This window comes from Paenibacillus tritici (assembly GCF_018207515.1).
Taxonomy (GTDB): domain Bacteria; phylum Bacillota; class Bacilli; order Paenibacillales; family Paenibacillaceae; genus Paenibacillus_AQ; species Paenibacillus_AQ tritici.
Map to the genome: position 1 here is coordinate 576,393 of NZ_CP073365.1, position 230,686 is coordinate 807,078.

Genomic DNA, 230,686 nt, shown 5'->3' on the forward strand with positions numbered 1-230,686 from the left:
AATTTCTACATCTTTATCGTTCTTAAATTTCTTTGCCAGTTTCTTAGCCGTGAGTACGCCGCCGTAGCCGCCGCCCAAAATGACTATTTTCTTCAAGAGAAACTCACCTCATTCATCTGATTAGCTGCAAAAGGTAGCGAATAATTATTTCGCGCCTTCGAGCGCTTTTTGTGCAAGTGTGAAATATTCACCAACGTGGATAGATACGCCGGAGATAGCATCTGTTTTGCCTTCAGCATCCAGGGTAGGAGCTACGCCTTTATTCTCAAGGAAATACTTCTCGGCCAGTGCAATTTCTTCGTGCCATTCAGCAGCAGCACCGCCGGCTTTCATTCCGTATTTGCCGTCTACAGAATATTGTTTCTTATCATCGCCTGCAGCATTCACACCGCTGAAATTAACAGCGACAACATTACCGTTAGCCACAGTAAGAGCTACAGTGGACTTCCAGCCGGATTTCGCATCCATTTCGCCTTCTGCAGTATATCCGCCGTCTTTGTATTGACCAGCTTCAGCAGGACCGGCAGCAAGTGCAGCCTGTGCAGCGCCAACGAAATCACTAACGTGTACGGATACGCCGGAGATCGCATCTGTTTTGCCTTCAGCATCTACTGTAAGGGCTGCAGGATCTTGTTTTTCAATCAGGAAAGCTTCAGCTTTAGCTGCCTGTTCATGCCATTCGGACTTCGCACCGCCGATTTTAACCAAACCGTAGTTGCCGTCTTCGGACACTTTTTTCTTCAAATCGCCAGCTTTTTTAACATTGAAAGCATTCCAGTCAGCTTTGGTGATTTTGCCGCCTTCTACAGTCAACAATGTGAATGTCTGCCAGCCGGTTTCCGGGTCAGCATCCACTGTTCCGTAGTAAGTTCCGTCCTGGTATTTGCCTGTCTCAGCTGCAGGAGCAGCAGTTGCCTCAGCGGCAGGAGCAGAGGTTGCAGCAGCAGGTGCGGTAGTTGGAGCAGCATTGCCCGAGTTGTTGTTGCCGCAGCCTGCAAGCAAGGTGCCAAGTACCAGGGCGCTCGACAAGATTACAGAAGCTTTTTTCATTTTGATATGACCTCCAAGAAAATAGTTTAAAATATATATATTAAAATGTAAAACATTTTAATAGCTATGGAAGTGATAAAAATCACTTTATAAATGATGAATGTCACACTCAACTCGGTCTTAAGTCCCTTATTGTAGCAGGCATACGACATATATCGGCAGACAATAAGAAAAAATTTAATCATCACGTTTGTTGTTCGATGGCATTTTAGCACAAGCCGGGCAATACACATGTGAAAATAATCACTTAAATGATAAATAAATTTACCTCTGAATTATATCAAATTTGAAAAGAGTTGAATAGCTGTTTTAAAAGACTATTATGTGACAAAGTATGACTTTTTGTGCATCCGTTGCTCGGGATAGGGGTCTGGCTATCGGAAGGCCTGCTCCCGGTCACACGATTCAGGGAAAAGTCATGAGGGTAATAGTTCACTAAGAATTATAAGCATCTGCCAGACTATAATCAGACAACTAAGGAGATGATCTTGTAATGGATAACAATGTAATCAAAGGCAAGTGGCTGCAGTTCAAAGGTGAGGCCAAGAAGCAATGGGGCAAGCTGACGGACGACGATCTGGATGTTATTGACGGTGAAAAAGACAAGCTGGTAGGCAAACTGCAGGAACGTTACGGCCATTCCAAGGATGAAGCCGAAGCGGAATACCATAAATGGGAGCAGTCCCACCGCAGTTAAATAGAAGAGAAGCAAAAGGCGTGGCAGGGCCGGACACCCCGGACTCCTGCCCTACAGGAAGAGCGTAAATCCCAGTGATTTGCGCTCTTCTTCTGTCTGCCGGCATGTCGAAGACTATCCCATACATATACATAACATATACATATGCAATAGCTCCGTGGCTTCATGTTTTCATTCCTCTATATATGATACTATAAATGATATCGGTGTTATCTTATTTTCGCTGCAGGAGTGAAGCCATGGAATATGTCAAAATCTTTTTTGTGAATACCGCCTTACTGATCACACTGTCCTATCTGGCAAATTTAATATACAAATATACCGTAACCTATGCTTCTGAGCCTGTGAAAAAAGTGAGCTGGGTCCTGCTTGCGATCTTCGCCGGTTGGATCAGCACCTTTTTCGGCTACCGGCTGGATGAGCATGTGATTTTTGACCTGCGGTTTGTGCCGCTGATTATCTCGACACTGGCCTACCCGCAGCCGCTGGTTCTGATTATTATCGGTGTCTTGACCGGGCTGACCAGGCTGACCTTCGGAGTTACTGAAGCGGCGCTGGTAGGAGTGCTGAACTTATCAATCCTGGGCTTCATATGTGCCGGTCTGAGCCTCTGGGTACAGCGTTCGGCTGCCTCGATGATGTATAAGGGACTGATTACGATCCTGGTTGTAAATGTAGTGAATGTGCTGAACATCGCTGTATTTGGGGTCATTCCCGCACAGGAATACATAATGAAAATTATGCCGGTTACCTTTCCCGCAGGCCTGGTTCTAAGTGCCCTGTTTGCGCTGATCATCCGCGACTTCCATCTGGATCTGATGCGTACCGGACAGATTGTAAGAGCCAATGAGCTGTTATCTGAACAGACGGAGGAGCTGCATAAGAATAAAATCGTGCTGGAGGAGAGAGCCAAGCAGCTGATGCTCGCCTCCCAGTTCAAGTCCGAATTCCTGGCTAATATGTCTCATGAATTAAGAACGCCGCTGAACAGCATCATCAACCTGTCCCAATTAATTGAAGAAAGCGATGAATCACGGAGTGTGGAGGAGCTGTCCGAATACGGCGGGATTATTCACCGCTCGGGTGAAGACCTGCTGTCGCTGATCAACGATATTCTGGATCTGTCCAAGGTGGAGGCCGGGAAGCTGGATGTCATTATGGAGGACTTGAATGTCAGCGAGGTGCCGGATCTGCTCCTTCAGCACTTCAGCGTAGTAGCCAAACAGAAGCAGCTTACCTTCAGCGTCTCCATGGATGAAGAGGTCCCGGCGGTGATACACACAGATCCCCAGCGGGTACAGCAAATCCTCCGCAATCTGCTCTCGAATGCCTTCAAGTTCACAATGGCCGGCAGCGTCTCCATGAATATCTGCGTGGTGGAACGGCAGGAGGGGCCTGCTTCACGGAGGTGGATTGCCTTTGAGGTGCAGGATACCGGGATTGGTATTCCTCCGGAGAAGCATGATCTGATCTTTGAAGCCTTTGAACAGGCGGATACGAATGTCAGCCGCAAGTACGGCGGTACGGGGCTGGGCTTATCCATCAGCAACGATCTGGCCAGGCTGCTCGGGGGCTTCATCACCTTGCATAGCCGGGAAGGCCAGGGAAGTGTATTTGCCCTACATTTGCCGCTGGATTCAGGGGTTTCGGTATAAACCGGCGGCTCCAACTTTATTTGTGATTTCGGTGTATTGACAGGAATCTGGTGCGGAGTAGAATGAAGCAAAAGCCGCATCAAAGGAGAGTCACCACCCCATGAACATCATGAGAAGCAGGCCGCTGCGGAACCGTCCCAAGGATCTGCGCAAGGCCTCTGTACACCGCAAGAATCTGCAGATCGCAACCTTTGAGGGGATACCGTCCACTATATTCCAGGTGCTGCTGCAAGGCCAGTTTCTTACAGGCTTTCTGTTATACCTGGGTGCCAGCTCCAGTCAGATCGGGTTCGTTCTGGCGCTCACTACGCTGGTGAATGTCGCACAGATTGGTGTAGCGTTCCTGATCCAGAAGCTGCCGAGCCGCAAGTGGGCGATGGTTACTTTCATCGGCCTGCATAGACTGCTCTGGGGGTCTACGGGGCTGGTCCCGTTTGTTTTTCCGCAAGAGCACTGGGTTACCGCCTTCATCGTTATGTATACCATTGCCTTCATTGCCAACACCGCTGGCGGTGTGCTGTGGAACTCGGTCATCAGTGATCTGGTGCCTGCACGGGTCAGAGGCCGTTATTTCGGCATCCGCAATACGTTTCTGAACGCGCTGGGAAGCCTGGTGATGTACGGGGGCGGGATTATTCTGGACCGTTATCCGGGCGGACACGGGTTCCTTATTTTATATATTGTCGTATGGATTTTCTCCGTCTCTAATATCGTGGTGTTCTTCTTCTACCCTGATGTGCCGTTCGAGAAATCTGAAGAGAAAGACTTCCTGCCGATGCTCAGGAAGCCGCTTCAGGACAGGCTGTTCATGAAGTCTACGCTGTTCCTGTCCGCGTGGCTGCTGCTGCAGAATCTGACCGTGCCGCTGTATTCCTATGTCATGCTGCAGCTCCTGCATATCAATTACGAGAAGCTGTCTTTGCTGAATGTCTCGCAGACGGTGTTCATGATGGGCAGCTTCTATATATGGGGGAACCTGAATGCAAGGCACAGCAACAAGAAGCTGCTGCTCTGGACATTGCCGATTATCGCGGTCTCTTCCCTGATGTGGGGTCTGTTGTCCGTGCTGCCGATGCTGCCGGTATTGTTCGCGGCTCATATTGTTTTTGGCGTGGGTGTGGGCGGCTTCAACCAGCTCGCCTTCAACTTCATTATCGGGGATACGCCGAAGCGGGAACGGCCGATGTATATGGCTATGTATGCGGCGCTCACCGGTCTTGCGGCCTTCTTCGGTCCGCTGCTGGGGGGCCGTATCTACGAATGGATTAAGGATTGGCCCGGCTGGATGCAGATCTACGGTATGCAGCTTGTAGTAGGTATGCTTATGATTACCTTGGCCTTGCTGCTGGGACGCCGTATTCTGCGGGATGAATAGAATTGCGGGAGGAATATAAGGAGGCGATCCGGTGACAAGAATTGCGCTGGTACTGGGAGCTACAGGTCTGGTTGGCCGTGCGCTGACAGAGGATCTGCTAAGAGAGGGGAAATGGGATGAGGTTCGTGTACTGGGCCGCCGCCCGCTTGCGCTTACGCACCCTAAGCTGAGACAAATCCAGGTCGATTGGGACCGGCTGGAGCAATATAGCGAGCAATTCTCTGGCGTCTATGCAGTGTTCTGCTGTCTGGGGACGACTATTAAGCAGGCAGGCTCACAGAAGCAGTTCGAGCGGGTGGATCTGGAGTATCCGCTTGCCGCTGCGGCGCTGGCCAGAGCCCAGAATGTGAAGCAGTTCCTCGCGGTGTCCTCAATGGGCGCCAGCACCAAGTCGAGAAGCTTCTACAGCCGCACCAAGGGGCGGACCGAGGAAGGCCTGATTGCCGCCGGATTCCACGGTCTGCATCTGTTCCGGCCCTCCCTGCTGCTCGGTGACCGGGAGGAATTCCGGCTGGGTGAACGTGTGGCTGCTGTGCTGATGAAGGGGCTGGACTTCGCCATGGTCGGCCAAGCGGCCAAGTACCGGGCGATTCCGGCTGCCAGGGTCGCCCGGGCGATGATGAATATTGCTCTCGCCGATACAGGCGGCGTTCATATCTATACCAATGAAGTCATTCATGTGATCGGCAAGCATTAAGGTGACAACCAGGGTTTGCAATACACAGACCCCAGGACTTACAATTAGATATACCATTAGAATGTACATGCGGTCCACAGACCGCGTACAGCAGGCAGGAGGGGTCAGATATGAGTAAAAAGCAGGTAGCTACGAACAAAGCCCCAGGGGCAATCGGCCCCTACAGCCAGGCGATTATCGCCGGCAACTGGGTCTACACCTCAGGCCAGCTCGGAATGGACCCGGAGACAGCGGTGCTGCCCGGCAGTGTGCAGGAGCAGGCGCGCCAGTCACTCAGCAATGTGAAGGCTATTCTGGAAGAGGCTGGAGCAACGCTTGATCATGTGGTCAAGACCACTGTGTATCTGAAGGACATGAACGACTTCGCGGCGGTCAACGAGGTGTACAGCACCTTCTTTAAAGAGCCTTACCCGGCCCGCAGTGCCGTCGAGGTTGCCCGTCTGCCCAAGGATGCGCTCGTTGAGATCGAAGCGGTAGCACGCAAGAAATAAGATTCAGGCCGGATTCATCCGGCATAGCGAAATCCCCCGCACCTGAAGTTCGAGTGCGGGGGATTTTTTGTTCAAATATTCAAATATAAGAAATTATATGTTGCACACGATAACTTATCCTTCTATTTCTCGCTGAAACGAACGCCGTCCTTTAAGAGGACGGCGAAGCCGTTTCTGCTTGATAAATGCTCAAGATTAGTAACTGCTTCTGGTACGGCGCGGGGTGAGCAGCAGCCAGATGCTGTAGAGCAGGAGAAGTCCGGCGGCAATCAGCCCGGTGAAGAATATAGATTCTGTATCCTGGTGTTCGAGCGCAATGGCGATATACGCCCAGACGAAGACGAGCGGATAGATGCTGTCCCGGTACGGATAGCTGACCAGAACTGCCAGCACTGTGCCGACGCAGAGCATGATGACAGCCCATAGCGAGGCGCTGAGTCCGAAGCCGTCCCAGTTGTTCTTCACCAGCACGACGCTGACATTGACGATGGTGGCTACAGAGATCCAGCCGAGGTAAATGCTGAAGGGCAGCTTAACCAGCCATGTCTCGCCTGTAGTTGGATCTGCAATACTGCGGGTGCGGCGGTAGATGACAATCAGGGAGATCAGCAAAAGCAGCATGACTACCAGGGACAGCTCGATATACAGGTAATGCCAGAGCAGCAGCCAGCCCATATTGAAAATACAGCTCAGCATGAACCAGATGCCTATCCGCTGTACAGAGTCCCTGCCTCCGGTATCGCTGCGGAACTGATAAATAATGAACCCGGCCAGCAGCAGATAGATCAGGGACCAGATAGAAAAAGCATATCCGGCCGGGGTGAGATCGGTGTGATACCTGTCCGAAATCTCACCGGTGCTGTTCCCTCCGAGCGGCAGGGTCACTGAGAGGGTATTGACGGCAATCACACCGAGGAATAGCAGCAGATTTCCCCACTTATAAGGATTAGTTCTAGTCATAGGATCACTCCCCAACTTCATTATTGTAATGCGTTCTTAAGCATGGTCTATATTGAATATACCCGCATTGGCAGTAATTAAGACTATTTCGGCGAAAAAAATGACCAACAGGTCATAACATTTGCGGATAGTATTCCTGAGCACCGGGGTAATATGTAGTCATGAAGAGCCATTAGCGACAGCGAAGGGGGATAAGAAACATGGAGAGCAGTGAGGCGATACGCCCGGAGAAGATGGGGCCGCTGGTGATGAAGGAGACCTGGAATACGCCGGGCAGCGTCGTATCCTGGGAGCGTTCTGAGAATGTCTATATTGTCCGCGGGGAATGCGCCGGGTTGGTCTTTCTCTTTTTGAGCGACGATATGTTCCGGATGAAAGTCTTCCATGGCAGGGTGCCGGATCTGACCACCTCGGAGGCGGTGCTGAAGGAGTGTTGTATCCCGCATTTGTTCCCGGTGGAGGAGACTGCAGAACAGCTCATCTTCACTACCAGTGCCATCCGGCTGGTTATTGAGAAGACCTCGTTCCTGCTCCGTGTGGAGAACACCTCCGGCAAGGTGATTATGCAGCAGAATCTGGCGAGCTGGAATCCCCGCGGGGCAAGTCATGCGGAGTATGATATGCAGCCGGACTCGCATTTCTATGGACTGGGTGAGAAATCAAGCTTCCTGGATAAGCGCGGGGAGCGTTATACGAACTGGAATACCGATGTGTTCGCCCCGCATCTGCCGGAGATTGAAGCGCTCTATGAGTCGATTCCGCTGATTATTCACATGCATGGCGATCTCTCCTACGGGCTGTTTCTGGATAACACGGGCCGGAGCGATTTCGACATGCGTTCGCATGGCGTCGCTTTTACCATTGGCTGCTCGACAGGGAATTACGACATTTATTTCATTAACGGTCCGGAGATGAAGGATGTTGTCCGAAGATATACCACACTTACCGGCCGGATCGCGCTTCCGCCGAAATGGGCGATCGGTTACCACCAGTCGCGCTACAGTTACATGAATCAGCAGGAGGTGCTGCAGCTTGCCCGTACCTTCCGCGAGAAGAATATCCCGTGTGATGTCATTTATCTGGATATTCATTATATGGATGAGTACCGTGTGTTCACCTTCGACCCCGTCAACTTCCCTGATCCGCAGACCATGATCTCGGAGCTTCGGGAGCTGGGGGTGCGGATTGTACCCATTGTTGATCCCGGCGTCAAAAAAGACCCGAAATACGAGGTGTATAAGCAAGGTGTGCTGGAGAAGCATTTCTGCCGCCGCCTGGAGGGCGAGATTTTCTTCGGGGAGGTCTGGCCGGGCATTAGCGCCTTTCCCGACTTCAGCGACAGCCGCACGGCGGAGTGGTGGGGGGATCTGCATCAATACTACACCGATCTCGGGATTGAGGGCATCTGGAACGATATGAACGAGCCTGCGGTCTTCAATGAGACCAAGACGATGGACCTCGATGTGATGCATTTCAACAACGGGCGGCCGGTTACCCATGAGGAATACCATAACCTGTACGGGATGATGATGTCCAAAGCCACCTATGAGGGCCTGGCTGAGCATATGGGGGGCGAACGGCCTTTTGTGCTGACCAGGGCCGGGTATGCGGGTATCCAGCGGTATGCGGCTGTGTGGACCGGAGATAACCGCAGCTTCTGGGAGCATATGGCGATGGCTATGCCGATGGTGCTGAACATGGGGCTGTCGGGGCTGGCCTTCGCCGGGCCGGATATCGGCGGATTCGCTCACCATACCTCGGCGCAGCTCTTGGTGCGCTGGACGCAGATGGGTGTCTTTTTCCCTTATTGCCGTAATCATTCCTCCATCGGAACGCTGCGCCAGGAGCCGTGGTCCTTCGGGGAAGAGGTGGAAGGGATTCTGCGTGAATTCATTGGGCTCAGGTACCGCTGGATGCCGCATTTGTATAATCTGTTTCATGAAGCGGAAGTGAGCGGGCTGCCGGTCATCCGTCCGTTAGTGCTTGAATATCCGCGTGACCCGCATGTGACCAACCTGTGCGACCAGTTCCTGCTGGGCGACAATGTGCTGATCGCCCCCGTCTACCGCCCGGATACGGATCACCGCTCGGTCTACCTGCCGGAAGGCTGCTGGCTTGATTATTGGGACGGGGAGATCCATGAAGGCGGCCGTCATATTCTGGCGGCTGCGCCGCTGCACATTATGCCGATGTATGTGAAGGCCGGCAGCTTCGTAGCCGAAGGCCTGCTGAGACAGTATGCGCTGGAGGACACGGAGGAGATGGTCATCTTCCATCTCTACGGGGCGGAAGCGTCTACCGGGTTCTCCGCATCCTTCAAGCTGTATGAAGATGACGGCCATAGCTTCGGCTATCGTCAGGGCCAGTATACGGAGATTGCCGTGCAGGCCGAGGGCGGGGACGGAGTGCTGGAGCTGAAGTGGGCCTACGGGGTGCATCATTACAAGCCGCGGAGAGAGAAGCTGCGGTTCGCTCTCTGTTACCCGTTCTTCACCGTTGCTGCGGTGGAGGGTCTGACGGAGATCACCCTCGAGCAGCTGAATGAGGGAAGAACCGGCTGGGCCCGTAACGGCAAGAACGGCGCGATTATCGTGCAGGTGGAGGATGCGGCAGATGGCGGAGAGCTGCGGATTCAGGCGGATGCGCGGAGGAAGTAGGGCTGGGATAGCAGGCAGCAAAGAACCATCTTCGCCTTTCAGGGGAAGGGATGGTTCTTTGGGCTGTCTGGGAGAAGCTTGCTTGTGCTGGCGGAGAGGAGACCCGTCAGCGAATAGAAATAGCAGTTGGATTTTCTACACTTGCTGGTTCATGAAGGGCGCTATATGAAACAGCAGGTGGAAAAAGTACACTTAATTCTCTGCATATCTGCCGTAACAGGAAGAATGGGCTGGAGTAAGTGTCGTTTATCCATTTAATTTCCTCAAATAGCTGAAAGTGGACAATTTAAGATACGATTTTCCACTTGTTTCCCACTTAGTTGTTGGCGAATCGACCGGGCGATTAGAGTTGCGGCCGCCTGACGGCATATATCCACCTGGACGCGCCTGGATTGGGAGCGGGGCTGTGATTTGCTGCGTTTGCCTTAGATTTGCAGAAAAATCTGCTAAAATCACAGAAAAAGCGCAGAAAGGTTTTTAAATATAGGCTTTTTCGTATAAGATGAAGGGATGAAGAAAAAAGTTGCCGTAATGACGCTGATGGAACGGCTGTACAGGTAGTAGTGGTGCAGTCCGTACACCTTCATAATATATTTCTCGCGGAGAAGGATACAGTCTTCCGGACCGGAAGGGCTGGCTCTTTCTGTTTGCTCAAAAGAATGGAGATCATCAATGAATAAGCATCTGTATGCAATATGGTTAGGGGACGTTTTATTCTGCTTCTCGGGTGAAACCTCTGAGCCGAAGGTCGACGCATGGACACGCGTGATCAAACGGCTGGAGCTCCGCAGCGGCTGGCGTCCATTTGCGGGTGCTGCGCTGCGGCTGGCAGAGGTGAAATATCCTGTCGCCGCCGCTGTGGAAGGCAAGCCGGCGCGGCGCGCACTGCCAGGGCGCACGCTCGAAGGGCTGGCGCTGACCCCGAAGGATGCCTTCGAGCTGCTCCTGGCCTGGGATGAGCAGGTCAGCCGCGCCCAAGGCATAGAGCCTGGGGGTGAGCTGCGGTACTGGTCCGCAGCCGCCCGGTTTGCGCTCGAACTAATGGGCAAGGGCGGAATTGTGCCCGGTGCCCAGCCGCCGCGCAAGGTAGGTTCGCGGCGTCGCGGCGGCGAGCAGGCGGCCGCTGTATGCTGGTCGCCTGCTTTTCGGGAAGAGGCGGATAAGGAGTTCTTCCTGCAGATGGCGGCTTCCATGCCGGTGCTGGCCCTCGGTACTCATGTAGCTGAGGAAGGGGACTTGTCCTCGCGCGAGGAAGCGGGCGGATATGTGCTCTATTCCTTCCTGCAGGCGGTCATGACCTCCGAGATCAAGAATGTGGTTGCAGCCCATGAGAGTGCGCTGGCGCCGTATAAGGCCAATTACCGCCGCGGCTATTCTCCGCTGACTGAGCTGTGGTGGAACAGTCTGCTTACCGGCAGCCGGGATATCCCTGTTCAGGGGACTCCGGCTGAGGTAACTGAGCTGCTGACCGTTGTGAACGATACGGCGGGCCATGAGGTGCCGCATTTCGAGACTGAGGAAGCCCGCAGCGGGCAGCTTAGTCTGGGCCTGCGGCTGGAGCCGCCGGCGGAGGAGAGCGAGCAGTGGCAGCTGACGTTCTGGGCGGAGAGCCGGGAGGAGGGGGAATTCTGGCTTCCGGCGGAAGCGGTCTGGAGCAGCCGGGAGCGGGAATTCACCCTATGGGGCAAGCGCTACCGCAACATCCAGCAGCAGTTGCTTGCTGCGCTGGGACGGGCGGCGAAGAGTTCGCCGGACATTCAGCGTTCGCTGGCTGAACCTGCTCCACGCGGGGTAGAGCTGTCCCCGGAGCGGCTATATTTCTTCCTGAAAGAGAGTGTGCAGCAGCTGCGTGAACGGGGAATTACAGTGCAGATGCCTTCACGCTGGAGCCGTGAAGGGCGGCGGCGGATTGGAATGAGAATGAAGATGCAGCCCCCGGTGGGCGGAACCGATGGTCCGGTCCAGTCTGCGCTGGGCATGGAGGAGCTGATCTCCTTCCGTATTGAGGCCTCACTGGGGGACTCGGACATCACTGAGGATGAGCTGAATGCCCTGGTGGAAGCGGGCGTACCTTTTGTACGCTTCCGGGGGGAATGGATTGAAGTGGACCCGAAGGAAGTGCGTCAGGTCCTGAGATACATTAAGCGTGGCGAGAGCGGGGAGATGACAGCAGCCGACTGGATGCGCCTGGAGGCTGAGGATGGCGATGACAGGCTGTGGAAAGGCATGTCGGTTACCGGCATGGAGACCTCCGGCCTGCTGGCCTCCCTCATGCATGGCGATGTGCTGCGCGGGATGCCGATGCGTCCGGTACCGGAGGATCTGAACGGAACGCTGCGGCCTTATCAGGAGCGGGGCTATCAATGGCTGACGGCGCTCAGCAGCCTGGGCTTCGGGGTCTGTCTGGCCGATGATATGGGCCTTGGCAAAACCGTGCAGGTCATCACCTGCCTGCTGGACCGGGCGCTGAATGCACCGCCGGGAGAGAAGCAGGAGCCTGTGCTGATCCTCTGCCCGACCTCACTGCTGGGGAACTGGCAGCGGGAATTACAGCGGTTTGCGCCTTCGCTTAGTGTGCATATTCATCATGGGGGACGGCGGGTGCGCGGCGAGGGCTTCACCGAGCTTGCGCTCAGCCATGAGATTGTGCTGACCACCTACCATCTGGCTGGCCGGGACAGCGAGGATCTGGCCGGGGTACGCTGGTCAACCGTTGTGCTGGACGAAGCCCAATATATCAAGAATCACCGCACCAAGCAGGCGCAGAGTGTGATGAAGCTAACTGCGCCGCACCGGATCGCAATGACAGGGACTCCGGTGGAGAACCGGCTGGGCGAGCTGTGGTCGATTTTCCACTTCCTCAACCCGGGTTATCTGGGGACCTACCATTCCTTCCGGCAGCGTTACGTATCGGGAGAAGGCGGCGAACGGCTGCGTGAGCTGCACCGTCTGGTCTCCCCCTTCCTGCTGCGGCGGCTCAAGAGTGACCCGGATATCTCCAAGGATCTGCCGGAGAAGCTTGAGCTGAAGTCTTATTGTCCGCTTACGGAGACGCAGGCCGCGCTCTATCAGGGAGTGGTGGATGAGATGCTCGGTGTCATCGGCGAGCGTTCCGGTATGGCCCGGCGCGGACTGGTGCTCTCTTCCCTGACCAAGCTGAAGCAGATCTGCGATCATCCCCAGCTGTTCCGCAAGGATGAGGGACGGAGCCTGCGCAGTGAGCCTTCCGGCAAAATGGATGTCATGTTCGAGGTGCTGGACAGCATCTCCGAGCTGGGCGAATCTGCGCTGATCTTCACGCAGTATGTGGCGATGGGCGAGCTGCTCGTCAGCCGTCTGGCCCGAAGATACGGGCAGACGCCGCTATTCCTGCATGGCGGAATCCCGAAGCGCGAGCGTGACGAGATGGTGCATGCTTTTCAGGAGGGGGAAGGTCCTGCATTCTTCGTCCTGTCGCTCAAGGCGGGGGGCGTAGGCCTCAATCTGACAAGGGCCAATCATGTGCTCCATTATGACCGCTGGTGGAATCCGGCAGTTGAGAACCAGGCCACGGACCGTGCCTTCCGCATTGGGCAGCATAAGAATGTGCAAGTGCATAAGCTGATCTGCCAGGGGACGCTGGAGGAACGGATTGATGAGCTGATTGAACGCAAAAAAAGCCTGTCCGAGCAAGTGGTCGGCTCCGGCGAGAACTGGTTGACCGAGATGTCCAACCATGAGCTGAAAGAGCTGATTGAGCTGCAGGGCCAGGACTGGATGTAGATAGAATTAGATTGTAAGGAAGAAGGAGGGGGAGCATCTATGAAAGAACTGCTGGAATTGCGGCTGGAGGTGCTGCCCGGATTGATCAAGGCCACCGGGAGTCTGGAGAGCCCGGCATCAGCCGGTGCAGACAGAGTTGACGGCAAAGCCGGGGCAACAACAGAAAAGCAGGTGCACCGGGAGGTGCTCACTCTGCATCTGCAACAGTGGCTGCCCGCGCGGAAAAATGAAGTGCTGCTTCAGCTCTCCGCGCATCCGGGTGAACTGTATGATCTGCTGCAGGGCAGTCTGAATGGCGGGCTGGCAACGCTTGATGTGCTGCCTGCGGATAATGAGCTGGAGCAGGCGGCTGATGAACAGGGGACGGGCCTGCTGCCCGCAGGAGAGGTGCTGCTTCGGATCAGGCAGCAGCTGGTGAAGGAGCCGCTGCTTGCGTTTGCCCTGCGCGGACTGTCCAAGGAGGAGCTGCTCACCGGCGTGTTCGCCCTCTGGGCGGAGCAGGAGAATGAGCGGATTGAAGAAGAGGGAGCGCCTGCGCCTGTGTCGCTGGCCTCCGAGCTGGCCCGGCTGGAGCGTAAGGGTCCGGCCGTGTCCTCGGGAGAATGGCTGGCCGAGGCGGCTGCCGAAGGCTCGCTGCATCAGCCAGGGCCGCTGTTTCATGAGATCTCTTCCCGGCCGTTTCCGGCTATGCCTGAGGTGATAGAGCCGGAGGAGGACTGGAGCGCACTCCTGCCGCAGACCCCCAAGGCGCGTGAAGGGCTTGCTCTCTTGATGCGCCGGGTATCGGAGGCCGCTGCCGCACGTGCGGCGGGTCTGAATAAGCTGTAGGCTGGGAGTCGACAGTATGGGGGAATGAAAGGGATAAATCCCTCAGGTGCCGCCGAAAGTTGGCTGCGTGAGAGAATGAAAGGGAAAAATCCCTCTGATGTGGCCGAAAGTTGGCTGTATGAGAGAATGAAAGGGATAAATCCCTCTGATGTGGCCGAAAGTTGACTGCGTGGGAGAATCAAAGGGATAAATCCCCCTGATGCCGCCGAAAGTTGGCTGTGTGAGAGAATGAAAGGGATAAATCCCTCTGGTGCCGCCGAAAGTTGGCTGCGTGAGAGAATGAAAGGGATAAATCCCTCAGGTGCCGCCGAAAGTTGGCTGCGTGAGAGAATGAAAGGGATAAATCCCTCTGGTGCCGCTGAAAGTTGGCTGCGTGAGAGAATCAAAGGGAAAAATCCCTCTGATGCCGCCGAAAGTTGGCTGTATGAGAGAATGAAAGGGATAAATCCCTCTGATGCCGCCGAAAGTTGGCGGCGTGAGAGAATCAAAGGGAAAAATCCCTCTGATGCCGCTGATAGTTGGCTGCGTGAGAGAATGAAAGGGAAAAATCCCTCTGATACCGCCAAAAGCAGGCGGGAAGCGTGAATGAGGAGCAAAAGTAAACCTAAATTTTCCAAAAGCAGGCCAGAAGCGAGATTAACGAGGAGGTTGCCCACATGAGTGAAACACGGAGAAGCTACAATGAAGAATATAAAATACAGACCGTAAAGTATATCCAGGAGCAAACCAAGACGGTGGCGGAACTCGCCCTGGAGCTGGACATTCCTGCCAAAACCCTGTACCAGTGGTTGGAGAAGTACCGGTCGTTCCAAAGTGAGTCCACCCCGGACAAAGTCAGAGAGCTGCAACGCCAGCTGAAGGAACGCGACCAGCAGTTGGCAGACCTGGAGGAGGAATTGGCCATCCTAAAAAAGCCGCGCACATCTTCAGCAACCCAAAGAACTGAGATTTCAGTTTGTCGAAGATCATCGCTCCAAGTTCCCAGTGGAGAAGATGTGCATCGTCTTTCAGGTATCACGGAGCGGTTATTACAAATGGAGAACAGCAAAGCCCACCCCCCAGGCCATCCTCAAAGCGTTACTGCTTAAGCGGATCGCCTATCATTTTGATGCCTCCCAGGGTCGGTACGGTAGCCCCAAAATCACGATTCTCTTGGAGCGTGAGGGATACAAGATAAGCGAACGTACCATAGGAAAGTACATGAGAGAACTGGGCCTGCGCTCCTGTAACGCAAAAAGGGCACCTCAATCCACAAAAAAGGGGCAACATAACGGAAAAGAGGAGCATTAATGCTGCATAAATGCTCCTCTTTTCAACGAATGCTACCCTAAGGCCTAAATATAAGAATTCACTGTCCCTGTACACTCATTATCCCTGTAATTATCGTTAATACTTAAGGTTCATGAAGGGCGCTGCCTTCCGACAGCTCCAGAATCTCCCGCCGTAAGCGGAGCATCTTCTGATCCAGCTCATCGGCGGCGCGTGCAGCCTCCTTCAGCTCCTCGGCCACATGGGAAGGCAGCTGTTTGTCAAATTTATAATAGAGTATATGCTCCATGCTGGCCCAGAAATCCATCGCCAGCGTGCGCAGCTGCATTTCCGCCTTCACCCAGCGGGTACCGTCCAGCAGCACCAGCGGAATCGCAACGATGAGGTGCAGGCTCTGGTAGCCGTTCGGCTTGGGGTGGGCGATATAATCCTTAATCTCCAGCACACGGATATCCTCGCGGGCGCACAGGTGATCGACCAGCCGGTAGATATCCTTCACAAAAGCGCAGACAATCCGCATTCCCGCAATATCATGGATATGCTGCTCCATATTATCAAGGGTAAACTCATGGCCCTTGCGTTCCATTTTTTGCACAATGCTCTTCGGTTCCTTGATCCGCGACTTTACATGCTCGATGGGGCTGAAGCCGTCACGCACCTGCCATTCGGTCCGGATGATATCAATTTTATTCTCAAGCTCATTCAGAGCATGGCGGTAGAGCGCCGGCAAAGCCTTGAAATTCTCAATCTGCTTGGCGAAATCCTCGTTAATCTGCCACTTCTGCATATCCTTCACATGGACCTGCAACTTGTTCAATGTTACTTGTGTACTATCGTTTTCTTCCACTGAAACTCTCCCGGATTTAGTTATTTGTGACTGTAGACAATGAACGGATGACTACGGCAATCTCATACAGTACGCCTGCAGCTGATCTGATTCTATTTTAACCGATGTACAACCCCGGACGCAAAATAAAACCATAACCGGACGGAAGAGAAACATTCTGCGCTAAGCCGCGTATTAGCACAGTATAGGCATAATAGCGGCCGGGAGCGCGCAGAGGTGTTCAGTATTATTTGTTGGTGGGAGAGCCGGAGCCATATCCTTCGTCCTGATAACCCGTATTCTCCAGCTTATGCAGGACGTTCAATCCTTCAATCTGGCGGCGGGTCTCGTCGGTACCGTGATCGTGCAGATATTGGAACAGGCGGATGGTGGCGTCATCGAACTGCTCTGCGGCATCGTCATGATCGGCAGATTTGTAGGGGACAAAAGCACGCCGGAAGGCATAGTCATCCCCGCTGGCCAGACCTGTGAGAAGATCCTGAAGCACGGTAAGCTCGTCACCGGACAGCAGAACCTCATACTCATTGGAGTCGCTTCGTTCTTCCTGGATCAGACCGTGATTCACAGAGACGAAATATCGGTTAAGGTTATCGTCAGGCAAATGTATCCCTCCATTATTCGATAATGTACGACATGTCCCAATAGGATCGGACAGCCGCTTCTACTTGGTATTTACCACATGACGACAAATAATGAATCTATTCGGGACTTTTGGTATGATAGAGTCACGTTTCCAAGTGCTGCACGGAGCGATAAGTAAGAATGCAAGGGGTTATGCGGCTGCGAATCAGCCTATTCTCACTCTGGAGAAGGAGGAACTACAATGAATTTTCTGCAACGCATTAAAGACGGTGCCAGCCGGGTGAGTGAAAAAGCGCAAAGCTCGGTGGAAGTGAGCAAGCTGAATGGGCAGATTTCGGACATTGAGCATGAGATGCAAATTGAATTTTTGAAAATGGGGAAGCTTTTCTACGAGGGATATCGTTCAAGGGATATGTCGGTGGCCGAAGGCCAGATGATCGAGCTGGCCCGGGGCTGTAATAAGCTGCAGGAGAAAATTGAGGGTGTGCGCTCAAGAATCGCCGAACTGAGGAATGAACGCCTGTGCACCTGCGGCAAGATCGTAGCGCTGGATGCCAATTTCTGTCCGCACTGCGGGCGCAAGCTGGAAGAAATCTCGCTGCGTAAGGAACCGGTTGTGGCTGCGGCCGCTACGGCACCTGCTGCACCTACGGTGACAGTGCATACTGTACATGAGCATGAAGATGAGGAAGATCAATACTACGGCGAAGAAGAGCTGACAGAAGCGGAACGGGAGCTGGCTAGAAGACCCGAAGCGCGAGTCCAGTATGCTGAGGTGCTGCCGGAGATTGAAGATGAGGAAGAACCGGAGGACTATGACGGAGGGATCGCGGGCTCTGACCGGAGCCGCCGGGAGGCCGATGAACTGGAACGTGAACGGGAGCGGCAACTCGAGCTGGACCGCCGGATCCGGGACTGGAAGGCCAGCGAGCCTGCTGAGGAGACAGTGGCCGTCGAAACGGATACACGGGAGATCGTGAAATGCCAGATTTGCCGCGCCGATCTGCCCAAAGGCTCCATGTGGTGCCCGCGCTGCGGCTCGGAACAAATATAGACAGGGTTAGACAGACAGCTTAGGGGGACAACATAGATGGAACAGTTGCTGCTGCATCTGCGCAATTTGGGTTTCACAGAGATGGAATCCAAAATTATGGTTGAGCTGGCAACCAAAGGCCAGGCTTCGGGCTACGAAGTGGCAAAGCAGCTAGGAGTATCCAGATCGAACGTATACGCGGCGCTTCAGCGCCTGACCCAGCAAGGCTACGTGCGCTGCGGAGAAGGGGAGCCGGCACGCTATAGTGTGCTGGACCCGGAGGAGCTGGCCACGATGATATCCGGCCGGGTGCAGGCTTCGCTTGCGTATATGGAGAGTGAAATGCCGCGCGGAGGTCCGGTCAGCCCTTCGTTCTATAACGTGGAGGGTGACCGTAATGTAATGGAGGAGCTGATTCGCCAGTTGAATCTTGCCGCCCAGGAGATCGTGGTCGATGTGTGGCGCGAGGAAGCCTCGCTGCTGCGCAGTGAGCTTGCGCAGGCGGAGCTGCGGGGAGTTAAGCTCTTGTGGGCTTTTGACGGGGGCGACGCGGTTCCGGCACCGTATCCGGTATGGCCGCCCCTTCCGGGCAAGCCGCAGCGCAGCGTCGGACGGAAATTCTCCTTCGTCATTGACCGGAGCTGGTGCATGCTCGGTATGCGTTATGAGGATGGAACTGCCCAGGCGGTGGTGACCGAGCATCCGGTGCTGGTGGAGCTGCTGCTCAAATCTTTTACACAGGAAATGGTATTGTTCGAGCTGGAGGAAGACATGGGACCCGAGCTGCAGAGACGGTATGGGGAACGCTACAGCCGGATTTACAGCAAATACGTGTCACAGGACCAGGAGGAGACCGGGGAAGAGCCGGCGGAGTAGCCCTGAGGTACTGAGGTGACTGCGCAAGGGAGGTGACAAGCATGGAGTGTATCGTTCATTTTGAGGTGCAGCATACAGATGGCGTCAAGCCGCTGCGCGGACTGCTGTTTCTGGAAGAGGGAGCAGCCCCGGCAGAACAAGAGCTGGTGCAAATGTTCAAGGATATGAAGTTTAATGTGCGGCTGGATGACCGGGAGAAGTGGATCTTTAAGCCAGTGGCACCGGGAGAGACGTATTCCGAGATTCGCATTACCAGCTTTGACAACGGCAAGAAGAGCAGCAAGCCGGAGAGCGAGCTGAAGTCGATTGTCGGCAATTTACTGCCCCAGAAACCAACAGGGCTGTAAGCCTTAGAAGCCGGGTCCATGGAAGGGAAGAGGAGGAGCACGGATGGAGCTATTGAGACAAAAGGTAATAAACGAAGGTATTGTTCTCGCTCAAGGTGTGCTCAAGGTGGATTCTTTTCTGAATCACCAGATGGACCCGTTCCTGATGCGTGAGGTGGGACGCGAGTTTACCCGCCGTTTTGCCGGGGAGGGGGTCACCAAGGTGCTGACCATCGAATCCTCCGGGATTGCCCCCGGTATTATGACGGCGCTTGAGCTTGAAGTGCCGCTGATTTTTGCCCGTAAGCAGAAGTCGCTGACGCTGACGGAAGATATCTTTGTGGAGAAGGTCTACTCCTTCACGAAGCAGGAAACCAATGAGATTACCGTCTCCAAAAAGTTCATCGCTCCCGGCGAGCGCGTACTGATCGTCGATGATTTCCTGGCGAACGGCGAAGCCGCCTTCGGGCTGGCCCGGATCGTTGAGCAGGCGGGCGGCAGTGTGGCCGGCATTGGCATTGTGATCGAGAAATCCTTCCAGCCCGGCCACCGGCTGCTGAAGGAAGCAGGCTACCGGGTGGAATCACTGGTGCGGATTGCTTCACTGGATGACGGAGCCGTGGGCTTCGTCCAGGAATAGGGCGGACCAAGGCCAGGCTGCTACCGCCGGTTCAGCCCGCTTGATAAGTTATCGTGTGAAACAGATGAATTATCATATTTTGACACACAAACAGCGGGCCCCCGGATGATCTCCGGGGGCCCGCTGTTTGTTGAGTTGAAGGTCTTAGGCCACTCCGCCCGAAAGTGAAACCGGGTGTAATCACCTTCCAGTCAGAGGAGGAAAACCTTCTTTGTTGTGACCTTGCTGAAACAAAGATAGCCCCCTGAGGGAGAGGAAAAGACCCTCTAATCCCTAAGTAGCGCGAAGTTATACTAGCGCGCGCGTGCCTAGCCGCTCGCGTGGCAGGAACCGGCGGTACCCGCCTCGGCCGCTGCTGCCAGTGGAGAGAGTACACGAAGCGCGCCCGGCTCGCAGCGCACGCTCAGCGGCGCCGTGCCCAGCGCTTCGCCGTCGCCGATGGCGTGGCGCGGCTGCGCGAAGCGGACCGCTACGCTGCGTCCGCGCAGCATAGTGACGTAGGGCAGCTTCGTATGCCTGCCCTTCACCACCGTAGGGAACAGCCGCAGCAATTGAACGCGGCTGACCCCATGCACGACGCAGACGTCGAGCAGGCCGTCGCCCGGCTCCGCCTGCGGGCAGATCAGCAGCCCGCCGCCGTAGCTGGGCAGGTTGCAGACCGAGACCAGCCAGGCCTGGTCGAAGCTCTGCTCCTTCCCGTCGCAGGTCACGCTTACGCGGCAGGGCTTGAAGGTAATCAGCGTATGCAGAATGCCGATGATATAGGCCAGGCGGCCGGCGCCAATAGCGTTGCACAGCCGCTTGTAGCGGCTGCCGTTCACATTGACGGCCACCTGGGCGTCGAAGCCGCTGGCAACGGCTGTCAGGGTGAGCCTGCCTGCCGCCGAGAGCAGATCGGCTTCAAGGCAGCGCTCCTGCAGCGCGGTGTCTAGCGCTGCCTCTGGAGCCAGCGGGATGCTGAACCCGCGCGCAGTATCATTGCCCGAACCCGCCGGGATGACTCCCAGCGGGACACCCCTGCGCCGCAGTGCGCCCAGCACACTGTGGATCGTGCCGTCGCCGCCGATGACAATGGCGGCGCGCCAGTCCTCGCGGCGGGCCAGGGCCTGCAGCACCTGGCCCTCTGCGCTGTCAGCACTCCGGGTGAAGAGTGCTTCATAGGGAACGGTCCGCGCCTCAAGCAAGGCTTGGACCGTGTGCCAGGTCCGCAGCCCCGCTCCCCCGCCTGAGCGGGAATTTATGATGAACAAGTACATGGATGTTCCCCCAGCCTGTAGATTCCTGTATGTCCAAGTACCATTGTAAGGAGCGGACAGGCAAAAGGGAATCTTTTTGTGCTATAGCTGCCGCAGCTGGCTTTCGGCGATGGGCCCCACCCAGGGAAGCTTGAACCATCTGCCGCCCAGGGCGTGGTAGATCATCAGCAGCCAGACCGCGAAGCTGCAGAGGGAGATCAGGGCACCCACCAGATCCCGGAGAAGCGGAATGAAGCCGCTGAGTACATGGGCTACCATGAGCGCACCGAAGGCAATCAGGGATTGAAGCGAGTGGAACAGGACGAAGCGGCTGCGCTTCTCCAGAGCAAGGAAGGCAACCGCGCCGATGAACGGGAAGAAATAACACAAGGCCGCGGCAAGGTTCTCGGGCAGTCCGGTGGAAGATCTGAAAGGCGACACAGGGCTCACTCTCCTTGGTTGTAGAGAAAAGGCATGGAATATGGATGCTTCTTCCCTAAAAGCCTATGAGGGGTCCGGGCAAAGTATGAGCTGCCAAGAGATGCTGTCCCATAATTTTAATTGGCAAGGGACATACTAATTGACAGGTGCATAAACAGGATGGCAAGCATAGTATATAAAAATTTCCACTTGCATATTTTACATGGAAAGGTGGAAGTTGAACCATAATATGATACAATATAACGATAAGGCCCGAAAGGAGTGATTCAGCAAGTGGCTCTTCGGGTAACTATAGTGTCAAGGTGTCTATTGTGTGGGACATCCTTACTCTCAGCCCAAATCACGACGAACCTGCTTCACCGGCAAGGCGGATTTCCGGATATACGGAAGTGGCAGTCTGGACGGGTAATGCAAGCCGCGTATGTGTAATGGTTTCTTACTTGCATTTCAGGGTTACGGCGAACTTTTCATCATGCATTCTCTACAACGGAGCATTCATTTTCAATGTTTTGGGAGGGAACTGATCATGGCAAGTAAAGGTCATAACGAAGTCAAGGAAAGTCTACGGGAAATGACACGCATTTTCCGGCCCAAAGATCCCAAGAAATTTGTGAAGGAGTACGTCCGGAAGTATCGGATTACGGGAGGTTATGAGGAAGAACTGACCATGGTTGTGGAGCATGAGCTGGTTAGAATGAATTCTTCCGTTTCTTAGAGCGACAGGATTATTCTGTTTCGTGCTGTTTGATACTGACAACTAAACATTCAAGCTATAACATCCATGAGGATTCTCATAAACCGTGCCCGGGCAGCTTGCTGCCTCTGGAATCGGTTTTTTTTGTATACCTGATTAAGTGTACCGTAACGGGTATGCGGACACCGGATTAGTCAAATGAATTAATAGACACAATTACCTATGAATACGCTTCACAAGTAGTTTAACAGTTTTCCCGTAATTTTGAAAGCGCTTTTAAAATCAGTATTGACAAGCTTTCTACGTTTGCAAAATCATTATGTGAAATTGTTGTGAACGATTGACAAAACAGTGAGCCGAACTTATATTAATAGTGATTGTTATAATTGACAGGAAAATACTCTAATCTACGAAATCGGGAAAAGCGGGGTAGATCAATGATGAAAATAGGGCAGGCTGGAAAGCGGCTTCTTCCCATGACCGCAGCGTTTGGACTACTTCTTGCCGGGTGCGGACGGGAGGACTTGTCGGTACTCAGACCGCAGGGACCCGTGGCAGAAAGCTCTTATGCACTGATGAAGCTGTCGATCGCGATTATGATCGTGGTGCTTCTTGTCGTCTTCTCCATTGCCACTTATGTATGGATTCGCTTCCGCCGGAAGAAGGATCAGAATGAAATTCCCAAGCAGGTGGAAGGCAGCTTCAAGCTGGAGGTACTGTGGACGGTCATCCCGCTTATTCTCGTAGTGGTGCTGGCGATCCCCACAGTGAAGGTGGTGTTTGCTGCCGGCAATGATCATTCGGACGACAAGGATGCGATTAAGGTCAAAGTGACCGGCCACCAGTATTGGTGGGAATTTGAATATAAGGATTATGGAGTGACGACCGCACAGGATCTGATTATTCCGACAGGCAAGCATATCGCCTTCGAGCTGAGCACCACGGATGTGCTGCACTCCTTCTGGGTACCTTCACTCGCCGGGAAGATGGATACCAATCCGGACGGCACGGTCAACCGCTTCAGCTTCAGTGCGCCGAATGAAGGCGTTTACCGGGGGAAATGCGCGGAGCTGTGCGGACCTTCCCACGGATTCATGGAGTTCAAGGTGAAATCGGTCAGCGGGGAGGCCTTCGAGAAGTGGATCGCCTCTATGAAGGCGCCGGAGTCTGTGATGCCGGATGACCCGGCGCTTGCCGAGAAATTCAAGTCCCAATGTCTGAGCTGCCATGCGATTGGAAGTATGCCTGCTTCACCGGTGGCTCCCAGCCTGACCGGAATCGGCTCCCGTGAAGCAGTCGCCGGCATTCTGCTCAATGACGATACGCGCGAGGACGGAGCACCGATCCTGGAGAATCTGAAGACCTGGCTGCATGATCCGCAGAGCGTGAAGCCGGGCAACAAGATGCCGAACCCCAAGGACATGGGCTTAAGCGACGAAGAGATTGACGGAATTGCCGAATTCCTGGCCGGCTATACGCTGGAATGAAGCCTATAACCTGAAGCGGAAGCAGCATATTTGATAAAGGGGGTACGTTCTTTGGCTCATGCAGCGCAATCCTTGCATCCCTCCCAGCCCTTGAAGCCCGGCCACAGCGCCAAGCGGCATACCGGGCTTATGGACTGGATCACCACTGTCGACCATAAAAAAATAGCAATCCTGTATCTCTGGGCAGGCGGCCTCTTCTTCGGTATCGGCGGCCTGGAAGCTATCCTGATCCGTATTCAGCTGATCAAGCCGATGAATACCTTTCTGGATGCCCAGACCTTCAACGAGCTGATCACCATGCATGGCACAACCATGATCTTCCTTGGAGTGATGCCGGTCATCTTCGCGCTGATGAATGCGGTTATTCCGCTGCAGATCGGCGCGCGGGATGTAGCCTTTCCTTTTCTTAACTCCCTTGGCTTCTGGACCTTCCTGTTCGGCGGTCTCCTGCTTAACCTCAGCTGGGTGATGGGCGGTGCGCCTGATGCGGGCTGGACCGCATATACCCCGCTCTCCGGCAAGGGCTACAGCTCGACGCACGGGGTGGACTTTTATACCATTGGGCTGCAGATTGCCGGTCTCGGTACCCTGATTGGGGGCATTAACTTCCTGGCGACCATTATCACGATGCGCGCACCGGGGATGTCCTTCATGCGGATGCCGATGTTCGCCTGGGCTACGTTTATTACTTCAGCTATTATTCTATTCGCCTTCCCGGCAGTTACAGTAGGCCTTGTGCTGCTGACCTTCGACCGGATTCTGGATGCCAATTTCTTCAATGTTGCCGGAGGCGGGAATCCCGTGCTGTGGCAGCATATCTTCTGGATCTTCGGCCATCCCGAGGTGTACATTCTGATTCTTCCGGCCTTCGGGATCATCTCCGAGGTCATTCCGACCTTCTCGCGCAAGCGGCTGTTCGGGTATAGCTCCATGGTCTTCGCCACCATACTGATCGCCTTCCTGGGCTTCATGGTCTGGGCGCATCATATGTTCACCACCGGCCTCGGTCCGGTAGCGAACGCCCTGTTCTCCGTATCTACGATGCTGATAGCCGTTCCTACGGGGATCAAAATCTTCAACTGGCTGTTCACCATGTGGGGCGGGCAGGTACGCTTCACGACCCCTAACCTGTTCGCGGCCGGCTTCATTCCCACCTTCACCATGGGCGGAGTCACAGGGGTTATGCTGGCCTCCGCGCCTGCGGACTTCCAGTTCCATGATACTTACTTCGTAGTGGCGCATTTCCACTATGTTATTGTCGGCGGTCTGGTGCTCGGGCTGTTTGCCGGACTTCACTACTGGTGGCCGAAGATGTTCGGGCGGATGCTTAGCGAGGCCTTGGGCAAGTGGACCTTCTGGACCTTCATTATCGGCTTCCACTTAACGTTCTTCGTGCAGCATTTCCTGGGACTGATGGGGATGCAGCGGCGTGTATTCACCTACTTGCCGAACCAGCAATTCGATCTGCTTAATCTGGTCAGTACAGTCGGCGCGTTCCTGATGGGTGTCGGCATGATTATCTTCCTGGTGAATATTTTCCTGACCTCCAGACGGCCCGCAGACGCACCGAATGATCCGTGGGAGGACGGCCGGACCCTGGAATGGACCATTCCATCCCCGCCGCCGGAATATAACTTCAAGCAGACACCGCTGGTGCGGGGCCTGGATGCCTTCTGGAAAGAGAAGATGGCTGGGGCCAAGGCTATGACTCCGGCTGAACCGGTAGGTTCCATTCATATGCCTTCGGCTACGATACTGCCGTTCATGATGTCCGTTGGGATCTTCATCGCTGGCCTGGGCTTCATGTTCAGCCGCGATGAATTCAACAATAGCATCATGAGCTTTCTGTTCAATAATTATATTGTTACAGCGCTGGGACTCCTAATTACCTTCGGGTCAATGCTGATGCGGTCACTGTTCGACGATCACGGCTGGCATATTGAACCCGAAGAGCTGGAAGGAAGGTGAGCGGATATGACGACAGCACACGCTGAAGCGGAGGGCGGAACACTCCCGCATGAACCAGAGAAAGCGACTCTGGAAGGACGCAATAAGGTACTGGCCTTCTGGCTGTTCCTTGGAGGAGAAGCGGTGCTCTTCGGCACCCTGTTCGCTACCTTCCTGGCGCTGCGCAATCAGACGAATGAGGGGCCGTCGGCAGCAGAGCTGTTTCACCTGCCGCTGGTTGCGTTAGCGACCCTTCTGCTCTTGGTCAGCAGTCTGACGAGTGTGTTCGCCATCCAGGCGATGCACCGGGGCAATATTGCCCAGCTGCGGAACTGGCTGCTGGTCACGGTATTGCTCGGACTCGGGTTCCTGATCCTGGAGATTTATGAATTCAGCGTATACATCAGGCACGAGGAATTCGGGATGACCACGAGTGCGTTCAGCTCGGCGTTTTATACCTTAGTCGGGTTCCATGGTGCGCATGTCGCATTCGGCATTCTGTGGATCTCTGTGCTGATCGGCCAGCTGATGCACAAAGGCCTGACGGTAGTCACCGCACCGAAGATCTACGTGTCGGCGATGTACTGGCATTTCATTGATGTGGTATGGGTCTTTATCTTCACGGTCGTATACCTGCTCGGAAAGGTGGGCTGAAGCCATGACGACAAAGCAGCCTTCTTCAGATTCTGCGGTGAAGCACCGGCACCGGCCGGAAGGACCGCAGCGGCATATTGTTGTATTCGTGTTCTCGGTTGTCCTGACACTGATTGCTTTTGCGGCGGTGGCTGCCGGAGGTATCAATGCTACCTTTGCGATCATCCTGCTGCTGGTAATGGCTGTGCTGCAGGTGTTCCTGCAGATGGGCTTCTGGATGCATCTGAAGGACAAAGGGCATATGCTGCCGATTATTTTCATGCTGGGCGGATTTTTTATCGCAGGCACCTCCATCATAATGGCGCTCTATTGGGTATGGTGGGATTAATTCTGTCCGGGGAGGTCTCGCGATGATACCGGGATTGCAATATTTCAGCTTTACTGAACTATGGAGCCCGCTGTTTCTGGCCGTGATGCTCCTTCTGACTGCCGTATATTTTGTGCTGATCGGTCCGCTGGCCTCCCGTTTTGAGGGCAGCATTGCAGTCCCCTTCTGGCGGAGGGGGCTGTTCTTATGCGGAATGCTGGCCCTCTACCTGGCACAGGGCGGACCTGTCAGTCTGCTGGGGCACATCCTGTTCTCCTTCCATATGGTCAGCATGGCCTTGTCCTATCTGGTGGCGGTACCGCTGATTATGCTGGGCATTCCCGATTGGTGCTGGCGCGCCCTGCTGCAGGTGAATCCGCTGAAGGGGTTTGCTTTTCTCGCCAAGCCCGTCGTGGCCGCCCTGCTCTTCAATGGACTGTTCTCGCTCTATCATATCCCGGTGATCCATGATTATGTCATGCTGCACTTCACGGTCCATCGTCTCTATTATGGAGTCCTGTTCCTGACCTCGGCGTTAATGTGGTGGAATCTGATCAACCCGCTGCCCGAATACCGGGCGCTTAGCGGTCTGGGTCAGGTGGGCTTTATCTTTATGAATATGGTCCTGCTTACACCAGCCTGCGGGCTGATTATATTTGCGGGTTCTCCCCTGTATGCCACTTATAGTGATCCGGACACTTGGGCGAAGGCGATGGGCTACTGTGTGCCGCAGAGTCCGGCTGCTTTGCTGCAGGCTTTTGGCGGTCCCGGCTTCTTCGGATCTCTGTCCCCCAAGGTAGATCAGCAGGTCGGCGGCATCGTGATGAAGTTCATTCAGGAATTTATTTTTGCCTCGATGCTTGCTTATGTGTTCTATCATTGGTATAAAAAAGAGAACAGACAAGAGGACACCGAGTTGTCCGCGCCATCTTCTGCACTTGCGGAGGAGGTCTGACCTATTATGAGCTGGTAAGTACCGAGGGGGATATGCATGGATATTTTCACATTGTTTCCGACGATCAGCACATCATTCATTGTTATTAGCGCATTGCTGGTGGCCATCGGCTGGAGACAGATCATTCAAGGCAAACGCGAAGCACACAAGAAGACGATGATTGCGGCTGCGGTGGCAGCGATTCTCTTTTTCCTGGTGTATTCGTCAAGAACGATATTCGTAGGCAATACTTCCTGGGGCGGGCCGGAGGAACTGACGACGATCTACCATGTCTTCCTGATCTTCCACATTGTGCTTGCAACCGTAGCTGCCGTATTCGGCATCACTACGCTGACGCTAGGCTTCAAGGCCAAGTATGCCAAACACCGCAAGTGGGGAAGAGTGACCTCCGTCATCTGGTTCATCACCGCCATCACCGGAGTAGCCGTCTATGTGCTGCTGTACATGCTCTATCCGGGCGGACATACGAAGCCGGTCTGGGAGATCATCCTGGGCGCTTAGCTGAAGGAATGCTTGGGGATAAGGAATAAGCCTGTTCATCTGCTCCGCTACTGCGGGGGGCGGTGGATGGGCTTTTTTAATATAAATCAATCGTTTTTACGTTCTGCTCCGTCTTACTTGTGAAAACATATTTCGAGGCGGCTTCTTCCATAGACCGACACAACAAGGAAGAGGGGGTGGTGAATGGTGGAGAGAACAATGAACACAGCAAATACAGCAGATCTTGCGCGGATGGATGAAAAGGAATTCTTTCAACGGCTTGCGGTCGAGCACCGTAAACTGTATGCGATCGCGTACAGCTATCTGCGTTCCGAAGCGGATGCCCTGGAAGCGGTGCAAGAAGCCTCGTGCCGGGCCTGGATGAAGCGCAAACAGCTCAAAAACGAGCAGGCCTTCACACCGTGGCTGCTGCGGATTACTATCAACTGCTGCATGGATGAATTGCGGCGTAAAAAACGCGTCGTTCCGGCGGAGAAGCTGGAGGACAAGGAATCCCACGAGATGAGGAGCAGCGACCGTCTCGATCTGGAGCGGGCGATGAACCGGATGAAGCCGAAATACCGGCATGTCGTGATGCTTAAGTATTACCAGGATATGACGACACCTGAAATTGCCAAGGTACTGAATAAGCCCGAAGGCACGATCAAAACCTGGCTGCGTGAAGGACTTAAGCTGTTGCGGAACTATTTGTGAGCCTATGGGAGGTGCTGAAATGTTGGAAAAAGAAGAGCGTATCCTGAAACAGGATGCCCAGGAGGTCCATCTAAATGCAGAGTCGATTCAGGAAATGAAAATTTATCATGCAATGCGCAGCGGAATAAATAAGGGGAAAAAACGCAGCAAACGACGTTTCTATTCCTATGGGGCGGGGACCGTATTAGCCACGGCCGCAGCCGTTGTTCTGATAATCTTCTCCATCGGCCTGCCGACCGGAGGTACAGATGATTCCGGCCTCGGTGGTTCAGTGCAAGCGGCCAGCACCACAAGCTGGAATGATTTTGCCGCCTATCGCAAACAACCGTTAACGAACCGGGTGGTTGGCGACATCCTGGAACGAAATCTGGTAAAGCCGGTCCGTCAAAGCGCAACAAACAATGGATACCGTATGGATGTGGATGGCGCCGTCACAGATGGCCGTAAAGTGTACATCCTGTTCAATGTGCACAACGATACGGATGAAGAAGTTATTCCTGCGGATACGAAAATTCAATTCGGCGATTTCGAGGTGCCCTATCCGCATCGAGGCGCAGCCCTGGAAATGGCGTACGACACCGACTCCCGGATTCAGCCCGGCCAAAGCAAGGATTTTATTTATTCCACCAATTATCCGGCTTCCATCGCCTATTCCAAGGATGTGAAGTTCACTCTGATTCTCACTGGAACGTCCGACCAGGCGCTTACTTCCAGCAGCAACAAGTATCGGACCAGCATGGAGGTATCATTCCAGCTTGAACCGGACCCATTCAAAGACCGGGAGGAGCATACGCTGCCTGTAAACCGCACGCTTACCGTGGACGGGCAAAAGATCAAAGTGCGCCAAGTACAGTATACTCCGCTCAATACTTATGTTGATCTGGAGTATGACCCGGCGAATACCAAACAGATTTTCAGCCTGCTTAATCCTGTTCTGATCACAACAACCGGGAGCCAAACCGAGAAGTTGGTTTATCCGGGCAGGATGACGGCCGATAATTCCGAGGTGTACAAAGACCACTCGCAGGCAACGCTGGTGTTCAGGCATACCGAGCTTAACCAGCCGGACTCCGCCATACTGAAGATTGAAGGTATCTCGGCGCTGGAACCGGACCGCATGAAATTTGTGGTCGATCTGAACAAGCAGCAGGTTATTGAAGCGCCGACAGACGATTTTGAAATTGTCACTTCAAAGAAGGAACATCATGCAACAGAGGCAGAGATTCTGCTGCGGCGCAAAGTGAGTAAGCTATTTTATTATACCGATTCGCAAGGGGCGGTACAGGCGGAGTACATTGGCGCAGGACTGGCCGACAAATTTACCGATGCGAACGGGCAGGTGCATGAAAGAACGAATCGGGAAACTGCACTACACAATTTCGGCGGCACCACGACCTCAAGAAATGGGGAGGGATTCAATGAGATGAGTTTATTTTTTGGCAGTCAAGCTGCAGATTACCCGCAGCCGCTTACCCAATCCGTTGAACGCATTTGGAATCCGATTTTGGAGACGCACAGTATCGAGCTATTCTCCAAGAAATAGAAGCTTACTGCAGATATCGCAAAGGCGTGTATCCCTTGAAGCCTGTTCATCTGCTGCTCCGCTACTGCGGGCGGCGGTGGATGGGCTTTTTGGCGGGGATAGGTGGTACTCCTGCGCTGCTACAATGCTGCTTATGTACATTTTCACGCAGAGTGGGTGGGCAATGGGCGCTATCCCGTAGAGTGGATGGGTAATAGGCAAAGGTGGAGTGCAAAGGGCGGAGTGCAGGACAGGCTGGGAACGCAGTTGGAAAAAAGGTACTTAATTCTGCCGATCCAGACTATCTGGAAGAAGCAGTTGGAAAAAGTACACTTAATTATCCTGATTTCATTAAATTGTCTGAAATGGGGTGTAATAGGTGTTGTTTATCCAACTAATTTTCTGTGAGTGTGCCAGTGGCCCGAAATAGATGTACAAATTCCACTTGTTTGAAGGCAAGATCGGGAGTCCAAGCCCAACTTGAAGTGACTATCCAGCATCAAATAGATCATAATTGGGATAACGAACCTCTGGTTGTTCAAAATTATTTATTTAGGGGAGAGGCTCCGTTCCGGCGGGTGGGACTATAGTGGAAGGCCTTATAACAAATGGAGTAGCTTCAAATCTAAAGTAAAGGAGTTAATACATTGAACCATAAGGTTGTAATAAACCTGCCGATTGAACCGCATGAAGTGCCGACGTTAAGACAATGGGCAGGCTGGGCCGGCCGGCATGCGGATTACCCTGTTTTATTTGAGAGATGCAACTTTTGGGCGGGGGTCCGTGAGGTGAACGATGAACTCATAGCCTTCGGGTATGTATCAGGTATGGGACTGCAGCATGGCTATATGGAGGATATCATAGTGCATCCTCATTATCAGAATGAAGGATTAGGCCAGGCTCTAGTGGAAAAGCTGCTGGAAGAGGCGGAACGCTTCGGGCTAGAAATTGTGACCCTGACCTACGATTCCAGACACACCTCGCTGTATACCCGAAGTGGCTTCACACCTTGTTCCGGCGGAGTATGGAGGAAACAAGTTTAACCCCAGCTTTCAATTTTGCGGTCTGCTGCTAATAATGCCGAAGTCTGCCCTGCACGGGGCTTTTTTTGTGCGTATAGACGGGGCTGATCACGAATTTCAGTCTGTTTGGAGGTTGTGGGTTGACAGAGGAAAAGGCAGGTCATATACTGTGTATATAGATATATACAGTAAGCACAGAGAGATACACACTGCAACTTATGGATCTGCTGTCTGCTGCTTGAGACTAATAAAGCGAGGCGAGAGGTTATGACAACGTTGAAGCATGCTTGGGTTATCGTACGCAGTGAATTTCACGGCGACCGGCTGAAGCTGCTCTGGGCACTGCTGTTCTCCATGGTGTTCATGGGATATTTCTCGGCGATTACCGGAATGGTCATTGACGATACGCTCACCGGAAGTACAGTGCGGATGCTAAGCGATGTTCTAATGATTACTATGATTCTGATGCTCAGCATCAGCTTCTCCCGGCGGACGATGAAATATCTGTCTGAAGATTCTTACACCCGGATGCTGGCGTATATGCGTGCTTTGCCAGTGCCGGTTGAGGTTATCCTGTGCAAAAGAAAGCTGAACGCGCTGTTCGCCATTGCCTTGAACGGCACGCTGTACTTCAGCTTAATCTACTGGCTCAGCCCGGGGATACGCAGTGAGCTGCCGGTGCCAGCGTATCTTGCCTTCACCTTCACCTGGGTCGGCTTCAGTCTGCTGGTCTCCGGGCTGTACATTGTGATTGAGTTCTCCGTCAGCGGCAAAGCCTATTTCTGGTCCATGGCTATCATCATGATCCTGGCGATAGGCGCTACAGGGCTGGTCTATCTGGCTGGAGGTAATATGATGCTTGCAAGTGCGGCTGTCTCCAAGGAGTGGGGGCTAGGGTCTCCGTTGATGTGGGGCGCGCTGGTGCTTGGCCTAGTATCGCTTCAGTTGTTCTCCAAATGGACGATTCACCGGCTGAAGAGCCGTGATCTCGTATGAGACGGGGCATGGCGATCATCCGGGGACCGGGCCTGGAAGGCGGGTGTGAATGATGTGGATACCCATTCAAATCAATGAGAACAGCGCAGAGCCGTTATACCATCAGATCGAGACGCAGCTAAGATCGCTGATTATCTCGGGCACGATCACAGAAGGGACACTGCTTCCTTCGATCCGCGAATTGGCGGGTGATCTGAAGTGCAGCGTAATTACAGTCCGCCGTGTCTATCAGGATCTGGAGAATGAAGGTCTGCTGCGGACGAGACAGGGAACGGGCACCTTCGTATCCCATGTAGGGGACGGTACCATGGAGGGCTATAAGCAGGATGTGATCCGTAAGGCGCTGGAGAGTGCCGTCGATGCGGGCTTGTCCGTCCATTGCAGTGAGGAAGAACTGACAGTGATGTTTACAGAGATTGTGAAGCACAAATACGGCAAACGGGAATGAAGGGGGAGAAGCTCATGGTAGAGCAAGCTGTAGAGCTGCGGAATGTCTGCAAGAAGCGGCGGCATAAGACGATAGGGCCGCTTAATGTTAGCCTGCCGCAGGGATACATCACTGCACTGGTAGGCCAGAACGGCTCCGGCAAAAGCACTCTGCTGCACCTGCTGATGCAGCTCAGTTTCCCTGGAGAGGGTGAGGTCCGCTGGTTCGGGGAAACTTACGTGGACGGGTTGCCGCTGAAGCTCCGCCAGCAAATGGCTTATGTGCCGGAGGTATCCCAGAGTGAGGAGAACTTCTGGACAGCCGCTGAGGCTGCAGAATTCCGCCGTCACTGGTATCCTTCCTGGGACCAGGGATACTTCGAGGAGCTGATCGGGAAGTTTGAAGTGCCGCACAACGCCAGACTGGGCAAGATGTCCAAGGGCGAGCGCCGCAAGTTCGAGATTGCCGCTGCGCTGGCGGCGAAGCCCCGTCTGCTGCTGCTGGATGAGCCGTCTTCGGGCCTGGACCCTTTTGCCTGGAAGATCATGATTGAGACGCTGCAGAGATACATGGATGAACACGAGGCCACGATCATCATCTCGACCCATATTGTTGAAGAGGTCCGGCGGCTGGCAGATTATATCGTGCTGATGCACCAGGGACAACTGATGGGAATGACCGAGAAGGACAGTCTGTTTGGTTCATGGAGTGAGATATGGGTTCAAATTGAGGGAGAGCAGGAACTGCGGGAACTGGCAGCCGAACTGCCGCAGGCGCTGGAGCTGAAGCTGGAGACGCCGGGTGTGGCCTCATTGTTGACCCAGCAAATTTATCTGTATGAGAAACGCATCCAGGATTTGGGCGTAAAGGTACTGAAGAACCGCAGCCTGGAGCTGGATGAAATCCTAAGCTTATGGACCCGGGGACATCGTCCGGTTCTGATCGACCAGAAGAGAGGGGAATAAGGAATGGAAGCATTGCAGTTGGAACAGGTAGTGAAGCAGTACGGTGAGAAGACCGCAGTCAACGGAATCAGTCTGAAGGTGGAGCAAGGCGAAATTTATGGCCTGCTGGGTGCGAACGGCGCCGGCAAAACAACGACCATGCGCATGGTGCTCGGTCTGATCTACCCGGATGAAGGCAGCATCCTCTATAACGGCAAGCCGTATAGTGCGGAGCTTCAGCATCTGATGGGTTATCTTCCGGAGGAGCGGGGACTGTACCCGAAGGTTAAGGTAAGCGACCAGATTATTTATCTGGCCCGGCTGCGCGGCATGTCGGCAAGTGAGGCGGATAAGAGCCTGCGTTACTGGCTGGAGCGGTTCGATGTTCCTGAATATTACAATAAGAAGATTGAGGAGTTATCCAAGGGGAATCAGCAAAAAATGGGCTTCGTCGCAGCTGTCGTCCATAAGCCGAAGATTCTGATTCTGGATGAAGCCTTCAGCGGCCTCGATCCGGTGAATGTGGAGCTGCTGAAGGATACGGTCAGAGAGATGCGGGATTCGGGGACGAGTATTCTTTTCTCCACCCACCGGATGGAGCATGTAGAGGAGTTATGCCGCAATATTACGATTCTTGACCGCTCGAACACCGTAGTCCAGGGCGATATCCGTGAGATTAAGAAGGGGTACCCGCGCGAGCAGGTCGCACTGCGGACCACCGGGGAAGTGAACGGACTTGCGGAGATCGCCGGAGTTACCAGAGTGGAGCGTCAGGAACGGGGATATCTGCTGTCAATCAGTGAGATCGGAGCGGCGCAGCGCATTCTGCAGCTGGCTATGGCTCAAGGTGAGGTAGAGCATTTCGAGATTAAGGAACCGACACTAAACCAAATCTTTATCAGAGCGGTGGGTGAATCCAATGAATAAAATGGGCAGCATTATCAATTTCACATTCAAGAACAAGGTAAGAACGAAATCCTTTATGATTACCACCTTGATTCTGGTGCTCCTGCTGAGCATCGGGATGAATATTCCTTATCTGATCAAGGTGTTCAACGGAGAAAATGGCGCCAAGGAGGCTACACAGATCGGAATCGTTGCCGCGCAGGGCTTCCAGCCTGCGGAGCTGCTTATGGCCTATACACCACCGGCTCAAGCCGAGGACAAAGTCATATTTACGGCCTATCCTTCCGCAGAGGATGCTGCACTTAAGCAAGGGCTGGCGGATGAGAAGATTGAGGGGTATCTTACCTTTGCCGACAAGGGCAGTGTAGGGGTGCCTCCGGTTACGTATCACAGCAAAGACGGAGAGATCGACAGCGAATTAAGAACGAATCTTCAAGCCGCTTTGCAGCAGGTGAATACCGGACTGATTGTCGGTGACAAGCTGACGGAGAGCCAGGTAGCTGCTATATTTGCTCCGGTCTCGTTTGATACAGAACAGCTCAGTGCCACGGGAGGAGCGGGTGGTACAGATCAGGATGAAGTCAAGCCGGTGATCAATTATGTCGTGGTCTACGTCCTGCTGATGCTGTTCTTCATGTCCGTGATGATGACAGGCAACATGATTGCCGCTGAGATTACCTCGGAGAAAAGCTCGCGCATCATGGAGATTCTCATCACCAGCGCATCCCCATTGACACAGATGTTCGGCAAGGTGATCGGGATCTTCCTCGTCGGCCTGCTGCAGATCGCCATTATCTCGGCCAGTATTGCTCTCAACCTGATGCTGCCGCATAATTCCAGCATTCTGACCGACTTCAATCTGGATCTGGGACAACTGAATGCCGGAATTCTGGTGTATGGCTTCATCCTGTATATCCTGGGTTACTTCCTGTACGCTCTGATGTATGCGGCTGTCGGTTCGATTGTCAGCCGGACAGAGGACCTGGGACAGGCGGTGATGCCGGTCATGATGGTGGGCTTCGTCAGCTTCTACCTGCCGCTGTTCAGCATCTCGAACCCGGATACCCTACTGGTTAAGGTAGCCAGCTTCGTTCCCTTCACCTCACCACTCAGCCTGCTGCTGCGGATCGGTGTCGGGCATGTAGCCTTCTGGGAGATCATGGTCTCACTGTTAATCCTGCTGGTCACCACCTTCATCTTCGGCTGGCTTGCCGCCAAGATCTACCGCACCGGCGTCCTGATGTACGGCAAGCGCCCTAGTATTAAGGAAATTAGAAAGGCTATGAAGGCTTATAAGATTTAGGGTTGGACAGATTATTAACTTTGACAAGGAAGTGGAGAAAATGAATAAACAACAACAAAATTCAGTGATGCTGTTCCTGGCCTCTTTCTCAGCGATTGTTGCTGGTCAAGTCATTCAGTCTAACGGAAGCAGTGTGATGGATTTCTCGCAGGGAGTACTAACAGGCATTGGAATTGTGGGAATGATGATGACAATCGTAACTCTTGGCAGATTTAATAAACGTAGGGAACAGTAAGGACTTTTGGCAGCAAAAATCCGCTACGGCCTTCCGGGCAATACAACAGGGAGCAGTTACCTCAGGTAACTGCTCCCTGTTGTATATTCAGCCATCCCCTCCAGAATTCAAACCCCCTGTTTGATTAAACTCCAGATGCGTTCAAACCGTTCTTGGTAGTCTGGTGAATTCCAGGATTCTTTAAAAGAGGGGAGACTAAACACTGCAAACGCAGATAGAATGGCCTCTGCCCGCTCAAATTGAGGATCATGATATTCCATGAAACCATCAATGATTTGATAAGAATCCCAAAGCACATCACGTAATACCAAAGGATTACTGTCCACATATTGTGTATTCAAGGCGAACATTTGGGGATTCTCATTATAAGCACGCTTTTTGGCATTCACAAATGCCCATAGCCAATTGTGGAGCACTTCCTGCGGGGAGGCGGTATTAGTCATGTTTATACGGATTTGCTCTGAAATCATCCGGTTGAACCAGTTCTTAGCTACAGCCGCCCAGAGTTCTTGTTTGTTTTTGAAATGTTTATAGAGTGCAGCGTGGGTGATGTTCAATTCATCCGCTATTTGAGAGAGCGTCACCTCAGATTTTTCCGTACGCTCAATTAATGTCTCGGCAGTTTCAATAATAAGCTCCTGTGTGATTTTAGCCATTTGTTGTGGCAGGTGAGTGCTGCCAACCCTTCTTTCGTTAATTAGTGATATCCACTTATAGTTTAGCACACAAAAACACAGTAACAAATGTTGACTTTTGTAACTCCCGGTCTTATGCTTGGCATGCAAGTTACAAATCATCTTAAATGTTACTTGAGATCTTGCGGATAGGAGGGTATTAATTATGAAGGCGGCACAGATCACCAAATATTCCAAATCGTTTCAAGTTGAAGTGCGCGATATTCCAGTCCCGGAAATAAGTGATTACGAAGTTTTGGTTAAAGTAAAGGCGGCGGCGGTTAACCACTTGGAGCTGCTCATCGCTACCGGAAGCGTGAAGTTAATCCAGGACTATGAGTTCCCCTTGACCCTTGGTAACGAACTCACAGGTGTTGTTGAGAAGATGGGTAAGAAAGTCGCTGGCTTCAAAGTGGGTGATGCCATTTACTCCCGCCTGCCGCTGCGAAAGATTGGAGCGTTTGCCGAATATGCGGCGATTCATGTAGGGGCTGTTGCTCACTTGCCGGGTAATCTGGATTTTGTAACCGGTGCGGCTGCGCCTTTAACAGGATTGACAGCCTATCAAAGCCTGCATGAGGAGTTAGCTGCCCAAGCTGGCGAAAGTGTGTTCATTCCAGGAGGCTCTGGTTCATTTGGCCAAATGGCTGTTCCTATCGCTAAAAGCATGGGGCTGAAGGTCATCGTCAGCGGAAGTCCACAGGCGCGTGAACGTACAATGGCCGCGGGAGCTGATCAATACATTGATTACAAGGCGGAGAATTACTGGGAACGGCTTCATGATCTTGATTATGTGATTGATACCTTGGGACCGGGTGAATTTGACCGCGAACTCTCTATTATTAAACCAGGCGGCCATCTTCTTTCTCTACGGACCGGGCCAAACAAACGATTCGCCAAAACTATGGGCTTGGCAGGTTGGAAGCAAAAGCTGTTCAGTATTGCTGGGGCTAAGTATGATCACAAAGCCAAGAAGAAGAGGATTGAATATCATTTCGTATTTGTACGCAGTGATGGAGAACAATTACGGCAAATCACAAAGATTATTGAAGAGAACCAAATTATACCTGCGGTAGACGCCCGGGAGTTCCACATTGAAGATATTAATGAAGCTATAAATCTGGTTGCTACAGGTCACCCCCAAGGGAAAGTGGTAATCCGATTTTAAATATTTATATAATTATTTACCGATCGTTCTCAATATGTTATATTGAATTTATAGGACATCATTGCATGATGAGATTAGGTTATTATATCATTTCTTGTGCATTTTCTAGAACGATCATTCTTAAAAAGAGGAGCGGAACCCATGAACATTTCTGAACAAGTCGCATTTGTTACTGGAGCAAACCGGGGGCTTGGCCGCCAGCTTACGCTTGAACTTCTAGCTAGAGGGGCTAAGGTCTACGCGGGAGCAAGAAATCTGGAGACCGTGAATATTCCAGGGGTTACCCCTGTAAAGCTTGATGTAACCAACCCTCAAGAGGTAGCGGCAGCAGCCAGCCTGGCTAAGGATGTTACAATTCTGATCAACAATGCAGGATCATCTACAGGCGCTTCTTTGCTGGAAGGGGATGTGGAGCAAATCCAGCTGGAATTGAATACGCATTTCTTCGGTACGTTATCCATGGTTCGCGCTTTTGCACCAGTCATCGAGAACAACGGGGGAGGATCGGTTCTGAATATTCTTTCCGCCTTATCCTGGTTCAGTGGCGGAGCTGCCGGTGCCTACACAGCTGCGAAGGCTGCAGCATGGGCGCTGACGAACGATCTTCGTTTGAATCTGTATCCCCGTCATATTAGAGTAGCAGGCTTACATGTGGGTTATATGGAGACAGACATGACAGCCGGCCTGGATGCTCCCAAATCGAACCCTTCGGATATTGCGAAAATAGCTATTGACGGCATAGCAGCCGGCAGCTTTGAAATTCTTGCCGACGATACCAGCCGGATGATCCAAGCCGGACTTGCAGGCGGCGTTTCCGCCCTCTACCCGCATCTGTCCTAATCACGACTTCGCAGTAGCAGCGGCGCAGAAAGAGCGGGCTTCGTATTTTACCTGGAACACCTCTTGGAGGGATCCATGACGGAGAAGGCCTTGGCCGAAGGAAAAGCATACAAGAATCCCGATGATGACCAATCTGGCCAACCATCGGGATTTTTGTTCTGACGGATTATGTTTATAATGTTGCTACAAACGACTCTGCCGCTGCAGAAAGATAATAAGCTAACCCAGTTTGTTGACCTTCAAGCATCTTAAGATGAAAGTCATCACTTAGGAAAAATTGAGTCTGCGCTGCAAAATCCTTAGCCGATGTTTTATGGCCATGATTATTCATAAACTCAAGATGGTTTCGAATCAGATTTACTATTTTCTCATCACTATGCTTAATGCCTTCTCTTAATGATCTTGCCATTTCATTCATGAATGTCATGGCTTCAACTGCTTGCTCATTTATTTCCTGAACATCCTCAGGGACAACCTCGAATGAATCCATCCCATACGATTCCTTCAAATATTGATTTTGCCCGGTCAGCGCTGTATTCCACTGTTCCTCGGTTTCAAAACCTTTAAACATTTCCTTGTTATCCATAGTTTCACCCTCCTTAATACATCCAATGGATTTACGTAATGTTTGAACAATGGTATCCAACCTGTTTTTGCGGCTGAGAAGCAACTCCTCCTGCTGCGAAAGAATGGATAGCCGGTCTGAATGATGTTCCATCATTTCCTTGATTTGATCTAAGGAAAAATCCAATTCTCTGTAAAATAGAATCTCTTGCAAACGTTCCAGCTCTTTTGATCCATACAATCGGTATCCAGCTTCACTTAACTTGCCAGGCAAGAGAAGACCGATCTTGTGATAATGATGAAGCGTTTTGATTGTAACATTGGACAGTGCTGATACTTCTTTTACCGTGTACAATATTGCTCATTCCTCCCTTCATTAAGTAGCTTATTGTCTTCCCTAAGAGGAGAGTCAAGTCTATTTTTATCCATTCAACTGCTTCAAACCGTCCTCCACCTACGCACATGATTTATTGCAAACTTTAAAAGAAATATTAATTGATAAAAACACTAATTCTGTATAATATTGTTATCTATAAAATAAGTTTCAAAGGAGTTTATAAGATGGAAAAAAATAAATTGCATGTATTTATAAATTTACTTGCATGCACCTTACTTATTTCAGCCTGTAATAGCAAGGATTCAATACCATCTAAAAATAATACTAATATTTCAGGAAATTCTTTAAATAATATAAACACGGAAAAGTATAATTTCGCCATAAAAACCTCTGAGGGTATTGTTTGGTCACCATCACCTGAACCATTCTCCTTCTACTTAAGTTCTCCTAATGAAAAAACACTGCGTATAGATAGGGCCAAAAAGTTATTTACTTTACCTTTGCATGACGGGGAAGCTAATTTAGTAGTGGATGAAGTTTTTGGATTAGGAGATTACATTATTTATCATACTTCATCTGTATTTTCTGATGGAGCTCAGCCATTAAGACAACAGGTATGGGTGATGAGAATAGACAATCCTACCTCAAATAAAGAAATCCTAGAGTTTCATTCAACGGGAGGCAAAGCTTATAGTTATGCAGTTGATGAAAAAGAAAGACTATATGTATCTGTTTCTGTAATTCCAGGAAATGCAGATGGTAGTGATAGCTACGAAGTTTATGTTTATAATATTTCAACCGACAAAAAGGAAAAAGTCCAAAATTATTCGCTTAACAAACCATCAATCGACTCCATCCAGTTTACTTATAATGAGAAAAAATATTCTTATAAACTTCATGCTAAATAAAATCTATTTGGAGGCGATTGATAATGAAACGTTGGACAAAGATTGGAATTAGTGCAGCTCTTTTTACTACTATTTTCAGTGCGGGGGCTTATGCAGCAACTGCGGTGCCTAAAATTTTTGTCAATGGTAATCAAGTCAAATCAAGCCTACAGCCAAAAATAATTGATGGTTCGGTTTACATCCCGATTCGTGCAGTGTCGGAGGGACTTGGTGCCGATATTCAGTGGGATAACAAAGCTAAAAATGTATACGTAGATTCAGATCCAAACTTCAAAATGGAAACGAGTGCTACGGCCTATGTATTTGGGCGAAATTTAGCGTTTAAGTGGATTATGGCCTATGACGAGAGGTCGGTTGCGGAGGCTAATGCTTTAGTGGCCCCCAGCTTTAAAACGGATATCTACAAAGAATCTTTTCCCGGGGGAACTTATAATTTGGCAACCATTGTAGATATGAAAGTAGTTGCAAGATCAGAGATTGGACTTACTGTCAGAATCGTTCAACGAGTGACTGCAGAGGATGATTATAAGGTGAAGGTAGAAAAATGGGATTTTATCTTTGAAAACAACAAAATTAAATCGGTAAAAGTAGTGCCTAAATCCACTAAATATTTGGATCGGTATACGTTATTCCCTGGAACAAGCTTTGGTATTTAATTAGTGAATCATTATGGTTAAACTCCGTCAGATAGTGTACCTTAGTACTATTAGTAGTTAGGAGTGGTGACTTGTTGTGAAGAAAAGTAGACGAACCCCCGTGCTGGTCGCGGTCTCGATTCTGTTAATTATTATCAGCAGCCTGATCCCATCGGATAAATCCGCTTGGCTGGGGGCTTTACAGACCATTCTGCTGGGCGTTGGACTGCTCGGCTGCTGCATGGCCTTCTGGCGGTTCGCCAAGGGCGGTAAGGGCAAAAGCTGATTTGAGGGGCACTTCACACCATCCGCCCCCCGTCATCTCCCGCCTTATCCCGCCGAAGGGCGGTGGACAGCGGGCATTGTTGAATGCGCGGCCGCCATTTGTTTGCGTATCCCTCTAAGCTGGGCTTTCAGCTCGGGGACGTTATGCTGGAGGATCTGGCTGATGTCGGAAAGGGGAAGCTGGAGGCCGTACCATAAGGCACTGGCAATCTGATCCTCCCAGCTAAGCAGGGCAGAGGTGCAGTGGCTGCGCTCCTGGGCAAGGGTGGAGCATTGGCGGATACACTCCTTGTAAGCGGCCGGGGAGCCAGCCTTCCCTTGCGGGAGGCTTCCTTTCAGCCATAGCTCATAGAGCGACGCGAAGGTAGCGGCTGCGGCTTGATCCGCGCGGGCACCCTTCTCCAGCAGCAGGCAGCTGAGAGCATAGACGGGTCCGCTGTATTGCTCGACATAATGTTTGAATCCGGCAGTATTAGCTGCCTTGGGCGATAACAGGTCTGGCATGGTACACGTTCCTTCTCTCTTTACGCTTACGGGGTTAGCTGTCGGATTCGGACGGTGAGAGTCGCCCTGCCTGCCAGAGACTGCGCAATGGTAGTCTCCTTTCGGATTCACCCCAAGTAAGGCCTGCGGCCTAATGGTTCCCCCGTTTTCCGCTTGGCGGAAATTCAGCGTGCATGTATGATTTCACAATGTAACTTTCAACACGAATCATACACTTTTAGGATTGTCTTTGTAAAAATGGAAAAGAGTTCTTTTGCGCCGGATTTACAATAAATTGCTGCCTGGTTACGCAGTTTTGAATCTAAAACCATATATGTAGCCGATAATCACTGGTTATCTCACTCAATCGCCGTTTTTTATTTTTGTCGCAGGCAGCAGCGTGCCGTAAGCGCTTTACCCGTAGGCGGATACTCTTGTGCGCCACCAGTTAACAGACAAAAGGTGCCGCCCTGCTTAGAGGGAGGCACCTTTTTGGCCTAACGTAAAGACAATTACAGCACAGCAGCTTCCATAAGCTCCTGAAGCTCAGGGAGATTGAAGCCCTTAACCGCCCGGTCCCCGGATACGGTGACTGGAATGCCCATGAAGCCCAGCTGCTCGACTTCTTCCTGATAGACGGCACTGGTCATGACATCCCGGACCTCGAAGGGAATACCCTTACTCTCCAGCAGCTGCTTCACCTGATTGCATTCGCTGCAGCCGGTGGTGGAATAGACAATAATGTTCGCGCTCATTGTTCCACTGCTTCCTTTATGGCATTTTGGGTAATCTTCCAGTGTGAGGTGTTCCAGCGGACTTCGCTGTCCTCCAGCAGGAAAATTTGCGGAGATTCATGCTTAATGCCAAGCTCCTCGGCAATCTGGTTAGAGACGGGGCGGTCCTCAATCACATGGACAATGGCAGCAGGCGTATCTGAATTCTGTGTGTAGGCCCGGAATTCCTCATTGGCCTTGGCACTGATCGGGCAGGTTGTGCTGTGCTTGAAGAGCAGTTTTTTGCCAGGCTGCCCGATATATTGCTGTAGCTCATCCGTGGTACGGATCTGTTGAATAGACACCTTAGAATCACCTTCCTGGGGTAAGATTTAATGAAACCTGTTGCCAACAATTGTGTTGTTAACAACTATTATTCCTGATTGTAACATAGTTCAAAATTAAAGCAAAAGAAAGTTAAGCCGGCTTGCCCCTCCCTTGCGGGATGTTGTTAACGGCTTATTGCCGTGCTAATGTGAGAAGGATGAGGACTATGCTCGGTGCGTTATGAAGCAGATACGAGGGGGGAGCTCATGAAAAGGGTCGCTTGTGTGACCGGTGCGGACCGTGGACTCGGATTTCACCTTGTCCGCTCTCTTTTGGAGAGTAAGTACACGGTGTTCGCCGGACAGTATGTGCCTGACTCTCAGGAATTGAAGGCTTTGAAAGCGCAATACCCGGATCGCCTGCGGCTGGTTCCTCTCGATATCGGCAATGCAGGGAGCGTGAAGGAAGCCGCACGGAGTATTGCCGGAAGCACAGGGCATATAGATATGCTTATTAATAATGCGGGGATTATCCACCGGTCGGACGATGCTACAGTGCTCGTGGATATGGATGATGAAGCGATGGCGCATATTTATAACGTGAATACGCTGGGTGCGCTAAGGGTGAGCAATGCATTGATGGGGTTGCTCCTGCAAGGCAGGCAGCGGCTGGTGGTTAATATCTCCTCGGAAGCCGGCAGCATCGGGCGGAACAAGCGGATGAATATGTATGGCTACTCCATGTCGAAGGCCGCGCTTAATATGCAATCTTCGCTGATGCATAATCATCTGCGCAGGATGGGCGGACAGGTGATGGTCTTCCATCCCGGCTGGCTGCAGACCTACATGAATGGAGAGAAGGATATCGAAGCGCCTGTTACGCCTGAGGAATCCGCCGCCAAGATTATGACGATCGTCCATAACCATAAGCTGTATCTGGCCGAAGAACCGGTGTACATTGATCTGGACGGTAACCTGTGGCCCTGGTAATATAGCAGAATTGTTAATTTGACCATAGAAAGGTGCGCATACTATGTCTCCTTACAAAGCGCTCGCGTTCGGCAGCTATACCGAAGTGAAATATCATCCCTTCCAAGAGGTAGACCGCCAGATCGGGCAACTGCTCGAACCGGAGTTCCGGGTGGACGCAACGGAGGACTATGGACGGATGAACAAGGACGAGCTGGCTGATTGTAAGCTGGTGGTCTCTTATACAGAATTCTCCGAGGATAAATTGTGCGCTGCACAGAGCGGGGCGCTGCTCGCTTATGTGGCTGGCGGCGGGGGGCTGCTCGTAGTGCACAACGGAATTTCTCTACAGCGCAATCAGGAGCTTGGGGGGATGCTTGGTGCCCGGTTCACCCACCATCCGGCGTATACGGCACTTCATATGAGTGTTGCTGCCCCGGAGCATCCGGTTATGCAGGGAGTCAGCGATTTTGTCATAGAGGATGAGCCTTATTATTTCGAGCAGCATCCCTATTTCGAGACCACGGTGCTTCTGGAGTATCCTCATGACGGAGCTATGAGACAGGCTGCATGGTGTCATGAATTCGGAGCAGGCCGGGTCGTCTATCTGATGCCGGGGCATCACCTGCCCTCCTTCTCGTCAGAGCCGCTGCGCCGGATGATCCGCAGAGGCGGATTATGGGCAGCGGGGCTGCTGTAGCAGTGAGACCAGCTTAAGCTATGCTTCGGCTGGTTTTTTGCTGTTATTCCATATGTGTAAGCAATATTTATGGCAAAAATCTCTTGACCCTGACACTGGTGTCAGGGTTTATACTGAACGCAGACCATTTCTCATGAACCCGGGAGAATGCCATGAAAATAGGTGAGCTAGCCGCACTTACGGGCGTAAGCGTCCGTTCACTGCGATATTATGAACGTCAGGGACTAATCCAGCCGCTTCGGCAGGATAACGGTTACCGTGAATATTCGCCGCTTGCCGTGAATACGGTGGAGACCATCAAGCTGTATCTGAATCTGGGTCTGTCAACAGAGGAGATTGCCGGATTCCTGCATTGTGTCCTCAAGAACAAAGAGGCCTTCTGTGCGGAAGTGATGCCGCTGTACCGGAGCAAGCTGGAAGAGATTGAACGCCAGCTGACGGAGCTGAATCAGATCAAGCGGAATCTGCAGGACCGGATGGCTTCAATTCTCCAAGAGCAGCAGAACGAAGAAGAATAGCGGATAGTGAAGGAGGAGCTTAAGATGGCTATGATAATTGCTGATAATGCCGGAGCTGTGCGTGAACAGCTCCAGGCTGGCGGAACGGTACTGGTGGATTACGGTGCGTCCTGGTGTCCACCCTGCAGGACCCTGCTGCCGATTCTGGAAGAGCTGAACGCCGAGTATGGGGATGATGTGAGGATCATTAAGGTGGACTGCGATGAACTGCCGGAGCTCGCATCGGAAGCCGGGGTTATGAGTATGCCGACAGTGATCGTATACAGCGGCGGACAGCCCGTCGAGAAGCTGGTCGGCCTGCGGCCGAAATCCGTGTATCAGGGTGTGCTCAACAAAGTGGCTGGAGCAGTGCGCAGCACTCATTAAGCAACCTAGGATGACCCGGGGCAGCTGCCGGGACAGTTCTTCGCATGAGGACGGCAGCGGCCCGTTCTAACCTAACACAAGAGACAAAGGCAGGACCCGCAAGGATTTCAGCGGGGTCCTGCCTTTGAATTTTTCCGGGTATGAAGGGAAGATGATGCCGCTATCTGGGAATCTGTTTAACAGGGACAACCTCGTTCTGATACAGGGCTTCCATTATCTCTGCGCGGAGCGTATCGGTGAAGGCTGCCCATACTTTTGGGCCAACATCCAGTTGTTCGCGTCCAATGGACTGCAGGGTCTCAAGGCTGACACGCTTGTCATTAATGACTCCAAGCTGCTCTTGAATGTCCTTATAGAGGGCTTCATGGGCATGGAATTTCTGATTCAGCGCAAAAGCGGCCGCATTCGCAGTATAGCGCAGCTCTTTGGCTGCAATGCGCAGCTCATGAAGGGCCTCAAAGGCTTCCTTCCATTCCGTTTCAGGAGCCTTGAACAAGGTCTTGCAGGCTTTTTTCTTTTGTTCAAAGGCGACTTCAAGCTCGCGCATGACGACATTGGCATCTTTTTTGGCTGCGAGCGTCTCTAATTGGGTCTCCATGAATGTATTCCACTGCGCTTCGAGTGTCCGGCCGGACAGCTTGGGCAGCTTGTTCTTCAGCTTCTTGCGGGAAGTCTCCCTTGAATCCTTCTGGTGCCCGATTACCGCCTTCAGCAGCTTGGCCGTCTTGTGTTCGCCCGCTTCTGTGACCGACTTCCGCCGGGCCTTGAACGACGCGATCAGTACATCGGCATCCCGGACCTTCCCAAGCTTCTTCTGTGCCTGCTTAAGGCTGCTGTACAATTCTGCGGTAACGGTGTGGCCCGGATCAAGAATGGATAAGAGGGTCAGCAGTTTACGGCTATTGACTCTGGCCTGATGGATATCTTCGTCTTTGAATCCGTTCAGCGCATCCTTGCTGTAGTCCTGAAAGTTAATATACAGCTTGTTCATGGCCTGTTCCCATTGTCTGGACTTGCTCACTTGCCTGTCCTTTGCCTGTTGTTCGGTGGTCATGCGGCATCACTCCTAGGGGTTGTGTATAGCATGAACTTAAGCGAGAATCTTATGGCTGGTATATTCTTCTTATCTATATAAGGATAACGGGTCCGGGCAGCTATTTCAAATCTGGAATTTAGACGTTGCTGCGGATGCCGCAGGGGGGAGAGATCGGTTACAATATGACTAATTAGTGAGACTTAGGGGGAATGGGAATGCGAAGTGAACCTTATAATGTGCTGGAGAACGGGGCGGCGGGAAGGCTGCCGGAGAAGCTGGTTGTCTTCACGCATGCGGGCGGTGAAGCAGAGGGAACAGCATCCGTGCAGGATATGCTGGTCCCGTTTGCCTTCGAAGAGGTGCTGTGCCGTGATGTCGGAGCCGGGAAGGTTCCGCCGGTGCTGCATCTGTGGAGTCATCCCGGCGGTGTAGCACTCGGGCTGCGGGACAGTAAGCTGCCCCGTGCGGCTGAGGCGATGCAGGCGCTTGAGCAGCAGGGCATCCGCACGGCGGTCCGCCATTCGGGAGGGGCTGCCGTGCCCCTGGATACGGGGGTAATCAACGTATCCCTGCTGCTCCCGAAGCCAGCCGGGAAGCTTGATTTCCACGATGACTTCCGGCTGCTGGCTTCGGTGATTACCGAAGCGGTAGCCGTGAGCCACCCGCAGGCAGCGGCGCTGATCCGGGCCGAAGAAGTCACCGGGTCGTATTGCCCCGGTGACTTCGACCTGGCGATCGGCGGCCGCAAGTTCTGCGGCATCGCCCAGCGCAGACAGAGCAGTGCGTACTTCGTCCACGCGTTCGTGATTGTGTCCGGCTCGGGGCTTGCGCGCGGAGAGCGCATCCGCCGCTTCTATATGGATGCAGCGGATGGCGATGAATCCCTGGATTATCCCCGCGTGCGGCCGGAGACCATCGCCGCGCTCGCTGAGCTGGGCGGCCCGGCTTCGGCGGCCGAATTCACCGCAGGAATCCGGCAGGTGCTTGCAAGCCGGGGGACCCTGCTGCTGCCCGAGGAGCAATTGCAGCAGGAGACAGGCTATAGCCTGCGGTACAGTGATCCGCAGGTGCTTGAGGCCGCGCGTATCCTCCGGGAGAGGTACGCCCGCTGAAGCGGCGCACCGGCTGAAGGTAAGACATCCACGCTACCGCAACTACACATAGAACTCCGGTCTCCGGTCCGTGAAGACCGGGATTTGCTCCCGCACCTCCCGGACCCTGGCGAGGTAAATCTCGCCGCTAAGGATCTCTTCATGGCCGGAGGCCTCACACACAATATCACCCCAAGGATCAATGATCAGGGAATGTCCGCCGAAGGTATTGGCCGGATCATCCCCCACCCGGTTGCAGGCCACAACGAAGCACTGATTCTCGATCGCCCGGCTGATCAGCAGGGCCCGCCAGTGGGACAAGCGGGGAAGCGGCCACTCTGCGCTGATGAACAGGATCTCAGCGCCTTCTGCCATATGGGCCCGGACCCACTCCGGGAACCGAATGTCGTAGCAGATCAGCCCGGCGCAGGAGATACCGTCCAGCTTGAACAGTCCTTTGGCGGAGCCGGGCTGGAGGTAGAGATGCTCCTCCATCAGCTTGAACAGATGCAGCTTGCTGTACTCCCCGGCGGGCGCACCGCTGCGGTCATATACATACATAGTGTTGGTAATGCCATTCGCCTGCCTGGCGGCGATGGAGCCTGCAACAATGTTCACCCCATATTCCCGGGCCAGACCTGACATTAAGGCAGCAGTGGCCTGTCCTCCGGGATCAGCGATATCATCAAGCCGGGTCAGATCATATCCCGTGGTCCATAATTCGGGAAGGATAATGCAGTCCGGCCGGCCTGCGGCAGCCTCACGAATTTTGCGCTCAGCGGCAGCATAATTCACCTCTGGTTTGCCAAAAGCTATATCGAGCTGAATCAGAGCTATTTTCATACGGAATCCTCCTTGAATTAATTAGTTGACGGGTCAATGATTTCGGTGTAAAGTATATTTTAGAAGAAAGGTTTTGCACAATTCATTTGCGTTAGGGGGTTAATTTTGAGAGAGATTCTGCCGGATGAACATAAGATTTTTGAACTGCTGCAGGCTCTGCACAAAGGAATCAGCCCCAAATTCGAGCGCTGCGCCGGCGTTACTCCCACCCGGTTCAGGCTACTGCAAGAGCTGTATACCGCTTCAGAGATCAGTCAGATTTCACTGCAAAAGCTGCTGGATATCGACGCTGCAGCCGTTACCCGTCACCTGAGAGGGCTTGAAGAGAACGGAATGATTACCCGCCGGAATAATCCTGCCGATAACAGAGTGACTCTCGTCACCCTGACCGCTCATGGCCGGGAGCATATAGATGCTTACCGGGAGAACAAGACCCAGTTCATTGGTGATCTGCTGGCCGGATTCAATGAACAGGAGCGAACCGAACTCGCAGAGATGCTTACCCGGCTGCAACATAATATCAATGTACTGTAGCCGGCACCTATAATCAAACCATTTTAAAGGAGCTAATTATTCATGAACACTACCAAAAACAATGATTTCATCAGCATTATTACAGGACGCCGCTCGATCCGCAAATACGATTCATCCGTCAAAATCAGCAAAGAGGAAATGACAGAGATTCTTACTGAAGCTACGCTGGCGCCTTCCTCCGTGAATATGCAGCCTTGGCGGTTCCTGATCATTGAGAGCCCGGAAGCCAAAGCCAAGCTGGCCCCTATTGCCAAGTTCAACCAGACTCAGGTCGAAACCTCCGCCGCTATGATTGCCGTATTCGGTGATATGAATAACTTCGATTACGCTGAACAAATCTACGGAACGGCTGTAGAACGCGGACTTATGCCTGCCGAGGTCAAAGAAAGACAGCTGGCCGCCCTGGGCGCCCACTTCGCCAAGCTGCCCGCAGATGTGAACAGAGAGACCGTGATGATTGACGCCGGTCTGGTCTCCATGCAGTTGATGTTGTCCGCCCGCGCACACGGGTATGACACCAATCCGATCGGCGGATTTGAAAAGGATCAGATCGCTGAAATGTTCGGTATGGACAAAGAACGCTACATTCCGGTTATGCTGATTTCGATCGGAAAAGCACTTGAGGAGGGCTACGCCTCTGTCCGTCTGCCTATCGACACGATTGCCCAGTGGAAATAACGCTATACCCATGAAATTTTAGGAGGAATATCCGAATGATTATTATCCATGCCCTGCTTCATGTGAATCCTGCACGGGAGGAAGAGTTCCTTGAAGCGGCGAAGCCAATGATTACTGCAACGCACGAAGAAGAGGGTAACCTGTCCTACGAGCTGTACAAACATGCAGCAGACGGAAGTCTCTATATTATGGTTGAGACCTGGCGCGATCAGGCAGCAGTCGCCGCTCATAACACAAGCCCTCACTTTACCGCTTTTGCTGCCAGAGCGGGAGAGTTCCTGAGCGCACCGCTGGATGTTAAGGCGTATCATGCAGAGGAACTGAGCAAATAATTGCCCCATGAATCATATGTTCTGTATCAGGGATGCCCGGCAGTGTTACGCTGCTGTGGCATCTTTTTTGTTGTATAGGAAATTATAACACTGTCTGTTATGAATGATCATGAGGCTGAATGAGTAAATAAGGAGCCTAGAATGTATACGGAAAACCGAACACAATTGGACTGGAAGCGCCGCGTAAGCCGAATGTAACCGAAAAACCGAACACAATTGGATTGTGAGCGCCGCGTAGGCCGAATGTAATCGGAAAACCGAACACAATTGGACTGGATGTGCCACGTAGGCCGGATGCCCCGGAATGGGCAGATGGGTAAGGGGTGGGTACGAGTGTCTGGAACGCAGAGGTTCTTACATTATTTGTTGACGGGCAGCGGCCGGAAGCCCAAATGTTCACCGCAGTGACGACGAAGCTTCAAGTTCAAATCTTAAGTTTGTCTTATCTATGTGCTTCCTGTCCAGATCTGCCCTGCGTTTATAAACCGTGCAGGCGGGGTATCTTACCTTACCCTCACTTGTCCTGCCATTGCAGGCGGTAACCACAGGGGGATTCATGAAGGAGATGAAGGGCAGCATGGACCACTTACATAGCAGCAGAAACAGCCATTCCTCACAAATACCTGCCGGGGAACGGGAGGAGCATGTGCAGCAGGATCTGTTAGATTACGTGAATTACCATATATCCGGCGGGTCTCTGACACCGCTCACAGCAGGGTCGGAGGAGGCGGATTCCAGATTCGCAGCCGTTCTGAAGAGCAGGGATATTCGCGCTTATCGTCAGGAATGCGGGGGTGTATTAACCGAGGTGCAGCAGTTAGAGCAGATCCCCGGTGTGAGTCCTGAGATGCTATCACAGCTCGCAGGCGCTACATCCGAGCTGGATTCCGGGAAGCTCCGGGTCCTGGCGCCGCAGACCACCCGGCATAACCGGGTGGACCCTTATGTGAACGGACCGCAGTGTCTGGATATGCTGCTCGGTGAGATCCGCAAGGCAGAACGGTATATTCATCTATCCGTGATGCTGTTCTTCAATGACCAGTCGGGGAACCGGATCGCTTCTGAGCTGCTGCAAGCCCTTGAGCGCGGTGTTGAGGTAAGAATGATGGTGAATTACACCGTCACCGCCCTGGGATACGGCAATAATCTGGAGGTGGGGCAATTCTCCAGGATTGCCGGGCGTCTGGAGCGGGCGGGAGCTAAGCTGCTGGATACCTTCCACTCCTACTATGCTGCGGAGGAATGGGCGGTGAAGCGTAAGGTGCTGAAGTCGCAGGGTGTCCCCGAGAGCATTCTTTTTCTGCAGGACAAGGTGCAGGAGGATGTGGAGGTTACCGGACTGAATGTCATTGATCACCGCAAATTCATGGTTATAGACGGAACAACCGCTATTATCGGGAGTCTGAATATCGGGGACCAATATACGTATGCAACTCCCATACAAGAGGCCCCGGACCAGCAGGTAGACGGACGCCCGCTGGGTATTCCCGCGAAGGAGGAGGAGTGGCATGACGGCTGCTTCCGGATTCAGGGCGCTGCCGCTCAGCCGCTGAATGCTGTTTTTCAGTCCAGATGGCTGCTGCTGGGGGGTGATCACTTTGATATCGGGGCTCCGTTCTACCGCCCGGCGGTGAACTATGCATTCGGTGAGGAGGAATGTACGCTCTTCGTGAGCTTCCCCGGCAACCCGGTGAATCTGATTCAGCAATATCTTCTGGATCTGATCACCTATGCTGCGGACGAGACCCTTATTCTGAATCCGTATCTGATTGATCAGGCCTTCTGGGACCGGCTGGGTGAGGTGGGCCCGGAGCGTGCCTGCCATATCTCGATATGCAATCCGCTGGAGGTCAATGATCATCCGACGAACAAGGCGGCGGTACGCAGCAACATGTACGTTCCCTTCTCTAACGGGGTGTCTTTTTATGATTACAGCAGTACAGAGCGGTTCTCCCACTGGAAAATCACCTATGACCGCAGGTCGCAGGCTGTATTTCATGGCTCGTATAATATCAATGAACGGAGTGCCTGCCATGATTTTGAACTGGGAATGCTGGTCAAGGGCAGGAGCCTCGCAGAGAAGGTGAAGCGCATGATGGATTATGACCTTAGCGTCTCCCGCCGGATCAGTGATAAACACGAATTCTTCAAACACCCCTGGCTGCATCCCAGCACGTATCTGAACAAGGCGACACAGAATTACACCTGATATCCTCCTTGGCTCCAGGTCATGTATAATGGCGTTATGACGACGAACGAAGATGGAGCCAATGAAGATGAACATACACATTCTTGAAAAAGGTCTGCGGAAGGACGAGATCATATTTACGGCAGCGGAATTGGGGGAAGCCAGAGCCGTCTGGTGCGGCCCTCCCGTTCAACCGGGAGAGGTGCGGGAGGCTGAATTCGAGCTGCCCCAGCTCTTCATGCGCTGGGTGGATATAGTGCCTTCAGGAAGCACTGCCTGTGAGATGCGGATTGAGGGGAATACGGTCGTACTGACGGGTATCCTGGAGAATATAGAGGAAGACGGAACCGGTTATCTGCGGCTTGGCCGGGATCTGATTATGCTCGAATGTCTCGGCGAGCCGATGGCACTGGGCAGTTATGTCGAGATAAGGACCCGGGAAATCAGGCTGTATCCGGTGAATCTGTAAGGGCGGCGTAGCCACCTTCCGGTAAATGAGCTACACTAATATAGATTGGCAAGTTCAGCATAAGGAGCAGAAGTTCAATGAACAGCGATATTCAACAATTCAAGACGGAATTCTTCAAGGCGCTGGCTCATCCGATGCGGATTCGTATTCTGGAGCTACTAAGCGAGGGCGAGAAGAATGTGAACGAGATGCAGGCCATCCTGGGTTCCGAAGGCTCTGCGGTATCCCAGCAGCTTGCCGTACTCCGGGCCAAGAATGTGGTCACCAGTGTCAAGGAAGGCACTACCGTCATTTATGCGCTCCGTGATCCTCTGATCAAGGATCTTCTGGCTGTGGCGAGACAGATCTTCGACAATCATCTGGTGAGCACCATCTCTTTGCTTGAAGGCATCCGCAGCGAATAACCCCGGCTTCCGGGGGGCGGATTACCCCGTTGACAAGAGCGGCGGGCAGGAGTAATGTGAGTTATATATTCAAATAATCAGATATTCAGAGAAAAGAAGGTTAGAAAATGACAGGCTGGGGCCGTTTCAAAGGCTACAATATTGCTTCGCTGCGCAAGGATATCATTTCAGGGACAATCGTCGGCGTGATTGCCATCCCCTTGGGGATGGCATTTGCTATTGCTTCCGGTGTGAAGCCGGAATACGGAATTTATACAACCATTGTAGCCGGTATTCTGATTTCCCTTTTCGGCGGTTCAAGATTTCAGATCGGCGGGCCTACGGGTGCGTTTATTCCTATTTTATTCGGCATTGCCATGCAGTACGGCTATGAGAATCTGCTGATTGCCGGAATGATGGCCGGGGTGATTCTTGTCGTGATGGGCGCTCTGCGGCTGGGAGTTCTGATCCGGTTCATCCCGAAGCCGGTGACGATCGGCTTCACGGCCGGGATCGCCGTTATTATTTTTAGCGGGCAGATTGCGAACTTTCTCGGCCTGAGGGATATGGAGCGGCATGAGAGCTTTGTGGACAATATGAAGGAGATCGGTGCGCATCTCTCGACAATCAACCTGTACAGTATTCTGACTGCGGCGGTCTGTCTGGCTGTAGTGGTGCTGGGCATGAGGTTTGCTCCCAAGGTGCCGGGTTCCCTGATCGGACTTCTGTGCGCCACGCTCATCGCTGCCCTGTTCTTCAGCGGCAAGGTGACCACTATCGGCTCTGCTTACGGGGATATCCCGAATACACTCCCGAGCTTTCACTTTCCGCTGATTACCTGGGAGAAGATCAAGCTGCTGATCCGCCCCGCGTTTATCATTGCCATGCTGGGGGCCATTGAGTCGCTGCTCTCCGCAGTAGTGGCGGACGGCATGTCGGGCGACCGCCATGACAGCAACCGCGAGCTGATCGGCCAGGGTGTTGCTAACATTGCCGCCCCGCTGTTCGGCGGGATACCGGCTACCGGTGCGATTGCCAGAACAGCCACCAACATCCGCAGCGGCGCAGCATCTCCGCTCTCCGGTGTCATTCACGGCGTAGTGGTGTTCCTGATTCTGCTGCTGTTTGCCCCGTATGCTTCCAGCATTCCGCTGGCAGCGATGGCGCCGATTCTGATGGTCGTAGCCTGGAATATGAGTGAACGCAAGGAATTCCTCCACCTGCTTAAGCTGAAGACCGGGGATTCACTGGTGCTGGCGACCACCTTCCTGCTGACCGTATTTGCCGATCTGACACTGGCCGTAGAGGTGGGGCTGGTCCTTGCCGTTGTCCTCTTCGTGAAGCGGATGGGAGAAGTGCATCGAATCTCCAAGGTGCTGCCGGACCCGTCTTCCGTCAAGGTGGAGGCCCATATGGTAACAGAAAGCCATGATTGTCCGCAGATCGGAATCTATAATGTGGAGGGGCCGCTGTTCTTCGGAGCCGCGTACCGCTTCGACGATACCATGCCGGAGCTTGGCCCGGATCAGCCTAAGCTCATCCTGCTGCGTATGGGTAAGGTGCCGCTGATGGATACCACGGGCGAAGCCAATCTGGCGGCGCTGGTGAAGCAGCTGCAGGCGGATGGCGGGAGATTGATGATCTCGGGCATCCAGAGCCAGCCGCTGGAGCTGCTGAAGAAGACAGGGCTGTACGACCGGATCGGTGCGGCACAGTTCTATGATCATACCGGCGGAGCGATCAATGAAGCGCTGGGAAGTGTGGATTACAACCGGTGCCGGGGCTGCGAACATGCGGCCTTCAGAGAATGCAGCGCCTTCTCGGGGCTGGAGGAATCGTCACCGCGCAGCGCAGCCTTCAAGGGGCGTACCCCGGCGGTGACCGGGAAGCTGAGCGGCGGGATATAACCGGCGTAATCCGATGATGCAGGTGAATGACCATCTAAGACAAAGAGCTGTCCCAAAAGCCATGAAATGGCTGCTTGGGACAGCTCTTTGTTTCGGTTTAAGATCAGCAATAATTGTAGTATGTACACTTAAAAACATCGAAAAGGCATACGAGCATCGTCTACCTGTAGTCTGTACAACTAAATCAGGCCGAAGGAGTGAGAACCAGAAGAAAATGGAATTATAGATGTACGAAATACATCTAAATGAATAATTGGCTGGGAATCAGACATTTTAGTTGTACGAAGTACAATTAAGCCTGCCGCAACCCCCATCATCGGGTCATTAGAAACCCACCGCAGCAAGCCATGGCCCGATGTGGTTTTCACTAGTTTTAATCTGACCATATTCCTGAGCGGAGAGCTCCGGCCGACACAACATTGGACTATACCGCCCCATATTTGTACAATTGATATAGCTGAACTATATCAAGGCAAGGAGATTATCCCTTCATGAAGGAACTGAATTATACTAAGGTCTTCATCCTTTTGGCTGGAATGTCGGCGGCAACAATCGCAGTGTATCAGGTAGTATCCATTCGGACGGATACGTATTATGCTTTTCTGCTCTGGAATCTGTTTTTGGCCTGGGTGCCGTTCTTCTTCTCGATGCTGGCGCATGAGCTGGATAAGCGGAAGATTGGCGGTCTGCTGATTCTGCCGCTGGGTATAGCCTGGCTGCTGTTTTTTCCGAATGCGCCTTATATTATGACCGACCTGGTGCATCTGACGGTACGCAAAAGCAAATATATCGTCGACGGAGCAATCCAGAGCCGGTACTGGTATGATCTGACCACCCTGCTCTTATTCACCTGGAGCGGCTGGCTGACCGGATTCTTCTCGCTGTATCAGTTCCAGCATGTCATTTACCGCAAAAGCAATATGCTGCTCTCCTGGGTCTTCGTTCTGTTCGCCTGTGTGATGGGCGGCTATGGGGTACTGCTCGGCAGAGTCTACCGGCTGAACAGCTGGGATGTGCTGACAGACCGCCATCAGCTGTACCGGCTGGTCATGGACAGCCTCAACAGGCAGTCGGTGTTCTTCAGCCTGTTCGTCGCTTTTGTACTGCTGGTGATCTATGCTACTATGTATTGCTTGCTGAACGGGCTGGCGGGCGGGGACCGCCGGGGTTATTCGAAGGGCGGCAGAAGATGATCTTCCGCCCCGGCGCCGAAGTCATCCGTAAGCTCTGATTCCAGCTCCAGCTCGGGACCCGGGACATACTGATAACGCTCCAGGTCAACCATGCCCCGTTCATCAAAGACCACTCCTTCTCCCGCTAAGTACAGCTGCTGGAGGGAGGCGGACTCGTCTTCGGTCAGCGAGATCATTCCTTTGGCATTGATGACCCTGTGCCACGGCAGTCTGTACTTTCTGCTCATGGAGTGCAGAATGCGCACAACCTGCCGGGCGGCTCTGGGGCTTCCCGCAGCACGGGCAACTCCGCCGTAGGTCATGACCGAGCCCTCAGGGATCGACTGAATAATGAGGATAACTTTGCGGGTGAATGGTGTCATCGTACGGTCTCCTTTGTCTGTAACAGAACTATCCGCTGCTTAATGTACTAACCATACCATAAAGCTGCTGCGGCAAGGAGCCGCCGCTAGCCCTGATCATATGAAGTTTGGCCTCAGCCAGCCCCTTTCTTGCAGAGCGGGGCTATTTGCTGTTTCTTCTTGCGGGCGAATAGGAGTGAGAGAGACGGGGGATAATCAGAGCAATAGACATGCGACAGGAGGGACGTCTGTGAAGAATAAAGAGACTGTACGGAACAATGAATCTGCTGGTAACCTGTCAGCGAATCAACCGCTGAGCCTATCACTGGATGAGACGGTAGCACAGTTCAAGCGGATTTTTAATAATGACGGCACGCTGAGAGTCCGGATTATTGAGAATAACCAAGGCGTCCCTGTCCGTAGCGGCTTGATTTATGTGGATGGAATGGTGGATCGGAATCTTATTCAGAATGGAATTGTTAAGCCGGTAATGGCCTATGAATGCACTGAAGAAGAGAACGTGGACCCGGCAGGTCTGATGGAGACCCTGCGGATGGAAGTCATTAGTATCGCTGATATTATGGCTTCTGTGGAGCTGGACGAACTGGTCGGAGCTGTCGTTAGCGGGAAGACGGTGTTCTTGCTCGATGGCTATGCCGGAGCGTTGATCATTGGCGCCCAGGGATGGGAAATACGGGCCATAGAAGAGCCTACAACGGAAAAAGCGGTCCGGGGCCCCAGAGAAGGCTTCACCGAATCGTTGCTGGTGAACCTGACCCTGATCCGCCGCAAGGTGCGGAATTCCGACTTGAAGTTTGTATTCACGGAGATTGGAACACGCAGCAAGACACAGACCTGTATCTGTTATATGGAGAGTCTGGCCTCGCCCGACATTCTTAAGGAGCTGTATGACCGGCTTGCGCGTGTGGAGATTGACCACATCCTCGATACGGGGTATCTGGCTGAACTCATCCGCGACGAACCCTATTCGCCGTTCGAGATGATAGGAAGTACAGAGCGGCCGGATTCCCTGGTCAGCAAAATGATGGAGGGCAGAATCGGGCTGCTGATTGAGGGCACTCCGTTTGTTTTGACACTGCCGTATGTGTTTGTGGAGAATTTCCAGGCCAGTGAGGACTATTATATCAATTATTATTTCGCTTCTTTTAACCGGCTGCTGCGGGTCCTTGGCGCGTTCATGTCGATCAGCATTCCAGCCGGGTATGTCGCACTCGTTACGTATTCCCAGGAGATGGTCCCCACCTTACTGCTGCTGAGTATAGCTACCGCCCGGCAATCCGTTCCGTTTCCAACAATAGTCGAGGCGCTGATCATGCTGACCATCTTCGAGGTGCTGCGGGAGGCAGGGGCGCGGATACCGACCTCCATTGGCCAGGCCGTCAGCATCGTCGGGGCGCTGGTGCTGGGCCAGGCTGCCGTGGACGCCCGGATTGTCAGCGCGCCGATGGTTATCGTGGTCGGGCTGACAGGAATCACCACACTGCTGAATCCCAGATTAACCGGACCTCTGATTATCGTAAGACTGGCGCTGCTGTTTATCACCTTTTTCCTGGGTATCTACGGGTATTTCTTCGGCCTGCTGGGTCTGGTCATTCACCTGATGAGCCTGCGCTCCTTCGGTGTCTCTTACATGCTCGGGGTAGGTTCGATCCGGCCGCAGGATATTAAGGATACCGCCATCCGCGCACCCTGGTGGGATATGTATCTGCGTCCGGCCATCATCGGAGCGCGCAATATGAGACGGAAGCCGTCCAAGAAGACGGCCAAACGGTCATGAGGCTTCTGCGCAGGGGGATGGCTTCTCTGCTCTCCCTGCTGCTGCTGCTGAACCTCACCGGCTGCTGGAATTACACCGAGGTGGATGATATGGCTATTGTAGCCGGAGTAGCCATAGACAAGAATGAGGCGGACGGCAAGCTGCTGCTTACGGTAGAGCTGGTCGATACCAACGGGGGAATGGACAAAACACAGGCAGGCTTCAAGATGATCAGCCTCAGCGGAGATACGATGTTTGAGATCGTGCGCAATATTATCTCCATAACCGGCAAGAAGCTGTTCTGGAGCCATGCCAAGTCTATTATTTTGAGCCGCGAGGTGGCCAGGGAAGGTCTGATTAAAGCGATTGACTGGTACAGCAGAGATACGGAGACCAGGTCGGATGTATTCATATTCGTGTCCGGGGAGAAGACCGCACGCGAGGTGCTGAACCTGAACAGTACCACGGAAACGATCATGTCGTTTGAATTGGCCCAAATGATGCGGGATGAGAAGTTCATCAGCACGGCGCCGGCGGTGGAAATATGGGATTTTATCGACAAGCTGGAAACGAAGGGAAATAATGCAACTGCACCGATGATAAGTATTCACGAGGAGAACAACAAGCAGAACGAGCGGGTTACGGGTACCGCCATATTCAAGAAGGACCGCATGGTAGGCAGTCTGAATGGCGATGAGAGCAAAAGTATGCTGTTTGTCAAAAATAAAATAAAAGGAGGTGTCCTGGATATGGACGATAAACAGGGGAACCCGGCATACTCTCTGGAGATTATCTCCAATCAGACCAAGGTGAAGCCAAGAATCGTGGACGGCAGACTCCAGATGCAGATTCATACCGTCACCAAGACGGGGCTTGATGAAGTAATGACCCCTCAGGGATTCGGCGAGGGCGAAAGTATTCAGGATATTGAACAAAGAGCGGGGGAACGGCTGCAGACTGATATTCTGGCAGTCATTCACAAGCTGCAGCGGGAATATGATGCCGATGTTTTTGGCTTTGGCGAGATGGTATTCGAGGAGCAGCCCAAGGTGTGGGCTAAGGTTAAGGATCACTGGCTGGATACGTTCGCCGATCTGGATGTGACTGTCAGCTCCAAGGTGATTATACAGAGCAGCGCAAAGACATCGCGGGCCATCAGACCGGGGGATTGATCATGGTCATTTACGTTATTATCATCTACGTTTTCGTGGCGGTACTTGATCCCTATGGTCTGCTGAAAAAAAGAATGAAGCGGGATTTCCTGGTCTGCTCCGCCTTATATCTGATCTCCTTCTCCCTGGCCTTCGCGCTGGCGATGCATTGGGAGATTCCCAGTCCGACCCCGCTGATTGTCGATTGGGTGAAACGGTTATACTAGAGCGCACTCCTGAAGGAGGATAGTCAGCATGAGCAAAGAGATTATACCGGCGGGGCAATCCATCAGCATAGTAGTATTATTTATCAGCGGCAGCTCCCTGTTCATGGGGACATCGAGCCAGTCCGGCAACGGGAGCTGGATTGCCCAGCTTTTGGCGATATTACTGGCCGTCCCGCTCGTACTGATCTATGCGAGACTTCATGTGCTGTTCCCGGGGAAGGATCTGTACGATATGCTGATCTCTGTATTCGGTTCAGTCTTCGGGCGGATGCTCTCCTGTCTGTATATCTGGTATGCTTTACATCTGGGCGCGCTGGTGCTGCGCAATTTCGGGGAGTTCAGCAAGACGGTGGCGTTAACCTCCACCCCGATGCTGGCCCCTATGCTTGTAATTGGCTTGCTCTGCATCTGGGTGGTCAATGCCGGGATAGAGGTGATTGGGAGAAGCGCAAAGTTCCTGCTGCTGTTCTCCTTCATTGTGATCGTCTTCATTCAACTGCTCTCTGTGCCCAAGTTCGAATATCATCATATGAAGCCGATGCTGGAGACCGGCTGGGGGCTTGTATTTGCTGATACAGCAGGCTCCTTTACCTTTCCCTTCGCCGAGATTGTGATCTTCCTGGGTGCCTTCGGGGCAATGCCTGCCAAAGGCTCGGCCAGAAGGGTGCTGATTGGCGGTACGCTGATTGCCGGGTTGATCATTATCATGATTACGCTGCGCAACCTGCTGGTGCTCGGTCCGGACATTCTTTCCAGCCTGTATTTCCCTTCGTATGTGGCGGTGAGCCGGATTAATATCGGTGATTTCTTGACCCGGATTGAAGGCTCGGCCGCCATCGTATTTGTCACGGCGCTATTCATTAAAGCCAGCTTGTGCCTGTACGTGACCTCCAATGGAGTGAGCAAAGTATTCAAGCTTAAAAGCTACAGGTCCGTGGTCCTCCAGATGGGGCTCATCATGGTGTACCTATCCGATTTCATCTACGCCGATATTATGGAAATGCAGTCTTTCGCCTATCATATCTATAAGGTGTATGCACTCCCGTTCCAGGTGTTCATTCCCGTGCTTCTGTGGCTTACCGCAGAGCTGCTCACCCGCAGAAAGGGTGGCAGGCAGGGGAGCCTCCAGGGGCAAAAGCAGCAGCCGGAGTGAATGTACCTCTTACAAGTATTTATAAGTACTGCTGCCGCCGCCCTGCATTGCGGGGTTGTTTGGTTTCGTCCTATGCCCAAGTTAGCTATAATGAGAGACAGAGAGAATCTCATAGAATAGGTTATGAAAGGCGTGAAGACAGATGAGTGTATCCAGCATTGTAATGTCCTCACACTGGGGCAGGGAGGTCAGACATAAGCTTGTCTCGCAAGGCTCCAAGGTATTGGCGGTGGTATTTCCGGGACAGAATTATTCCGCCGAGCGGCCGCTGCTGGAGTATGCGGGCAAGCTGGCCAGGGAATACGGCTGTGACCTGCTGCTGCTGGAATATGGCTACCAGACTGCAAGGGTGCCCTTCAAGCGCGAGGAGATTGATATTGTTGCCGAAGAATGTAAGGTGGCACTTGCTTCACTACCCGAATATGAGCAGCTGCTGTTCATCAGCAAGAGTATGGGGACCATCGTTGCCGGTAAAGTGGCAGCAGAACCGGGGATGGGGGAGAAGGTCTCCCATCTGTTCCTCACACCGGTGGCTGAGAGCATCCCGTTCATCAGGCAGAGCCGGGGCAGTGTAATTTATGGCGGGAGTGACCCGATGTTCACCGGGCAGCATTCCGCCGAGCTGAGCGGGCTGAATCAGGTGCGGGTCTACCGGATTGACGACGCCAACCACTCTCTGGAAGTAGAAAGTGTCAATGAATCGCTGGCGGTACTGCTGGTTATTATTAATTTCTATCACGAGTTTTTCCGTGATTCACTGTAGGACAGGTACGAGGTCTATAAATAAGAAGGGGAGATGGACAATATGATTACAGAAGCGGCAATGCTACAGGTGAAGGCTGGACAGACCCGGCAGTTCGAACAGAGCTTCAGGGAGGCCTCCCCGCTGATTGCTTCGATAGACGGCTATTTGGGCCATGAGCTGCAGCATTGTCTGGAGGATGACCACAAATATCTGCTGATTGTCAGATGGCGCAGCCTCGAGGATCATACGGTGGGGTTCAGGGAATCTGCCCAGTATCTGGAATGGAAGGCACTGCTGCATCATTATTACAGTCCATTTCCGGTAGTTGAGCATTACTCGCAGATCAGTCTGAGTTAGGCGGGAAGGAGGGCTTGTATGCAGGGGAAAGTGATTGGTGAAGGCAGAACGGCGGAAGTTCTGGAGTACGCAGAGGGAACCATTCTTAAGCTGTACCGGGATGAGGTTCCAGAATCGCATGTGGACTTGGAATACCGTATCAGCAGACTGGTACATGCACAGGGAGTGAATACCCCGCAGCCCCATGAACGGGTGATGGAGGGGGAGCGGCACGGCATCGTCTATCAGCAGATTCCGGGCCCTTCGCTGCTTAAGCTGATGGACGGGAAGCCGTGGCTGATTCTGAGCTGCCTCAGGCAGATGGCGGCTCTTCACTACAGCCTGCATCAGCTTGAAGGCGTGGGAGAAGCAGGAGAACAGAAGCAGCGGCTGGAGCATAATATTATTGCTGCACCTATGCTTGAGACCGGAGAGAAATCGCAGATTCTGTCCCATCTTGCGCGGCTGCCGGACGGGAAGAAGCTGTGTCATGGGGATTTCCATCCGGACAATATTCTGATGGATGACAAGCTGTGGGTGATTGACTGGATGACTGCGGTCACCGGCAACCCTGCGGCGGATGTGGCACGGTCTGTCATCATGTTCCGTATCGGGGCCATGCCTGAGCGGGCTTCTCTGTTCACTAAAGCGTTCATAGGGTTCGCCAGACAACGGATGACGGCGCAGTATATCCGCAAGTACCTGAAGTGCTCGGGCTTGACCCGTGCAGATATCGAGCCGTGGATTCTTCCCGTGGCGGCCGCGCGGCTGGTGGAGGGGCTGTCCATACCCGAGAAGGAGCTGCTGGTCCGGGAGATCCGCAAACGTCTGAGAGCTTTGCCCCGCGAACAATAGTATTTCATAGAGAAGGCAGGTGTGCAGAGGATGAGTACATATATTGCATTGCTGCGCGGCATTAATGTCGGCGGCAACAAGATTATTAAGATGCAGGAATTGAAGGCGATGTTCACCTCTCTCCAATATGAGAACGTGCGGACCTATATTCAGAGCGGTAACGTTGTATTTGAGAGTGAAGCCACTTCTGCCCCGCAGCTTGCCTTGACGATCAGCCAAAATATTCAGCAGACCTTCGGCTTCGAGGTAGCAGTGATCATCCGTTCCCTGGAGGAACTGGAGGCAGTGATTACGGGCAATCCGTTCCCGCTGACGGAGCCGGAGGCCTTCAAGCGTCTGTATGTTTCGTTCCTGGCAGCGGAGCCTGCACCTGAAGCGCTGGAGAAGCTCCGTGTTTATGAGGATGGACCCGATAAGGTGCGGGTAATCGGCAAGGAATTGTACAGCTGCTATGAGGTGAGTGTAAGCGAATCGCCGCTGTTCAAGGTGCAGTTCGACAAGCTGCTGGGCACCACCCTTACCGCGCGCAACTGGAACACGCTGAACAAAGTAGTGGCCTTGGCCCGCAAGCCGTGAAGGAAGCAGCCTCCTTCTTCTAACTTCTAATCCCTGCCACCGCCCCCGTCCGGGCAGCATGCCGCTTCAGCGGTATACTGCCCGGACGGGGTATTTGGCATGTCCGGCACGGCCTGTATGATTCAGCAAACATTCAGCGGGTTTTCATTATGAGTTAAGGTACGGATGCCATAATACACCTAACTAATGAAGGAATCGGAGTGAATCAATCCATGAAATTACTGAAAAGGCCGGGTACCGATGTTGTACTGCTGATGATTCTGCTGCTGGCAGCCGTTCTATACGGCTATGGGATCTGGAATGAACAATATGCCAATACCTACTATACAACCGCAGTGGGGAGTATGCTGCAGAGCTTCCATAACTTTTTCTTCGTATCTCTGGATTCGGCAGGGTCCGTAACGGTGGATAAGCCGCCGGTAACCTTCTGGCTGCAGACCTTAAGCGCGCTAATCTTCGGCCTGCATGGCTGGAGCGTCATTCTGCCGCAGGTACTGGGCGGTGTAGGCTCGGTGTTACTAGTCTATCTGCTGGTGAAGCCTGCATTCGGCAAGGCAGCGGCACGGCTCGCGGCGCTGGTTATGGCGGCTACTCCGGTAGCAGCGGCGGTAAGCCGCACGAACAATATTGACGCGCTGCTGGTATTCACTCTGCTGCTGGCTACATGGTTTCTCTTCAGGGGGACCAGAAGCCACCGGCTGGGCAGCTTACTGGCTGCATTCGGGCTGATCGGTGTAGCCTTCAATGAGAAGATGCTGCAGGCCTATATGGTCCTTCCGGCCTTCTACCTCTTCTATCTCCTGGCAGCCAAGGTGAACTGGAAAAAGAAGACCGGGACGCTTGCCGCCTGCACTGCTGTGCTGCTGGCAGTATCTCTCTCCTGGGCAGTAATTGTGGACTCCATCCCTGCGGATAAGCGGCCCTTTATTGGCAGCAGCGGCACCAATTCTGTACTTCATCTGGCATTTGGCTATAACGGTGTATCCCGTCTGACCGGTGACCGCAGTATGGGCGGGAGTGGTGGCTTCGGCGGCGGCATGCCCCCGATGAACGGCGACATGCCGGAATTCAGCGGTGGATTCCCGGCAATGGATGGAACGGACAGGGCAGGTGAGACAGGCGGACAGGAGCAGAACCGGGATGCCGCAGCCGGAGATGATCAGGTCCGGGGCAACGGCGGAGCTGCACCGGGCCTGGGTGACGGAGAGCGGGGAATGGTTCCGGGCGGCCAGAATGGCAGGATGCAGGATCAAGAGGCCGGAGACGGCTTCGGCGGAGGAGGTCGAGAATTCGGCGGCGGCCAGCCCGGACGGGGTGGCGGCATGTTCAACACAGGCACCGCCGGTCCGCTGCGGCTGTTCCAGACGGAGCTGTCCGGCCAGGCCAGCTGGCTGCTGCCGTTCGTGCTCTTCGGCAGCATCGGGATCTTCGCCAGCCTGCGCCGGAAGAACTTCACCCGGCAGCATATGGAAGCCTTGTTCTGGCTGGCCTGGCTGGTACCGGTCATGGGGTTCTTCAGCATCGCCGGCTTCTTCCACCAGTATTATCTGATTATGATGGCTCCGCCGGTGGCGGCGCTGGCGGGTGCAGGCTGGTCGCAGCTCTGGAGCTATTACAAGGCACCTGCAACCTGGGTGTCCTGGCTGCTGCCCGCAGCAGTGCTTGCTACTACAGTGCTTGAAGTGTACATCATCCATCCTTATAACGATACCATCGGCCGCAGCTGGTCCTTGGGCATTCTGGCCGCCGGTATTGCAGGTTCTGTCCTGCTGGTGATTCTGCGGTTGCTGAAGGCTGTACGGAACAAGTCTTCCTGGTTACATGCAGCAGCCGTAACCGGATTTCTGGTGCTGCTGATTGGCCCGCTCTACTGGTCATTCACACCGATCACCTACGGTAATAACAGCATGACACCCGCAGCAGGCCCGGACAGCGGCAGCTCCTTCGGTTCCTTCGGAATGGGCGGAAGAAATGGCGCGGCCGGAATGAACGAGAATCTTCTGACCTATCTCAAGGAGCATAACACCGGCGAGAAATATCTGTTCGCAGCTATGGATTATGGAACGGCGGGTCCTTATATCATTGATGAAGGCGAGCAAGTCGTTATCCTTAACGGCTTCAATGCGTCGGATACGCCGTATACCACAGATACCCTGAAGACGCTTGTGGCCAGCGGCCAAGTGAAATACTTCCTGGTCACCAGCGGCGGGATGGGCGGCGGACGCGGAGGCAACTCGGAAATCACCGCATGGATCACCGCAAATGGCACAGAGGTTCCGGCCGCAGACTGGCAGGGGACACAAACGGGCAGCAATGGCGGAACCTTATACGAAGTGACCCTTGACTAATCTTCGAATTTCTCAAAAGCTTCACACGTAAAAAAGCAGCGATTCTCGTTATCGGAGAATCGCTGCTTGCTTCAATTGTCCAAATACACTTTCCGGCTTCGTTATTCGGCGTACCGCTAAGGCATAGCCCTCTTCACTCGGCAACCGTTCCCGTGCTTGGCTCTGGTATCGCAGCCGTTCCAGGCTAATGACCATGATTTTAGAAAGATTTGAAGAAACTTTTCACGCTTAAACAGCGGAGAGGACGGACTGATTGTGGAAAAGCGGCAGCGGTCGCCTTGGTCTCCGGATTTTCACCGCTAAGGGGAATGAAAAAAATCTGGAGACCACAGCGATTGGAACAACGGGCCGTTCACGGAGCGTCCCCCCAAGTGCCACGTTGATTTTACTCCAAAATAAAGAGGCTGTCCCAAGCGGCCATTTCATGGCTTTTGAGACAGCTCTTTATGCTGCTTATTCGGCTGGAATTCCTTTAACAGAACCTTAAGCCTTCAGCAAGTCGTGATCGACATACCGCGCTCCGTTCAGCTCGCTGATAATATTGACCGCAACCCTCGCGCCGTCACCGGCAGTGATAATTGCGTGGACACTCAATCCGGCAACGGTTCCGGCTGCCCAGATTCCGTCAATGTTGGTTCTGCCTTCCGGCGAAGCAGCGATTACCGTCTTGATTCTTGGCTCCGTGCCATCCTTGGTCGTTACTCCGGCTGCGGCAGCCAGATCCGTCAGGACACCTGTAGCCAGCACGACATGCTTGGCTTCATAGGAAGCGCCGCTCTCCGTCCCGATGACGAAGCCATCGCCGCTTGCTACAAGTGATGTTGCCTGTCCGGCAACCAGCTCCGCCCCGAATTTCACGGCCTGCTTATGTCCGGTCTCGACGAGGTCCGGTCCGCCGATCTCGCTGATTCCATAATAGTTCTCATACCAGCCTCGGCGGGTCATGCCCTTGTCGTTGTCGATCAGCAGAGTTTTTTTGCCGGCCTTGGCAGCGAACAGGGCAGCGCTTGCACCGGCAGGACCGGCACCGATAATGGCGATTTCGTACATAATAATTACCTCCTAAATGGTAGTCGGGCTAAGTCTTAATTATATCGTTAACTGCGGCTCATTAGCTAATACGGCAGACGGGGGAGCGAGACCTTGAAGCAGGCCCCCTCATCCGGGGGACTGGATACAGTAATTTCCCCCTGATGCGCTTCGGCAATCGCTTGGGTAATAGATAATCCGAGTCCTGAACCGCCGTATTTGCGTGTGCGGGATGAATCGCTGCGGTAGAACCGGTCGAAGACATGGGGGAGATGCTCCGCAGAGATGCCGGAGCCGTTATCCTTCACCGTCAATTCTGCTGCTTCACCATGGACATGAAGTGAAATGTGGATACTCCCGTGCTCTGCATCCGTATGTTGCACCGCATTGTGGAATAGATTAAGAAGGATCTGCTTAATCTGGTCAGGATCAACAAGGCAGCGTATGCCGCCGGAAAGGTCGAAGAGGACGTTACGCTCTCCGGCCAATACCAGCAGCTGTGGCCGCATCTCTTCAATTAGCTCATCCAGCAGTACATGCTTGACCCTGAGCTGCGGAGCACCGTCCATCCGGGCCAGCAGCAGCAGGTCCTCTACCAGCTTGTTGATCCGCCTGGCTTCTCCGTGCATACTGTTCAGCGCGCTGTACAATTGTTCCCGGTTATCGGCAGCTCCGCGGAGCAGCACTTCCAGGAAGCCGTAGATGGAGGTCAGCGGCGTCCTCAGTTCATGAGAGGCATCGGCTGCGAACCGGCGCATCTGCTCTTTCGCCTCACGCTCATTCTGGAAGGAAATCTCCAGCCGCTCCAGCATTCCGTTGAAGGACTGGGAGAGCTGGTCGATCTCAAGCTGGCCCTGCTCGACAGGGAACCGCACATTAAGGTTGCCGGCATCTATGATCTGGGCGGACTTCCTCATATTGGACAGGGGAATCAGTGTCTTGCGCAGCGCCGGCAGATACAGGAGCAAGCCGGCCAGCAGAGCCGCTACTGACAATGCGCCGTAGATAAGCAGCTGCCGCAGAATGACATCCTTAAGCGGCCCGGTCTCGACACTCATCTGGAGAAGCATTCTGGCTGCTCCAGGCCTGCCCAGCTTCATGAAGACAGCCAGATGCTCGCGGCCATCCCCGGCGGTAATCAGCCGGTAGTCACCTGTAGACTTGTCCGGGGTGAGCTTCAGCAGGCGGATATATTCCGCGCTGCTCATTCTTGGTGCCGGTGAAGCCGACAGGGTCTCTTCCTGCAAGTCCCTGAAGCTGCCGTCCGGGCTGTAGATTGCTATCGTGGTATGGGCGTCCAGCAATAGGGGGCGGCGGTCGCCCGGGTGTCTGTTGCCTGTTCCGTTTACTGTACCTGGCAGATTGAAGAAGTCATAGGGAACCGAGCGGATCTGGGTTTCCATGGCCTCTGCCCGGTTGCTGTATATGAAATTCCGCATGAGCACATATTGGAGTACGCCGATCAATATAAGCAACCCGGAGAGAATAAGCAGCGAGGTGGCGAGCAGCTGTTTGCGCAGGGAGCGCGGTGCCGGGAAGTTGCCCAGGAGCCTCCGGGTCCGGGCAATCATACCAGATCCACCCGGTACCCCGCGCCGCGCAGGGTGCGGATAATCCGGTGCTCCTTGTCACCGAGCTTCTCCCGGAGGGAGCGGATATAGACCTCCACAATATTCTCCTCTCCGCCAAAATCATATCCCCAGACCCTGTCGAGGATCATCGGTTTGCTTAGCACCAGACCATGATTGATCACCAGGTATTGCAGCAGCTCATATTCCGTCGGAGACAGCTCCAGCACCTCGTCCTTATGGCGGATTTCCTTGCGGCGGCCGTCAATCCGGAAGGGGCCGCAGCGTACCTCGCCAAGCAGTCCCGGGAACTGGTTGCGCAGCCGCGCCTGAATGCGGGCCAGCAGCTCGTCGAAGCTGAACGGCTTGACCATATAGTCATCCGCGCCGGTAGACAGGCCTTTGACCCGGTCATCCACTTCATCCTTGGCGGTCAGCATAATCACAGCCACCTCCGCCTCCTCTGAACGGAGACAGCGGACGACCTCGAAGCCGTCCATGCCGGGCATCATGACGTCGAGAATGACCACATGCGGCTTGAACGCTGCGGCCGCAGCGATGGCACCCGCCCCATCCGGGGCAGTCTGTACTTCAAATCCTTCATGGGTCAGGCCCAGTTCCAGGAACTGAAGGATATGCGGCTCATCATCCACCAACAGCAGACGGACACCTTGTGCTGCTCTCATTTGGAAATTCCTCCATATTCAGTATTCTGTGATTGTAGTATGTCCATAGTATGACAATGCCGGTTGAACGTTTGCTGAAAATAGGACTTTGGAGCCAAGGATTGGATTCAGAAATGTCGTTCAGGGTTAATCATAATGGTTAATCTAATTATACGGAAATAGGAAGCTGTGAAATAAGAAATATAGCTGGAATTTAAAAGTTATCAGGCAGGCAATAAAGGGTTTTGACGGTGGAGATCGAACACTTTACAATAAGGATACCAACCGGGTTTTGCGTGCTCCAATGGAAATCCGGCAGCTTGTCCCGTTAGTCTCTCTCCTCCCCGTTTCAATCCCGTATTCATTCCTGTCATGGGCATTTCTTATGGTCTGCTTCTTGTTACTGCACAACACTAATTACTGCACAGCATTAATCATTCATCCTATTTATTACATGCTTCATCACCCATAAGTCAAGGAGGCTCTTCCATGAAGAAAAAAGAGATGGTAGCCATGCTATTGGCGGGAGGCCAAGGGAAAAGATTAAAAAGTTTGACTAAGTCGATTGCCAAACCGGCTGTTTATTTCGGAGGAACCTACCGCATCATCGACTTCCCTTTAAGTAATTGCTCGAATTCGGGGATTGACACAGTGGGTGTACTGACACAGTATGAACCGCTGGTGCTGCATTCGTATATCGGAGTTGGCAGTGACTGGGATCTGAACCGCAAGGATGGCGGCGTATTTGTATTGCCTCCGCATGAACGGGAGAATGGAAGCAGCTGGTACCGGGGAACGGCGGATGCGATTTACCGTAATCTCAAGTTTGTGGATCAGTTCGATCCGGAGCATGTGTTAATTCTGTCGGGAGACCATATTTACAAGATGGATTATCATGCCATGCTGCAATATCACAAATCCAAGAACGCCGACTGCACCATCTCGGTCATTGACGTTCCCCTGGAGGAAGCGAGCCGGTTCGGCATACTGAATACGGAAGATGATCTCAAAATTTACGAGTTCGATGAGAAACCAGCCCATCCTAAGAGCACACTTGCTTCTATGGGGGTATATATTTTCAAATGGGATGTGCTCCGCAAGCATCTGCTTGAGGACGGGGAGAACGCCGGCTCGTCCCATGATTTCGGCAAGGACATTATTCCAATGATGCTGGATGAGGGACAGTCCCTCTATGCTTATCCTTTTGAAGGCTACTGGAGAGATGTGGGTACGGTAGACAGCCTGTGGGAAGCGAATATGGATCTCCTAAGCGACACGCCTCCACTGAATCTGAATGATACCGGCTGGAGAATCTTCACCCGCAATCCGAATCAGCCCGCACAATATGTTGCCCCGGGAGCGAAGGTCTCCAGCTGCATCATTAATGAAGGCTGCATCGTGCACGGCGAGGTGAAGCATTCGGTACTCTTCTACGGAGTGGAAGTGGGCGAAGGCAGTGTAATCACCGATTCTGTTATTATGCCCAAGGTGAAGATCGGCAAGAACGTGAGAATTCACAAAGCGATCATCAGTGAAAACACGGTCATTGAGGATAATATGGAAATCGGCATCGACCGGGAGAATGAGGACGAAATTCTGCTGATCGACAAACGAAGTAAGAAGCTCAAAGCTGTAGCAGCCAAAACCATATAACCACAAGAGGGCGGGGGATTCCGATGAAAGAGCTTATGGGCGTAATTAATCTTGATCATGAACTGGATAATCTAAATGAATTGACCTATTTCCGCTGCGGGGCAGCGGTCCCCTTCGCCAGCCGTTACCGGCTGATTGATTTCGTCTTGTCCAACATGATGCGCGCGGAGCTGGAGAGCGTAGGGCTGTTCGTCCGCCGCAAATACCGTTCGCTGATGGATCACCTCGGCGACGGCAAATCGTGGGATATGAACCGGAAGCATGGCGGGCTGTTCATTCTGCCGCCGGACTGGAATGACCCTACAGACACCTCCCTGGGAGACCTGCAGCATTATCATAACAATCTGGATTTCTTCAAGCGGGCTGCGGCCAAATATATTGTCTTCTCCGGCAGCCAGCATATTAATACGGTGGATCTGCAGGATCTGTATCAGTACCACCTGGAGCAGGGCGCAGATGTAACTATGGTCTATAAGCAGATCGACGAGCTTCAGCCGGAGCATGATCCGTGCCTGCGCGTGGAACTGAATGATGATAACGAGGTAACCAATATCCACCATGAGAAGCATCATCCCAATGTGTATCTGGATATTTTTATCATGGAGAAGAAGCTGTTCCTGGAGCAGGTGGAGCATTGCATCGCCCATGGCGAGAGTTATTTCTTCCGCGATGCCATTCAGAAGAACCGCCACAAGTTCAAAATCTCCGCCTATGAATATACGGGTTATCATTCTGTAATCAACTCGCTGGAGAGCTACTACAAGAATAGCCTGGAGCTGCTGAAGCAGGAGAATTATTTCGGCCTGTTCAAGGAGAGTCCGGTGCAGACCAAGATTAAATATGAAGCTCCTACCCGTTATCTGGACAGCGCGTCGGTCAGCAATTCGCTGGTTGCCAACGGCTGTGTGATCGCCGGAACGGTGGAGAATAGTGTAATCTTCCGCGGTGTGCAGGTCCGTAAGGGTGCCAAGATTATCAACTCTGTCATTATGCAGAAATGCGTCATTGAAGAGAATGCCGTCATTGAGAATGTCATCATGGACAAAGATGTGCATCTTAGTAAAGACCGGATACTCGTGGGTGACAGCAGGCGTCCATTTGTCATAGCCAAGAGCAGCAAGATATAATATCTGGATCAGGGGAAATGTTCCGCTTCGGGGCATTTCTTCTGATCCAGTGTTGTAATAGGCCCTATTTTCTACAAATACAAGTATCTGTTAGGAGGAACCTGCCGTTGTTCAACGATAAAGAGACTTTCAAGCAAGTGTTCCGTGAGAAACTCATCGGGAAATTAGGCAAGCCGCTTGAGGAAGCTTCCAATGCTGATATTTATAATATTCTCGGCAACATGATCCGTGAGAGTGCGGGGAAGGACTGGGCAGCCACCAATCAGAAGTTCAAGATCGACAAGGATAAGCAGGTGTATTATTTCTCCATGGAGTTCCTGATCGGCAGGCTGCTCGGAAATAACCTGCTGAATATGGGTGTGCTGGAAGTAGTTCGGGAGGGCCTCTCGGAGCTGGGCTTCTGTCTGCAGGACATCGAAGAGGTAGAAGCGGATGCCGGACTTGGCAACGGGGGGCTGGGCCGCCTGGCCGCCTGCTTCCTGGACTCGCTTGCTTCTCTGCAATATGCAGGTCACGGCTGCGGCATCCGTTATAAATACGGCTTGTTCGAGCAGAAGATTGTAGACGGCTATCAGGTCGAGCTGCCGGATTACTGGCTGCAGAATGATAATGTGTGGGAAGTGCGCCGCGAAGACAAGCAGGTAGAGGTGCGGTTCTGGGGACAGGTGGATACCCGCTGGGAGAACGATGAGCTTGTGTTTGAACACAAGGACTATGAAGCCGTACGGGCGGTCCCTTATGATATTCCGGTCATTGGTGCGGACCGCAGACATGTGAATACGCTGCGGAACTGGAGTGCGGAGTCGATCACCCAGCCTTCGAGAGTCTTCGGTTCTCTGGGCGGAACGGATTATCACAAGTTCCTGGAATACAAGCGGTCCGTGGAATCCATCTCGGAATTCCTGTATCCCGATGATTCCCAGTACGAAGGCAAGCTGCTTCGGCTGAAGCAGCAATATTTCCTGTGCAGTGCCGGTCTGCAGAGTATTATACGGACCTTCGCCAAGACGGGCGTGCCGATTGAGAGCCTGGCGGACAAGGTGGCCCTGCATATCAATGATACTCACCCTACCCTCGTCATCCCAGAGCTGATGCGCATTCTGATGGATGTCTATCAGCTGGGCTGGGATCAGGCCTGGAGCATGACCACCCGGATGGTATCGTATACCAACCATACCATTCTGAGCGAGGCACTGGAGAAGTGGCCTATCGGCATGGTCAGAGAGCTGCTTCCGCGCATCTTCCTGATTATTGAGGAGATCAATGCCCGCTTCTGCGGCGAGCTGATGAGCAAATATCCCGGCGATCAGGACCGGATCAATCAGATGGCGATCATCCATGATGATCAGGTGCGGATGGCGCATCTGGCGATTGTCGCCAGCCATAGTGTGAACGGCGTAGCGGCGCTGCATACGGAAATCCTGCAGAAGCGTGAAATGCGCCTGTTCAATGAGATGTATCCGCACCGCTTCAATAACAAGACCAACGGCATCACGCACCGCCGCTGGCTGCAGCATGCCAATCCTGAGCTGGCCGGACTGATCAGCGAATCCATTGGCACCCGCTGGATGCATCAGCCCCAGGAGATGATCGGGCTGATCAAGTACAGCGAGGATGCCTCCTTCCAGGAGCAGGTAGCCGCCATCAAACGCCGCAACAAGCTGCATCTGGCGGAGTATATCACCAGTAAGCACGGCATCCAGGTAGACCCGGATTCGATCTTCGACGTTCAGGTGAAGCGCCTGCATGCCTACAAGCGCCAGCTGCTGAACGTGCTTCATATTATGCATCTGTATAATCAGATCAAAGATAATCCTTCGATTAATATCGTCCCGCGTACCTTCATCTTCGGTGCCAAGGCAGCGCCGAGCTATCATCTGGCCAAACGGGTCATTAAGCTGATTAACACAGTGGCCGATGTGGTGAACAAAGACCCTGATATTAACGGGAAGATCCGCATCTTCTTCCTGGAGAATTATTCGGTATCTCTGGCGGAGAAGATTATTCCGGCAGCCGATGTAAGTGAGCAGATCTCTACAGCGAGCAAGGAAGCCTCCGGTACCGGGAATATGAAGTTTATGATGAACGGTGCGCTGACCATCGGAACCATGGACGGGGCTAACGTGGAGATGCACGAAATGGTGGGGGATAATAATATGTTCCTGTTCGGACTCCGGGCAGAGCAGGTGCTCGATTACTACCAATACGGAGGCTACCACGCCCGCGATATTTATAATGGCGATGGCCGTGTTAAGGAAGTCCTGGATCAGTTAATCACACCCGGGCCGTTCTGCGCTCATGCCCAGGAGTTCGATACGCTCTTCCAGTCACTGATTGACAACAATGATGAATTCTTCGTGCTGAAGGATTTCGCCAGCTATGTGGAGACCCATGTCAAGATTGATCTGGCTTACCGGAATCAGAAGGAATGGCTCAAGAAGTCCGTGATCAATATCGGCCATTCCGGCAAATTCTCCAGCGATAATACGATTAGCCGTTACGCCTCCGAGATCTGGCATATCAATCCGGTGCGGCTGTAACGCAGGCACAGACAGAGACTGCAGCTTCACAGCTGCAGCTCCGGCCTGAGTAATTACACGTGAAGAAGCCGCTCCAGCCCGCAGGAATGATTCCTGCGGCGGGGCGGCTTTTCTTCAGCTTCAGCGCTTCCTTCTGATTATGGAGCTGGAATTACAGCACCTCAGAGACCATGGCTGCGAACCGTTCAAGGAACCGGCGCTCCTCGTCGTCGAAGCGGTGCTTAAGCGGACTGTCGATATCCAGTACGCCATAGAGGGTGTCTCCTTTGACCAGCGGAACGACGATTTCGCTATTCGAGGCCGCATCACAGGCAATATGTCCGGGGAAGGCATGGACATCGCCTACGACAAGCGTGCGCCGCTCTGAGGCTGCGGTTCCGCATACGCCGCGGCCGAGCGGAATGCGGATACAGGCCGGAAGTCCCTGGAAGGGGCCAAGCACTAGCTCTTTGCCGTCATACAAGTAGAAACCGGTCCAATTGGTGTCCGGTAGAGATAGCTTTAAGAGCGCCGAAGCGTTGGCCAAGTTGGCAATGGCGTTCGGCTCGCCTTCCATAAGTGCCCCGAGCTGGCTTAGAACGGCCTCGAACCGTTCGCTGCGAGTGCCGTCATAAGGCATAGCTTGAAACATGAAGCATCACCTTCCTGTACCTTGAGTCAGTATGAATCCCATAACTGTTAACTATCAAGATAGTACAGGGAAGCGTTATACGTCAAGCATTTAACGAAAGATTAACAGCTTTTACCGCATAGTGGAATAACAGGAAGAGGTGTGAATTCCTGCAGCGCTGATGTTTCCGGGAACGCAGGGCAGGGTAATGTTTTTATAAATACAGCAGGCTAGTAGCTCATCAGTCTTTAAACTGTGGATATAACCTTTTGAGTTTGACTCGTGCATCTTCCGTAGTGAATTGCCAATCCACTCCTTTTTGAACAGCGTTTCGAGTCGATTCCCATTCGGTTAGTTCGCTGGAGAGCTCTTCCATAGAGGGAATCCGTCTGTCTAAACATTGGCTTGTCATGACGCTCAGCTCAATTTCAGCAATGTTTAGCCAGCTGCCATGTTTAGGCGTGTAGTGGATCTCGAGCCGTTTGGCTAGACGCAGCGCCGTCTCGGGTTCAAAAGCTTCATATAACGAGGCAATGGAATGTGTGTTTAAATTGTCCATCACCAAACGAAGGGTCGGTGCGCTCGGGTAATGAACGTCCAAAAGTTCCCGAACTTGCTCCGCCCATTCGATTTTGGTACGTCGTGGACGAACGCTGACATGCCGCCAGCCTGCAAGTGGTTCTGTGAAAATAAAGATACTACAGGTTCCATGGCGTACGTATTCGGAATCTTCTCGCAATGGCTTGGCTGGTTTCATCGGAATGGGGTTGCGCCTATCATCCAGCAGTTGGAAGGGTTTCTCATCCATGCAAATGACAGGACATTCTCTATTGTAGGGCAAATGGTAGACCTCTAGCACATCTTCCATGGCTGCCACAAACGCCGCATTCTGCTTTGGCGGGATACACCAACATTTACGAAGATGGGGTTTGAGTTCGTTTTTTTAAAATCCGATCGACCGTGTCGTACGAAATGCTGTCAATGTACCCCAGTTCTACGGTCTTATCTGCCAACAGCCGAAGGGTCCACCGACTTCTTCCCACCGGTGGTGTACTGCAACTGAGCGCGATGATTCTCGCCTCCAATTCGCCAGTCACTTTTGGAGGATTGGGCGGAGTCAGTCTCTTTTTTCGTTCAAGCGCCGCCTGCATTCCGTTCACTGCAAAGGACTTGCGCACCAGATATACGGTGTTCGTATGGATGTGTAGCTGCTTGGCAATTTCTACATCTGTAAGTTTTCCGTCCAGTCGATTCTCATCTGCCCACAACAGAATTTGGGCTCGCCGAAGAGATCGTGCGGCCACCTTTCCTTTTGAGCAAATCTCCACTAATTCATTCTGCTGATTTGCGGTTAAGCAAACGGTATATTCACGGTTTCTCATAGTCGACACCTCTTTTTATCTCGACTATATCACATTCACCATATTTTAACTATTTTAAATCTGATGCTCTACTAGTAGCCAGAAGGAGTGGAACATGCGCGCCGACGTACAGAACTTGTTTATTGGAATCCATATGCTTTATTGTGCACATGAGAAGGATCTGACACTGACGGAAATGTTGCCGGAGCTGGAGAATCTGGGATACCGGGTGGCGGAGCGCGAAGTGAAACAGGAGCTGGAACGGCTGACTCAGGAGAATTTCCTCACGGCCCATGGCGACGCCTATAGTGTTACGGGAACGGGCATTGAAGAATTCAAGGCGATTCAGGCCAAGCTTGGAGTGCTGTGTACTGAAGTGCTTAAGCCGGTTAAGGCAGCGGGTGCTTCGGGCTAAGTCTGTACCTGGTATCGGGTGAAAACTTGTATTTCGCATAAAGCGGAGCGTCTGACCCTGTGGCAATAAGCCATACGGTGCAGACGCTATTTTTGCGGAGTTCGTGTATACTTATAAAGGTGAAAGGGGTCGGAAACATGTATGTATGCGGCGGTGTGATCCCGGAATTAAGCGGACGAAACGTACGGCTGCGGGCAATGGCTGCCGCAGATGCGCCGGCCCTGCTGGGGATCTGGAGTCATTCTGAGGTGGCTCCCTGGCTGGATGGGCCGCCTCTGTCTTCAGTTGAGGATGCGGAAGCGCTGATTGCTCTGCTGACAGAGTGGGCCGCGGAGGAAGAAAGCCTGCGCTGGAGCATCCTCGGACCGGATGGCGATGTCATCGGGAGCTGCGGGTATAACCACTGGCAGCTGGAGGGCGCCTACCGGGGGGAGATCGGATTCGAGCTGTCACCGGCGGCCATGCGGCGGGGATATATGCGGGAAGCGCTGGAGCTGATGCTGGAATTCGGCTTCCGGAGCATGGGGCTGAACCGGATTGAAGCCATCTGCATCCCGGATAATCTCCGGGCGCAGAGACTGCTCACAGGGCTTGGCTTCCGGCAGGAGGGACTGCTGCGGCAGTACCGGCATACGGCTTCCGGCTACCAGGATGTACAGATGTATTCCCTGCTGCAGGGAGAGGCTGGCGCAGGACGGAGAACATAGAGAGAGGGTATGGGTTCATTGAAGTCACCGGGGGAAATGGAACGGAAGTTAATATTGACGGGCGTATTACTGGCTACTTTTCTGGCAGCGATTGAAGGGACAGTGACCGGGCCTGCGGGGCCGGCTATTGTAGGGGATTTCCAGGGGATGCAGTGGTTAAGCTGGATCTTCACAGCCTATCTGCTGGCGATGGCGGTTACCACGCCTATTTTTGGCAAGCTTAGTGATTTGATCGGGCGTAAGCCCGTGTTCATTGGCGGGGCAGTGGTCTTTTTGGCTGGCTCGCTGTTATGCGGTGTGTCGCAGAGTATGGAGCAGCTGATTATTTTCCGGGGGATACAGGGGATCGGTGCCGGGGCGCTGATTCCGATGACCTTTACCATTATTGGGGACATCTACAGCATCAAGGAACGGGCGAAGACCCAGGGGCTGCTTAGCTCGGTATGGGGGATTTCTTCCCTGGTCGGGCCGCTGCTTGGCGGTTATGTAGTCGATTATTTAAGCTGGCGCTGGGTGTTCGTATTCAATTTGCCGTTTGGCCTGCTGTCGATTATATTCATCTCGCGGTATCTGAAGGAAGAGAAGGTCCGCCGCAAGACGAAGATTGATGTTGCCGGAGTGCTGCTGTTCGCTGCGGGGATGGGTGCGCTGCTCTTCGGTCTTACGACTGGAGGACAGAGTCTCGCCTGGACGTCTCCGCTGCTGCTGGCGATTCTCCTGGCTGCGGTCCTGCTGCTGGTGGTGTTCCTGTTCGTGGAGCGCCGGGCTCCTGAGCCGATGCTGCCGCTGGAGTTGTTCTCTATCCGTAATATTGCAGTCTCTACGGGAGCGAATCTGCTGGTCAGCACCTTGATTATCGGCCTGTCTACCTATGTTCCACTGTGGGTGCAGGGCGTATTCGGCAAAAGCGCGGCCCTCTCCGGCCTGCTCCTGGCACCGATGTCGGTCGGCTGGATGCTGGGCTCCATCGCTGGCGGACGGATGATTCTGCGGGCGGGCTCCCGCCGGACGGGAATGCTGGGGCTGTCACTGATCGTTGTCGCAGCAGTGGGGCTTACGCTGATGAATGCAGATTCCTCCCAGCTGCTGCTGCTGATCCTGATGCTGTTCTGCGGGGTGGGCTTCGGCTATGCTTCAACCGTCTTCACGATTATCGCCCAGTCCTCCGTGCAGCACGAGCAGCGCGGGGCCTCCACGGCACTGAATACCTTCACCCGCTCACTCGGGCAGACGGTGGGGGTGGCTATCTTCGGTTCCTGGCTGAACTTCAATATTGACCGGAGGCTGGCCGAAGAGCCTGGAGCTGCTGCCTCCGGGGCGGATATTAACCAGCTGCTTAACCCGCATAGCGGGAGCGCCTTGTCCGGGGAAGCCTGGAGTAGTCTGCAAGGTGCGCTTGAAGGCGGCCTGCATTCCCTCTTCATTGTCATGGCGGCGTTTGCTGTGATATCTCTGGTCATCTCGGCGGGTCTGGATAAAGGGGTGCCCTCGATTCAAGAGGTACGCACACCCTCCAAGCTATAGCCCTTAACATTCTGTTGTATGCCAAAAACGGCTGCGCGATCCCGGGGGATGCGCAGCCGTTTCTACTTGATGTCTATCGGGCAGTATAGTGAATAGATTCACAACCGCCCATGCCTTAATTAGCTTATTTGCGTGGAAGCGGGGAGAGCTTCTCGGCCTGTAGGCCCATCTTCTTCAGGAGAACAATCATCTGTTCCTTCTCTTCATCGCTCAGTCCGCTGAAGGCAAGGTGCAGACGTTCCGAATATTTCGGATACATCTGATTCATCAGACGTTCGCCCTCTGTAGTCAGCTCGGCAAAAATAACACGGCGGTCACTCGGGCAAGGCTTACGCTGCAGGTAGCCGCGTTCTTCCAGCTTGTCGATGACATAAGTGACGTTGCCGCTCTGCAGCAGCAGCTTGGCACCGATCTGCTGGATCGGCTGTGGTCCCTTGTAATAGAGAACCTCCATTACGGCGAAGGCCGTAGGGTTGAAGCCCTCAATCTTGCTTCCGGTGACGGCATGCTCGTTAATGCTCTTGAAAGACTTGGCAAAAACCCGGTACAAATGCAGTGTCAACTGAGTATCGCGTTCATAGGATTGTATCATGCTTCTCCACCTCTATTGTTAATCGTACGGGCTTAACCGCACGGTTTGGAATACTTTCCTTCCATATCTAGCTTTACAATACGTCAAACAAAGAATGAAGAACATGTCATTTGTCACAATAAGCACACTTTTAATTATAAAAAATTGAACAATCTTTTGAAGGTGCGGGTGAAGGTGAATTTTTTTGCAGCAAAGGCCGGTGTGGTGTTATGATCGCATTACTATGAAGGTTATTTAGGAGATGGAGATTGATATGGAACAGACAGAGGGCTCAGAGGGACTGGGGACCGGGAAGCGGAAAGAGGATCTGATCAGCAAGTATTACGAAGAGGATGAGGACGACGAGGGTATCGTGCTTGATGTGGTGATTGAGGAAGCGGGCTATGAGGCAGGCGATATCCGGATATCGGGAATTTCCTTCCAGGTGCGGAAGGGCGAGCTGCTTGGACTGATCGGACCGAACGGAGCCGGCAAAAGCACAACAATCAAGACGCTGCTCGGTCTCCTGAAGCATGCCAAGGCCCGGGTGAAGCTTGGCGGCGAGAACCAGTCCTATGCCTACGTGCCGGAGCAGCCGGTATTCTACGAGGACCTTACGCTGTGGGAGCATCTGGATCTGGCTGCCGCTGCCTATGGCCTCAGCTATGAAACCTTCGAGTCCACAGCGGAGAAGCTGCTGGTACAGTTCGGTATGACTAATGTGCGTAATGATCTGCCGGCGGGCTTCTCCAAAGGGATGAAGCAGAAGATGATGCTGATGTTAGGCTTCCTGGTGCAGCCGGATGTATATATCGTGGATGAGCCGTTCATCGGGCTTGATCCCAGAGCGACCAAGGACTTCCTGCGTTTGCTTGAAGCGGAACGGGAACGCGGAGCCGGTGTGCTGATGTCCACGCATGTTCTGGATACAGCAGAGCGGATCTGCGATAACTTTGTACTGATCTCCGGAGGCCGGATTGCTGCCGAAGGCACACTGGAGGCTATACGCGTGGAGGCAGGGCTGCCGGAGGGGTCGTTGTTTGATTGCTTCGACGAATTAACATGAGCCGGAATTCATTTGCGTTCCCTACGGCAGGCAGCCTCTTCCGGCGCAGGCTGGCCTCCCATTTCCGCGAGCAGACCAATATTATCCGTACGGCGGTAGACTGGACCGTGCTGCTGTATATCATCATCCCGGGGGGCTTGCTTGGCGGACGCTTCTACTATGGCTTCTGGAAGGGGGAGCTTCCCGCCTGGTTCAGCCATATACCGTATATTCTTGTGCCTTCACTGCTGGCTGTTCTGCTGGCTACCGGAGGGATTGTGCTGCTGCTGCAGGAGGGGGATCTGCTGTTCCTGCGGCAGCGGCAGAGCTGGATACGCACGATCATCAGGCGGGGCATGCTCTATAGCCTGACCGTAACGGCGCTGAAGGTAGTGGTAATCTTCGGTGTTCTGCTTCCGTTCCTGATTCGCGGCTATGGTCTAAGCGCGGCAGGGGTCTACGGTCTGCTGGCGCTGACCATAACCTGCGGCTCTGCCGTTAAGCTGCTGGGCCATCTCGTCAAGGTGCAGCGGCAGGGCTTCCGGCGGCGGCTGTGGCTGATACCGGCAGTAGCCCTGCCGTGCGGGATCTACCTGCGCCTGGCCCTCTTCTGGAAGGACAGCCCGGCGCTGCTGTTCATTGCTGCCGCCGTATACGCGGCAGTGACAGTCTGGGCATTCAGCGTCCGTCTGCGTCTGCGCGGCACCTTCATTAATGATGTGCGCGAAGACTACCGGCAGCGGATGAAGATTGCAGCGATTCTGCTGCGCAGGGTGCTGGACAAGCCGCGGCCAACGCGGTATAAGCCGTGGATCTTCCGCAAATCGCAGCCGCTGCTGGCCTCGAAGGAACCGGAGGGCCGCTTCGCGGCGGCAGCGATTAAGGCAATGCTGCGTAATCCGGCGCACTTCAAGCTCTATCTGTCGTTCACCGGGGTGGCGCTAGTGGCCATCTTTATTGTACCGGTCGTGCTGAAGTGGCTGTTATACGTTGTACTGACGAGCCTGATGGCCTATTGGCTGTCTTCCTTCTGGCTGCTTTTCTCCGGCGATGAGTATATCGGCATTCTGCCATTCACCAAAGCGCAGAAGGCGGATGCGGGCACCAAGGTGATGCCGATTCTGTTAATGCCTTTTGCGGTCCTGTGTTCTGCGCTTGTCTGCATTCCGGCTTATGGCTGGTGGGGAGTGCTGATCTTCATCCCCGTAGGTGCTGCGGCAGGAGTCTGGATCGGCCGCATCTTCAGTGCGTTTAAATTTGCAAGATAACGGAAACAAGGGGCTGTCCCATAAGCCATGAAGTGGCTACTTGGGACAGCCCTCTATTTTGGAGTAAGGTCGACGGGGGCGCTTGGGTGGACGCTGCGTGAACGGACCGATGTTCCAATCGCTGTGGTCTCCAGATTTTTTGGATTCACCTTTGAGGTGAAAATCCGGAGACCAAGGCGACCGCTGCCGCTTTTCCACATTCGTTCCGTCCTCTCCGCTGTGTGAGCGGGATACGAAACCCCTTTTTCAAACACAAAAGAAATCGCCTTTTTGGTTAAATGGAGGTACTACCCAACCATTTCAAAAGGAGCGATTTCTTTGTGCATTATATAGTTCATAGAGTGGCCCATCCCGGGGGCGGCTGCGACTGCATCCACCCCCAAATGCTCACCAAAGTTCTCATTTACGCGTACATTCAGAGTATCTATACTTCTCGGCTAATCGCTATAGCTTACCCGCCCTGCTGCCCAGCAGCATGCTTACCTGCTGTATAGCCGGTGGAGAAGGCCGCCGTAATATTATAGCCGCCGGTGTAGCCGTGAATATCCAGAATTTCACCGCAGAAATACAGCCCAGAGGTCAGCTTGGATTCCATCGTCTTAGGATCAACCTCTTTGAGTGTTACTCCCCCGCCAGTCACGAAGGCCTCTGCCAGGGAACGTGTCCCATGGACCTGAACCGGCATCCGCTTCAGCAGGGCAGCCAGCGCCCCAAGGCCTGCCTTGGGCAGGTGATGGCCGGTAATCTCCCCGTCCAGCCCGCTTTTCGCCAGCAGCATCGGAATCATGCGCTCGGGCAGCAGCCCCTTAAGCGAGTTGCGGATAGCCTTCTTCGGCTCCTGGTCCAGCTTGTTCTGCAGCAGGGCCTCGGCCTCCTGCGGATGCAGATCCGGGAACAGGTCGATGGACATTTCCACCGTATCGCTTCCCGACTTCTGCTGTACCTGGCGCAGGAACTGGCTGCAGCGCAGCGCGATGGGACCGGATAAGCCGAAATGGGTGAAGATCATATCTCCCCGGTGGGAGATGACCTTCTTGCCCTTGGGGTTCCAGACGGTAAGGCTTACATCACGGAGCGATAAGCCCTGCAGCTCCCCGGACTTGATCCATTCCTCCCGCGAGAGGATGGGAACCTCTGTCGGGAACAGCTCCGTGATCGTATGTCCGGCAGCGGCAGCCCAAGGGTAGCCGTCGCCGGTAGAGCCGGTCTGCGGTACGGACTTGCCCCCGGTGGCGATGATTACAGCCTTCGCACTGAAGGCCTGGCCGGACTCCAGGCGGACACCCCGGACGGCCCCTTCCTCATACAGCACCTCCCGCACCGGGCTGTCTGTCAGGATCTGGACGCCAAGACTCCGCACTTTGCCAACCAGGGCAGAGACTACGCTGGCGGCTTTGTCCGTTACAGGGAACATCCGCCCGTTATCCTCTTCCTTCAGGGCGATCCCGAGACCCTCGAAGAACTCGATAATATCCCGGTTGTTGAAGTGGTCAAATGAGCTGTATAAAAAACGGCCGTTGCCCGGAATATGGGCGATCAGCTCCTGGGTCTCCTTAATGTTGGTGACATTGCAGCGTCCGCCGCCCGATATCCCCAGCTTGCGGCCAAGCTTGGCTCCCTTGTCTACCAGAAGTACGGAAGCGCCGTGTTCGGCTGCGGCGACGCTGGCCATCAGGCCGGAAGATCCGCCTCCGATGACGATTACATCATAGCTATTCATCTATCTGCTCCTTTGCTTATTGCGGCACTCTGTTAACGGAATCATACCACTTCCGGACAGAATGTAGCCAGGCCCGGATCAAGTATAAAGTGATTATCGTTGTCAGGACTGCGCGGTTATGCTTTAATCTAAGTGGGAAAAGGCATCTTGTCCAATTTGAGGAGTGATTGCAATTATTTATGCGGTTAAGGATATTTTATTGCAAATATCGGCTGCTTGCATCTTCCTGCTTCTTTTTCAATGGAGGCTGGACCGGGGCCATCCTACACGCAGGAACAATAAGTTTCCGGACGACCAGACCTTTCTGATGATCTGCTGTGCGCTGGGCATTACCTTATGCATGGCATTATCCACTACCATGTTCGGAGTGGTCTATCTCAATCTGGCCATTCTTCCTGCATATATTGGAATCTTATATGGTAATCTGCGTTCCAGTGTGTACCTGGCGCTGTACTTCTTCTTCTGTACCGCACTGTTCTCGGTGCCCTCAGGCTTGGATCATCTCCTGCTGAATTCGGGAGTGCTGCTGTATCCGCTGTTGTTCGGCATGGCGGGGCCGTTCAAGCAATCTGCACTATCCGTCAAAATTGGTATCCTATGGGGCGCCTTGTTTCCCAGTATACTATTCATTGTCATTGTACCGAATATGCATGGCCGGAGCATCTTGAATACACCCCCCGCAGATGCCATTATGTTCGGGTTATATTTAATAACGGCCTTAATTCTCGGCGCTCTGTTTATTCTCTATATTGACAGGGCGTGGGACAGGCTGCAGGTGAAGATCCGAATGCAGGGAATCTCCGACAAATTCCAGTGGGAATCCGAGAAGCTGCAGCAGATTACGAACGTGGTTCCGCTGAATATTATAGAGTTTGATGATAAGGGATATGTGACAGCGCTGAATGAATATATGCTGAATCTGATTCAGCGGCACTTCCCCCAGTTGACCCGGGAGATCCTCTTGTCTCAGCCGGCCCTTCCTATTTTTCGTGAGTGTATGGACCAGGCGACCTTAGACCAATTAGAGGGAATTCTAGGGAACAGGCAGCGTTCCAATGCCAAGATCAGGGTTAATTCGATGACCTATCATATTTTCACTGCACCGCTTGAGCATGAATCGGGGGTGCCGGGCGGAGTAATCATGATTATTCAGGATTTGACGGAAGAGGAGAAAATGCGCAGTGAGCTTGATAACGTCGAGCGTCTGTCGCTGGTCGGACAAATGGCTGCCGGAATTACGCATGAGATCCGTAACCCGATGGCGGTGGTACGCGGATTCCTGCAGCTGATGCGGGAGAAGAGCCCGGAGGATCTGCATTCCTATTATCATATAGTCCTGGAGGAGCTGGACCGGGCCAACAGCATTATCAATGACTTTCTGTCGCTGGCCCAGACCCGCGTGTCGGAGAAGGAGCCGGCCCTGCTGCAAGGCATTATGGAAGAGCTTACACCGCTAATCTGGGCGGATGCCAATCTGCGCGGCCAGAGCGTTGAGCTGAAGCTTAGCCCCTCCATGCCGCCGCTGCAGCTGAACGTCAGAGAGATCAAGCAGCTGATTCTGAATCTTGCCCGCAACGGAATGGAAGCGATGGATGCCAAGGGAGTGCTGACACTTGCGGCCTGCGAACATGAAGATACCGTGCTGCTGATTGTCACAGATACCGGAAGCGGTATCCCCGAGAGCCAGCTCAGCCAGCTGTTCACCCCGTTCTTCACCACCAAAAGCCAGGGGACAGGTCTTGGCCTGCCGCTCTGCCTAAGTATTGCCGAACGGCATAACGGATCGATCCGGGTTGAATCGGAAGAGGGGGCCGGGACGTCGATCATCGTCACTTTTCCGGTTGAATCGAGAGCAGGGGCCGTTCGGAAGCCTGTTTACATGTAGAGGATTCCGGCGGGGCGGGGTATAATTTAGGGTGGTGTATTACCTTGCTGGAACAGGCCGCTTCTCTTGCTTTCGCAGAGTATGTATGTATAATAAAGTTAGCAAGTAGTGCAGTAACGCGGCAGTGTTATCCGGGTTCTGACGATTATCCAATCCAAGTGGTGAAGGAGAGTGCAGAGAAATGTCCATGTCTTTTAATCAATATATGAGAGATTCTATTCAACCTATGCGCGACGATCTGACAAGCATCGGATTCCAGGAGCTGTTGACTCCGGAGGAAGTTGAAGCGGCTCTTCCGGCCGCCAAGGGAACTTCACTTGTGGTCGTTAACTCCGTATGCGGCTGTGCCGCCGGACAGTGCCGTCCAGGGGTGGCCCAGGCGCTGCAGAATGAGATTCTGCCCGATCACCTGTTCACCGTATTTGCCGGCCAGGAGAAGGAAGCTACCGCCAAAGCGCGTGAATTTTTCGCTCCATATCCGCCATCTTCCCCTTCCATCGCACTGATGAAGGACGGCGAGCTGGTTCATTTCATCGAACGTCACGGCGTAGAAGACCGTTCGGCCGCTGAGATTGCTGCGGAGCTGAAGGAAGTCTTCAATCGTGTGTGCCAGTAATAACATGCTCAACCAGTAACAGCATCTTCAATAAGTAATGATCCCGCATCAGCCATCCTTCAGCCGGAGGCTTGCTCATGCGGGATTTTTTCTAATATAAGAAACGGGGTGTGGCCTGTGAGTCTACAAAAAGAGATTATTGCAGCATTGGGCGTGAAGCCGGTAATTGATACCGGTGCGGAGATACGCAAGCGCGTGGATTTCCTGAAAGCATATGCGCTGCAGGCGGGTGCCAGAGGTCTGCTGATTGCGATTAGCGGAGGCATAGACAGCGCAGTGGCTGCGGGTCTGTGCAAGCAGGCAACGGACGAGCTGACTGCTGAGGAAGGCAAGGAGTATATTACACTCGGTGTATTCCAGCCTTACGGCGAGCAGGAGGATATCGAGCACAGTTATGCGGTAGCCAAGGCGTTCGGGCTGACCCATACGGTGGAGACGAATATCGAGGAAGCGGTGAACGAGATCGCCCTTGAGGTCGAGCATAGCCTGAAGGCTCTGGACCAGCACAAGCATATTACCCATCAGAACAAAGGGAATGTGAAAGCGAGAACGCGGATGGTTATGCAGTATGCGCTCGCCTTTGAGAACAATCTGCTGGTCGTCGGTACAGATCATGCCTCTGAAGCCATCACGGGATTCTATACCAAGTGGGGCGATGGGGCGGTCGATATTACCCCGCTGTCTTCCCTGAACAAACGTCAGGTGCGGCAGCTGGCTGCGGCGCTTGGTGTGCCGGCGGACATCGTGACCAAAGCGCCAACGGCCGGCCTCTGGCCGGGCCAGACGGATGAGACGGAGCTTGGAATCACCTATGAGGAGAACAGCGATTATCTTGAGGGGAAGACGGTCCGCCCTGAAGCGGCTGCGAAGCTGGAGAGCTATTATCGCAGAACGGCGCATAAGCGGGGGAGTATTCCAGGGATCTAAGAGGGTTATGCCCAGCCGCCGGGGAGCTGCTTCTTATGCAGACGCTCCGGCGGTTTTTTGAGAATATAATGTATATGGCTCAAAATACAAGGCTACGCTACTCCGCCAGCACCCGGGTGATGAACTGGGCACTGGCGGCAATCGCCTGTTCCAATTGCGGAGTCGTTCCGGCAAAAGGATGGACGGTGCCGAAGGTGTGATTGCCGCCCGGGATTTGTATCCATTCGATGTCCGGCCGCAGCCGGGTTAATTGCTCGGAGCCGCGCCGCAGATGCTCGCCGTCCGCACTGCCTTGAATCAGGACTGCAGGGAAGCTGGCTTGTTTCATCCGTTCGATAATATTGTAACGTTCCGCCTGCTGCTCCAGATCTTCAATAATGATGGCATTCAGCGGCATTTGCTGGCCGGTCCGTCCATTGAGCACGTGGGTCTGGCCCTTGTCTCTCATCTCACGCTTCTGTTCCTCGGTGAACAGATCCAGATTGGTGGTCCCGTTCCAGGAGATGACACCGGTGATCTCTGCAGGATGATCCAATGCATAGAGCAGAGAGACCCCGCCGCCGCGGCTATGGCCTAACAGGAAGACAGGCAGGCTTCCGAACCTGTGATGCTGGCTCAGATAAGAGAGCAGGATCTCCATATCCTTGATCTCACGCTGGTAGGTGTTGCGGGCGAACTTATCAAGCTCGGTGAAATTCTGCAGATCCTCGCCGATTCCGGCGTGGGAGAAGTTGAAGCTGATCACTTCATGCTCATGGCTGAGCGCTTCTGCTGCATAGGGGAACATTCCCCAATCCTTGAAGCCTTTGTAGCCGTGAGCGATGATCACAAGACTCTTGGCTTCGCCTTGAGCGGGGAAATGCGAGCAGCGAAGGACCGCATCCTCTCCTGCGGGTAATTCAAAATTACGGGGCATAAAGTATTCTTCCTTTCTTTATGGGGAGTTACCCATAATAGACTTTAGCTTGTTTTTCTTTTAAGATAGCAGAAAGCTGGCGCTAAGACTATTATTAATATTTGGTCAAGAGCAGACAGGCTTCACTGTTACAGGAGATCTGTTGCTGATATAGGAAGATCATATCATTAGACGCAGGGTATGGATAGAAGGTAATACAAGAGGATCAATGAATGCAGAGCCAGGGAAGGTGTGGGAGCTTGATTTATGGAATCGGCCATGATGTGCTGGAAATTGAAAGGATTACCGAGATTGCTGAAGGCAGCTTAGGCAGCCGGTTCACGCGGAGAATTCTGACCGGGCAGGAGCTGGTACTGGCCGCAGGCAAGGGCGCTAAGACAGCGGAATTCATAGCCGGACGCTTCTCGGCCAAGGAAGCGGTCGTCAAGGCGCTCGGATGCGGAATCGGCCATCTCGTGGGCTTTCAGGATATTGAGATTCTGCCGGATGCCTTGGGTAAGCCCGTAGCCACACTGTCGGCAGAGGCCTGGTCCCGGTTGCGGCTGCCGGAGCAGGAATATACGATTCATCTCACGATTACCCACACCCGCGCACTGGCCTCGGCATTCGCGGTGGTGGAGAGAACAGTGTAGATAAGAAGTACTAAAGAAATAAACAAAAAGCAAAAGAAGCGGAGGGGAAATTTGGAACTGTAGGAGCGGTAGCGTCCGCCTGAAAGCTTTCCGTAGGAAAGCTAGCTTCGGAAGCATCAGCAGTCACCGGAGTTCTACCGCTTAATGCGGTTCAAATCAAGAAATCTGGTGATGGGCAGCGGCCGGAAGTCCAAATGTTCACCGCAGTGACGATGAAGATTCAAGTTCAAAACTTAGGTGCTTTTATATAGATTATTATAGGAACGGCAAGGAGATAACGATGACAACAGATGAGAAGCATGTAGAGACCCGGCAGGAAGCCAAGTTATTCTTCAGCCGGTTCCTGCTGGAATGGTATCACATCCAGAAGCGGGATTTGCCGTGGCGTCGCCACCGTAACCCGTATTACATCTGGATCTCGGAGATTATGCTGCAGCAGACCCGTGTAGATACGGTGATTCCTTATTTCAACCGGTTCATTGAGCGGTTCCCAACGGTGGAGGCACTCGCGGATGCACCGGAGGAAGAGGTGCTGAAATGCTGGGAGGGGCTTGGCTACTACTCGCGTGCCCGGAACCTTCAGCATGCGGCGAAGCAGGTGAAGGAGAACTACGGAGGTCAGGTGCCGGATGACCGCGATGCTGTATTTGGCCTCAAAGGCGTAGGCCCGTATACGGCGGGGGCGATCCTGAGCATCGCGTTCAACCGGCCGGAGCCAGCGGTGGATGGCAATGTGATGCGGGTATTATCCCGGTATTTCCTGATCGAGGATGACATTGCCAAGGGACCGACACGGGTGAAGATGGAGAAGCTTGCCGCCGAGCTGATTCCCGAGGGGGAGGCGGGCAGCTTCAATCAGGCGCTGATGGAGCTTGGCGCGCTGATCTGCACGCCAAAATCACCGCGCTGCCTTCCGTGCCCGGTGATGGAGCACTGCGCCGCGCGGCTGGCGGGCTGCGAGGCTTCGCTGCCCGTCAAGACCAAGGCGAAGCCGCCGCGCCCGGAGGAGCGGCTGGCTGCCCTGGTGGAGGGCCGCGGCGAGCACGCGGGCCGGGTGCTCATCCGGCAGCGACCGGCCAGCGGGCTTCTGGCCCGCATGTGGGAGCTGCCGCATTGGCCTGCGCCGCCTGCTGAGCCAGGCGGCGGGGGCGGTGCGCTGCTGCCGGAAGCGGCAGCGCTGGACCGGCTGCGCCGGTCCATGAGCCAGGCCGGGATTCACGCCCGGCCTGAAGAACACTGGATGGCTGCGGAGCATACATTCAGCCATATTGTGTGGACCCTGCAGGTGTACCGCTGCAGGGAAGAGGCGGTGCTGCCGCTCGCAGCAGAGAGCCGCGCGGTGTACCTGGCGGCTCCTGCCGGGCGCGGCGACAGCGCTCCGGCGGCGGATGCCGACGCTGCGCAAGCAGCGGCACAGCCGCAGGCAGCCGCCCTGCAGGCGGACGAGCAGCCGGCGCTGTTCGACAGCGGGGATGCCGCAGCCGATGCGGCAGACAGCGGAGCGCTGCGCTGGATCAACCGTGAGGACATGGCGAATTACGCCTTTCCGAACGTTTTTCTCAAGCTGCTGAACAGCTATTTTGAACAATAAGGAGACAGGGGGGTCCCTCCCCCGGTTACCAGATGCGGAAACCAAAAACAGGTTCACCCCATGCCCTTACGGCAGAGGTGAACCTGTTTGCTTAGATCATCCCTTACGGATGAACTGGCTTATTTCGCGCTTTCGTAACGTTTGCCGACTTCTTCCCAGTTCACTACGTTCCAGAACGCCTTGATGTAGTCAGGACGTTTGTTCTGGTAGTTCAGGTAGTAGGCATGCTCCCATACATCGAGACCGAGGATTGGAGTTGCGCCTTCACTGACCGGGTTATCCTGGTTAGGTGTGCTGGTAACGGCAAGCTTGCCGTCCTTCACCACTAGCCAAGCCCAGCCGCTGCCGAAGCGTGTAGTAGCTGCAGTAGCGAAGTCTTCCTTGAATTTGTCGAAGCCGCCCAGCTCGCTGTCAATAGCAGCAGCCAGTGCGCCGGTTGGTGCGCCGCCGCCGTTCGGTCCAATCACTTCCCAGAACAGGGTGTGGTTGGCATGTCCACCGCCGTTGTTGCGGACCGCTGTGCGGATCGCTTCAGGTACAGCGTTCAGGTCGGTCAGAAGCTCGTCGATGCTTTTGTTTTGCAGTTCGGGTGCCTTTTCCAGTGCGGCGTTCAGGTTCGTCACATAAGTGTTATGGTGCCTGTCGTGGTGAATCTCCATCGTCAGAGCGTCGATGTGTGGTTCAAGAGCGTTGTTCGGATACGGAAGTGCCGGTAATTGAAATGCCATGGAAAAATCCCTCCTGATTATATGTTGGTTTTGGTTATATATCCTTGAGATACTCCTATTAAAACGTATCTGGAACAATAATGCAACACTAAATAAACATTATTGTTTAAAAAGTATTTTCTCAAACCCAAACTCACGGAAAGTGTTAAGCCTGTGTTAAAATGATAGGGTCCCTAATTAGGGACGTTTATCCTATTGAATTCTCCTAATACATGTTAAATATGAAACTATATTGAATGAAAACGCTTCATATCAAGCGCTTTCAAAAGAAAAATGGTGAAAACACGAGAAAAGTGTGCTTTAATAGATTTAAAAGCAGGTATTCCTCGGTTTTTGATGCTTTTTCCACTTTATACTGTTATGGAAACTCCTTCTTTTTGTAAAATCATAAGCCATAGAAAAGGGAGACTTGAAAGTATGCACGTTCGTTCCTTTCAATTAAGCGACGTTACTCCAGTGACTGAATTGCTGCAGACCGCATTATCGGAAGAATGTTTCGAGAGCACGATCGAGCCTTTCTCCAGGCAGCTTTCATGGGATTCGGATCTCATTGTAGTTGCAGAGGAAGAAGGAGAAATCATCGGTGCGCTGATTGGTACGATTGAGAAGAATCACGGCTGTTATTTCCGCATTGCCGTCCATCCTGATTATCGCCGCAGAGGAGTCGGCAAGAGTCTTGTAACGGCTATGGAGAACAGATTTCAGGCGCGGAAGGTCAGCGGTATCTATGTTGCCGTGGATGAACACAATTCTTTTGCAATGCCGCTCTATGAAGCCATGGGTTATGATGAGAACCAGATCTTCAAATCCGTGCGCAAGCTGAGCATTGTCGGGTAACTTGTCCTTTGAGCCGGTACTGTAAGCGGAAACAAATGTCAGAGTAGAGAACTATTGCAGGGCGGATACCTCCGGTTATATGGTTAATCCTGCATAGTCTGTTTCATTATACTAAAGCATATCTTCCCTATGTCCATTGCAAATGGGCGGGAGATATGCTTTTCTATTGTTAAGGACCTGATAACCCAATCGAAGCAAGTAGGTGGACTATGAACCGGGAGCTTGAAGAAGAACTCATGCGAAGCCGCAGACAAAGATACAGATCGGTTACGCATAACAAGTCCAGACAATCCAAAAGAACGTGGATCAGGGATATCCGGGAGTGGATCATCACTGCGGGAATTGTATTCGCGGTCATGTCACTGCTTAATATTTATGTGTTCAATGTGTCTACGGTGATAGGCCAGTCCATGCAGCCTACCCTGTATCAGGGAGAGAAGCTGATTATCAACAAAATCGCCCTGAGCTTCGGGAACCCGGGCCGCGGGGAGATCGTTGTTCTGCATGATCCCAGTACCGGACCGGACCGCAAGGAATATCTGGTCAAGCGGGTGATTGGCATTCCCGGCGATATTGTCGAGGTGCGGGACCAACAGCTCTACGTCAACGGCAAGCGGGTGGAGGAGCCTTATATAGATACCTCTATTGAAGATCCCGATTTCAGCGGGCTGACCGTACAGGAGGGAACCTACTTCGTGATGGGGGATAACCGTCATGCCGGAGCCAGTAAGGACAGCCGTTATTTCGGCCCTGTTGCCAAGGACAGTATCGTGGGCAAGGTCTCCCTGATCTGGTGGCCTATCTCTAAGATGAAAGCCCTGTAGACTGAATCAGATTCCAACTATAAAGGAGAGGCGGACATGAATTTCAACATCCAGACATCCTACGCTCCGCCTCCTTCCAGGTGGGAGGAGCTTAAGGCTGAGATTAAGGCGGCTGCGCCGGCGCTCGGTATTGATGATATCGGGTTCACTACGGCGGAGCCGTTCCTATATTTGAAAAACATTCTTCAAGAGCACAGAGACAAAGGGTACGAATCCGGCTTCGAGGAGCCTGATCTGGATAAACGGACCGTTCCTGCCCTCCATTCGGGAGAGCAGCCCCTCTCCATCATTGCCATTGCGGTGGCCTATCCGTCCAAAATGGAGAACCCGCCCAAATCCGAACCGGGTGCGCGCAGAGGCATATTGGCCCGGGCCTCCTGGGGCCAGGATTATCATCATGTCCTCCGTGAAGCGCTGGCGAAGCTGGAGAGCTTCATCCGGGAGCGTGTCCCGGATGCCGTGCTTGAGAGTATGGTAGATACGGGAGCGCTTGTAGACCGGGCTGTAGCGGAGCGGGCAGGCATCGGCTTCAGCGCCAAGAACTGTGCCATTATCTCGCCCAAGTGGGGATCGTGGATCTATCTGGGGGAGATGGTGACGAATATCCCGCTTCCTCCGGATCAGCCTGTGCAGGAGGGCTGCGGAGACTGCACCAAATGCATCGACGCTTGTCCTACAGGCGCATTGGTCGGTCCGGGACAGCTCAACGCCCAGGCTTGTATCTCCTTCCTGACCCAGACCAAGGGCTTCCTGAGCGATCACTATATGACCAAGATCGGTAACCGGCTGTACGGCTGTGACACCTGCCAGATTGTCTGTCCGCATAACCGGGGCAAGAATTGGGACCACCGTCCGCAGCTCCTGCCTGATCCGGAGGTGGTCAAGCCGCTGCTGATGCCGATTCTGGATCTCAGCAACCGCGAATTCAAGGAGAAGTTCGGCAGCAGCTCGGCTGCATGGCGCGGCAAAAAGCCGATCCAGCGCAACGCAATCATCGCGCTCGGCAACTTCAAGGAGGCTTCTGCCGTGCCGAAGCTGACCGAAATTCTGCTCCGGGAGCCGCGGCCGGAGATGCGCGGGACGTCTGCCTGGGCGCTCAGCCGTATCGGCGGCAGCGAAGCGCTTGCGGCTGTGGAGCAGGCGCTCCAGAGTGAAGAGGATGCTACCGTGCGCGGGATGCTGGAGCAGGCCCGGGACAAGCTTCTGGAGCAGGAGGCGGCAGGCGGGAGATGACCCGGATCACGGGATTTGCCAATTGCTGTCCAGTTGTTGAAATGCTATGATAGATTCGCGTGCCTGAACAGGGTATTGCCAGACAATCGAGTACAAAGGTGGATTACAGATGAATATTGCATTGCCTATTATTACGCTTGTTGTAGGTCTGATCGGCGGATTCTTTATCGGCGTATATTATCTGCGCAGACAGATGACAACGATGCAGAATGATCCCGAAATGCTGCAGAAGGTTGCCAAGCAAATGGGGTATAACTTGAACGGGAAGCAAATGCAGCGTGCCCAGCAGATGATGAAGAACGGCAATCAGCCGGGGCGTGCTCCTGCAGCGGGCAGAGGACAGTCCCGCAAGAAGTAATAATTGTGATGGTATGAAATAGATAAGAGTCAACTGCGGGTGCGGAAGGGGGAGCTTCATGGGGGGCATCAAGGAGTACAAGAACGGGAAGGTTTCTGTAAACCGGGAGCAGATTGAGTATCATGTGGAGAAAATTCTGGAATTAATCGGTGAAGATACCAGCCGCGAAGGCCTGCTGGAAACACCGGCCAGAGTGACCCGGATGTATGAAGAGATATTTGGCGGGTATTCCATTGATCCGCGCGAAGCGCTGGGCGTAACCTTTGACGAGTCTCATGAAGAGCTGGTCATAGTGAAGGATATTGTCTATTACAGCCAATGCGAGCATCACATGGCTCCGTTCTTCGGCAAAGTGCATATCGGCTATGTCCCCAGCGGACGTATTGCCGGACTCAGCAAGCTGGCCCGGCTCGTAGAAGCGGTCAGCCGCCGGCTGCAGGTGCAGGAGCGTATCACGGCCCAGATTGCCGACATTATGACGGAGGTGCTGAATCCGCACGGTGTCATGGTCGTAGTTGAAGGGGAGCATCTGTGCATGTGTGCCCGTGGCGTGAAGAAACCGGGCAGCAAGACCGTCACGATGGCAACCCGGGGCAGCTTCCGGGAGGATGCCGCTGCCCGGGCCGAGTTCCTGGCCCTGATCAAAGAATAAGGCCAGGCAACCCTGCCTGACCCAGAACTGTAATGATCTAAGCCCGCTTGCCACTTCGACAGTGGCGGCGGGCTTTTTTTCGATGTCGGCTCAGGCTGAATCAAAAGGGCTGCCAGACCAGCTTGCGGGCGGCGCCATACCGCTCGGCAACATAAGGCCAGTTCACGACCTTCCACCAGTCCTGGATATAATCGGCGCGGTTGTTCTGATGCTTGAGGTAATAGGCATGCTCCCACACATCCAGCGCCAGCAGCGGAACCACATCCCACTGGGACAGGTTCTGATGTTTCTCAGCCGTCAGAATTTCCAGCCTGCGGCTGCGCGGGCTCCAGACCAGAATGGCCCATCCGCCGCCCTCTACTTTATTGGCAGCTTCAGTGAACTGTGCCTTGAAGGCATCATAGCTGCCGAAGCTGCGTTCTATGGCATCCAGCAGTGCTCCAGTAGGGCGGCCGCCGCCCTGCGGGGACATCACGTTCCAGAAGATGGTGTGCAGATAATGGCCGGCCCCGTTGAAGGCAAGCTCCCGCTCCCAATGCTTAACCAGATCGTAATCGCTCTTCATCCGCGCTTCCGCCAGCTTATTCTCCGCCTTATTCAAGCCGTCTACATAACTCTGATGATGCTTGTCGTGATGAATGATCATCGTCTTCTCATCAATATACGGTTCCAGCGCGTTATAAGCATAAGGCAGCGGAGGAAGAGTATGCCCGCCGATAGGAACGGGACCTGCTTCACGGGATTCCCATAACGGAACCGCAAAGCTGCCTGTCCCCTGAAGATTCTCCCCGCCAACAGCCGAGTCAGCTGAAGGAACGGGTTCATTCTGCCCGGGCGGATTCATCCGCCTCATCCCGGCCCCGTAGTCCGAAGGCGTCAGAGCCGCAAGCACGGCCAGGAAATATTCAGATTCCCGGATGAAGTGCAGCAGTGTCGTCCCTGCCAGGGGAAAGGCATTGACTGCGGCGCTGGCTTCCTTCATGGCTTTCAGGTGCCTGATGAATTCAGCAGACTGGTCGCAGGCCGTCTGCAGCAGCAGCCCGGTTTCGGCGGTTTGGCTTCCCTGGCCCCCGGCGTCCGGGGCTTGCGGAACGGCCAGCAGGTGCTGCGCCGCCTGCTCTGTAGCCAGGAATACAATAGCCCACTCCTGAAGCAGCTTCACGTAAGGCTCCTCCAGGCGCGGGATAATCTGGATTAATACCTCGGCATGTTCTTTCTCCTGTTTTTTCCAGAAGGCGATTTCCCCTAGAATCTGCACTGGCGGCGGTGCAACGAATACATATGGCATGATTTGCAGTCCTCCCGTCCTAAAGTTTCAACGCTCCATTATATGCCGGGGAGGGGCTGCTTATGAGACTGGCTGTGCTGAGAATTGCGGCCGCCTGCCGGGCTTACTGCTCAGCACAACAAATAAGCATGCAACAGGACGTATCGCAAGATACATCTGAGCATGCTTAGGGTTAACGATAAAGTGCTTATTTGCTCGCGGTGGGGTTTCCTTGGTTGTTCCCGCTGATACTGGCCAATTGCACATTCCCCAGAAAAGCAGATACCCGGCGCAGATACTCACGTGGATGCTCACGGAACAGCAGTTCATGGTGGCTGTCTTCAACAATCCATGAATCCGAGTACGGATTGCTCTGGTTAGCGGCCAGCTCTTCAGCAATCGGATAAGGCGCCTTATCATCCTTGGTGCCATGCATGAAGAGTACCGGGAACGGGTAATCCTCAGATTTGACCTTGGAATAAGGAATCTGGTTGAGTCCTGTGCCGTTCAGCACCGGGAAGAGCATCTCCATAATCTCCAGCGAAGGCTGGCGGGGAAGATTAATGTTCTGCTTGATATTATGGTACAGCGTGTCCGGCTCCAGCAGGAAGGTGCTGTCCAGAATCATCGCATCTACATCATCGGTTACGAGACCTGCCTGCAGTGCGGTTCCTGCGCCCATGGAGAAGCCCCAGACCACAATTTCGTCGGCTCCTTTGTCCTTGACGAATTCAATCGCTCCGAGCAGCTGCTGGGATTCCTTTTTGCCGCCGGTTGCGATGTCCCTGTCGGTCTTGGAGGCGAAGCCGTAGTCGAACATGACAACATTGAATCTCAGGCTGTGTGCATAATGGGCCAGATCATACATGGGAACCCAGCTCTCTTCGCGGTTCGCGCCGTAGCCGTGGCTGAAGATAATGGTTTTGGTTGCGCCTTTGGATGGAATATACCATCCCTGCATCATGCGGCTACCGTCTTTGGCCGGGAAAGTAATGTCCTCGTACGCTAGCCCCTTAGCCTGATAAGGATTGGAGTAGAGGGGGGCTACGGTAGGATTCGAGAGCACCCAGGCGATATAGGCATGCAGGGCGATGAAGCAGAACACGAAGAAGAAGAATACAGATAACAGCAGAGACACGACGATGTGCTTAATGCGTATCATCCGCAGTGAAATTAAACGTGATGAAGCGGGCTTACCCTCGTTAGGTATACGGGAGACCGGCGCACCGGGATGACTTGTTGCCAGATTCATAAGGTCCCCTCCTAAAAGTTTCTTCTTATTCAAAGCATAAATAGTTCATATATTTAATCGTAAATTTATGCCCTTACAAAGTCAATGGAATTAGGACTTTTGTAATGTAACTGTAAACTGCGGACGGCTTTTCCTGTGTGCTGAATATACTGGACTTTTTTTAGGCATTTGCACTAAGATAGGGTTATCATATTAAATATGTAACCGGGTTTCAATAGGTGAAACATGTGAAGGGGAGATCGGGGTGGAAGACCGGAAACTGACTGTACGCGCCGTAGAACGTGCGCTGGATATATTGTTGTGCTTCACTCAGGATAATGATTATGACCTGAGCCTGACTGAAATCTCCGCGAAGATCGGTCTGCATAAAAGCACGGTGCACCGCCTGCTGACTACGCTGGAGGAGAAGGGCTTCCTGCAGCGGGACGAAGGGACTGACAAATACAGGCTGGGCATCCGCATCTGGGAGCTGTCCACACATCTTCCGACGCTGAATGAACCGGCGGTGCTGCTGCTGCCGGCCATGGAACGGCTGCGAGACCGTCTGGGCGAGACCGTCAGCCTGTACCTGCGCGACAATCTGGAGCGCGTGCGCATCCAGGCTGTTCAGAGCCGGCAGGCCATCCGCCGTGTGGCGCAGATTGGCGCAAGGCTGCCGCTGTCTGTAGGCGCATCGAGCAAGGTGCTGGCCGCCTACGCGCCGCCGGAAGTGCAGGTCCGGCTGCTGGCCGACCCGGCATGGCCAGAGACCGTAGACCGCAGCCAATATCTTGAGCAATTGAAGGAGATTACGCGCTGCGGATATGCGACCAGCTTCGAGGAACGGGAACCAGGCGCGGCAGCGGTAGCCGTGCCTATTGCCGGCCGGGCAGGGGGAGTGGTGGCGGCTCTGTCGCTATCCGGACCGGTCAGCCGTCTGTCGCGGGAGACGCTGGAGGAATACGCCGTAATTCTGGCAGAGGCTGCAGCTGAAATGGGTCTGATGATGGGCTGAATAAGAGATTGTTCTGACCCTGGCAGGCTTAGACAAGCTTAGAGATAGCATGGGAAATAAAGGCTATTTCTACTTGCGCAGTTTCATTGAATATCTAGTCAAAATGAACTATCATTAAAAATGATTAATTAAAATTATTGTAGAAATATAAGGAATCCAGAGCATGAGGTGATGGGATGAAAGTCGTTATACCCGATTCACTGATGGGAGAAATTCAAGAGCTCCAGGATACGTTCGGCTCTGTTACGGGTCAGGCTATTGTGCTTACGGATCAGGCGGGAAATGTAGTTACCCGTCCGACGCTTTTCGGAATATTCTATCAGAAGATGTTTAATTCATTGCAGGGGATGGACAGGCCTTTTGAGCCTGCACTACTCAGAATAGGCCCCTTATCACACCCTGCCGTACTTGAAGAATGGGTTCCCGGACTGAAGTATGTGGTCAGTCCTCTGGTCCCTGACTATGGCCAGACGTATTATCTATGGTCCGGTCTATATATGGAGGAAGGTACCCGGGAGCTTGTGCTCCAGGCGTTCGAGGCCAAAATGCGGAATCATCCTTATTATGAGATGCTGCGGGCTGAAGTGACTGCTATGCCAGAGCTAAGCCGCGAAGGTATCGGTAAGATCAGGCGCAAGCTGAGTGCGCTTGGGAATATATTGTCTAAATTGCTGGCGGGCTGTGTGCTTAAGCCTCTGGAACAACGAAGAGATCTGGTTATTTCACAGCTATTATCCAATCTGGAGAAAGAGTTCCTGAAGATTGAGGTTGTGCTGCAGCAAATGGCAGGTGCGTTCTCTGATGCGGAGCTGTATGCTTTTGCCCAAGAGGAAGAGGCCGGGCAGTTCACGGTGAAATATTGCGCAGGCAAAGAAGCCAATCTCCTCATGGATGCCGGGTTCCAGCAGGGAGACGGATTCCTGGGGCAAGCGGTTCTCGGCAGGGAGCCCCGGCACTGGCAGGGTATTGCCAAAGATCCGAGATCGATATTCTTCTCCCAGCGCGGAATGACGCAGCCGGAGTGTTTGTCCTGTTATCCGGTGCAGATCCACAGCGGCAAGAAGGCGCTGCTGCTTGCTATTGCTTTTGGCGCGACCCGCCAGATCCAGGACTTTGCCCAGCATGAGCAGAATGTAGCCGCGCTTCTGGGTGTTTCCGGGCGGGGAGAGCGGCTGATGCAGCGCGAAGCCTTGCGCAATGAAGCCACACAGCGATTGAAGGAGGCTGCAAGGTTGCTGCCGCAGGCCGTTTCTACACAGGAGCTGGGTAACGGGGTATTGGATATGATTATGGGCATGCCCTTTTCCCCGTCCTCGGTACTCGTATTTTTCGAGGAGCTTACGGGGGGCACCCATTATGCCAAGGGATGGAGGCAGGAAGAGATAGCGCCTTATATCCGGGATCTTCAGACCCGGTATTCATCGCAGGCGTTCCTCTCTTCCGCGATCATCCATGATGAGACTGGAGGGCAGGCCTTGCTCGAATGCCCGCTCATTACCGACCAGGTCTTCAAAGGCATTCTATCGGTGGGCTTCAGGCGCCGCAGTGAAGCCGAGGAATGGCTCTCCTTCACTGACTGTCTCGCCAGCCTGGCAAGCACCTCCATCCGCCTGATCGAGAAGGACAGCAGGCACACGAAGCAGGCGGAGGTACTCCTGGACCATACCCTTCAATATCTGCATACCCGTAATCCAGAGCTGCACCGTCTATGTTCAGAGGCTGCTTCGATGGCGTATGAGCTTGCCCGCTATACAGGCCTGCCGGAGCGTGAGGCAGAGCAGATGAGAACTGCCGGCCTGCTGGCTCCGTTCAAGCTCGATGTCCTGCTTAGATACGGATTCTACCCTGAAGAGATTTCTCTGCTGAAGCAGGTGGATCAATTCGCTTCGTTTTATTTCACGATGAATAAGCCTTCCGTCTCTGTCTCTGCGCAGCTGCTGGCGCTGGTGCTCCATCATATAGGCCAAAGTGCGGATAAAGAGCTGCTGGCTGACACAGACCCGCAGTGGCTGGACCCTTCCCGTTTCAGTCTGGACGAGTATGTTGCAAGGGAGCTGCACAGTGAGCCGCGCACCTCGTTCCAGTCCTTTTTACGCAGCCGCTCGGCGGCCCAGCCGGAGAGAAGCGGCATTTCGGCAGCGAAGCTGCTGAACAGTACAGCGCTGAAGACGCCCAAGGAAGAATGGGGGATCTCGCCGCGTGAGGAAGAAGTGCTGGAGCTGATTATTCTGGGCAAGACGAACAGGGAGATTGCCAGCACGTTGTTTATCAGCGAGCATACTGTCAAGAATCACCTAAGCCGTATCTTTCATAAAATGGACGTAACTGACCGCTCGCAGATCATAGCGCTGGTCTACAAAAGAATGTTCGACTCCGAGCGTATCGAAACTTCCTGAGTGCCCCTCCGGGGCCACGAGCATTTATCCGCATACCAGGAGAAAAGCAATCCCCTTTCTATGTAAAGGGGATTTTTTTGGCCTGAATGTATATGTTTCATTCCATAACCTATTGGGCCGGATGTCTGCGAAAAACAAACATGTCATTAAAGGCACAACTCCAGCATGAAAATGAGCAGCGTGGCTAAAAACAGAACATCGCCTTTTCATTTATTTAATATATTTTAACGGAAAACCGAACACAATTGGAGCGGGTGGGTAGCGTAAGCCGAATTTAATTGGAAAACCGAACACAATTGGACCGGGTGGGTAGCGTAAGCCGAATGTAATTGGAAAACCGAACACAATTGGACTGGGTGGGTAGCGTAAGCCGAATGTAATTGGAAAACCGAACACAATTGGACTGGGTGGGTAGCGTAAGCCGAATGTAATTGGAAAACCGAACACAATTGGACTGGGTGGGTAGCGTAAGCCGAATGTAATTGGAAAACCGAACACAATTGGACTGGGTGGGTAGCGTAAGCCGAATGTAATCGGAAAACCGAACACAATTGGACTGGATGCGCCACGTAAGCCGAATATAATCGAAAAATCGAACACAATTGGACTGGGTACGCCGCGTAGGCCGAATGTAATCGGAAAACCGAATACAATGTGTTGGAGCAAAGGTGCGTCGGACAGATGAAGCCGAAAGAGAGCAATTAGGGGCTTTAATGCCCCTAATCGACCTTATGCCCCTGAGTGGGCGAATGGGTAGGGAGTTATTCTTACAAATAATCAAGAAGTGTTGTCAGCCCGTAAACTCTGTGTTATATTACCAATGATAATGATTATCAATATCATAATTATATAATACATAGGGGGATTATTTTGCGACATTCTAAACCAAGTCTTGTGTTGATCGTCTTCAGTCTGGTCATGGCTTTGCTGCTTGCTGCCTGTGGCCAATCCAATAATTCCGGTTCGGGTTCCGGTGCGGCAGCGAATGCACCTGCACCTGCTGCTGCAACACCAACTGCAACACCAGCCGCGACAGATGCTCCAGGTGAAGCGGAAATGGTTACTTTCCAGGATGGTGCAGGAGAAGTTCAAGTGCCGAAGAACCCGCAGAGAATTGTGGATACCACTTCGTTCTACACTGGTTACTTCCTGGCACTGGGTGTTAAGCCAGTAGGTGTAATGGAGGGAGCGAAGGACAGTCCGTATCTTACAGATCTGCTCGATGGTGCAGAGTCGCTCAGCACGGATGTAACTCCTGAGATTATCCTTACTCTAGAACCTGACCTGATTATCGTGTATACCGGGACAGAAGGGATCGACAAGCTGAAGGAAATCGCGCCGGTGGTGCAGATTCAATACGGCTCCAAGAATTATAAGGATCAAATGATTGAATTCGGTAAGCTGGTGAACAAGAACGATGAAGCCAAGGCCTGGGTGGAGCAGTGGGAGGCCAAAATCGCTGAGCTGAAGCCACAGGTGCAGGCTGCTGTCGGCAATAAAACCGTATCCATCTTGAATCCATATGCCAAGGGGCTGTATGTATTTGGACATAACTATGGACGGGGCGGCGAGATTCTATACGGGGAATTTGGTTTGAAGGCTCCCGCCGAAGCGCAGAAAGAAGCGATTGACAGTGGGATCGGCTATGCGTCTATCTCCCTGGAGAAGTTGCCGGACTTTGCCGGTGATATAATCTTCACCTGTCCGTGGTCGGGTGACACCACTGATCCTAAGATTGTATATGACAATCCGCTGTGGGCAGGCCTTCCGGCCGTCAAAGCCGGAAACGTCTTCCAGCTGAATCCTGCTGCGGACACCTATAATGATCCGATCTCCCTGGAGAAGCAGCTCGATTTCATCACAACAAGCCTGTTATCGGTTAAATAGTGGCTGCACGAACACCATAAGGGGGCTGTCACTCATAAGCCTGATAAGCCTGAAATGTTACACCATCGGCATCGGCGATTCTCCCTTTATTGGAAAATCGCCGATTTGTGTTCAGGTTATTAGCACGACTGCAATTCATTTGCTTATTTAGCCCGTGTCCGGTGGATTAAAGTGTATTAATGCCCCTCATTTGCTCATTTAGCCTGCGTCCGGTGAATTGAAGTGTATTAATGCACCTCATTTGCTCATTAAGGTAGCGTCAGGTGAATTGAAGTGTATTAATGCACCTCATTTGCTCATTTAGCCCGCGTCAGGTGAATTGAAGTGTATTAATGCACCTCATTTGCTCATTAAGCCTGCGTCTGGTGAATTGAGGTGTAATAATGCTCTTCATTTGCTCATTAAGCCTGCGTCCGGTGAATTGAGGTGCACTACTGCTCCTCCTTTGCTCATTAAAAAAAGGGCTATCCCAAACAGTCATTAAATGACTCTGGGATAGCCCTTGGTGAAACGGTGGGAGAGGCTTATTCTACCGGCAATGCGGTCTCTGAAGCTGTGGCATCTGCCAGCATCTGGCGGAGTACCGTCTGCAGAATGCCTCCGTTGCGGTAGTAGTCGATGTCCACAGTGCTGTCAAGACGGGCAATGACCGGGAAGTCGAACTGGGTGCCGTCTTCGCGGGTAGCGGTGACCGTCAGCTCCTGTCCGGGAAGGACATGGTTGTCGAGACCGGTAATGTCGAAGGTCTCGCGTCCGGTCAGGCCCATGCTGCTCCAGCCATGGCCTTCCTGGAACTGCAGCGGCAGCACGCCCATGCCGACGAGATTGCTGCGGTGAATCCGCTCGAAGCTCTCGGCGATGACTGCCTTAACGCCTAACAGGAGAGTACCCTTGGCGGCCCAGTCACGGGAGCTGCCTGTGCCGTATTCCTTACCGGCGATAACGATTAGGTTCTGTCCGGCGGACTGGTACAGCATGGAGGCGTCATAGATCGACATGACCTCATCACTCGGCAGGAAGGTGGTCACGCCGCCTTCAGTGCCGGGAGCTACTGCATTACGGATACGGATGTTGGCGAAGGTACCGCGCATCATCACCTCATGATTCCCGCGGCGTGAGCCGTAAGAGTTGAAGTCGGCGCGCTCCACGCCATGGTTCCGCAGATATTCTCCGGCAGGACCGGAGGTGGAGATATTCCCGGCCGGTGAGATATGGTCGGTAGTGACGGAATCGGCAAGCAGTGCAAGTACACGTGAATTGTTAATGTCCTTGATGTCACCGACACCGTCTGCCAGATGCTCGAAGAATGGCGGATTCTGAATGTATGTGGAGTTGTTGTCCCATTCATACAATTCGCCTTCCGGTACCGGAATGGAATTCCAGCGTTCATTGGCAGTGAATACATTCTCGTATTTGCGGCGGAACATTTCCGGGCTGAGCGAGAGCAGGGTAGCTTCACGGATCTCGGCTGTCGTCGGCCAGATATCAGCCAGGAAGACAGGCTCCCCCTGCGGGTCATAGCCCAGAGGTTCGGTCTTCAGGTCAATATTAACTGTACCGGCAAGGGCGTAAGCGACAACCAGCGGCGGTGAAGCCAGATAGTTGGCTTTGACCTGGGCGTGTACACGGCCCTCGAAGTTACGGTTCCCGGATATTACTGCGGCAACTGTCATATCATGTTCTGTAATGGCCTGGCTAACTTCATCCGGCAGCGGGCCGGAGTTGCCGATACAGGTGGCGCAGCCGTAGCCGGCCAAATAGAAGCCCAGCGCTTCCAGCGGCTTCAGCAGATCGGCCTTCTGCAGATATTCCGTAACGACCAGCGATCCGGGAGTCAGGCTGCTTTTGACATAACCGGGTTTGGTCAGTCCACGTTCTACAGCCTTCTTGGCAAGCAGTCCCGCCCCCAGCATAACGCTTGGGTTAGAAGTATTCGTACAGCTGGTGATCGCCGCAATGACAACCGCTCCTGTGGAGAGCTTGCTGGTGCTGCCGTTCTTGTGCTGAACCTCAACCTCTTCAGCGATCTTCTCATCGCTTAGGCCATAACCGCCCATGTCAACAGGTGTGCGGATAATGCCTTCGAAATTCTCTTTCATATGGGTAAGCTCTACCCGGTCCTGAGGACGTTTCGGTCCGGCCAGGCTGGGAACGACAGAAGCCAGATCCAGCTCAATGATATCGCTGAACTGAGGGTCCGGCGTATCTGCGGTGCGGAACATGCCCTGCGCCTTATAATAGTCACCCACCAGTTCAACCAGCTCATCCGGGCGTCCGGTGCTGCGCAGATAGGCGAGTGTCTCGTCATCTACAGGGAAGAAGCCGATGGTTGCCCCGTATTCAGGAGCCATGTTGGCTACAGTGGCACGGTCTGCCAGACTGATGTTAGCCAGGCCCGGGCCGTAGAATTCGACGAATTTGCCGACTACGCCTTTTTTGCGCAGCATCTGGGTAACGGTGAGGGCCAGGTCGGTAGCCGTAGCACCTTCCATCAGGCTGCCAGTCAGCTTGAAGCCGACGACATCCGGGGTTACGAAATAAAGCGGCTGTCCGAGCATGCCTGCCTCAGCCTCTATTCCGCCAACGCCCCAGCCTACTACTCCAAGACCGTTGATCATTGTTGTATGAGAGTCCGTGCCGACCAGAGAATCCGGATAAACTACCGTTTCCCCGTCGATAACTTTAGTGGTGGCTACAGAGGCCAGATACTCCAGGTTAACCTGATGCACAATCCCTGTTGCCGGCGGAACCGCACGGAAGTTATTGAAGGCGGTCTGTGCCCAGCGCAGGAAGCGGTAACGTTCCTCATTACGCTCGAATTCAACATTCATATTATATTCAAGTGCATCAGCCGTTCCGAACGCATCCACCATAACGGAATGGTCAATAACAAGATCTACCGGTACAAGCGGATTAATCTTCTTGGGGTCGCCGCCCGCTTTCTTGACGGTGTCACGCATTGCCGCGAGATCAACAACTACCGGCACGCCGGTGAAATCCTGCAGGACAATCCGGGCAGGGATGAACGGAATTTCCTTATTACGGTCAATGCCGCCTGACCAATTAGCCAGCTGCTTGACATGTTCTTCAGTAATCGCCCGTCCGTCATACTGGCGGACAGCCGCTTCGAGTAATACCTTAATGGAGAAAGGCAGGGAGGAAATATCGCCTGCGCCTTGCTCTTCCAGCGAATTCAAATGATAGTAGCGATAAGTTTTGCCGCCTGATTTCAGGTTCTTGGCCAATGAAAAATGGTCCTTGCTTGGCATATATGCGCCTCCTCGTTTCATCTGGTGAAACTACATTTCATATTTCCTATACTTTAAGTATAACGTTTACAAGTAGGGGAGTAAAGTTTTTTTTGCTTCCTAATGTGAGGTTTATTAAAGGTTGAAACGCCAGCGGGCCGGGCAGAAACCTCGTTCATCCGGCTGCTCCCCGGGGTCATACCGTAAGTTTATCCGCAATATTTCCAGCTATGCTATTGAACAGCTTTCTTCCAGGCTCCTCCCCGAGTTAAATCGCTTCCGCTTCCGTATAGGTGCAACTAATCCTTCATATACATAGGTCAGCAGCCAAAATGGCAAGTGGACACGGCTTTGCCTCCCCTTTAGGGAGGGCACAGCTACAGTGAGAACTATATAGATTGAACTTGAAAAATATACAGACGGGGAAAAGTGGCGGAGGAGAATTTTGGCACTGTAGGAGCGACAGCGTCCGCCTTTGTCACCGGATTTCTACCGCTAAGAGTGGTTTGAAATCAGGAAATCTGGGGACAACAGCGGCCGGAGGGCCAAACATTCTCTGGAGTCACGGAAATCCCTGAACAAAAAACTTACAAGTTCAATCTATATAGATGGATAGTTTATAGTGCCGGAGCCTATAAATTCTTATATTTGAACGAAGGGGCGGAGTATGAATGGAGCAGCAGTGGAAGAAAAGTCTCTATGTCTATGTAGATCAGCTGAACAAGGGGCGGGTTGCACCAGGGACCGCGCCGCGCAATACCACCATCAGGGACCCGCGGTATCTGGACGAACAGAAGGCCCGTTCCCGCCGGATCGCCCAGTGGTACAGCCGGCGCGGCATTACGCCGCTGCGCGGTGAGACGGGAGTGCGGACCATCCGTACCGTGCGGCAGACTTCTGTCGAGGTAGTGGCCGATGTGGCGCTGCACAGTGCCTTCTATTATGAGAAGGGCGGTATGACACACCGTGAGGATGTGGTGGAGTCGGAACGCCTGACCTTTGCACGCGTTAAGGGAGGCTGGGAGGTTGTAAGCGTCGAACGCAGTGTGCCTGAGCGCAATGCTGTGCGCACATTCGTGGAGACGGAGCCTGCCGTGCGGATGTCACAGTGGGGCGAGGTGCTTACAGTTCCGCAGCCGTCTCCGCCGCTGCTGAACCGCCGGGTAATGCGCGGAGCCAGTGGCAACAGGGAGGTGCGCTACCGCCGGGAAGAAGCGGCGGCCTATGCTGACCTCTGGTGGAAGGAGGGCAATCCCGAGTTCGAGATTTTTGAGGTGGACTGCACCAATTATGTCTCTCAATGTCTCTTTGCAGGGGGAGCGCCTATCAACTATACTGGTAAAAGAGAAACGGGCTGGTGGTACAAGGGCTATAAAGGAGCCCAGGAATGGTGGAGCTTCAGCTGGGCGGTCTCCGACAGCCTGCATCGTCATCTGAGCGGGAACCACAGCAGCGGTCTCCGGGCGGAGATTGTCGAGCGTCCGGAGCAGCTGATGCTGGGCGACATTATCCAGTATGACTGGGACGGCAACGGGCATTACCAGCACAGCACGATTGTCACCGCTTTTGACGCGGGGGGCATGCCGCTGGTGAATGCCCGGACGGTTAGCAGCCGCCACCGTTTTTGGGATTACAAGGACTCCTACGCCTGGACAGACCAGACGGCGTATCGTTTTTTTCATATTAATGACTACTTATAATTCAGAAAGAGGTTAGGGCATGGGGAACGCAAAATGTACCGTAGGACTGGTGTACGGCGGCAAATCCGGGGAGCATGAGGTATCGCTGCAGACGGCTTATGCGGTTATGAACGCTTTTGACTACGATAAATATGAGATTATTCCGTTCTATATTTCCAAGCAGGGCGTATGGAAGGTGGGTGCTGTACTGGAGGCTCCCTTCACCGCCATTGAGCAGCTTAAGCTATCCGGGGATGCCGGAGACATGGGGATGGCCCTGAATGCATTGTTCAGCGGGCTTAGCGGCGGCGATTCCATTGTGGATGTCATGTTCCCGCTGCTGCATGGCACGAACGGAGAGGACGGTACGATTCAGGGGCTGTTCGAGATGGCGAATATCCCGTACATTGGCGCAGGGGTACTGGCTTCTTCGGCGGGTATGGATAAGGTGGTCATGAAGAAGCTGTTCGGTGAGGCCGGGCTGGAGCAATGTGAATATTGCTATTTCAATGCGGCGAACTGGAGACAGCGCAGCCACGAGCTGATTGTCGGGATCGAGGATAAACTGGGTTATCCGGTCTTCGTCAAACCGGCTAACCTTGGTTCCAGCGTAGGCATCTCCAAAGCATCCGACAAAGAAAGCCTGATCAAGGCTGTGGATTATGCCTTCCGCTATGATACCAAGGTGATTATTGAGGAATTCGTGGATGCGCGTGAAGTGGAGGTTGCGGTACTTGGCAATGAGGAGCCGGAGGCTTCCGTTCCGGGTGAAATCGTCTCTTCCGGTGAATATTATGATTATGCGGCCAAATACACGGACGGCAAATCACAGATGCTGATCCCGGCACCTGTTGATCCGGAGGTGGCAGACCGCCTGCGGGAGTCGGCCCTACTAGCCTTCAAGGCTATTGAGGGCAGCGGAATTACCCGGGCGGACTTCTTCCTGCGGAAGTCTGACGGCAAGATTCTTATTAATGAAGTGAATACAATGCCGGGCTTCACCCCGTTCAGTATGTATCCCCTGCTGTGGCGTGAGACCGGCGTGTCCTATCAGGCGCTGCTGGACCGTATGATCGGGCTGGCGCTGGAGCGTTACCGGTTCAGACAGGGACTCAAATACGATAATGAATAATATAAGGTGATCGGCGGGAGCATTCCGGCCGGGAAGGAGAGAGAAGCATGGGGTTTCAATCAGAATTCAATTCGGTGTGCAAATTCAAGAATGAGCAGGAGCTGTACGAACTGCTGGAGTACGGACGTACCAAAATGGTGAAGCAGGGCTTCCGCGTCTATCCGACCGGCCAGAAGGTCATCGCTTACAATCCGCAGAATGTCGCGGTGGCGATTGTCAAAATTTCCGCTTCGATTGCAGAAATAAATTTTCAGGGCAATGAGGTTACGGCTGTGGAAATGGATCTGGTACGTAAGCTGAATGAGGAAGAGTCGCGGGTACAGACGGCCCTTGCCTACGAGATGTTCTTCGGGGAAGAGGGATGATTGTCCGCTTCGGCTATGTTGCCATGTCTACGGTGATCCCGGACTGCTCCCCCTCCAAGACCATGACTATGGCAAGCTTCAGTAAGCTGGATGACCGGGAAGCCGGACTCCGCAGGCTGGAATCCATCGCCCGGGTGAATCTTCACAATACGCTCCGTCTGCTGAAGCATAATGTCGGATCGGATATCAAGGTCTACCGGCTTACCTCCAAGCTGGTCCCGCTGGCGACACATCCTGATCTCGCGGACTGGAATCCGTTGTCTTCACTTGCAGAGGAATTTGCTGAGGTGGGTGCCTATGTGAAAAAGCACGGGTTGCGGGTCAGCTTCCATCCGGATCATTTCACGGTGCTGAGCACTCCGCGGCCGGAGGTCCTGGCCAGCTCGGTCCGCGATCTGCAGCATCATGCGGATATGCTTGAAGCCATGGGTCTGCCGGCGACAGCTAAGAGCAATATCCATATTGGCGGTGCTTACGGGGACAAGCCGTTGTCTGCGGCACGCTTTTGTGAGCAATGCTCGGTGTTGCCACTGGCACTCAGAGAGCGAATGACACTGGAGAACGATGACAAGACGTTCAACGCTGTGGAGACACTGGAGGTCTGCCGCAGGCTGGGACTGCCGATGGTGCTGGATATTCATCATCAGTGGGTCAACAATGACGGCGAACTTCCCTGGGAGCTCTGGCCGGAGATCCGCAAGACATGGACAAGCCCTCTGGCCCTGAAGGATGTTCTGCCCGGTGAACACCTGCCGCCGAAGATTCATGTGTCCAGCCCGCGCAGCCCGTCTGATCCCCGCAGTCATGCCGATGGCGTGGAGCCTGCACCGCTGGTAGCCTTCCTGAAGCGGATTGCTGCCGATACTCCGGCTGTCGATGTCATGATAGAGGCGAAGCTCAAGGATGGTGCCTTGTTTGGTCTGATGGAGGAGATGAAGGGACTGGCTGAGGGCGGGAATGGAATTATGGTACTAAATGGAGCCAGCGTGAATATAGAACCATAACTGGCAAAAAACATGCCGGTTAGGCCTTGTAACGGCCTCAGTCATGACTTGATAAGTATGCTGAAATGAGGTACGTTGGAAGAAAGTTGAGCAGTCAATGTTCCAAGGCCAGAGATAGTGGTGTCCTGCTGATACACCGTTCCATGGGAGAACGATCATGCTCAAAGAAAGCGGAGTGAAGAGATGAGTCCTGTAAGTCCTGATAACCGAAATGAACGGGAGCCCTATGTAGTTACAAGCAAGGGACATACGGCGGCAGCCATCAATGCTGCAGCCAAAGCGGGGGAATGGATCAAGAGCAGACAAGGCCAGGTGAAGGAGCTGGGCAGCAAGACCTCTGCCCAGGATCTGGTTACGGAGGTCGATAAAGGTGTGGAGCAAATGATCCGCAGGCTGATCCTGACCCATTATCCCGACCATGCCATCCTTGGCGAGGAGGGAGTTCCTCCCGGAGCGGATGCACTGACTGCCGCCCTGGATGAAGCACGTGAACATGATTATCTGTGGATTGTCGATCCGATTGATGGAACAACCAACTTCGTGCACGGCTTCCCATTCTATTGTGTTTCGATTGCCCTGGTGGTCAAGGGCGAGCTTACGGTTGGCGTTATTTATGATCCTACCCGGGACGAGATGTTCGTGGCCGAGAAGGGTAAGGGCGCGTATATGCACGGGATTCCAACAGCCGTATCGGCTGAGACGCTGCCGGGAAGCAGCCTTATTGCTATGGGCTTCCCGCCGGACCGGGTACTGGCCCAGCCGGCCAATATGGCCGGGCTGCAGCAGATTCTGCCGCAGGTCCGCGGTATCCGCGCCGGCGGCTCGGCCGCACTGCATCTGGCTTATGTTGCTGCCGGGCGTGTGGACGGGTACTTTGAAGTCGGGCTGAGTCCTTGGGACTGTGCAGCAGGGGTGCTGCTGGTGCTGGAGTCAGGCGGTAAGGTGACGGATACACAGGGTAATCCCTACGATATCAGTACACGCCATGTAGTGGCGAGCAATGGACGAATCCATGATTATCTGGTATCTTCCCTGCAAGCAGCGGATGCTACAGGCTTCAAGAAGCAGTAGGAGGGCTTGAATGGTCATGAACGAGAATGAAGATCTGGAGCGCAGACTGAGTGACCTTCTGGTGGAAGGCGAGATGGAGCAACAGGACCGGCAGGCCAAGGAGCTCACTCAGATTTCGCCCAAGTATGAGATCCGGATACAGACTACACTCGATCCGATAGTTGAAGAAACACTTCGTTACCGCAAAATAGCCTATGAGCTGGATGACCGGTATGATAAATATTTGAAGCGTTCAGAGAAAACCGGCGGTCCGCCTAACACTGGCGGCCAGAAGAAGTCTACAGATTCCGGCAGCGCAGAGTCATAGGCTGCTGACAGTATTTTCAGGAGCGGTTTCCCGGACGAGCGGGAAACCGCTCTTTTGCGCAAATAGAAGCATGTATATGCTGCACACGATAACGGCAAAGCCGTTTCCACTTGAGCGGGGCGGATGTTAGAATGGAATTATACTATTGTAGGGGGAATACGATGCTGAAGACATGGAGAAAATTCATATCAGCTACTGCTGGCGGACTGCTGTTGTTCACCGTATTAAGCAGTGTGCAGGCGGGTCCGGCAGATGCTGCAGCAGCAGCCGCTGTGCAAGGCCCGGAGGAGGATGTCTTTCGCATCGTGGCGCTTGGAGATTCCATTACTGCCGGGTATGAGCCGGGGATGACCGATCCCGGTGTGAAGCCGTACGGGTATGCCGAGAGACTACTGGAGCAGGGCTGGTATCACGGCAGAAGTGAACTGAGTAACTACGGCATATTGGGCCTTAAGACAGCGGGCTTGCTCCAGTATACCGGGGCCATCAAAGACGGCACGGCCGTTACAGCAGAAGCCATTCAGCCCGGGCTGCCTGATCCGCGCATTGCCCAGTTCGCTGCGCTGACGCCGCAGATTAGAACGGAGCTTGCGGCGGCGGATCTGATTACGATCACTATTGGCGGCAATGATGTCAGCAGTCTGTTCCTGAACTACAAAACGCTTGCAGATGGCGAATTCGCTTCCCAGCTGGCGGAGCGTCTGGCGGAATACAGCAGCAATGTGACAGCGGTGCTGGGGAATATCCGGGCCGTGAATCCGCTGGCAACGATTATACTGGCCGATCAATATCAGCCTGCTCCGAGAATTGCCCTGGGGGCTTCGTATGACAAGCTGATGGCTGCGGCAGCGCAGTTCACTATAGCAGCCGATAATATTGCGGCTACGCTGAACCAAGCGGGTGCGCCGGTGAAGGTAGCTCATGTGGCTGCAAAGTTCGCTGGTGTAGAGGGATCACTTACCCACATTATCGGGGCAGGAGCGGCTGATTTCCATCCGACGCAGCTTGGATATGAACGGATTGCCGCTGTATTCTCTGAACTGCAATGGGGGGCTTACCGCACGCCTGCGGTTACTGCGCTGACTTCAGAGGCTGCGCCGATGTCAATCGTCGTGAAGGGAACGGAGCTTAATACTCCGAACAAGCCCATTCTAAAGAACGGGCAGAATTTCCTGGCACTGAAGGACATTCTGAATGCGGTCGGGGCGACCGGTAAATGGGATAACCATACCGCCAGTGCCACTGTTATTTATGGCGGAAGAACGGTAGTCATTACCATCGGCTCGAAGACCATCAAGGTGAACGGTGCGGATGTGGCGATTGATACACCGGCTTTTCTGCAAAAGGTCGGCAAAGAGGATAAAACCTATCTCCCGCTTGCCGCGCTCGCTACCGGACTTGGGTTCGATGTGAATTACAGCGGCAAGCTGCGGACAGCCTTCATTAATCCATAATCCCGCATAGTCTAGTAATAGTGAATAATCAAATCAGGCCCGTATGGAAAAGGTGGATGAACATAGTTGTCTAGTACAAAGTATAATGCTGAATATATCATCACGATGGATGATATCGTGCGTGAAGGCGACCCTGTACTCCGTGCTGTCACGGAACCCGTGCCGGTGCCGCTGCAAGAGGAGGACCGCGGAGCGCTGCAGAGCATGATGCAGTTCCTGAAGAACAGCCAGGATGCAGAGATGTCCGCCAAGTATAAGCTGCGTTCCGGGGTAGGCTTATCCGCGAATCAGATCGGATTGTCGAAGCGGATGTTTGTCATGTATCTGAAGGATGATAATGGTAAAAATGTGGAGTACACCTGGGTGAATCCCAAGATCATCAGCCACTCTATGGCGATGGTCTATCTGCCGGAGAGCGAGGGCTGCCTGTCCGTGGACCGGCCGGTGCATGGGTTTGTACCGCGTTATGAGTCGGTGAAGGTACGGGGCTTCGATCTGAACGGCCAGGTCATTACCCAGAAGTTCAAGGGTTATCAGGCGATTATCATCCAGCATGAGATGGACCATCTGGACGGGATGATGTTCTACGACCGGATCAATCAGCAGAACCCGTTCAAGCTTCCGCAGGATGTGGAGATCCGCAGCCTGTATGAGCAGAAGGGGCAGTAGCGGCGGGGATTCATGTAAAGAGGGGAAGTAACAGTGGACGCTAAGAATTTCAATACTAAGGCTGGAGGGTACAGATTTCTCTCTGGTGAGAAACATTAACGTATTGGGACAGCCCTTTGTTTTGGAGTAATATCAACGTGAGCACTTGGTTGGACGCTGCGCGAACGGACCGGTGTTCCAATCGCTGTGCTCTCCAGATTTTTTTCATTCCCCTTAGCGGTGAAAATCCGGAGACCAAGGCGACCGCTGCCGCTTTTCCGCGGGTCGTTCCGTCCTCTCCGCTGTTTAAGCGGGAAAAGTTTCTTCAAATCTTTATCTAAAATCACAAAAAGAAACCGTCCTTTGGTAAAGTGGAGTTACCACACAACCATTTCAAAGGAGAGGTTTCTTTTGTACATTCAATAGTCCATGGACCCACAATGGACCTGGAAGACTCCATCTTTGACGCTGCCTATCCCGGCGGCGTGACAGCTACCACCCCAAAAATGCTCACCAAAGTCATTATCTACGCTTACATTCAGCGAATCTATTCGTCTCGCCAAATCGCCAAAGCGGTGGGAGAAAATTCCCTTTATGTGGCTAACCGGACAGCAGCGACCCGACCTTCGCCCGCTTAATCCATAAGAAACTTGAAGGATTCTCTAACTATAGTATTACAAAATGAGTAAAAATTGGTATAATACCGAGGTGAGATCAACTTGGAAAATATAACCTTAAAAGGAGCTTTAATTCGTGAAGAGGAAAAAGATAGTATCGCTTTTACTGGCTGGAGTTGTTGCTGGTTCCATTGTAGTGGCATCCACTACAATGGCAGAAAAGGGTGTTGCTCAAACTCCAATGGATGCCGCAACTAGCTATTTTGATGCTTACATCGCTAAGGATGCAGAGGGAATGATGTTTTATTCAAAAGATACAAACTATCTGGATGAGAAAAGTCGTGAAGAAGGGTATATAAAAGATTTTAAAACAAATCCTACTACAGGATATGAAATTGTGGAAAGCAAACAGATCAACAGTAGTGAAGTTCAACTTTATGTAGTTCAAAAGTATGCAGGACAAAGCTATGAACAGTCACCACCACTGCCGTTTACAGTTTTTAAAAGCGAAAATGGATGGAAGGTTATGGTAGAACCATTAGAAATCAACACAGTGACAGGTGAAGTCACCAAAGGTACGCCGATTCACGCTATGCAATTTATGGATTAAAATCAGAAATGAACCCCTTCCGCTAAAGAAGGGGTTCATTCTATGTTCACTTGATGCGTTGCTATTACTTCCTGCTTATTACTGCTTCAGCAGCCATTGCCGCAAACGAAGCTTCAGCCGCCTCCAGTGTAATGTCGATGTCAGCGTCCGTGTGGGCGGTGGTCAGGAACCAGGCCTCATATTTGGAAGGCGCCAGATTAATGCCGCGGTTCAGCATATGGCGGAAGAAGCTGGCGAACAGCTCACCATCGGTATCCTGGGCCTCCTCATAGTTGGTGATCTGATGGCTGCAGAAATGCGTAGAGAATGCGCCGCGGATCCGGTTGATGGTGAGCGGAATGCCGTGACGGCCAGCGGATGCCTGCAGTCCTTCGGTCAGGCGGATCGCCAGCCGCTCCATCTCGACATAGACGCCGTCTGCGCTCAGCACCTCAAGACAGGCAATCCCTGCCGAGATGGAGGCAGGGTTACCGGCCATAGTACCGGCCTGATAAGCCGGACCGAGCGGAGCGACCTGCTCCATGACATGCTTACGTCCGCCATAGGCGCCGATCGGCAGCCCGCCGCCGATGATTTTGCCCAGGGCTGTCAGATCGGGAATGATATCCTCGTGGTTGGCCAAGCCTGCATAGGTCTGGGTGGAGCCGTAATGGAAACGGAAGGCGGTAATGACCTCATCATAAATGACAAGGGAGCCGTTCTCATGCGTCAGCCTGCACAGGCCTTCAAGGAAGCCCGGATGCGGCATGACCATGCCGAAGTTGCCGACAATCGGTTCGACCATAACGGCGGCCACATCCTTGCCCCATGTCTCCAGCGCTTCACGCAAGGCATCCAGATCATTGAAGGGAACAGTGATGACTTCCTGGGCGATGCTGGCCGGAACGCCTGCGCTGTCCGGGATACCCAGCGTCGATGGTCCTGAACCTGCGGCTACAAGCACAAGGTCCGAATGGCCGTGGTAGCAGCCGGCGAACTTGATGATCTTGCTGCGCTTCGTGTAGGCGCGGGCCACACGGATTGTAGTCATTACGGCTTCTGTACCGGAGTTGACAAAGCGCACCTTGTCCATTGAGGGAATAGCTTCCTTCAGCATTCTGGCCAGCTTGATTTCAAGCTGTGTCGGCGTTCCATAGAGCAGTCCGTTCTGTGCAGCCTCGGTAATAGCGGCGGTGATATGCGGGTGGGCATGTCCGGTAATGATCGGGCCATAGGCGGCCAGATAATCTATATATTCATTGCCGTCCTCATCCCAAAAGCGGGAGCCCCCGGCACGCTTCATGAAGACGGGGGCTCCTCCGCCCACGGCCTTGAAGGAACGGGAGGGGCTGTTGACGCCTCCGACGATATGCTGTAGAGCTTCCTCGTATAGATGTTCTGATGTACTGCGGTTCATAGTTAATGTTCCTTTCCTCTGTCTCCGCGCAAGGGAAAGGGCGAACAGGCGGCTAATTCCCGCTGTCCGCCCGCCCCGTGTGCCAAGCATGGTTATATGGTATTCTATTTACTTCCTGGTGTAGCGGAAGGACTGCTGCCCGGTGAAGCCTCTGCGTCAGGAGCTGGAGTCGGAGTCGGGTCCGGGGCAGTGAGGGTATCCTGCACGAAGGCCTTCAGATCTCTCTCGCTGCTGAAGCCGATGACCTGGGAGCCATCCTTGGTCGTCTTTTCTCTGATCAGGTGCATTGGCGGGATCTGCGCACTGCCGCCCATAGAGCTGTCGTAGCCTAAGGCTCCCAGCTTCAACATATCGCTTACGACAATATTGGTATCAATATAAGGCGTAACCTCGGAGAGGATAGTCGGCAGCTTAACAATGGAAGTGGTGCTGATTACCTTATCTGCCACAGCCTTGAGGAACCCGCGCTGGCGTTCCGTCCGGGTGAAGTCGGAGGTGGCGTCATGGCGGAAACGCACATACTGCAGAGCCATTTTGCCGTCCAGGTGCTGGAAGCCTTTTTTGAGATTAATATCGAACTCAGGCCCGTCAGCCTTGGTGGTATAACGCATGTCCTTCTCGACCTCATAGTCAACACCGCCCACGGCATCCACCAGCTTCATGAAGCCCTGGAAATCGGTATAGACATAATATTGAATCGGGATGCCGAGCAGGTCACTGACCGTCTGCATCGCCGTATTGGGTCCATAGGTAATGGCGGCATTGATCCGCTGTGAACCGTGGTCAGGTATAGGAACAAAAGTATCGCGGAGAATGGAGAATACATAGAATTTCTTCTTCACCGGATCAAGTGAGGCCACCAGCATCGTATCCGAGCGCGGAACCTCGCCCTTCTTCACGCCGCGTGCATCCACGCCCATCAGCAGGATATTCACAGGCTCTGTGCCTTCCCATTGGGGAGGTGGAACCGCTTCTGCCGAGGCTGTCGGTACATTTGCCCACGGAGAATCTTCACCTGTCTTATGCATGTTGTCGAGCTGATTGTAGATGGAGGTGAAATAATAGACCAGACCTCCGATAATTAGAAGGAGGATGATTGCCAGCGTCCAGAGCAGCGTTTTTTTCTTTGACTTGCCGGCCTTTGCGTGCCGGTTCTTTCTTGGCGGCATTTCGTTCGTCCTTTCCGATTCACATTGTCTACATTATAATTTCTTTTGGGAAGACACGCAATTTCCGAATTATGATCCCTACCTATGAGGAGTGAACAATACATGAATATCACTATTGGTCAAAAGGTTCCAGATTTCACACTTCCGGCTTCCACAGGGGAAGAGATCCGCTTAAGCCAGTACCTCGGCAAGAAAGTGCTGCTCTATTTCTATCCCAAAAATATGACGCCCGCCTGCACGCAGGAAGCCTGCGATTTCCGGGATGCCCATGATACCCTTGCCGCGAGCGGGGCGGTTGTCCTTGGCATCAGCTCCGATAATCTGGCCTCGCACGGCAAATTTATTACGAAGCACCAGTTGCCTTTTCCGCTATTGTCCGATGAGGAGCATAAGGTAAGTGAACTGTTCGGAGTATGGCAGCTGAAGAAGCTCTACGGCAAGGAATTTATGGGAATCGTGCGCTCCACTTTTCTGATTGATGAAGAAGGAATTCTGAGAGCGGAGTGGAGAAAGGTCAGGGTGAAGGGCCATGTGGAGGCCGCATTGGAACAAATCGTGAAATAATTAGTATGCTGGGAATTAATTGTATTTGTCTGTTACATTTTTAACAGCTTTAGCCAGGCGCACTCGTGATATAGTTGCCTCATATTACTTCAAATTTGGAGCAAGGTATGGGGGATGGCATGAAGATACTGCGTATTGGGCTTGACGTCGGATCAACTACGGCCAAATTGGTTGTTATGGAACGGAATACAATTATTCATCAGGATTATGTACGTCATTTCAGCGATATCAAAAAAGCGGCGATCGCCCTCCTGTCGGCTGTACAGCAGCGGTTCCCCGATAGTGAAGCCTCACTCACAGTAAGCGGTTCCTCCGGGTTGTCCTTATCCAAGCTCGGGGGGATTCCGTTTGTCCAGGAGGTTATTGCCTGTACCCGGGCGATCAGCGAACGGATTCCGCAGTGTGATACTGCCATTGAGCTGGGCGGGGAAGATGCCAAAATAATCTATCTTAGCGGCGGTATTGAGCAGCGGATGAACACCGCCTGCGCTGGCGGCACCGGAGCCTTCATTGATCAGATGGCCTCGCTGCTGCAGACCGATCCCGGCGGGCTCAATGAGCTTGCAGTGAAGCATGAGCGGATCTATCCGATCGCTTCGCGCTGCGGGGTGTTTGCCAAAAGCGATGTGCAGCCGCTGCTGAATGAAGGGGCAAGGCGCGAGGATGTGGCGGCTTCGATCTTCCAGAGCATTGTGAACCAGACGATCAGCGGCCTGGCCTGCGGACGGCCGATTCGCGGCCGGGTGGCTCTGCTGGGCGGACCGCTGACCTTCTTGTCTGCCCTCCGTGACCGGTTCACGGAGACACTGGGTCTTAAGGAAGAAGATGTGCTCTTCCCGGAGCACTCACAATATTTCGTTGCCATCGGTTCGGCGCTTGCGCAGTCTGATCCCGTATTCCTGCCGCTGCCTGACTGGATCACACGGATTACAGCCGTGGACTTCTCGCAGGACCGTGCGGAGGATGCCGAGCTGGCGCCGCTGTTCGGAACACCGGAGGATCTGGCCCGGTTCAGACTCCGCCATGGTAACGCCAAGGCACCCCGATCGGAGCTGTCTGCCCACAAGGGACCTCTCTATCTCGGTATTGATGCTGGATCTACCACGACCAAACTGGTGGTTACCGGAGCGGCGGATGAGATTCTGCATACCTTCTACGGGAGTAACAAAGGCAACCCGCTGCAATCGGTTACGGAGGCGCTGAAGGAGATTTACCGGCTGCTTCCTTCCGGCTGCTATATAGCGGGAGCTTACGCTACCGGTTATGGTGAGGGGTTAGTCAAGGCCGCACTGCGGATGGACGGCGGAGAAGTGGAGACCGTAGCCCATTACAAGGCGGCGTCCAAATTCATGCCCGAGGTCGACTTTATCCTCGATATCGGCGGCCAGGATATGAAGTGCATCAAGATTCGCGGAGGAGCCATCGACAGCCTGATGCTCAACGAAGCCTGCTCGGCAGGCTGCGGGTCCTTCCTGGAGAGCTTCGCTTCTGCGCTGGAGCTTGGCATCGAGGAGTTCGCCGCAGCGGCACTCGAATCCGCGAAGCCGGTGAATCTCGGTTCACGCTGTACCGTGTTCATGAATTCCAAGGTGAAGCAGGTTCAGAAGGAAGGGGCGTCGCTGGCCGATCTCTCGGCCGGACTCGCCTACTCTGTGATTAAGAATGCGCTGCAGAAGGTCATCAAGATCCGTAATCCCGAGGATTTGGGCCGGAATATCATAGTCCAGGGCGGCACCTTCTATAATGAAGCTGTCCTGCGGGCTTTTGAGCTGCTGACTGGAAGAACGGTGGTAAGACCCGATATCGCCGGTGTGATGGGCGCGTATGGCTGTGCCCTGATGGCCAGAGAACAGGCTAAGGCCCAAGGTGTCAGCTCTATACTGGGACCGGAGGAGCTGGATACCTTCCGGTATTCGGTTGCCCCCGGCCGCTGCAGCCGCTGCGCCAACAACTGTGCGCTGACGATCAGCCGCTTCCCGGACAAGAGCTTTCATGTGACGGGTAACCGCTGTGAACGCGGGGCGGGCGGCAAGAAAGAGAAGAACACACTGCCGAATCTGATGCAATTTAAATATGAGAGATTCTTCGCTTATGAAGGATTGCCTGAAGCGGCGGCAATGCGGGGGACGGTTGGAATTCCTCGTACCATGAATATGTTCGAGAATTACCCGTTCTGGCACACCTTCTTCACCTCGCTGCGCTACCGGACGGTGCTGTCTCCGAAGTCCAGCAAGAAGCTGTATGAGAGCGGCATGGACACGATTCCTTCGGAGTCGATCTGCTATCCGGCGAAGATGGCTCACGGGCATGTGCAGAGTCTGATCGGCCAAGGCGTGGACTTCATTTTTTATCCGGCAGTCGTATATGAGAAGAAGGAAGATGATGCGGCCCAGAATCATTTCAATTGTCCGGTAGTGGCTTCCTATCCAGAGGTGATCCGCAATAACATGGACGGCTTGAAGGAGCAGGGGGTTCCCCTGGTCAGCCCGTTCCTGACCTTCGATGATATCCCGGCGTTGACCCGGGTGCTGGCAAGAACATTTGCGGAGGTGCCCAAGGAAGAGATTGCTGCTGCTGTCCAGGCCGGACTGGCGGAAGCCGATCAGGCGAAGAACGATGTGCGCACCAAGGGCGAAGAGACACTTGTCTTCCTCTCGGAGACAGGGACGAAGGGCATCCTGCTGTGCGGGCATCCCTATCATGCAGACCCTGAGATTAACCACGGCATTGCCGAGATGATCACCGGTATGGGGCTTGCGGTGCTGACCGAGGATTCGATCTGCCATCTGGACCGCAGTGAGGGCGACGTTGGGGTAGTGAACCAGTGGACCTACCATGCACGGATGTACCGTGCCGCCCGGCTGACAGCAGGAAGAGACGACCTGGAGCTGGTCCAGCTCACCTCCTTCGGCTGCGGGATTGATGCGATTACCTGCGATGCCGTCCAGGAGATTATGGAACGCCACAACAAGGTCTATACCTTGATCAAAATAGATGAGATCAGCAATCTGGGAGCCGCGCGGATTCGCCTGCGTTCCTTGCAGGCGGCGATGCGTGAGCGTGAGAAGGGCGAAGTGAAGCCGCAGCTGCTCTACAAGACACAAGTGAATGTGCCGTTCACGAAGGAAATGAAGGATACCTATACCATTCTGGCTCCACAGATGTCGCCGGTTCATTTCGAGCTGTTCGAACGGGTTTTCCGCGATGCGGGGTACCGCTTGAAGATTCTGGAATCAACCGGCCCGCAGGAGACGGAGGAGGGTCTCCGGTACGTCAATAATGATGCGTGTTATCCGGCGATTGTAACGATCGGGCAGATGCTGTCGGCACTGAAAAGCGGAGATTATGATCCTGACCGGACCGCTGTAATTATGTCGCAGACCGGCGGCGGCTGCCGGGCAACCAATTATATCTCCCTGCTGCGCAAGGCGCTGAAGGATTCGAATCTGGAGCAGATTCCGGTGATTTCCCTGAATGCCTCCGGCATGGAGAACCAGCCTGGCTTCCGCATCAGCCTGAAGCTGGCGAACCGCCTGATCGCTGCCGCCTGTTACGGTGATCTGATGATGCGCCTGCTGCACCGCTTCAGACCGTATGAGGCTGTCCCGGGAAGTGCAGAGGCCTTATTCCGCCAGGGGATGGAGCGCTGCAAGAACAGCCTGTCGAACTTCTCATTCCGGGAGTATAAGCGGCTGACCCGTGAGATTGTTGCAGAGTTCTCCCGGCTGGCAGTCCTCCCGGCGGTTAAGCCCAGGGTGGGCATTGTCGGGGAGATTCTGATCAAATTCCACCCGGATGCCAATAACCGTATCATCGACATGATCGAGGCAGAGGGCGGAGAGGCCGTCATGCCTGATTTCCTGGACTTCATATTCTATTGTGTCTACAATCCGATCTACAAGGCCGAGCAATTCGGCAAAAGCAAACGGCTGGGATATATTAATCCCATGCTGATCTCTTATCTGGAGATCTACCGTAAGCCGGTCAAGGTGGCGCTGGAGCAGGCCGGACTGTCCAAAGGCCGGGAGAATATATACGGACTGGCCGAGAAGGCCAGCCGGCTTGTGTCTGTCGGTAACCAGATGGGCGAAGGCTGGTTCCTGACGGCGGAAATGATGGATCTCCTGGATAACGGCGTGAATAATATTGCCTGCATTCAGCCGTTCGCTTGCCTGCCGAACCATATTACCGGACGCGGGATGATCAAAGGACTGAAGGAGCTGTACCCGGGCGCGAATATAGTCGCCATTGATTATGATGCCGGAGTCAGCGTCGTGAACCAGGCGAACCGCATCAAGCTGATGATGTCGATTGCCAGCGGCCTTGCGGGCGGTAAGCAGCCGTCAGCGGACGAGGCTGCGCAGCTGGCGCCGACGTTAACTGGCACTGTAGGCTGCCACGTATAGAACCGGCAGCCTGCGAACAAGCAGCCTGTAAATATAAAGCGGACCGGAATATCTCCGGCCCGCTTTTTTTCTTAGGATAGGGACAAGCTCAGTCGGGCTCGGGATGATAACAGGTGGATTTTCTCCAACTGCTGGTTCACGTTTGAACACTCCTAGACCAGCAAGTGGATAAACAACACTTAAATTCGGCCCTTTCACCCATAGTAGCGATAATGGACATAAATAGATGCTGTTTCTCCACTTGCTTCAGTTTAGCCCTCGCATATAGACAAATTAGACTACAATTATCCACTTGCTTATAGTAGAAAGCAGTACCTTCGCAGGTTTACCTCGACATTTCCTCTTTCTATAGTCTTGTTTTCAGAAATTTTCTGCAAAATGTCATTGACGAATAAATAGGTAGATAGTAAAATAGTTCGTATGCGAAGTATTATTGTGTAATATACTACTTGGAGGGATGAGGGTTGGAGGAAAAAGAAAAGCAGTTGGATGATATTCTGTCCTCATTCCGCTGCATCAACCATAATTTCCAGCAGCTGTTGTGGAAGGACGCGGAAGAGCTGAAGATAACATCCACCCAGCTGATGGTATTGCGCAAGCTGTCGGCACATCCCGATATCGGGATCACGGAGCTTGCAGACCTGCTGCATCTGGGCAACAGCGCGGCAAGCGGAGTGGTCGACCGGATGGTGAAGGCGGGACTGATTACCAGAGAACGCTCGCAGAGCGACAGACGTATATTCAAGCTGGCAATGACAGAGAAGGGCAAGGAAATCCGCGAGTTAAGCAAACAATCGCTGCGCAGATATCTGCAGCCGCTGGCTAATATATCTGCAGAAGATGCCGGGGAACTGCTGCGGCTGCACGGTGAAATTATCCGAATTCTAGAACAAGGGAGAGACAACAAGAAGCTATGAGTACAATTACTGCTGATAATGCAGCGTCCAAGACGTTCCGCAGAGGTCCGATTATCGCTGCGCTCCTGATCGGCGCCTTCGTGGCGTTATTGAATCAGACACTGATGAATGTGGCGCTGCCCAAAATGATGGAGGATCTGAATATCCTCGCCAATACGGCCCAATGGCTGACGACAGGCTTCATGCTGGTTAACGGTGTGCTGGTGCCGATCAGCGCTTATCTGGTGGAGAAATTTACGACCCGCCAGCTGTTTACAACCGCGATGATGTTATTTTCTATAGGTACACTGGTATGTGCCATCGGCACAGGCTTTGAGATGATTATGGTCGGCAGAGTGATTCAGGCTGTAGGTGCCGGGATTCTGATGCCGCTGATGAACATTGTGTTCCTGCGTATCTTCCCGATTGAAGAACGCGGCAAGGCCATGGGACTTATGGCGGTTGCGATGATTTTTGCTCCGGCAGTCGGACCTACCTTGTCCGGTTGGGTCGTGCAGAACTATTCCTGGCGCGTGCTGTTCTACATTGTGCTTCCGCTGGCGATCTTCTCGATGCTGCTCGGCATGAAGACGATGCAGAACGTAGGTAAACTGACCTCTCCGAAGCTGGATAAGCCGGGTGTAATCTTCTCGACCCTGGGCTTCGGCGGCTTGCTGTACGGCTTCAGTGATGCCGGAACGGACGGCTGGGGCAGCACGACCGTAATCCTCTGTCTGATCCTGGGGGTTGTCTCCCTTGGGCTGTTCGTATGGCGGGAGCTTACAGCGGATAAGCCGCTGCTTGAATTCCGCATTTTCCGTTACAACATGTATTCCCTGACTACTGTCATTAATATTATCGTCACCATGGCTATGTATGCAGGGATGATCCTGCTGCCGATCTATCTGCAGACCATCCGCGGCTTCACACCGATGGAATCCGGGCTGATGCTGCTCCCCGGCGCCATTCTGATGGGGATTATGTCACCGATCACCGGGATTATATTCGATAAAATCGGGGCCAGATGGCTGGCGGTTATCGGGCTTGCCATCACTGCTGTTACGACCTGGGAATTCAGCCAGATCAGCAGCACCACAACGTACACCCATCTGATCCTGACCTATACGGCGCGGATGTTCGGAATGTCCATGCTGATGATGCCCATCGTAACGGCTGGTCTCAACCAATTGCCGCAGCGTCTGGCCTCACATGGTACGGCAATGTCCAATACCCTGCGGACTGTAGGGGGCGCACTGGGGATGGCCCTGTTCGTCAGTCTGATGACCAACCGTACGAAGAGTAATATTACCGATGCACTGGTAAGCGGGGCGGTATCGAAGACCGATAAGGCAGCGATGATCAAGCTTACACAGGAAGCCACGATTAACGGGATTACACATGCGTTCACTGTAGCTACCTGGGTGACGGTTCTTGCCCTGGTGCTGGCGTTGTTCATCCGCAAGACCTCGCCGCAGCCGGATTTCCTGAAGACGGAAGAGGCCGCAGAACCGCAGCCTAACCTGGTGAAATCGCAAAGAGCCTAACCATATGATTGTTAAAAAAGACGATCCGCATAAACCGTAACGGTTGCCGGATCGTCTTTTTGTTATGTTCAGCGCGGGCTATCTGGCTGCGGGAGACTGGACGCATATTTAGCAGCAACGCCCTCCGCCAGTTCTCCCAGTCTGCGGCGGATATGCTCCGGTGCAAGAACCTCAAGGACCGGCCCGAAGCTTAGCAGGAAGCCCAGCAGCCAGTCATTCTCGGCATAGCGGACCGTAAGAGTGTATCCGCCGTTATCCTCCGGGTGAAGCTCCTCGGAGTCGAAATACTCTTCGGCAAGATGTCTGCCCTCCGGTGCAAAACGCAGCGTAATCGCCTGCAGATTCTGCGGTTCAGTCCAGCCGTCGGTCCAGGGCAGCTCTTTAAGCGGAATATCCTGGCGGGTGTAGTGCCGCTGCTCCTTCACCAGCGCCTTCATCCGCAGCAGCTTGAAGAGCCGGAAGTCCCGGCGGTCTGTGCAGAAGCCGTATAAGTACCAGGATTGCCCTTTGAGGACCAGCGTATAAGGCTCAATGGTGCGCTGGCTGACCCGTCCTTCAGATGAAATGTATTCAAAGGTAACAACAACTTCCTCCTCCAGCGCTTCTTTTAGCAGGCTAAGACGCTCCTCCAGAGGCCCCATCTGCCCCCATGGGGAGATATCGACGATCATCTGGGTGGTCTTACTGCGGAAGGCCGCTAGCTTGGAAGGGGGGATCACACTGCTGATTTTCTCCAATAACAGGTGGTGGCCCTCGCCGACATAGGAGGAGATACTTTGCAGCGCGCCGAAGATATCGGCCAGCTCACGCTCCGACAGAACATTACGGTCCAGCCGGTAGCCTTCCATGAGGCCGATACCACCCCCGGCCCCCTGATAGGTGACCACGGGAATACCTGCCGTATTAATGCTGTCTACATCGCGGTAGATCGTGCGTACAGACACCTCGAACATATCGGCCAGCTCCTTGGCCTGAATCAGCGGCCGGTTCAGCAGCAGAATGACTATGGAGAGGAGACGGTCTATTTTCACAGACTTGCACCAGCTTTCTTTCAGGTTGATAGTCTAAGCTTAGCAAATTGTTTGAAATAAAGCATTGCTCTCAGTAGTATATTATACTATTATCTAATTAGATATTTATATAATTTAATGAGGGGCTAATGTTATGAGCACAAATGCAGGATTACTGGCGGGACCCAATAAAGGCTATCGAAGGCTGTTTGCAGCCGGGTTAATCAATGGTATCGGCGACCGTTTCAGCAGTATTGCCATGCTGGCCCTGGTGCTTCAGTTGACCGGGTCGGGAATGGCTGTAGGAATATCGCTTGGCGTGCGGGTGCTTCCTTATCTGTTCATGGCACCGCTTGGAGGGTTGCTGGCTGGCAGACTGCCCCGCACAACGATCATGATGGCTGTGGATTTCCTGCGTGTCCCGGTAGCCTTGTCGTTGCTCTGGGTCGACGGGGAGCATATGCTGTGGCTGGTGTATGCCGGCAGCTTTGTGATGGCAGCGGGTGAAGCCATCTATAGTCCGGTGCGCAAATCATCCATCCCGCTGCTGGCAGCGCCGGAGGAATTGCTGCGGATCAACGGCCTGGAACAGCTTTTGAACGGCTGCGTGCTGATTCTTGGCGCCTTCGCCGGAGGGATGGTCTCGCTGTATTTCGGTCCTGATATGGCCTTTGTGATGAATGCTGTGTCGTTCCTGGCGGCCGGACTGCTGATAAGGGGGATTCATTATCCTGAGCAGGACCTTGACGGAAACAGAGGCTGGGAGTCTGCACTACATACTGAAGGCGGAAATTCTACCTTGGGTTTGTCTGTCCAAAGCACACGGCGGCGGGCGCTGCGTACAGTCCTTGGAGGCAGTCTGGCCCTGCAGATTGTGCTGTGTTATGAATTGCTGGTCCCGGTGATCAATGGCTGGGATAATGTGCTGATCAGCGTATATGCGGTGCAGGTATTTCATGCGGGAGACAGCGGGGTGGGGGCGTTCTATGCAGCGCTTGGCATCGGACTCAGCCTGAGTGTCTTTGCCGGACGTTTATTCCGCAAAAGGCTCTTAGCGGTAGCACTGGGCGGTCTGCTGCTCGAGGGCCTTCTGCTCATGATGATTAGTGGCAGCGGTCATTTCGCTACAGCATTTATGCTGTACATTCTGTTATCTTTGGCCGGTGGAACCGGCAATGCCTGTCTGGATACGCTGGTGATGAGGGAGACACCGCCTGCGCTGCAGCCGGCCGTATTCGGCCTGCTGGCGGCAGTAAGCGGTACCTTGCTGGGCCTGTCCATGTTAGGGGCAGGATGGCTGCTTGATGTTGTGGAGCCCAGAATGCTGGGATTCGCGGGCGGGGCGGGTTTTGCTGTGATTGCGCTGTTGCTGGGCGGGTATTACCTGCTTCGCAGCCAATGGAATAAGCGGTACAAGGAGTCCCGGCCTGAATGAGCTGAAAAGAATCAGCGGGTTTTGGAGGTCTCCTTGACCTTAACTTCCACCTTCGTCTCCAGCACAGCCACCGGCTTGCGGCGCAGCAGGCGGAGACGAATGGCGTTCCGGTAACGGTATATGACAATCGCGGCGGCAATGGCCAGGACACCGAGAGCGATCCAAAGGGCGTAGGATTCGATCAGGTGGAAGATGCCCATCCACTGCGGGCCGAAGATTTTGCCGATTCCGAGGAATAAGACTACCCAGAATAAGGCGCCGCTATAGGCGTATATTGCGAATTTTCGGAAGGGCAGGGCGATGATGCCGGCAAAGTAGCCGGTGAAATGGCGCACGCCGGGAATGAAGTAACCGATGGAGATCAGCACACTGCCGTATTTCTCGAACCAGCGTTGAGTCTTTTCCAGCTTGGCCGGAGAGAACATGAACCATTTGCCGTACCGCTGGATAAAAGGCAGTCCTGCCTTGAGTCCGATGAAATAAGTAATCGTCATCCCCACTGTGGTCCCTATGAAGGCTACGATCACCAGCGTGAAGAAATCCAGCCTCCCTGTGTAGGACAGGAATCCGGCGAAGGCCATTGTAGTCTCCCCGGGAAAAGGCAGGGCAATAAATTCGAGCAAAAGCCCGAAGAACAATACGCTATATCCATAGCTTGCAAACAATTCCTGTATCCATTTCAGCATGTCCATAGATTCTTCACTCTCCAAAGGCTGCGCGCCAATTCTAATCTGAAGCTTGTCTTCATACAATCTACCAAATGACGCTACGGCGCCAATAGAATGCTGGAGGTAGAGAAGATGAAGGAATGCCGGGAAAATCCGTTCCGCCGCTTGATCATCCGCGGGTTGCTTGTTATTGCAGTACTATTGTGTCTGGGTGTGTCAGCCTATGGAGAAAAAGGGGATTCCCCTGCTTCACACAGCACGTTCTCCCGGCAGGCAGAAGCAGGCCGTGCGTTATCTCTACTCTATAAGAATAATCCTCCGGCAGGCCCTGTGCAAGATTTGCCCTCTGAGCCCGTCAAGATCACGGGGACAGAAGCGCGTCGCTCACGTATCTCCGGCAGCTCAACTTATGCGAAAGGCGCAGATCATCCAGCTTCCTCCGCTCAACCAATATCCGCAGCTGCCGGGGGAATTGCTCCTGAAGCCGGACACCGCAAGGACAAGCGGGTGGTCTATTTAACCTTTGACGACGGGCCGAGTGCGGTTACTCCCAAGGTGCTTAACATATTGCGGGAGCAGGGAGTCAAGGCTACCTTCTTCGTGCTGGGTGACCAGGCCGCAGGCCGTCCGGAGCTGATCAACGCAATCTGGGAGCAGGGACATGCCATCGGCAATCATACCTATAACCATAATTATCATGATTTATATAGCGGGTTCACGGAATTTTGGCGTCAAATCAAACAAACGGAGGAAACGGTACGGGAGATCACAGGCGTCCGTCCGCAGCTGGTCCGTGCTCCTGGAGGTACCTTTGGCCATTTCGACAATACTTACTTCACTCTGCTGAAGCAGGCAGGCTATGAGGTGATCGACTGGACGGTGGACAGCGGGGATTCCCGCCGACGCGGAGTACCGGCTGCGGAGATTCTACAGGCTTCGGTTGCCGACCTGACCTCCTCCAGCGTGGTGCTGCTGCTGCATGACGGATCGGGCCATGGGCAAAGTGCCGAAGCGCTGCCTGCCATTATTGAACGCTACAAGGCCGCCGGTTATACGTTCGGCATTCTTGGGGCCCAGAGCGATCCGGTACAGTTCAGAGTGTCCTCTAAGGCAGCCGCTCTGAAGCGGGGGAAGCCGTCTCAAGACTGGATATCGGCTAATATTGTTCCGAATGCGCAATTGTTTGCTCCCGGCACAGATCTTGCGCTTGAGATCGGCAGAATGGAGACCAAGCTTAAGCCCGGAGAGTACCGCGTTCAGGACGGGCAATACTATGTTCCCCTCCGCGCTACCGTTGAACGCCTGGGCGGACGGGTGGGCTGGAATGCGGCTACCCGCAGCGGAACGGTAATCTGGAATGGCCGCAGCGTGACGCTCAGCTCAGAGACACAGGAGATTGGAATTCTCCGGCTGGACGGCACGGCAGAGTACCAGGCGGCACAGGTGCAGCTCCTTGGGGAGTCCCTCTGGGTGCCTCTGCGTACTTTGCTTGAGGCGGCAGGACATCCGGGTGCGGAATCTGTTGTGAGTGCAGAGGAACGCAGAGTTAAGGCAGCATAAGCAGGCAAAAAGCGGCCACTTCAATGTCTGGGCATCCTTTTTCATGGGAAGAATAGATAGCAACAGGCTCCTTGGAAGGCGTATCGCCAGTGAGCTAGTCTATGACCATAGGAAGGGTGTCCTCCTTGTCTTCTTCATCATTGATAGATTCGAAGTCACTAGAGTATTCAGACCAGAACAATTACAGGAAACCGAAAACCGCGGTATTCCCCCGGAGACGTATCCATCGTGCCGTAAAAGAATGGGGGCGAATGCTGCTCCTGATGACAGCCACCGGAGGACTGTATCTGTGGCGCGGGGGAGAATCACTTCTGCTGCTGCTGACGGCCGGGGGAATGATAATGTGCGGCGGCCTGCTAATGCAGCTCTGCGGTCCCCGGAGGGTGAACGTGCAACGTAAGATTTCTCCTGACCGGCTGTCAGCCGGGGATGCTGCGGTGGTTGAGGTGAAGCTCACTTTTGCCTCCAGAATACCGCTTCCCTGGATGATCATTACCGATTACTGGAGCGGAGGCAGCCATCAGGAGCTGGTGTTTCCCGGCTTCCGCCGTTCCTTCAGCTATTCCTATGAATTGCTGTCTGTACCCAGAGGTGTTCATCAGCTCCATGGCTGCAATGTAGCGTGGGGGGATCTGCCCGGATTGTTCACAGGCAGCTGCCAGCCGGACGGCAAGCAGATCTTCAAGGTGCTGCCGAAGGCGCTATATATGGGCGGCACGGTGCCGGATAACGGCTTGATTCCGGGTGACCGTGTACTCCCCGCACGGGGGAAGCACAGCAGTCCGCAAGCGGCAGATATCCGCGACTATACGCCGGGTGACCCGTTCAGCCGGATTCACTGGAAGAGCAGCGCCCGTAAGGGAACCCTGCAGAGCCGAGTGCCGGAACGTGAAGCGGGGCAGATGAACTGTATCGTGCTGGCGAGCAGTCCGGAGGACTATGATGTGCCATTTGGTGCATATGTGCCGCGCAGCCAGCGTGCTGCGGTGATCCCTGCCTTCGAACAGGCGGTATCGGCCGCAATGGGACTGCTGCTCTCTGCCGAGCGCTCCAGCAGCTACATCCAGCTCTTCAGCGGCGGCTGGCCTGAAGGAATGGCCAGACATGAAGGGCTGGGCCAGCTTCCCGGCAGGGTCCGGGATCTGCTCACAGAGATTGCCCCCTCCGGTTCACAGAGTCTCAGCAGGCTGCTGGAGGATGCATCGAAGAGCTGGATTCCCGGTATGACGGTATCTGTTATTACCGGGCGGCTGGAGGAAGAGTCAGCGAGAACCATGGCCCGCTTCCTGGTTCAGGGAGTGCGGGTGGAGCTGTATTATGTCTGGGATCAGCCTTCTCCAGGCAGCCAGACCAGCGGTAATCCTGTGAGGAGTCCGGCGGGAGCGGCAGGAACGTTACCGGAGATGTCCCGCAGTACCAGACAGACCCCGGGAGGAATGACGGAGTCCGGGCCGGGTGATCCCGCAGCTTCCGGGAGCAGACAACCCTCACCGGGTACGATTGCCGGGAGCCTGATGCGGCTCGGCGCCCGTATTCATTGTCTGAACTCCGCTGCTCCTGCACAAGGGTATAAGGGGGCGGAGAATTATGGGCTTCCGGATACACCTTCGTCCCACTAAAGTCATGCCGGATGGCGGCAGTCCGCAGGTCTCCTCCGGCAGCGGACAGCGGCGTCATGGAACCATTGTGTTTGCAGCGGAAGGGCTGCAGAAGTCAGATCCTACAGAGAACAGCTTCGCCGGTTCAAGGGAGAGCAGCCCCCTGCACTATCGCGGCCTGTTCTCTTTGGCCATTATGGGAATCTTTGTCCTGTGGCTGCTGCCGCTCTACAAACTGGCTGTGACCACGGAGCATACGCAGCTTCTGCGAATTCTGATGCTCTCGGCTGCGGCACTCCTGGCATGGGGGTGTATTCAGCTGCCCCGGCTTGTGCAGGCAGGCGGCCAGTTCCTGCTGATCTTCATGACCTGGTATACTCTCTGCGCGGCAAGCGGAGAGAGCGGCTGGCTGAAGGCCTACGCATCCGTGCTGGGGAAAGATGCTCTCCTCCTCCTGTCGGCGAGGATCTCCGCATTAAGCGAGGACAGCAGGCTGCTGATCCTGGTGCTGGGCTGGGGCCTCTTGGTCTCATCGGTCCAGCAGCTCGCGCTGTATAGGGGAAGCTTATCATTATTCGCAGGGGTTACCCTGTTGTATCTGCTAATGCTGGACATGGGCTATGCGGTCAATACATCCGGTGATGTGCTGGTCTTCGTAGGGCTGATCCTGTGGCTGCGGGCATTAAGCAGATTGCTCCATCTACAAGAGCAGACAGGAAGCCTTGCTCTCCCTTACGGCCGCTGGGGGATGTTGGCCTTTGGTGCAGCTGTAACGGTGATGCTGGCGGCCTGGGTAGCCGGGCAAGGGCTGGGTGCGCGCCCGGCTGCCCCGGTTACGCTACAGCCGGTTCTGAATAAGCTGGAGCATTGGGCTGAAGCACAGAGGCCGGAGGATGCTGCGGGTTCTCAGACGGGCAGCACCGGTTACAGTACAGAAGATAGGGAACTGGGCATGCCATTGTCTCCTGGTCGGGAGGCGGTCTTTACGGTCACTGCAACCCGTCCCTATTATTGGCGCGGGGAGAGTATGGCATATTATGACGGCCGCCGCTGGATTAGGAGCGGAGCCGCTTATACACCGCTTAACTTGATTCGCCTTCCTGAGGCAGAGCCTGCTCTGGCAGGTGCCGCCTCAGATGAAGCGCAGACCTTGATTCAGCGGATTCAGTTCGCCGTGCCTTCGCCCGGCGGACTTCCGTTGTTCAGCGCTGGCAGCGTTGCGGATGTACAGAACATCCGCCTGGAGGACGGGAGCCAGTTGGGCTATGTGCTCGCTAACCCGGAGAAGCTTAGCTTCCGGCTGCCGGAAACGTACGGGTCCGCTCGGGTAACGGAGTACACCGTCAAATCTGTTCTGCCTGAAAGCAACCCGGAGGTGTTGCGGAAGCTGGAGGGGAGAGACCCTGAAGCGGTCAGCAGCCAGTATCTACAGCTTCCTGCGGCCTTGCCGTCCAGGGTTAAGGCCCTGGCCGGAGACCTCACCGCCGCCGCGCGCAGCCGTTATGATGCCGCCGCTGCCGTAGCGGAGTATCTGCAGAGCGGTTATACCTATTCGCTGAAGACCCGGGTGCCGCCGTCCGGTGCCGATTTCACTGACGATTTCCTCTTCGGGACCCGGCGGGGCTACTGTGTGCATTTTGCCACTGCGATGACGGTCCTGCTGCGCAGCAGCGGCATTCCGGCCCGGTACGTCCAGGGCTACGGCCCGGGAACTCCCGTGCCGGGTTCCATGCCCCGGCGCTACAGCGTGACCGATGGCGATGCCCACGCCTGGGTCGAGGTCTATTTCCCCGGCGCCGGCTGGGTCCCCTTCGATCCCACGCCGGCCTCCGGGCCCGCCGCCGCTGCTTCAGGCGCGGCGGCGAACCCGGCGGCTGCTTCCGTGCCGCCGGGGGCCCGCCTGTCCGCTGCGCAGCTCGCGGACGCTCGGATCGCCGCCCCGCCGCAGGGGGGCGGCCCGGACCGGGCGCCGCTGGCTGCCGCGGCGCTACTGCTGGCTGCCGCCATCCGCTGGCGGCGCAGCCTGGCCCTGCTGCCGGCGGTGCGCCGCGCCGGCAGGCTTGGCCGTGAGCGGCAGCTGCGCGCCGCCGCTCTGGCCTGGCACGGGCTGGCGGCGCGCTATGGGCCGCCGCTGCCCGGGGTTACCGCCAGGGAGTACGCAGACTCCCTGGTGATCGAGGACGGGCGGCTGCGCAGCGCCGTCCGGGATTTTGTACGCCAGTGGGAAACCCTGGCGTATAGCGGCCGCGCGGGCGGGCCAGCGGAGCGCGCGCGGGGGCTGCATGGCGGCGGTGTCTCGCCGCCGCGCCCTGGCGCAGTTCAGCCGCCAAGTCCTGGCGCAGTTCCACCCGTGCGCGCCAGCATACACCCGCCGCCATGCGCCGGCGCTCCTGGTCTCGCCAAGGACTCGGGTGCCCTCGACGAAGCAGCATTCATTGCCAGGTGCTTAACGATCACCTTCCACCTGGCATAATCAGATAAAAGGCGTTCACTGCCATTGCAGCGGGCGTCTTTGCTTTTCTCTGTTCAACACTAGATAAAGGAGAGTAATAAGGAGCGTTAGTACACCTCAATTCACCGGACGCATGCCAACTGAGCCAATAAGGTGCAGTAGCACACCTCAATTCACCGGATACTGCCAGAGTTAGGTGATTAGAGAACGGGGGCTTACAAACTGCATGGTCTGCAAAAGTTACAGCGACGATTTGTTCTTATTAACATTCTTCTCCAGTCCATGTTGCATTCCACTTTCCAGTCCATACCGAAGCGCAAACAGCGTGCGAACCGGCAAGTAGTGCGAGTTGTGTAAAGGAAACAGATGGATAAACCACACTTAATTCTTCCCCAATGGAGTGTTGTAGGAAAGCAGTTGGAATAAGTCCACTTAAATCCATCGCACCCTTACGATATATCAGAAACCGCACTGAGTAAGTGTTGTTTATCCATCTAATTCCTATAATTACGCCCAAAACGCCAGATTAGTTGTACAAATTCCACTTGCTTCCATCCGCTACGCTCCGAGCTAAACGCATCCCTCCCCGTCCCCCGCCACATAGACATCGAAACCGTGAAGCGGAGCGTCTCCTTTCCTTGACGATGAGAATTAACCATGAGTATAATGAATCCAATAATCAAGGGAGGCAAGTAATGAACAAGCCAAATGAAATGATCGTTGTTCTGGATTTCGGGGGACAGTATAACCAGCTTATCGCGCGCAGAATTCGTGACCTGGGGGTATACAGCGAGCTTCTGCCGTACAATACACCGATGGAGAAGATTAAGGCCTTATCGCCAAAAGGGATTGTATTCTCGGGCGGACCCAGCAGTGTCTACGCCGAGGATGCGCCGCATGTAGATCCGGCCATCTATGAACTGGGACTTCCGATCTTCGGAATCTGCTACGGTATGCAGTTGATGGCGCAGCAGCAGGGAGGCAAGGTGGAACGCTCAGCCAAACGCGAGTACGGCAAAGCGGACGTTGAATTCGCACCTAGCTCCGTGCTTGCCGCGGGTCTGGAGAGCAAACAGACGGTATGGATGAGCCACGGCGACCATGTGGTGGAGCTTCCGGAAGGCTTCAAGCTGGATGCCGGAACAGAGAGCGCTCCGATTGCAGCGATGAGCAATGACGAACGCAAATTCTTCGCTGTTCAGTTCCACCCTGAGGTACGCCACTCCGTTAAAGGGAACGAGATGATCTCGAACTTCCTGTACGAGGTCTGCGGCTGCGAGGGCAAATGGACCATGGAGTCGTTCATTGGAGATGCCATCAAGGATATCCGTGATAAGGTCGGCGACCGTAAGGTGCTCTGTGCACTCAGCGGCGGTGTAGATTCCTCTGTTGTAGCTATGCTGATTCACCGGGCCATCGGCGATCAGCTGACATGTATGTTCATTGACCACGGCCTTCTGCGCAAAGGGGAAGCAGAGAGCGTAATGGAGACCTTTGTCGGCAAGTTCGATATCCATGTTGTCAAAATCGACGCCCGTGACCGCTTCCTCGGCAAGCTGGCCGGTGTGTCCGACCCTGAACAGAAACGGAAGATCATCGGCAATGAGTTCATTTATTGCTTCGACGAAGAATCGGCCAAGCTGGGGGATTTTGCATTCCTGGCCCAAGGCACACTGTATACCGATATTGTGGAGAGCGGCACAGCAACGGCGCAGACCATCAAGTCGCACCATAATGTGGGCGGACTGCCGGAAGATATGAAGTTCAGTCTGATTGAGCCGCTGAACACCCTGTTCAAGGATGAAGTCCGTAAGCTGGGTGAAGAGCTTGGTATGCCACATGCGATTGTATGGCGTCAGCCTTTCCCGGGTCCGGGACTGGCGATTCGTGTGCTGGGTGAAGTGACCGAAGAGAAGCTGACCATTGTCCGCGACTCCGACTATATCCTGCGTGAGGAGATTGCCAAGGCCGGTCTGGACCGCGAGATCTGGCAGTATTTCACCGCCTTGCCTAACATGAAGAGTGTTGGGGTTATGGGGGACGAGCGTACGTACTCCTACACTGTAGGTATCCGTGCCGTAACTTCCATTGACGGCATGACAGCCGACTGGGCGCGTATCCCATGGGATGTGCTGGAGAAAATCTCCGTGCGTATCGTCAACGAAGTCGACAACGTGAACCGCATCGTGTACGACATTACTTCTAAGCCGCCTGCCACGATTGAGTGGGAATAGGTAAGGGATATATAAAAACGGCTACGCCGTCCTTTAAAAGGATGGCGTAGCCGTTTCTGCTTGATGCCAGTGTGCCCGTTACAGATCCTTCAGTTCAAAGATCTTCTGCAGCTTACGGAGACATTCGGTCTTCTGGTTATCATCCTCGGTGTGGATATACGCCTCCACCAGCCTATACCCGAATACGAGCAGGATGAACTCGTAGACACAATGTTCGGCGATAGGAGGTGCCTTAGTATACTCCGAGAAGCCTTGATAATAAGCAGGGATACACCGCTGGTAGTATTCTGCCATGAGATCGGGGTCCGCCTCATCCGCAATCAGGCTGGCGATATCCTCACCCAGGTAGCCCCAGCCGGAGGTATCCCAGTCGATGAGGGCGATTATTTCACCATCGCAGATCAGGTTGGTCACCCAGAAGTCACGGTGGCACAGCACGAGGGGCAGTTGTTCAATCCGGGCAAAAATGTCATCCGACTGTTCATCAATGTCGATGAGCATTTGCCGCAGGTGCTGCGGGAATTCGCATTCCTCCGAGCGTATATAGTCGTAGACGACCGGCCATGACCGGTAGTGCAGATACGTATTCTTCATGAGATCCGCATGGCTCAGGTTGGTCAGGCTCTGCAATACCGCAGGCTGCCCAGCATACAATTTACCCTGATAGCGGCCCAATTCCAGTGCAGCCTGTTCATACATCTCAGCGGTCAGGTCCAGACCGGATACGCCGTCGATATATTCGAGCCACAATTGGCATTCATCCTCATCCGTATTGATCTCAGAGTAATAACACACCGGCCAGCGGAAGGTATGGGAGAAGGTCGTCCCCAGTCCGGAAGCATACAGATCATATTCCCGCCGCCAGGAATTCGGATCATTGTAACGCTCCCATTTCTTCTGGATTTTCAGAACGATACGGTACGGCAGGTGCTCTCCGTCCGCCGTTTCGGCTGTTCCCGTCACCAGGCGCACATTCCCCAGAGTCCCGCCATGTAACTGGACCGTTTGGGAATCAGCAGATGTAATCGTTGTTTTGAAAAGTTGACTTAGAGCAATATATAACGCTTCAGTATTCATATTCATTTTTTCCAGCCCCCGTTTTTCTTCGTTTGTTTTCTCTGCATAGCGATGGATTGACTTCGGGCGTTTTTGTGGATGAGATAGCCCGTTTTGTCCTGGACAAACTTATTCTCATGCTGCTGGGCCGTATAACGCTCCCAGCGTTCGCGCGGCAGAGAACCGTCAGCAAGCGCAGCGAGAACTGCGCACCCCGGCTCGGATTCATGGCGGCAATCATGGAAGCGGCATCCTGCGAACCGTTCCTCCACATCGCTGAAGCCAGCCCGGATACCTTCATCTGCATCGAAAAGCCCAAGCTCACGCATCCCCGGTGTATCAATTACCATCGCTCCGGAGGGGAGCATGAATAATTGACGGTGTGTCGTCGTATGCCGTCCCCGGCTGTCGTCCTCGCGGATGGACTTAACCGTCATTACTTTCCGTTCCATCAGCGCATTGAGCAGAGATGATTTGCCGACACCGGACATACCCAGAAAGACAACTGTTCTACCGGGCATAAGATAGGCATCCAGCTCGTTCAGCCCCAGACCGTTATGACTGCATACGGCGTGCACCGGCACATCTGGTATGCTCTGTTTGACTTCGGCCAGCGGGAGACTGAAGTCCCCGGTGAGATCAGCCTTGGTCAGAATGATAACCGGCTGCCCGCCACTTTGCCGGGCTTGAGTCAGATAACGCATCATGCGGGTGACATTGAAATCCCAGTTCAGGGAAGACAGGATGAATACATAGTCAAAGTTGGTGGCCACGACCTGCTCCAGAATCGTTTTGGTATAGCCAGCGGCATGACCTGAATAATTCGCCCGCGAGAATTTGGAGCGGCGGGGGAGTAACGTAATAATCAGCGAATCTCCGCTCTCATTGTGGCGCAGCAAGACGAAATCACCTACGCACGGGAAGTCCTCACGTGACTCTGCACTGTGATAGAACGAGCCTTTGAGTACAGCCGTCACCTCGCCCTGCGCAGTTATAACGGTGAACCGCTCCCGCCGCAGCTCTGTAATCCTGCCGGGTAATAACCCGGAGGGGATTTCCTCTATATCTGTATAGCCATAGGTTTTTAGATCAATCATGTGTTTGGGTTAGCTCCTTATCAAAATATAAGAATTTATATATTGCACACTATAACTTCTTCTTCTATTTCTCGCTGAAACGGTACCGTCCTTTCAAAAGGACGGCAAAGCCGTTTCCGCTTGTGTTGTTTTGTAGACGCAAAAATGCCGCGCAGCAGCAGCCTCAATAAGAAGCTGCTGTTCTACGCGGCATCAAGATGCAAAAAAGATACGACCTTCATCGTATCCCGCAAACAGCAATATTCACGAAAGGTTACTTGGGATGGCATAACAAATAATACGGGCATTTGCCCGCTGTTTAAGAGATATGCCTGCTATTCAGTTTTAAACTGAAACCACCATATAAGTAGTAGCCAATTGAAACATCCCCTTTCGGATAAGGAACTTGTAAGAAATTTAATGCTTATCGCTAAGCACATCCAGAGTAACATACATTAGTATGCAAATCCATGTAGAGTTTGATTATAATCATGAGCTAAGTGCTTCATCATATGTATAGAGCTTAACTGAAGTGCAGTGCCGTCCGCGTTTATGATGCGATGTTTGGCGGATCATCCCTTAACCAAGCAGGATTTGTCATAAAAGTGTTCGATTTACGAACGATTGTGTAATCCTGACGGACAATGTTCGTATTTACCATTGACAAGCCCTGTCATCTGCCCCTAAAATGATAAAGCGCTACAGCAAATATATTCGTATAATTCCGGGGATTGGCCCGGAAGTCTCTACGAGGTCACCGTAATGACCTGGCTACGATTAGAAGAGCAGCTTACTCTGGAATAACGGTTATGCCGGTATTGCGGGCAAGAATCTCTTTAATCAGGCCGGTGTCTTCTATAGATGCCGGCTTTCTGTTGCTGTGATGGCATAACATACAACCTTAGGGGGAGAACAATTTGAACCGCTTTTTCAAGTTGAAAGAGAACGGCACCACAGTACGCACAGAGATCATGGCCGGTATAACCACGTTTATGGCAATGGCTTATATTCTGTCGGTTAATCCAAGCACCCTGACTGCCTTCGGCCGCATTGATATGGGCTGGTATTCCGTATTCCTCGCTACAGCGCTGGCAGCCGGTATTTTCACTATTGCCATGGGGGTATTCATTAACTTCCCGGTAGCTCTGGCACCTGGTATGGGCCTTAACGCATATTTCGCATCCGTAGTCTTGTCTTCCGCCACCACTGAACATGAGTTCACCTGGCAGATGGGTCTTACCGCCGTATTCATCTCCGGGATCATCTTCATTCTGCTGACCATAACCCGGGTGCGGCAAATCCTGCTTACTGCTATTCCTGACAGCCTGAAGCATGCCATTACGGTCGGTATCGGGATGTTCATCACCATTATCGGCCTCAAGAACAGCGGACTGATGACCATCGGCGTTGAAGCCGGAAGCGATATCGCCGCTAATAAATTTACAGACGTACTTTCTTTTGAGACGGTAATTCATATGGGGAGCCTGGAGAACACCAATGTTCAGCTCGTCATTATCGGTCTGCTGCTGATCTCCATTCTAATGGTACTGCGTGTTCGCGGCGCTATCCTGTTCGGTATTCTGGGGACTACACTTGCTGCGATTCTGATGGGCGCTGTAGATTTCAGTTCCCTGAGCAATCCGCAGACCCCTTGGGTTCCTGACTTCACACAGCTCAACTTCTGGGAATTCGATTGGGAAGGCATTATGCACACAGGTATCGTATCTGCGATTGCCACCTTTACCTTTGTAGAATTGTTCGATACCTTTGGTACGCTTGTAGGTACTGCTGAACGTGCCGGAATCATGAAGAACCCGGAAGAAGGCAAAAAACGTGTCGGTAACGCAATGTTCGTAGATGCGGTAGCTGTTGCGGGCGGTGCCATGCTGGGTACCTCCACAACAACAGCTTATGTTGAAAGTGCTGCTGGTGTGGCTGAAGGCGGACGTACGGGTCTGACCGCAGTAACAACAGGGATATGCTTCCTGCTTGCCTTGTTCCTTGCTCCGGTAGTAGCTCTTATCCCGGGTCCGGCAACAGCGGCAGCGCTGATTATTGTCGGTGTTCTGATGGCTCAGTCGATCCGCGACATTGACTTCCAGGACATGGTGCTGGCGATTCCAGCCTTCCTGACCTTTGTTATTATGCCGTTTACTTACAACATTGCTAACGGGATTTCGTTCGGGATCGTTACTTATGTGATTCTGGCCTGCGTAGCCAATGTAGCCGGCAAGAAGAAATACGATATCCACTGGATGATGTGGGTTCTGGCGATTCTGATTATTCTGCGTTATGTTCTGATCGGCAGCCAAGGCTAAATACGGCACCCAATCTGAATATAATTTCTGCGGTCCCTTCATTATATGGAGGGGCCGTTTTCTTTTTGGGTTCTTGCGGGGGAGATGCAGCCGGACACAAGCGCTGCTTTACCCTTTTCATCAACCAGTATTTAGATTATATTGTTGAAGAGGTGATAAATGGTGTCGGGTTTATTTACAAGAGCTTACAGGTCCTTCCTTAAGCATCCCTTGCCGTTGCTGCTGTTTCTGCTTGGAGCAATGGTCCGTATTCTATACATAACTTCTATTCCGCCTGGACTGAACCAGGATGAAGCCTCTATCGGTTATGATGCCTATGCGATTCTGCACTATGGGATCGACCGGAACGGTGTTCATCTGCCCATTCATCTTATCGCCTGGGGTAGCGGGCAGAATGCACTCTATGCCTATTTGTCCATGCCGTTCATTCTGTTGTTCGGACTGACGCCGCTGTCGGTACGGGCACTCAGTCTGGTTATGGGATTGCTGGGCATGATTGTCTTCTACCTGATCGTGAGAAGGCTGTCTGCCTCGCCCGGAGCCGGGGCCATTGCCATGTTCTTCATCGCTATTAATCCCTGGCATATTATGATGTCCAGGTGGGCGCTGGAATCGAATCTGTTTCCTACGATGATATTAATTGCGGTTTACTGCCTGCTGCGTTCCTTTACGAACCCGGGGTGGATTTACGCTTTTACCGGAATGCTTGCCCTATCCCTGTATGCTTATGGGACAGCCTACTTTTTTGTACCGCTGTTTGCACTCGGTACGGCAATTCTTCTATTATATAGCAAGGTCCTGAGACTCCGTACACTGGTGTGGAATCTGACAGGGTTTGCGGTAATAGCGTTACCTATACTACTATTTGTTGTAATTAACCGTTACGCTATGCATGAGATTGCTACTCCACTGTTCACTGTTCCTAAGCTTACCATGCCGCGGGTGGAGGAGATTTCATCCGTGTTCGGGGGCCGGCTGTGGCAGGCGGCTGCAGATAACTTCAGCGCCTTCGGCAAGCTGATGTTGAGCGGAAGCGACGGCTTGCCCTGGAACTCTATTTCTCCGTACGGGTATGCTTATCCGGTTGCGCTGCCCTTTGCGCTGATCGGGTTCATTGTCCTCGTGCATGCATGGTGGACAAGGCGGCGGGAGAGTGCCGGTGCGGGAGTCCTGCTGCTCTGGTTCCTGATCGCCGTGCTGATGGCGCTTATTACAAGCGTGAATATCAACCGGATCAATATTATTTTTTATCCGTTCATTATGCTGGTATGCGCCGGGTTCGGATGGATTGCAGGCAAGGTCAAAGGAGTTGCGATACTGGCAGTAGCGGTGTTTGGCATCATGTTCGTTTTGTTCTCTAATGCCTATTTCCGCGAGTTCCCTGAGAGAATCGGCCCGGCCTTTTATGATTCGTTCGGGGAGGCAGTGCAGTATGCTTCCGAACACAGCACCGGTGAGATCTATGTTACGAATAATGTGAATATGCCTTATATTTATGTGCTGTTCTATGAACAGATGAATCCGCATGATTTCCTGAAGTCCGTTGTTTACGCCAATCCGGGAGAAGCCTTCCAGCGTGTTTCTTCCTTTGGGAGATATAAGTTTGATGATATGAGGACTGTGCCTGCCGGTGCCGCATATATTTTTGCGAATAACGCTACACCGCCTGCGGCAAGTACGGAATATACGGTCAAACGGTTCGCTAATTACAGTGTGCTCCTTACTAACGAGGGGACGGGCGGTCTTCCGGCACCCCAGGGGACGGCCATAGCTGAATTCATGAACGGGGGGTTTGAAGAAGGGGCTGCGGGCTGGTCCTTCACTGCGGGTACGGGAGTGGCCGATAACAAGCCGTTCGCCGGAAGCAAGCTGGCGTATCTTGATCCCGGAGCCGATACCCTCGTGTCACAGGTATTTACCGCCCCGGCTGGTGATTACAGACTGTCCGGCATGGTTAGTACAGGCGGCAGCGGCGGGAAGATCGGCATCCGTACAGCGGGTAAGGTGCTTGCAGAGACTGAACTGCCCGTAACGGAAGAGTACCAACAGGTCACACTTCCTGCAGTCACTCTGGAGCAGGGGATGCAGGCAGAAGTATACATAACCGGCGGTAATGGCTGGATTAACATTGACGAGGTGAGGGTAGAACGATGACCAAGAATGTACGTGCAGCGGCAACCGTTATACTGATGCTCCTATTATTTATTCTTCCTGTAACAAGCATCTATGCCGAAGGGAACTTATTGCAGAATCCGGGCTTCGAAGAAGGTGAGGACGGGGCGCCTACAGGCTGGAGCAAGGATATGTGGATTTCCGGAGATGCGGCGGGCTCGATCTCTGTCCAGTCCGAAGAGGTTCATTCCGGCAGCAGAGCAGCGGTGATTGAGAATCTCCAGCCCAATCACCTGAAGTGGGTCCAGACCGTTGCCGTCTCACCGGAGAGTTATTACAGAATCTCGGGTTATGTCAAAATCGTCAGTACGGCAGGCGGGGGAACCGGCGCCAATATATTCCCTGTAGGGATTGGCGGCGGCTACCCGGCTACCAGCGATACCGCCGGGGAATGGCAGTATCTGGAGTTCATCGGCCAGACCGGCAAGGAGCAGACCGCGGCCGGAATCGGTGCTGCACTTGGCGGTTATGCCAATCTGATTCAGGGCAAAGCCTATTTCGATGATCTGTCCGTCGAACAGCTCGATACCGTTCCAGAGGGTTCGAATATCATTTCCCTGGACAGCGGAGCGCAGGCTCCGGCAGCAGAGGCAGGCGGGGGCAAGCCGGAAGAAACACCGCACAAAGTATCACCGGCCAAGCTGCTGCTGATTTCAGGTGCGTTCTGTTTGTTCTTTGCCTTTTTATACACCAGAGCCTTCCGCAGTGAGCGTCTGCTCAGACAGGAGGATGTCATCTACACCCGCTGGCTGTATGTTGTGTTTGGCGTGGCCTTTATCCTGCGGATCTGGATTGGCCTTACGGCTCAGGGCTACAAGAATGATATGAATACATTCATGGCCTGGGGCCAGCGCCTGACCGACCTGGGTCCGGGCAAATTCTATGAAGAAGGTTATTTCGCCGATTATCCTCCGGGTTACTTGTATGTGCTGTACCTGCTCAGTCTGCTTCGAGGATTATTTAATTTTGCCGGCGGATCAGGTGCAGAGACAGTTCTCTTCAAGCTGCCCGCGATGATCTCCGACCTTGTACTCGGCTGGATCATTTACAAATGCGCGCGTCCCAAACTCGGCTCCGGCCTTGCCATCGGGCTGATGCTGCTGTTCCTGTTCAATCCGGCCGTACTGATGGACTCGGCAGCCTGGGGACAGGCGGATTCCTTTTTCCTTATTTTCCTGATGCTCAGCATTATAGGGATTGTCGACAAAACCTTTGTACGTGCAGCGATCTTCTTTGCCATTGCCACACTGATCAAGCCGCAGGCGCTGATCTTCACGCCGGTGCTGCTGCTTGCCTTCTACCATCACCGCGCCTGGAAACAGCTTGTGCTGGGTGCGGTGTACGGACTGGGGATATTCATTCTCCTCGCAGCCCCTTTCTTCTGGAATAACGGCGGTCTGATGGGATTGATTAATCTATACAAAAGCACGCTGTCCTCCTACCCGTACTCTACGGTTAACGCATTTAATCTGTATGCTTTGACCGATCCGATGTGGTCGGCCCTGGATGTGACCTGGTTAGGCATACCGTACCGCATCTGGGGTTTTATTTTCATCCTGGTGGCGGTGGCACTTGCAGCTTATTATTCCTTCAATACTAAGGACCGTAAGGATCTCTCCAAATCCTACTTCATAGGTATGGTGCTGATCACTATTGTCTTCGTATTCGGTACCAAGATGCATGAGCGTTACTTATACCCGGTTCTGATTCTGTCCTTATTCGCTTTCATGGAGAGCCGGGACCGGCGGTTCCTGACGCTGTTTCTCGGGTTCTCCCTGACCCAATATATTAACGTAGGGTATACACTGGCTTATCTGAATACCGGCGTAAACCCGCCGACCGACGGCATTGTGCTGGTTACAGCTATTACCACTATAATTCTTGCATTATATATGCTCTATATTGGATACGATGTATATATCCGCAAATCCACGAAGCTCCTGCCTGGACCTGTTACGCCGCAGGAAGCTTTTGAGGCAGATCTGCTGCTTGCAGAAGGGATTAAGCCGCTTAGCAAGCCGGAGCGCCGTTCCCCGCTGAAGCTGCAGCGCAGAGACTGGATCTGGATGATCGCAATCACCATACTCTATGGGGCGCTCGCCCTCTACCACCTGGGGGATAACAAGGCACCTGAGACATTGTGGGAGCCTGCTGCCAGCGGCGAGAGCTTCTATGTCGATCTGGGGCAGGACCATCCGCTTGAGCGGGTCAATGTCTTCGGCGGTGTCGGGACCGGCAAATTTCAGCTGGAATTCAGCCAGACCCCTGATAATTGGAGCAGTCCGCTTGAGGTGAGCGAGGATGTCGGCAATGTCTTCATTTGGAAAAGCCAGCCGCTTAACGTATCGGCAAGATATATCAAGCTCACGGTTACGTCTCCGGGCTTCACCCTCAATGAAATGGCATTCTATGAGCAGGGGGCACCGAAGGTTCCTCTGACCATAGCAAATGTTGTACCGGATACGGGAGCAGCTGCCAAAAGAGGAACACCGGCCAATCTGTTCGACGAGCAGTCGGTCATTCCGGACAACTCCAATTTCATGAACAGCACGTACTTTGATGAGATCTATCATGCCCGGACGGCGTATGAACATTACCATGGTATTGTTCCTTATGAGAATACACACCCGCCGCTCGGCAAGCTGCTGATTGGAGTTGGGATGGAGCTGTTTGGCGTCAACCCGTTCGGCTGGCGGGTGATAGGGACCTTGTTCGGGATTGCCATGCTGCCGCTGATCTATATCATGGCTATGCGGCTGTTCCGTAAGACTACCTATGCTGCACTGGCCGCCGGACTGTTCGCCCTGGACTTCATGCATTTCACCCAGACGCGAATATCCACCATTGATGTCTACGGCGTATTCTTCATTATGCTGATGTTCTACTTCATGCAGCGTTATTACACGATGAACTTCTATCGTGTGCCGCTGCGGACAACGCTGGTTCCGCTGTTCTGGTCCGGCCTGTTCTTCGGAATCGGGGTAGCCTCTAAATGGATCGTTCTATACGGAGGCGCGGGACTGGCCATTATGCTGGCGTTGGTGCTGTTTGAACGCTACAGAGAATACAAGGCAGCGGGGCGTCTGCTGGCGGAAGGCAAGCTGACCGGGCAGGAGCTCAAAGCCGCCTGCCGGACAGCGGATCAATCCTTCTGGAAGAATACGGTGATCACTCTGGCCAGCTGTATCTTATTCTTCGTGATCATCCCGGGAATCATATATAGTCTCTCCTTTGTGCCGGCACTTTCTGCTTCAGCAGAAGGCTTCACGATAAAGGGGCTGATTGATGCCCAGAAGAATATGTACAACTACCACAGCCAGCTTGTAGCGACACACCCGTTCGCGTCCTCCTGGTGGGAGTGGCCGTTCATGAAACGTCCGGTATGGTTCTTCAGCGGCGGTGAAGGCTTGGCAGAAGGCAAAGCGAGCAGCATAGTAACTATGGGCAACCCGCTCATCTGGTGGACCGGAATCTTCGCTATGCTGGCAGCCGTATGGTTTACCTTGAAGCGCAGGGACAAGAGCCTGTACATGATCTGGATTGGTTTCTTCTCGCAATATGTACCCTGGATGCTTGTGCCGCGTGAGACCTTCCTGTACCATTATTTTGCAATGGTGCCGTTTATGATTCTTTCTACTGTATACATCCTGAAGCTGCTTGACGGCAAATTCCAGGGTGCCAAATATCTGCGGTACGCCTATGTTGCGGCCGCCGCCATCCTGTTCGTTATGTTCTATCCGGTGCTATCCGGAATGCAGGTTAACAGCAGTTATATCATTACTGTACTGCGCTGGTTCCCTTCCTGGGTATTCTAGGTTTCTTAGGAAGGGGGCTTCAAGAACCGGCTCATCAAGGAAGCTGTGGCTTACAATTAATTTTAGGAGGAACCCAGGTGAAAGCCAGATACAGTGTAATAGTCCCCATGTTCAATGAGGAAGAAGTCATTCAAGTAACCTACGAGCGGCTCAAAAAAGTAATGGATGATTGCGGTGATTCCTATGAGCTCGTGTTCGTCAATGACGGTAGCCGGGACCGTACGGCTGAGATTATGCGCGGAATCAGTAATGCGGACGAGCATGTCAAGCTGATTAACTTCTCCCGTAATTTCGGCCATCAGGTGGCGATTACCGCCGGTATGGATTATGCTGAAGGTCAGGCGGTTGTGGTAATTGATGCAGATCTTCAGGACCCGCCTGAGGTTATCCTGCAGATGATCGCCAAGTGGAAGGAAGGCTATGAGGTGGTCTATGCCAAGCGGCTGAAGCGCCACGGAGAGACCTTCTTCAAGAAAATAACCGCCAAAATCTTTTACCGCCTGCTCAGCAGTATGACCAGTGTGGAGATTCCTACGGATACCGGGGACTTCCGGCTGATCGACCGTAAAGTCTGTGATGTGCTGCGCGGCCTGAAGGAGAAGAACCGTTATGTGCGGGGACTTGTGAGCTGGGTAGGCTTCCGTCAGACCATGGTGGAATATGTGCGGGAGGAACGCTATGCCGGAGAGACGAAATATCCGCTGAAGAAAATGATCCGGTTTGCGCTCGACGGAATCACCTCGTTCTCACACAAGCCGCTCAAAATCGCTTCATATATCGGATTCTTTCTGTCCTTCTCCAGCTTCATCTACCTGTTCCTGGTATTGTTTCAGAAGGTCTTCACCTCCTGGACTGTACCGGGATGGGCGTCCATCGTCGGAGTGAACCTGCTCTTTAACGGCATAGTACTGATGCTGCTGGGCGTAATCGGCGAGTATATCGGCCGGATCTATGATGAATCGAAGGACAGACCGCTCTATATCGTGAGCGAGACCCGAGGGTATCCCGACGCGGAGATAGAAGATACGCGGAAGGCAAGCGATTATGCAAAATAAGGCCTGGAGCGCAGGCATCATCCAGTTTCTGAAGTTCAATGCGGTGGGCCTGCTCAACACGTTGATTGATTTTGCGATATTTACACTGCTGCATTCCATAGGGATGGTGAACACTCCTGCGCAGATTATTTCCTACAGCGCCGGTACCGCCAACAGCTTTTTCTGGAATAAGAAGGTTACCTTCCGTGACCGGGACAGAGGGAATGCCGGCCGCTTTGACCGGATGCAGCTGGTGAGGTTTATCGTGCTGAATCTGCTGGTGCTGGGCATTTCGGTGGTGCTGATTCATCTATTGACGGACAGATTGGGAGTCCAGGTGCTGATGGCCAAAGTGCTGGTAACGTTCATTACAGTGATTATTAATTTCTTCGGAAGCCGTAAGTGGGTATTCTGATGAAGGTATAACACAAGGCTAAGCTTATATTCTATATTATGGAGGCGATTGTCATGCGGAAGTTATCCTATCTGATTATACTTGCTGGGGTTCTGATTATGCTCTATCCCAAAGGAAGCGAGTGGTACAATGACCGTCAGCAGCAGAAGCTGCTGGAAGAGGCTGAACAGGCCTACAGTGAAATCGTTCCTTCAGCTACGGCCCCTGCCGGCACGGATCTTAGCAAGCCTTATGCGGAGGTGACCCAGCTGCTGGCTGAAGAATCGGCTGCCGAAGAGCCGGTGCCCTCTGCCACCCCTGACATTGAAGTCGGAGGTAAGATAACCGCCATTATTGAAATCGACAAGATTGATCTGAAGCTGCCTGTCCTGGAGGGTGCCACCAAGAATAATATGAAGCATGCTGCAGCGCATATGAAGGAGACGGCTCCAATCGGCGCGGTGGGCAATGCAGCTATTGCGGCACATAGATCCAGAACTGCAGGGAGATTGTTTAACAGGCTGAATGAAGTCGGCGAGGGGGATACCATTACCATTATTACAAGCGGCCACGAATACAAGTATGTAGTCTATGGTGTATCCATTGTTGAGCCGACCGATGTATCTGTGCTGAAGGGGAAGGATGATGATAAAATTCTAACCCTCATTACCTGTGATCCGCTCGTAGATCCGACCCATAGGCTTATCATCCATGCGAAATTAACCTGACTCTCATAGGATAAGGCGGAGAAAAGGTAGAGAAACATAAAATTTTAGCATATTTTTGTAGTAATCTAGCAATTTAGGTCTTGATAATAGATAGAGATATGGTAAGATATAACTATCAAAGCTAATACACGATAAACGGCAAACCTATCGAAAGGTAGGGACGCAAAGCTACAGGGCCTTCCCGTCATGGATGGCAGCCAGTTACCGAATGAAGAGGCTTTTTTTGTTTGTTCATAATCGGAATCTCTTGTTTTATGGTGGAAGATTGGACAGATAAAGCTTATACGATAACGGCAAACCTATCGAAAGGTAGGGACGCAAAGCTAAAGGGCCTTCCCGTCAGGATGGCAGCCAGCTACCGAAAGGGGTTTTATCCAATGAAAAAGGTTTATTTAATGTTGGTTACACTTTTTGTAATTGTCACTTCCGTGCAGACAGGCACTGCTCAGGCTGCTAACGCCGATGCAAGCTGGTTGAATGTAGGACAGCTGGATCAGGGAGTTATCGGAGTTTCGTACGAGGTTCCTAAGGACAAGAAGATGAAGCTCATGATCACCAAGGATAACAACAGCTACACTTACAACTTATACACTTCCAAGCCGAACGAGACCTTCCCGCTGCAACAAGGAAATGGTTCATATAAGATTTCCGTACTGGAGAACACGATTGGCAACAAATACAAAGTTCTATCTTCCGAAACCGTATCCCTCTCCATGAGTAATGCTAATGCCGTATATTTGAGCTCCGTACAGAATGTGAAGTGGAGTTCTTCCGATAAATCCGTTCAAAAAGCAGCACAGCTTACAAAGGGTCTGACATCAGACGGAGATAAAGTTAAAGCCATCTATAACTACATCGTAGCCAATGTGAAATATGATTACTCCCTGGCTAATAGTGTTACAACCGATTATATTCCGAACAACGATAATACACTGGCTACTAATAAAGGGATCTGCTACGATTATGCATCCTTGTTTGCCACTATGCTTCGCAGCGAAGGTATTCCAACCAAACTGGTTATGGGGAATACAAGCTATGTAACCTCGTACCATGCTTGGAACGAAGTGTTCCTGGACGGCAAATGGGTAACGATTGATACTACAGTGGATGCCGGTCTTGGTAAGAACAGTGCTTCAACAGGTCTGATCAAAGCAGCTAGCAAATATACTGCAGCGAAATTCTACTAAGAATAGACGCTGTAATCTAATAGTATCTTCAGAGAACACCCCGCTTAGACATTGAGCGGGGTTTTTGTTTGAGATAAAGGTTGCTTTTTCATAGAGAGATAGGTTATTATAAATAAGCGTTGTTGGAGCGGTGCGGATTTAGAGAAATTACTTGAATAAGTCATTTCAAAATAAAGCTTGCATTACTCGAACGAACGTGATATATTATAAGAGTTGCTGGTGACGCGGTAAGCGGCGCTGACAACGAGCTTGATCTTTGAAAACTGAACAACGAGTGAGTATCGGAAATCACGAAAGTGAATTCCAAAAAGAGAATGTAAATTCTCGTCAGATGTTTCAAAATGAGCAATCGCTCTTTCTAAATACCAATTTGGAGAGTTTGATCCTGGCTCAGGACGAACGCTGGCGGCATGCCTAATACATGCAAGTCGAGCGGAGTTATGAAGGAGCTTGCTCCGGATTAACTTAGCGGCGGACGGGTGAGTAACACGTAGGCAACCTGCCCTCAAGACTGGGATAACTACCGGAAACGGTAGCTAATACCGGATAATTTCTTTCCTCTCCTGAAGAGAGAATGAAAGGCGGAGCAATCTGCCGCTTGGGGATGGGCCTGCGGCGCATTAGCTAGTTGGTGGGGTAACGGCTCACCAAGGCGACGATGCGTAGCCGACCTGAGAGGGTGAACGGCCACACTGGGACTGAGACACGGCCCAGACTCCTACGGGAGGCAGCAGTAGGGAATCTTCCGCAATGGGCGCAAGCCTGACGGAGCAATGCCGCGTGAGTGATGAAGGTTTTCGGATCGTAAAGCTCTGTTGCCAGGGAAGAACGTCCGGTAGAGTAACTGCTGCCGGAGTGACGGTACCTGAGAAGAAAGCCCCGGCTAACTACGTGCCAGCAGCCGCGGTAATACGTAGGGGGCAAGCGTTGTCCGGAATTATTGGGCGTAAAGCGCGCGCAGGCGGTTATTTAAGTCTGGTGTTTAAACCTTGGGCTCAACCTGAGGTCGCACTGGAAACTGGGTAACTTGAGTACAGAAGAGGAAAGTGGAATTCCACGTGTAGCGGTGAAATGCGTAGATATGTGGAGGAACACCAGTGGCGAAGGCGACTTTCTGGGCTGTAACTGACGCTGAGGCGCGAAAGCGTGGGGAGCAAACAGGATTAGATACCCTGGTAGTCCACGCCGTAAACGATGAGTGCTAGGTGTTAGGGGTTTCGATACCCTTGGTGCCGAAGTTAACACAGTAAGCACTCCGCCTGGGGAGTACGGTCGCAAGACTGAAACTCAAAGGAATTGACGGGGACCCGCACAAGCAGTGGAGTATGTGGTTTAATTCGAAGCAACGCGAAGAACCTTACCAGGTCTTGACATCCCGATGAAAGCATTAGAGATAGTGCCCCTCTTCGGAGCATCGGAGACAGGTGGTGCATGGTTGTCGTCAGCTCGTGTCGTGAGATGTTGGGTTAAGTCCCGCAACGAGCGCAACCCTTGACTTTAGTTGCCAGCAGGTGAAGCTGGGCACTCTAGAGTGACTGCCGGTGACAAACCGGAGGAAGGTGGGGATGACGTCAAATCATCATGCCCCTTATGACCTGGGCTACACACGTACTACAATGGCCGGTACAACGGGAAGCGAAACCGCGAGGTGGAGCCAATCCCAGCAAAGCCGGTCTCAGTTCGGATTGCAGGCTGCAACTCGCCTGCATGAAGTCGGAATTGCTAGTAATCGCGGATCAGCATGCCGCGGTGAATACGTTCCCGGGTCTTGTACACACCGCCCGTCACACCACGAGAGTTTACAACACCCGAAGTCGGTGGGGTAACCCGCAAGGGAGCCAGCCGCCGAAGGTGGGGTAGATGATTGGGGTGAAGTCGTAACAAGGTAGCCGTATCGGAAGGTGCGGCTGGATCACCTCCTTTCTATGGAGAATCGTTTCCTGCAACGGAAACATTCAAATCGGAAGCTTAGCTTCCAAAACTCAGGTTTAGGCCTGTTACTCACTCGTTGGTCAGTTTTGAGAGTTTAAGCTCTCATCTTTACCTTGATCCTTGAAAACTGGATACCGAAACGAATTTGCGTTTTAGAACATTCCTTTAAGCTGAACTTGTGTAAACAAGTTTTGAAGTTTTTAGTGAAGCTGAAAGCGAAGGTTTTCGATTGTGCAGCGACCTTTGGCTTTGAATGTGTTGGTGAATGGAGCAATCCATGAGCAGCATTCAAAACAAGATGAGCAAGCAAACGAAAGACCGGAGCGTTGGTTAAGCTAATAAGAGCACACGGAGGATGCCTAGGCGCCAGGAGCCGACGAAGGACGTGGCGAACAACGAAACTGCCTCGGGGAGCTGTAAGCAAGCTTTGATCCGGGGGTGTCCGAATGGGGAAACCCAGCTGTGGTAATTCGCAGTTACTCGTATCTGAATACATAGGATACGCAGAGGCAGACCAGGGGAACTGAAACATCTAAGTACCCTGAGGAAGAGAAAACAATAGTGATTCCGTCAGTAGCGGCGAGCGAACGCGGAACAGCCTAAACCAAGGGGCTTGCCCCTTGGGGTTGTGGGACGTCTCACATGGAGTTACAAAGGAATATGGTAGGTGAAGAGGTCTGGAAAGGCCCGCGATAGAGGTAAAAGCCCTGTAGCCTAAACTGTGTTCTCTCCGAGACGGATCCCGAGTAGTGCGGGGCACGTGAAACCCCGTATGAATCCAGCAGGACCATCTGCTAAGGCTAAATACTACCTGGCGACCGATAGTGAAACAGTACCGTGAGGGAAAGGTGAAAAGCACCCCGGAAGGGGAGTGAAATAGAACCTGAAACCGTGTGCTTACAAAAAGTCAGAGCCCGATCTATGGGTGATGGCGTGCCTTTTGTAGAATGAACCGGCGAGTTACGTTTAACATGCAAGGTTAAGGTGAGAAGCCGGAGCCGCAGCGAAAGCGAGTCTGAATAGGGCGATTGAGTATGTGGACGTAGACCCGAAACCGTGTGATCTACCCCTGTCCAGGGTGAAGGTGCGGTAACACGCACTGGAGGCCCGAACCCACGCATGTTGAAAAATGCGGGGATGAGGTGGGGGTAGCGGAGAAATTCCAATCGAACTCGGAGATAGCTGGTTCTCCCCGAAATAGCTTTAGGGCTAGCCTCGGTGAATGGAGTGGTGGAGGTAGAGCACTGATTGGGTGCGGGGCCCGCAAGGGTTACCAAGCTCAGTCAAACTCCGAATGCCATTTACTTCTTGCCGGGAGTCAGACAGTGAGTGCTAAGATCCATTGTCAAAAGGGAAACAGCCCAGACCATCAGCTAAGGTCCCCAAGTGTGTGTTAAGTGGGAAAGGATGTGGAGTTGCACAGACAACCAGGATGTTGGCTTAGAAGCAGCCACCATTGAAAGAGTGCGTAATAGCTCACTGGTCGAGTGACTCTGCGCCGAAAATGTAACGGGGCTAAACACACCACCGAAGCTATGGCTAGATACGTATGTATCTGGGGTAGGGGAGCGTTGTATGTGGGTTGAAGGTGTACCGTAAGGAGCGCTGGACAGCATACAAGTGAGAATGCCGGTATGAGTAACGAAAAGATCAGTGAGAATCTGATCCGCCGAAAGCCCAAGGTTTCCTGAGGAAGGCTCGTCCGCTCAGGGTAAGTCGGGACCTAAGGCGAGGCCGACAGGCGTAGTCGAAGGACAACAGTTTGAAATTACTGTACCACCGTAATCCGCTATGAGCGATGGGGTGACGCAGGAGGGTAGTGACGCGGACTGATGGATGTCCGTCTAAGCAGTGAGGCTGATGTGTAGGCAAATCCGCACATCGTGAAGGCTGGGCTGTGATGGGGAGCGAAAATTGTAGTAGCGAAGGTCATGATCTCACACTGCCAAGAAAAGCCTCTAGCCAGGAGAAGGTGCCCGTACCGCAAACCGACACAGGTAGGCGAGAAGAGAATTCTAAGGCGCGCGGAAGAACTCTCGTTAAGGAACTCGGCAAAATGACCTCGTAACTTCGGGAGAAGAGGTGCCTCGGTAGGGTGAATAGCCCGAGGGGGCCGCAGTGAAAAGGCCCAAGCGACTGTTTAGCAAAAACACAGGTCTGTGCGAAGCCGTAAGGCGAAGTATACGGGCTGACGCCTGCCCGGTGCTGGAAGGTTAAGGGGAGTGGTTAGGGGCAACCCGAAGCTGTGAACCGAAGCCCCAGTAAACGGCGGCCGTAACTATAACGGTCCTAAGGTAGCGAAATTCCTTGTCAGGTAAATTCTGACCCGCACGAATGGCGTAACGACTTGGGCGCTGTCTCAACGAGAGATCCGGTGAAATTTTAATACCTGTGAAGATGCAGGTTACCCGCGACAAGACGGAAAGACCCCATGGAGCTTTACTGCAGCTTGATATTGAATTTGGGTACGATCTGTACAGGATAGGTGGGAGCCGGTGAGGCAGGAGCGCAAGCTTCTGCGGAGGCGCCGTTGGGATACCACCCTGATCGTATCTAGGTTCTAACCTGGTGCCCTCATCGGGTACGGGGACCGTGTCAGGCGGGCAGTTTGACTGGGGCGGTCGCCTCCTAAAGAGTAACGGAGGCGTTCAAAGGTTCCCTCAGAATGGTTGGAAATCATTCGCAGAGTGCAAAGGCATAAGGGAGCTTGACTGCGAGACCTACAAGTCGAGCAGGGACGAAAGTCGGACTTAGTGATCCGGTGGTACCGCATGGAAGGGCCATCGCTCAACGGATAAAAGCTACCCTGGGGATAACAGGCTTATCTCCCCCAAGAGTCCACATCGACGGGGAGGTTTGGCACCTCGATGTCGGCTCATCGCATCCTGGGGCTGAAGTAGGTCCCAAGGGTTGGGCTGTTCGCCCATTAAAGCGGTACGCGAGCTGGGTTCAGAACGTCGTGAGACAGTTCGGTCCCTATCTGTCGTGGGCGCAGGAAATTTGAGAGGAGCTGTCCTTAGTACGAGAGGACCGGGATGGACGTACCGCTGGTGCATCAGTTGTTCCGCCAGGAGCATGGCTGAGTAGCTACGTACGGACGGGATAAGCGCTGAAAGCATCTAAGCGTGAAGCCCCCCTCAAGATGAGATTTCCCAGTATGTAAGACCCCTTGAAGACGACGAGGTAGATAGGTTGGAGGTGGAAGTGCAGCAATGCATGGAGCTGACCAATACTAATCGGTCGAGGGCTTATCCAAATACACTAATACACAAATTCGTTTCGGATTCAGTTTTCAGGCGATCAAGCCTGGTACACCTTAAGCTGCATGTCCTTTCTGAGGACTGATCTTTTCTCGCAGCGATTTCGAGAAGCGGAAGCTTCGAAAAATCATGTTTGGTGGCGATAGCGGAGGGGTTCCACGCGTACCCATCCCGAACACGACCGTTAAGCCCTCCAGCGCCGATGGTACTTGGACCGAAGGGTCCTGGGAGAGTAGGACGTTGCCAAGCACATGAAGCCATTGTTGAGCAATCAACAATGGCTTTTTTGTATGCTATAGGATAGTATTACATTGTGAATTTTGTGCATAGCTTGTGTGTAATTGTCAGCTAAATAGAAAGTAATGAAAACTTATACACATGTGGATAAATTATATTTTAAATAGAGTACTCCCCAATTCATGTGGATATCATGTTGAATAATGTGGATACACCAGCGGGATTGTGGATGGATGCGTAAAGGAGCGTAAAGTTATGGACAAGCACAGTAACCTTTTGTGGACAGAGAAATTTATGGTGCATGCCAGTGATACGGATTACCGGTCAAAGGGTAAGCTATCCTTTCTTCTAGATATTATGCAGCGTGCTGCGGATTCGGCTGTGAGCAGTCTGGGGTTAAGTATGGATACCATGCTTAAGGCAAGAATGGGCTGGATGGTCATCACAATTGATCTTAATCTTCAGCGTCTACCTGCACTGAATGAGCTTCTTAACGTACATACCTGGAGTAAAGGGAACAAAGGAGCGTTGTGGCAGCGGGATTATCGGATTTTTGATGGTAAGGCTGTAGAATTGGCAGCGGCACGGTCGATCTGGGCGCTTGTGGATATGGATAAGCGGAAGATCCTTCGTCCGTCAGCCCTTCCGGTTGCTGTGGAGCCTTATCTGGAGGATTCGGTAGGAAGCCTGCCGGACAAGGTAGTGATTCCCGCTGATCTTTCTCTACAGGAAGTCTATTGCTACCAGGTAAGATATAGCGGGCTGGATAATAACAGACATCTGAACAATGCCCGGTATGTAGATTTATGCTGTGATGCACTGACATTGGAGGAATGGGAGGAGCTGGAGCTTTGCGGCTTCCATATTACCTATGCTCAGGAGGCCCAGTATGGGGAGGAAATCAGCATTTTGCGGTCCTCTTTAACGGAAGAGGGAGTGTATGTGCGGGGGCAGGGCGGGGAACGGATATTTTTTGAGGCTTGCCTGAAGCTTAAGAGGTAGGTTGATGTCAGGTATAGTACTTATATAGCGATTAATTGCGGCAGTTACCTGTATTTCAGGGGACTGTCTTTTTGGTATCCGGCTAATTCCTCATCTGTCACAATTACACAGTTGGCGTTCGTTATACAGGTGTACAAGGAAAATGGAGGTGATTCCTTTGGAGCAAGGCAACCCCGGGGGCCAAGTGAATCCAAATCGAATTGAAGAAGCAATTCATAGGGTACGTGCAGGTGAAAGACAAGCTTTCACGACACTAATTACTGCGTATGAACGGCAGATCTATACGTATTGCTATTGTATTTTGAGGAGCCGTGAAGAAGCAGAAGATGCTGTACAGGATATATTCGTTAAGGTATACCAGCAGCTTGAACGTTATGAGAAGCGGGTGTCTTTCTCGGCGTGGCTGTATAAGGTAGCGTATCATCATTGTCTGGACCAGCTTCGCAGACTTAAGCGCCGTAACCGGTTGCTGTCCCTTTATAAATTACAGCTGGTGGGGCATCGTCCAGAATTGCCGGAGGAATCCCCGGTGGACAGGATGTTCGGAGACCTCACTTCGGAGGAGCGGGGATTATTGATCCTTCGTGTCGTTGAACAATATAGCTTTGAGGAAATCGCACTGATTACTGGAAGCAGTTCGGCGGCTCTGCGCAAAAAGTATGAACGGCTCCGGAAGAAACTGATTCAGCAAAAAGCGAATGAAGGAGGAGGATGCACTCATGGAGAAGTGGCAGAATCAAACTGAGCAGCAAAGGATAGAGGACATTCGCAGTAGTATCGCAAGTTTACAGCTTCCCGTAGACAGCTATAATGAGCAGATTATGAACCGTATTGAGCATTTGGAGATTAAAGGAGGAAATAAATTGCTTAAAAAGACATTAGCAGCCGCAAGTATAGCCGTAATGATCGGGTTAGGTACAGTAGCAGCAGGCTTCATCTCCCCTGTATGGGCCGATACATTGAGTCAATTACCCGTGTTCAGCAGTATATTCAAGCACACGGACAACCCGGGCCTGAAATTGGCTGCAGAACAGGGCCTGACCACATCACCTAATATGAGTGTTACCAAAGATGGAGTGACGTTAAGTGTTACGGAAGTATTCTATGACGGAATTCAGCTGGCCATTGGATTTGAAAGAGCTGGAGTAGCGGATGAGCGGGTGCTGGCGGAGATTACGAACTTTAAAACCGATGAGTTTGACCAATCGACCAAAGGGCTGCTGGGGTTGCCGGAAGTTACCCTGGAATCTGGGGAGCGTCTCGGCTTCGGTTCTTCTTCTACAGGAGACGTACAGGGACAACCTAACACCCTTTTATTGGAAATGAGGGAATTGTGGAATACAGCAGCTTTAGGAGATGAATTCAAGGTTAATATTAGTGTGCCGGTTGCCCAAATCGCCGAGCCCTTTAAATTCCAGGTAACGGTGAAGAAACTTGCGGAAGGAATCATCAAACTTACTCCGGGCCAAGGGGCAAGCAAAGACGCCTTCCATTATAAAGTGAAGAGTCTGGACATCACGCCTGCTGCCATGAGATTGATTGTAACCAGTGAAGGAGAAGTGCCTGCATCGCCGGAACAGACAGGAGAATATGGTCCAACTTCGGTATTCTATGAGCTTGTGGATGATGCCGGTAATGTTGTTGCTTCCAAGCAAGGGTATGCCTTGATGAAGGCTGTTCAGCATCCTATTGTAGATAGCCTATACAATACCTTCCCGGAAACCCCTAAGACGATTACGGTCAGACCTTATACATTGACTTTGGATAATGAGCTGAAGCTCTTGTTGGATGCTGATGGGAAACCGGTAAAAACTTATATTAAGGAGCTTGAAACAACTATAGTGATTCCGTGAACCCGAGAAAGCGGGTAGGGGTAAAATAGGCTGAGTCCGGTCCGCGTCTGCTGTGCAGATGCGGGCTTTTTTGATTGATAAGAATTTATATGTTTTGGTGTCCCCGCAAAGTACCTGAGTCATCATCGAAGCTAAAGCCCCGCTTTGTGGGGTTATTTTGCTGATTAGAGCAGCGTTAACGGAATGTAGATTTCACTTATGGAGTCGGGATATGATGGTAACATTGGCTGTGACTCCTTTCGGCTGGGGGATGGCTCTAGTCTACAGGAAATGAAGTACATTCAGCCTGATGATATTTGCGGACTTTTATGGCATGTTATAATAGGTTGTTGATATGGAGGGGAGAGAGCTATGAAGGTACTGGTACTGGCAGAGAAGCCATCGGTGGCCCGTGAGATTGCGCGGGTGCTGGGCTGTGGGAATAAACAAAAGAGCTATATGGAAGGTCCGAAATATGTGGTGACCTGGGCGCTCGGGCATCTGGTTGGTCTGGCGGAGCCTGAGGACTATAACAATAAATTCGCTGCCTGGGCGCTGGAGGATCTGCCGATTCTTCCGGAGAAGGCGAAGCTGAAGGTGCTGCGCGAGACCAGCCAGCAATACAAGGCTGTGCAGCAGCTAATGAAGCGGCAGGATATAGAGGAGCTGATCGTGGCGACGGATGCTGCACGTGAGGGTGAACTGCTGGCCCGCTGGATTATGATTATGGCAGGCTGGAAGAAACCGTTCCGGCGGCTGTGGATCTCTTCGCAGACGGATAAGGCGATTAAGGAGGGCTTCGCCTCGCTGCGGCCTGGACGGGACTTCGACCGGCTGTATGAATCCGCCCGCTGCCGCGCAGAGGCGGACTGGATGATCGGGCTGAATGTGACGCGGGCCTTAACCTGCAAGTTCGGCGCACCGCTCTCGGCGGGAAGGGTACAGACGCCAACGCTGGGAATGATTATGGACCGGGAGAATGAAATTACCGGCTTCCGTTCCCAGGAATACGACCTGCTGACGGCGGATTTCGGGAATTTCCAGGCGGGATGGCGTGCGCAGGGCGGGGACGGCCGGATTTTTGACAGAGAGAAGACAGGAGTCCTTAAGGAGAAGCTCACCGGCCGCAGCGGACGGATTACCAAGGTTCAGAAGAGTGAGAAAAGCGAACCCCATCCGCTGGCCTATGACCTGACGGAGCTGCAGCGGGATGCCAACCGTAAATTCGGCTTCTCGGCCAAGCAGACCTCAGGCCTGCTTCAGAAGTTATATGAGCAGCATAAGCTGGTTACTTATCCGCGAACGGACAGCCGCTACCTGACCGCCGATATGACGGGTACGTTAAAAGAAAGACTGGACAGCGTAGCTGTCGGGCCTTATGCGGCCTTCGCCAGACCGCTGCTGCGGAAGCCGCTGCCTATTACCAAAAGGATTGTAGATGACAGTAAGGTCAGTGATCATCACGCCATCATTCCGACAGAGCAGACGGTACTGCTTAACCTGCTGAGTACGGAAGAGCGGAAGCTGTATGACCTGATCGTGCGGCGGTTCATCAGCCTGTTCTATCCTCCGGCCCGTTATGATGCGGTAGCCGTGAGCGTAAGCGTGGAAGGGGAAAGCTTCCAGGTCAAAGGAACCACGGTCAAGGATGCCGGCTGGCGTGAAGTGTACGGCGGTGATATGAGCTCAGATGAGGATGAAGATAGCGCATCGGATGAGCCTGCAGCAGGCAGTGTGAAGCTGCCGGAGCTGCGGGAAGGTGATAGCGTGAGAATTGAGCGCTGCATCATCAAGCCCGGACGGACGCAGCCGCCGAAGCGTTATAATGAAGCTTCGCTCCTGACGCAGATGGAGAAGTACGGACTCGGGACACCGGCAACCCGTGCCGATATTATTGAGAAGCTGGTCAGCTCGGATACGATTGAACGGCAGGGGAACCTGCTGCATCCGACGGGCAAGGGCAAACAGCTGATTGAGCTGGTATCCGGCCAGCTGCGCACCCCGGAGCTGACGGCGCGCTGGGAAGCGGAGCTGGAGAAAATTGCGCGCGGGCAGGGGCGGCCGGAGCCTTTTCTGCAGGGCATCCGCAGTATGGCCCAGGAGCTGGTATCCGGGGTGAAGAACAGCGGAGCGGAATACAAGCCGCATAATGTCTCTACCAGCCATTGTCCGGAATGCGGAACGAGAATGTTAGAGAAGAAGACCAAACGCGGCAAGCTGCTGGTCTGTCCCAAGGAGGACTGCGGCTATACCCGGGCGGGCGAGAAGCAGCTCTCGAACCGCCGCTGCCCGCAGTGCCATAAGAAGATGGAGATGAAGGAAGGCAAAGCGGGGAGGTACGTGCAGTGCCTCGGCTGCGGAATTACGGAGACGATGGATAAAGACCACAAGCACATCAACAAACGCGAGCAGCAGAAGCTGGTTCAGCAGTACAGTAAGACGGAAAGTGCAGGCAACAATCTTGGCGATTTGCTAAAGGCTGCGATGGAAGCGAAGCAGAAGGGGAAATAGGCTTAAGGAATAAGACTGCCGGGGCATTCCGGTGGTCTTAAGGTCCCGATAAATATAGTGGAGCAGGTGATGAAGTGGCAGCGGCTGAAGGAAGAGGAGATGCAGTGACATCGGCAGGGGCTCCGGGTAAGAAGGGGAGCAGCCGGTTTTTCTTTTTGGTGATTGTCTTTATGTTCTGGTTCTCTTCTTATATCTATGTTCCGGTGCTGTCTCCGTATGTGGAGCATCTGGGCGCGTCTTATGTCATGGTGGGTGCGGTGCTGGGCGTATATGGCCTGATGCAGATTCTGTTCCGGCTGCCGATTGGGATCGGCTCGGATGTTCTTAACCGGCGGCGTCCGTTTATCTATCTGGGGCTGATCGCAAGCGGAGCAAGCTGTCTGCTGTTCCTGGCAGGCGCTGCACCGGGCTGGGCGCTGGCGGCGCGCGCGGTGTCGGGAATTGCGGCTTCGGCATGGGTGGTGTACTCGGTGATGTTCGCAGGGTATTTTCCCAAAGAAGAGGCGGGACGGGCGATGGGGATGCTGCAGTTCACCACGGTTATCGCCCAATTAACCAGTATGATGGTCAGCGGCTATATTGTAGATCACTGGGGGTGGAATACTCCGTTCGTGATCGGAGGAATTGTGGCTGCTGCAGCACTGCTGCTTGCACTCCGCCTTCCTGAACAACAGCTGGAGAAGCGCGATGCCATGCGGATTAAAGACCTGGCCGGAGTGGTAAAAGAACCGCTGCTGGTCAAAGTATCGCTGCTGTCCGTGCTGGCCCATTGTGTGCTGTTCATCACGATGTTCGGCTACACGCCGAACCAGGCGCTGAATATTGGCGCGAGCAAGGAGAGTCTGGGCTGGCTTACACTGGCTTTTATGCTGCCTCATGCCGTAGCTACTCTGTATGGCTCACGCCTGTTCGGCAGATGGCTGGGTGACCGGGGAACGCTGATGCTTGGCTTCGCGGGAAGTGCGGTCTTCACGCTGCTGATTCCGTCCATGCCGACGCTTGCCGCCTTGTGTGCCACACAGATCGGGAATGGATTCATGCAGGGCCTCATCTTCCCGCTGCTGCTGGGCAAATCGGTCTCGGGGGTAGCTCCGTTCAAACGGGCAACGGCCATGGGCTTCTACCAGGCGATGTATGCTATCGGCATGTCTAGCGGTCCTTTTGTGGCGGGATGGATGAGTGCGGCATATGGCCTGCGCGGGGGATTCTGGCTTGGAGCGATAGCAGCGTCGCTGGCTGCGGTACTGTCTTGGTTCTGGATCAGAACAGCCGCAGAAAATGGCAAACAGCTTAGCGGAGAGCGGCAACTGCCTGGACGGTGATGTAAGGTTATTGGTTTTTTGCCGGAAAGGGTAATATAATAGAGAGCAGATAGGATGCTAGGAGGAGGGGCCGGAAGGATGGTTAAGGTGGTATTGCTGTGGTTCGCGCTGATCAATATTATCGGGTATGTAGTGATGTCGGAAGACAAGAACAAGGCCCGGAAAAGGCGGGATCGGGTGCCGGAGAAAACACTGTTCCTGCTGGCGTTCATGGGCGGCGCGCTGGGTGTGCTGATTGCCATGTACCGCAAGCGCCACAAGACAAGGCATACTTCCTTCAGGATCGGAATTCCGCTGCTGCTGCTGCTGAATATGGTGCTGTATGGGTATTTTTTGAGGTAAGCTGCTTGCAGGTTGGTTATGGCTGTAAATAAGAGAAAGAGGTGGCGTATATGTTATTCTCTAAAATTGTGCTTGCCTATGACGGTTCAAAAGCTTCCAATCAGGCCCTGGAACGGGCGATAGAACTGGCAAAGGTAACTCCAGGGTCCTCCCTGTACGTCGTACACGCATTTGAATTCCCGCGGTTCTTCATCGGGGAAGCTCTCGCGCCTCTGCCGGCATCTGTGAACAAGGATTATTATGACCTCGCGGTCCAGACTACGGAAGAAGTGAAAAGCCGTCTGGAAGCCGAAGGCCTCAACGCTACGGTAGAATTGCTGCAGGGATCGCCTGCCGAAGTGATTCTGAATTATGCCAAGGAGCATGGTGCAGATGTGATCGTAATCGGCAGCCGCGGGCTTGGCGGAATCCGGGAGTTTGTTCTGGGCAGCGTCAGCCATAATGTCGTGCAGAGTGCGCGGATTCCGGTGCTGGTTGTTAAATAATAGAAGTTTAGTAGAGGAGCGCTGCGGCGTTCCCCTTTTTTTCTGTGGAGTTGGGCGGATTAGCTGGAATAAGCGTTTTTAAATATGCTCAAAAGCGAACGTTTTAGAGACATGATATGACAATGTTCGTGTTTAAGTTGACATGAAGTGTAGGGCATTGTTAAACTGAATCTATGAAGAGCTCGTATAAAACCGGGAATAAGGCCCGGAAGTTTCTACCCGGTAACCGTAAATTGCCGGACTACGAGGAAATAGGATAACTGGATCGGCAACCGGATGCCTCCCTCTAGACCAGGGTGGTGTTCCTGCACCCTCCTCTATTGAAGGACGGGTCTGAACAGGCGCCGGACGGTTATCTCCTGATTCCTTAGTAGTCCGGGTCCACCCGCAGCAGAATGCGTCTGGAATCCGGGCTATTTTGTTGTCGGAGGTACGGGAATCGACAGGAAACGGGACACACTTAGATCAGAGGAATCTCTATAACGGGAAATGGAAGGCTGGGTGAACGATGTCTGTGCAAGTAGGTGTCATTATGGGCAGCAAATCGGACTATGAAACTATGGAGCATACCTGTACGGTGCTTGAGGAGCTGGGTGTACCTTATGAGAAAAAGGTCATCTCCGCACATCGCACACCGGACCTGATGTTCCGTTATGCGGAGGAGGCTGCGGATCGCGGTCTGCGGGTTATTATCGCCGGAGCGGGCGGCGCGGCTCATCTGCCGGGTATGGTGGCAGCCAAAACCACCTTGCCTGTTATCGGTGTACCTGTGCAGTCCAAGGCGCTGAACGGCATGGACTCACTGCTGTCTATTGTGCAGATGCCTGCGGGCATCCCGGTAGCCACGGTAGCCATCGGCCGGGCCGGAGCGATTAATGCGGGGCTGCTGGCGGCCCAGATCATCGGTGCCTTCGAGCCGGAGGTGGCGAGAAGGGTGCAGCTGCGGCGCGAGGCCACTCAGCGCGAGGTGCTGGAAAGCAGCGAGAGCCTATGAAGCCGGAGGAGCTGAAGGGCGCGGGCCTGGAGGGCGGCGCGGAGCAGGCAGCCGGGCGGGGCGAAGCGGAGCGTACGGCGGAAGCTGAAGGCCGAGCAGAGCGTGCTTATAGAGATGAGGCTGGGGCGGAGCGAGTGACAGAGACTGAGGACGCGGGCCTGGAGGGCGGCGCGGAGCAGGCGGTCGAGCGTGAAGCAGCGAAGCGTACAGCGGAAGCTGAAGGCCGAGCAGAGCGTGCGGATAGAGATGAGGCTGGGGCGGAGCGAGTGACAGAGGCTGAGGACGCAGGAAGAATCGGGCGTGCGGCAGCTGCGGATGTATGGACTGCGGCGGAGCCGCCGCGGACGCTGCTGCCCGGCGCGACGATCGGCGTGCTCGGCGGCGGGCAGCTCGGGCGTATGCTGGCGCTGTCCGGCAGCGCCATGGGGTACCGCTTCGTGGCGCTGGACCCTGCGCAGGATGCGCCCTGCGGGCAAGTGACGCCGCAGATTACAGCGGCGTACAACGACCGGGACGCCGCGCGCGAGCTGGCGCGGCGTGCGGACGTCATTACGTACGAGTTCGAGAATGTGGACGCGGGCGTAGCCGCGCTGTTGACGGAGGAATCGTACGTGCCGCAGGGCAGCGCGCTGCTGTACACGACGCAGCACCGGCTGCGTGAGAAGGCCGCCATAGAGGCGGCGGGCGTGCCCGTTGCCCCGTACCGCAAGGTCGGCAGCCTGGCGGAGCTGGAAGCGGCGGCTGCGGACCTGGGCCTGCCCTGTGTGCTGAAGACAGCCACAGGGGGGTACGACGGCAAGGGACAAGCCGTCATCCGCCGGCCGGAAGAGCTGGCAGCAGCGTTCCGGCAGGTAGCGCCGGGAGCGGCGGCTCCAGCACCGCAAGCAAGCGCGGCACCGGCTTCGCCCGGCACATCGGGAGCGGGCGTTGCGCCGCTAACGGACACGGCCTCTGCTGAGGCCGCGCCGGGTAACGCACCTGAGCTGGTGCTGGAGAAATTCATCGCCTTTCAGTGCGAAATTTCGGTCATTGCCGCCCGGAGCGCATCGGGAGAGGTCAAGAGCTTCCCGCCTGCCGAGAACATCCACGTGAACAATATCCTGCACCTCTCGATTGTACCTGCAAGGGTACCGGAGGAGATTCAGCGGCGGGCCTGCGAGCTGGCCGAGAAGATTGTCTCGGGCATGGGCGCGGTTGGACTGCTGGCGGTAGAGATGTTCGTGACGAAGGACGGAGAGCTGTTCGTCAATGAGCTGGCGCCGCGTCCGCATAACTCCGGGCATTACACAATGGATGCCTGCGTCACCTCGCAGTTCGAGCAGCATGTGCGGGCGATCTGCAATCTGCCGCTGGGCGAGACTACACTGCTTACTCCAGTAGTGATGGTGAATGTGCTCGGCCAGCATCTGGATGGGGCCATTCAGGCAGCCTGCCGCGCGGATGAAGAAGCAAACAAGCCTGGGGTATCGCCTAAGCTTCATATATATGGCAAGACCGAGAGCAAGACCGGCCGCAAAATGGGCCATATCAACCTGCTCTGCAAGGATACCGGAGACGGCCTGTCCTGGGTAGAGCAAACTAACCTTTGGAGGAACTGACAAGCTATGATCGAACGTTACAGCAGACCTGAGATGCGGGCCATTTGGACCGAAGAGAATAAATTCAACGCGTGGCTGGAAGTTGAAATCTGTGCCTGTGAGGCTTGGGCCGAGCTGGGAGTAATCCCGCATGAGGATGCCGCGAAGCTGCGCAAGGACGCCAAATTCGACATCGCGCGGATCGACGAGATTGAACAGGAAACGCGCCATGACGTCATTGCTTTTACCCGTGCGGTCTCCGAGAGTCTGGGGGCAGAACGCAAATGGGTGCATTACGGACTGACTTCCACGGATGTTGTCGATACGGCGCTCGGTTACCTGCTGCGTCAGGCCAACGAAATTCTGGAGCAGGATATCATCCGGTTCATTGAGATTCTCAAAGATAAGGCCATCGCCTACAAAGATACCCCGATGATGGGGCGTACCCATGGTGTGCACGCGGAGCCAACGACTTTTGGACTCAAGATGGCGCTGTGGTATGAGGAAATGAAGCGTAATCTGGAGCGGTTCCGTCATGCGGCAAAAGGGGTGCAGTTCGGCAAAATCTCCGGGGCTGTCGGCACCTATGCCAACATCGACCCGTTCGTTGAGGAATTTGTCTGCCGCAAGCTGGGCACCAGCCCGGCACCGATCTCGACCCAGACCCTGCAGCGTGACCGTCACGCGGAATACATGGCGGCGCTGGCGCTGGTTGCCACTTCCCTGGACAAGTTCGCGACTGAGATCCGCGCTTTGCAGAAGAGTGAGATCCGCGAGGTGGAGGAGGCTTTTGCCAAGGGTCAAAAGGGTTCGTCCGCGATGCCGCATAAGCGTAATCCGATCGGCTGCGAGAACATCTCGGGCCTGTCGCGCGTGATCCGCGGCCACATGGTTACAGCTTACGAGAACGTGCCTCTGTGGCATGAACGCGATATCTCGCATTCCTCGGTAGAACGGATTATCCTGCCGGATGCGACGATGCTGCTCAACTATATGCTGAACCGCTTCGGCAATATCGTGAAGAACCTGACCGTATTCCCGGACAACATGAAGCGCAACATGAACCGTACCTTCGGTGTTCCGTTCTCCGGCCGTATCCTGACGAAGCTGATCGACAAAGGCTTCAGCCGCGAGCAGGCATACGACACTGTGCAGCCGCGTGCGATGCAGGCCTGGGAAGAACAGACCCAGTTCCGTGATATCGTTGAAGCTACACCGGAGATCACGGCTGTGCTTAGTCCGGAAGAGATCGAGGATGCGTTCAATCCTTCCTGGCACCTCAAGCATGTGGATACCATCTTCCGCAAGCTGGAGCTTATCTAATATTAAAAAAAGGTGAGTCAGTGGTGAACTGATGAGCTGGAGAAGAGATGGGCGGAGCGTTAGGGGAAGTTTGTTCCTGATATGCGTAGCATAGGAAATTGAAATGAGGTTTGGGTTAAAGGAGGAACGGAGAGGAATTTTGGAACTGGAAGAAGCGTCAGCGTTCGCCTTTATGTTTGGATTTCTACCGCTGCCAGCGGTTCAAATCAGGAAATTCAAACATAACAGCGATCGGAAGTCCAAAATTTCCCGCAGTGACCCTATTAACCCGACCGAAGGTGTATTCAATTCCTTGCTGCGAAGCGCAGGAAACAAGCCTCCCAAAGCTTTTAGCCCAAATATAAGCAAGATCATTTGTTCAAGGGAGGAAAGGTCATGACATCATCGGCCGTATCCACTGCCGTGGAACTCGTAAATGCGCCGCTGCTCTACAAAGGCAAGGTTCGTGAGCTGTACGATTTGGGGGATGAGGTGCTGATCGTCGTTACCGACCGGATCTCCGCATTCGATTATGTGCTGGACCCGGCGGTGCCGGACAAAGGCAATGTGCTGAACCGGCTCAGTGCCTTCTGGTTCGGCCAGACGAAGGAGCTTATCGAGAATCATGTGGTTCATATCGAGGTGGATAAGCTCGGGGATATTGCGAAGGACCGAGAAGCGCTAAGGAACCGTATTATGGTGGTCCGCAAAGCCCAGCGGATTGATATCGAATGTGTGGTGCGCGGCTGTATTACCGGCGGCGGCTGGCGGCAGTATCAGGAGACCGGCCAAGTGAACGGCATTGAGCTTCCCAAGGGACTGCGCAAGAATGCGGTGCTGGCCGAACCGATTTTCACACCGGCAGCCAAGAATGACGTTGGGCATGATGAGGATATCCCTTTTGAACAAATGCAGGAGCTGATTGGTGCAGAGCTTGCGCTGGAGCTTAAGGAAAAAAGCCTGAAGCTGTTCGCTTTTGCCAGAGAATATTGTAACGAGCGCGGCATCATTCTTGCGGATTGCAAATTCGAGTTCGGGCTGCTGGACGGTAAGGTTATCCTGATCGACGAGATTTTTACACCCGATGCTTCACGCTTCTGGGCCAAGGACAAATACGCGCTGGATATCGAGATTGACAGTATGGATAAAGAACCTGTGCGGACGTACCTGTCGGCCTCTTCCTGGGATAAGAACAGCCCGCCGGACCCGCTGCCGCTTGAGGTGGTTGAAGAGACGTCACGCCGTTACCTGGATATCTATCACCGTCTAACCGGGAAGGTATTATGAAGGGAAGTCTTGCTTCTGCAGAACCGCCATAACGTGTGAATTGCACTTCATACAACTATATGGGTCAAAAAGTTTGAAAGATGCGGTTTAAATGTACTTTGTACAATTAAAATAGGCAGAATCACTCAAATACACGGCTGCAATGAAATTTAGCTGTACGAAATACAACTAACGTAAGGGTTGTCCGGTAAAACTTGATTTTAGCTGTACGGAATACAGTTAAAGTTACAGTCAAAGCTACAGTTATTGTCTCAATCCACCATAAGCGCAGGTGAGTGTTACTTTTCCAGATAAAGGCCCATCAGTTCATTATATTTTAGGAGGAACTACAAGCATATGTTAAAAGCGACAGTCTACGTCACCATCAAGAAAAGCGTGCTCGATCCCCAAGGTGTTGCCGTTCAGGGAGCCTTGCACTCCGTAGGATTCCAGGAGGTTGAAAGTCTGCGGATCGGCAAGTATATGGAGCTTACCCTGGATACTGATAACCGCGCAGAAGCGGAAGGACGACTCAAGGATATGTGCGAGAAGCTGCTGGCCAACACGGTGATCGAGGATTACCGCTACGAATTGGAGGACTAAACGTCATGAAATTTGCTGTGCTTGTCTTTCCAGGCTCCAATTGTGACATTGACTGCTACAAAGCAGTAGAAGACAGCCTCGGTGAACCTGTGGATTATGTGTGGCATACGGCGACAGATCTGTCGGCTTATGACTGTATCCTCGTGCCAGGCGGCTTCTCTTATGGTGACTATCTGCGCTGCGGCGCAATTTCCAGGTTCGCTCCGGTCATGGCTGAAGTAGCCAAGGCGGCAGAGCAGGGCAAATTCGTACTCGGCATCTGCAACGGGTTCCAAATTCTGACCGAAGCCGGCCTGCTTCCAGGCGCGCTGCGCCGCAACATGTCGATGAAGTTCCGCTGTCATGACACGGTGCTTAAGGTCGTTAATAACACAACCCCGTTTACTATTGACTATGCGAAGGATGAAGAGATTGTCATCCCGATCGCGCACGGTGAAGGCAATTACTATTGTGATGAAGAGACGCTGGCTGAGCTTCAGGCGAATAATCAGATCGTATTCACTTACAGCGACAATCCGAACGGTTCAGTCGCCGATATCGCCGGAGTCAGCAATGTGGCGGGCAATGTGGTTGGTATGATGCCTCACCCGGAACGTGCAGCGAACAGCCTGCTTGGATCGGAAGACGGCAAACGGATGTTCACATCCATTCTCAAGACATGGAGGGATCGTTATGACGCAGCAAGTATCCGCTAAGGAGCCGACCGCAGAGCAGATCGCGGAGCAGAGAATCTACAGTCAGTTCGGGGTATCGGACAGCGAATATGAGCTCATTACCTCCTTCATGGGACGTAAGCCTAACTATACAGAGATCGGCGTATTCAGCGTAATGTGGTCCGAGCATTGTGCCTATAAGAACTCGAAGCCGCTGCTGAGCCGTTTCCCGACCAGTGGACCGAAGGTGCTGATGGGACCGGGCGAAGGCGCGGGAATCGTTGACATCGGAGACAACCAGGCGGTTGTTTTCAAAATCGAGAGTCACAACCATCCGTCGGCAGTTGAGCCTTATCAGGGCGCGGCGACCGGGGTGGGCGGGATTATCCGCGATATTTTCTCCATGGGTGCAAGACCGGTGGCGCTGCTGAACTCTCTGCGGTTCGGGAAGCTTGAGAGCGACCGGGTAAAATATCTGTTCGAGCATGTCGTGTCCGGGATCGCAGGCTACGGCAACTGTATCGGCATCCCTACTGTCGGCGGGGAAATTATGTTCGATGACAGCTATGACGGGAATCCGCTGGTCAATGCGATGTGTGTCGGTCTGATTGATCATGATAAAATCCAGCGTGGTGTCGCCAAAGGGGTAGGTAATCCTGTATTCTACGTGGGTCCTCCTACCGGCCGTGACGGGATTCATGGTGCGACCTTCGCCTCGGTTGAGCTTAGTGATGAGTCGGAAGCGAAGCGGACGGCGGTACAGGTCGGCGATCCATTCATGGAAAAGCTAGTGATGGAATCCTGCCTGGAGCTGATCGACAGCGGTATCGTGCTCGGGATTCAGGATATGGGCGCTGCCGGTCTGACCTGCTCCAGTGCGGAGATGGCAAGCAAGGCAGGCAACGGCCTGGAGCTGTACCTGGACCAGGTGCCGCAGCGTGAAGACGGCATGACCCCTTATGAGATGATGCTCTCGGAATCCCAGGAGCGGATGCTATTCGTGGTTGAGCCGAAGGATGAAGCGCAGGCACAGGAAATCTTCGACCGCTGGGGCGTGATCTGCCGCAAGGTGGGGAAGGTTACGGACGACGGCCGCCTGAAGCTGTTCCATCACGGTGAAGTGGTCGGCGATATGCCGGTGACGGCTCTGGTGGATGAATGCCCTATTTATAACAAACCATCGGCAGTTCCTGCTTACTATGAGGAGAATGCCTCTATTGATACGCTTCGCTATGAGGAAGTGACTGATCTGGGCGGCGCCCTGCGCACCGTACTGGGCTCACCTACGGTAGCCAGCAAAGCATGGGTGTACAACCAGTATGATTATATGGTCCGCACCAGCACAGCGGTTCGTCCGGGTTCCGATGCGGCCGTAGTAACCATCCACGGTACACGCAAAGGCTTGGCGATGACTACGGACTGTAACGGACGTTATGTCTATCTCGACCCTGAAGTAGGCGGACGGATTGCCGTCAGCGAAGCCGCACGTAACATTGTCTGCTCCGGTGCCCAGCCGCTGGCGATTACGGACAACCTGAATTTCGGCAGTCCGGAGAAGCCGGAGATCTTCTGGCAGATGGAACGTGCGGTAGACGGTATGGCTGAAGCTTGCCGTGTGCTTGACACCCCTGTAATTGGCGGTAACGTCAGTCTCTACAATGAAAATGCTTCAGGAGCGATCTATCCGACACCGGTTGTCGGTATGGTGGGTCTCATTGAAGATACCGATCATATTACAACTCAGGCCTTCAAGCAGGAAGGCGATTCGATTCTGTTGCTGGGTGTTACCAAAGCAGAGCTAGGCGGCAGTGAATTCCAGTATGCGGTTCATGGCCTGACCGAAGGACGTCCGCCGGAACTCGATCTGGCAACGGAGCGCAAGCTGCTGGATGCCGTACTTGCTGCCATCCGCAGCGGGCTGGTCCGCTCGGCGCATGACCTGTCGGAAGGCGGCCTGGCCGGAGCACTCGCCGAGAGCTGCATCAGCGGCACCATTGGAGCGAATATTGAGCTGTCCGCCGGCGGACTCCGCCCGGATGTAGCGCTGTTCAGTGAGAGCCAATCCCGTATACTCCTGACTTCGGCGCCTGACCGTGCGGAAGAATTGCGGGCAGCGGTTGCCGCTTACGGCGTACCTGTAGAGGTCATTGGAAGCGTTGGCGGGGACCGCCTGCGTGTTGCTCTGGACGGATCGGCTGCACTGGATGAAGCCGTTACTGAACTCAAGACCATTTGGGAGGATGCTATTCCATGTCTTATGAAATAAAGACCGGGAACAAGCAGGAAGCCCCTATCCTGTGGACCGGCGACTTTTACAATGAAGGAACGGGCTCGGGAGATATTTTTGACACGTTAAAAGAAGAATGCGGCGTCTTCGGGGTCTTCGGACACCCGGAAGCCGCTTCCATGTCCTATTACGGCCTGCACGCCCTGCAGCACCGGGGAGAAGAAAGCGCGGGCATCTGCGTGGCGGATGGACGCGACTTCAACTATCACCGCGGCATGGGCCTGGTGAAGGAAGTATTCGACAAAGACAAGATTGCTTCGCTGATCGGGGACATGTCTATCGGGCATGTGCGTTATTCGACCAGCGGAGACAGCCGGCTGACCAATGCGCAGCCGCTGGTCTTCAAATACCGTGACGGTGATCTGGCGATTGCCACGAACGGCAATATCGTCAACGAACCGCTGATCCGCAAACAGCTTGAACAGGGCGGTTCCATCTTTCAGACCACCAGCGATACCGAAGTGCTGGCGCATCTGATTGCGCGTTCGCAGAAGGATTTTGTCGAAGCGACCAAGGACGCCTTGTCGCAGCTGGTCGGCGGCTTCGCCTTCCTGCTAATGACTAATGACAAGCTGATTGTGGCCTCCGATACGCACGGTCTCCGTCCGCTTGTGATGGGCCGGCTGGGCGATTCCTATGTCTTCGCTTCCGAATCCTGTGCGCTCGAAGTCATCGGCGCCCAGCTGGTGCGTGATATTGAGCCCGGCGAGCTGCTGGTGCTCGATAAAGACGGTTTCCGCGAGGACCGCTTCGCGGAACCGAAACGCAAAGCGCTGTGCGCGATGGAATATATCTATTTCGCCCGCCCGGACAGTGATTTGAACGGCTCCAACCTGCACTCCGCGCGTAAGCGGATGGGCAGCCGGATGGCGCTCGAAGCCTTCGTGGATGCCGATATCGTAACCGGCGTGCCGGATTCCAGTATCTCCGCAGCCATCGGCTATGCCGAGCAGACAGGCATCCCGTATGAGCTGGGACTGATCAAGAACAAATACACCGGCCGGACGTTCATCCAGCCAAGCCAGGAGCTGCGTGAGCAAGGCGTGAAGATGAAGCTCAGCGCGGTGCGCCGGGTCGTGGAAGGCCAGCGCGTAGTCATGATCGACGATTCCATCGTGCGCGGCACAACCTCGCGCCGGATCGTCAACCTGCTGCGCGAGGCCGGGGCGCTCGAGGTTCACGTGCGGATTACCTCGCCGCCGTTCAAGAATCCTTGCTTCTATGGCATTGATACCCCGGACCGCCGCGAGCTGATCGCCTCGTATAAGACGATCGAAGAGATGTGTGAGGAGATCAACGCCGATTCCCTGGCGTTCCTCTCCCCCGATGGACTGATCCAGTCCATCGGCGGCTATAATAGTGACGATTACAAAGGCGGATTATGCCTGTCCTGCTTCGATAATGACTACCCGACGCAGGTGGATTTCGGCGGGGAAGAGAAGGACGGATGCAGCTGTTAACATCCCCCTAAATCCCCCTTACAAAGGGGGACCCCGAAGGGCGCTGCCCTCCGGCCACCCGAAAGTTTGGCGGTAGGAGTCTGCTCTAAACTTGCTAAGAAGGCGTGGGTGCGGGTGCCCGCTTTGTCCCTGTGTGCTGCGCACGGCCGGGACACGCTTCACGGTGCTGCGGTGCCCCGGCGGCATGCTGGCCGCCCGGCCTTGGCTCCAGAATCTGTCCTGTTTGCTGCGCAAATCCGGAGATTCTGTCGCCGGCTAGGATGCGCACGGCTTCGCCCCGTGCGAGGGAGCTCCCGCCCCCGTCCTATTTGCTGTCGCAAAATCGGAGGGGCTGTCGCTTTAATGATTGCACGGCTTCGCGCCGTGCGGAGGGAGCTCCCGCCCCTGTCCTGTTTGCTGTCGCAAAATCGGAGGGGCTGTCGCTTTAATGATTGCACGGCTTCGCCCCGTGCGGGAAGAGCTCCCGCCCCCGTCCTGTTTGCTGTCGCAAAATCGGAGGGGCTGTCGCTTTAATGATTGCACGGCTTCGCGCCGTGCGGAAAGAGCTCCCGCCCCCGTCCTGTTTGCTGTCGCAAAATCGGAGGGGCTGTCGCTTTAATGATTGCACGGCTTCGCCCCGTGCGGGAAGAGCTCCCGCCCCCGTCCTGTTTGCTGTCGCAAAATCGGAGGGGCTGTCGCCTAAGAGAGCGCACGGGCTACGCCCCGTACGCAGAAGCCTGTAGAACCCGTCCTGTTTGCTGCGCAAAGTCGGGGGTTCTATCGGCTTAGGAGGCGCTGGGCTTCGCCCACAGCGCCGAGGTCTTGCTGCTGCAAGTGCAAGGCGCGTAATTCGGCTTGCGGCAGGGTTTTGACTTGGTGGTTTGGAAGTTATGGAGAGGGATTTTGGAACTGTAGGAGCGATAGCGTCCGCCTTTATATTTGGATTTCTACCGCGTTCAGCGGTTCAAATCAAGGAAATCCAAATATAACAGCGGCCGGAGGTCCAAATATCCATCGCAATAACGTCCACAAACCACACTCTATGCCCTGCCGCCCCGAACCGCGCTCTAAACTAACTTAAATGAGGTGCTCAAAAGTGTCGGAAGCTTATAAAAACGCCGGAGTGGATATTGCGGCTGGCAATGAAGCGGTAGAACGCATGAAGAAGCATGTGAAGCGCACGTACCGTCCGGAAGTAATGACCGAGCTTGGCGGATTCGGCGCCCTGTTTGGCCTGAATAAGGACAAATACGAGGAGCCGGTCCTCGTATCGGGAACGGATGGAGTAGGCACGAAGCTGAAGATCGCGTTCGCTGCGGACCGCCACGACACGATTGGCATTGATGCCGTAGCCATGTGCGTGAATGACATTGTAGTGCAGGGCGCAGAGCCGCTGTTCTTCCTTGACTATCTGGCCTGCGACAAAGTCGTGCCGGAGAAGATTGAGGCGATCGTGGCCGGAATCGCCGAAGGCTGCCATCAGGCAGGCTGCGCATTGATCGGCGGCGAGACTGCCGAGATGCCGGGCATGTACGCGGCAGGCGAATATGATATCGCCGGATTCACCGTAGGTGTGGCCGATAAGGCCAAGCTGGTGACGGGAGCGGACATCGCTCCTGGAGACATTGTGATTGGCCTGGCGTCGAGCGGGATTCATAGCAACGGCTTCTCGCTGGTGCGCAAGCTTTTGCTGGAGGAAGACGGATATGGCTTGGACGAGGTAGTACCTGAGCTGGGTGTGCCGCTGGTGGACGTTCTGCTCGCACCAACCCGGATCTACGTGAAGCCTCTGCTGGCCCTGCTGGAACAGCTTCCGGTCAAGGGGATGGCCCATATTACCGGAGGAGGCTTCATTGAGAACATCCCGCGCGTACTGCCGGAGCATGTGAATGTGGAGATTAATTACGGCTCCTGGCCGATCCAGCCTGTCTTCAGCCTGATGCAGAGCAAGGGCAGCGTGAGCAACCGAGACATGTTCACCACCTTCAATATGGGAGTGGGCCTGGTGCTGGTAGTGGCGGAATCGGATGGTGAGCGTGCGCTGGAGCTGCTGAAGGCCAGTGGAGAAGAGGCTTACCGGATCGGAACGGTAACAGAAGGAGAACGCATCGTTACCTTTACAGGAGCTGAAGTCTGATGGAGTGGAGCCGGATCGCTGTATTTGCCTCTGGTCAGGGCAGCAATTTCGCTGCACTGGTCCAGGCGCAGCGGGAGAACAGGCTGGGCGGGGGCCAGATTGAGCTGCTGGTCTCGGACAAACCGGAAGCGCTTGTGGCCCAGCGGGCAGAGGAAGCGGGAATTCCGGCCCTCCTGCTGCGGCCGAAGGACTTCGCGGGCCGCGAGCAGTACGAAGCAGCGATTGTAGCCGAGCTTCAGCGCCGGAACATCGGGCTGGTAGTGCTGGCCGGGTACATGCGGCTGATCTCGCCCGTGCTGCTTGCGCCATATGCCGGACGGATCATCAACATCCATCCTTCGCTGCTGCCGGCCTTCGCCGGCAAAGACGCCATCGGTCAGGCGCTTGAATACGGCGTGAAGCTGACGGGGGTTACGGTGCATTTTGTCGATGGCGGTATGGATACCGGACCGGTGATTGCCCAGCGCAGCGTTGAGATAATCCCGGGAGATACCGCCGAATCACTCGCAGAACGTATCCACCAGGTGGAATACGCCCTGTATCCCGAAGTGGTGGCCGCTATGGCCGCCGGTAAAGTGAAATTGAATGGAAGAATGGCGACCCTTGGCGACTAATTGCAACAGCATGAATACCAGTCAGTCATCGCACTATTCCCGGATAAATTTCGACATTTCAGGCAAGCCCGGCTGTTTCTGATATTTCTCGGGAAATATTGCACAAAGTTCAGAATTTGCCGGAATCGTGTGCTGTTCAGCCTGAAATGGCGAAAATACTGGTTTGTTGGCGTAAGGAGCTGCTGTAACGCAAGTGGATTTTCTCCATCTAATCCGACTGATTTCCCTACTCAACCGAACGTAAGTGGAAAAAGTACAACTAAATCAAGCTTGTATAGAGTGAAGATCGAATATTGCAGCATTTAAGTGGACATTTTCCAACTAATTTCTATCTGACTGATCATAAGCCGAAATTAAATGACGTAAATCCACTTATCTTATAAACACTATGAACTCAATTATAAGCACGGCCAACCGGCGACATAGATCCTGCGATCATAAGCCACCACCATAATCTAGCGTGAATCCAGAGGAGGACTATTCAAAGTGAGTATCAAAAGAGCGCTGGTCAGCGTATCGGACAAACAGGGCATCGTGGATTTTTGCCGCGAGTTGTCTGCACTAGGCGTAGAAATCATCTCCACAGGCGGTACCAGCACACTTCTGGCTAAAGAAGGCGTTCCGGTCATTGGCATTTCGGATGTCACAGGCTTCCCTGAAATCATGGACGGACGGGTCAAAACCCTGCATCCGGCTGTGCACAGCGGCCTCCTTGCAGTTCGTGACAATGAGGAGCATACGCGGCAGATGAAGGACCTCGGGCTTGACTACATCGACCTCGTCGTGGTGAATCTGTATCCGTTCGCGGAGACGATTGCCAAGCCGGATGTGTCGTATGAGGAAGCCATCGAGAACATTGATATCGGCGGACCGACGATGCTGCGTTCTGCGGCGAAGAACCATGCTTTTGTCAGTGTGGTAGTGGATGCTGCCGATTACAGTGCGGTGCTTGAAGAGGTGCGTGCAGGTGGGGATACTACCCTGACCACCCGCAAACGTCTTGCGGCCAAAGTCTTCCGCCATACGGCGGCTTACGATGCCCTGATTGCTGATTATCTGGCGAATGTCACCGGTGAACCGCTGCCGGAGCGCTATACTGTAACTTATGAGAAAATCCAGGATCTGCGCTACGGGGAGAACCCGCATCAGAAGGCTGCGTTCTACCGCAAGCCGCTGGCGGCGCAGGATACCCTTACTGCTGCCGAGCAGCTGCACGGCAAAGAGCTGTCCTACAACAATATTAACGATGCGAATGCGGCGCTCCAGATTGTCAAAGAGTTCGAAGAACCGGCAGTTGTAGCGGTTAAGCATATGAATCCTTGCGGAGTAGGCGTAGGCGCCAGTGTCTATGAAGCGTATCAAAAGGCTTACAATGCCGATCCCACCTCCATCTTCGGCGGAATTGTCGCAGCCAACCGGATCATTGATGCCGATACGGCTAATATGCTGAAGGATATTTTCCTTGAGATCGTTCTGGCTCCGGGCTTCACGGACGAGGCGCTGGACATTCTGACGAAGAAAAAAAATATCCGCCTGCTTAAGCTCGGTAACCTCAGTACAGCGGCAGCCCGTAAGAGCAGCTTTGTGGTAACCTCCATCGAAGGCGGAATGGTAGTGCAGGAGAGCGATGTGCACTCCGTGAATCCTGAGGAGCTGCAGATCGTAACGGACCGCAAGCCGACAGAGGAAGAGCTGAAGCAGCTGCTGTTCGGCTGGAAGGTTGTGAAGCATGTGAAGTCGAACGCCATCGTGCTGGCGGCTGATAATATGACCGTAGGCGTGGGTGCCGGACAGATGAACCGTGTCGGCGCAGCCAAGATTGCCATTGAACAGGCCGGAGAGAAATCCCGGGGCTCTGTACTGGCTTCCGATGCCTTCTTCCCGATGGGCGATACGCTGGAAATGGCCGCGAAGGCCGGAATTACGGCAGTGATCCAGCCTGGAGGCTCCATCAAGGACGAGGAGTCGATCAAGGTTGCCAATGAATACGGCATTGCCATGGTCTTCACCGGCGTACGCCACTTCAAACACTAGCACGCTGGGAGGATCAGAGCCTTATGGATATTTTAGTAGTCGGCGGCGGCGGACGCGAGCATGCGATCATCTGGAGCTTGTCCCGCAGTCCCCGTGCCGGTAAAATCTACTGCGCACCCGGCAATGCCGGGATTGCGCAGCTTGCAGAATGTGTGCCGATCGGCGTGTTCGAGTTCGATAAGCTGACCGCTTTTGCCAAGGAACGGGAGGTTGGCCTGGTGGTCATCGGACCGGATGATCCGCTGGCGGCGGGAATTGTCGATGCCTTTGAAGCGCAGGGGATTCCTGTCTTCGGCCCGCGGAAGAACGCCGCAGAGATCGAGGGCAGCAAGACCTTCATGAAGGATCTGCTGCACAAGTACAACATTCCGACAGCAGCTTACGAGAAATTCAGCGATTACGGGTCAGCACTTGCCTACCTGCGGACCCGGGAGCTGCCGATAGTGATTAAGGCGGACGGGCTGGCGGCAGGCAAAGGCGTGACCGTAGCCTATTCCCGGGAGGAAGCGGAGCAGGCACTCCAGGAGATCATGGTGGACAAGGTGTTCGGCGAAGCCGGGGCACAGGTTGTGATTGAAGAGTTCCTGGCCGGGCAGGAGATGTCGATTCTGGCCTTTGTGGACGGAGAGACCGTGCGTCCGATGGCTGCTGCCCAGGACCATAAGCCTGTATTCGACGGCGATAAAGGACCTAATACGGGAGGCATGGGCACATATTCCCCGCTCCCGCATATTGCGGAGGACATCATCCGTGAAGCGGTGGAGACGATCATCGAGCCGACGGCTAAGGCCATGGTGGCGGAGGGGCGCCCCTTCAGCGGGGTGCTGTTCGCAGGGCTGATGATCTCGCCGGATGGTAAGCCGAAGACAATTGAATTCAATGCCCGGTTCGGTGATCCCGAGACGCAGGTCGTTCTTCCCCGGCTGCGGAGCGATCTGCTGGAGATCTTCGTCGCTGTGACCGAGGGCAGACTTGCCGATATCCCGATGGAGTGGAGCGATGAGGCGGCGGTCTGCGTTGTTCTGGCCTCCGGGGGATATCCCGGACCGTATCCGAAGGGGGTACCGATCAGCGGCCTTGAGGATAACGGTGCTGCGCTGGTCTTCCATGCCGGAACTGCGCGCGGTGAGGATGGCAGCTGGGTAACCAGCGGCGGCCGGGTGCTTGGTGTGGTGGGCCTGGGGGCGACTATTGCCGAAGCACGTACAGCGGCCTATGCGAGTGCGGAGAAGATTACTTTTCCCGGGAAGCAGCACCGGAATGACATTGCCATGAAGGCGCTGATCTGAGGATAAAGTACCGGATTTCGTGCTATTAGTCCCAAAAAAGGACTGACAAGTAGTAGGAGAAGTGCTATAATACAACTCGTACGGGGGAAAATGTGCGGATATATACAGATAAAAGGTCTTTCCTTTCATGGAAAGGCCTTTTTTAAAATTTAAAATCTATAGGTTTCACCTGACCGCTTATCCTTCTATTTCCCGCAGACGCAGGAAACTGGAAAACCTCGTGCCGGGAAATGCTATAATAGTACGATATCAGCGATGCTGATGCGGATGTTTAGTTACAGATTTAAGGGGGAATTGGTTTTGAGTAAGGTTGGAAGAAATGACTTATGCCCATGCGGAAGCGGGAAAAAATATAAGAAATGCTGCCTGGACAAAGAAAAGTCAGCGGTGGAGTCCATCCTGCGGCTGGTAACAACAGAGGATGCAGCAGCGCAAGTGGCAGTAACCGGTGAAATCCGGCAGGAACAGCCGGCTCCTGAGGCTGCTGTCTCTGCTGCCGGCGGCAAGCTTACTTTGCCTAAGCTGAAGAAGATGGTGGCTCGTGAGCTGAACTGGGAGCATCCGGCCCATGAACAGCTTGCGCTGGAGCTGATCGAGAGCATGAGAGACCGGTATGACCGGGAGCTGATCCTGGAGGCGCTGGTGCTGTGGAACGGCTTCTCCCGCCAGACCAAGCCGGCGGTGAAGAAGACCGGCTCGTTCTGTGCGGCGATCGAATATCTGTTGTCCGAAGAATACGGCTTCATGCTGTCCCAGGCGGAGCTGGCTGACAAATACGAAATAACGACGGCTACGATCTCCCGCAAGGTGAAGGAAATATATAACTATGTCGAGGAATACGGCATGGCTGGAGAAGCGGATGAGCTGATCGCACTGAATGGTCCGGGAACGCCGAAGGAGAAGGCGCAGGCCCTGCTGGGTAAGGCTATGGAAGCGAACTCTGCGAAACGCCGGATTCAACTGGCGGAGAAGGCACTGGAGATCTACCCGGACAGCCCGGAAGCCTATCTTATTCTGGCCGAGGAATCGGAGAATGAGCAGGATGCGCGGGAGCTTCTTAAGGCAGGAATCGCTGCGGGCAGACGGGAGCTGGGCGAGCTTTATTTTACGAAGAACAAAGGGGACTTCTGGGGTCTGTATGAGACCCGTCCATATATCCGTATCTGCCAGAGCTACGCGGAATCCTGCTGGTTCGGCGGCAATGCGGAGGAAGCGGCAGAGATGCTGGAGCATATTCTGGAGCTTACTCAGGATGATAATACCGGTGCCCGCTATCTGCTGACCGCCGTATACCTGTACAGCAACCAGCTGAAGGAAGCCGAACGGATCATCAAGGACTACGGGGAAGAGGATGCCGCAGCAGCCTTTGCTTATGACCGGATGGTGCTGGAATTCAAGAAGAACGGGATTACCTCACAACTCAAAATGCTGTACCGTGTAGCCCGCGGAGTGAACAAGCATGTGCCTGATTACCTGCTGGGTGTGAAGCGGCTGCCGCATAATCTTCCGGATTTTGTCGGAATGGGCGATTCCAATGAAGCGATTGAATATGTTATTATGCACTCGCGTCTGTGGGCGGGCGTGCCGGATCTGCTCAAGTGGATGCTGAAACAATAGAATATAATTGATCTGGTGATGATCTGAATATGAAATAGCTGACACAGTCCTTCGGGGCTGTGTTTTTTTGTATAATAATCCTTGCTATTCTAGTCTAATTAGACTATATTATGACATGTGGTCTAATTAGACTAATTTTCTGGAAAAGAGGTCCTTGTAATGTTATTTATTACTGGAGCAACTGGAACCGTTGGAAATCGGGTTATGCATTACCTCAAGCTTAAGGATGCCGAATTCAAAGCCCTTACCCGAACCCCTGAGAAGCTGTTAACAGACCGGACAGATCGTATGATGATTGTCACCGGCGATATCAAGAATTGCAGCGCCTGGTCAGACAGTCTGCGCGGCGTGGAGACCTTGTTCCTGATCCTTCTGGATGATGCTGAAGAGATTCTGCAGGCTGCTAGGGCCAAGGGTGTGCGGAACATCGTGTTCTTATCCTCAGCCTCCATCAACCGCTCGGATGCCGGTTACAACGAGAATGCGATTAAACATAAAAAGGTCGAGGATCAGATTCAGGCGTATGGCTTCCAGTATGGGTTTATCCGGGCCGAGGCCTTCATGCATAATACCATTTACTGGAGGGACCTTTTTAGATACAATAAGGGGACGATCCGGTTACCGGCCCTGGAGGCTAAGCTGGCCAGTGTACACGAAGCCGATATTGCTGAAGTGATCAGTGAGGTTATTACCGATTTTGACAGATTCTCCGGGCAGGTCTTGACGTTAACAGGAGCGAATATTCTTAGCCAGCGGAATATATTAACCGAAATTTCTAAGCAACTGGGACAAGCAATTAAACTGGAAGAGCAGACCATTGATGACTTCCGTTCCTATATGAGCAAGTACATTGCTGAAGAGTACATTACTCTTAGAGTCCAGGACTGGGAGTATACGCTGAAGCATAAGCTCGCCATGACAGACACGGTTCTGGCTATTCTTGGCCGGGAGCCTTATACGTTCAGAGAATGGATAGCGGAGCATCTCGGTGATTTTCAATAATGTATAGAAAGAGGAATTGTTATTATACCCTTATTAATACTGGGTCTGCTGAAGGATTGCGGACCATCCAGCGCGTATGAATTGTTGAATGTCTTCAAAGAGCGGGATTACAGGTATCTTGTTCATATGACGAAGGGATCGCTGTATTACAACCTGCAGAAGTTAGCGGATGAAGGCTTGGTCCGGCTGGTTGAAGTCGTTAGCGTTAATAACTATCCCGAACAATACATCTACGAGATTACACCGCAGGGCGAAGAGCATTTCAAAGTGCTGATGGCCAAATACTCGCTGCAGACGGACGATGTTACGTTAACCTTTTATATGACCACGCTGTTTGCCCACCAATATGATCCTGAGCAGTTCAAGTCGGCCGTAGCGGTGCAGATGGAGCAGACACGGCGCAAAATTGCTGAAATTGATTCGGCGCTGGATGCCAAGCAAGATAGGATCTACGCAACGGCAAAGTCGATGATGAATAATGTCAGAGCGCACCATGAATTGAACCTGAAATGGTTTCAGGAGCTGCTGGAGCAGTAGGGCGCGTACTCCCAGATCCTATGAACTGAATATTGTTGTCTGAGCTCATACTCCCTTTTGTTTGCTGAATACGGCAGATACAAGGGAGTTTTGGTGTGCAAATAACCTGACATGATCCACCAGTAGTGGATGCTGTGTTGTGTGAAGAGGACAAGGGTTGAAAAAATGTCTCTGGAAGAGTATGTTACAAGAAGCGAAACGATAAGAAAGAGACAGTGAGGCGGGGAAAAAATGAGAGAAGGCGAAAACCGGATCGTAGGAATGGAAGATATTGTACGCGCACACCATGTGCTGCGGGAGGTTATCGTCCGTACGCCGCTCCAGCTGGACGCGGTATTGTCGGCTAAATACGGCTGCAATGTATATTTGAAACGCGAGGATCTGCAGATTGTGCGCTCCTTCAAAATTCGGGGAGCCTACAACATGATCCGCAGTCTGTCCGAAGAAGACAGAACCCGGGGTATTGTCTGCGCAAGCGCAGGGAATCATGCCCAGGGGGTGGCTTATTCCTGTAAGGCACTCGGCATCAAGGGCAAGATCTTCATGCCCAGCACTACACCGAATCAGAAGATTAAGCAGGTCCGGCGTTTCGGCGGTGAATTCGTAGAGGTCATTCTGAAGGGCGATACCTTCGACGATGCTTACGATGAAGCACTGCAGGCCTGCATTGACTATAGCATGACGCTGATTCACCCGTTCGATGAGCCGCGCATTATTGCCGGTAACGGCACCATCGCTATGGAGATTATGGAGAGCCTGGACAAGCCTGCAGACTTCGTGTTCGTTACGATTGGCGGCGGGGGGCTGGCGGCCGGTGTTGCCACCTATGTGAAGACGGTAAGCCCGGCGACTAAGGTTATCGGAGTGGAACCGACCGGAGCAGCTTCTATGAGCGAAGCGATGCAGAGTGGCGAGGTCATCACCCTGAAGGAGATTAACAAGTTCGTGGACGGGGCAGCGGTCAAGCGTGTCGGCGGATTAACCTTCGATATCTGTTCGCGTCTTCTCGATGATGTGGTGAAGGTACCGGAGGGCAAGGCTTGTACCACCATACTGGAGCTGTATAACGAGAATGCGATTGTTGTGGAGCCGGCCGGTTCGCTTCCGATTGCGGCGCTGGATATGTACGCTGACCAGATCCGCGGCAAAAGTGTAGTCTGCATCGTCAGCGGCGGCAACAACGATATTGACCGGATGCAGGAGATCAAGGAGCGTTCCCTGATCTACGAAGGCCTTAAGCATTACTTCATGGTTAACTTCCCGCAGCGCGCGGGTGCCCTGCGTGAATTCCTGACCGAGGTGGTGGGACCCGACGATGACATCACCCGGTTTGAGTACACGAAGAAGAACGAGAAGGAGAACGGCCCCGCACTGGTGGGCATTGAGCTGATGTCTACCGATGCCTACACCCCGCTGATTGAGCGGATGAAGCAAAAGGGCGTGGATTACGTAGAGATCAACAAGGATGTCAATCTGTTCAGTATGCTGATCTGATTCGCCGGGTTTGTATGCGGATCGTTAGGCAACGGCAATGCAGCGGCAAACGCAGCTTCTAGAATAACAAGAAGACCCGCCCAGGGTTCCTGTGGGCGGGTCTTTCTTGTTGGATGGGACTAGTCATGCGGCGTGGAACGAGATTAATTGGATTTACTCCACTTACTGATGGACGGATGAATCCTGCCGGGGAAGCAGCTCGATAAACAACACTTAAATTAGCGGAATTCAACCGGTAGCAGCGAATCTGGCACCAATAGCTGCTGTTTTTCCACTTGCTACTGTACAATCATCAGAAACCGGTAAATTAAGATGCGTTCTTCCACTTGCTTGTTGCAGCGGGGCTGGTATCTTCTGTACTGTCCTACGACAGAGGGACCTCAGTCTTCAAATACTGCTTAGCCGCATCGTCCAGCAGATAGCCGTTACTCTTCATCAGCTTCATGAAGCCGTCCAGCTTCTGCAGGAAATCGCTTGTGCTGTTGTTCTTGGACAAGATGCTGGTATAAGCCTTCTGCGCCTCCAGATCCATCTCCAGATTGTCGTAATGGAAGAGCGGCGTGTTGTTCTGGCCATAGAAGGTGTTCACAGCATACTGGTTATACAGCTTCTTAACGGCTTGTAACCGGTTGGAGGTGGGATAAGATTGTATGAACTGCTCCTGGGTCAGCGCACGGTCTGCGACCTCACCCCAGGCAATAATAAGTCCGTTATCCTTGGATGGGGGCAGATCCGATTCGTCCGCCATAATGGAGATATAACTGCTGATATCATCGGTTACGAAGTTCTTATATTTACGGTAGGCCGCATAATCAATCACCGGGTAAAAGGTGCCTTCGGCGGTGTCCAGCTTATAGCCGCTCTCTCCTGCGCTTAGCAGCAAGGCACGCAGCGAGGCGTTCTCCGTACTCTCAGCCAGCTTCGTCATGCTGACTCCGCCCTTGTAGACGGAGATAAGCTTACGCTGGACATCACTGCTGCTGAACTTCTTCTCCCAGGAGGGGAGAAGAGCCTTGTGCAGGTTCTCGAGCTTCAGGGTCAGCACTGTCGCCTGATAGGGAGTGACCGCATACAGCTTCGTCTTCATGTAGGCAATGGCTCCCGGGAGATTGCCGCTGGACAGCAGCGGCAGCGCGCCCTTGTAGACAGCTTCCGCATGGCTGAGGGCGGCTGTTCCGCTTCCCCCGGCCTTAGCGCCTGCTGCTCCTTCGGCACCGGCGGGGGCGGACACGACGGCCTGGAGCCCTATGAACAGGGCAATAGCGGCGGATAGAACGACATGCTTTTTCATTCAAGTCTCCTCCTGTGTGGAACAAGTATGGGATACAGCTTCTAGGATCGGAAGAATATAACTTTCAGTCCCAGGCCTCCGGCTGCCGCAAGAGCCAGACTGACCCAGGGCGAGATCCGGATCACCGGGAACAGATTGTCCAGGAATATTCCGGCGAATACTGCAATGACTGCAATTCCGATATAAAGGCCCAGGCCCTTGATGTCGAAAGTCTTGGGCTTCGGACTGTCGTCCTCGGCCAAGGAGGCCATCCATTTCATAAGGAGTTCAACCAGAACAACTGAGCCTGCGCCGACTATGACAAGAGTGAAAATGCTGAGCTGGCCGAAGATCTCCTCAGGGCCGCCGCTCCACTGCATAATCAGGCCGGCTAGGCCCATAGCCCCGAACAGAATCGTCAGAGCGGACCAGGAGATCATCAGGGAATTCTTCAGCCTGCTGCGCGGAGCACGCGAAGGAACGCTGTCCATCACATCCTTGAAATAATCGCCGGGGTTCTCGCCGAAGATCTGCTTGGCGTTCCTGCCTTTGGCTTGTCCCTTCAACAGCAGGTCCGCCGCCTCAAGCAGCAGCTCCTCTGCACGTACAGCATCAACGTTACTGGCGCGCATCGCCAGAATCATATCTTCGTAATAAGAGCGGTTGAACGGTGTCATCTGCTCCCGCAGCAGGTTGTTTTGCTTAATCATAGCTTTGACTTTCATTGCGCTTAGCTATACCTCCAGAAGTGTTGATCAGGATACCTTCAACCTAGAGTATACGTTTGTGCACCAGCGGTGTGCAAGGACAACGTGCTTCCGGTCATCCTTTGCATAATCCTTTTGGAAGAGTAAACACTGAAGAGGTGGCTGCTTCACAAATCTAGCTAGAGGAAGGCAGGGAGCGTTATGGAACTGGAGAACAAACGGGAACCTGAGCAAGCTGTGACAGGCGGCACCGCGCCTGCACCGACTAATGAAGTGGGGGACTGGGGCAATTCCGACGGCTTCAGTCTATGGGATGCTGCGGGACAGAGCCCGGAGAACGGGCTTGAAGGCTGGGAAGGCCGGCAGGAGACTCATGATATGTTTCACGACAGCTATGACTGAGTGAAAGTAAGCTGCACATGGACCCCTTTTGCTCCTCTCGGGAGTGAAGGGGGTTTCTGCTTGTTGACAAGAAATTATTGCAGCTATTATAATAGAAATATAAATCATACTAAATTAATCGGAATTATTATAATTTAAAATTAAAAGGAACATTCAAGGGAGGATGCAGCGATGGAACGGAATATAATCATCCGGCATAAGGGAGAGGAACTGACAGCCAGCATACACTATCCGGCCGCAGACAGGGCAGGTACTGGACGGTGCAAGAACCGGGTGCCGCTGGCCGTGATCTGCCACGGCTTCGTGGGCAGCCGGATTGGTGTAGACCGGATCTTCGTCAAGGCGGCCCGTGAGCTGGCACAGGATGGCTATATGGTCATCCGCTTCGATTATGTGGGCTGCGGGGAGAGCAGCGGCAATTACGGAAGCGAGGATATGGAGTCGATGATCGGGCAGACCCGGGCAGTGCTGGACTACGGCATCGGCTCAGCCGATGTGGACCCGCAGCGTGTAACGCTGATCGGGCACAGTCTGGGCGGCGCGGTAGCGCTGCTGACCGGTGTCCGTGACCGGCGGGTGAAGAACCTCGTCCTCTGGTCCGCTGTAGGTTATCCGTTCAATGATATCGTGAAGATTGTCGGAAGAGAAGCCTTCGACCGGTCAGTGAAGAGCGGGACGGCTGATTATGCCGGGTATTCGTTCACTCCGGTATACTTCAACTCCCTGGCCGCGTTTCAGCCGTTCCAAGAGGCCGGGAAGTTCAGCGGCGATGTACTTGTTATCCACGGAACCTCCGATGATGTGATCCCTGTAGATTATGCGTTTCTCTACCAGAAGCTGTTCTGGACCCGGCCGGAGGGACGGTGCGACAAGGAGATTATTTTTCAGGGCGACCATACCTTCTCTTCGGGTCCGGCGCAGGAGCAGGTGCTGAAGCGTACCCGGGATTGGATGAACCAGCAGGAGCATCTGCAGGAGGAATGGCAGAACTGGATGATATAGGAGAACGGCGGCACTCGCAATGGCTGGGAATTAGCTGTAAAATAAAGGGGCAGACCATACTGGAATGGAGGCTCTGACCCTATGAAATTACCGGCATTTTTTATTGCGCACGGCTCCCCTATGCTGCTTCTTGAGGATAACGACTATACGCGTTTCCTGCAGCGGCTGGGTTCTGATCTGGGGAAGCCCCGCGGCATTGTAGTGTTCTCGGCCCATTGGGACAGTCCCGAGCAGCTGATTACAGTGGACGCACAGCATGAAACGCAGCATGATTTCTACGGATTCCCGGAAGAGATGTATAAGCTGACGTATCCTGCTCCAGGTGATCCCGCACTCAGCAGCCGCATTTCCGAACTCTTCAGGGACAGTAATCTATCCCATCAGCCTGTACTCGGCCGCGGCCTCGATCATGGAGTCTGGGTAATCTTAAGCAAAATGTTCCCGCAGGCGGATATTCCGGTCGTGGCCTTATCCGTTGATTCGCTCCGTTCGCCTGAAGAGCAATACAACATCGGACGGATGCTGGCCCCGCTGCGCGAGGAAGGCATTCTCGTGATCGGCAGCGGAGGCCTGATCCATAACCTCAGACTGCTGAAGCAGGACGATCAGCCCGAGCAATGGGCGCTTGACTTCGACAGCTGGATTGCGGAGCGTCTTAAGGCCTGGGATCTTCCTGCACTGTTTGCCTATGAGAAGCAAGCTCCGCATGTGAGGGAAGCCGTACCTACCTATGGCAAGGAACATTTCATCCCGCTCTTCTACGTGATGGGCGCAGCGGATGAAGGCAGGCGGGCGCAGTTAATGATTCAGGCTTATCAATATGGCACGCTCAGCCTGAACTGCTGGATGGTTGACTAATACACATATGAATGAGGGATACAGCCGCGCTAAGGGCTGTATCCTTTTTTGTTGCGCACAATTTATAGGCTTCACCTGACAACTTATCCTTCTATTTCCCGCGGATTGCGCTATGATTATATGAAAGAAACGATTAGGAGGAACAACGATTCTATGACGATGAACCGGTCTTCATTCCGCCCTCTATATGCCCTTATCCTTACTGCTGCAATGCTCTCTGCCTGCGGACAGGAGCAGGCAACCCCGGCACCCGTGCGGGTGGTGGCGCCTACGGCGCAGCCGCAGCTAACAGAAGTTCCGCAGCCGTCGCCGTCGCCTACAGCAACGCCTGCCCCGGCATTGGTATCCGGGTTAACAGGTCTTCCGGTGGCAGAAGGAACCCTGCCCCGGCCGCTCGCGGTCATGATCAATAATGCCCCGGCTGCCCGGCCGCAGTCGGGGATCAGCGAGGCGGATATCCTGTACGAGGTTCTGGCAGAAGGCGGGATTACCCGGCTGATAGGAATTTTTCAGAGTCATGAGGGTGTGGTGAAGATCGGCCCGATCCGCAGTATCCGCCCGTACCTGCTGGATATTGGCGAGAGCTATGGCGGCGTGACGGTCCATGCCGGGGGCAGTCCGGACGCTTATGCTATTCTGCAAAGAGAGAAGAAGGCGGACATGGACGAGATCGGCCGCGCAGGCGCCTACTTCTGGCGGGACAAGGAGCGCAAAGCCCCGCATAACCTGTACAGCAATGCCGCCAAGCTGCGGGAGGGCGCAGCGAAGCTGGGCTACGCCGGGAGCGTGAAGGTACCCGCCCTTCTTTTCAATGATCCGGATTACATCCCTGTAGAGGGTAACCCTGCACTGGAGCTGAGTGTGAGCTTCCTGCTGAAGAGCTACACCGTGGGGTACAAATATAACGCAGAGCAGCGTACCTATGCCCGGTGGGTGAACGGCAAGCCCTATCTGGACCTGAATAATGACAGCCCGGTGGAAGCGGCGAACATCATCGTGATGGGCTCGGACCATAAGGTGCTTGATGATGTCGGCAGACTGAAGGTGGATACGGAGCTGGGGGGAGAAGCGTTGCTGTTCCAGCGCGGAGTCTCCGTCTCAGGCAAATGGTCCCGCAGCCCCGGGGACATTATCCGGTTTGTGAAGGAGGACGGCAAGGAGGCGCTAATGTACCCGGGGGTTACCCATATTTTGATCGTACCGAACAGCCCCTCCTTCAGCAGCCATGTCGAATATGTCCCTGCGCCCGTGTCCAACTGAGTCCGGCTGTAAAATTAACCGTTCAGATGATTATTTTCGCAATTACAGGGAATTGTTATTATAGTGCAAAAAAGTTCGGTTTTTGTCTTCTATCCCTTCTGTTGATATGATAAGATAACAAGGGTTGTCATTCATTTTCATGCTGTTTACATATGGGTGGCTGCATTTTTCAGGCAATTTTATGTAAAGGGGTTTAAGGCTAATGAAGTTTAGAAAAAAGGATATATTCTTTGAGACGCTCGAAAATATGGCTGACACCATTGTTCAGGCGGCCGATTATTTCGCTCAGAATATCTCGACCCTCCAAGGCAATGTGGAGAACTTCGCCGGGGTGATGAAGAAATACGAATCCCAATGCGATACGTACACGCACACTGTCATCAAGGAACTCAACAAAACGTTCATTACGCCGCTGGAGCGTGACGACATCATGGATCTGATCACCAGCATGGACGATGTTATTGATGGTCTGGAGGCCTCTGCTTCGCGTTTCTATATGTATAACCTGCTGGATGCGGATGAATATATTATTCAGTTCGCTGAGATTCTCCGCCAGAGTGCGTATGAGATCCAGAAAGCAGTCCATTTGCTCTCCCAGAAGAAGCTTCTGGCGATCCGCGAATACACCATCCGCCTGAATGATCTGGAGAACCAGGGCGATGAAGTCCTGCGCATCTGCACCAAGGCCCTGTTCGAGACTGTAAAAGACCCGATTGAGCTGATCAAACGCAAAGAATTGTACGAGCGGTTGGAGACGACCACGGACAAATGTGAAGACGTAGCCAACATGCTGGAATCGATCATCATGCGCAACTCATAAGGGGCTCTGAAATATGGACACATCTATATATGTGCTGGCTTTTGTTATCTTTCTTGCGCTGGCGTTCGACTTCATCAACGGGTTCCATGATACAGCCAACGCCATTGCGACCTCTGTCTCTACACGCGCGCTGAAGCCGCGTACAGCGATCATGCTGGCCGCCTCCATGAACTTTATCGGAGCATTAATGTTCACCGGCGTAGCGAAGAAGATCGGAGGAAGTATTACCGATCCGACCCTGCTGGACAACGGGATAGATATTGTGACAGCGACGCTCATAGCAGCGATTATCTGGAATCTGGTAACCTGGTGGCTCGGTATTCCGTCGTCCTCCTCCCATGCGCTTATCGGTGCTCTGGCCGGTGCGGTATATGTTGGGGCAGGTACGGAGCATATCAAATGGAACGGATTCATTGAGATTGTGGAGGGGCTGGTATTCTCCCCGCTGATCGCTTTTGTTATCGGTTATATCGTGATGACGATCCTGAAGTGGATCTTCGCCAAGCGGAGTCCGCACACGGTCAACAAGGGCTTCCGTTCGATGCAGATCGTTACGGCAGCACTGCAATCCTTCACCCACGGTACGAATGACGCGCAGAAGGCGATGGGGATTATCACCTTTGCCCTCGTGACCTCGGGACGGCTCGAGACCATGGAGGTTCCGCTCTGGGTTAAGATTGCAGCAGCTACTTCGATGGCGCTTGGAACGTCAATCGGCGGCTGGAAGATTATTAAGACGATGGGCACGAAGATTTTCAAAATTGAGCCGATTAACGGCTTCGCGGCGGATATTTCGGCGGCCTCTGTTATTTTCACAGCTACGCTGCTGCATCTGCCGGTAAGTACGACCCATGCCATTACTTCATCCATCCTGGGTGTAGGTTCAGCCAAGCGCTTCTCCGCTGTGAAATGGGGAGTAGCCGGACGGATCGTGGTGACCTGGTTCATTACCATTCCGATCAGTGCTGTACTGGCGGGAGTCATCTTCAAGATCTTCTTCTAGATAGTAATCGAATAGATTGCCTGGACAAGATGTCGCGGGAGCCACGAGGGCTTCAGGACATCTTTTTTTGCGTTCGCTGATTGTTCAAGAGAATAATGTCACAAAAGGTCACAACAAACTGATAAAAAATAGTAATAGACATAAAAAGAAAAGGGAATCCACCACATTTTGAAAAGAAAATAACATGAGTGAATAAAAATTCGCATAGTATTATGTAGTATTTGGTAGTCTCTGAAGTAAGGTTTGATTTAAGTGTTACCATAGCTGACAAGCAAACCCGATTATACAAAGGAGGCCTAGCCATTGATCGACTTTCATCAGGTAGACAAACATTACGGACAATTCCATGTACTGAAATCCATTGATCTCCATGTTCAGGAAGGGGAAGTAGTTGTTGTAGTCGGTCCTTCCGGCTCCGGCAAGAGTACCATGCTGCGCTGCATTAACCGGCTGGAGACGATCACCAGCGGCGGATTAACGGTAGACGGTATAACTGTAAATGAACGCAAGACAGATATCAATACCCTGCGCAAAGAGATCGGAATGGTCTTCCAGCACTTCAACCTGTACCCGCACAAGAAGGTAATTGACAATATCACACTGGCCCCAATCAAGGTGCTTGGACTCAGCAAGGCCGAAGCGGAGAAGACTGCGATGTACTATCTGGATAAGGTCGGGATTGCCGACAAAGCGCAGTCCTATCCCTCACAGCTATCCGGCGGTCAACAGCAGCGTGTGGCGATTGCCCGGGGGCTGGCGATGAAGCCGAAGATCATGCTGTTCGATGAGCCGACCTCGGCGCTTGACCCGGAGATGGTCGGAGAAGTGCTGGATGTCATGCGCGCCCTGGCCAAGGAGGGCATGACGATGGTGGTCGTGACCCATGAGATGGGCTTCGCGCGTGAGGTGGCGGACCGGGTCATCTTCATGGATCAGGGACAGATCGTGGAAGAGGCGGAGCCGGAGCAGTTCTTCGCCAGTCCGAAGGAAGAGCGGACGCGAACTTTTCTCAGCCGTGTATTAAGTCACTAGAATAAATAAATAGGAATCCGGGGAGGAAACAAAATGAAAATGTCCAAAAGCTTCAAAATGGTAAGTGTTCTGGCGATTGCGGCCATGCTGGTCATTGCCGGCTGCGGCAACAACAAGGGCAAGAATGATGAGGCGGCAGGCGGCAATACTGCCGGTGGGGCAGCCGCCGACTCTGAAGCGATTACGAAGATCAAGGAACGCGGCAAGCTGCTTGTCGGCGTGAAGTTCGATACCCGCCTGTTCGGGCTGAAGGACCCGGCCTCCGGTAACGTGGAAGGCTTCGACATTGATATCTCCAAGGCCATCGCCAAAAAAATTCTGGGCGACGAAAATGCTATTGAGCTGAAGGAGGTCACCTCCAAGACACGGATTCCGATGCTGAATAATGGCGAGATTGATATGGTCGTGGCTACCATGACGATTACGGAGGACCGCAAGAAGGAAGTGGATTTCTCTGATGTCTATTTCCAGGCCGGCCAATCCCTGCTGGTGAAGAAGGGCAGCCCGATTACCGGGATTGAAGCGGTCACAAAGGATACGAAGATCCTGGGCTCCAAGGGTGCGACCTCCATCAAGAATATCAAAGAAAAGGTGCCAGGCGTTACCGTGCTTGAATTCGACAACTATCAGGATGCCTTCAGCGCGCTTAAGGCCGGACAAGGCGATGCGCTGACGACGGATGATGCGATCCTCTACGGGATGGCTTCACAGGACCCGGGGTTTGAGGTTGTAGGCAAGCCATTCACCGACGAGCCTTACGGCATCGCGGTACAAAAGGGAAATACCGATGTAGTTAAGGCGGTTAATGACACACTCACTGAGCTAAAAGCAAACGGTGAATATGATGCCATTTATACCAAATGGATTGGTAAAGCTCCGGCGAAATAAGCTTACTCTATAAGCCTGCTCTATAAGAATGTATATGTTCCACACGATAAGTTATCCTTGAATTTCTTGTAGAAACGGTAGCGCCTTTTCTAAGGACGGCAAAGCCGTTTCTACTTGTTTATCCTTAGAGGAAAGGCAGGTGAAATGAATGGATTACTCAATATTAACCAATTACTTCGGGCTGTATATGGAAGGCTTCTACGGCACGTTGCTGTCCAGTGTGCTGGCCCTGTTCGGCAGCTTCCTGATCGGCGCGGTAATTGCCGTCTTCCGCATTACTACAGTGAGAGGGCTGCGCTGGTTCGGCGCGGTGTATGTGGAGTTCATCCGCAATATCCCGCTGCTGCTTGTAGTGTATATTTTCTATTACGGACCTTCGGCCCTGGGCTTCACGCTGGACGGCTTCAAGGCAGGAACTATAGGGCTCGCGGTATACACCTCGGCCTTCATCGCCGAAGCGATCCGTGCCGGAATCATGGCCGTTCCCAAGGGACAAATGGAGGCTTCCCGTTCCTCCGGCCTCAGCTACATACAGACTATGCTGCATATCATTCTGCCTCAGGCGATCAAGCTGGTCATTCCGCCGCTCGGCAACCAATTCATTAATCTGATTAAGAATTCCTCAGTGCTGACACTGGTGGCAGGTCTGGATCTGATGTACTTCGCAGACGGTATCTCCACAGAGACTTACCGTACCTTTGACACCTACATCTTCGTGGCGCTGTTCTACCTGGTGCTTACGCTGCCGCTCAGCTATGGGGTGCGGATATGGGAGCGCCGGCTGCAGCGCAAATATTAAGTATCTCGGAAGCTGAAGGAGGGATATCGTGGATTTCATAGGAGCATACTCCGCCGATAATTTGAAGTTTCTGCTGGACGGACTGTATATTACGCTGATTGTAGCTTTTGTATCTATTATCCTGAGCTTTATAATTGGCTGCATTATTGGCGTTATCCGCTACTCGGAAGTGCCGGTATTGTCGCCGGTCATGTTCTATCTGGTGGAGGTGATCCGTAATCTGCCGCTGCTGCTGATCATCTTCTTCATCCGTTTCGCCTTGCCGGAGGTGGGGATCAAGCTCGGACTGATTACAGCAGCGATTGCTGCCTTAACGATATTCGAGGCAGCGATGATTGCCGAGATTGTCCGCGGCGGCTTAATGTCTATCGACAAGGGGCAGATTGAGGCGGCGCGTTCCTCCGGTCTCAGTAATGCCCAGACCTTATGGCATATTGTGCTTCCCCAGGGGCTGCGGCGGATGGTTCCGCCGCTGGTCAGCCAGTTCATCTCCCTGCTGAAGGATACTTCACTGGCCGTCGTTATTTCCCTGCCGGAGCTGATGCATAATGCGAATATCGTCATCGGTCACAGCTATAGCTATGCCATACCAACGCTGGCGCTGGTTGCCCTGATTTATTTTACCGTCAATTACCTGTTGTCTCTGCTCTCCAGAAGGCTTGAACAGAGAACGGTATAAGCGGCCCGGATGAGGCGAATCCCATATTCAATCCAGTGCGGCTATGATACTATAGTTGTCAACCTCTCTAGGCAGGAGCAGTGGCGATGGGACGATCCATTCTGAGAATGAAGACTGTACAGATTCTGCTGGTAGCTGCCGTTACGGCGGTGGCCGGAGAATTCAAAATCAACCCGTTTGACGGAGATATCTTCCGGATTGCCATGGGCAGCAGCGCGTTCCTGTTGTTCCTGCTGTTAATGCGCCAGCTGCCGTATATCCGCACAGGCATTGCTACAGGGATAGTTGTACTGCTGTTCCGGACGGCTATGGATGCGGTTGAAGGAAGCGGACAGACACTCGAGCAGAGCCTCAGCAGTCATTGCTCGGCCATGATCTATTATATGGTGTTCGGCTTGCTGATGTATGTCATCAAACGCCGGATCGACACCTTCCACCCGCTGGTGCTTGGCGCCGTTGCCGCATTGATTGATCTGGTGTCGAATGAAATGGAGCTGCTGACCCGGCTGATTGTGCTGGATTCGGCTTCCTTCCGGCTCAATGAGTGGACGTATCTAATGGCGATTGCGGTCTTGCGCACGTACTTCACAACCGGGGTATACAGCAGCATCTCTGTCAGCCAGATGCGGATCAGGGAGCGTGAGCAGCAGGAGCGGACCCGGCAACTGCTCGGATTCGGCTCCGGCCTATATGGTGAAGTGTTCTATCTGAAGAAGTCCATCGGCACACTGGAGCATGTGACACTGAACAGCTTCGAGCTATACCGCCAGCTGAAGGCCGGGGAAGGAACGGAGCAGCATAGCCGTCAGGTACTGGATATTACCCAGCAGCTCCATGAGGTGAAGAAGGATTCACAGCGGATTCTGGCCGGGCTTGTGAAGCTGGCGGAGCGTGAGGTGAACGGGGACATGCCGTTATCGGGTATTCTGCAGTTCACGGTCCAAAGCAATGCCAAATATGCCGAAATGCTGGACAAGCAGATCGACTTCCATGTGGATATGACCTCCGACTATACAACCGACAGCTACATCCCTCTATTGACTCTGCTGAACAATCTCACCGCCAACGCGGTGGAGGTCATCCAAGGTAAAGGCAGTATTCATCTGCGTGCATATGAGCAGGAGGGCCTGACTTTTTTTACAGTAGCCGATAGCGGTGCCGGGATTCAAAAGCGTGACCTGGAGCTGTTGTTCGAGCCGGGGTTCACGACGAAATTCGATGAAGAGGGGATCGCCGCTACAGGGATCGGGCTCTCGCATGTACGGGATATTGTGAATATGTTCGGGGGAAGCATTACGGTTCATCCGGTATCGCCTGCCGGCGGGGCTATGTTCCAGGTTAGGGTGCCGAGTGAGAAGCTGCGGAAGGAGGAATAGAGGATGCCGCTATCTTTCTGTATTGTAGATGACGATGCGTCGGCGAGAAGGATGCTGCAGCATATTATTGAGGACAGTGGGCTGGGAGAGGTGACAGGTACAGCAGAGAGCGGACAGGAGGGGATTGCCCTGATCCTGAGCGAGACCCCAGACATTGTGCTGATGGATCTGCTGATGCCTGACCAGGACGGGATCGAGACCATTCTCTCTCTTCAGGCGCAGGGCTGCCGTTCCAAGTTCGTGATGATCTCGCAGATCGAGAACGGGGATGTGGTCAGCCGCGCCTACCGCAGCGGAATTGAATTCTTCATCCGCAAGCCGATCAACAAGATTGAAGTCGAATCTGTACTCTATAAGGTCAATGAACGTTATGCCATGGGCCGTTATCTGGATGAGATCAAGCTGACGCTCGGCAAGCTGGAAGGCCTGCAGTTCGGATTGCCGCAGGTGCCGTCCGGCAAGCGTACCGTCAGGGAGATTGTCCAGCCGATTCTGATGAATATGGGGATGATCTCGGAGAGCGGCAGCCGCGATATGATCACCCTCATGGAGCTGGCGGTGGACGGGGCCGGAGAGAACAGCGGAAGTCTTCCGCCGCTGAAGGAGCTGTACGAGCGGGCAGCCGCCAAAAACAGACCGGTGCCTGCGGAGGCAGCCAAAGAGGTCAAAGCCATCGAACAGCGTCTGCGCCGCGCACTCGCGGCGGGTCTGAGTAATCTGGCTTCCATCGGTCTGACGGATTACGGCAATCCGAAGTTCGAGCATTATGCGCCGCTGTATTTCGACTTTGAAGAGGTGCGCCTGAAGATGAAGGAGATGGAGCAGGGCCGCGATACCGGCAAGGTGAAGGTGAATATCAGGAAATTCCTGCAGGTGCTGCACCTGGAGGTACTGGAAGGCTTGGGCCGCTGACGATGATAAGGGAAATAGTAAGACCAAGAAACCTCCGGAACCGCTGGTCAGCGGGCTGGCGGTTATTTTTTTGGATACACATGCGGTACAATAGTAGAAGCAACAAGATAGAGCGCAGCTCTGCTGCGCATAGCGATAGGGTGGAGGACTTATAGTATGATACGAACGCTTGCAGTAACACATAAGGGTGAGGTGCTGACGGATCTGCCGCTGCAGGATATAGCGCTGGATGATTATGCCTGGATCTGGGCAGATTTCGCCATGCCCTCGGAAGAGGAAACACTGGTCCTGGACACCTATTTTCATTTTCACCCGCTGGCTATTGAAGACTGTATGCATGTGCTGCAGCGGCCGAAGCTGGATTATTATGAGGATGTGCAGTTCTTCGTGCTGCATTCGCTGAATGAGCGGACGCTGGAGGCGGAAGAGATTGACCTGTTCCTGAATAAGAAATTCCTGGTCTCCTACCACCACCAGGATAAGCCGGAGATGGAGGAAGCGTGGCAGATGGTCAAGGCTGAAATCCATAGCCGCCAGGGCTGGTCGGGCGGGCCGATGGCCGCTGCGTATACGGTGATGGACAAGCTGGTCGACAGGTATTTCCCGTCCCTCTATTTGCTGGAGGATGAACTCGCTGATCTGGAGAGCCAGGGCGGCAACGAATCAGTAGAGGAGCTGATGAGCCAGGTATTCAACGTGCGCGGAAGGCTGCTGAAGCTGCGGCGGACGATTGTGCCGATGCGTGATCTGATGTACCGGATCGTCAATTCCCAGCATGTGCAGAGTAATGGAGAGGAACGCGTCTATTTCGGCGATATCTATGATCATCTGCTGAAGCTGACCGATATGATTGAAGCTGACCGGGAAATGACCGCCGATCTGCGTGACAGTTATATCTCGCTCAACTCCAACCGGATGAACTCCATTATGAAGACACTCACGGTAATTACGACGGTATTCATGCCTCTGACGCTGATCGCCGGGATCTATGGAATGAACTTCAGGGTGATGCCGGAGCTTGAATGGAAATATAGCTATTTCGTGGTGCTGCTGCTCATGCTGGTGCTGGGTATCGGGATGTTCAGGTGGTTCCGGCGGAGCGGCTGGTTTAAGTAACAGGTAAAAAATGTTAAACGCCGCCGCTTAGGAACGGCGGCGTTTAACAGAGGAAGGGCCTCCGGATTTACGCTTTTTGGAGGAGGTATTGCGGCGCTTCGGAGCGGGGCGTCTTTTTTTGCGCCGTTTGGGGGTATAAAGTGCCGCATCCTCTTCAGCCGCGAGCGCACCTGCCCCGCTCTTCCCTTTGCCGAATCCGCCCATGACAAGCTTCACCATCGGAGCCATCTGCTGAAAGCTCTGCATGACCTTCTGCACCTTGCCCATAGAATTGACGATCCCGTCAATCCCGCCCATCCGGTCAACGATTCCCTTGATCTGCTCCATATTCGCAAGGCTTCCGAGATTGCCGAGTCCGCCCAGCAGACCGCCGGGCTTCGCTGTAGCCGCTTCTGCGGCAGGGACGGCGAGTGCAGTATCGGTGACTTCAGCGCCATAGGCAGGCAGAATTTCAGCTTCGCCCTGAAGCGGAGCGGGCACATAGGCAGAGAGGCCCGGGTAGGGCGACGGATTGTATGACGATGGATTGTAAGGCTCAGCCAGTGAACGGCCTTGCTTGCGGGAATGATTATAGTAATGCTCAGGCATAATATCACATTCCTTCGTTAGTGGTTTGCTATACTGTATGTCATGGGCGAACATACGGTATAGACGAATGCCCGGGTAACCGGGATACCAGCGGAAAAGGGCGGATGCCTATAGTACGGTAATGGAAGTGAAGAAACCGTGTCCATGCTTGATTTCGCGCGGTTATGTAGTACTATGATTAAAGCGGTGAAACCTGTGAACCGGAAGAAAAAGCTTAGCAGACCCATTTAGGGTGTGCGCCGGGGGTGGACGTTTGTCCATCATTTTCACTCTTTACAGCGTGAAACCGTTAATGCTTGAAAAATGTGCTCCAGTACAATATAGTAGAGGCAAGATAGTCACAATAAGTTAATGTAGGGGATGATAGGGCGATGCAGCTAAAGAAGCTAAACGATAAAAGTATTGATCAATTATTTGAAGCCATTTTAACATTGAAAAATATGGAAGAATGTTATGTATTCTTTGATGACTTGTGCACAGTGAACGAAATTCAATCGCTCTCGCAGCGTCTTGAAGTTGCGCGGATGCTGGGCAAGGGATCTACATATAATCAGATTGAAGCAGAAACGGGTGCCAGCACGGCGACGATCTCCCGCGTGAAGCGCTGCCTGAACTATGGCAATGACGGCTATAAGCTTACGCTGGAACGTCTGGGGCGCTAATCATGCTTCCGGGTGTATTATTGATCAGCCACGGCTCCCGTGATCAGACCTGGGTGTCGATGGTGGACGAAGCAGTAAGTCATGTAACACTCCGGGAAGACTTGCCTATGGCGGTGTCATTCCTTGAGCTGGTAGATGGACGATTGATTCAGGATGGAATAGATGAGCTGGAACATGCAGGGGTCACAGATATTATTGTGATCCCCTTGTTTGTTTCTTCCGGCAGTACGCATATTGATGAGATAGAATATGCGCTGGGTGCGAAGCCGGTTCCTGAACGCGAGACCGATCTGGAGCCGTTCAGGGTTACGGCAAGGGTTCACTACGGCTATCCGGTTGATGACGACCCCGATATTGCGCAGATGTTATGGGATAAGGTCCGCGAGCTGTCGAAGCATCCTGAGCGGGAGACTCTGCTGCTCGTCGGGCACGGCAGCAGGCATGAAGGCTTCCGGCAGCGCTGGGAGCAGGGAATCTCCTCCCTTGCGGCGCGGGTACGGGAAGTAAGCGGGCTGGCTGCGGCGGATTACGGGCTGCTGAACCCGGACACTGTAAGAAGCAGAGTGCAGTACTGGCAGGAGCAGGGCCACGATGTACTGGTGGCTCCGCTCTTTTTGAGTGAGGGATACTTCACCAAGGTTGTTATTCCGCAGCGGCTGGAAGGGCTGGATTATGCCTACTCCGGCCAGACGCTGCTGCCTCATCCGCTGCTGCCGCGCTGGATAGAGCGGCAGGTGGAGGCGGCGCTGGAGCAGCTCATGGAGTGAGCGTTAGCCCGTTGGAAATTGAACTGAGGATAGTATGCGTCCAGTGTTCATGTTGGCCGGTGCTGCATACATATATCTATACCTTCTGCCGGTCTCTTGAGCCTTAGAGCCTGAGCGGGAGGGATAAATATATTCCTCTTAGGCTCCCGGACATTGCTTGTGGGGTCCTCAATTGGGTATAATCAGTAAAGTTATCCATTATATAAACAGGTGGCGTTCCGGTAATGAAAACTGCGAGATTGATTTATAATCCCACTTCTGGACGGGAAGAAATGAAAAGACGACTCGCCGATATTCTGGACCGGCTGGATGTGGGCGGTATTGAAGCTACCTGCCATGCGACCACGGGCGAGGGCGATGCTACGGCGGCTGTAGCTGAGGCTGTAGAACGCGGTACTTATGATCTGATCATAGCTGCCGGAGGCGACGGCACACTCAATGAGATTATCAATGGGATGGCAGAGAAGCCGAACCTTCCTCCGCTCGGCATATTGCCGCTGGGAACTACGAATGATTTCGCGCGGGCGATGGGGATTCCGAAGAATTGGGAGGATTCCTGCGACCTGATTCTGAGTCAGGAGTCACGCCTGATTGATCTCGGCAAAGCAAATGACCGTTACTTCATTAATATAGCAGGCGGCGGACAGCTGACGGAGCTTACCTATGAAGTTCCCAGCAAGCTCAAGACCATGATGGGTCAGCTCGCCTATTACCTCAAGGGGATCGAGAAGATGGCCAGCCTTGCTCCGCAGGAGCTGTACATCCGTGCGAACGGACAAGAGATGATCCATGACGAGTTCATGCTCTTCCTGATCGCCAATACGAATTCGGTCGGCGGCTTCGAGAAGCTGGCTCCGGGTGCCAGCATTGATGACGGCCTGCTCGATGTGATCGCCGTCAAGAAATGCAACCTGGCCGAGTTCATCCGGCTGGTGCGGCTGACGATCCGCGGCGAGCACCTGAATGACAAGAAGGTTATCCATTTCCGGACCGATGCGATGGAGGTTACCTCACCTGGCCATGTCCAGTTGAACCTGGACGGTGAGCTTGGCGGCTCCCTGCCCGGCAACTTCAGCATTCTGCCGCAGCATCTGCGGATCTTCGCTAAGAATGATTAAGCAGAAGGGCAACATTAATATTTAACATTAATATTTAATAACGTTAATAGTGAAGATAATGAAAGAAGTGAACCTATACCCATGAGTAAACAACGCAGCGGGCGCAGCGCAAGCCGCCGGGAACAAGGACCGGCCTCTGCTGCCGGACTGCCAGTGAATAAGAATGACGAGGTCCTGCTGGATATTATCGGCATGACCCATGAAGGAGAAGGGGTGGGCCGCGTAGAGGGCTTTACCCTTTTTGTGCAGGGCGCGCTCCCCGGTGAGAAGGTCCGGGCCAGAGTGCTGAAGACCAAGAAGCAGTACGGCTACGCCAAACTGCTGGAGCTGGTGCAGGCCAGCCCCGACCGTATAGGGCCGCCTTGCCCGATCTATGACCAATGCGGCGGCTGCCAGCTGCAGCATATGGACTATACCGCCCAGCTGGCCTGGAAGCGCCAGCTGGTGGTGGACAACCTGCAGCGGATCGGGAAGCTGCAGGTGGCGGGTGCGGCAAGCAGAGGAGCAGTAAGCGGCAGCGCTGAGAAGGATGCGGAGCCTGCAGCGGTTGAAGGTGGTAGTGCGGGCGATGCAGGTTACCCTGCTGAGGGTATCCGCGTCCTGCCTACACTCGGCATGGACGAGCCCTGGCGCTACCGCAACAAAGCCCAGGTGCCGATTGGGGTTACGGATGGCGGTCTGGTGGGCGGCTTCTACGCACGCGGCAGTCACCGGATCATCGACATGGAGACCTGTCTGATCCAGCATGAGGACAACGACAAGGTTGTTGCCACCGTCAAGAGCCTCGGCCGTGAGCTGGGCATCACCGCCTATGACGAAGAGACCGGTCGTGGACTGCTCCGCCATGTCGTGGTGAAGAAGGCGTTCCGCACCGGTCAGATGATGCTGGTGCTGGTCACGAACGGCCGGGATATCCCGCACTTGGACGCCTGGCTCGGCAGTATCCGCGAGCAGCTTCCGGCAGTGGTCAGCATCTGCCATAACATCAACACCCAGCGGACCAATGTCATCTTCGGCAACGATACCCGCGTCTTATGGGGCAGTGATGTGATCTACGATTATATCGGAGATGTGCAGTTTGCCATCTCAGCCCGTTCCTTCTACCAGGTGAACCCGGCCCAGACCGAGGTATTGTACGGCAGAACTCTGGAGTATGCTGCGCTAACCGGCAAAGAGACTGTGATTGATGCATATTGCGGCATCGGTACCATCTCCCTATTCCTGGCCCAACATGCGGATCAGGTGTATGGTGTAGAAATCGTGCCCGAAGCCATCGAGGACGCCCGCGCCAACGCGAAGCTGAACGGAATGAACAACGTGAAGTTCGAAGTCGGCGCTTCGGAGGATGTCATCCCAGCCTGGAAAGAACAGTGCGTCACCCCAGACGTCATCGTTGTCGATCCCCCACGCAAGGGCTGCGACCCGCGCCTGCTGGAGACCATCCTGCTGATGCAGCCGGAGCGTGTCGTGTACGTGTCTTGCAACCCGTCCACCCTGGCACGCGATTTGCGGGTGCTGGAGGATGGGGGCTACCGGGCGGTGGAGGTTACTCCGGTGGATATGTTCCCGCACACGGTGCATGTGGAGTGTGTAGTGGGCATACGTCGAGTCGATACTTAGAAGCAGCAAAATGATGAAAGGCCACCTTGTAAAGCAAAATAAAGGTGGTCTTTCGTATAACAGGATAATTCACGCATAGTACTGCCTTACAGCCACAAGGGATTCAGCTAATTTCGCGTTGCGAAAGTTGAGTTATTTATTTAGATTTTTTTTGTGGAGGTATCAACAGTGATTGTAAATACAAAATTTCAGATCCCCCATATACGAAATACTATGGTATCCCGCCCGAAGCTGATGCGCAAGCTTAATGAGGGGATGGAAACCAAGCTGATGCTTGTTTCCGCGCAGGCTGGTTATGGAAAGACTACAGCTTTATGTGAATGGGTGAAACAAAGCACCACACTTGTTGCGTGGGTCTCTTTAGATAAGCATGATAATGAGTGGATTTCATTTTGGAGCTGCGTAACGGCCTCCATTCAGGAGAGAATCCCCAGCTTTGGCCAAACGATTGGGTGTCTTCTTGAGAAAGGACCTTCGGAATCTTCAGAGCCTATGATTAAGGAACTTTTGAATGAATTGAATCATATAACCGGTGAACTGGTAATCATACTCGACGATTATCATTTCATTGAACTCCCCGATATTCACCAATCATTGAGCTACCTCCTGGAACATTTTCCTCCACATATTCATCTATATATCGCTAGCCGTACCGATTTGCCAATTCCTACTGCCAGACTTTTGGCGAAGGGTGAAATGCATTATATCCAAATGCATGATTTGCGCTTTGAACTGGAAGAGGGGGTTGTGTTTTTTCGAGATACAACGGATTTATCGCTAACGAAAGGGCAAGTAACCGAGTTGTTCCATCGAACAGAGGGCTGGGTCAGTGGATTGCAGCTGGCGGCAATTTCTCTGAAACGAAGTACTAATATAAAGCAGTCCATCCAGCAATTTACGGGCCAACAGCATCATATAGCCGATTACTTGTTGGAAGAAGTGTTCCTGCATCAACCGGAAACCATGCGGTCCTTTTTATTGGAAACGTCCATTTTAAGTAGAATGAACCATTCTTTATGCCAAGCAGTAACGGGTCAAATGAACAGTCAAGAACAATTGCAGAGACTGGAGCAGCTAAATTTATTCATTATACCCTTAGACGAGGAGCGGAATTGGTATCGGTATCACCATTTACTTTCCGATTTCTTGCGACAGCTAGGGTCCAGAATGGATTCGGACCAATGGATTCAAGGGCACATCCGCGCGGCGAAATGGTTGGAGAAAAAAGGGTTTGATGAAGAAGCGGTCGAGCATTATTTAGAAGGCCAACAGTTTGCGGATGTTATCCGGTTGATCGAGAACAATCCCCCTGCCTTGATGCAATCGAAGAGTGTTGCGTTGATGAGGTGGGTAACTGTTTTACCTGAAAGCGCCATTGCGGAGAAGCCGATGATCGAAATATTTTATATAGCCGTAATGATGCTAGGAGGTAAGTGGGAAGCCGCATTTCAGAGAATGGAGCAAACCAAAGTCCGGTTTGAAGCACTGCAAGGGAAATTACCCGATGTAGACTGGAACAAGGTTATGGGTAATATCTATTTCTATTGTGGTATGGCCTCTTATATCCAAAATGACTTTGTGCGAGCATCGGATTATTTGGCCCTTACAGAACGATATATGCCGGAAGGAAGCTACTTTCAGGTGATGGGGGTAAACCGGTATGAAGGGTACAGTAGGAATTATGATCAATTAACTTTAATCAAGGATCTGTATGCGGCGGAAGACTTTATTAGGAAATGGATTAAAGTATGGGAGAATAAAAATGATTATCCTTTTATTGGATACATGTACTTGGCATATATCCATTTGCTGTATGAGTGGAATCGACTGGAGGAGGCAGAATTTTACTTCGGTCAGTCATTGGGGCGCAAAGACCATCAGCCTCTTGCACGAATTAGGATCCAATTGGGCATCGCTGCATCGCGGATTGAGCAAGCCAAAGGTAATCCAAAGCGAGCGTCCGAACTATTGGCGCAATTGAAGTCGGAAATTAACTCACCCGATTATGCTTTCTTTATTGTGAAAATCGAAACGGAACAAGCTTATCTATCTTTGCGGCAAGGCTCGCTCCAAGATGCACTTGATTGGTTGCAGAGGTGTGGTCTTGCGCACACGGATGAGGTTTCATTGAATCTTATGGCAGAGCATCTGATTGTGGCTAGAGTGCTTGCGGCGAGCGAACGAATAGAAGAAGCGCTGTACCTGTTGGAAAGACTATATCTCTTAGTGTGCAAGGGAGACTGTCTCCGTGATCACACCAAAGTATTAATTGTGCAAAGTGTGACGCTATGGCATTCGGGTCAAACGGATGCTGCGCTCATTCAATTGGGCACTGCTTTGGATTTGGCCAAGCCGGATGGATATATTCGTAGTTTTATTGACGAAGGTTCTGTAATGGCGGAGATGCTTAACGCATATTCAAACGTTCAGCAAGATAGCAATTCTTCTTCGGGTTTCTATGTAAAGCAATTGTTGCGCGCTATGAATGATACACCAGAGGTTGATCAATCACCGAAAGAAAAACTGACCGGGCAGGAATTTAAAATTTTTCTGCTAATGATGGATAGATTGATGAACAAGGAAATTGCCGAGCGTCTGAATATTACGGTAGATACTGTGAAATTTCATATTAAAAATATCTACAAAAAGCTTGAAGTAAACAATCGTAAACAAGCACTGCAACTTGCAAAAAAATTATAGAGACTTGGTCAAAATGCCTATCCTTTTTTGAAAACCTACCCCAGGCGGGTAGGTTTTATTTTGTTTATTTTAATTTATAGTAGAGAAGAATTTTAAATTTTGAATTTTGAAAAAAGGCGGGTGACAATTTATGAACAAACGTTGGATTTCTTTAGTAATGTCATTAATTATTCTATTGGGAATGATCCCTACTTTTGCTAGTGCTGCTTCTACTGATAATTGGGTTAATCAGAAACCTGCTAACCTTGTTACCAGTAATCAGGACGTCTGTTACAGTAACGGCAAGTTTATGGCGGTGACTGATGAGGGAGGCATCTTAACCTCGAGTGATGGAACGAGTTGGACGCTTTTCGATCCGCGAACTACAAATAAGCTTTCTAGTATCATTTGCGATAGCGGCAAGTATGTGGTTGTGAGTAGAACTGGGAATGCATCGTCCTCTAGTGACGGAGTGAACTGGAAAACAGGCTTTACCCTCAATAATTATTTATCCCTTTGGGGCGTTAGCTATGGCAACGGCCTGTATGTGGCGGTAGGGAACAAAATTACTGAAGATAAAGGAGCCATATACACCTCTACGACGACTGGGGATCCGGACTTATGGACGGATCGCAATGTAAACAACACTTCAACACTTACGGGCGTCACCTACGGCAACCAAAAGTTTGTGGCGGTGGGAGAAAGTGGAGCGATGCTGACCTCGAGTGACGGAGTGAGCTGGACGAACCGAAATTCGGGCACTGCGGCTGATCTTAAAGGTGTCAAATACCTAAATGGTAAGTTTGTGTCTTGGGCAGTAGACGGAACAACGATATTGACCTCCGTTGACGGAGTGAGCTGGAGTATAATCACCACGTCGGGCCTTATCTGTGCGAAATGTGAATTGGTAAATTCTGGCGTCCTTCATAGTGTATCCTACGGAAATGGTGCGTATGTGGGTGTGGGATCATTTAATTCTATCTATACCTCCAGTGACTTAGTGAGTTGGACGAAAAGGTATGAGGGTACGTACGGGTCTCTTAATGGCGTCACCTACGGCAACGGCACGTTTATCGCGGTAGGTAACAGAGGAGACATATTTCAAAACATTGATCTCCCGGCATACACCGTAACGTATAGCGGCAATGGCAGCACGGGAGGAACCGTGCCAACGGACAGCCATTCGTACGCGCAGAATGCAGCGGTAACCGTAGTAGGCAACACGGGAAGCTTGGTGAAAACGGGTAGCACCTTCACAGGTTGGAACACAGCGGCGAACGGAAGCGGCACAAGCTATGCGGAAGGTGCCACGTTCAGCATAGGAGCGGCGAATGTGACGCTGTACGCGCAGTGGACGGCCAACCCGACATACACCGTAATGTATAGCGGCAATGGCAGCGCGGGAGGAACCGTGCCAACGGACAGTAATTCGTACGCGCAGAATGCAGCGGTAACCGTATTAGGCAACACGGGAAGCTTGGTGAAGACGGGTAGCACCTTCGCAGGTTGGAACACGGCGGCCGACGGAAGTGGCACAAGCTATGCGGAAGGTGCCACGTTCAGCATAGGAGCGGCGAATGTGACGCTGTACGCGCAGTGGACAGCCGACCTGACATACACCGTAATGTATAGCGGCAATGGCAGCACGGGAGGAACCGTGCCAACGGATAGCAATCCGTACGCGCAAAATGCAACGGTAACCGTAGTAGGCAACACGGGAAACTTGGTGAAGACGGGCAACACGTTCGCAGGTTGGAACACGGCGGCCGACGGAACAGGAGCACCATATGCGGCAAATGCAACGTTCAGCATGGGAGCGGCGAACGTGACGCTGTACGCGCAGTGGACAGCGGACCCGACATACACCGTAATGTATAGCGGCAATGGCAGCACGGGAGGAACCGTGCCAACGGACAGTAATTCGTACGCGCAGAATGCAGCGGTAACCGTATTAGGCAACACGGGAAGCTTGGTGAAGACGGGTAGCACCTTCGCAGGTTGGAACACGGCGGCCGACGGAAGTGGCACAAGCTATGCGGAAGGTGCCACGTTCAGCATAGGAGCGGCGAATGTGACGCTGTATGCGCAGTGGACGACCAACTCGACATACACCGTAACGTATAGCGGCAATGGCAGCACGGGAGGAACCGTGCCAACAGACAGCCATTCGTACGCGCAGAATGCAGCGGTAACCGTATTAGGCAACACGGGAAGCTTGGAGAAGACGGGCAACACCTTCATGGGTTGGAACACGGCGGCTGACGGAAGTGGCACAAGCTATGCGGCGGACGCTACGTTCAGCATGGGAGCGGCGAATGTGACGCTGTACGCGCAGTGGACAGCCGACCTGACATACACCGTAATGTATAGCGGCAATGGCAGCACGGGAGGAACCGTGCCGACGGATAGCAATCCGTACGCGCAGAATGCAGCGGTAACCGTATTAGGCAACACGGGAAGCTTGGAGAAGACGGGCAACACCTTCATGGGTTGGAACACGGCGGCTGACGGAAGTGGCACAAGCTATGCGGCGGACGCTACGTTCAGCATGGGAGCGGCGAATGTGACGCTGTACGCGCAGTGGACAGCCGACCTGACATACACCGTAATGTATAGCGGCAATGGCAGTACGGGAGGAACCGTGCCAACGGATAGCAATCCGTACGCGCAAAATGCCACGGTAACCGTAGTAGGCAACACGGGAAGCTTGGTGAAGACGGGTAGCACCTTTATAGGTTGGAACACGGCGGCTGACGGAAGTGGCACAAGCTATGCAGCAAATGCCACGTTCAGCATGGGAGCGGCGAATGTGACGCTGTACGCGCAGTGGACGGCCGACCCGACATACACCGTAATGTACAACGGCAATGGCAGTACGGGAGGAACCGTGCCAACGGATAGCAATCCGTACGCGCAAAATGCCACGGTAACCGTAGTAGGCAACACGGGAAGCTTGGTGAAGACGGGTAGCACCTTTATAGGTTGGAACACGGCGGCTGACGGAAGTGGCACAAGCTATGCAGCAAATGCCACGTTCAGCATGGGAGCGGCGAATGTGACGCTGTACGCGCAGTGGACGGCCGACCCGACATACACCGTAATGTACAACGGCAATGGCAGTACGGGAGGAACCGTGCCAACGGATAGCAATCCGTACGCGCAAAATGCCACGGTAACCGTAGTAGGCAACACGGGAAGCTTGGTGAAGACGGGTAGCACCTTTATAGGTTGGAACACGGCGGCTGACGGAAGTGGCACAAGCTATGCAGCAAATGCCACGTTCAGCATGGGAGCGGCGAATGTGACGCTGTACGCGCAGTGGACGACCAACCCGGCATACACCGTAACGTATAACGGCAATGGCAGCACGGGAGGAACCGTGCCGACGGACAGCAATTCGTACGCGCAAAGTGCAGCGGTAACCGTATTGGGCAACACGGGGAGCTTGGTGAAGACGGGCAACACCTTCGCAGGTTGGAACACGGCGGCGAATGGAAGTGGCACAAGCTATGCGGCAAATGTAACGTTCAGCATGGGAGCGGCGAATGTGACGCTGTACGCGCAGTGGACAGTTAGCCCTGGTGGCGGTAGCGGTAGCGGTGACGGTACTGGCAGTGGAGGTGGAGGCGGCATCCCTACACTACCAGATAACAGCAAAGTAATCTCAGTAAATGGTGAATTATCGCTTCCCGCAGGCAGAATGGGTAAGGTTAGTTTGGGAGATGCAATCACAATAGATATTCCGGCAAATGCAACGGACAAAGAACTGAAATTAACGATTAAACAACTTACTGGGACTCAAGATCTTCTAACGGATGAAGACGTTCTGGCTAGTCCAATCTTCGAGATTCTGAAAAATTTCTCAGAGAACTTCAGTAAACCGGTAACACTGACTTTTAAGTTTGATCCGACAAAATTGAGCGGTAATCAAAGAGCAGCCGTGTTCTATTATGATGAAGTGCAGAAGAAATGGGTGGAAGTTGGCAGTGTTGTTAGGGGGAATCAGATTACCGCAGCAGTAACCCAATTTACAAAATTTGCGGTAATGGTTGTCGGGCAACCGGCAAGTGAGCCAAAACCAACGATTAACTTTAGCGATATATCTGCACACTGGGCGAAGGCAAGCATTAACCAAGCGGTAAGCAGCGGAATCGTCACTGGTTATCAGGACGGCACGTTTAAGCCGGACAAAACCGTGACTCGTGCGGAATTTGCCGTCATGCTGATGAATGCATTGAAGACGCAAGGAGCAGGAGCGGCGCTGACGTTCACAGATACAGCGAAGATCGGAAGCTGGGCGCAGATAGCGGTCGCGCAAGCGGTGCAAGCAGGCATTATTAATGGCTATGAGGACGGTACCTTCCGTCCAGCTGGGGAAATTACACGTGCAGAGATGGCAGTGATCATTGCAGGTGCTTTGGGTAAATATAGCGAAGCGAATGTCACGGCAACTAGCTTCGCAGACGACAAGGACATTCCAGCGTGGGCAAAAGCTGCGGTTGCTTATGTAAAGCAAACAAGCATCGTGCAAGGGAAAGGCGGCAATAAATTTGCTCCTGAGGATCATGCAACAAGAGCAGAGACCGTAACGGTTCTGCTGAACATGCTGGCTCAAAAGAGCAAGTAAAGTGAAAATTGTTAACTCAAACTGATTTATTAGAAGTAAATAACAAGGGTTATCCTTAAAGCGGTTCGATTAACTGCTGCTGCTTAGGGGATAGCCCTTGCCTTAATATACATGACTTGGACATTTCAAATGCTTAAATTTTAAAATTGTTGACAATTGGTATATTTGCAATTTATACTAAACATATCCATTTAAGGGTGTCATTCACCGTAGATAAGTAGAGCATTTTCAGCAGGGCTTTATCGCTTGGGAAAATGCTTTTTTCTGCTTTTCATTCTGCACCGAGTCATATTCCACATTGTCCATCGTTTTGAGATTATTCTCCTTCACACTCACTTTCACCTACTCATTAGTGAATATCACCATGTATGCTATCCTCTCTAATCAGCCTTTCTAAAAGATTATCTACTGGAGGAAACCTGATGTCTAAATCAATAGAATTTATCTTGAGAGATGAAATTTTTGCTGAGCTTGACATCAAGTATCCAGATGACCACGATACCCCTTTGTTGGATCAAGGGATCGATTCGGCGGGCTTCATCAAGCTTATTATTTCAATGGAATCGAAGTTTAATATCTCAATCCCTGATGAGGATCTATTGTTTGAGAAGTTCTCCACGGCCGGATTAATCCTTAATTATTTGATCGAGAAAACGATATGATGACTATCATTCAACGTTTATTCATGGAGGCTTGTGATCGCAAGGATCATATTATCCTTCAAGATCTGAAGCAGCAGTGGACTTATGCGGAAGTGATGACAGAAGCATACTTAATTGCTTTATATATCAAAAAGAACTTTGAGCTTGAGGCCGGAAGCCATCTTGCAGTATACACAAATAATGAGCCCTTGTTCATTACTGCGGCGCTTGGCATTCAGTTCAGCGGTCATGTACTAATACCGGTTCCTTACTCGGCATCCAAAACTGAGATTGAAAATATTCTAAATGCCAGTGACGCCAAGCTGGTTATCAGCAAATATGCACAGCCTGCGGGTTTGAATTGCCATATTTATTGGGTTACCGCTCAGGATTTCTCGCAAGAACCGGTGCCTTCGTTTGAAGCAATCTCGCTCACGAATCCGTCCGATCCCAATTCATGTGCGATTCTCCTTCCTACATCGGGCACAACCGGACAATCTAAAATCGTTATGTTATCCCATGGGAATGTATTAACGAATGCGTTGGCACATGGCAGAAAGGCGGGTTATACGGATCAAGATTCGTTTCTTGTAACGATGCCCGTTCATTTCAGTTCTACGATTGTCACGCAATTGATTTCTTGCATGCTATTTGGTACCCGAATTAGGCTTATCAGCTTGCCCTTGCTGCCGCGCACAGCGTTTAGACTCTTTCAGGATAAGGCGGTCACGGCATTCTCAGCGGTGCCTACGCAATTGATGCACTTTGTTTCCGATTATCATCAGACAACCAACTGGAGTGCCTTTGATTCCATTGAATTTATTGTGATAAGCGGTGCGCCGATTCCCGCGAGATTAGTAGACAATCTTCAGACTGTATTTCCTCAAGCGGACATTATTCAAACCTACGGATTGACAGAAGCTTCTCCGCGGGTGAGCATGATGGACCGGGGAGACCGCTGCTTATCCTGTGGATCACCCATCAGTGACGTTTCTATTCGGCTTGTTGACGAAGATGAGAATGAGGTTGAAGGAGCTGCTGCCGGAGAAATTTGGGTCAAGGGTCCAAATGTGATGCTCGGTTATTACAACAACCCGGAGTTAACGAACGTAACCATTGTTGATGGTTGGTTAAAGACAGGAGATTTGGGATATTGGAATGAATCAGGGTGTCTCATCATCACAGGCAGAAAGAAGAATATCATTATATCCGGCGGTATCAATATCTATCCGGAAGAAATTGAGGAGTTTTTATATGGCGTGAAAGAAGTGGAGGAAGTCATGGTTGTTGGTGTGCCCGATGATCTATTAGGCGAAGTACCCATCGCCTTTCTGAAAGTTAGTGAAGAATGTCTGGTTGATATAGAGGCGCTGACCAAACATTGCAACTTGCATTTGTCCTCGTATAAAGTGCCTAGTCAATGGAGGATTGTAGATGAAATTCCAAAAACAAAAACAGGAAAACTGGACAGGGCAAGTACGAAGCACTTATTGCTAAAGGAGTAGGGGTGAACGAAAAGTTGAAGAATACAACTCAAACCTTGGGCAGCGGAATATTGCCGGTAAGTTATCCGATGATTACAACCTATACGCAGCATGCGCATCTCTTGTCCATACTTACCCATTACGAGTGCGCACACCCATGGATATTCTGCAATTATATTCAATTATTTATTAACAAGGATTATAAACATAATTGGGGAGATTTTTATTTCCCTCTGACTTATGAGCTGCGCCCTTCGGATGCATGCAAGTGGATTTCGACTCAGAAGATACATAGGCATACTGTAACAACTAAATGGGACTCTGTTATTCATTTTATTATAGAAAATATTAATGCTAATCATTATATCCACACCATGGTGAATTATTTCAACGTGCCCCTAAGCGATCGATATCATAGACTCCATTTGCATCATGACATATTTGTTTACGGCTATGACTTAAATAGAGAGATATTGTATGTTTCCGATTTCTTTAAGAACGGCGTTTATAGTCAAGCTGAGATATCATTTGCCGATTTCAATCTTGCGTTCAACACTAATCATCTAACAACCAATCATGATTATCTAAGAGAAATGGTGTATCTGTATACATTCAATGATCAATATCAGGATAAATTCAGTGCAGATACCCTAGTGAATTCTATAAGAAATTATTTTACTAAAAAAACGCCGGAATATTGGGAGATGTTCAACTACGGCGGCGACAGGGATAATCTTGACTTCGGCATGCAAATATACACAACTCTATTTAATTATGTGAAAGAGACCTCAGAAAATAAGTCTAAGCTTGATATCAGACCCTTTCATTTACTTTATGATCATAAGAAGATAATGACGCTGAGACTCAAGTATTTGTACGATAACCGGCATCTTATTCATTTAAATCAAGAGCATATTGATGAATTCACAGCCATTGAAGTTAAGGCGAAGATCCTTGTGAATGTAGCGTTTAAATATAATTTGACAAGGGATGTGAGCATTTCAGAAAGCTTATATAGACTGATAACGAATATAGAGAATGAAGAATCAATATTCCTTGAACGATGGCTGAAGAAGGTAAGCATTCCGAAGCCGGTAGTGTTCTAGGTATTACATATGGAGGGAGTGATGCTGGGATTATAATCATTGCGATACAGCGTATTGAATAAGCTCCACACAGTTCCTGCTTGTTTAACCAGCCTGAAGCAAAGGAGGGATCTTTATATTCGTTGTATTAACAGGAGTCGCAGGCTTCATTGGTTCCAACCTTGCCGAGAGGCTGCTGCGGGAAGGCCATACCGTTATCGGTGTCGATAATTTTCTGACCGGGTCCACTGTCAACATGGACAATCTCTTACGGTCGCCAAATTTCAAGTTTATCGAGCATGACGTCATTCATCCGCTCGCCGTTGAAGGCCCGGTCGATTGGGTGATGCATTTCGCAAGTCCTGCCAGCCCGCCCAAATATTTGTCCTATCCGATCGAAACGATGAGGGTCAACAGCGAAGGAACGATGCATCTGCTGCATCTGGCCAATGAAAAGCAGGCCGCTTTTTTCCTGGCTTCAACAAGCGAGATCTACGGTGACCCAACCGTTCACCCTCAGCCGGAGAACTATTATGGCAACGTGAATTCGATTGGAGCAAGAAGCTGCTACAACGAATCGAAGCGGTATGCAGAGGCGATCACCTACTGGATGAACAGGAAATACGGCATACCGGTAAGGGTCATTCGAATCTTCAATACATTCGGCCCGAAGATGGATTTATATGACGGACGTGTCATTACCAATTTCATTAATCAAATCATGTCCAAGCAAAACCTTACGATTTATGGCGACGGCAGACAGACGAGAAGCTTTCAGTATATCGACGATTTGCTGGAAGGGATTATAAGACTGCTGGGCACCACGTATGAACAGCCAGTCAATTTGGGGAATCCGCAGGAAGTCACCATACTTGAAGTCGCCCAAGTCTTGAAGGAGCTCATGAAATCCAACGCGCAGATCGAGTTTCTCCCGCTGCCGGAAGACGATCCTAGGAGAAGGAAGCCGGATATTACCCTATCAAGGACGATTATGGACTGGGAACCGGCGATCGGTTTGCATGATGCACTCGCTAGAACGATCCATTATTACCAAGGTCAATATATCCATTAAACGGGAGGTACCTATGCAAGAACAGATCATAGCGATTATAAGCGAAATCAAGGACGACGCCCAGCTGGCAAACCGCTTGAACGAGCATTCCAGCATCATGGAAGACGGGGGACTCGACTCGTTACAGCTAATTACTTTCTTATTAAAGGTGGAAGAGCGTTTCGATATTGAAATCGATTTCGAACAGTTTGACTTCGATTTTTTGGAGTCGGTTACGACCTTCTGCAATTATATCTCGGAGCTGCAGAAGACGGCATCTGTATGAACGATAGACGCAAGCGCTTGAAACCATGGATGGAGGAAGAGAATTTATGGGTAAGCGGAAAGTAACGATTCTATGCTCGGGTTTCGGTCTGGGTTTCTATATTCCCGGCCTATTAGCTGCAAGCGCATTCAAGAAGAGGGATATCGCGACGGAAGTGCTCGTGTTCGAAAGCTATCTGGAGCAAGACAAAAGGGATCATATTGCAGACAGCAGGAAGGCTTACCACAATAATTTCGCACTTGCCAATTTTTCGGCCCGAATGCCGATGGATATCCGGAGCAGCATTGATGATGCCCAGGTAGAGCTATTGCTGGAGGCGTGGAAAGCGGAAGAACGGTACGAATTCATATCGCTATCCGGACACTGGGGTTATATTCTGGATTTGTACAGGGAGAAGATGCTGCCGAATCCAATTCATGTAGACCTGCTCTACGTCGATTCAGATCTGGCCCCGTCTTGGAAGAGTCTGAAGAAGTTTCATCCCCGGTATGACGAGCATTATTACAATGCTTGTCTCTATGACACCGATAAGATGGCGATCCGATACGAAATCCCGGTTCTTTCTGGTACGCCAATCCCCTTCGAATCAAGGAAGCGGCGGCTTGTTGTTCATGGCGGCGGCTGGGGGATGGGCACTTATCAAAGTAAAGTTCCGGAGCTTGCCAGCCATAATTATGGGCTTGATATCGTAGCTTACGACTGGAAGGAAGCGAAGTCCGATCCCGATCACCGGTATTGGATGAACGATCCGGATTGGTGTTCATGGGTGAAGAGCGGAAGCGGCCTGCACGAGTTCCCGCCTTACATTGAAGTAGCGGGAGAAGATACGAAATCATACGCCGCTAAGGCTGATCATCATTGGTTATTCGACGTCGCTTCGGAGGCGATGGCTATCGTGGCCAAGCCGGGAGCGGGCACATTGATCGACTCGCTTGCATCCGAAACCCCTCTTATTCTGCTGGAGCCGTTCGGCAGTCATGAGCTTAGCAATCTGGAATTGTGGGAGTCGCTTGGGTTCGGAATACGCTACGAGAAGTGGCGGGAGATGGATTTTTCCGTAGATGTCCTTAAGGAGATGCATCAGGCGATCAGGAACAGGCCCGGAGAACGGACGAATTATGTGGATTATTATTGTTCGAGAGTCGCGTTAATGATGAGGTAAGATTTCAATGGCAGAAGGGGTTATGCGATGAGCGTCAACAAATTGAGTATCGCCCGAGATACGACAAGCTATCCGAGATGGATCGTCTTGCAGCTGCTCGAGGAGTGCAATTTGCGATGCAAGATGTGCTATGAGTGGGGACTCGAAGGTTCGTACAAAAGCAAAAAAACGTTAGTGCAGCTGGACCCGGATCTGATCAAAAAGATCATCGTCCAGTGCAGCCCCGGCAAGCCGTATTACGATTTCTTCGGCGGCGAGCCGCTGATGTACCCTTGGCTGAGCGACATTCTCGCCATGATCAATCACTATGGAAGCGTAGCGGACTTCCCCACGAACGGCACATTGCTCGAGCAGCATGCCGAGATGCTTGCCGAGAATGCTCCTAATAAGATATGGGTATCGCTCGACGGCCCTGAGGCAATCAACGACAGGCAGAGGGGCAAAGGCGTATTCAAGAAAGTAATCAAGGGAATCGAGAAGCTCTATGAGCTCCGGCAAAGCAAAGGCAAGCAATTTCCGAAGCTGGGTGTATCCTTTATCATTACGCCCTTGAACTATATGTACGTCGAGGAATTTTTCTTCAAGCATATTGACTTGTCGATGCTCGACCATATCAGCATGGAAGTGCAGCTCTATGCCACGGAAGAGCAGTATGCCCAATATGTGGAGGTTCTTAGTGAGGAATTCGGCGTGCATGAAGCTCCTTATGCCAAGGGGATGGTGTGGCGGGACATTAGTTCGTTCAGCGAGATCGACATTCCGGAATTGACGAGACAGCTCAATCATGTCAAAGCGTACTGCTTGAAAAACCGTATCCATGTGGTCACCTATCCGAAGACGATAGATGAACTGAATTTGCGCAACTATTTCTCGGGGCAATTCCAGCAGATGGCTGATAAACGAAATCAGTGCTCCCTTCCATGGGTTTATGCGGAGATTACGGCAAGGGGCGACGTTTCGCCCTGCCATGCCTTCTATGATTTGACCTTCGGCAACGTGAACGAAGAGAATTTGCTGGATATCTGGAGCAGTGACAAGTACAAAGAGTATCGCGCGTATATGAAAAAAAATATGCTTCCGATCTGTACGGCTTGTTCAAGGTATTACATCTACTGATTCATGTGAATGACCTATTACGTTTAAGAAGGGTGTGTTGATATGAATCCGAAATCAGAGATCAAACATTCCGCTAAGGATTTGCAAATATTGAAACGTACCATCAGGAATACGATGGAAACCAAGCGGAACATGGAGAAAATAGCGGGTTACGCGACACCGTTGCCAGAGTCGGTCGGGATTAAACTGACGAACCAATGCAACTTGCGCTGCAAGCATTGCTATCAATGGAACGACACCGGCTACCATCACTTCATGACACCGGAGCAGCAGCGGGAACAGCTCGACTATGGGTTGCTGGAGAAGCTGATCCTTGAGACGGAACCAGCCAAGTCGAGACTCTATATCTGGGGCGGCGAGCCGCTTGTATACAGCCACTTCGACCGTTTGGCCGATTTGCTTGAAGCCCATCCCCGGGAGACGACGATCTGCACGAATGCGGTGCTGATCGAGCGAAAGCTGGACGCCTTGCAGAGAATCTCCGACAACCTGGAGCTGCTCATTGCGCTTGATGGATTCGAAGAAGAGAATGATGCGCTTCGCGGCAATGGGGTATTTAATAAGGCGATAGATGCAATCCGGAAGCTGGTCGAGCTGCGCAAGGAGAACCGGTTCAGGGGTAAAATTTCGATCCATACCGTCGTTAACGATGGTATGACCGACAAGCTTTACGATCTGCTGGACTTTCTGGAGGGCGTCGGCGTAGATCTGGTCATCGTCTGTTTCCCGTGGTACATCTCGGACGAATGCTCACAGGGAATGGACGATTACTTCGACCAGAAGTTCGACTTCCTTCCGGCAAGCGAGCACAAGGGCGAACGAAGCTGGCACGCCTTCAACTACAAGCTCGATCCGGAGCGTATCCCTGCTCTTATGAGCGAGTTGGACCGGGTGAATCATCGGGTCTGGAAAATGCGTTTGCGCTACCAGCCGAATCTGGATCATGACCAGATCGAAGATTTCGTGCTCGGCAAAGAGGTGAAGGGCAAAGGCACGATGAACAAGAAGTGCCTGGCGCTCTCGAACCGGATGGACATTACGCCCGATGGAATGATTATCGCTTGCAAATTCTTCAAGGAGTTCGAGATCGGCAAATTAAATGAAACGTCTGTACAGGAATTATGGCATAGCATGACTTACAGAAGGATAAGGGAAATGATGGACGAACGACTGACACCGGCATGTTCCAAGTGCAGTGTCTTGCATTTGCACGGTGTTTAACGATTCTAAATGAACATAAATGAGGTGCACCAGTGAGCATTATCCAAGTGGAACACTTATCCAAAAGCTTCAAATACTACGAGAAAGAACTGGGGCTCAAAAAATCGTTCAAAAATTTAGTGAAGCGGAAATCACTGATCAAAGAAGCGGTTAGCGAAATATCACTTGTCATCGAGCAAGGTGAGATGGTCGGATTCTTAGGCCCGAACGGTTCCGGCAAAACGACTACGCTTAAGATGCTGTCCGGCATCTTGTATCCGACAAGCGGGCAGGCGACGGTATTAGGCTATGTCCCTTGGGAGCGAAAAAAAGAATTCAAGATGCAGTTCTCGATCGTGATGGGGCAGAAATCGCAGTTGTGGTGGGATCTACCGGCGAACGAATCGTTGTACCTGAACAAATGTATCTATGAGGTCGAGGATAAGCCCTACAACCTTGTCCTGGATGAGCTTACGGAGATTCTTGACGTAAAGGACCTGCTCAATATTCAGGTGCGGAGGCTTTCGCTGGGGGAACGGATGAAGATGGAGTTAATTGCATCGCTCATCCACCGGCCCAAGGTGATTTTCCTGGATGAGCCTACCATCGGACTCGATCTGATTTCGCAGAAGCGCATTCGGGAGTTCCTGAAGTATTATAACCAGCAGACGAAGGCAACGGTCATTCTGACAAGCCACTACATGGCGGATATTGAGGATCTGTGCAAACGAACGATCATCATCAATCAAGGGAAGATCGTATACGACGGCGATCTCCGGCGTGTGAACGAGCTGTTCCATACCAAAAAGATTATCAAGCTGCAATTTACGGACGAAGTACCGAGGCAAGCGCTAAGCGACTATGGCGTTATTACTCAACATGACGGCCTGAATGCCGTCATGGAGATTGATAAGCATGACCTTCAGCAGCTCTCCAAGATGATGCTGGACCGGTTCCCGATCCTTGATTTCACAGTTGAAGATATACCTGTCGAGCGGGGCATCGAAAGCTTATATCAGAAAGATGGGGTCAGACATGAAAGCCTTGCAGAAGTATAAAAGGACGTACATCCTTGCGCTTCAGAATGAGATGGAATACCGGACCGATTTCCTGATGAGTATTATCAGCGGCGGCTTCATCATACTCGTCCAATGCTTCCTCTGGACAGCCGTGTTTCGCAGTTCGCCGCAGGAGATTATTAACGGCTATTCGTATTCGCAGATCATCATTTATTCCGTGTTGTCCGGCGTCGTCTCCAAGCTGGTTTCTGCCGGCTTCGAAGGGGAGATCGCGAGTGATATCAAGACGGGTGGACTGAGCAAATTTATCGCTCAGCCTATTCATTATTTCAGCTATCGGATATGCAATTTTTTCGGCGGGAAAACGGTTCAGACCGCGGTCGTCCTTGTCTTATTCGTCATTCTGATGATCGTGTTTACTCAGATTTGGGAGTTTCAGCTTAGAGCGGGGCAGATCGTTTTGTTCCTGGTCAGCATTCTGTTCGGGCTGCTCATCAACTTTCTGCTTTTTTATTCGATTAGTGCGCTCGCGTTCATTATTACTGAGGTTTGGGGCGTTTTTATCGCGTTCAACCAAGGCGTCTATCTGCTCAGTGGCGCCATCTTTCCGCTTAATATTTTCGGAGATACGTTTGCCAGAATTTCCAGCTATTTACCGTTTCAATATGTCGTATACTTCCCGGTTAAGATCATCAATGGGAGCTTGACGATTCATGAAATCGTGCCCGGGCTCCTCTTACAGGCGGTTTGGGTCATTGTGCTTATGATCATTTCCAAGTTGTCTTGGGATTCCGGGATGAAGAAATATGTAGCCGTTGGAGGTTAGATCTGTGAGTATCAGCTTGTCTGAGATTCGGAAGCATGTACGTATGTTTTTTATTTTTGCGAAGAACAGCTTGGTCGGTTACATGGAATACAAAGCAAATTTCTACTCCGGTTTGATCATGGAGACCGTATTTCTGTTGTCCAAGCTGATCTATATCATCTTCGTTTACCAGCTAGGGATCGAAATTAACGGAATTTCTCCTGACCAGATGATGATCTTCACCGGGACCTATACGATTATGATCGCAATCTATACAGGACTGTTTATGGATAACTTTTATAGATTCGCCGGCCATATCCGCAACGGGACGCTGGACTTGTATATGACCAAGCCGCTATCGCTGCAGTTCATGATTTCATTACGGCACGTGAACTTCGCGTTTCCGATTCCGAACCTGATCGCCGGGATCACGATGATCGTATTGGCCTGGCAGCGTCTTGGCATCGATCCAAGCTTTATCCACTTGGCCGGATATATCGGCGTGATCTTGAGTAGCACGATCGTGACCTACTCGGTGCTGCTGCTTCCGCAGATTCTTGCCTTCTGGACGGTGAAGTCCGGTTCGATCTTCGACATACTGGACAAATGCTGGGATTTGAATAATATGCCGATGTACATATACCCCAAATGGCTGCGGAGAATAGGACTGTATGTCGTGCCTATCTTGTTTATCACCAACATGCCGTCGGTTTATTTGATCGACCGGTTGGACTTGTTCCTTGGGATATGGATTTTTGCAGCTCCTGTGATATCGCTTCTAGTGGTCAGGCTGTTCTGGAAGCTGGCCGTCAAACACTATGAGAGCGCCAGCAGTTAGAGAAATGCCCCCAAATAAATTGTTGAGAAGGTGAATCGGATGAGCAGGATCGAGCACAAGAGCTTTTCACCGCAGACAGAAGCCACTGCCAAGAAGCGGCTGCACAACGGGATCGAAATCTATCAAAACAATGAAGGCGAGACCGAGTTCCTCTACAACGAGATTTTCCGCAAGGAGATGTATTTCAAGCACGGGATTACACTGCCGGATCATGGCACGGTTATGGACGTCGGGGCTAATATCGGCATGTTCACCCTATATGTCAGCAGCAAGAGCAACTGCAGGGTATATGCCTTTGAGCCGCTGCCTCCGACGTTTGAACTCTTGAAGATGAATACGAGCTCGCTGCCTCGCGTAACGACGGTTAATGTTGGGCTGTCCAATGAGATCAAGGAAGCGGAGTTTGCCTATTTTCCTACGATGTCCACGGATTCTGTCCAGATCAAATACCGGGAGAACCACGATCTAGATCTCCGATACGGGTTAATCAACCATTACAGAGATGATTTCCCTGACCCGCGAATGCTAAACCGGTTTGTTGATCATCTGATGTCGCCGAGGCTTTTGAATGAACAAATCTATCCATGCAAGCTAACTACGATCTCCGAAATGATCCGCTATTACGATCTGAACCCAATTGATCTGCTCAAAATCGACGTGGAAAAAAGTGAGTTCGAGGTGCTGGAAGGCATCCATCCGGAGGATTGGGGCAAAATCAGGCAAATTGTAATGGAGGTACACGGACTGGATGGAGAGCAGATCAACAGGCTCGAAAACATCTTCCGAAGCAATGGCTTCAATGTCTCAATCGACTACTACGAAGACTTGAATATTCCAAATTACTATAATGTGTACGCTCTGAATCAAATGTAGGTAATATAGCCGTAAAATCGACAATAATTTTAGGTTAGGAGAACTATTTTATGGATGAAATTGTTTCCCTGGATACCTTTCAACCCTTCGACGGCATGAACAAAATGTTTCCTCATCATAACTTTCCTTATTTTAGTTGCGACTACAATTTGTTATTAACGCTTGCCAATTATTTCGAAAAAGATGAGCTGCCGATTTTGAATAATGTCATTAGTATTTATAGATTTGATAAACAAAAAATAAACACAAGAGGATATTTCAAGTTAGAAGTGTTGGATCTCGAGGAGGGGGATCAGATTCTTGAGGAAATGGGCATCTCTATTCGCAGAGAATCTCCTACATTAGATACTTTACAAGATGAAATCATAAACTCTATTTCTAAGGGTCATCCGATTTCTATTTTTATTGATTTATTTTATCAACGCGGGAGAGAATTCTACTATAACAAAAAACATGGACTGCATCCTGTTTTTGTCTATGGCTTCAATCTTACGAACGGGGAAATATATACGGTTGATGATATTACAGAATACAAACCATATTCTTTACCATTCTCAGAATTTAAATTGTCCTGCATGACTTCGGAACACGTTAAGATGCCAAATTACTTTTGGGAATATGCACTAGTGTCCCCCGCTGATCATGAGATCTTGAACCATAAGAAGTCAGCACACACCAGCATCAATAAATTTGTAGAAAATATGTTCAGGTATCAAAATGAAATCACGGAAAGTCTGAATAGTATACTGTTGTTGGCAGAAAATTTCGAGCTCATTCTAACCAATGAAACGATTATAGAAACACTAAGCAGTACTATTTATAGAAAATGTTCTGAGAAATACAGGTTAAATACGCTCTATAAGTACAACCTTGATCATATCAATGCCAAAGATACGCTTGACCCGTTACTGGACCAAATTATTAATGACTGGAAAACGGTAAGGTTCTATTCGAATAAAGCCATCATGTCCCAAACGTTCACTGGGGAAATCATAGATAAGTGCATGGGTTTATTAACAAAAATATATACGAATGAAGTGCATTTTAATAATCAATTTTATTTAATGTTAAAGGCTGCGAGATTGTAAAGCTGAACCCACAAGCCACCCGTCGTAATTACAAGACCGCAAGCCCTTGCTGGGAGGGCGGTCTATTTTGCGTTCACCCGAAGATATTCCATTACCACACCAGATCTCCTTCTTCCTGGAAGGGTGAGCCGAGAAATGTGTCCACTTTCGTAATATATTAAAATCATTCGTGCATTACCCGTATTTAGACTTTCTCTTCCTGTTGTTAATATGAAAGCTATTACAGCCTAACCATCCGCTTTTGTGAATGCGTTTTCAAACATGGTCTGCCATTAGGTTCAGAAGGAGGTGCGGGATTGACTGTCAAGTCAGACTTGGCGTAACCAAGGATAAGAATCTCCATAAGAAAAGGAGTCAAACTTAGATGAACAGTAGAAAATATGTAATCAGCATCTCCCGCCTTCTCGTTATCATCATGTTGTTCTCCATCTTCACGTATACTCCCGTCCCGGCGGCTGCGGCTGGAGAGGAACCGTCCGTTGAACTGAACGACCTCATTGCGCAAGCCGAAGCCCTAAAAACCGGTAATCTGGAGTTCCCGCTCCAAGTCAGCCAGTCTGTCTATGGATCGGTCTATGGTTCCGATGTGAACCAGGCTTTACCATGGGTGCATGTTGACGAGCTCCAAGCTCTGAATGATGCGATTGAGCTCGCACGTAATGTGAACACTCCCACCGACGAAGCTATTGCAAGCCTTAAAGAAGCCATAATGAAATTTACTGCAAATATCAAATCTGACGGTTCGGATCCCTATTTCCGTCTTGACCCGGGTCCGGGTAAGGTTTCTGTAAAAGTTACCGCGCCTACGAATGCCTGGAAGGCAAGAACTCCGCTGGATAACCGTGTCCCGGCCGACTTTGCCGGTGGTTCATTCAAGACGATCCCGTATCCTTTTACAGATGCCCAGGGTAAAGCGGAAGTGCTTCAGATAAATTACGCCCACAATGGAAAAAGCACGTTCGGCGGCATCAGTCTCGAATCGCCGTTGTCCCCGGCCGTTAATGTCACAGCGGGATCAACGATTGAATTCGATGTATACTATCCCAAGAGCGCGCAAGGCAAATTCATGAGATGGAGAGTCAGAAATACCAGCGATAACCTCGACAGCTACCTCAGGGAATACCAGTACAACAACCTGAATCCCGACTGGGTGGGCAGCTATAACGGCGAATCCTGGTTGAAGGTGCATCACAGCATTAATGCCTCAGCGGGCAATTCCTCGAACTTCATTCTGGAGCTTCATGGCGAGAATGCCCGTCCGGCAGAGAACGGTATGCTGCTTGTCGCCAACATTGAGATTACCGCACCTGACCCGAAAGGCGTTGCGCTTCCGAACGTAGTCAACAAGGAAAACCAGAGTGCCGTAGCGCCTCTAAAGAGTCTGTACAATAAGGAGAATGGCCTGTTCATGGTCGGTGCGATCGGCACCGGGCCCGTAACCGGAACCCGCGCCAATCACTATGAGATCTTCGTCGACGGCAACAATCTGAAGGCCGAGGGCACGCACCCCCGTGGTCCGGAATGGCTGAAGAACGTGAACGGCGAGGCCATGAACGGTGCAACCACTGCCCCTGGCTTAGCGGAATACAGCTTCCCGACTAACTCTTATCAGGCGATCCGAGATTCGGGAACTCCCGGACAGTATAAGTCTCACGGTCATGTTCTGGCATGGTATAACCAGGCCCCTGGTTGGATGGCGCAGATGATTCCTGCGAACCTTCCTTCCGGTTATAACGGCTCTGCCAATTTCTACGGACTGGGCAATGGCGTTACAACCACGGTTAAGGTAGACAAAGAAATGGCGAGAAGAGTGCAGTTCAACCATACGATGTATGTGATGCGGCACTTCCTGACCACAGATACGAAGTACGGCTCAAGCGAATCCCGTGGCGTCATTCCCTTCAATTCCTGGGATGTACTCAACGAAGAGGTTCACGAGAGCCGCCATAGCGAGCTCATCCCGCAGGATGCGAACAGCTGGAGAACGAGCCTGAAGCACACCAACTGGCTTGCTGCCATGTCGGATGATCAGATTGGCGGCGACATCACTGACCATTACATTTACCTGCTCTTCAAAAACGCGCACATCGCGGCCCCCAACGCCAAGATGGCGGAAGCTTACAAAGCCAATTACGCTAACCTTCCAGAGTACATGAAGCTGGATGGACACGACACTAAAGGCAGTATTGACAGTTACATCGTTGACAATCCTCCGAAGCTGACCTACAACGATTACGGGGTTGCCACCCGCAGTAAAGCTAGAACCGTATATAACATGGTTCTTGAATTAAATACCGCATGGCGCTCCGATCCGCTGTATGACGGAAGACCCCTGATCGAAGACATCGGAATCCAGGGACATGACGCGGTGGGTAAGACCCTTGCAAGCGACAACCAGTATGCGATGGCTCTCTATGCCTCACTCGTTGACCGTGGTCTGCTGTCGGGTATTACCTATTCAGAGCTTGACCTTAAGGTGCCTACCGATGCCCCCGGAGGAGGCGCGACCGCTCCCGCAGTGCTCAATGTGAGACAGTCGGACGCCCTTGGTTATCAGTACGCATTGCTGTACAAAACGTTCAACAAGTTCGCCCCGTATATTGATCATATCATCAGCTGGGGCGTAACCGGTTCCGGATGGCAGGGAAGCTATGTCCTGTTTGACGGTCAGAGTAATGCGAATGCCGGTTACTATGGCGCTATGAAGCCGGACCGGTTCATTCTTGGACATTCGTATCTGGATGATTACTTTGCAGGCGAATATCAGGCCATCGGGAACAATGCCATCGACCTTGGCGATCTTGGAGTCTATACACCTAATAGCGTGAACGCTGACCTCAGTAGCTTGTCCCTGAGTGCAGGCACACTAGAGCCAGCGTTCAACGCGGCCACCACAGAGTACGATGTGTCCCTGAAGGATGCCAGCAGCATTACCGTGACAGCGGCAGCGGCGGACAGCAGGTCAACCCTTAAAGTGAACGATAAGGTGGTTGCCAGCGGTACGGCTTCCGAAGCTATATCGCTGACACCTGGTACAAGAACGGATATAAAGGTTGAGGTAACAGGTGCAGACGGCAGGGTCAAGACGTATACCCTGAAAGTAACCAATGACAAGACGGAGACTCCGTCCACTCCAGAACCAGGAACACCATCTGCAACACCTACACCTGCACCATCTGCAACACCTGTGCCTGCAATATCTGCAACGCCTGTACCTGAAGTGCCTTCAGGCCCTGGAACCGTAGCAACTGCAACACCATCAACACCGTCACCTGCTGCACCAGTAGTACAGGGCCAGAAAGTAACCATGCCGGCGACTGTGAACAATGCGACTGCATCAGTTAAGGTATCGGATCTGGCACGAGCAAAGGAATTCATCGAGAAAAATGTTACCCTGGACATACCAGCGGCGCAAGGAGTGAATTCATACTCAGTAGGCTTGCCTGCCGCAGCGTTGACAAACGGAGCAAAGGATAACAAACTGACCATTTCCACTGAATTCGGTCAGGTTGTCATTTCCGGTAATATGTTGACAGGCACACCTGAAAGCAGCGGCAAGGAAGTAGCGCTGGAGATTGGAAAAGGCGACAAGTCGGGGCTCCCGGCGGAAGTGAAGGCGGCTCTAGGCGATAGACCGATCATTCAGCTTAGCCTTAAAGTGGACGGCAAAGAAACAGCCTGGAGCAATCCCGGTGCACCTGTAACCGTATCCGTGCCTTACCAGCCGTCTGCGGATGAATTGAAGAATCCTGAAATGATAGTTATCCGGTACATGGATGAGAGCGGAAAGGTGATGACCGTACCAAGCGGACGTTATGCTTCCAAGACCGGTATGGTAACCTTCACAACTACTCATCTCGGCGATTTCGCAGTAGCTTATGTATCCAAGACATTCACAGATCTCGGAAAGGCAGCATGGGCCAAGAATGCGGTCGAAGTCCTTGCATCCAAGGATATTCTCAAGACTGAGGGCGGTGAATTCCATCCGTCAACGGATATCACCAGAGCAGATTTCCTGTACTCCCTTGTTAGAGCACTTGGCTTGACTGCGAAGGCAGATGACAATTTCAGCGATGTACAGAAGAATGCTTACTACTATAATGAACTTGCCATTGCCAAGGCTCTTGGGATTACGAATGGCCAGAACAACGGCAGCTTCGGCAGCGATCAGAAGATCACCAGACAGGACATGATGGTGTTGACCGAAAGAGCCTTGAAGCTGGAGAAGAAGCTCAATAACCCTGGTACGGCTACGGATCTGGAGAGATTCTCCGACAAGTCCAAAGTGGCTTCCTATGCACTCGGCAGCGTAGCCGCCATGGTGAAGGAAGGGCTTATCCAAGGCAGCGGTAACAAGATCAATCCGGCCGGCAACACTACCAAAGCAGAAGCGGCGGTATTCCTCTACAGACTCTATAATAAGTAAGAGAGCCGCATAAGAATGACGGAAACCGTGACAGCTATTGCTGGCGCGGTTTCTGTTGAATCCGTTACGTGCACAGGTGTTAACATTCGTTAACGGCTGTGGTATAGTATAAGCAGAACGGGCGTACAATGCTAAGAGAGCCGTGCGTCAACACGACTCTCCCGAGCAATAGCCGCTTTTAAGGGCGGTAGGCCTCTGGCAAATAGGATAGACAAATAGACCGCATACCTTTGCGAGATGGGCGGTCTATTTGCGTTTATTGGACAGTAGCGCTACGATAAGCGAACCAAAGGTTGAATACGTATGAATAATGCGAAAGAGCAGCCCCCATCACGGGAGCTGCTCTTATTTGCGTCTGTTCTTATAGAACGCTTCTTATAGAACGCTGCCGAAACACAACCTACAACTGTTTCAGAAGCTCGGTATAGTAGCCGTTACCGTTTCGTTTATCCAGCTTCTCCGCTGTAGCGAGAGCCAACTTCTGGAAATGCTTCGCAAGCGAAGCTACGTCTTCGGTCTGGTGCTCACACGGGTGCCCGGCCGGAAGCTTGACCTGGAAGCGGATGGACTCTTCCGCCAGCCGGCGGAACAGCTTGGCCGAATAGGCGTTGAAGATCATCTGATCGGCCGGGTTCTCATGATCGAGAGAGGAGGCAATATACTCCTCGAAGACCTCCAGCGCCTTGACCGGATCGGTCAAGGTCAGGTAACCGATATGCTCTCCCTGGTGATACAGGAAGTCACGGTTTCCTTTGACCAGCTTGTAGCCTTTCTTCTGAAGCTTATCCGCTTCCTTCTGGCGGCCCAGCCGCAGGAGGGGAAACAGCACTTTCGAGATGGTCACATGAGGCACCTCGCTACAGCTCATTGTACCGTTGAGAATCGGCTCGGCAGCTCTCAGGGTTCCTTCGTCATCTCCCCGCTTCGCCAGAAACTCCACAAGGTGGTGCTGCTCACAGGCCATACAATCGCTCATCCCATCCCGCTCCATGGACTGTACTATGTCCCATTCGGCCTGGGAAGCGTCCAGCTCCCCGAACTCCGCGAAGATGTGTGCCCGGTAATAGTGATAGGTACGGCTACTGTAACCTTCGGCCGCATAGCGGGCCTTCATGTCCTCCAGCAGGTTCTCAATCTGCACACGGCTAATATCTGCAAAAGCAGTAATGCGGTCCAGCACCCACTTGTACGACCACAGCAGGCTGTAATCATCGAAACGGCCCGGGTTCTTATCATACTGGCCGAGCTGCCAGGAAAAGGCGACCAGTGTCTTCATCGGATAGCCGTGGAAGCTGCCCAGCTCTACGATTTCGCTGCGGGCCTCATAGCCCTGATCGATATCTCCTGCGGCATCGGCAACACGTACCGCCTGCTCCAGCAGTTCCATCTTTGCCTTTCCTCCCGGCATACCATAGGCTTCTTCCATCAAATCTTCGAAACTCATCTCGGTAAGGTTCATCTATTCTTCTCCTCCTGTTGCGTGACCGGCTGCCGTGATGCCCCAATCAATAAATTGAATAATGCCTTGGTTCAAAAGTGCTGTCTCCTGGCGGTTCATCGGATAATGTCCCATCAATAACGCATTGCAGTACAGCATCTCCACAATGGCAGGCAGCATCGCCTGATGTGCCGAATGGAAGGCCCGCTCAATGACAGGGTTGTTCAGGTTGAAGTAGAGCGTGGCGTATGCCGTATCCTTTAACGTTGCTCCCAGGCTGCCCAGCACGGAAGAGAGGACGTCAGTGCTCACTTCTTTGGTCGCCTGGAGTACACGCCACTGGGCGGACTCCTCGGACAGCGTGTAGAGTACCGGAATCTCCTCCGGCTTGAAGCGGCGGAGCTGCACTTGGCAGCGGAACTTCTGGAGCACGCTGTCTGCTAATTTTATAGATTCATAGTAGTCCAGCCGCTCTTGAGGGGTAATATCGGTGAAGGATAACGACACTTCCTCCGGCAGCAGCCGCTCCGTCTGCACATCCGGGTCAATGAGCGGAAGCTGGGCCAGCAGCTCGGCATCATAGATATACCCGCCATTCACAACCAGCATAGATTGGGCCGAAGCCACGTGGGTAATCTGGCGGTATTCGTCCAGAGTAGCCGTGAAGTAGAGGGGAGGCTGCTGCTTCAGCTCGCCAAGCAGCTTCCTGCCATAGGTGCTCTCAAACGGCAGCCACTCATGAATAATGGAATAGAACGACAAATCTTCCACCGCGAGAGCCTTCATGGATAAGGCGTGCAGTGAGATGATAGATTGCAAGCGATCCGGGTGGTACTCCGCCATACGCATCAATTCCTGACGAAGGGTGTTCCCAAGCTCTTCCCGCACCTGCTCCAGCTGGACGTTCTCATAGAAATGCTCCCGGGACGCGGTCGGCTGCAGCTCATCGGTCCAGATCAGGCATTTGACGAAGAACGCCCAGTCCGGCAAGATATTGCTGGCAGCTTCGGAGACCAGCATGTGCTTCAGGTATACCCGGTGATTGCGTTTGGCGCTCAGGTTCACTGCCTGCGGCAGGATGAAGGCGATGCCTCCCGTCCGGCCCGAGGAGGTGTGCAGGGGGATGAAATCGCGGAATGTCTCTCCAAGCACCTGCTTGCCGAAGGCCAAGACCTCATCCTGATGCTTCCGGGCCAGCTGCGGATCTTTGACCCACGGCGGGGATGGCGGATTAATCAAGCGGGTCGTATGATCGGACACCAGCTGGATAGGATAAGGCAGCAGAGCGCCGTAATGGAACAGCCATTCCTGGAGATTATTTTCCTCGAAGTAAGCTTCTGAGCCTTCTTTGCAACGCAAATACACCTTGGTGCCCGGAGCGTATTCTCCATCGAGCTTGCGGATCGTATAGGTACCGTCCGGCTTCCCGTGCCATTCCAGTGCAGGTCCGCCCTTGGCGGATTGGGTAACCATGACGATATCGTCACTCACCATGAAGCAAGACAAGAGCCCGATGCCGAATCGTCCGATAAAAGAGGTATTGGTGGATAGGAAATCTTCTCCCCGCTTGGAGGATTGTCCGATCATCGCCAGGAACTCATGGATCTCTGCCTCGTCTAACCCGATCCCGTTATCTTCGACTAATAAGGTCGCCCCGGTTGAGGTCCCGCTTACCTCGACATGAATTTTGCCTTCGTATCCCCCCTGGGAATAAGCCTGCCGTGCAGTAATCGCGTCGATGCCATTTTGCAGCAGCTCCCTGAGGAATACCTTCGGGCTACTATACAAATGGTTAGACAAAATGTTAATCATCCCGCTCAAGTTAACCTGAAAGCGGTAAGTATCCCGGTTTTGGTTCTCCATTTTTGTATGTTCTCCTATTCTGTAATCATATTGGTTGTGCTTCATGCCAACAACTAGAGGTTATGTAGGCGCATATTGCCCTATGTAATTACCCAGAAGCGGCCTTGTAAGAAACAGATATTGCCAATCGCCTTGTTTCCCGTGAGCAGGTAGTTATTGAAAAATAAAAGAAACCCAGGGTCCTTATGACCCGGGTTTCCCGGCAATCTGAGAAATTTCGCCTAAGTTAAAATGGGGTGATTGTCGTCTGATTTCAGTTGGCCTGCTTCACCGCGCAGACTCGCAGCCGCCGGTAGTCTGCGATCCATTGCCCCTGCCGGTAATGCTCTGGCCGCAGTTGATCTTCTACGGCTTGATAGATCGCTGCCTTGTGCTCCGCGCTGACATCGTAGAAGAAGTCATCGGCCATCATGTCCAGCCAATCACGGACTCCGCTCTCACCGTGCAAGGGTGTAGGCCGTTCAAAATGCTGGGCCAGCATAACGAGGAAGCCATGCTCCTCCAGTACTGCCGCATATTGGCCGATGGTAGGGAAGTACCACGGATTGCGTCCTTGCGGGGCATAGCCATGCGCCGTCAGTGCACTCTCGGTCGCACTCACGAGAGCAGCGACGTTACGATAGCCGCCGAACTCGGCGACGAATCGCCCGCCGTCCCTTAGCGCGCTTGCCACAGTCACCGCGACCGCGTGCGCGTCCTTCATCCAGTGCAATGCTGCGTTGGAGAACACTGCATCGAAGGGTTGGGCTGCCCGGTAAGAGTACGCATTCTGGGCGCTCAGACTCAGGTGCGGGTACTTGTCGCGTGCGCGTGCGATCATCTCAGGCGACAGGTCGATGCCGACCGTCACCGCTCCGGCTGCCGCGATCTTAGCCGTCAGGTCGGCCGTCCCGCAGCCGATATCCAGCACGCGTTCACCGGGCTGAGGCTGTAGCAGCGAGAGGACGTCACCGCCCATTTTGGAGACAAAGTCCAGTTTGTGATCATACGTGTCCGCCTGCCATTGGTTATTGGAAGTCGAGTGAGTCATGGGCTTCCCCTCCTTTGAAA

At 52.9% G+C, this 230,686-nt stretch carries 198 protein-coding genes, 3 rRNA genes, 2 pseudogenes and 5 riboswitches (1 of these 208 running past the window's edge); of the genes and pseudogenes, 164 read left to right on the forward strand and 39 right to left on the reverse strand.

The window, feature by feature from the left end; all coding sequences use genetic code 11:
- Together KDC22_RS02525 and KDC22_RS02530 are read right to left on the reverse strand one after the other, a co-directional pair.
- Positions 1-96 carry the start of an FAD-dependent oxidoreductase gene (locus tag KDC22_RS02525; protein ID WP_211721970.1) on the reverse strand. 1,782 nt of this gene lie to the left of the window's left edge, so 96 of the gene's 1,878 nt are visible here — the first part of the coding sequence; its start codon is at positions 94-96; its stop codon lies off the left edge, out of view.
- A 48-nt stretch (positions 97-144) separates the two neighbouring features.
- A complete protein-coding gene (locus tag KDC22_RS02530) occupies positions 145-1,050 on the reverse strand; it encodes an FMN-binding protein (RefSeq protein ID WP_211721971.1) in 906 nt (301 codons plus the stop codon).
- A gap of 493 nt (positions 1,051-1,543) precedes the next feature.
- Between KDC22_RS02530 and KDC22_RS02535 the strand changes: the two genes are divergently transcribed.
- The 5 genes from KDC22_RS02535 to KDC22_RS02555 all read left to right on the forward strand — a co-directional run bounded on the left by KDC22_RS02535 (position 1,544) and on the right by KDC22_RS02555 (position 5,965).
- Entirely contained in the window at positions 1,544-1,747 is a 204-nt protein-coding gene (locus KDC22_RS02535) for a CsbD family protein (RefSeq protein WP_173140837.1), read from the forward strand.
- A gap of 239 nt (positions 1,748-1,986) precedes the next feature.
- Positions 1,987-3,402 carry an ATP-binding protein gene (locus tag KDC22_RS02540; RefSeq protein ID WP_173140839.1) on the forward strand — a complete coding sequence of 472 codons (1,416 nt, stop codon included), beginning with the start codon at positions 1,987-1,989 and terminating at the stop codon, positions 3,400-3,402.
- Positions 3,403-3,502: 100 nt separating this feature from the next.
- A complete protein-coding gene (locus tag KDC22_RS02545) occupies positions 3,503-4,777 on the forward strand; it encodes an MFS transporter (protein WP_173140841.1) in 1,275 nt (424 codons plus the stop codon).
- Between the two features lie 31 nt (positions 4,778-4,808).
- On the forward strand, positions 4,809-5,474 hold the full coding sequence (locus KDC22_RS02550; RefSeq protein WP_211721972.1) for an oxidoreductase: 666 nt from the start codon (positions 4,809-4,811) through the stop codon (positions 5,472-5,474).
- A 110-nt stretch (positions 5,475-5,584) separates the two neighbouring features.
- Positions 5,585-5,965 carry a RidA family protein gene (locus KDC22_RS02555; RefSeq protein WP_173140845.1) on the forward strand — a complete coding sequence of 127 codons (381 nt, stop codon included), beginning with the start codon at positions 5,585-5,587 and terminating at the stop codon, positions 5,963-5,965.
- Between the two features lie 195 nt (positions 5,966-6,160).
- On the opposite strand, the gene KDC22_RS02560 is transcribed toward KDC22_RS02555, so the two are convergent.
- Positions 6,161-6,925: a tryptophan-rich sensory protein gene (locus KDC22_RS02560; protein WP_211721973.1), complete on the reverse strand. Its 765-nt coding sequence runs from the start codon at positions 6,923-6,925 to the stop codon at positions 6,161-6,163.
- A 200-nt stretch (positions 6,926-7,125) separates the two neighbouring features.
- Between KDC22_RS02560 and KDC22_RS02565 the strand changes: the two genes are divergently transcribed.
- From KDC22_RS02565 to KDC22_RS33940, 6 genes are all read left to right on the forward strand, one after another.
- A complete protein-coding gene (locus tag KDC22_RS02565) occupies positions 7,126-9,582 on the forward strand; it encodes a glycoside hydrolase family 31 protein (RefSeq protein WP_211721974.1) in 2,457 nt (818 codons plus the stop codon).
- A 672-nt stretch (positions 9,583-10,254) separates the two neighbouring features.
- The gene (locus KDC22_RS02570) at positions 10,255-13,344 is read left to right on the forward strand and encodes a DEAD/DEAH box helicase (RefSeq protein WP_211721975.1); all 3,090 of its coding nucleotides are present in this window, start codon (positions 10,255-10,257) and stop codon (positions 13,342-13,344) included.
- 39 nt (positions 13,345-13,383) lie between these two features.
- Positions 13,384-14,172: a hypothetical protein gene (locus KDC22_RS02575; protein WP_211721976.1), complete on the forward strand. Its 789-nt coding sequence runs from the start codon at positions 13,384-13,386 to the stop codon at positions 14,170-14,172.
- Positions 14,173-14,400: 228 nt separating this feature from the next.
- Positions 14,401-14,757, forward strand: a complete 357-nt coding sequence (locus tag KDC22_RS02580) for a hypothetical protein (protein ID WP_211721977.1) — start codon at positions 14,401-14,403, stop codon at positions 14,755-14,757.
- A gap of 71 nt (positions 14,758-14,828) precedes the next feature.
- Complete coding sequence (locus KDC22_RS02585; protein WP_211721978.1) at positions 14,829-15,260, forward strand: transposase; 432 nt, start codon at positions 14,829-14,831, stop codon at positions 15,258-15,260.
- Positions 15,166-15,462: an IS3 family transposase gene (locus KDC22_RS33940; protein WP_211721979.1), complete on the forward strand. Its 297-nt coding sequence runs from the start codon at positions 15,166-15,168 to the stop codon at positions 15,460-15,462. Before KDC22_RS02585 ends, KDC22_RS33940 begins: the two co-directional genes overlap by 95 nt.
- 103 nt (positions 15,463-15,565) lie before the next feature.
- On the opposite strand, the gene KDC22_RS02595 is transcribed toward KDC22_RS33940, so the two are convergent.
- Both KDC22_RS02595 and KDC22_RS02600 read right to left on the reverse strand, forming a co-directional pair.
- Entirely contained in the window at positions 15,566-16,228 is a 663-nt protein-coding gene (locus KDC22_RS02595; protein WP_173139400.1) for a GTP pyrophosphokinase, read from the reverse strand.
- 286 nt (positions 16,229-16,514) lie between these two features.
- Complete coding sequence (locus KDC22_RS02600; protein ID WP_173139170.1) at positions 16,515-16,889, reverse strand: hypothetical protein; 375 nt, start codon at positions 16,887-16,889, stop codon at positions 16,515-16,517.
- A gap of 222 nt (positions 16,890-17,111) precedes the next feature.
- On the opposite strand from KDC22_RS02600, the gene KDC22_RS02605 reads away from it, so the two are divergent.
- From KDC22_RS02605 to KDC22_RS02620, 4 genes are read left to right on the forward strand one after another with little or no spacing between them, the layout of a single operon-like run.
- On the forward strand, positions 17,112-17,924 hold the full coding sequence (locus tag KDC22_RS02605; protein WP_173139172.1) for a zinc ribbon domain-containing protein: 813 nt from the start codon (positions 17,112-17,114) through the stop codon (positions 17,922-17,924).
- Between the two features lie 36 nt (positions 17,925-17,960).
- Positions 17,961-18,779, forward strand: coding sequence for a TrmB family transcriptional regulator (locus KDC22_RS02610; RefSeq protein ID WP_173139174.1), 819 nt, complete (start codon positions 17,961-17,963; stop codon positions 18,777-18,779).
- Between the two features lie 41 nt (positions 18,780-18,820).
- Positions 18,821-19,126, forward strand: coding sequence for a hypothetical protein (locus tag KDC22_RS02615; RefSeq protein WP_173139176.1), 306 nt, complete (start codon positions 18,821-18,823; stop codon positions 19,124-19,126).
- 43 nt (positions 19,127-19,169) lie between these two features.
- Positions 19,170-19,745 carry a xanthine phosphoribosyltransferase gene (locus KDC22_RS02620; protein ID WP_173139178.1) on the forward strand — a complete coding sequence of 192 codons (576 nt, stop codon included), beginning with the start codon at positions 19,170-19,172 and terminating at the stop codon, positions 19,743-19,745.
- 308 nt (positions 19,746-20,053) lie between these two features.
- Here KDC22_RS02620 and KDC22_RS02625 read toward each other — a convergent pair whose 3' ends face one another.
- On the reverse strand, positions 20,054-21,001 hold the full coding sequence (locus tag KDC22_RS02625; protein WP_211721980.1) for a diacylglycerol/lipid kinase family protein: 948 nt from the start codon (positions 20,999-21,001) through the stop codon (positions 20,054-20,056).
- Positions 21,002-21,082: 81 nt separating this feature from the next.
- Positions 21,083-21,421, reverse strand: a complete 339-nt coding sequence (locus KDC22_RS02630) for a DUF4870 domain-containing protein (protein ID WP_211721981.1) — start codon at positions 21,419-21,421, stop codon at positions 21,083-21,085.
- 526 nt (positions 21,422-21,947) lie between these two features.
- Between KDC22_RS02630 and KDC22_RS02635 the strand changes: the two genes are divergently transcribed.
- The 16 genes from KDC22_RS02635 (at position 21,948) to KDC22_RS02710 (ending at position 36,014) form a co-directional block, all read left to right on the forward strand.
- On the forward strand, positions 21,948-22,136 hold the full coding sequence (locus KDC22_RS02635; RefSeq protein WP_019913840.1) for a hypothetical protein: 189 nt from the start codon (positions 21,948-21,950) through the stop codon (positions 22,134-22,136).
- A gap of 416 nt (positions 22,137-22,552) precedes the next feature.
- Complete coding sequence (coxB, locus tag KDC22_RS02640; RefSeq protein WP_173139184.1) at positions 22,553-23,602, forward strand: cytochrome c oxidase subunit II; 1,050 nt, start codon at positions 22,553-22,555, stop codon at positions 23,600-23,602.
- A 129-nt stretch (positions 23,603-23,731) separates the two neighbouring features.
- Positions 23,732-25,570 carry a cytochrome c oxidase subunit I gene (gene ctaD / locus KDC22_RS02645; protein ID WP_173139402.1) on the forward strand — a complete coding sequence of 613 codons (1,839 nt, stop codon included), beginning with the start codon at positions 23,732-23,734 and terminating at the stop codon, positions 25,568-25,570.
- Positions 25,571-25,576: 6 nt separating this feature from the next.
- Positions 25,577-26,203 carry a cytochrome c oxidase subunit 3 gene (locus tag KDC22_RS02650; protein WP_211721982.1) on the forward strand — a complete coding sequence of 209 codons (627 nt, stop codon included), beginning with the start codon at positions 25,577-25,579 and terminating at the stop codon, positions 26,201-26,203.
- A 4-nt stretch (positions 26,204-26,207) separates the two neighbouring features.
- Positions 26,208-26,531 carry a cytochrome C oxidase subunit IV family protein gene (locus KDC22_RS02655; protein WP_173139187.1) on the forward strand — a complete coding sequence of 108 codons (324 nt, stop codon included), beginning with the start codon at positions 26,208-26,210 and terminating at the stop codon, positions 26,529-26,531.
- A 25-nt stretch (positions 26,532-26,556) separates the two neighbouring features.
- Positions 26,557-27,465: a cytochrome c oxidase assembly factor CtaG gene (gene ctaG, locus KDC22_RS02660; RefSeq protein ID WP_211723864.1), complete on the forward strand. Its 909-nt coding sequence runs from the start codon at positions 26,557-26,559 to the stop codon at positions 27,463-27,465.
- A gap of 36 nt (positions 27,466-27,501) precedes the next feature.
- The gene (locus KDC22_RS02665) at positions 27,502-27,966 is read left to right on the forward strand and encodes a DUF420 domain-containing protein (protein WP_173139188.1); all 465 of its coding nucleotides are present in this window, start codon (positions 27,502-27,504) and stop codon (positions 27,964-27,966) included.
- Positions 27,967-28,149: 183 nt separating this feature from the next.
- A complete protein-coding gene (locus KDC22_RS02670; RefSeq protein ID WP_173139189.1) occupies positions 28,150-28,659 on the forward strand; it encodes a sigma-70 family RNA polymerase sigma factor in 510 nt (169 codons plus the stop codon).
- A gap of 19 nt (positions 28,660-28,678) precedes the next feature.
- Positions 28,679-30,202, forward strand: coding sequence for a DUF4179 domain-containing protein (locus tag KDC22_RS02675; protein WP_211721983.1), 1,524 nt, complete (start codon positions 28,679-28,681; stop codon positions 30,200-30,202).
- A gap of 626 nt (positions 30,203-30,828) precedes the next feature.
- Positions 30,829-31,224 carry a GNAT family N-acetyltransferase gene (locus KDC22_RS02680; RefSeq protein WP_211721984.1) on the forward strand — a complete coding sequence of 132 codons (396 nt, stop codon included), beginning with the start codon at positions 30,829-30,831 and terminating at the stop codon, positions 31,222-31,224.
- 246 nt (positions 31,225-31,470) lie between these two features.
- Positions 31,471-32,199, forward strand: a complete 729-nt coding sequence (locus KDC22_RS02685; RefSeq protein WP_173139192.1) for a hypothetical protein — start codon at positions 31,471-31,473, stop codon at positions 32,197-32,199.
- Between the two features lie 52 nt (positions 32,200-32,251).
- Positions 32,252-32,647 (forward strand): GntR family transcriptional regulator, encoded by a 396-nt coding sequence (locus tag KDC22_RS02690; protein WP_211723865.1) that lies wholly within the window; start codon positions 32,252-32,254, stop codon positions 32,645-32,647.
- A 14-nt stretch (positions 32,648-32,661) separates the two neighbouring features.
- Positions 32,662-33,591 carry an ATP-binding cassette domain-containing protein gene (locus KDC22_RS02695; RefSeq protein ID WP_211721985.1) on the forward strand — a complete coding sequence of 310 codons (930 nt, stop codon included), beginning with the start codon at positions 32,662-32,664 and terminating at the stop codon, positions 33,589-33,591.
- A gap of 3 nt (positions 33,592-33,594) precedes the next feature.
- Positions 33,595-34,497 (forward strand): ABC transporter ATP-binding protein, encoded by a 903-nt coding sequence (locus tag KDC22_RS02700; RefSeq protein WP_211721986.1) that lies wholly within the window; start codon positions 33,595-33,597, stop codon positions 34,495-34,497.
- Positions 34,490-35,779, forward strand: coding sequence for an ABC transporter permease (locus tag KDC22_RS02705; protein ID WP_211721987.1), 1,290 nt, complete (start codon positions 34,490-34,492; stop codon positions 35,777-35,779). Before KDC22_RS02700 ends, KDC22_RS02705 begins: the two co-directional genes overlap by 8 nt.
- A gap of 40 nt (positions 35,780-35,819) precedes the next feature.
- Positions 35,820-36,014, forward strand: coding sequence for a hypothetical protein (locus KDC22_RS02710; RefSeq protein WP_173139199.1), 195 nt, complete (start codon positions 35,820-35,822; stop codon positions 36,012-36,014).
- 107 nt (positions 36,015-36,121) lie between these two features.
- On the opposite strand, the gene KDC22_RS02715 is transcribed toward KDC22_RS02710, so the two are convergent.
- Positions 36,122-36,670, reverse strand: a complete 549-nt coding sequence (locus KDC22_RS02715) for a TetR/AcrR family transcriptional regulator (protein WP_211721988.1) — start codon at positions 36,668-36,670, stop codon at positions 36,122-36,124.
- Between the two features lie 184 nt (positions 36,671-36,854).
- Here KDC22_RS02715 and KDC22_RS02720 point away from each other — a divergent pair, with 184 nt between their 5' ends.
- A complete protein-coding gene (locus KDC22_RS02720; RefSeq protein ID WP_211721989.1) occupies positions 36,855-37,856 on the forward strand; it encodes an NADP-dependent oxidoreductase in 1,002 nt (333 codons plus the stop codon).
- Between the two features lie 141 nt (positions 37,857-37,997).
- A complete protein-coding gene (locus KDC22_RS02725) occupies positions 37,998-38,696 on the forward strand; it encodes an SDR family oxidoreductase (protein ID WP_211721990.1) in 699 nt (232 codons plus the stop codon).
- 172 nt (positions 38,697-38,868) lie between these two features.
- On the opposite strand, the gene KDC22_RS02730 is transcribed toward KDC22_RS02725, so the two are convergent.
- Positions 38,869-39,618, reverse strand: a complete 750-nt coding sequence (locus tag KDC22_RS02730) for a MerR family transcriptional regulator (RefSeq protein WP_211723866.1) — start codon at positions 39,616-39,618, stop codon at positions 38,869-38,871.
- Between the two features lie 203 nt (positions 39,619-39,821).
- Between KDC22_RS02730 and KDC22_RS02735 the strand changes: the two genes are divergently transcribed.
- The 3 genes from KDC22_RS02735 to KDC22_RS02745 all read left to right on the forward strand — a co-directional run bounded on the left by KDC22_RS02735 (position 39,822) and on the right by KDC22_RS02745 (position 41,426).
- Positions 39,822-40,505 (forward strand): hypothetical protein, encoded by a 684-nt coding sequence (locus KDC22_RS02735; protein WP_211721991.1) that lies wholly within the window; start codon positions 39,822-39,824, stop codon positions 40,503-40,505.
- Between the two features lie 23 nt (positions 40,506-40,528).
- Positions 40,529-41,161: a stalk domain-containing protein gene (locus KDC22_RS02740; protein ID WP_211721992.1), complete on the forward strand. Its 633-nt coding sequence runs from the start codon at positions 40,529-40,531 to the stop codon at positions 41,159-41,161.
- 76 nt (positions 41,162-41,237) lie between these two features.
- Positions 41,238-41,426, forward strand: coding sequence for a hypothetical protein (locus KDC22_RS02745; RefSeq protein ID WP_211721993.1), 189 nt, complete (start codon positions 41,238-41,240; stop codon positions 41,424-41,426).
- Between the two features lie 44 nt (positions 41,427-41,470).
- Here the strand turns inward: KDC22_RS02745 and KDC22_RS02750 are convergent, their stop codons facing one another.
- From KDC22_RS02750 to ytxJ, 3 genes are all read right to left on the reverse strand, one after another.
- A complete protein-coding gene (locus KDC22_RS02750; protein WP_211721994.1) occupies positions 41,471-41,929 on the reverse strand; it encodes a hypothetical protein in 459 nt (152 codons plus the stop codon).
- A 9-nt stretch (positions 41,930-41,938) separates the two neighbouring features.
- Positions 41,939-42,109: riboswitch (cyclic di-AMP (ydaO/yuaA leader) on the reverse strand.
- A 311-nt stretch (positions 42,110-42,420) separates the two neighbouring features.
- Positions 42,421-42,663 carry a glutaredoxin family protein gene (locus tag KDC22_RS02755; protein ID WP_173139213.1) on the reverse strand — a complete coding sequence of 81 codons (243 nt, stop codon included), beginning with the start codon at positions 42,661-42,663 and terminating at the stop codon, positions 42,421-42,423.
- A complete protein-coding gene (gene ytxJ / locus KDC22_RS02760; protein ID WP_211721995.1) occupies positions 42,660-42,986 on the reverse strand; it encodes a bacillithiol system redox-active protein YtxJ in 327 nt (108 codons plus the stop codon). The genes KDC22_RS02755 and ytxJ overlap by 4 nt, the downstream gene beginning before the upstream one ends.
- Before the next feature lie 228 nt (positions 42,987-43,214).
- Here ytxJ and KDC22_RS02765 point away from each other — a divergent pair, with 228 nt between their 5' ends.
- The 4 genes from KDC22_RS02765 to KDC22_RS02780 all read left to right on the forward strand — a co-directional run bounded on the left by KDC22_RS02765 (position 43,215) and on the right by KDC22_RS02780 (position 45,500).
- Positions 43,215-43,937, forward strand: coding sequence for an SDR family NAD(P)-dependent oxidoreductase (locus KDC22_RS02765; RefSeq protein ID WP_211721996.1), 723 nt, complete (start codon positions 43,215-43,217; stop codon positions 43,935-43,937).
- Between the two features lie 43 nt (positions 43,938-43,980).
- Positions 43,981-44,616 carry a ThuA domain-containing protein gene (locus tag KDC22_RS02770; protein ID WP_211721997.1) on the forward strand — a complete coding sequence of 212 codons (636 nt, stop codon included), beginning with the start codon at positions 43,981-43,983 and terminating at the stop codon, positions 44,614-44,616.
- A gap of 152 nt (positions 44,617-44,768) precedes the next feature.
- Positions 44,769-45,134, forward strand: coding sequence for a MerR family transcriptional regulator (locus KDC22_RS02775; RefSeq protein WP_211721998.1), 366 nt, complete (start codon positions 44,769-44,771; stop codon positions 45,132-45,134).
- A gap of 24 nt (positions 45,135-45,158) precedes the next feature.
- The gene (locus tag KDC22_RS02780) at positions 45,159-45,500 is read left to right on the forward strand and encodes a thioredoxin family protein (RefSeq protein WP_211721999.1); all 342 of its coding nucleotides are present in this window, start codon (positions 45,159-45,161) and stop codon (positions 45,498-45,500) included.
- Between the two features lie 160 nt (positions 45,501-45,660).
- On the opposite strand, the gene KDC22_RS02785 is transcribed toward KDC22_RS02780, so the two are convergent.
- Positions 45,661-46,554, reverse strand: coding sequence for a CHAD domain-containing protein (locus KDC22_RS02785; protein WP_211722000.1), 894 nt, complete (start codon positions 46,552-46,554; stop codon positions 45,661-45,663).
- A gap of 197 nt (positions 46,555-46,751) precedes the next feature.
- On the opposite strand from KDC22_RS02785, the gene KDC22_RS02790 reads away from it, so the two are divergent.
- Complete coding sequence (locus KDC22_RS02790) at positions 46,752-47,648, forward strand: lipoate--protein ligase family protein (RefSeq protein WP_211722001.1); 897 nt, start codon at positions 46,752-46,754, stop codon at positions 47,646-47,648.
- A 42-nt stretch (positions 47,649-47,690) separates the two neighbouring features.
- Here the strand turns inward: KDC22_RS02790 and KDC22_RS02795 are convergent, their stop codons facing one another.
- Positions 47,691-48,470: a carbon-nitrogen family hydrolase gene (locus tag KDC22_RS02795; protein WP_211722002.1), complete on the reverse strand. Its 780-nt coding sequence runs from the start codon at positions 48,468-48,470 to the stop codon at positions 47,691-47,693.
- Positions 48,471-48,575: 105 nt separating this feature from the next.
- Here KDC22_RS02795 and KDC22_RS02800 point away from each other — a divergent pair, with 105 nt between their 5' ends.
- The 8 genes from KDC22_RS02800 to KDC22_RS02835 all read left to right on the forward strand — a co-directional run bounded on the left by KDC22_RS02800 (position 48,576) and on the right by KDC22_RS02835 (position 56,154).
- Positions 48,576-49,004: a MarR family winged helix-turn-helix transcriptional regulator gene (locus KDC22_RS02800; protein WP_211722003.1), complete on the forward strand. Its 429-nt coding sequence runs from the start codon at positions 48,576-48,578 to the stop codon at positions 49,002-49,004.
- Positions 49,005-49,046: 42 nt separating this feature from the next.
- Positions 49,047-49,682, forward strand: coding sequence for a nitroreductase family protein (locus tag KDC22_RS02805; RefSeq protein WP_211722004.1), 636 nt, complete (start codon positions 49,047-49,049; stop codon positions 49,680-49,682).
- A 35-nt stretch (positions 49,683-49,717) separates the two neighbouring features.
- Entirely contained in the window at positions 49,718-50,014 is a 297-nt protein-coding gene (locus KDC22_RS02810; RefSeq protein WP_173139230.1) for a putative quinol monooxygenase, read from the forward strand.
- 556 nt (positions 50,015-50,570) lie between these two features.
- On the forward strand, positions 50,571-52,223 hold the full coding sequence (locus tag KDC22_RS02815) for a phospholipase D-like domain-containing protein (protein WP_246553256.1): 1,653 nt from the start codon (positions 50,571-50,573) through the stop codon (positions 52,221-52,223).
- A 67-nt stretch (positions 52,224-52,290) separates the two neighbouring features.
- Positions 52,291-52,671 (forward strand): hypothetical protein, encoded by a 381-nt coding sequence (locus KDC22_RS02820; protein ID WP_211722005.1) that lies wholly within the window; start codon positions 52,291-52,293, stop codon positions 52,669-52,671.
- Positions 52,672-52,748: 77 nt separating this feature from the next.
- Entirely contained in the window at positions 52,749-53,075 is a 327-nt protein-coding gene (locus tag KDC22_RS02825; protein WP_173139232.1) for an ArsR/SmtB family transcription factor, read from the forward strand.
- 107 nt (positions 53,076-53,182) lie between these two features.
- Positions 53,183-54,961, forward strand: a complete 1,779-nt coding sequence (locus KDC22_RS02830) for a SulP family inorganic anion transporter (protein ID WP_211722006.1) — start codon at positions 53,183-53,185, stop codon at positions 54,959-54,961.
- Positions 54,962-55,452: 491 nt separating this feature from the next.
- Entirely contained in the window at positions 55,453-56,154 is a 702-nt protein-coding gene (locus KDC22_RS02835; RefSeq protein ID WP_211722007.1) for a DUF1361 domain-containing protein, read from the forward strand.
- Here KDC22_RS02835 and KDC22_RS02840 read toward each other — a convergent pair.
- Complete coding sequence (locus tag KDC22_RS02840) at positions 56,130-56,516, reverse strand: MGMT family protein (protein WP_211722008.1); 387 nt, start codon at positions 56,514-56,516, stop codon at positions 56,130-56,132. The two genes, KDC22_RS02835 and KDC22_RS02840, sit on opposite strands and share 25 nt — an antisense overlap.
- A 229-nt stretch (positions 56,517-56,745) precedes the next feature.
- On the opposite strand from KDC22_RS02840, the gene KDC22_RS02845 reads away from it, so the two are divergent.
- The 9 genes from KDC22_RS02845 (at position 56,746) to KDC22_RS02885 (ending at position 65,663) form a co-directional block, all read left to right on the forward strand.
- Positions 56,746-58,293, forward strand: a complete 1,548-nt coding sequence (locus KDC22_RS02845; protein ID WP_211722009.1) for a spore germination protein — start codon at positions 56,746-56,748, stop codon at positions 58,291-58,293.
- Positions 58,290-59,444: a Ger(x)C family spore germination protein gene (locus KDC22_RS02850; protein ID WP_211722010.1), complete on the forward strand. Its 1,155-nt coding sequence runs from the start codon at positions 58,290-58,292 to the stop codon at positions 59,442-59,444. Before KDC22_RS02845 ends, KDC22_RS02850 begins: the two co-directional genes overlap by 4 nt.
- A gap of 2 nt (positions 59,445-59,446) precedes the next feature.
- Positions 59,447-59,650, forward strand: a complete 204-nt coding sequence (locus tag KDC22_RS02855) for a hypothetical protein (protein WP_173139243.1) — start codon at positions 59,447-59,449, stop codon at positions 59,648-59,650.
- A gap of 28 nt (positions 59,651-59,678) precedes the next feature.
- A complete protein-coding gene (locus KDC22_RS02860) occupies positions 59,679-60,803 on the forward strand; it encodes a GerAB/ArcD/ProY family transporter (RefSeq protein ID WP_211722011.1) in 1,125 nt (374 codons plus the stop codon).
- Between the two features lie 142 nt (positions 60,804-60,945).
- Positions 60,946-61,566, forward strand: a complete 621-nt coding sequence (locus KDC22_RS02865) for a BTB/POZ domain-containing protein (protein ID WP_173139247.1) — start codon at positions 60,946-60,948, stop codon at positions 61,564-61,566.
- Positions 61,567-61,608: 42 nt separating this feature from the next.
- Positions 61,609-61,905 carry an antibiotic biosynthesis monooxygenase family protein gene (locus KDC22_RS02870; RefSeq protein ID WP_211722012.1) on the forward strand — a complete coding sequence of 99 codons (297 nt, stop codon included), beginning with the start codon at positions 61,609-61,611 and terminating at the stop codon, positions 61,903-61,905.
- 18 nt (positions 61,906-61,923) lie between these two features.
- Entirely contained in the window at positions 61,924-62,739 is an 816-nt protein-coding gene (locus KDC22_RS02875; RefSeq protein WP_211722013.1) for an aminoglycoside phosphotransferase family protein, read from the forward strand.
- 30 nt (positions 62,740-62,769) lie between these two features.
- Positions 62,770-63,315 (forward strand): DUF1697 domain-containing protein, encoded by a 546-nt coding sequence (locus KDC22_RS02880; protein WP_211722014.1) that lies wholly within the window; start codon positions 62,770-62,772, stop codon positions 63,313-63,315.
- 212 nt (positions 63,316-63,527) lie between these two features.
- Positions 63,528-65,663 carry an ArnT family glycosyltransferase gene (locus KDC22_RS02885; protein ID WP_211722015.1) on the forward strand — a complete coding sequence of 712 codons (2,136 nt, stop codon included), beginning with the start codon at positions 63,528-63,530 and terminating at the stop codon, positions 65,661-65,663.
- A gap of 483 nt (positions 65,664-66,146) precedes the next feature.
- On the opposite strand, the gene KDC22_RS02890 is transcribed toward KDC22_RS02885, so the two are convergent.
- From KDC22_RS02890 to KDC22_RS02900, 3 genes are all read right to left on the reverse strand, one after another.
- A complete protein-coding gene (locus tag KDC22_RS02890) occupies positions 66,147-66,713 on the reverse strand; it encodes an FAD-dependent oxidoreductase (protein WP_211722016.1) in 567 nt (188 codons plus the stop codon).
- A gap of 65 nt (positions 66,714-66,778) precedes the next feature.
- Positions 66,779-68,263 (reverse strand): sensor histidine kinase, encoded by a 1,485-nt coding sequence (locus tag KDC22_RS02895; protein ID WP_211722017.1) that lies wholly within the window; start codon positions 68,261-68,263, stop codon positions 66,779-66,781.
- Positions 68,260-68,946: a response regulator transcription factor gene (locus tag KDC22_RS02900; RefSeq protein WP_211722018.1), complete on the reverse strand. Its 687-nt coding sequence runs from the start codon at positions 68,944-68,946 to the stop codon at positions 68,260-68,262. The genes KDC22_RS02895 and KDC22_RS02900 overlap by 4 nt, the downstream gene beginning before the upstream one ends.
- A gap of 468 nt (positions 68,947-69,414) precedes the next feature.
- Here KDC22_RS02900 and KDC22_RS02905 point away from each other — a divergent pair, with 468 nt between their 5' ends.
- The 3 genes from KDC22_RS02905 to KDC22_RS02915 all read left to right on the forward strand — a co-directional run bounded on the left by KDC22_RS02905 (position 69,415) and on the right by KDC22_RS02915 (position 74,245).
- Positions 69,415-70,578 carry a glucose-1-phosphate adenylyltransferase gene (locus KDC22_RS02905; protein WP_173139263.1) on the forward strand — a complete coding sequence of 388 codons (1,164 nt, stop codon included), beginning with the start codon at positions 69,415-69,417 and terminating at the stop codon, positions 70,576-70,578.
- A gap of 23 nt (positions 70,579-70,601) precedes the next feature.
- Positions 70,602-71,705 carry a glucose-1-phosphate adenylyltransferase subunit GlgD gene (glgD, locus tag KDC22_RS02910; RefSeq protein ID WP_173139265.1) on the forward strand — a complete coding sequence of 368 codons (1,104 nt, stop codon included), beginning with the start codon at positions 70,602-70,604 and terminating at the stop codon, positions 71,703-71,705.
- A 107-nt stretch (positions 71,706-71,812) separates the two neighbouring features.
- On the forward strand, positions 71,813-74,245 hold the full coding sequence (locus KDC22_RS02915; RefSeq protein ID WP_211722019.1) for a glycogen/starch/alpha-glucan phosphorylase: 2,433 nt from the start codon (positions 71,813-71,815) through the stop codon (positions 74,243-74,245).
- 151 nt (positions 74,246-74,396) lie between these two features.
- On the opposite strand, the gene KDC22_RS02920 is transcribed toward KDC22_RS02915, so the two are convergent.
- Together KDC22_RS02920 and KDC22_RS02925 are read right to left on the reverse strand one after the other, a co-directional pair.
- On the reverse strand, positions 74,397-74,876 hold the full coding sequence (locus tag KDC22_RS02920; protein ID WP_246553257.1) for a GAF domain-containing protein: 480 nt from the start codon (positions 74,874-74,876) through the stop codon (positions 74,397-74,399).
- 220 nt (positions 74,877-75,096) lie between these two features.
- A protein-coding gene (locus KDC22_RS02925) for an IS630 family transposase (RefSeq protein WP_211720575.1) occupies positions 75,097-76,237 on the reverse strand; the annotation gives its coding sequence in 2 pieces (ribosomal slippage) (positions 75,097-75,799 and positions 75,798-76,237; 1,143 coding nt in all).
- Between the two features lie 94 nt (positions 76,238-76,331).
- Between KDC22_RS02925 and KDC22_RS02930 the strand changes: the two genes are divergently transcribed.
- From KDC22_RS02930 to KDC22_RS02940, 3 genes are all read left to right on the forward strand, one after another.
- Positions 76,332-76,631 (forward strand): hypothetical protein, encoded by a 300-nt coding sequence (locus KDC22_RS02930; protein WP_036700151.1) that lies wholly within the window; start codon positions 76,332-76,334, stop codon positions 76,629-76,631.
- A 137-nt stretch (positions 76,632-76,768) separates the two neighbouring features.
- Positions 76,769-77,338, forward strand: coding sequence for a GNAT family N-acetyltransferase (locus KDC22_RS02935; RefSeq protein WP_211722020.1), 570 nt, complete (start codon positions 76,769-76,771; stop codon positions 77,336-77,338).
- A 9-nt stretch (positions 77,339-77,347) separates the two neighbouring features.
- On the forward strand, positions 77,348-78,862 hold the full coding sequence (locus KDC22_RS02940; protein WP_246553260.1) for an MDR family MFS transporter: 1,515 nt from the start codon (positions 77,348-77,350) through the stop codon (positions 78,860-78,862).
- A gap of 124 nt (positions 78,863-78,986) precedes the next feature.
- On the opposite strand, the gene KDC22_RS02945 is transcribed toward KDC22_RS02940, so the two are convergent.
- A complete protein-coding gene (locus KDC22_RS02945) occupies positions 78,987-79,454 on the reverse strand; it encodes a MarR family winged helix-turn-helix transcriptional regulator (RefSeq protein WP_173139273.1) in 468 nt (155 codons plus the stop codon).
- Between the two features lie 253 nt (positions 79,455-79,707).
- Between KDC22_RS02945 and KDC22_RS02950 the strand changes: the two genes are divergently transcribed.
- Positions 79,708-80,499, forward strand: coding sequence for an ABC transporter ATP-binding protein (locus tag KDC22_RS02950; RefSeq protein ID WP_211722021.1), 792 nt, complete (start codon positions 79,708-79,710; stop codon positions 80,497-80,499).
- Positions 80,496-81,746 (forward strand): ABC transporter permease, encoded by a 1,251-nt coding sequence (locus KDC22_RS02955; protein WP_211722022.1) that lies wholly within the window; start codon positions 80,496-80,498, stop codon positions 81,744-81,746. Before KDC22_RS02950 ends, KDC22_RS02955 begins: the two co-directional genes overlap by 4 nt.
- A 451-nt stretch (positions 81,747-82,197) precedes the next feature.
- Here the strand turns inward: KDC22_RS02955 and KDC22_RS02960 are convergent, their stop codons facing one another.
- The gene (locus tag KDC22_RS02960; protein WP_211722023.1) at positions 82,198-83,466 is read right to left on the reverse strand and encodes a BaiN/RdsA family NAD(P)/FAD-dependent oxidoreductase; all 1,269 of its coding nucleotides are present in this window, start codon (positions 83,464-83,466) and stop codon (positions 82,198-82,200) included.
- Between the two features lie 163 nt (positions 83,467-83,629).
- Between KDC22_RS02960 and KDC22_RS02965 the strand changes: the two genes are divergently transcribed.
- The 3 genes from KDC22_RS02965 (at position 83,630) to nadE (ending at position 86,894) form a co-directional block, all read left to right on the forward strand.
- The gene (locus tag KDC22_RS02965; protein WP_246553262.1) at positions 83,630-85,351 is read left to right on the forward strand and encodes an ATP-binding protein; all 1,722 of its coding nucleotides are present in this window, start codon (positions 83,630-83,632) and stop codon (positions 85,349-85,351) included.
- 181 nt (positions 85,352-85,532) lie between these two features.
- Entirely contained in the window at positions 85,533-85,967 is a 435-nt protein-coding gene (locus tag KDC22_RS02970) for a BrxA/BrxB family bacilliredoxin (RefSeq protein WP_173139281.1), read from the forward strand.
- Positions 85,968-86,084: 117 nt separating this feature from the next.
- Positions 86,085-86,894, forward strand: a complete 810-nt coding sequence (gene nadE, locus KDC22_RS02975; protein ID WP_211722024.1) for an NAD(+) synthase — start codon at positions 86,085-86,087, stop codon at positions 86,892-86,894.
- 97 nt (positions 86,895-86,991) lie between these two features.
- On the opposite strand, the gene KDC22_RS02980 is transcribed toward nadE, so the two are convergent.
- Positions 86,992-87,810 carry an alpha/beta hydrolase family protein gene (locus KDC22_RS02980; RefSeq protein ID WP_211722025.1) on the reverse strand — a complete coding sequence of 273 codons (819 nt, stop codon included), beginning with the start codon at positions 87,808-87,810 and terminating at the stop codon, positions 86,992-86,994.
- A gap of 239 nt (positions 87,811-88,049) precedes the next feature.
- On the opposite strand from KDC22_RS02980, the gene acpS reads away from it, so the two are divergent.
- Complete coding sequence (gene acpS, locus KDC22_RS02985) at positions 88,050-88,442, forward strand: holo-ACP synthase (protein WP_211722026.1); 393 nt, start codon at positions 88,050-88,052, stop codon at positions 88,440-88,442.
- Positions 88,443-88,722: 280 nt separating this feature from the next.
- Positions 88,723-90,033, forward strand: coding sequence for an A/G-specific adenine glycosylase (gene mutY, locus KDC22_RS02990; RefSeq protein WP_211722027.1), 1,311 nt, complete (start codon positions 88,723-88,725; stop codon positions 90,031-90,033).
- 119 nt (positions 90,034-90,152) lie between these two features.
- On the opposite strand, the gene KDC22_RS02995 is transcribed toward mutY, so the two are convergent.
- Complete coding sequence (locus KDC22_RS02995) at positions 90,153-90,761, reverse strand: superoxide dismutase (RefSeq protein WP_173139298.1); 609 nt, start codon at positions 90,759-90,761, stop codon at positions 90,153-90,155.
- Between the two features lie 417 nt (positions 90,762-91,178).
- Here KDC22_RS02995 and KDC22_RS03000 point away from each other — a divergent pair, with 417 nt between their 5' ends.
- From KDC22_RS03000 to folE, 5 genes and pseudogenes are all read left to right on the forward strand, one after another.
- Complete coding sequence (locus KDC22_RS03000) at positions 91,179-91,598, forward strand: GNAT family N-acetyltransferase (RefSeq protein ID WP_173139300.1); 420 nt, start codon at positions 91,179-91,181, stop codon at positions 91,596-91,598.
- Between the two features lie 209 nt (positions 91,599-91,807).
- A complete protein-coding gene (gene lepB, locus KDC22_RS03005; protein ID WP_173139302.1) occupies positions 91,808-92,422 on the forward strand; it encodes a signal peptidase I in 615 nt (204 codons plus the stop codon).
- Between the two features lie 36 nt (positions 92,423-92,458).
- A pseudogene (gene queG, locus KDC22_RS03010) lies at positions 92,459-93,640 on the forward strand (tRNA epoxyqueuosine(34) reductase QueG); the annotation flags it as partial.
- Between the two features lie 124 nt (positions 93,641-93,764).
- On the forward strand, positions 93,765-94,013 hold the full coding sequence (locus KDC22_RS03015; protein ID WP_173139306.1) for a YneF family protein: 249 nt from the start codon (positions 93,765-93,767) through the stop codon (positions 94,011-94,013).
- A 58-nt stretch (positions 94,014-94,071) separates the two neighbouring features.
- Positions 94,072-94,665, forward strand: a complete 594-nt coding sequence (folE, locus tag KDC22_RS03020; RefSeq protein ID WP_173139308.1) for a GTP cyclohydrolase I FolE — start codon at positions 94,072-94,074, stop codon at positions 94,663-94,665.
- Between the two features lie 100 nt (positions 94,666-94,765).
- On the opposite strand, the gene KDC22_RS03025 is transcribed toward folE, so the two are convergent.
- Complete coding sequence (locus tag KDC22_RS03025; RefSeq protein WP_211722028.1) at positions 94,766-95,953, reverse strand: Fe-Mn family superoxide dismutase; 1,188 nt, start codon at positions 95,951-95,953, stop codon at positions 94,766-94,768.
- A 187-nt stretch (positions 95,954-96,140) separates the two neighbouring features.
- Positions 96,141-97,184: an alpha/beta hydrolase gene (locus KDC22_RS03030; protein ID WP_211722029.1), complete on the reverse strand. Its 1,044-nt coding sequence runs from the start codon at positions 97,182-97,184 to the stop codon at positions 96,141-96,143.
- 244 nt (positions 97,185-97,428) lie between these two features.
- On the opposite strand from KDC22_RS03030, the gene KDC22_RS03035 reads away from it, so the two are divergent.
- The 3 genes from KDC22_RS03035 to KDC22_RS03045 all read left to right on the forward strand — a co-directional run bounded on the left by KDC22_RS03035 (position 97,429) and on the right by KDC22_RS03045 (position 102,461).
- On the forward strand, positions 97,429-98,178 hold the full coding sequence (locus KDC22_RS03035) for an IclR family transcriptional regulator (RefSeq protein ID WP_173139314.1): 750 nt from the start codon (positions 97,429-97,431) through the stop codon (positions 98,176-98,178).
- A 176-nt stretch (positions 98,179-98,354) separates the two neighbouring features.
- Entirely contained in the window at positions 98,355-100,574 is a 2,220-nt protein-coding gene (locus KDC22_RS33705) for a LuxR C-terminal-related transcriptional regulator (protein WP_281424959.1), read from the forward strand.
- A gap of 870 nt (positions 100,575-101,444) precedes the next feature.
- Positions 101,445-102,461 carry an ABC transporter substrate-binding protein gene (locus tag KDC22_RS03045; RefSeq protein WP_246553265.1) on the forward strand — a complete coding sequence of 339 codons (1,017 nt, stop codon included), beginning with the start codon at positions 101,445-101,447 and terminating at the stop codon, positions 102,459-102,461.
- A 524-nt stretch (positions 102,462-102,985) separates the two neighbouring features.
- Here the strand turns inward: KDC22_RS03045 and acnA are convergent.
- Positions 102,986-105,730, reverse strand: a complete 2,745-nt coding sequence (gene acnA, locus KDC22_RS03050) for an aconitate hydratase AcnA (protein WP_173139316.1) — start codon at positions 105,728-105,730, stop codon at positions 102,986-102,988.
- 650 nt (positions 105,731-106,380) lie between these two features.
- Here acnA and KDC22_RS03055 point away from each other — a divergent pair.
- The 10 genes and pseudogenes from KDC22_RS03055 (at position 106,381) to KDC22_RS03100 (ending at position 114,596) form a co-directional block, all read left to right on the forward strand.
- Positions 106,381-107,409, forward strand: coding sequence for an amidase domain-containing protein (locus tag KDC22_RS03055; RefSeq protein ID WP_211722030.1), 1,029 nt, complete (start codon positions 106,381-106,383; stop codon positions 107,407-107,409).
- 19 nt (positions 107,410-107,428) lie between these two features.
- On the forward strand, positions 107,429-108,520 hold the full coding sequence (locus tag KDC22_RS03060; protein ID WP_211722031.1) for a D-alanine--D-alanine ligase: 1,092 nt from the start codon (positions 107,429-107,431) through the stop codon (positions 108,518-108,520).
- A gap of 47 nt (positions 108,521-108,567) precedes the next feature.
- Positions 108,568-108,885, forward strand: a complete 318-nt coding sequence (locus tag KDC22_RS03065; protein WP_036700056.1) for a hypothetical protein — start codon at positions 108,568-108,570, stop codon at positions 108,883-108,885.
- The gene (gene uvsE / locus KDC22_RS03070; RefSeq protein WP_211722032.1) at positions 108,882-109,889 is read left to right on the forward strand and encodes a UV DNA damage repair endonuclease UvsE; all 1,008 of its coding nucleotides are present in this window, start codon (positions 108,882-108,884) and stop codon (positions 109,887-109,889) included. Before KDC22_RS03065 ends, uvsE begins: the two co-directional genes overlap by 4 nt.
- Before the next feature lie 183 nt (positions 109,890-110,072).
- Positions 110,073-110,960, forward strand: a complete 888-nt coding sequence (locus tag KDC22_RS03075; RefSeq protein WP_173139324.1) for an inositol monophosphatase family protein — start codon at positions 110,073-110,075, stop codon at positions 110,958-110,960.
- A gap of 16 nt (positions 110,961-110,976) precedes the next feature.
- Positions 110,977-111,267 (forward strand): hypothetical protein, encoded by a 291-nt coding sequence (locus KDC22_RS03080; protein WP_173139326.1) that lies wholly within the window; start codon positions 110,977-110,979, stop codon positions 111,265-111,267.
- A 161-nt stretch (positions 111,268-111,428) separates the two neighbouring features.
- Complete coding sequence (locus KDC22_RS03085) at positions 111,429-112,721, forward strand: stalk domain-containing protein (protein WP_211722033.1); 1,293 nt, start codon at positions 111,429-111,431, stop codon at positions 112,719-112,721.
- A gap of 105 nt (positions 112,722-112,826) precedes the next feature.
- A complete protein-coding gene (gene def / locus KDC22_RS03090; protein ID WP_173139414.1) occupies positions 112,827-113,390 on the forward strand; it encodes a peptide deformylase in 564 nt (187 codons plus the stop codon).
- A 350-nt stretch (positions 113,391-113,740) separates the two neighbouring features.
- Positions 113,741-114,008: pseudogene (locus KDC22_RS03095) on the forward strand (transposase); the annotation flags it as partial.
- Between the two features lie 114 nt (positions 114,009-114,122).
- Complete coding sequence (locus tag KDC22_RS03100) at positions 114,123-114,596, forward strand: hypothetical protein (protein WP_211722034.1); 474 nt, start codon at positions 114,123-114,125, stop codon at positions 114,594-114,596.
- 64 nt (positions 114,597-114,660) lie between these two features.
- On the opposite strand, the gene KDC22_RS03105 is transcribed toward KDC22_RS03100, so the two are convergent.
- Entirely contained in the window at positions 114,661-115,992 is a 1,332-nt protein-coding gene (locus tag KDC22_RS03105) for a glutamate-1-semialdehyde 2,1-aminomutase (RefSeq protein ID WP_211722035.1), read from the reverse strand.
- 104 nt (positions 115,993-116,096) lie between these two features.
- A complete protein-coding gene (locus tag KDC22_RS03110) occupies positions 116,097-117,161 on the reverse strand; it encodes an LCP family protein (RefSeq protein WP_211722036.1) in 1,065 nt (354 codons plus the stop codon).
- 102 nt (positions 117,162-117,263) lie between these two features.
- On the opposite strand from KDC22_RS03110, the gene bcp reads away from it, so the two are divergent.
- From bcp to KDC22_RS03130, 4 genes are all read left to right on the forward strand, one after another.
- Positions 117,264-117,725 carry a thioredoxin-dependent thiol peroxidase gene (bcp, locus tag KDC22_RS03115; protein WP_211722037.1) on the forward strand — a complete coding sequence of 154 codons (462 nt, stop codon included), beginning with the start codon at positions 117,264-117,266 and terminating at the stop codon, positions 117,723-117,725.
- Positions 117,726-117,844: 119 nt separating this feature from the next.
- Positions 117,845-122,131: a 2-hydroxyacyl-CoA dehydratase gene (locus KDC22_RS03120; protein WP_211722038.1), complete on the forward strand. Its 4,287-nt coding sequence runs from the start codon at positions 117,845-117,847 to the stop codon at positions 122,129-122,131.
- Between the two features lie 464 nt (positions 122,132-122,595).
- Positions 122,596-123,048: a MarR family winged helix-turn-helix transcriptional regulator gene (locus KDC22_RS03125; RefSeq protein ID WP_173139340.1), complete on the forward strand. Its 453-nt coding sequence runs from the start codon at positions 122,596-122,598 to the stop codon at positions 123,046-123,048.
- Entirely contained in the window at positions 123,045-124,571 is a 1,527-nt protein-coding gene (locus KDC22_RS03130) for a DHA2 family efflux MFS transporter permease subunit (RefSeq protein ID WP_211722039.1), read from the forward strand. The genes KDC22_RS03125 and KDC22_RS03130 overlap by 4 nt, the downstream gene beginning before the upstream one ends.
- Before the next feature lie 68 nt (positions 124,572-124,639).
- Here KDC22_RS03130 and KDC22_RS03135 read toward each other — a convergent pair whose 3' ends face one another.
- Positions 124,640-125,602, reverse strand: a complete 963-nt coding sequence (locus tag KDC22_RS03135; protein WP_211722040.1) for a helix-turn-helix transcriptional regulator — start codon at positions 125,600-125,602, stop codon at positions 124,640-124,642.
- 133 nt (positions 125,603-125,735) lie between these two features.
- On the opposite strand from KDC22_RS03135, the gene KDC22_RS03140 reads away from it, so the two are divergent.
- Positions 125,736-127,016 (forward strand): MFS transporter, encoded by a 1,281-nt coding sequence (locus KDC22_RS03140; RefSeq protein WP_211722041.1) that lies wholly within the window; start codon positions 125,736-125,738, stop codon positions 127,014-127,016.
- Positions 127,017-127,027: 11 nt separating this feature from the next.
- Here KDC22_RS03140 and KDC22_RS03145 read toward each other — a convergent pair whose 3' ends face one another.
- Positions 127,028-127,708, reverse strand: coding sequence for a DedA family protein (locus KDC22_RS03145; protein ID WP_173139348.1), 681 nt, complete (start codon positions 127,706-127,708; stop codon positions 127,028-127,030).
- A gap of 108 nt (positions 127,709-127,816) precedes the next feature.
- Here KDC22_RS03145 and KDC22_RS03150 point away from each other — a divergent pair, with 108 nt between their 5' ends.
- The 4 genes from KDC22_RS03150 to guaA all read left to right on the forward strand — a co-directional run bounded on the left by KDC22_RS03150 (position 127,817) and on the right by guaA (position 135,528).
- Positions 127,817-129,244 carry a polysaccharide deacetylase family protein gene (locus KDC22_RS03150; RefSeq protein ID WP_211722042.1) on the forward strand — a complete coding sequence of 476 codons (1,428 nt, stop codon included), beginning with the start codon at positions 127,817-127,819 and terminating at the stop codon, positions 129,242-129,244.
- A gap of 263 nt (positions 129,245-129,507) precedes the next feature.
- The gene (locus KDC22_RS03155) at positions 129,508-130,863 is read left to right on the forward strand and encodes a DUF58 domain-containing protein (RefSeq protein ID WP_211722043.1); all 1,356 of its coding nucleotides are present in this window, start codon (positions 129,508-129,510) and stop codon (positions 130,861-130,863) included.
- On the forward strand, positions 130,832-133,315 hold the full coding sequence (locus tag KDC22_RS03160) for a DUF4129 domain-containing transglutaminase family protein (RefSeq protein WP_211722044.1): 2,484 nt from the start codon (positions 130,832-130,834) through the stop codon (positions 133,313-133,315). The genes KDC22_RS03155 and KDC22_RS03160 overlap by 32 nt, the downstream gene beginning before the upstream one ends.
- A 674-nt stretch (positions 133,316-133,989) precedes the next feature.
- Positions 133,990-135,528, forward strand: a complete 1,539-nt coding sequence (gene guaA, locus KDC22_RS03165) for a glutamine-hydrolyzing GMP synthase (protein ID WP_173139363.1) — start codon at positions 133,990-133,992, stop codon at positions 135,526-135,528.
- Positions 135,529-135,606: 78 nt separating this feature from the next.
- Here guaA and KDC22_RS03170 read toward each other — a convergent pair whose 3' ends face one another.
- A complete protein-coding gene (locus KDC22_RS03170) occupies positions 135,607-136,611 on the reverse strand; it encodes an aminoglycoside phosphotransferase family protein (RefSeq protein WP_211722045.1) in 1,005 nt (334 codons plus the stop codon).
- On the reverse strand, positions 136,608-137,681 hold the full coding sequence (gene rsgA, locus KDC22_RS03175) for a ribosome small subunit-dependent GTPase A (protein WP_211722046.1): 1,074 nt from the start codon (positions 137,679-137,681) through the stop codon (positions 136,608-136,610). The genes KDC22_RS03170 and rsgA overlap by 4 nt, the downstream gene beginning before the upstream one ends.
- 673 nt (positions 137,682-138,354) lie before the next feature.
- Positions 138,355-138,454, forward strand: a riboswitch (purine riboswitch).
- 123 nt (positions 138,455-138,577) lie between these two features.
- Here rsgA and KDC22_RS03180 point away from each other — a divergent pair.
- From KDC22_RS03180 to ilvA, 33 genes are all read left to right on the forward strand, one after another.
- The gene (locus tag KDC22_RS03180; RefSeq protein WP_211722047.1) at positions 138,578-139,978 is read left to right on the forward strand and encodes an NCS2 family permease; all 1,401 of its coding nucleotides are present in this window, start codon (positions 138,578-138,580) and stop codon (positions 139,976-139,978) included.
- Between the two features lie 159 nt (positions 139,979-140,137).
- A complete protein-coding gene (locus tag KDC22_RS03185; protein WP_211722048.1) occupies positions 140,138-142,132 on the forward strand; it encodes a carbohydrate-binding protein in 1,995 nt (664 codons plus the stop codon).
- The gene (locus KDC22_RS03190) at positions 142,129-145,965 is read left to right on the forward strand and encodes a glycosyltransferase family 39 protein (protein WP_211722049.1); all 3,837 of its coding nucleotides are present in this window, start codon (positions 142,129-142,131) and stop codon (positions 145,963-145,965) included. Before KDC22_RS03185 ends, KDC22_RS03190 begins: the two co-directional genes overlap by 4 nt.
- A gap of 77 nt (positions 145,966-146,042) precedes the next feature.
- A complete protein-coding gene (locus KDC22_RS03195; RefSeq protein WP_173139384.1) occupies positions 146,043-147,020 on the forward strand; it encodes a glycosyltransferase family 2 protein in 978 nt (325 codons plus the stop codon).
- Entirely contained in the window at positions 147,010-147,414 is a 405-nt protein-coding gene (locus KDC22_RS03200) for a GtrA family protein (RefSeq protein ID WP_173139386.1), read from the forward strand. The genes KDC22_RS03195 and KDC22_RS03200 overlap by 11 nt, the downstream gene beginning before the upstream one ends.
- Before the next feature lie 53 nt (positions 147,415-147,467).
- The gene (locus KDC22_RS03205; RefSeq protein ID WP_173139388.1) at positions 147,468-148,121 is read left to right on the forward strand and encodes a class D sortase; all 654 of its coding nucleotides are present in this window, start codon (positions 147,468-147,470) and stop codon (positions 148,119-148,121) included.
- A gap of 127 nt (positions 148,122-148,248) precedes the next feature.
- Positions 148,249-148,330, forward strand: a riboswitch (cyclic di-GMP riboswitch).
- 73 nt (positions 148,331-148,403) lie between these two features.
- A riboswitch (cyclic di-GMP riboswitch) is annotated at positions 148,404-148,484 on the forward strand.
- Between the two features lie 14 nt (positions 148,485-148,498).
- Positions 148,499-149,308 carry a transglutaminase-like domain-containing protein gene (locus KDC22_RS03210; RefSeq protein WP_211722050.1) on the forward strand — a complete coding sequence of 270 codons (810 nt, stop codon included), beginning with the start codon at positions 148,499-148,501 and terminating at the stop codon, positions 149,306-149,308.
- 367 nt (positions 149,309-149,675) lie between these two features.
- Positions 149,676-151,231 (forward strand): 16S ribosomal RNA (locus tag KDC22_RS03215).
- 337 nt (positions 151,232-151,568) lie between these two features.
- A 23S ribosomal RNA gene (locus KDC22_RS03220) occupies positions 151,569-154,496 on the forward strand.
- A gap of 136 nt (positions 154,497-154,632) precedes the next feature.
- Positions 154,633-154,749, forward strand: a 5S ribosomal RNA gene (rrf, locus tag KDC22_RS03225).
- The 16S, 23S and 5S rRNA genes sit together here, the layout of an rRNA operon.
- A 243-nt stretch (positions 154,750-154,992) precedes the next feature.
- The gene (locus KDC22_RS03230; RefSeq protein ID WP_211722051.1) at positions 154,993-155,739 is read left to right on the forward strand and encodes an acyl-[acyl-carrier-protein] thioesterase; all 747 of its coding nucleotides are present in this window, start codon (positions 154,993-154,995) and stop codon (positions 155,737-155,739) included.
- Positions 155,740-155,887: 148 nt separating this feature from the next.
- Positions 155,888-156,484 (forward strand): RNA polymerase sigma factor, encoded by a 597-nt coding sequence (locus KDC22_RS03235; RefSeq protein ID WP_246553632.1) that lies wholly within the window; start codon positions 155,888-155,890, stop codon positions 156,482-156,484.
- Positions 156,459-157,592: a DUF4179 domain-containing protein gene (locus KDC22_RS03240; RefSeq protein WP_211722053.1), complete on the forward strand. Its 1,134-nt coding sequence runs from the start codon at positions 156,459-156,461 to the stop codon at positions 157,590-157,592. Before KDC22_RS03235 ends, KDC22_RS03240 begins: the two co-directional genes overlap by 26 nt.
- 351 nt (positions 157,593-157,943) lie before the next feature.
- On the forward strand, positions 157,944-160,082 hold the full coding sequence (locus KDC22_RS03245; RefSeq protein ID WP_211722054.1) for a DNA topoisomerase III: 2,139 nt from the start codon (positions 157,944-157,946) through the stop codon (positions 160,080-160,082).
- Positions 160,083-160,156: 74 nt separating this feature from the next.
- A complete protein-coding gene (locus tag KDC22_RS03250; protein WP_211722055.1) occupies positions 160,157-161,404 on the forward strand; it encodes an MFS transporter in 1,248 nt (415 codons plus the stop codon).
- A gap of 78 nt (positions 161,405-161,482) precedes the next feature.
- Complete coding sequence (locus KDC22_RS03255; protein ID WP_173141338.1) at positions 161,483-161,746, forward strand: DUF1294 domain-containing protein; 264 nt, start codon at positions 161,483-161,485, stop codon at positions 161,744-161,746.
- A 50-nt stretch (positions 161,747-161,796) separates the two neighbouring features.
- Entirely contained in the window at positions 161,797-162,231 is a 435-nt protein-coding gene (locus KDC22_RS03260) for a universal stress protein (RefSeq protein ID WP_173141339.1), read from the forward strand.
- Positions 162,232-162,393: 162 nt separating this feature from the next.
- Positions 162,394-162,495, forward strand: a riboswitch (purine riboswitch).
- Positions 162,496-162,739: 244 nt separating this feature from the next.
- Entirely contained in the window at positions 162,740-163,225 is a 486-nt protein-coding gene (gene purE, locus KDC22_RS03265) for a 5-(carboxyamino)imidazole ribonucleotide mutase (protein WP_211722056.1), read from the forward strand.
- Complete coding sequence (locus KDC22_RS03270; RefSeq protein WP_425516989.1) at positions 163,222-164,823, forward strand: 5-(carboxyamino)imidazole ribonucleotide synthase; 1,602 nt, start codon at positions 163,222-163,224, stop codon at positions 164,821-164,823. Before purE ends, KDC22_RS03270 begins: the two co-directional genes overlap by 4 nt.
- Positions 164,824-164,829: 6 nt before the next feature.
- Positions 164,830-166,125 (forward strand): adenylosuccinate lyase, encoded by a 1,296-nt coding sequence (gene purB, locus KDC22_RS03275; protein WP_173141344.1) that lies wholly within the window; start codon positions 164,830-164,832, stop codon positions 166,123-166,125.
- Positions 166,126-166,500: 375 nt separating this feature from the next.
- On the forward strand, positions 166,501-167,391 hold the full coding sequence (locus tag KDC22_RS03280; RefSeq protein WP_211722057.1) for a phosphoribosylaminoimidazolesuccinocarboxamide synthase: 891 nt from the start codon (positions 166,501-166,503) through the stop codon (positions 167,389-167,391).
- Positions 167,392-167,727: 336 nt separating this feature from the next.
- A complete protein-coding gene (purS, locus tag KDC22_RS03285) occupies positions 167,728-167,973 on the forward strand; it encodes a phosphoribosylformylglycinamidine synthase subunit PurS (protein WP_039298247.1) in 246 nt (81 codons plus the stop codon).
- Positions 167,974-167,978: 5 nt separating this feature from the next.
- Positions 167,979-168,668: a phosphoribosylformylglycinamidine synthase subunit PurQ gene (purQ, locus tag KDC22_RS03290; protein ID WP_173141348.1), complete on the forward strand. Its 690-nt coding sequence runs from the start codon at positions 167,979-167,981 to the stop codon at positions 168,666-168,668.
- Positions 168,646-170,892, forward strand: a complete 2,247-nt coding sequence (purL, locus tag KDC22_RS03295) for a phosphoribosylformylglycinamidine synthase subunit PurL (RefSeq protein WP_211722058.1) — start codon at positions 168,646-168,648, stop codon at positions 170,890-170,892. The genes purQ and purL overlap by 23 nt, the downstream gene beginning before the upstream one ends.
- On the forward strand, positions 170,877-172,373 hold the full coding sequence (gene purF, locus KDC22_RS03300) for an amidophosphoribosyltransferase (RefSeq protein ID WP_173141352.1): 1,497 nt from the start codon (positions 170,877-170,879) through the stop codon (positions 172,371-172,373). The genes purL and purF overlap by 16 nt, the downstream gene beginning before the upstream one ends.
- A gap of 1,075 nt (positions 172,374-173,448) precedes the next feature.
- On the forward strand, positions 173,449-174,489 hold the full coding sequence (purM, locus tag KDC22_RS03305) for a phosphoribosylformylglycinamidine cyclo-ligase (RefSeq protein WP_211722059.1): 1,041 nt from the start codon (positions 173,449-173,451) through the stop codon (positions 174,487-174,489).
- On the forward strand, positions 174,489-175,103 hold the full coding sequence (gene purN, locus KDC22_RS03310) for a phosphoribosylglycinamide formyltransferase (protein ID WP_211722060.1): 615 nt from the start codon (positions 174,489-174,491) through the stop codon (positions 175,101-175,103). The genes purM and purN overlap by 1 nt, the downstream gene beginning before the upstream one ends.
- 486 nt (positions 175,104-175,589) lie before the next feature.
- Positions 175,590-177,137 carry a bifunctional phosphoribosylaminoimidazolecarboxamide formyltransferase/IMP cyclohydrolase gene (gene purH / locus KDC22_RS03315; protein ID WP_211722061.1) on the forward strand — a complete coding sequence of 516 codons (1,548 nt, stop codon included), beginning with the start codon at positions 175,590-175,592 and terminating at the stop codon, positions 177,135-177,137.
- 23 nt (positions 177,138-177,160) lie between these two features.
- Positions 177,161-178,426 (forward strand): phosphoribosylamine--glycine ligase, encoded by a 1,266-nt coding sequence (gene purD, locus KDC22_RS03320; RefSeq protein WP_211722062.1) that lies wholly within the window; start codon positions 177,161-177,163, stop codon positions 178,424-178,426.
- A 300-nt stretch (positions 178,427-178,726) separates the two neighbouring features.
- A complete protein-coding gene (locus tag KDC22_RS03325; RefSeq protein WP_211722063.1) occupies positions 178,727-180,043 on the forward strand; it encodes an SEC-C metal-binding domain-containing protein in 1,317 nt (438 codons plus the stop codon).
- 159 nt (positions 180,044-180,202) lie between these two features.
- Positions 180,203-181,045, forward strand: a complete 843-nt coding sequence (locus tag KDC22_RS03330; RefSeq protein ID WP_211722064.1) for an NmrA family NAD(P)-binding protein — start codon at positions 180,203-180,205, stop codon at positions 181,043-181,045.
- A 48-nt stretch (positions 181,046-181,093) separates the two neighbouring features.
- Positions 181,094-181,582 carry a PadR family transcriptional regulator gene (locus tag KDC22_RS03335; RefSeq protein ID WP_281425106.1) on the forward strand — a complete coding sequence of 163 codons (489 nt, stop codon included), beginning with the start codon at positions 181,094-181,096 and terminating at the stop codon, positions 181,580-181,582.
- A gap of 231 nt (positions 181,583-181,813) precedes the next feature.
- Complete coding sequence (ilvA, locus tag KDC22_RS03340; RefSeq protein WP_173141360.1) at positions 181,814-183,076, forward strand: threonine ammonia-lyase IlvA; 1,263 nt, start codon at positions 181,814-181,816, stop codon at positions 183,074-183,076.
- A gap of 364 nt (positions 183,077-183,440) precedes the next feature.
- On the opposite strand, the gene KDC22_RS03345 is transcribed toward ilvA, so the two are convergent.
- Positions 183,441-184,367, reverse strand: a complete 927-nt coding sequence (locus KDC22_RS03345) for a hypothetical protein (RefSeq protein ID WP_211722065.1) — start codon at positions 184,365-184,367, stop codon at positions 183,441-183,443.
- Between the two features lie 41 nt (positions 184,368-184,408).
- Positions 184,409-185,071, reverse strand: a complete 663-nt coding sequence (locus KDC22_RS03350) for a DUF1129 family protein (RefSeq protein ID WP_211722066.1) — start codon at positions 185,069-185,071, stop codon at positions 184,409-184,411.
- A 183-nt stretch (positions 185,072-185,254) separates the two neighbouring features.
- Between KDC22_RS03350 and KDC22_RS03355 the strand changes: the two genes are divergently transcribed.
- The 13 genes from KDC22_RS03355 (at position 185,255) to corA (ending at position 197,200) form a co-directional block, all read left to right on the forward strand.
- Positions 185,255-185,455, forward strand: coding sequence for a hypothetical protein (locus tag KDC22_RS03355; RefSeq protein WP_173141036.1), 201 nt, complete (start codon positions 185,255-185,257; stop codon positions 185,453-185,455).
- 171 nt (positions 185,456-185,626) lie between these two features.
- Positions 185,627-186,457: an alpha/beta hydrolase family protein gene (locus KDC22_RS03360; protein WP_173141034.1), complete on the forward strand. Its 831-nt coding sequence runs from the start codon at positions 185,627-185,629 to the stop codon at positions 186,455-186,457.
- 81 nt (positions 186,458-186,538) lie between these two features.
- Positions 186,539-187,315 (forward strand): DODA-type extradiol aromatic ring-opening family dioxygenase, encoded by a 777-nt coding sequence (locus tag KDC22_RS03365; protein ID WP_211722067.1) that lies wholly within the window; start codon positions 186,539-186,541, stop codon positions 187,313-187,315.
- Positions 187,316-187,468: 153 nt separating this feature from the next.
- Complete coding sequence (locus KDC22_RS03370; protein ID WP_211722068.1) at positions 187,469-188,575, forward strand: DUF3048 domain-containing protein; 1,107 nt, start codon at positions 187,469-187,471, stop codon at positions 188,573-188,575.
- 202 nt (positions 188,576-188,777) lie between these two features.
- Complete coding sequence (locus tag KDC22_RS03375) at positions 188,778-189,395, forward strand: DUF47 domain-containing protein (protein ID WP_173141028.1); 618 nt, start codon at positions 188,778-188,780, stop codon at positions 189,393-189,395.
- Between the two features lie 13 nt (positions 189,396-189,408).
- Positions 189,409-190,398, forward strand: coding sequence for an inorganic phosphate transporter (locus KDC22_RS03380; protein WP_173141026.1), 990 nt, complete (start codon positions 189,409-189,411; stop codon positions 190,396-190,398).
- 303 nt (positions 190,399-190,701) lie between these two features.
- Positions 190,702-191,430, forward strand: a complete 729-nt coding sequence (locus KDC22_RS03385; RefSeq protein WP_173141024.1) for an amino acid ABC transporter ATP-binding protein — start codon at positions 190,702-190,704, stop codon at positions 191,428-191,430.
- A 33-nt stretch (positions 191,431-191,463) separates the two neighbouring features.
- A complete protein-coding gene (locus KDC22_RS03390; protein WP_425516990.1) occupies positions 191,464-192,318 on the forward strand; it encodes a glutamate ABC transporter substrate-binding protein in 855 nt (284 codons plus the stop codon).
- A 148-nt stretch (positions 192,319-192,466) separates the two neighbouring features.
- Complete coding sequence (locus KDC22_RS03395; RefSeq protein ID WP_211722069.1) at positions 192,467-193,117, forward strand: amino acid ABC transporter permease; 651 nt, start codon at positions 192,467-192,469, stop codon at positions 193,115-193,117.
- 28 nt (positions 193,118-193,145) lie between these two features.
- Positions 193,146-193,796 (forward strand): amino acid ABC transporter permease, encoded by a 651-nt coding sequence (locus tag KDC22_RS03400; protein ID WP_173141020.1) that lies wholly within the window; start codon positions 193,146-193,148, stop codon positions 193,794-193,796.
- Between the two features lie 86 nt (positions 193,797-193,882).
- Positions 193,883-195,172, forward strand: coding sequence for an ATP-binding protein (locus KDC22_RS03405; RefSeq protein WP_211722070.1), 1,290 nt, complete (start codon positions 193,883-193,885; stop codon positions 195,170-195,172).
- Positions 195,173-195,175: 3 nt separating this feature from the next.
- Positions 195,176-196,084: a response regulator gene (locus KDC22_RS03410; protein ID WP_173141016.1), complete on the forward strand. Its 909-nt coding sequence runs from the start codon at positions 195,176-195,178 to the stop codon at positions 196,082-196,084.
- A 156-nt stretch (positions 196,085-196,240) separates the two neighbouring features.
- Positions 196,241-197,200, forward strand: a complete 960-nt coding sequence (gene corA / locus KDC22_RS03415) for a magnesium/cobalt transporter CorA (protein WP_211722071.1) — start codon at positions 196,241-196,243, stop codon at positions 197,198-197,200.
- Positions 197,201-197,227: 27 nt separating this feature from the next.
- Here corA and KDC22_RS03420 read toward each other — a convergent pair whose 3' ends face one another.
- Positions 197,228-197,788 carry a tyrosine protein kinase gene (locus tag KDC22_RS03420; protein WP_211722072.1) on the reverse strand — a complete coding sequence of 187 codons (561 nt, stop codon included), beginning with the start codon at positions 197,786-197,788 and terminating at the stop codon, positions 197,228-197,230.
- 371 nt (positions 197,789-198,159) lie between these two features.
- Here KDC22_RS03420 and KDC22_RS03425 point away from each other — a divergent pair, with 371 nt between their 5' ends.
- From KDC22_RS03425 to KDC22_RS03520, 20 genes are all read left to right on the forward strand, one after another.
- The gene (locus KDC22_RS03425) at positions 198,160-198,450 is read left to right on the forward strand and encodes a YerC/YecD family TrpR-related protein (RefSeq protein ID WP_019913624.1); all 291 of its coding nucleotides are present in this window, start codon (positions 198,160-198,162) and stop codon (positions 198,448-198,450) included.
- Positions 198,451-198,452: 2 nt separating this feature from the next.
- Positions 198,453-199,217, forward strand: coding sequence for a sirohydrochlorin chelatase (locus KDC22_RS03430; protein WP_211722073.1), 765 nt, complete (start codon positions 198,453-198,455; stop codon positions 199,215-199,217).
- 224 nt (positions 199,218-199,441) lie between these two features.
- Positions 199,442-200,335 carry a diacylglycerol kinase gene (locus KDC22_RS03435; protein WP_173141008.1) on the forward strand — a complete coding sequence of 298 codons (894 nt, stop codon included), beginning with the start codon at positions 199,442-199,444 and terminating at the stop codon, positions 200,333-200,335.
- A gap of 81 nt (positions 200,336-200,416) precedes the next feature.
- A complete protein-coding gene (gene rlmD / locus KDC22_RS03440; RefSeq protein ID WP_211722074.1) occupies positions 200,417-201,955 on the forward strand; it encodes a 23S rRNA (uracil(1939)-C(5))-methyltransferase RlmD in 1,539 nt (512 codons plus the stop codon).
- 168 nt (positions 201,956-202,123) lie between these two features.
- Positions 202,124-204,655: a winged helix-turn-helix domain-containing protein gene (locus KDC22_RS03445; RefSeq protein WP_211722075.1), complete on the forward strand. Its 2,532-nt coding sequence runs from the start codon at positions 202,124-202,126 to the stop codon at positions 204,653-204,655.
- 979 nt (positions 204,656-205,634) lie between these two features.
- The gene (locus tag KDC22_RS03450) at positions 205,635-209,261 is read left to right on the forward strand and encodes an InlB B-repeat-containing protein (RefSeq protein ID WP_211722076.1); all 3,627 of its coding nucleotides are present in this window, start codon (positions 205,635-205,637) and stop codon (positions 209,259-209,261) included.
- Positions 209,262-209,683: 422 nt separating this feature from the next.
- Complete coding sequence (locus tag KDC22_RS03455) at positions 209,684-209,923, forward strand: phosphopantetheine-binding protein (protein ID WP_211722077.1); 240 nt, start codon at positions 209,684-209,686, stop codon at positions 209,921-209,923.
- Positions 209,920-211,407 (forward strand): class I adenylate-forming enzyme family protein, encoded by a 1,488-nt coding sequence (locus KDC22_RS03460; RefSeq protein WP_211722078.1) that lies wholly within the window; start codon positions 209,920-209,922, stop codon positions 211,405-211,407. The genes KDC22_RS03455 and KDC22_RS03460 overlap by 4 nt, the downstream gene beginning before the upstream one ends.
- Positions 211,408-211,409: 2 nt before the next feature.
- On the forward strand, positions 211,410-212,492 hold the full coding sequence (locus KDC22_RS03465) for a hypothetical protein (protein WP_211722079.1): 1,083 nt from the start codon (positions 211,410-211,412) through the stop codon (positions 212,490-212,492).
- A 115-nt stretch (positions 212,493-212,607) separates the two neighbouring features.
- A complete protein-coding gene (locus KDC22_RS03470) occupies positions 212,608-213,543 on the forward strand; it encodes an NAD-dependent epimerase/dehydratase family protein (protein WP_211723875.1) in 936 nt (311 codons plus the stop codon).
- 13 nt (positions 213,544-213,556) lie between these two features.
- On the forward strand, positions 213,557-213,808 hold the full coding sequence (locus tag KDC22_RS03475; protein WP_173140995.1) for an acyl carrier protein: 252 nt from the start codon (positions 213,557-213,559) through the stop codon (positions 213,806-213,808).
- A gap of 46 nt (positions 213,809-213,854) precedes the next feature.
- Positions 213,855-214,970, forward strand: coding sequence for a UDP-glucuronosyltransferase (locus tag KDC22_RS03480; RefSeq protein ID WP_211722080.1), 1,116 nt, complete (start codon positions 213,855-213,857; stop codon positions 214,968-214,970).
- A 27-nt stretch (positions 214,971-214,997) separates the two neighbouring features.
- Positions 214,998-216,086: a radical SAM/SPASM domain-containing protein gene (locus tag KDC22_RS03485; RefSeq protein ID WP_211722081.1), complete on the forward strand. Its 1,089-nt coding sequence runs from the start codon at positions 214,998-215,000 to the stop codon at positions 216,084-216,086.
- Positions 216,087-216,128: 42 nt separating this feature from the next.
- A complete protein-coding gene (locus KDC22_RS03490) occupies positions 216,129-217,307 on the forward strand; it encodes a radical SAM/SPASM domain-containing protein (RefSeq protein ID WP_211722082.1) in 1,179 nt (392 codons plus the stop codon).
- A gap of 32 nt (positions 217,308-217,339) precedes the next feature.
- Positions 217,340-218,344: an ABC transporter ATP-binding protein gene (locus tag KDC22_RS03495; RefSeq protein WP_211722083.1), complete on the forward strand. Its 1,005-nt coding sequence runs from the start codon at positions 217,340-217,342 to the stop codon at positions 218,342-218,344.
- A complete protein-coding gene (locus KDC22_RS03500; protein ID WP_211722084.1) occupies positions 218,331-219,131 on the forward strand; it encodes an ABC transporter permease in 801 nt (266 codons plus the stop codon). The genes KDC22_RS03495 and KDC22_RS03500 overlap by 14 nt, the downstream gene beginning before the upstream one ends.
- Before the next feature lie 4 nt (positions 219,132-219,135).
- Positions 219,136-219,948, forward strand: coding sequence for an ABC transporter permease (locus tag KDC22_RS03505; protein ID WP_173140985.1), 813 nt, complete (start codon positions 219,136-219,138; stop codon positions 219,946-219,948).
- 39 nt (positions 219,949-219,987) lie between these two features.
- On the forward strand, positions 219,988-220,821 hold the full coding sequence (locus KDC22_RS03510) for an FkbM family methyltransferase (RefSeq protein WP_211722085.1): 834 nt from the start codon (positions 219,988-219,990) through the stop codon (positions 220,819-220,821).
- Positions 220,822-220,871: 50 nt separating this feature from the next.
- Entirely contained in the window at positions 220,872-221,909 is a 1,038-nt protein-coding gene (locus KDC22_RS03515) for a hypothetical protein (RefSeq protein ID WP_211722086.1), read from the forward strand.
- A 364-nt stretch (positions 221,910-222,273) separates the two neighbouring features.
- Positions 222,274-226,335: an S-layer homology domain-containing protein gene (locus tag KDC22_RS03520; protein ID WP_211722087.1), complete on the forward strand. Its 4,062-nt coding sequence runs from the start codon at positions 222,274-222,276 to the stop codon at positions 226,333-226,335.
- A gap of 400 nt (positions 226,336-226,735) precedes the next feature.
- Here the strand turns inward: KDC22_RS03520 and KDC22_RS03525 are convergent, their stop codons facing one another.
- The 3 genes from KDC22_RS03525 to KDC22_RS03535 form a co-directional block, all read right to left on the reverse strand.
- The gene (locus KDC22_RS03525; protein WP_211722088.1) at positions 226,736-227,794 is read right to left on the reverse strand and encodes a hypothetical protein; all 1,059 of its coding nucleotides are present in this window, start codon (positions 227,792-227,794) and stop codon (positions 226,736-226,738) included.
- On the reverse strand, positions 227,795-229,636 hold the full coding sequence (locus tag KDC22_RS03530; protein WP_211722089.1) for an HSP90 family protein: 1,842 nt from the start codon (positions 229,634-229,636) through the stop codon (positions 227,795-227,797).
- Between the two features lie 253 nt (positions 229,637-229,889).
- Positions 229,890-230,666, reverse strand: a complete 777-nt coding sequence (locus tag KDC22_RS03535) for a methyltransferase (protein WP_211722090.1) — start codon at positions 230,664-230,666, stop codon at positions 229,890-229,892.
- Positions 230,667-230,686 lie beyond the last annotated feature (20 nt).

Bases quoted from the DNA above. Each gene is read 5' to 3' on its own strand.
- KDC22_RS02555 (WP_173140845.1), top strand. From the start codon at position 5,585: ATGAGTAAAAAGCAGGTAGCTACGAACAAAGCCCCAGGGGCAATCGGC.
- KDC22_RS02565 (WP_211721974.1), top strand. From the start codon at position 7,126: ATGGAGAGCAGTGAGGCGATACGCCCGGAGAAGATGGGGCCGCTGGTG.
- KDC22_RS03345 (WP_211722065.1), bottom strand. From the start codon at position 184,367: ATGAAAAAGCATGTCGTTCTATCCGCCGCTATTGCCCTGTTCATAGGG.
- KDC22_RS02890 (WP_211722016.1), bottom strand. From the start codon at position 66,713: ATGTACGAAATCGCCATTATCGGTGCCGGTCCTGCCGGTGCAAGCGCT.
- KDC22_RS02585 (WP_211721978.1), top strand. From the start codon at position 14,829: ATGAGTGAAACACGGAGAAGCTACAATGAAGAATATAAAATACAGACC.
- KDC22_RS02700 (WP_211721986.1), top strand. From the start codon at position 33,595: ATGGAAGCATTGCAGTTGGAACAGGTAGTGAAGCAGTACGGTGAGAAG.
- KDC22_RS02785 (WP_211722000.1), bottom strand. From the start codon at position 46,554: ATGACCACCGAACAACAGGCAAAGGACAGGCAAGTGAGCAAGTCCAGA.
- KDC22_RS02635 (WP_019913840.1), top strand. From the start codon at position 21,948: ATGGCAAGTAAAGGTCATAACGAAGTCAAGGAAAGTCTACGGGAAATG.
- KDC22_RS03065 (WP_036700056.1), top strand. From the start codon at position 108,568: ATGGGGTTTCAATCAGAATTCAATTCGGTGTGCAAATTCAAGAATGAG.
- KDC22_RS02695 (WP_211721985.1), top strand. From the start codon at position 32,662: ATGGTAGAGCAAGCTGTAGAGCTGCGGAATGTCTGCAAGAAGCGGCGG.
- KDC22_RS02795 (WP_211722002.1), bottom strand. From the start codon at position 48,470: ATGAAAATAGCTCTGATTCAGCTCGATATAGCTTTTGGCAAACCAGAG.
- KDC22_RS03420 (WP_211722072.1), bottom strand. From the start codon at position 197,788: ATGCCTGAGCATTACTATAATCATTCCCGCAAGCAAGGCCGTTCACTG.
- guaA (WP_173139363.1), top strand. From the start codon at position 133,990: ATGAACAAGCCAAATGAAATGATCGTTGTTCTGGATTTCGGGGGACAG.
- def (WP_173139414.1), top strand. From the start codon at position 112,827: ATGGATGATATCGTGCGTGAAGGCGACCCTGTACTCCGTGCTGTCACG.
- KDC22_RS02900 (WP_211722018.1), bottom strand. From the start codon at position 68,946: ATGAGAGCAGCACAAGGTGTCCGTCTGCTGTTGGTGGATGATGAGCCG.
- purS (WP_039298247.1), top strand. From the start codon at position 167,728: ATGTTAAAAGCGACAGTCTACGTCACCATCAAGAAAAGCGTGCTCGAT.
- KDC22_RS03520 (WP_211722087.1), top strand. From the start codon at position 222,274: ATGAACAGTAGAAAATATGTAATCAGCATCTCCCGCCTTCTCGTTATC.
- KDC22_RS02830 (WP_211722006.1), top strand. From the start codon at position 53,183: ATGACAGGCTGGGGCCGTTTCAAAGGCTACAATATTGCTTCGCTGCGC.
- KDC22_RS02880 (WP_211722014.1), top strand. From the start codon at position 62,770: ATGAGTACATATATTGCATTGCTGCGCGGCATTAATGTCGGCGGCAAC.
- KDC22_RS02685 (WP_173139192.1), top strand. From the start codon at position 31,471: ATGACAACGTTGAAGCATGCTTGGGTTATCGTACGCAGTGAATTTCAC.
- rlmD (WP_211722074.1), top strand. From the start codon at position 200,417: ATGAGTAAACAACGCAGCGGGCGCAGCGCAAGCCGCCGGGAACAAGGA.
- KDC22_RS03150 (WP_211722042.1), top strand. From the start codon at position 127,817: ATGAAGGAATGCCGGGAAAATCCGTTCCGCCGCTTGATCATCCGCGGG.
- KDC22_RS03105 (WP_211722035.1), bottom strand. From the start codon at position 115,992: ATGAACCGCAGTACATCAGAACATCTATACGAGGAAGCTCTACAGCAT.
- purF (WP_173141352.1), top strand. From the start codon at position 170,877: ATGTCTTATGAAATAAAGACCGGGAACAAGCAGGAAGCCCCTATCCTG.
- KDC22_RS02895 (WP_211722017.1), bottom strand. From the start codon at position 68,263: ATGATTGCCCGGACCCGGAGGCTCCTGGGCAACTTCCCGGCACCGCGC.
- KDC22_RS03370 (WP_211722068.1), top strand. From the start codon at position 187,469: ATGACGATGAACCGGTCTTCATTCCGCCCTCTATATGCCCTTATCCTT.
- KDC22_RS02930 (WP_036700151.1), top strand. From the start codon at position 76,332: ATGCGCGCCGACGTACAGAACTTGTTTATTGGAATCCATATGCTTTAT.
- KDC22_RS02670 (WP_173139189.1), top strand. From the start codon at position 28,150: ATGGTGGAGAGAACAATGAACACAGCAAATACAGCAGATCTTGCGCGG.
- KDC22_RS02810 (WP_173139230.1), top strand. From the start codon at position 49,718: ATGATTATTATCCATGCCCTGCTTCATGTGAATCCTGCACGGGAGGAA.
- KDC22_RS03455 (WP_211722077.1), top strand. From the start codon at position 209,684: ATGTCTAAATCAATAGAATTTATCTTGAGAGATGAAATTTTTGCTGAG.
- KDC22_RS02940 (WP_246553260.1), top strand. From the start codon at position 77,348: ATGGGTTCATTGAAGTCACCGGGGGAAATGGAACGGAAGTTAATATTG.
- KDC22_RS02530 (WP_211721971.1), bottom strand. From the start codon at position 1,050: ATGAAAAAAGCTTCTGTAATCTTGTCGAGCGCCCTGGTACTTGGCACC.
- purL (WP_211722058.1), top strand. From the start codon at position 168,646: ATGACGCAGCAAGTATCCGCTAAGGAGCCGACCGCAGAGCAGATCGCG.
- KDC22_RS03375 (WP_173141028.1), top strand. From the start codon at position 188,778: ATGAAGTTTAGAAAAAAGGATATATTCTTTGAGACGCTCGAAAATATG.
- KDC22_RS03395 (WP_211722069.1), top strand. From the start codon at position 192,467: ATGGATTACTCAATATTAACCAATTACTTCGGGCTGTATATGGAAGGC.
- ilvA (WP_173141360.1), top strand. From the start codon at position 181,814: ATGAGAGAAGGCGAAAACCGGATCGTAGGAATGGAAGATATTGTACGC.
- KDC22_RS02885 (WP_211722015.1), top strand. From the start codon at position 63,528: ATGAAATTACTGAAAAGGCCGGGTACCGATGTTGTACTGCTGATGATT.
- KDC22_RS02690 (WP_211723865.1), top strand. From the start codon at position 32,252: ATGTGGATACCCATTCAAATCAATGAGAACAGCGCAGAGCCGTTATAC.
- KDC22_RS02835 (WP_211722007.1), top strand. From the start codon at position 55,453: ATGAAGGAACTGAATTATACTAAGGTCTTCATCCTTTTGGCTGGAATG.
- KDC22_RS03270 (WP_425516989.1), top strand. From the start codon at position 163,222: ATGAAGCCGGAGGAGCTGAAGGGCGCGGGCCTGGAGGGCGGCGCGGAG.
- KDC22_RS03015 (WP_173139306.1), top strand. From the start codon at position 93,765: ATGAATATTGCATTGCCTATTATTACGCTTGTTGTAGGTCTGATCGGC.
- KDC22_RS03410 (WP_173141016.1), top strand. From the start codon at position 195,176: ATGCCGCTATCTTTCTGTATTGTAGATGACGATGCGTCGGCGAGAAGG.
- KDC22_RS02765 (WP_211721996.1), top strand. From the start codon at position 43,215: ATGAAAAGGGTCGCTTGTGTGACCGGTGCGGACCGTGGACTCGGATTT.
- KDC22_RS02850 (WP_211722010.1), top strand. From the start codon at position 58,290: ATGAGGCTTCTGCGCAGGGGGATGGCTTCTCTGCTCTCCCTGCTGCTG.
- KDC22_RS02870 (WP_211722012.1), top strand. From the start codon at position 61,609: ATGATTACAGAAGCGGCAATGCTACAGGTGAAGGCTGGACAGACCCGG.
- KDC22_RS02615 (WP_173139176.1), top strand. From the start codon at position 18,821: ATGGAGTGTATCGTTCATTTTGAGGTGCAGCATACAGATGGCGTCAAG.
- KDC22_RS02995 (WP_173139298.1), bottom strand. From the start codon at position 90,761: ATGGCATTTCAATTACCGGCACTTCCGTATCCGAACAACGCTCTTGAA.
- KDC22_RS02790 (WP_211722001.1), top strand. From the start codon at position 46,752: ATGCGAAGTGAACCTTATAATGTGCTGGAGAACGGGGCGGCGGGAAGG.
- folE (WP_173139308.1), top strand. From the start codon at position 94,072: ATGGGGGGCATCAAGGAGTACAAGAACGGGAAGGTTTCTGTAAACCGG.
- KDC22_RS02710 (WP_173139199.1), top strand. From the start codon at position 35,820: ATGAATAAACAACAACAAAATTCAGTGATGCTGTTCCTGGCCTCTTTC.
- glgD (WP_173139265.1), top strand. From the start codon at position 70,602: ATGAAAGAGCTTATGGGCGTAATTAATCTTGATCATGAACTGGATAAT.
- KDC22_RS03155 (WP_211722043.1), top strand. From the start codon at position 129,508: ATGACAGCCACCGGAGGACTGTATCTGTGGCGCGGGGGAGAATCACTT.
- KDC22_RS03120 (WP_211722038.1), top strand. From the start codon at position 117,845: ATGAAGATACTGCGTATTGGGCTTGACGTCGGATCAACTACGGCCAAA.
- KDC22_RS02620 (WP_173139178.1), top strand. From the start codon at position 19,170: ATGGAGCTATTGAGACAAAAGGTAATAAACGAAGGTATTGTTCTCGCT.
- KDC22_RS03025 (WP_211722028.1), bottom strand. From the start codon at position 95,953: ATGCCATATGTATTCGTTGCACCGCCGCCAGTGCAGATTCTAGGGGAA.
- KDC22_RS33705 (WP_281424959.1), top strand. From the start codon at position 98,355: ATGAAAGTCGTTATACCCGATTCACTGATGGGAGAAATTCAAGAGCTC.
- KDC22_RS02740 (WP_211721992.1), top strand. From the start codon at position 40,529: ATGAAACGTTGGACAAAGATTGGAATTAGTGCAGCTCTTTTTACTACT.
- KDC22_RS02755 (WP_173139213.1), bottom strand. From the start codon at position 42,663: ATGAGCGCGAACATTATTGTCTATTCCACCACCGGCTGCAGCGAATGC.
- KDC22_RS02825 (WP_173139232.1), top strand. From the start codon at position 52,749: ATGAACAGCGATATTCAACAATTCAAGACGGAATTCTTCAAGGCGCTG.
- bcp (WP_211722037.1), top strand. From the start codon at position 117,264: ATGAATATCACTATTGGTCAAAAGGTTCCAGATTTCACACTTCCGGCT.
- KDC22_RS03190 (WP_211722049.1), top strand. From the start codon at position 142,129: ATGACCAAGAATGTACGTGCAGCGGCAACCGTTATACTGATGCTCCTA.
- mutY (WP_211722027.1), top strand. From the start codon at position 88,723: ATGACAACAGATGAGAAGCATGTAGAGACCCGGCAGGAAGCCAAGTTA.
- KDC22_RS03425 (WP_019913624.1), top strand. From the start codon at position 198,160: ATGCAGCTAAAGAAGCTAAACGATAAAAGTATTGATCAATTATTTGAA.
- KDC22_RS02805 (WP_211722004.1), top strand. From the start codon at position 49,047: ATGAACACTACCAAAAACAATGATTTCATCAGCATTATTACAGGACGC.
- acnA (WP_173139316.1), bottom strand. From the start codon at position 105,730: ATGCCAAGCAAGGACCATTTTTCATTGGCCAAGAACCTGAAATCAGGC.
- KDC22_RS02725 (WP_211721990.1), top strand. From the start codon at position 37,998: ATGAACATTTCTGAACAAGTCGCATTTGTTACTGGAGCAAACCGGGGG.
- KDC22_RS02560 (WP_211721973.1), bottom strand. From the start codon at position 6,925: ATGACTAGAACTAATCCTTATAAGTGGGGAAATCTGCTGCTATTCCTC.
- KDC22_RS02595 (WP_173139400.1), bottom strand. From the start codon at position 16,228: ATGCAGAAGTGGCAGATTAACGAGGATTTCGCCAAGCAGATTGAGAAT.
- KDC22_RS02735 (WP_211721991.1), top strand. From the start codon at position 39,822: ATGGAAAAAAATAAATTGCATGTATTTATAAATTTACTTGCATGCACC.
- KDC22_RS02540 (WP_173140839.1), top strand. From the start codon at position 1,987: ATGGAATATGTCAAAATCTTTTTTGTGAATACCGCCTTACTGATCACA.
- uvsE (WP_211722032.1), top strand. From the start codon at position 108,882: ATGATTGTCCGCTTCGGCTATGTTGCCATGTCTACGGTGATCCCGGAC.
- KDC22_RS02535 (WP_173140837.1), top strand. From the start codon at position 1,544: ATGGATAACAATGTAATCAAAGGCAAGTGGCTGCAGTTCAAAGGTGAG.
- KDC22_RS02815 (WP_246553256.1), top strand. From the start codon at position 50,571: ATGAAGGAGATGAAGGGCAGCATGGACCACTTACATAGCAGCAGAAAC.
- KDC22_RS03060 (WP_211722031.1), top strand. From the start codon at position 107,429: ATGGGGAACGCAAAATGTACCGTAGGACTGGTGTACGGCGGCAAATCC.
- KDC22_RS03405 (WP_211722070.1), top strand. From the start codon at position 193,883: ATGGGACGATCCATTCTGAGAATGAAGACTGTACAGATTCTGCTGGTA.
- KDC22_RS03205 (WP_173139388.1), top strand. From the start codon at position 147,468: ATGCGGAAGTTATCCTATCTGATTATACTTGCTGGGGTTCTGATTATG.
- KDC22_RS03480 (WP_211722080.1), top strand. From the start codon at position 213,855: ATGGGTAAGCGGAAAGTAACGATTCTATGCTCGGGTTTCGGTCTGGGT.
- KDC22_RS02610 (WP_173139174.1), top strand. From the start codon at position 17,961: ATGGAACAGTTGCTGCTGCATCTGCGCAATTTGGGTTTCACAGAGATG.
- ctaD (WP_173139402.1), top strand. From the start codon at position 23,732: ATGGACTGGATCACCACTGTCGACCATAAAAAAATAGCAATCCTGTAT.
- KDC22_RS02570 (WP_211721975.1), top strand. From the start codon at position 10,255: ATGAATAAGCATCTGTATGCAATATGGTTAGGGGACGTTTTATTCTGC.
- KDC22_RS02860 (WP_211722011.1), top strand. From the start codon at position 59,679: ATGAGCAAAGAGATTATACCGGCGGGGCAATCCATCAGCATAGTAGTA.
- KDC22_RS03140 (WP_211722041.1), top strand. From the start codon at position 125,736: ATGAGCACAAATGCAGGATTACTGGCGGGACCCAATAAAGGCTATCGA.
- KDC22_RS03365 (WP_211722067.1), top strand. From the start codon at position 186,539: ATGAAATTACCGGCATTTTTTATTGCGCACGGCTCCCCTATGCTGCTT.
- KDC22_RS02750 (WP_211721994.1), bottom strand. From the start codon at position 41,929: ATGCCAGACCTGTTATCGCCCAAGGCAGCTAATACTGCCGGATTCAAA.
- KDC22_RS02665 (WP_173139188.1), top strand. From the start codon at position 27,502: ATGGATATTTTCACATTGTTTCCGACGATCAGCACATCATTCATTGTT.
- KDC22_RS02605 (WP_173139172.1), top strand. From the start codon at position 17,112: ATGAATTTTCTGCAACGCATTAAAGACGGTGCCAGCCGGGTGAGTGAA.
- KDC22_RS02820 (WP_211722005.1), top strand. From the start codon at position 52,291: ATGAACATACACATTCTTGAAAAAGGTCTGCGGAAGGACGAGATCATA.
- coxB (WP_173139184.1), top strand. From the start codon at position 22,553: ATGATGAAAATAGGGCAGGCTGGAAAGCGGCTTCTTCCCATGACCGCA.
- KDC22_RS03350 (WP_211722066.1), bottom strand. From the start codon at position 185,071: ATGAAAGTCAAAGCTATGATTAAGCAAAACAACCTGCTGCGGGAGCAG.
- KDC22_RS02920 (WP_246553257.1), bottom strand. From the start codon at position 74,876: ATGTTTCAAGCTATGCCTTATGACGGCACTCGCAGCGAACGGTTCGAG.
- purN (WP_211722060.1), top strand. From the start codon at position 174,489: ATGGAGTGGAGCCGGATCGCTGTATTTGCCTCTGGTCAGGGCAGCAAT.
- KDC22_RS02775 (WP_211721998.1), top strand. From the start codon at position 44,769: ATGAAAATAGGTGAGCTAGCCGCACTTACGGGCGTAAGCGTCCGTTCA.
- KDC22_RS02705 (WP_211721987.1), top strand. From the start codon at position 34,490: ATGAATAAAATGGGCAGCATTATCAATTTCACATTCAAGAACAAGGTA.
- KDC22_RS02650 (WP_211721982.1), top strand. From the start codon at position 25,577: ATGACGACAGCACACGCTGAAGCGGAGGGCGGAACACTCCCGCATGAA.
- KDC22_RS03485 (WP_211722081.1), top strand. From the start codon at position 214,998: ATGAGCGTCAACAAATTGAGTATCGCCCGAGATACGACAAGCTATCCG.
- KDC22_RS03200 (WP_173139386.1), top strand. From the start codon at position 147,010: ATGCAAAATAAGGCCTGGAGCGCAGGCATCATCCAGTTTCTGAAGTTC.
- KDC22_RS02970 (WP_173139281.1), top strand. From the start codon at position 85,533: ATGTCCATGTCTTTTAATCAATATATGAGAGATTCTATTCAACCTATG.
- KDC22_RS03535 (WP_211722090.1), bottom strand. From the start codon at position 230,666: ATGACTCACTCGACTTCCAATAACCAATGGCAGGCGGACACGTATGAT.
- KDC22_RS02855 (WP_173139243.1), top strand. From the start codon at position 59,447: ATGGTCATTTACGTTATTATCATCTACGTTTTCGTGGCGGTACTTGAT.
- KDC22_RS02950 (WP_211722021.1), top strand. From the start codon at position 79,708: ATGGAACAGACAGAGGGCTCAGAGGGACTGGGGACCGGGAAGCGGAAA.
- KDC22_RS03170 (WP_211722045.1), bottom strand. From the start codon at position 136,611: ATGAATATGAATACTGAAGCGTTATATATTGCTCTAAGTCAACTTTTC.
- KDC22_RS03130 (WP_211722039.1), top strand. From the start codon at position 123,045: ATGAGTACAATTACTGCTGATAATGCAGCGTCCAAGACGTTCCGCAGA.
- KDC22_RS02875 (WP_211722013.1), top strand. From the start codon at position 61,924: ATGCAGGGGAAAGTGATTGGTGAAGGCAGAACGGCGGAAGTTCTGGAG.
- lepB (WP_173139302.1), top strand. From the start codon at position 91,808: ATGAACCGGGAGCTTGAAGAAGAACTCATGCGAAGCCGCAGACAAAGA.
- KDC22_RS03510 (WP_211722085.1), top strand. From the start codon at position 219,988: ATGAGCAGGATCGAGCACAAGAGCTTTTCACCGCAGACAGAAGCCACT.
- KDC22_RS02955 (WP_211722022.1), top strand. From the start codon at position 80,496: ATGAGCCGGAATTCATTTGCGTTCCCTACGGCAGGCAGCCTCTTCCGG.
- KDC22_RS03515 (WP_211722086.1), top strand. From the start codon at position 220,872: ATGGATGAAATTGTTTCCCTGGATACCTTTCAACCCTTCGACGGCATG.
- KDC22_RS03475 (WP_173140995.1), top strand. From the start codon at position 213,557: ATGCAAGAACAGATCATAGCGATTATAAGCGAAATCAAGGACGACGCC.
- KDC22_RS03490 (WP_211722082.1), top strand. From the start codon at position 216,129: ATGAATCCGAAATCAGAGATCAAACATTCCGCTAAGGATTTGCAAATA.
- KDC22_RS03430 (WP_211722073.1), top strand. From the start codon at position 198,453: ATGCTTCCGGGTGTATTATTGATCAGCCACGGCTCCCGTGATCAGACC.
- KDC22_RS03460 (WP_211722078.1), top strand. From the start codon at position 209,920: ATGATGACTATCATTCAACGTTTATTCATGGAGGCTTGTGATCGCAAG.
- KDC22_RS02715 (WP_211721988.1), bottom strand. From the start codon at position 36,670: ATGGCTAAAATCACACAGGAGCTTATTATTGAAACTGCCGAGACATTA.
- KDC22_RS03230 (WP_211722051.1), top strand. From the start codon at position 154,993: ATGGACAAGCACAGTAACCTTTTGTGGACAGAGAAATTTATGGTGCAT.
- KDC22_RS03255 (WP_173141338.1), top strand. From the start codon at position 161,483: ATGGTTAAGGTGGTATTGCTGTGGTTCGCGCTGATCAATATTATCGGG.
- KDC22_RS03075 (WP_173139324.1), top strand. From the start codon at position 110,073: ATGAGTCCTGTAAGTCCTGATAACCGAAATGAACGGGAGCCCTATGTA.
- KDC22_RS03380 (WP_173141026.1), top strand. From the start codon at position 189,409: ATGGACACATCTATATATGTGCTGGCTTTTGTTATCTTTCTTGCGCTG.
- KDC22_RS03435 (WP_173141008.1), top strand. From the start codon at position 199,442: ATGAAAACTGCGAGATTGATTTATAATCCCACTTCTGGACGGGAAGAA.
- KDC22_RS02945 (WP_173139273.1), bottom strand. From the start codon at position 79,454: ATGATACAATCCTATGAACGCGATACTCAGTTGACACTGCATTTGTAC.
- KDC22_RS03525 (WP_211722088.1), bottom strand. From the start codon at position 227,794: ATGAACCTTACCGAGATGAGTTTCGAAGATTTGATGGAAGAAGCCTAT.
- purB (WP_173141344.1), top strand. From the start codon at position 164,830: ATGATCGAACGTTACAGCAGACCTGAGATGCGGGCCATTTGGACCGAA.
- rsgA (WP_211722046.1), bottom strand. From the start codon at position 137,681: ATGATTGATCTAAAAACCTATGGCTATACAGATATAGAGGAAATCCCC.
- KDC22_RS02980 (WP_211722025.1), bottom strand. From the start codon at position 87,810: ATGCCCCGTAATTTTGAATTACCCGCAGGAGAGGATGCGGTCCTTCGC.
- purD (WP_211722062.1), top strand. From the start codon at position 177,161: ATGGATATTTTAGTAGTCGGCGGCGGCGGACGCGAGCATGCGATCATC.
- KDC22_RS33940 (WP_211721979.1), top strand. From the start codon at position 15,166: ATGTGCATCGTCTTTCAGGTATCACGGAGCGGTTATTACAAATGGAGA.
- KDC22_RS02655 (WP_173139187.1), top strand. From the start codon at position 26,208: ATGACGACAAAGCAGCCTTCTTCAGATTCTGCGGTGAAGCACCGGCAC.
- KDC22_RS03360 (WP_173141034.1), top strand. From the start codon at position 185,627: ATGGAACGGAATATAATCATCCGGCATAAGGGAGAGGAACTGACAGCC.
- KDC22_RS03030 (WP_211722029.1), bottom strand. From the start codon at position 97,184: ATGAATCTGGCAACAAGTCATCCCGGTGCGCCGGTCTCCCGTATACCT.
- KDC22_RS02840 (WP_211722008.1), bottom strand. From the start codon at position 56,516: ATGACACCATTCACCCGCAAAGTTATCCTCATTATTCAGTCGATCCCT.
- KDC22_RS03210 (WP_211722050.1), top strand. From the start codon at position 148,499: ATGAAAAAGGTTTATTTAATGTTGGTTACACTTTTTGTAATTGTCACT.
- KDC22_RS02675 (WP_211721983.1), top strand. From the start codon at position 28,679: ATGTTGGAAAAAGAAGAGCGTATCCTGAAACAGGATGCCCAGGAGGTC.
- KDC22_RS03530 (WP_211722089.1), bottom strand. From the start codon at position 229,636: ATGGAGAACCAAAACCGGGATACTTACCGCTTTCAGGTTAACTTGAGC.
- KDC22_RS02960 (WP_211722023.1), bottom strand. From the start codon at position 83,466: ATGAATAGCTATGATGTAATCGTCATCGGAGGCGGATCTTCCGGCCTG.
- purQ (WP_173141348.1), top strand. From the start codon at position 167,979: ATGAAATTTGCTGTGCTTGTCTTTCCAGGCTCCAATTGTGACATTGAC.
- KDC22_RS02865 (WP_173139247.1), top strand. From the start codon at position 60,946: ATGAGTGTATCCAGCATTGTAATGTCCTCACACTGGGGCAGGGAGGTC.
- KDC22_RS02580 (WP_211721977.1), top strand. From the start codon at position 14,401: ATGAAAGGGATAAATCCCTCTGGTGCCGCCGAAAGTTGGCTGCGTGAG.
- KDC22_RS03245 (WP_211722054.1), top strand. From the start codon at position 157,944: ATGAAGGTACTGGTACTGGCAGAGAAGCCATCGGTGGCCCGTGAGATT.
- KDC22_RS02905 (WP_173139263.1), top strand. From the start codon at position 69,415: ATGAAGAAAAAAGAGATGGTAGCCATGCTATTGGCGGGAGGCCAAGGG.
- KDC22_RS03145 (WP_173139348.1), bottom strand. From the start codon at position 127,708: ATGGACATGCTGAAATGGATACAGGAATTGTTTGCAAGCTATGGATAT.
- KDC22_RS02545 (WP_173140841.1), top strand. From the start codon at position 3,503: ATGAACATCATGAGAAGCAGGCCGCTGCGGAACCGTCCCAAGGATCTG.
- KDC22_RS03000 (WP_173139300.1), top strand. From the start codon at position 91,179: ATGCACGTTCGTTCCTTTCAATTAAGCGACGTTACTCCAGTGACTGAA.
- KDC22_RS03355 (WP_173141036.1), top strand. From the start codon at position 185,255: ATGGAACTGGAGAACAAACGGGAACCTGAGCAAGCTGTGACAGGCGGC.
- KDC22_RS02720 (WP_211721989.1), top strand. From the start codon at position 36,855: ATGAAGGCGGCACAGATCACCAAATATTCCAAATCGTTTCAAGTTGAA.
- KDC22_RS03240 (WP_211722053.1), top strand. From the start codon at position 156,459: ATGGAGAAGTGGCAGAATCAAACTGAGCAGCAAAGGATAGAGGACATT.
- KDC22_RS03280 (WP_211722057.1), top strand. From the start codon at position 166,501: ATGACATCATCGGCCGTATCCACTGCCGTGGAACTCGTAAATGCGCCG.
- KDC22_RS03260 (WP_173141339.1), top strand. From the start codon at position 161,797: ATGTTATTCTCTAAAATTGTGCTTGCCTATGACGGTTCAAAAGCTTCC.
- KDC22_RS02625 (WP_211721980.1), bottom strand. From the start codon at position 21,001: ATGTACTTGTTCATCATAAATTCCCGCTCAGGCGGGGGAGCGGGGCTG.
- KDC22_RS03110 (WP_211722036.1), bottom strand. From the start codon at position 117,161: ATGCCGCCAAGAAAGAACCGGCACGCAAAGGCCGGCAAGTCAAAGAAA.
- KDC22_RS02770 (WP_211721997.1), top strand. From the start codon at position 43,981: ATGTCTCCTTACAAAGCGCTCGCGTTCGGCAGCTATACCGAAGTGAAA.
- KDC22_RS03390 (WP_425516990.1), top strand. From the start codon at position 191,464: ATGAAAATGTCCAAAAGCTTCAAAATGGTAAGTGTTCTGGCGATTGCG.
- KDC22_RS03160 (WP_211722044.1), top strand. From the start codon at position 130,832: ATGGGCTTCCGGATACACCTTCGTCCCACTAAAGTCATGCCGGATGGC.
- KDC22_RS03055 (WP_211722030.1), top strand. From the start codon at position 106,381: ATGGAGCAGCAGTGGAAGAAAAGTCTCTATGTCTATGTAGATCAGCTG.
- KDC22_RS03185 (WP_211722048.1), top strand. From the start codon at position 140,138: ATGGTGTCGGGTTTATTTACAAGAGCTTACAGGTCCTTCCTTAAGCAT.
- KDC22_RS02575 (WP_211721976.1), top strand. From the start codon at position 13,384: ATGAAAGAACTGCTGGAATTGCGGCTGGAGGTGCTGCCCGGATTGATC.
- KDC22_RS03080 (WP_173139326.1), top strand. From the start codon at position 110,977: ATGAACGAGAATGAAGATCTGGAGCGCAGACTGAGTGACCTTCTGGTG.
- KDC22_RS02780 (WP_211721999.1), top strand. From the start codon at position 45,159: ATGGCTATGATAATTGCTGATAATGCCGGAGCTGTGCGTGAACAGCTC.
- KDC22_RS03085 (WP_211722033.1), top strand. From the start codon at position 111,429: ATGCTGAAGACATGGAGAAAATTCATATCAGCTACTGCTGGCGGACTG.
- KDC22_RS02935 (WP_211722020.1), top strand. From the start codon at position 76,769: ATGTATGTATGCGGCGGTGTGATCCCGGAATTAAGCGGACGAAACGTA.
- KDC22_RS03330 (WP_211722064.1), top strand. From the start codon at position 180,203: ATGTTATTTATTACTGGAGCAACTGGAACCGTTGGAAATCGGGTTATG.
- purE (WP_211722056.1), top strand. From the start codon at position 162,740: ATGTCTGTGCAAGTAGGTGTCATTATGGGCAGCAAATCGGACTATGAA.
- corA (WP_211722071.1), top strand. From the start codon at position 196,241: ATGATACGAACGCTTGCAGTAACACATAAGGGTGAGGTGCTGACGGAT.